General features: G+C 68.5%; 215 protein-coding genes, 6 tRNA genes, 5 pseudogenes and 1 riboswitch (1 of these 227 only partly in view). Of the genes and pseudogenes, 92 read left to right on the forward strand and 134 right to left on the reverse strand.

The genetic code is table 11. The features are described from left to right. Positions 1–30 precede the first annotated feature (30 nt). The 3 genes from ACPP3B_RS01265 to ACPP3B_RS01275 are packed head-to-tail and all read left to right on the forward strand — an operon-like array spanning position 31 to position 1,758. Positions 31–327, forward strand: a complete 297-nt coding sequence (locus ACPP3B_RS01265) for an integration host factor subunit beta (RefSeq protein WP_299019424.1) — start codon at positions 31–33, stop codon at positions 325–327. Next, on the forward strand, positions 324–614 hold the full coding sequence (locus tag ACPP3B_RS01270) for a LapA family protein (RefSeq protein WP_299019421.1): 291 nt from the start codon (positions 324–326) through the stop codon (positions 612–614). Before ACPP3B_RS01265 ends, ACPP3B_RS01270 begins: the two co-directional genes overlap by 4 nt. Then, positions 604–1,758 (forward strand): lipopolysaccharide assembly protein LapB, encoded by a 1,155-nt coding sequence (locus ACPP3B_RS01275; protein WP_299019413.1) that lies wholly within the window; start codon positions 604–606, stop codon positions 1,756–1,758. Before ACPP3B_RS01270 ends, ACPP3B_RS01275 begins: the two co-directional genes overlap by 11 nt. Before the next feature lie 48 nt (positions 1,759–1,806). On the opposite strand, the gene ACPP3B_RS01280 is transcribed toward ACPP3B_RS01275, so the two are convergent. From ACPP3B_RS01280 to ACPP3B_RS01320, 9 genes are all read right to left on the reverse strand, one after another. Then, the gene (locus ACPP3B_RS01280) at positions 1,807–2,520 is read right to left on the reverse strand and encodes a Crp/Fnr family transcriptional regulator (protein WP_299019410.1); all 714 of its coding nucleotides are present in this window, start codon (positions 2,518–2,520) and stop codon (positions 1,807–1,809) included. Between the two features lie 43 nt (positions 2,521–2,563). Then, the gene (gene fba, locus ACPP3B_RS01285) at positions 2,564–3,631 is read right to left on the reverse strand and encodes a class II fructose-bisphosphate aldolase (RefSeq protein ID WP_299019408.1); all 1,068 of its coding nucleotides are present in this window, start codon (positions 3,629–3,631) and stop codon (positions 2,564–2,566) included. Positions 3,632–3,692: 61 nt separating this feature from the next. Continuing rightward, positions 3,693–4,898 (reverse strand): phosphoglycerate kinase, encoded by a 1,206-nt coding sequence (locus ACPP3B_RS01290; protein WP_299019393.1) that lies wholly within the window; start codon positions 4,896–4,898, stop codon positions 3,693–3,695. Positions 4,899–4,964: 66 nt separating this feature from the next. Further along, positions 4,965–5,984, reverse strand: a complete 1,020-nt coding sequence (gene gap, locus ACPP3B_RS01295; RefSeq protein WP_299019390.1) for a type I glyceraldehyde-3-phosphate dehydrogenase — start codon at positions 5,982–5,984, stop codon at positions 4,965–4,967. 68 nt (positions 5,985–6,052) lie between these two features. Then, entirely contained in the window at positions 6,053–6,781 is a 729-nt protein-coding gene (gene gph, locus ACPP3B_RS01300) for a phosphoglycolate phosphatase (RefSeq protein ID WP_299019389.1), read from the reverse strand. After that, entirely contained in the window at positions 6,778–8,814 is a 2,037-nt protein-coding gene (gene tkt / locus ACPP3B_RS01305) for a transketolase (protein WP_424859499.1), read from the reverse strand. Before tkt ends, gph begins: the two co-directional genes overlap by 4 nt. A gap of 31 nt (positions 8,815–8,845) precedes the next feature. Further along, positions 8,846–9,730 (reverse strand): phosphoribulokinase, encoded by an 885-nt coding sequence (locus ACPP3B_RS01310; RefSeq protein WP_299019387.1) that lies wholly within the window; start codon positions 9,728–9,730, stop codon positions 8,846–8,848. 22 nt (positions 9,731–9,752) lie between these two features. Next, positions 9,753–10,835, reverse strand: coding sequence for a class 1 fructose-bisphosphatase (locus tag ACPP3B_RS01315; RefSeq protein WP_424859500.1), 1,083 nt, complete (start codon positions 10,833–10,835; stop codon positions 9,753–9,755). A gap of 43 nt (positions 10,836–10,878) precedes the next feature. Further along, positions 10,879–11,595: an HAD-IA family hydrolase gene (locus ACPP3B_RS01320; RefSeq protein ID WP_424859501.1), complete on the reverse strand. Its 717-nt coding sequence runs from the start codon at positions 11,593–11,595 to the stop codon at positions 10,879–10,881. A gap of 129 nt (positions 11,596–11,724) precedes the next feature. Here ACPP3B_RS01320 and ACPP3B_RS01325 point away from each other — a divergent pair, with 129 nt between their 5' ends. Then, positions 11,725–12,666 (forward strand): LysR substrate-binding domain-containing protein, encoded by a 942-nt coding sequence (locus tag ACPP3B_RS01325; protein ID WP_424859502.1) that lies wholly within the window; start codon positions 11,725–11,727, stop codon positions 12,664–12,666. On the opposite strand, the gene ACPP3B_RS01330 is transcribed toward ACPP3B_RS01325, so the two are convergent. Then, positions 12,630–12,866, reverse strand: a complete 237-nt coding sequence (locus ACPP3B_RS01330; protein ID WP_424860208.1) for a hypothetical protein — start codon at positions 12,864–12,866, stop codon at positions 12,630–12,632. The two genes, ACPP3B_RS01325 and ACPP3B_RS01330, sit on opposite strands and share 37 nt — an antisense overlap. On the opposite strand from ACPP3B_RS01330, the pseudogene ACPP3B_RS01335 reads away from it, so the two are divergent. After that, positions 12,835–13,168 (forward strand): annotated as a pseudogene (locus ACPP3B_RS01335) (cryptochrome/photolyase family protein); the annotation flags it as partial. The gene ACPP3B_RS01330 and the pseudogene ACPP3B_RS01335 overlap by 32 nt on opposite strands. A 22-nt stretch (positions 13,169–13,190) precedes the next feature. On the opposite strand, the gene ACPP3B_RS01340 reads toward ACPP3B_RS01335, so the two are convergent. From ACPP3B_RS01340 to ACPP3B_RS01420, 17 genes are all read right to left on the reverse strand, one after another. After that, a complete protein-coding gene (locus ACPP3B_RS01340; protein ID WP_299021798.1) occupies positions 13,191–13,475 on the reverse strand; it encodes a P-II family nitrogen regulator in 285 nt (94 codons plus the stop codon). A 6-nt stretch (positions 13,476–13,481) separates the two neighbouring features. Further along, complete coding sequence (locus ACPP3B_RS01345) at positions 13,482–14,459, reverse strand: sodium-dependent bicarbonate transport family permease (protein ID WP_299021796.1); 978 nt, start codon at positions 14,457–14,459, stop codon at positions 13,482–13,484. Positions 14,460–14,518: 59 nt separating this feature from the next. Continuing rightward, entirely contained in the window at positions 14,519–15,343 is an 825-nt protein-coding gene (locus tag ACPP3B_RS01350; protein WP_424859503.1) for a S1 family peptidase, read from the reverse strand. Continuing rightward, the gene (locus tag ACPP3B_RS01355) at positions 15,340–16,008 is read right to left on the reverse strand and encodes a BMC domain-containing protein (RefSeq protein ID WP_299021780.1); all 669 of its coding nucleotides are present in this window, start codon (positions 16,006–16,008) and stop codon (positions 15,340–15,342) included. Before ACPP3B_RS01355 ends, ACPP3B_RS01350 begins: the two co-directional genes overlap by 4 nt. Further along, the gene (locus ACPP3B_RS01360) at positions 16,005–18,386 is read right to left on the reverse strand and encodes a nitric oxide reductase activation protein NorD (RefSeq protein ID WP_424859504.1); all 2,382 of its coding nucleotides are present in this window, start codon (positions 18,384–18,386) and stop codon (positions 16,005–16,007) included. Before ACPP3B_RS01360 ends, ACPP3B_RS01355 begins: the two co-directional genes overlap by 4 nt. A gap of 10 nt (positions 18,387–18,396) precedes the next feature. Continuing rightward, the gene (locus ACPP3B_RS01365; RefSeq protein ID WP_299021775.1) at positions 18,397–19,323 is read right to left on the reverse strand and encodes a CbbQ/NirQ/NorQ/GpvN family protein; all 927 of its coding nucleotides are present in this window, start codon (positions 19,321–19,323) and stop codon (positions 18,397–18,399) included. Positions 19,324–19,607: 284 nt separating this feature from the next. Beyond that, positions 19,608–20,219, reverse strand: a complete 612-nt coding sequence (locus ACPP3B_RS01370) for an AAA family ATPase (RefSeq protein WP_424859505.1) — start codon at positions 20,217–20,219, stop codon at positions 19,608–19,610. Beyond that, positions 20,216–20,488 carry a 4a-hydroxytetrahydrobiopterin dehydratase gene (locus tag ACPP3B_RS01375; RefSeq protein WP_424859506.1) on the reverse strand — a complete coding sequence of 91 codons (273 nt, stop codon included), beginning with the start codon at positions 20,486–20,488 and terminating at the stop codon, positions 20,216–20,218. The genes ACPP3B_RS01370 and ACPP3B_RS01375 overlap by 4 nt, the downstream gene beginning before the upstream one ends. Positions 20,489–20,501: 13 nt before the next feature. Then, complete coding sequence (locus ACPP3B_RS01380; RefSeq protein ID WP_424859507.1) at positions 20,502–20,930, reverse strand: ferritin-like domain-containing protein; 429 nt, start codon at positions 20,928–20,930, stop codon at positions 20,502–20,504. Between the two features lie 23 nt (positions 20,931–20,953). After that, positions 20,954–21,292, reverse strand: coding sequence for a BMC domain-containing protein (locus ACPP3B_RS01385; RefSeq protein WP_299020251.1), 339 nt, complete (start codon positions 21,290–21,292; stop codon positions 20,954–20,956). Positions 21,293–21,359: 67 nt separating this feature from the next. Beyond that, positions 21,360–21,656: a BMC domain-containing protein gene (locus ACPP3B_RS01390; protein ID WP_299020249.1), complete on the reverse strand. Its 297-nt coding sequence runs from the start codon at positions 21,654–21,656 to the stop codon at positions 21,360–21,362. Positions 21,657–21,707: 51 nt separating this feature from the next. Continuing rightward, positions 21,708–22,022 carry a carboxysome peptide B gene (locus ACPP3B_RS01395; RefSeq protein ID WP_299020248.1) on the reverse strand — a complete coding sequence of 105 codons (315 nt, stop codon included), beginning with the start codon at positions 22,020–22,022 and terminating at the stop codon, positions 21,708–21,710. Between the two features lie 5 nt (positions 22,023–22,027). Beyond that, positions 22,028–22,282: a carboxysome peptide A gene (locus tag ACPP3B_RS01400; RefSeq protein WP_299020246.1), complete on the reverse strand. Its 255-nt coding sequence runs from the start codon at positions 22,280–22,282 to the stop codon at positions 22,028–22,030. Between the two features lie 15 nt (positions 22,283–22,297). Continuing rightward, positions 22,298–23,863, reverse strand: a complete 1,566-nt coding sequence (locus ACPP3B_RS01405; RefSeq protein ID WP_424859508.1) for a carboxysome shell carbonic anhydrase — start codon at positions 23,861–23,863, stop codon at positions 22,298–22,300. A 26-nt stretch (positions 23,864–23,889) separates the two neighbouring features. Continuing rightward, positions 23,890–25,809: a CsoS2 family carboxysome shell protein gene (locus ACPP3B_RS01410; RefSeq protein ID WP_424859509.1), complete on the reverse strand. Its 1,920-nt coding sequence runs from the start codon at positions 25,807–25,809 to the stop codon at positions 23,890–23,892. 48 nt (positions 25,810–25,857) lie between these two features. Next, positions 25,858–26,178, reverse strand: coding sequence for a ribulose bisphosphate carboxylase small subunit (locus ACPP3B_RS01415; RefSeq protein ID WP_424859510.1), 321 nt, complete (start codon positions 26,176–26,178; stop codon positions 25,858–25,860). A 27-nt stretch (positions 26,179–26,205) separates the two neighbouring features. Continuing rightward, positions 26,206–27,627: a form I ribulose bisphosphate carboxylase large subunit gene (locus ACPP3B_RS01420; RefSeq protein ID WP_299019590.1), complete on the reverse strand. Its 1,422-nt coding sequence runs from the start codon at positions 27,625–27,627 to the stop codon at positions 26,206–26,208. 126 nt (positions 27,628–27,753) lie between these two features. Here ACPP3B_RS01420 and ACPP3B_RS01425 point away from each other — a divergent pair, with 126 nt between their 5' ends. Next, positions 27,754–28,731 carry a LysR family transcriptional regulator gene (locus ACPP3B_RS01425; RefSeq protein WP_424859511.1) on the forward strand — a complete coding sequence of 326 codons (978 nt, stop codon included), beginning with the start codon at positions 27,754–27,756 and terminating at the stop codon, positions 28,729–28,731. Here ACPP3B_RS01425 and ACPP3B_RS01430 read toward each other — a convergent pair. Further along, positions 28,619–29,953, reverse strand: coding sequence for a hemolysin family protein (locus tag ACPP3B_RS01430; RefSeq protein WP_424859512.1), 1,335 nt, complete (start codon positions 29,951–29,953; stop codon positions 28,619–28,621). The two genes, ACPP3B_RS01425 and ACPP3B_RS01430, sit on opposite strands and share 113 nt — an antisense overlap. A 10-nt stretch (positions 29,954–29,963) precedes the next feature. On the opposite strand from ACPP3B_RS01430, the gene ACPP3B_RS01435 reads away from it, so the two are divergent. Beyond that, the gene (locus ACPP3B_RS01435; protein WP_424859513.1) at positions 29,964–30,818 is read left to right on the forward strand and encodes a symmetrical bis(5'-nucleosyl)-tetraphosphatase; all 855 of its coding nucleotides are present in this window, start codon (positions 29,964–29,966) and stop codon (positions 30,816–30,818) included. Here the strand turns inward: ACPP3B_RS01435 and ACPP3B_RS01440 are convergent. Then, positions 30,769–32,274: a DEAD/DEAH box helicase gene (locus ACPP3B_RS01440; RefSeq protein WP_299019581.1), complete on the reverse strand. Its 1,506-nt coding sequence runs from the start codon at positions 32,272–32,274 to the stop codon at positions 30,769–30,771. The genes ACPP3B_RS01435 and ACPP3B_RS01440 overlap by 50 nt on opposite strands. 111 nt (positions 32,275–32,385) lie before the next feature. Then, positions 32,386–33,495: a fatty acid desaturase gene (locus ACPP3B_RS01445; protein ID WP_424859514.1), complete on the reverse strand. Its 1,110-nt coding sequence runs from the start codon at positions 33,493–33,495 to the stop codon at positions 32,386–32,388. 240 nt (positions 33,496–33,735) lie between these two features. On the opposite strand from ACPP3B_RS01445, the gene rpsT reads away from it, so the two are divergent. After that, positions 33,736–34,032: a 30S ribosomal protein S20 gene (gene rpsT / locus ACPP3B_RS01450; protein WP_299019597.1), complete on the forward strand. Its 297-nt coding sequence runs from the start codon at positions 33,736–33,738 to the stop codon at positions 34,030–34,032. Between the two features lie 184 nt (positions 34,033–34,216). On the opposite strand, the gene ACPP3B_RS01455 is transcribed toward rpsT, so the two are convergent. Then, positions 34,217–34,561, reverse strand: coding sequence for a DUF3579 domain-containing protein (locus ACPP3B_RS01455; RefSeq protein WP_424859515.1), 345 nt, complete (start codon positions 34,559–34,561; stop codon positions 34,217–34,219). Positions 34,562–34,787: 226 nt separating this feature from the next. On the opposite strand from ACPP3B_RS01455, the gene ACPP3B_RS01460 reads away from it, so the two are divergent. The 3 genes from ACPP3B_RS01460 to ACPP3B_RS01470 are packed head-to-tail and all read left to right on the forward strand — an operon-like array spanning position 34,788 to position 37,270. Then, on the forward strand, positions 34,788–35,984 hold the full coding sequence (locus ACPP3B_RS01460) for an aspartate aminotransferase family protein (RefSeq protein ID WP_424859516.1): 1,197 nt from the start codon (positions 34,788–34,790) through the stop codon (positions 35,982–35,984). Further along, positions 35,981–36,928: an ornithine carbamoyltransferase gene (gene argF / locus ACPP3B_RS01465; protein ID WP_424859517.1), complete on the forward strand. Its 948-nt coding sequence runs from the start codon at positions 35,981–35,983 to the stop codon at positions 36,926–36,928. The genes ACPP3B_RS01460 and argF overlap by 4 nt, the downstream gene beginning before the upstream one ends. A gap of 27 nt (positions 36,929–36,955) precedes the next feature. Next, positions 36,956–37,270, forward strand: a complete 315-nt coding sequence (locus ACPP3B_RS01470) for a YkgJ family cysteine cluster protein (RefSeq protein WP_299021319.1) — start codon at positions 36,956–36,958, stop codon at positions 37,268–37,270. Here the strand turns inward: ACPP3B_RS01470 and pap are convergent. Then, positions 37,267–38,769, reverse strand: a complete 1,503-nt coding sequence (pap, locus tag ACPP3B_RS01475; RefSeq protein ID WP_424859518.1) for a polyphosphate:AMP phosphotransferase — start codon at positions 38,767–38,769, stop codon at positions 37,267–37,269. The genes ACPP3B_RS01470 and pap overlap by 4 nt on opposite strands. A gap of 170 nt (positions 38,770–38,939) precedes the next feature. On the opposite strand from pap, the gene rpsU reads away from it, so the two are divergent. From rpsU to murI, 3 genes are all read left to right on the forward strand, one after another. Then, positions 38,940–39,152 carry a 30S ribosomal protein S21 gene (rpsU, locus tag ACPP3B_RS01480; RefSeq protein ID WP_143901936.1) on the forward strand — a complete coding sequence of 71 codons (213 nt, stop codon included), beginning with the start codon at positions 38,940–38,942 and terminating at the stop codon, positions 39,150–39,152. A 107-nt stretch (positions 39,153–39,259) separates the two neighbouring features. Next, entirely contained in the window at positions 39,260–39,721 is a 462-nt protein-coding gene (locus ACPP3B_RS01485; RefSeq protein WP_424859519.1) for a GatB/YqeY domain-containing protein, read from the forward strand. A 21-nt stretch (positions 39,722–39,742) separates the two neighbouring features. Next, complete coding sequence (murI, locus tag ACPP3B_RS01490) at positions 39,743–40,579, forward strand: glutamate racemase (protein ID WP_424859520.1); 837 nt, start codon at positions 39,743–39,745, stop codon at positions 40,577–40,579. A gap of 130 nt (positions 40,580–40,709) precedes the next feature. Here the strand turns inward: murI and ACPP3B_RS01495 are convergent. The 6 genes from ACPP3B_RS01495 to tolB form a co-directional block, all read right to left on the reverse strand. After that, positions 40,710–40,785, reverse strand: a tRNA-Lys gene (locus ACPP3B_RS01495). A gap of 83 nt (positions 40,786–40,868) precedes the next feature. Beyond that, complete coding sequence (locus tag ACPP3B_RS01500; RefSeq protein WP_299021296.1) at positions 40,869–41,687, reverse strand: tRNA threonylcarbamoyladenosine dehydratase; 819 nt, start codon at positions 41,685–41,687, stop codon at positions 40,869–40,871. Next, a complete protein-coding gene (locus ACPP3B_RS01505) occupies positions 41,684–42,796 on the reverse strand; it encodes a YeeE/YedE family protein (RefSeq protein WP_424859521.1) in 1,113 nt (370 codons plus the stop codon). The genes ACPP3B_RS01500 and ACPP3B_RS01505 overlap by 4 nt, the downstream gene beginning before the upstream one ends. 84 nt (positions 42,797–42,880) lie before the next feature. Next, positions 42,881–43,702, reverse strand: a complete 822-nt coding sequence (gene ybgF, locus ACPP3B_RS01510) for a tol-pal system protein YbgF (protein ID WP_299021293.1) — start codon at positions 43,700–43,702, stop codon at positions 42,881–42,883. A gap of 8 nt (positions 43,703–43,710) precedes the next feature. After that, positions 43,711–44,301: a peptidoglycan-associated lipoprotein Pal gene (gene pal, locus ACPP3B_RS01515; protein WP_299021291.1), complete on the reverse strand. Its 591-nt coding sequence runs from the start codon at positions 44,299–44,301 to the stop codon at positions 43,711–43,713. Between the two features lie 53 nt (positions 44,302–44,354). After that, positions 44,355–45,605 carry a Tol-Pal system beta propeller repeat protein TolB gene (gene tolB / locus ACPP3B_RS01520; protein ID WP_299021289.1) on the reverse strand — a complete coding sequence of 417 codons (1,251 nt, stop codon included), beginning with the start codon at positions 45,603–45,605 and terminating at the stop codon, positions 44,355–44,357. Between the two features lie 316 nt (positions 45,606–45,921). Between tolB and msbA the strand changes: the two genes are divergently transcribed. Continuing rightward, complete coding sequence (gene msbA, locus ACPP3B_RS01525; RefSeq protein WP_424860124.1) at positions 45,922–47,676, forward strand: lipid A export permease/ATP-binding protein MsbA; 1,755 nt, start codon at positions 45,922–45,924, stop codon at positions 47,674–47,676. A 28-nt stretch (positions 47,677–47,704) separates the two neighbouring features. On the opposite strand, the gene rng is transcribed toward msbA, so the two are convergent. The 8 genes and pseudogenes from rng to ACPP3B_RS01565 all read right to left on the reverse strand — a co-directional run bounded on the left by rng (position 47,705) and on the right by ACPP3B_RS01565 (position 54,398). Further along, positions 47,705–49,189, reverse strand: coding sequence for a ribonuclease G (rng, locus tag ACPP3B_RS01530; protein ID WP_424860125.1), 1,485 nt, complete (start codon positions 49,187–49,189; stop codon positions 47,705–47,707). Positions 49,190–49,203: 14 nt separating this feature from the next. Further along, positions 49,204–49,842 (reverse strand): Maf family protein, encoded by a 639-nt coding sequence (locus ACPP3B_RS01535; protein ID WP_299021287.1) that lies wholly within the window; start codon positions 49,840–49,842, stop codon positions 49,204–49,206. Then, positions 49,839–50,309: a 23S rRNA (pseudouridine(1915)-N(3))-methyltransferase RlmH gene (rlmH, locus tag ACPP3B_RS01540; protein WP_299021285.1), complete on the reverse strand. Its 471-nt coding sequence runs from the start codon at positions 50,307–50,309 to the stop codon at positions 49,839–49,841. The genes ACPP3B_RS01535 and rlmH overlap by 4 nt, the downstream gene beginning before the upstream one ends. An 8-nt stretch (positions 50,310–50,317) precedes the next feature. Then, positions 50,318–50,758 (reverse strand): annotated as a pseudogene (gene rsfS / locus ACPP3B_RS01545) (ribosome silencing factor); the annotation flags it as partial. Positions 50,759–50,762: 4 nt separating this feature from the next. Next, positions 50,763–51,416, reverse strand: a complete 654-nt coding sequence (gene nadD, locus ACPP3B_RS01550) for a nicotinate (nicotinamide) nucleotide adenylyltransferase (RefSeq protein ID WP_424859522.1) — start codon at positions 51,414–51,416, stop codon at positions 50,763–50,765. Continuing rightward, positions 51,413–52,333 carry an oxygen-dependent coproporphyrinogen oxidase gene (gene hemF / locus ACPP3B_RS01555; protein ID WP_299021280.1) on the reverse strand — a complete coding sequence of 307 codons (921 nt, stop codon included), beginning with the start codon at positions 52,331–52,333 and terminating at the stop codon, positions 51,413–51,415. The genes nadD and hemF overlap by 4 nt, the downstream gene beginning before the upstream one ends. Positions 52,334–52,374: 41 nt before the next feature. Beyond that, positions 52,375–53,664: a phosphoribosylamine--glycine ligase gene (gene purD, locus ACPP3B_RS01560; RefSeq protein WP_299021329.1), complete on the reverse strand. Its 1,290-nt coding sequence runs from the start codon at positions 53,662–53,664 to the stop codon at positions 52,375–52,377. A gap of 8 nt (positions 53,665–53,672) precedes the next feature. Continuing rightward, complete coding sequence (locus tag ACPP3B_RS01565) at positions 53,673–54,398, reverse strand: YebC/PmpR family DNA-binding transcriptional regulator (protein ID WP_424859523.1); 726 nt, start codon at positions 54,396–54,398, stop codon at positions 53,673–53,675. Positions 54,399–54,521: 123 nt separating this feature from the next. Here ACPP3B_RS01565 and ACPP3B_RS01570 point away from each other — a divergent pair, with 123 nt between their 5' ends. Further along, positions 54,522–56,021, forward strand: a complete 1,500-nt coding sequence (locus tag ACPP3B_RS01570; protein ID WP_299021276.1) for a helicase HerA-like domain-containing protein — start codon at positions 54,522–54,524, stop codon at positions 56,019–56,021. A 106-nt stretch (positions 56,022–56,127) separates the two neighbouring features. Beyond that, positions 56,128–58,791 carry a sensor domain-containing protein gene (locus tag ACPP3B_RS01575; RefSeq protein ID WP_424859524.1) on the forward strand — a complete coding sequence of 888 codons (2,664 nt, stop codon included), beginning with the start codon at positions 56,128–56,130 and terminating at the stop codon, positions 58,789–58,791. On the opposite strand, the gene sbcB is transcribed toward ACPP3B_RS01575, so the two are convergent. Continuing rightward, positions 58,758–60,209, reverse strand: a complete 1,452-nt coding sequence (sbcB, locus tag ACPP3B_RS01580; RefSeq protein ID WP_424859525.1) for an exodeoxyribonuclease I — start codon at positions 60,207–60,209, stop codon at positions 58,758–58,760. The two genes, ACPP3B_RS01575 and sbcB, sit on opposite strands and share 34 nt — an antisense overlap. 136 nt (positions 60,210–60,345) lie before the next feature. Here sbcB and ACPP3B_RS01585 point away from each other — a divergent pair, with 136 nt between their 5' ends. Beyond that, complete coding sequence (locus ACPP3B_RS01585; RefSeq protein ID WP_424859526.1) at positions 60,346–60,852, forward strand: methylated-DNA--[protein]-cysteine S-methyltransferase; 507 nt, start codon at positions 60,346–60,348, stop codon at positions 60,850–60,852. A 65-nt stretch (positions 60,853–60,917) separates the two neighbouring features. Here ACPP3B_RS01585 and clpA read toward each other — a convergent pair whose 3' ends face one another. The 3 genes from clpA to icd all read right to left on the reverse strand — a co-directional run bounded on the left by clpA (position 60,918) and on the right by icd (position 65,090). Further along, entirely contained in the window at positions 60,918–63,251 is a 2,334-nt protein-coding gene (clpA, locus tag ACPP3B_RS01590; RefSeq protein ID WP_424859527.1) for an ATP-dependent Clp protease ATP-binding subunit ClpA, read from the reverse strand. A gap of 82 nt (positions 63,252–63,333) precedes the next feature. Continuing rightward, on the reverse strand, positions 63,334–63,690 hold the full coding sequence (gene clpS / locus ACPP3B_RS01595) for an ATP-dependent Clp protease adapter ClpS (protein ID WP_299020239.1): 357 nt from the start codon (positions 63,688–63,690) through the stop codon (positions 63,334–63,336). Positions 63,691–63,836: 146 nt separating this feature from the next. After that, positions 63,837–65,090 (reverse strand): NADP-dependent isocitrate dehydrogenase, encoded by a 1,254-nt coding sequence (gene icd, locus ACPP3B_RS01600; RefSeq protein ID WP_424859528.1) that lies wholly within the window; start codon positions 65,088–65,090, stop codon positions 63,837–63,839. 98 nt (positions 65,091–65,188) lie between these two features. Here icd and ACPP3B_RS01605 point away from each other — a divergent pair, with 98 nt between their 5' ends. Next, entirely contained in the window at positions 65,189–65,686 is a 498-nt protein-coding gene (locus ACPP3B_RS01605; RefSeq protein ID WP_424859529.1) for a DUF192 domain-containing protein, read from the forward strand. A gap of 69 nt (positions 65,687–65,755) precedes the next feature. Here ACPP3B_RS01605 and ACPP3B_RS01610 read toward each other — a convergent pair whose 3' ends face one another. Continuing rightward, positions 65,756–66,343, reverse strand: a complete 588-nt coding sequence (locus ACPP3B_RS01610) for a superoxide dismutase (RefSeq protein WP_299019335.1) — start codon at positions 66,341–66,343, stop codon at positions 65,756–65,758. Positions 66,344–66,443: 100 nt separating this feature from the next. Continuing rightward, entirely contained in the window at positions 66,444–67,757 is a 1,314-nt protein-coding gene (xseA, locus tag ACPP3B_RS01615) for an exodeoxyribonuclease VII large subunit (RefSeq protein WP_424859530.1), read from the reverse strand. 117 nt (positions 67,758–67,874) lie between these two features. On the opposite strand from xseA, the gene ACPP3B_RS01620 reads away from it, so the two are divergent. The 6 genes from ACPP3B_RS01620 to adk all read left to right on the forward strand — a co-directional run bounded on the left by ACPP3B_RS01620 (position 67,875) and on the right by adk (position 71,899). Further along, positions 67,875–68,510 (forward strand): MotA/TolQ/ExbB proton channel family protein, encoded by a 636-nt coding sequence (locus tag ACPP3B_RS01620; RefSeq protein ID WP_299019327.1) that lies wholly within the window; start codon positions 67,875–67,877, stop codon positions 68,508–68,510. A gap of 25 nt (positions 68,511–68,535) precedes the next feature. Beyond that, complete coding sequence (locus ACPP3B_RS01625) at positions 68,536–68,964, forward strand: ExbD/TolR family protein (protein WP_299019326.1); 429 nt, start codon at positions 68,536–68,538, stop codon at positions 68,962–68,964. Beyond that, a complete protein-coding gene (lpxK, locus tag ACPP3B_RS01630; RefSeq protein ID WP_424859531.1) occupies positions 68,964–70,067 on the forward strand; it encodes a tetraacyldisaccharide 4'-kinase in 1,104 nt (367 codons plus the stop codon). Before ACPP3B_RS01625 ends, lpxK begins: the two co-directional genes overlap by 1 nt. A gap of 8 nt (positions 70,068–70,075) precedes the next feature. Then, entirely contained in the window at positions 70,076–70,285 is a 210-nt protein-coding gene (locus ACPP3B_RS01635) for a Trm112 family protein (protein ID WP_299019324.1), read from the forward strand. 12 nt (positions 70,286–70,297) lie between these two features. Then, on the forward strand, positions 70,298–71,083 hold the full coding sequence (gene kdsB / locus ACPP3B_RS01640; RefSeq protein WP_424859532.1) for a 3-deoxy-manno-octulosonate cytidylyltransferase: 786 nt from the start codon (positions 70,298–70,300) through the stop codon (positions 71,081–71,083). A gap of 159 nt (positions 71,084–71,242) precedes the next feature. Next, complete coding sequence (gene adk / locus ACPP3B_RS01645) at positions 71,243–71,899, forward strand: adenylate kinase (protein ID WP_299019321.1); 657 nt, start codon at positions 71,243–71,245, stop codon at positions 71,897–71,899. 30 nt (positions 71,900–71,929) lie between these two features. Here the strand turns inward: adk and ACPP3B_RS01650 are convergent, their stop codons facing one another. From ACPP3B_RS01650 to ACPP3B_RS01660, 3 genes are all read right to left on the reverse strand, one after another. Further along, the gene (locus tag ACPP3B_RS01650) at positions 71,930–72,991 is read right to left on the reverse strand and encodes an asparaginase (protein WP_424859533.1); all 1,062 of its coding nucleotides are present in this window, start codon (positions 72,989–72,991) and stop codon (positions 71,930–71,932) included. 78 nt (positions 72,992–73,069) lie between these two features. After that, positions 73,070–73,163 (reverse strand) — tRNA-Ser (locus ACPP3B_RS01655). 55 nt (positions 73,164–73,218) lie between these two features. Continuing rightward, positions 73,219–74,502 carry an aspartate kinase gene (locus ACPP3B_RS01660; protein ID WP_144325398.1) on the reverse strand — a complete coding sequence of 428 codons (1,284 nt, stop codon included), beginning with the start codon at positions 74,500–74,502 and terminating at the stop codon, positions 73,219–73,221. 60 nt (positions 74,503–74,562) lie between these two features. Here ACPP3B_RS01660 and ACPP3B_RS01665 point away from each other — a divergent pair, with 60 nt between their 5' ends. Then, the gene (locus ACPP3B_RS01665) at positions 74,563–74,763 is read left to right on the forward strand and encodes a DUF2905 domain-containing protein (RefSeq protein ID WP_144325396.1); all 201 of its coding nucleotides are present in this window, start codon (positions 74,563–74,565) and stop codon (positions 74,761–74,763) included. Here the strand turns inward: ACPP3B_RS01665 and tilS are convergent. The 4 genes from tilS to cysS form a co-directional block, all read right to left on the reverse strand. After that, complete coding sequence (gene tilS / locus ACPP3B_RS01670) at positions 74,684–75,775, reverse strand: tRNA lysidine(34) synthetase TilS (protein WP_424859534.1); 1,092 nt, start codon at positions 75,773–75,775, stop codon at positions 74,684–74,686. The two genes, ACPP3B_RS01665 and tilS, sit on opposite strands and share 80 nt — an antisense overlap. Next, positions 75,720–76,697, reverse strand: a complete 978-nt coding sequence (locus ACPP3B_RS01675) for an acetyl-CoA carboxylase carboxyltransferase subunit alpha (RefSeq protein ID WP_424859535.1) — start codon at positions 76,695–76,697, stop codon at positions 75,720–75,722. Before ACPP3B_RS01675 ends, tilS begins: the two co-directional genes overlap by 56 nt. A gap of 80 nt (positions 76,698–76,777) precedes the next feature. Beyond that, complete coding sequence (locus tag ACPP3B_RS01680) at positions 76,778–77,425, reverse strand: DNA-3-methyladenine glycosylase family protein (protein WP_299019341.1); 648 nt, start codon at positions 77,423–77,425, stop codon at positions 76,778–76,780. A 32-nt stretch (positions 77,426–77,457) separates the two neighbouring features. Beyond that, positions 77,458–78,831: a cysteine--tRNA ligase gene (gene cysS, locus ACPP3B_RS01685; protein WP_424859536.1), complete on the reverse strand. Its 1,374-nt coding sequence runs from the start codon at positions 78,829–78,831 to the stop codon at positions 77,458–77,460. A 70-nt stretch (positions 78,832–78,901) separates the two neighbouring features. On the opposite strand from cysS, the gene ACPP3B_RS01690 reads away from it, so the two are divergent. The 4 genes from ACPP3B_RS01690 (at position 78,902) to ACPP3B_RS01705 (ending at position 81,973) form a co-directional block, all read left to right on the forward strand. After that, positions 78,902–79,501 (forward strand): tetratricopeptide repeat protein, encoded by a 600-nt coding sequence (locus tag ACPP3B_RS01690; RefSeq protein ID WP_299019306.1) that lies wholly within the window; start codon positions 78,902–78,904, stop codon positions 79,499–79,501. A 168-nt stretch (positions 79,502–79,669) separates the two neighbouring features. Next, entirely contained in the window at positions 79,670–80,179 is a 510-nt protein-coding gene (locus ACPP3B_RS01695) for a peptidylprolyl isomerase (RefSeq protein ID WP_299019304.1), read from the forward strand. 19 nt (positions 80,180–80,198) lie between these two features. Further along, a complete protein-coding gene (locus ACPP3B_RS01700; protein ID WP_299019302.1) occupies positions 80,199–81,017 on the forward strand; it encodes a UDP-2,3-diacylglucosamine diphosphatase in 819 nt (272 codons plus the stop codon). Then, complete coding sequence (locus tag ACPP3B_RS01705; RefSeq protein WP_299019300.1) at positions 81,014–81,973, forward strand: zinc-dependent peptidase; 960 nt, start codon at positions 81,014–81,016, stop codon at positions 81,971–81,973. Before ACPP3B_RS01700 ends, ACPP3B_RS01705 begins: the two co-directional genes overlap by 4 nt. Here the strand turns inward: ACPP3B_RS01705 and ACPP3B_RS01710 are convergent. From ACPP3B_RS01710 to ACPP3B_RS01740, 7 genes are read right to left on the reverse strand one after another with little or no spacing between them, the layout of a single operon-like run. Further along, positions 81,951–84,596: a DUF349 domain-containing protein gene (locus ACPP3B_RS01710; RefSeq protein WP_424859537.1), complete on the reverse strand. Its 2,646-nt coding sequence runs from the start codon at positions 84,594–84,596 to the stop codon at positions 81,951–81,953. The two genes, ACPP3B_RS01705 and ACPP3B_RS01710, sit on opposite strands and share 23 nt — an antisense overlap. Beyond that, a complete protein-coding gene (locus tag ACPP3B_RS01715) occupies positions 84,593–85,288 on the reverse strand; it encodes a CBS domain-containing protein (RefSeq protein ID WP_299020881.1) in 696 nt (231 codons plus the stop codon). Before ACPP3B_RS01715 ends, ACPP3B_RS01710 begins: the two co-directional genes overlap by 4 nt. 58 nt (positions 85,289–85,346) lie before the next feature. Next, positions 85,347–86,573 (reverse strand): radical SAM family heme chaperone HemW, encoded by a 1,227-nt coding sequence (hemW, locus tag ACPP3B_RS01720; RefSeq protein ID WP_424860126.1) that lies wholly within the window; start codon positions 86,571–86,573, stop codon positions 85,347–85,349. Beyond that, positions 86,570–87,199, reverse strand: a complete 630-nt coding sequence (locus ACPP3B_RS01725; protein ID WP_424859538.1) for a non-canonical purine NTP pyrophosphatase — start codon at positions 87,197–87,199, stop codon at positions 86,570–86,572. The genes hemW and ACPP3B_RS01725 overlap by 4 nt, the downstream gene beginning before the upstream one ends. A gap of 4 nt (positions 87,200–87,203) precedes the next feature. Continuing rightward, positions 87,204–87,968 (reverse strand): ribonuclease PH, encoded by a 765-nt coding sequence (rph, locus tag ACPP3B_RS01730; protein WP_299020763.1) that lies wholly within the window; start codon positions 87,966–87,968, stop codon positions 87,204–87,206. 15 nt (positions 87,969–87,983) lie between these two features. Further along, positions 87,984–88,925, reverse strand: coding sequence for a PP2C family protein-serine/threonine phosphatase (locus ACPP3B_RS01735; protein WP_424859539.1), 942 nt, complete (start codon positions 88,923–88,925; stop codon positions 87,984–87,986). Continuing rightward, positions 88,922–89,938, reverse strand: coding sequence for a serine/threonine-protein kinase (locus ACPP3B_RS01740; RefSeq protein ID WP_424859540.1), 1,017 nt, complete (start codon positions 89,936–89,938; stop codon positions 88,922–88,924). The genes ACPP3B_RS01735 and ACPP3B_RS01740 overlap by 4 nt, the downstream gene beginning before the upstream one ends. A gap of 73 nt (positions 89,939–90,011) precedes the next feature. Here ACPP3B_RS01740 and ACPP3B_RS01745 point away from each other — a divergent pair, with 73 nt between their 5' ends. From ACPP3B_RS01745 to ACPP3B_RS01760, 4 genes are all read left to right on the forward strand, one after another. Beyond that, the gene (locus ACPP3B_RS01745; RefSeq protein WP_424860127.1) at positions 90,012–90,923 is read left to right on the forward strand and encodes a YicC/YloC family endoribonuclease; all 912 of its coding nucleotides are present in this window, start codon (positions 90,012–90,014) and stop codon (positions 90,921–90,923) included. Positions 90,924–90,928: 5 nt separating this feature from the next. Continuing rightward, positions 90,929–91,564: a guanylate kinase gene (gene gmk, locus ACPP3B_RS01750; RefSeq protein WP_299020767.1), complete on the forward strand. Its 636-nt coding sequence runs from the start codon at positions 90,929–90,931 to the stop codon at positions 91,562–91,564. Between the two features lie 15 nt (positions 91,565–91,579). Continuing rightward, positions 91,580–91,783 (forward strand): DNA-directed RNA polymerase subunit omega, encoded by a 204-nt coding sequence (gene rpoZ, locus ACPP3B_RS01755; RefSeq protein WP_299020768.1) that lies wholly within the window; start codon positions 91,580–91,582, stop codon positions 91,781–91,783. Positions 91,784–91,847: 64 nt separating this feature from the next. After that, on the forward strand, positions 91,848–94,139 hold the full coding sequence (locus tag ACPP3B_RS01760) for a RelA/SpoT family protein (protein WP_299020770.1): 2,292 nt from the start codon (positions 91,848–91,850) through the stop codon (positions 94,137–94,139). Between the two features lie 36 nt (positions 94,140–94,175). Here ACPP3B_RS01760 and greB read toward each other — a convergent pair whose 3' ends face one another. After that, positions 94,176–94,745 (reverse strand): transcription elongation factor GreB, encoded by a 570-nt coding sequence (gene greB / locus ACPP3B_RS01765; RefSeq protein WP_299020772.1) that lies wholly within the window; start codon positions 94,743–94,745, stop codon positions 94,176–94,178. A 62-nt stretch (positions 94,746–94,807) separates the two neighbouring features. On the opposite strand from greB, the gene recC reads away from it, so the two are divergent. Genes recC through ACPP3B_RS01790 form a run of 5 tightly spaced genes read left to right on the forward strand, consistent with a single transcriptional unit; the run spans position 94,808 to position 106,093 of the window. After that, a complete protein-coding gene (recC, locus tag ACPP3B_RS01770; RefSeq protein ID WP_424859541.1) occupies positions 94,808–98,488 on the forward strand; it encodes an exodeoxyribonuclease V subunit gamma in 3,681 nt (1,226 codons plus the stop codon). Then, on the forward strand, positions 98,485–102,342 hold the full coding sequence (gene recB, locus ACPP3B_RS01775; RefSeq protein WP_424859542.1) for an exodeoxyribonuclease V subunit beta: 3,858 nt from the start codon (positions 98,485–98,487) through the stop codon (positions 102,340–102,342). The genes recC and recB overlap by 4 nt, the downstream gene beginning before the upstream one ends. Beyond that, entirely contained in the window at positions 102,339–104,336 is a 1,998-nt protein-coding gene (gene recD / locus ACPP3B_RS01780; protein ID WP_299021347.1) for an exodeoxyribonuclease V subunit alpha, read from the forward strand. The genes recB and recD overlap by 4 nt, the downstream gene beginning before the upstream one ends. Before the next feature lie 46 nt (positions 104,337–104,382). Further along, positions 104,383–105,201, forward strand: a complete 819-nt coding sequence (locus ACPP3B_RS01785; RefSeq protein WP_424859543.1) for a peptidase — start codon at positions 104,383–104,385, stop codon at positions 105,199–105,201. Between the two features lie 4 nt (positions 105,202–105,205). Then, positions 105,206–106,093, forward strand: coding sequence for an alpha/beta hydrolase (locus ACPP3B_RS01790; RefSeq protein ID WP_299020001.1), 888 nt, complete (start codon positions 105,206–105,208; stop codon positions 106,091–106,093). Here ACPP3B_RS01790 and ACPP3B_RS01795 read toward each other — a convergent pair. Both ACPP3B_RS01795 and ACPP3B_RS01800 read right to left on the reverse strand, forming a co-directional pair. Next, positions 106,056–106,886: an undecaprenyl-diphosphate phosphatase gene (locus ACPP3B_RS01795; RefSeq protein ID WP_299020002.1), complete on the reverse strand. Its 831-nt coding sequence runs from the start codon at positions 106,884–106,886 to the stop codon at positions 106,056–106,058. The two genes, ACPP3B_RS01790 and ACPP3B_RS01795, sit on opposite strands and share 38 nt — an antisense overlap. A 96-nt stretch (positions 106,887–106,982) precedes the next feature. Continuing rightward, a complete protein-coding gene (locus ACPP3B_RS01800; protein ID WP_424859544.1) occupies positions 106,983–107,384 on the reverse strand; it encodes a hypothetical protein in 402 nt (133 codons plus the stop codon). A 149-nt stretch (positions 107,385–107,533) separates the two neighbouring features. Here ACPP3B_RS01800 and ACPP3B_RS01805 point away from each other — a divergent pair, with 149 nt between their 5' ends. Continuing rightward, complete coding sequence (locus ACPP3B_RS01805) at positions 107,534–109,597, forward strand: glutamine--tRNA ligase (RefSeq protein ID WP_424859545.1); 2,064 nt, start codon at positions 107,534–107,536, stop codon at positions 109,595–109,597. A gap of 25 nt (positions 109,598–109,622) precedes the next feature. Here the strand turns inward: ACPP3B_RS01805 and ACPP3B_RS01810 are convergent, their stop codons facing one another. From ACPP3B_RS01810 to katG, 5 genes are all read right to left on the reverse strand, one after another. Next, positions 109,623–109,940: an RNA recognition motif domain-containing protein gene (locus tag ACPP3B_RS01810; RefSeq protein ID WP_424859546.1), complete on the reverse strand. Its 318-nt coding sequence runs from the start codon at positions 109,938–109,940 to the stop codon at positions 109,623–109,625. A 94-nt stretch (positions 109,941–110,034) separates the two neighbouring features. Then, positions 110,035–110,301: a translation initiation factor IF-1 gene (gene infA / locus ACPP3B_RS01815; protein ID WP_299020257.1), complete on the reverse strand. Its 267-nt coding sequence runs from the start codon at positions 110,299–110,301 to the stop codon at positions 110,035–110,037. 249 nt (positions 110,302–110,550) lie between these two features. After that, positions 110,551–112,479, reverse strand: coding sequence for a phosphomethylpyrimidine synthase ThiC (thiC, locus tag ACPP3B_RS01820; RefSeq protein WP_424859547.1), 1,929 nt, complete (start codon positions 112,477–112,479; stop codon positions 110,551–110,553). A gap of 104 nt (positions 112,480–112,583) precedes the next feature. Next, positions 112,584–112,689, reverse strand: a riboswitch (TPP riboswitch). A 76-nt stretch (positions 112,690–112,765) separates the two neighbouring features. Next, positions 112,766–114,067, reverse strand: coding sequence for a diguanylate cyclase domain-containing protein (locus ACPP3B_RS01825; protein WP_424859548.1), 1,302 nt, complete (start codon positions 114,065–114,067; stop codon positions 112,766–112,768). Between the two features lie 170 nt (positions 114,068–114,237). Next, the gene (katG, locus tag ACPP3B_RS01830; protein ID WP_424859549.1) at positions 114,238–116,418 is read right to left on the reverse strand and encodes a catalase/peroxidase HPI; all 2,181 of its coding nucleotides are present in this window, start codon (positions 116,416–116,418) and stop codon (positions 114,238–114,240) included. Positions 116,419–116,615: 197 nt separating this feature from the next. On the opposite strand from katG, the gene ACPP3B_RS01835 reads away from it, so the two are divergent. The 3 genes from ACPP3B_RS01835 to ACPP3B_RS01845 all read left to right on the forward strand — a co-directional run bounded on the left by ACPP3B_RS01835 (position 116,616) and on the right by ACPP3B_RS01845 (position 118,033). Beyond that, positions 116,616–117,230, forward strand: coding sequence for an NnrU family protein (locus tag ACPP3B_RS01835; RefSeq protein WP_299021528.1), 615 nt, complete (start codon positions 116,616–116,618; stop codon positions 117,228–117,230). A 177-nt stretch (positions 117,231–117,407) separates the two neighbouring features. Beyond that, positions 117,408–117,638, forward strand: a complete 231-nt coding sequence (locus tag ACPP3B_RS01840; protein WP_299021530.1) for a type II toxin-antitoxin system Phd/YefM family antitoxin — start codon at positions 117,408–117,410, stop codon at positions 117,636–117,638. Beyond that, complete coding sequence (locus tag ACPP3B_RS01845) at positions 117,635–118,033, forward strand: type II toxin-antitoxin system VapC family toxin (protein WP_424859550.1); 399 nt, start codon at positions 117,635–117,637, stop codon at positions 118,031–118,033. Before ACPP3B_RS01840 ends, ACPP3B_RS01845 begins: the two co-directional genes overlap by 4 nt. A gap of 28 nt (positions 118,034–118,061) precedes the next feature. Here the strand turns inward: ACPP3B_RS01845 and ACPP3B_RS01850 are convergent, their stop codons facing one another. From ACPP3B_RS01850 to ACPP3B_RS01865, 4 genes are read right to left on the reverse strand one after another with little or no spacing between them, the layout of a single operon-like run. Then, positions 118,062–119,273: an MFS transporter gene (locus ACPP3B_RS01850; RefSeq protein WP_424859551.1), complete on the reverse strand. Its 1,212-nt coding sequence runs from the start codon at positions 119,271–119,273 to the stop codon at positions 118,062–118,064. Further along, complete coding sequence (aroC, locus tag ACPP3B_RS01855; RefSeq protein ID WP_299021538.1) at positions 119,270–120,388, reverse strand: chorismate synthase; 1,119 nt, start codon at positions 120,386–120,388, stop codon at positions 119,270–119,272. Before aroC ends, ACPP3B_RS01850 begins: the two co-directional genes overlap by 4 nt. 8 nt (positions 120,389–120,396) lie before the next feature. Beyond that, positions 120,397–122,073 carry a Na/Pi cotransporter family protein gene (locus tag ACPP3B_RS01860; RefSeq protein ID WP_299021539.1) on the reverse strand — a complete coding sequence of 559 codons (1,677 nt, stop codon included), beginning with the start codon at positions 122,071–122,073 and terminating at the stop codon, positions 120,397–120,399. An 11-nt stretch (positions 122,074–122,084) separates the two neighbouring features. Further along, on the reverse strand, positions 122,085–122,570 hold the full coding sequence (locus tag ACPP3B_RS01865) for a CBS domain-containing protein (protein ID WP_424859552.1): 486 nt from the start codon (positions 122,568–122,570) through the stop codon (positions 122,085–122,087). An 81-nt stretch (positions 122,571–122,651) separates the two neighbouring features. Between ACPP3B_RS01865 and ACPP3B_RS01870 the strand changes: the two genes are divergently transcribed. The 5 genes and pseudogenes from ACPP3B_RS01870 to ACPP3B_RS01890 all read left to right on the forward strand — a co-directional run bounded on the left by ACPP3B_RS01870 (position 122,652) and on the right by ACPP3B_RS01890 (position 128,847). After that, positions 122,652–123,962 (forward strand): O-acetylhomoserine aminocarboxypropyltransferase, encoded by a 1,311-nt coding sequence (locus ACPP3B_RS01870; protein WP_424859553.1) that lies wholly within the window; start codon positions 122,652–122,654, stop codon positions 123,960–123,962. A gap of 16 nt (positions 123,963–123,978) precedes the next feature. After that, positions 123,979–124,797, forward strand: a complete 819-nt coding sequence (locus ACPP3B_RS01875; protein ID WP_424859554.1) for an alpha/beta fold hydrolase — start codon at positions 123,979–123,981, stop codon at positions 124,795–124,797. A gap of 56 nt (positions 124,798–124,853) precedes the next feature. Then, positions 124,854–125,708 (forward strand): annotated as a pseudogene (locus ACPP3B_RS01880) (cytochrome P450). 66 nt (positions 125,709–125,774) lie between these two features. After that, positions 125,775–127,433 (forward strand): ammonium transporter, encoded by a 1,659-nt coding sequence (amt, locus tag ACPP3B_RS01885; RefSeq protein WP_424859555.1) that lies wholly within the window; start codon positions 125,775–125,777, stop codon positions 127,431–127,433. Continuing rightward, the gene (locus ACPP3B_RS01890) at positions 127,360–128,847 is read left to right on the forward strand and encodes an EAL domain-containing protein (protein ID WP_424859556.1); all 1,488 of its coding nucleotides are present in this window, start codon (positions 127,360–127,362) and stop codon (positions 128,845–128,847) included. Before amt ends, ACPP3B_RS01890 begins: the two co-directional genes overlap by 74 nt. Positions 128,848–128,874: 27 nt before the next feature. On the opposite strand, the gene ACPP3B_RS01895 is transcribed toward ACPP3B_RS01890, so the two are convergent. After that, complete coding sequence (locus ACPP3B_RS01895) at positions 128,875–130,155, reverse strand: YihY family inner membrane protein (protein WP_424859557.1); 1,281 nt, start codon at positions 130,153–130,155, stop codon at positions 128,875–128,877. 19 nt (positions 130,156–130,174) lie between these two features. On the opposite strand from ACPP3B_RS01895, the gene ACPP3B_RS01900 reads away from it, so the two are divergent. Genes ACPP3B_RS01900 through ACPP3B_RS01915 form a run of 4 tightly spaced genes read left to right on the forward strand, consistent with a single transcriptional unit; the run spans position 130,175 to position 133,311 of the window. Further along, positions 130,175–130,615, forward strand: a complete 441-nt coding sequence (locus ACPP3B_RS01900; protein WP_299020840.1) for a DUF2069 domain-containing protein — start codon at positions 130,175–130,177, stop codon at positions 130,613–130,615. 29 nt (positions 130,616–130,644) lie between these two features. Beyond that, positions 130,645–132,087 carry an FAD-binding oxidoreductase gene (locus ACPP3B_RS01905; RefSeq protein WP_299020838.1) on the forward strand — a complete coding sequence of 481 codons (1,443 nt, stop codon included), beginning with the start codon at positions 130,645–130,647 and terminating at the stop codon, positions 132,085–132,087. Then, positions 132,084–132,896, forward strand: coding sequence for a thymidylate synthase (locus ACPP3B_RS01910; protein WP_424859558.1), 813 nt, complete (start codon positions 132,084–132,086; stop codon positions 132,894–132,896). The genes ACPP3B_RS01905 and ACPP3B_RS01910 overlap by 4 nt, the downstream gene beginning before the upstream one ends. A 16-nt stretch (positions 132,897–132,912) precedes the next feature. Continuing rightward, a complete protein-coding gene (locus ACPP3B_RS01915; protein ID WP_082668429.1) occupies positions 132,913–133,311 on the forward strand; it encodes a DMT family transporter in 399 nt (132 codons plus the stop codon). Between the two features lie 141 nt (positions 133,312–133,452). On the opposite strand, the pseudogene ACPP3B_RS01920 reads toward ACPP3B_RS01915, so the two are convergent. Beyond that, a pseudogene (locus tag ACPP3B_RS01920) lies at positions 133,453–133,719 on the reverse strand (calcium/sodium antiporter); the annotation flags it as partial. Between the two features lie 130 nt (positions 133,720–133,849). Between ACPP3B_RS01920 and ACPP3B_RS01925 the strand changes: the two are divergent. The 5 genes and pseudogenes from ACPP3B_RS01925 to ACPP3B_RS01945 form a co-directional block, all read left to right on the forward strand. Continuing rightward, the gene (locus ACPP3B_RS01925) at positions 133,850–135,853 is read left to right on the forward strand and encodes a helix-turn-helix domain-containing protein (protein ID WP_424859559.1); all 2,004 of its coding nucleotides are present in this window, start codon (positions 133,850–133,852) and stop codon (positions 135,851–135,853) included. After that, on the forward strand, positions 135,850–136,557 hold the full coding sequence (locus ACPP3B_RS01930) for an AzlC family ABC transporter permease (RefSeq protein ID WP_143969135.1): 708 nt from the start codon (positions 135,850–135,852) through the stop codon (positions 136,555–136,557). The genes ACPP3B_RS01925 and ACPP3B_RS01930 overlap by 4 nt, the downstream gene beginning before the upstream one ends. Then, a complete protein-coding gene (locus ACPP3B_RS01935; protein WP_068610301.1) occupies positions 136,550–136,891 on the forward strand; it encodes an AzlD domain-containing protein in 342 nt (113 codons plus the stop codon). The genes ACPP3B_RS01930 and ACPP3B_RS01935 overlap by 8 nt, the downstream gene beginning before the upstream one ends. Positions 136,892–137,182: 291 nt before the next feature. Continuing rightward, on the forward strand, positions 137,183–137,434 hold the full coding sequence (locus tag ACPP3B_RS01940; protein ID WP_268807361.1) for a transposase: 252 nt from the start codon (positions 137,183–137,185) through the stop codon (positions 137,432–137,434). Then, positions 137,350–137,577: pseudogene (locus tag ACPP3B_RS01945) on the forward strand (IS5/IS1182 family transposase); the annotation flags it as partial. The gene ACPP3B_RS01940 and the pseudogene ACPP3B_RS01945, both read left to right, overlap by 85 nt. A 194-nt stretch (positions 137,578–137,771) precedes the next feature. On the opposite strand, the gene ACPP3B_RS01950 reads toward ACPP3B_RS01945, so the two are convergent. Further along, a complete protein-coding gene (locus tag ACPP3B_RS01950; RefSeq protein ID WP_269429399.1) occupies positions 137,772–137,894 on the reverse strand; it encodes a hypothetical protein in 123 nt (40 codons plus the stop codon). Positions 137,895–137,949: 55 nt separating this feature from the next. Beyond that, positions 137,950–138,171 (reverse strand): hypothetical protein, encoded by a 222-nt coding sequence (locus ACPP3B_RS01955; protein ID WP_043701316.1) that lies wholly within the window; start codon positions 138,169–138,171, stop codon positions 137,950–137,952. Positions 138,172–138,229: 58 nt separating this feature from the next. Here ACPP3B_RS01955 and ACPP3B_RS01960 point away from each other — a divergent pair, with 58 nt between their 5' ends. From ACPP3B_RS01960 to ACPP3B_RS01985, 6 genes are all read left to right on the forward strand, one after another. Further along, positions 138,230–139,219, forward strand: coding sequence for an IS5 family transposase (locus tag ACPP3B_RS01960; protein ID WP_066708478.1), 990 nt, complete (start codon positions 138,230–138,232; stop codon positions 139,217–139,219). Positions 139,220–139,739: 520 nt separating this feature from the next. Further along, positions 139,740–139,874 carry a hypothetical protein gene (locus ACPP3B_RS01965; protein WP_424859560.1) on the forward strand — a complete coding sequence of 45 codons (135 nt, stop codon included), beginning with the start codon at positions 139,740–139,742 and terminating at the stop codon, positions 139,872–139,874. Positions 139,875–140,011: 137 nt separating this feature from the next. After that, entirely contained in the window at positions 140,012–142,186 is a 2,175-nt protein-coding gene (locus tag ACPP3B_RS01970) for a site-specific DNA-methyltransferase (RefSeq protein WP_424859561.1), read from the forward strand. Continuing rightward, positions 142,183–142,389, forward strand: coding sequence for a hypothetical protein (locus tag ACPP3B_RS01975; protein WP_043699415.1), 207 nt, complete (start codon positions 142,183–142,185; stop codon positions 142,387–142,389). The genes ACPP3B_RS01970 and ACPP3B_RS01975 overlap by 4 nt, the downstream gene beginning before the upstream one ends. Continuing rightward, positions 142,377–142,676 carry a type II toxin-antitoxin system RelE/ParE family toxin gene (locus tag ACPP3B_RS01980; RefSeq protein WP_043699412.1) on the forward strand — a complete coding sequence of 100 codons (300 nt, stop codon included), beginning with the start codon at positions 142,377–142,379 and terminating at the stop codon, positions 142,674–142,676. Before ACPP3B_RS01975 ends, ACPP3B_RS01980 begins: the two co-directional genes overlap by 13 nt. Beyond that, the gene (locus ACPP3B_RS01985; protein ID WP_300843293.1) at positions 142,673–145,189 is read left to right on the forward strand and encodes a DEAD/DEAH box helicase; all 2,517 of its coding nucleotides are present in this window, start codon (positions 142,673–142,675) and stop codon (positions 145,187–145,189) included. The genes ACPP3B_RS01980 and ACPP3B_RS01985 overlap by 4 nt, the downstream gene beginning before the upstream one ends. A gap of 312 nt (positions 145,190–145,501) precedes the next feature. Here ACPP3B_RS01985 and ACPP3B_RS01990 read toward each other — a convergent pair whose 3' ends face one another. The 9 genes from ACPP3B_RS01990 to ACPP3B_RS02030 form a co-directional block, all read right to left on the reverse strand. Beyond that, positions 145,502–145,642 carry a hypothetical protein gene (locus ACPP3B_RS01990; RefSeq protein WP_156137228.1) on the reverse strand — a complete coding sequence of 47 codons (141 nt, stop codon included), beginning with the start codon at positions 145,640–145,642 and terminating at the stop codon, positions 145,502–145,504. A 113-nt stretch (positions 145,643–145,755) separates the two neighbouring features. Then, on the reverse strand, positions 145,756–146,322 hold the full coding sequence (dcd, locus tag ACPP3B_RS01995; protein ID WP_058616447.1) for a dCTP deaminase: 567 nt from the start codon (positions 146,320–146,322) through the stop codon (positions 145,756–145,758). Positions 146,323–146,376: 54 nt separating this feature from the next. Next, positions 146,377–147,447 carry an adenosine deaminase gene (locus ACPP3B_RS02000; protein ID WP_300843292.1) on the reverse strand — a complete coding sequence of 357 codons (1,071 nt, stop codon included), beginning with the start codon at positions 147,445–147,447 and terminating at the stop codon, positions 146,377–146,379. A gap of 11 nt (positions 147,448–147,458) precedes the next feature. Beyond that, a complete protein-coding gene (locus ACPP3B_RS02005) occupies positions 147,459–148,415 on the reverse strand; it encodes a Rieske 2Fe-2S domain-containing protein (RefSeq protein ID WP_424860128.1) in 957 nt (318 codons plus the stop codon). Then, positions 148,415–149,578 carry a BMP family ABC transporter substrate-binding protein gene (locus ACPP3B_RS02010; protein ID WP_424859562.1) on the reverse strand — a complete coding sequence of 388 codons (1,164 nt, stop codon included), beginning with the start codon at positions 149,576–149,578 and terminating at the stop codon, positions 148,415–148,417. Before ACPP3B_RS02010 ends, ACPP3B_RS02005 begins: the two co-directional genes overlap by 1 nt. Before the next feature lie 32 nt (positions 149,579–149,610). Continuing rightward, entirely contained in the window at positions 149,611–150,531 is a 921-nt protein-coding gene (locus ACPP3B_RS02015) for an ABC transporter permease (protein ID WP_299021501.1), read from the reverse strand. Continuing rightward, positions 150,531–151,586 carry an ABC transporter permease gene (locus tag ACPP3B_RS02020; protein WP_299021503.1) on the reverse strand — a complete coding sequence of 352 codons (1,056 nt, stop codon included), beginning with the start codon at positions 151,584–151,586 and terminating at the stop codon, positions 150,531–150,533. The genes ACPP3B_RS02015 and ACPP3B_RS02020 overlap by 1 nt, the downstream gene beginning before the upstream one ends. After that, positions 151,573–153,114 (reverse strand): ABC transporter ATP-binding protein, encoded by a 1,542-nt coding sequence (locus tag ACPP3B_RS02025; RefSeq protein WP_299021505.1) that lies wholly within the window; start codon positions 153,112–153,114, stop codon positions 151,573–151,575. Before ACPP3B_RS02025 ends, ACPP3B_RS02020 begins: the two co-directional genes overlap by 14 nt. After that, positions 153,111–154,142 (reverse strand): LysR family transcriptional regulator, encoded by a 1,032-nt coding sequence (locus tag ACPP3B_RS02030; protein WP_424859563.1) that lies wholly within the window; start codon positions 154,140–154,142, stop codon positions 153,111–153,113. Before ACPP3B_RS02030 ends, ACPP3B_RS02025 begins: the two co-directional genes overlap by 4 nt. A gap of 71 nt (positions 154,143–154,213) precedes the next feature. Between ACPP3B_RS02030 and xdhA the strand changes: the two genes are divergently transcribed. Together xdhA and xdhB are read left to right on the forward strand one after the other, a co-directional pair. After that, positions 154,214–155,812: a xanthine dehydrogenase small subunit gene (xdhA, locus tag ACPP3B_RS02035; RefSeq protein WP_424859564.1), complete on the forward strand. Its 1,599-nt coding sequence runs from the start codon at positions 154,214–154,216 to the stop codon at positions 155,810–155,812. Beyond that, positions 155,809–158,187 (forward strand): xanthine dehydrogenase molybdopterin binding subunit, encoded by a 2,379-nt coding sequence (gene xdhB, locus ACPP3B_RS02040; protein WP_424859565.1) that lies wholly within the window; start codon positions 155,809–155,811, stop codon positions 158,185–158,187. Before xdhA ends, xdhB begins: the two co-directional genes overlap by 4 nt. A 32-nt stretch (positions 158,188–158,219) precedes the next feature. Here xdhB and ACPP3B_RS02045 read toward each other — a convergent pair whose 3' ends face one another. From ACPP3B_RS02045 to dinG, 3 genes are read right to left on the reverse strand one after another with little or no spacing between them, the layout of a single operon-like run. Continuing rightward, complete coding sequence (locus ACPP3B_RS02045; protein ID WP_424859566.1) at positions 158,220–159,536, reverse strand: glycerate kinase type-2 family protein; 1,317 nt, start codon at positions 159,534–159,536, stop codon at positions 158,220–158,222. After that, positions 159,533–160,396, reverse strand: a complete 864-nt coding sequence (locus ACPP3B_RS02050; protein ID WP_299021514.1) for a hydroxypyruvate isomerase family protein — start codon at positions 160,394–160,396, stop codon at positions 159,533–159,535. Before ACPP3B_RS02050 ends, ACPP3B_RS02045 begins: the two co-directional genes overlap by 4 nt. Beyond that, on the reverse strand, positions 160,372–162,555 hold the full coding sequence (dinG, locus tag ACPP3B_RS02055; RefSeq protein WP_424859567.1) for an ATP-dependent DNA helicase DinG: 2,184 nt from the start codon (positions 162,553–162,555) through the stop codon (positions 160,372–160,374). The genes ACPP3B_RS02050 and dinG overlap by 25 nt, the downstream gene beginning before the upstream one ends. A 119-nt stretch (positions 162,556–162,674) precedes the next feature. On the opposite strand from dinG, the gene ACPP3B_RS02060 reads away from it, so the two are divergent. Further along, the gene (locus ACPP3B_RS02060) at positions 162,675–165,686 is read left to right on the forward strand and encodes a putative bifunctional diguanylate cyclase/phosphodiesterase (protein WP_424859568.1); all 3,012 of its coding nucleotides are present in this window, start codon (positions 162,675–162,677) and stop codon (positions 165,684–165,686) included. On the opposite strand, the gene ACPP3B_RS02065 is transcribed toward ACPP3B_RS02060, so the two are convergent. Next, positions 165,656–166,393, reverse strand: coding sequence for an N-acyl amino acid synthase FeeM domain-containing protein (locus tag ACPP3B_RS02065; RefSeq protein ID WP_424859569.1), 738 nt, complete (start codon positions 166,391–166,393; stop codon positions 165,656–165,658). The two genes, ACPP3B_RS02060 and ACPP3B_RS02065, sit on opposite strands and share 31 nt — an antisense overlap. A 163-nt stretch (positions 166,394–166,556) precedes the next feature. Here ACPP3B_RS02065 and ACPP3B_RS02070 point away from each other — a divergent pair. Beyond that, positions 166,557–166,644, forward strand: a tRNA-Ser gene (locus ACPP3B_RS02070). A gap of 19 nt (positions 166,645–166,663) precedes the next feature. Here the strand turns inward: ACPP3B_RS02070 and ACPP3B_RS02075 are convergent. The 9 genes from ACPP3B_RS02075 to ACPP3B_RS02115 form a co-directional block, all read right to left on the reverse strand. After that, positions 166,664–167,872 (reverse strand): ABC transporter permease, encoded by a 1,209-nt coding sequence (locus ACPP3B_RS02075; protein WP_424859570.1) that lies wholly within the window; start codon positions 167,870–167,872, stop codon positions 166,664–166,666. A 3-nt stretch (positions 167,873–167,875) separates the two neighbouring features. Continuing rightward, on the reverse strand, positions 167,876–168,613 hold the full coding sequence (locus tag ACPP3B_RS02080) for an ABC transporter ATP-binding protein (protein WP_424859571.1): 738 nt from the start codon (positions 168,611–168,613) through the stop codon (positions 167,876–167,878). Beyond that, on the reverse strand, positions 168,610–169,911 hold the full coding sequence (locus ACPP3B_RS02085; RefSeq protein ID WP_424859572.1) for an efflux RND transporter periplasmic adaptor subunit: 1,302 nt from the start codon (positions 169,909–169,911) through the stop codon (positions 168,610–168,612). The genes ACPP3B_RS02080 and ACPP3B_RS02085 overlap by 4 nt, the downstream gene beginning before the upstream one ends. 10 nt (positions 169,912–169,921) lie before the next feature. Then, on the reverse strand, positions 169,922–171,295 hold the full coding sequence (locus ACPP3B_RS02090) for a TolC family protein (protein WP_424859573.1): 1,374 nt from the start codon (positions 171,293–171,295) through the stop codon (positions 169,922–169,924). Between the two features lie 128 nt (positions 171,296–171,423). Beyond that, a complete protein-coding gene (gene guaD / locus ACPP3B_RS02095; RefSeq protein ID WP_299022299.1) occupies positions 171,424–172,788 on the reverse strand; it encodes a guanine deaminase in 1,365 nt (454 codons plus the stop codon). 50 nt (positions 172,789–172,838) lie between these two features. Continuing rightward, positions 172,839–173,729 (reverse strand): metal ABC transporter permease, encoded by an 891-nt coding sequence (locus tag ACPP3B_RS02100; RefSeq protein WP_299022301.1) that lies wholly within the window; start codon positions 173,727–173,729, stop codon positions 172,839–172,841. Next, on the reverse strand, positions 173,713–174,492 hold the full coding sequence (gene aztA, locus ACPP3B_RS02105) for a zinc ABC transporter ATP-binding protein AztA (RefSeq protein ID WP_424859574.1): 780 nt from the start codon (positions 174,490–174,492) through the stop codon (positions 173,713–173,715). The genes ACPP3B_RS02100 and aztA overlap by 17 nt, the downstream gene beginning before the upstream one ends. An 85-nt stretch (positions 174,493–174,577) precedes the next feature. Further along, positions 174,578–174,654: transfer RNA gene (locus ACPP3B_RS02110), tRNA-Arg, on the reverse strand. A 226-nt stretch (positions 174,655–174,880) separates the two neighbouring features. After that, positions 174,881–174,957, reverse strand: a tRNA-Ile gene (locus ACPP3B_RS02115). 92 nt (positions 174,958–175,049) lie between these two features. Between ACPP3B_RS02115 and rmuC the strand changes: the two genes are divergently transcribed. Beyond that, positions 175,050–176,531: a DNA recombination protein RmuC gene (gene rmuC, locus ACPP3B_RS02120; RefSeq protein ID WP_424859575.1), complete on the forward strand. Its 1,482-nt coding sequence runs from the start codon at positions 175,050–175,052 to the stop codon at positions 176,529–176,531. Between the two features lie 25 nt (positions 176,532–176,556). Here the strand turns inward: rmuC and hrcA are convergent, their stop codons facing one another. Further along, the gene (gene hrcA, locus ACPP3B_RS02125; RefSeq protein WP_299022332.1) at positions 176,557–177,579 is read right to left on the reverse strand and encodes a heat-inducible transcriptional repressor HrcA; all 1,023 of its coding nucleotides are present in this window, start codon (positions 177,577–177,579) and stop codon (positions 176,557–176,559) included. A gap of 30 nt (positions 177,580–177,609) precedes the next feature. On the opposite strand from hrcA, the gene ACPP3B_RS02130 reads away from it, so the two are divergent. The 3 genes from ACPP3B_RS02130 to rapZ are packed head-to-tail and all read left to right on the forward strand — an operon-like array spanning position 177,610 to position 181,161. Further along, complete coding sequence (locus ACPP3B_RS02130) at positions 177,610–178,548, forward strand: NAD kinase (RefSeq protein WP_424859576.1); 939 nt, start codon at positions 177,610–177,612, stop codon at positions 178,546–178,548. A gap of 22 nt (positions 178,549–178,570) precedes the next feature. Continuing rightward, the gene (gene recN / locus ACPP3B_RS02135; protein WP_299022312.1) at positions 178,571–180,217 is read left to right on the forward strand and encodes a DNA repair protein RecN; all 1,647 of its coding nucleotides are present in this window, start codon (positions 178,571–178,573) and stop codon (positions 180,215–180,217) included. Beyond that, the gene (rapZ, locus tag ACPP3B_RS02140) at positions 180,214–181,161 is read left to right on the forward strand and encodes an RNase adapter RapZ (RefSeq protein WP_424859577.1); all 948 of its coding nucleotides are present in this window, start codon (positions 180,214–180,216) and stop codon (positions 181,159–181,161) included. The genes recN and rapZ overlap by 4 nt, the downstream gene beginning before the upstream one ends. Here the strand turns inward: rapZ and mutY are convergent. Together mutY and mutM are read right to left on the reverse strand one after the other, a co-directional pair. Continuing rightward, entirely contained in the window at positions 181,119–182,198 is a 1,080-nt protein-coding gene (gene mutY / locus ACPP3B_RS02145) for an A/G-specific adenine glycosylase (protein WP_424859578.1), read from the reverse strand. The two genes, rapZ and mutY, sit on opposite strands and share 43 nt — an antisense overlap. Before the next feature lie 5 nt (positions 182,199–182,203). Next, positions 182,204–183,016 (reverse strand): bifunctional DNA-formamidopyrimidine glycosylase/DNA-(apurinic or apyrimidinic site) lyase, encoded by an 813-nt coding sequence (gene mutM, locus ACPP3B_RS02150; RefSeq protein ID WP_424859579.1) that lies wholly within the window; start codon positions 183,014–183,016, stop codon positions 182,204–182,206. Positions 183,017–183,088: 72 nt separating this feature from the next. On the opposite strand from mutM, the gene ACPP3B_RS02155 reads away from it, so the two are divergent. The 7 genes from ACPP3B_RS02155 (at position 183,089) to pth (ending at position 188,635) form a co-directional block, all read left to right on the forward strand. Further along, a complete protein-coding gene (locus tag ACPP3B_RS02155; RefSeq protein WP_424859580.1) occupies positions 183,089–184,534 on the forward strand; it encodes a tetratricopeptide repeat protein in 1,446 nt (481 codons plus the stop codon). After that, on the forward strand, positions 184,531–185,049 hold the full coding sequence (locus tag ACPP3B_RS02160; protein ID WP_424859581.1) for a lipoprotein insertase outer membrane protein LolB: 519 nt from the start codon (positions 184,531–184,533) through the stop codon (positions 185,047–185,049). Before ACPP3B_RS02155 ends, ACPP3B_RS02160 begins: the two co-directional genes overlap by 4 nt. A gap of 8 nt (positions 185,050–185,057) precedes the next feature. Then, positions 185,058–185,948 carry a 4-(cytidine 5'-diphospho)-2-C-methyl-D-erythritol kinase gene (gene ispE, locus ACPP3B_RS02165; protein WP_424859582.1) on the forward strand — a complete coding sequence of 297 codons (891 nt, stop codon included), beginning with the start codon at positions 185,058–185,060 and terminating at the stop codon, positions 185,946–185,948. A gap of 63 nt (positions 185,949–186,011) precedes the next feature. Continuing rightward, positions 186,012–186,088 (forward strand) — tRNA-Gln (locus ACPP3B_RS02170). Between the two features lie 39 nt (positions 186,089–186,127). After that, positions 186,128–187,102 carry a ribose-phosphate pyrophosphokinase gene (locus ACPP3B_RS02175; protein WP_299020387.1) on the forward strand — a complete coding sequence of 325 codons (975 nt, stop codon included), beginning with the start codon at positions 186,128–186,130 and terminating at the stop codon, positions 187,100–187,102. Between the two features lie 126 nt (positions 187,103–187,228). Beyond that, positions 187,229–187,855 carry a 50S ribosomal protein L25/general stress protein Ctc gene (locus ACPP3B_RS02180; protein ID WP_299020384.1) on the forward strand — a complete coding sequence of 209 codons (627 nt, stop codon included), beginning with the start codon at positions 187,229–187,231 and terminating at the stop codon, positions 187,853–187,855. 120 nt (positions 187,856–187,975) lie between these two features. Beyond that, positions 187,976–188,635 (forward strand): aminoacyl-tRNA hydrolase, encoded by a 660-nt coding sequence (pth, locus tag ACPP3B_RS02185; RefSeq protein WP_299020381.1) that lies wholly within the window; start codon positions 187,976–187,978, stop codon positions 188,633–188,635. A 19-nt stretch (positions 188,636–188,654) separates the two neighbouring features. Here pth and ACPP3B_RS02190 read toward each other — a convergent pair whose 3' ends face one another. The 5 genes from ACPP3B_RS02190 to ACPP3B_RS02210 are packed head-to-tail and all read right to left on the reverse strand — an operon-like array spanning position 188,655 to position 192,879. After that, complete coding sequence (locus tag ACPP3B_RS02190) at positions 188,655–188,936, reverse strand: YfhL family 4Fe-4S dicluster ferredoxin (RefSeq protein ID WP_299020378.1); 282 nt, start codon at positions 188,934–188,936, stop codon at positions 188,655–188,657. A gap of 34 nt (positions 188,937–188,970) precedes the next feature. Further along, positions 188,971–189,480 (reverse strand): pantetheine-phosphate adenylyltransferase, encoded by a 510-nt coding sequence (gene coaD / locus ACPP3B_RS02195; protein WP_424859583.1) that lies wholly within the window; start codon positions 189,478–189,480, stop codon positions 188,971–188,973. Beyond that, a complete protein-coding gene (rsmD, locus tag ACPP3B_RS02200; protein WP_424859584.1) occupies positions 189,477–190,088 on the reverse strand; it encodes a 16S rRNA (guanine(966)-N(2))-methyltransferase RsmD in 612 nt (203 codons plus the stop codon). The genes coaD and rsmD overlap by 4 nt, the downstream gene beginning before the upstream one ends. Beyond that, positions 190,085–191,425: a M16 family metallopeptidase gene (locus tag ACPP3B_RS02205; RefSeq protein ID WP_424859585.1), complete on the reverse strand. Its 1,341-nt coding sequence runs from the start codon at positions 191,423–191,425 to the stop codon at positions 190,085–190,087. The genes rsmD and ACPP3B_RS02205 overlap by 4 nt, the downstream gene beginning before the upstream one ends. Further along, positions 191,422–192,879 carry a M16 family metallopeptidase gene (locus ACPP3B_RS02210; protein WP_424859586.1) on the reverse strand — a complete coding sequence of 486 codons (1,458 nt, stop codon included), beginning with the start codon at positions 192,877–192,879 and terminating at the stop codon, positions 191,422–191,424. The genes ACPP3B_RS02205 and ACPP3B_RS02210 overlap by 4 nt, the downstream gene beginning before the upstream one ends. Positions 192,880–192,911: 32 nt before the next feature. On the opposite strand from ACPP3B_RS02210, the gene ftsY reads away from it, so the two are divergent. The 5 genes from ftsY (at position 192,912) to ACPP3B_RS02235 (ending at position 197,583) form a co-directional block, all read left to right on the forward strand. Next, positions 192,912–194,009 carry a signal recognition particle-docking protein FtsY gene (gene ftsY, locus ACPP3B_RS02215; RefSeq protein ID WP_424859587.1) on the forward strand — a complete coding sequence of 366 codons (1,098 nt, stop codon included), beginning with the start codon at positions 192,912–192,914 and terminating at the stop codon, positions 194,007–194,009. 181 nt (positions 194,010–194,190) lie between these two features. Further along, the gene (locus tag ACPP3B_RS02220; RefSeq protein WP_424859588.1) at positions 194,191–194,490 is read left to right on the forward strand and encodes a c-type cytochrome; all 300 of its coding nucleotides are present in this window, start codon (positions 194,191–194,193) and stop codon (positions 194,488–194,490) included. A gap of 21 nt (positions 194,491–194,511) precedes the next feature. Then, positions 194,512–195,798, forward strand: a complete 1,287-nt coding sequence (locus tag ACPP3B_RS02225; RefSeq protein WP_299020395.1) for an NAD(P)/FAD-dependent oxidoreductase — start codon at positions 194,512–194,514, stop codon at positions 195,796–195,798. A gap of 146 nt (positions 195,799–195,944) precedes the next feature. After that, on the forward strand, positions 195,945–196,541 hold the full coding sequence (locus ACPP3B_RS02230; RefSeq protein ID WP_424859589.1) for a c-type cytochrome: 597 nt from the start codon (positions 195,945–195,947) through the stop codon (positions 196,539–196,541). Positions 196,542–196,617: 76 nt separating this feature from the next. Continuing rightward, complete coding sequence (locus ACPP3B_RS02235) at positions 196,618–197,583, forward strand: IS481 family transposase (RefSeq protein WP_424859251.1); 966 nt, start codon at positions 196,618–196,620, stop codon at positions 197,581–197,583. A 48-nt stretch (positions 197,584–197,631) separates the two neighbouring features. Here the strand turns inward: ACPP3B_RS02235 and ACPP3B_RS02240 are convergent, their stop codons facing one another. From ACPP3B_RS02240 to rpsP, 5 genes are all read right to left on the reverse strand, one after another. Continuing rightward, a complete protein-coding gene (locus ACPP3B_RS02240; RefSeq protein WP_424859590.1) occupies positions 197,632–198,969 on the reverse strand; it encodes a DUF3422 family protein in 1,338 nt (445 codons plus the stop codon). A gap of 158 nt (positions 198,970–199,127) precedes the next feature. Continuing rightward, a complete protein-coding gene (rplS, locus tag ACPP3B_RS02245; RefSeq protein WP_299020354.1) occupies positions 199,128–199,484 on the reverse strand; it encodes a 50S ribosomal protein L19 in 357 nt (118 codons plus the stop codon). 108 nt (positions 199,485–199,592) lie between these two features. Continuing rightward, complete coding sequence (gene trmD, locus ACPP3B_RS02250) at positions 199,593–200,402, reverse strand: tRNA (guanosine(37)-N1)-methyltransferase TrmD (protein ID WP_424859591.1); 810 nt, start codon at positions 200,400–200,402, stop codon at positions 199,593–199,595. A gap of 26 nt (positions 200,403–200,428) precedes the next feature. Beyond that, entirely contained in the window at positions 200,429–201,022 is a 594-nt protein-coding gene (rimM, locus tag ACPP3B_RS02255; protein ID WP_424859592.1) for a ribosome maturation factor RimM, read from the reverse strand. Positions 201,023–201,036: 14 nt separating this feature from the next. After that, positions 201,037–201,306, reverse strand: a complete 270-nt coding sequence (gene rpsP, locus ACPP3B_RS02260) for a 30S ribosomal protein S16 (RefSeq protein ID WP_299020346.1) — start codon at positions 201,304–201,306, stop codon at positions 201,037–201,039. A gap of 115 nt (positions 201,307–201,421) precedes the next feature. Here rpsP and ACPP3B_RS02265 point away from each other — a divergent pair, with 115 nt between their 5' ends. Next, positions 201,422–201,955: an N-acetyltransferase family protein gene (locus tag ACPP3B_RS02265; protein WP_424859593.1), complete on the forward strand. Its 534-nt coding sequence runs from the start codon at positions 201,422–201,424 to the stop codon at positions 201,953–201,955. A 4-nt stretch (positions 201,956–201,959) separates the two neighbouring features. Continuing rightward, a complete protein-coding gene (locus ACPP3B_RS02270) occupies positions 201,960–202,415 on the forward strand; it encodes a hypothetical protein (RefSeq protein WP_299020342.1) in 456 nt (151 codons plus the stop codon). On the opposite strand, the gene ACPP3B_RS02275 is transcribed toward ACPP3B_RS02270, so the two are convergent. Together ACPP3B_RS02275 and msrA are read right to left on the reverse strand one after the other, a co-directional pair. Further along, positions 202,405–203,391 carry an AEC family transporter gene (locus ACPP3B_RS02275; protein ID WP_424859594.1) on the reverse strand — a complete coding sequence of 329 codons (987 nt, stop codon included), beginning with the start codon at positions 203,389–203,391 and terminating at the stop codon, positions 202,405–202,407. The genes ACPP3B_RS02270 and ACPP3B_RS02275 overlap by 11 nt on opposite strands. Before the next feature lie 29 nt (positions 203,392–203,420). Then, positions 203,421–203,966 carry a peptide-methionine (S)-S-oxide reductase MsrA gene (gene msrA / locus ACPP3B_RS02280; protein WP_299020337.1) on the reverse strand — a complete coding sequence of 182 codons (546 nt, stop codon included), beginning with the start codon at positions 203,964–203,966 and terminating at the stop codon, positions 203,421–203,423. A 29-nt stretch (positions 203,967–203,995) separates the two neighbouring features. Between msrA and ACPP3B_RS02285 the strand changes: the two genes are divergently transcribed. After that, complete coding sequence (locus tag ACPP3B_RS02285) at positions 203,996–205,510, forward strand: potassium/proton antiporter (RefSeq protein WP_424859595.1); 1,515 nt, start codon at positions 203,996–203,998, stop codon at positions 205,508–205,510. Positions 205,511–205,674: 164 nt separating this feature from the next. Here ACPP3B_RS02285 and ACPP3B_RS02290 read toward each other — a convergent pair whose 3' ends face one another. From ACPP3B_RS02290 to ACPP3B_RS02305, 4 genes are read right to left on the reverse strand one after another with little or no spacing between them, the layout of a single operon-like run. Beyond that, positions 205,675–206,679, reverse strand: a complete 1,005-nt coding sequence (locus ACPP3B_RS02290; RefSeq protein ID WP_424859596.1) for a Bug family tripartite tricarboxylate transporter substrate binding protein — start codon at positions 206,677–206,679, stop codon at positions 205,675–205,677. Between the two features lie 46 nt (positions 206,680–206,725). After that, entirely contained in the window at positions 206,726–207,955 is a 1,230-nt protein-coding gene (locus tag ACPP3B_RS02295; RefSeq protein WP_424860129.1) for an FAD-dependent monooxygenase, read from the reverse strand. 14 nt (positions 207,956–207,969) lie between these two features. After that, a complete protein-coding gene (locus ACPP3B_RS02300; RefSeq protein ID WP_424859597.1) occupies positions 207,970–208,977 on the reverse strand; it encodes a S49 family peptidase in 1,008 nt (335 codons plus the stop codon). Positions 208,978–209,013: 36 nt separating this feature from the next. Beyond that, positions 209,014–209,382 carry a Rieske (2Fe-2S) protein gene (locus ACPP3B_RS02305; protein WP_424859598.1) on the reverse strand — a complete coding sequence of 123 codons (369 nt, stop codon included), beginning with the start codon at positions 209,380–209,382 and terminating at the stop codon, positions 209,014–209,016. Between the two features lie 66 nt (positions 209,383–209,448). Between ACPP3B_RS02305 and ACPP3B_RS02310 the strand changes: the two genes are divergently transcribed. Both ACPP3B_RS02310 and ACPP3B_RS02315 read left to right on the forward strand, forming a co-directional pair. Next, complete coding sequence (locus ACPP3B_RS02310) at positions 209,449–210,045, forward strand: Maf family nucleotide pyrophosphatase (protein WP_424859599.1); 597 nt, start codon at positions 209,449–209,451, stop codon at positions 210,043–210,045. 8 nt (positions 210,046–210,053) lie between these two features. After that, on the forward strand, positions 210,054–210,839 hold the full coding sequence (locus ACPP3B_RS02315) for an SAM-dependent methyltransferase (RefSeq protein WP_424859600.1): 786 nt from the start codon (positions 210,054–210,056) through the stop codon (positions 210,837–210,839). 46 nt (positions 210,840–210,885) lie between these two features. Here ACPP3B_RS02315 and purH read toward each other — a convergent pair whose 3' ends face one another. Genes purH through dusB form a run of 3 tightly spaced genes read right to left on the reverse strand, consistent with a single transcriptional unit; the run spans position 210,886 to position 213,775 of the window. After that, a complete protein-coding gene (gene purH / locus ACPP3B_RS02320; RefSeq protein ID WP_299018574.1) occupies positions 210,886–212,472 on the reverse strand; it encodes a bifunctional phosphoribosylaminoimidazolecarboxamide formyltransferase/IMP cyclohydrolase in 1,587 nt (528 codons plus the stop codon). A gap of 53 nt (positions 212,473–212,525) precedes the next feature. Next, positions 212,526–212,765, reverse strand: a complete 240-nt coding sequence (locus ACPP3B_RS02325) for a helix-turn-helix domain-containing protein (RefSeq protein WP_424859601.1) — start codon at positions 212,763–212,765, stop codon at positions 212,526–212,528. After that, positions 212,762–213,775, reverse strand: a complete 1,014-nt coding sequence (gene dusB / locus ACPP3B_RS02330) for a tRNA dihydrouridine synthase DusB (RefSeq protein ID WP_299018570.1) — start codon at positions 213,773–213,775, stop codon at positions 212,762–212,764. Before dusB ends, ACPP3B_RS02325 begins: the two co-directional genes overlap by 4 nt. Positions 213,776–213,875: 100 nt before the next feature. Here dusB and ACPP3B_RS02335 point away from each other — a divergent pair, with 100 nt between their 5' ends. Then, positions 213,876–214,367, forward strand: a complete 492-nt coding sequence (locus ACPP3B_RS02335; RefSeq protein WP_424859602.1) for a YqaA family protein — start codon at positions 213,876–213,878, stop codon at positions 214,365–214,367. Between the two features lie 15 nt (positions 214,368–214,382). On the opposite strand, the gene ACPP3B_RS02340 is transcribed toward ACPP3B_RS02335, so the two are convergent. From ACPP3B_RS02340 to ettA, 3 genes are read right to left on the reverse strand one after another with little or no spacing between them, the layout of a single operon-like run. Further along, positions 214,383–215,096 carry a helix-turn-helix domain-containing protein gene (locus ACPP3B_RS02340; RefSeq protein ID WP_424859603.1) on the reverse strand — a complete coding sequence of 238 codons (714 nt, stop codon included), beginning with the start codon at positions 215,094–215,096 and terminating at the stop codon, positions 214,383–214,385. Between the two features lie 36 nt (positions 215,097–215,132). After that, complete coding sequence (locus ACPP3B_RS02345) at positions 215,133–215,720, reverse strand: DUF1415 domain-containing protein (RefSeq protein ID WP_424859604.1); 588 nt, start codon at positions 215,718–215,720, stop codon at positions 215,133–215,135. Between the two features lie 2 nt (positions 215,721–215,722). Further along, complete coding sequence (ettA, locus tag ACPP3B_RS02350) at positions 215,723–217,387, reverse strand: energy-dependent translational throttle protein EttA (RefSeq protein WP_314226665.1); 1,665 nt, start codon at positions 217,385–217,387, stop codon at positions 215,723–215,725. Between the two features lie 319 nt (positions 217,388–217,706). On the opposite strand from ettA, the gene ACPP3B_RS02355 reads away from it, so the two are divergent. From ACPP3B_RS02355 to ACPP3B_RS02365, 3 genes are read left to right on the forward strand one after another with little or no spacing between them, the layout of a single operon-like run. Then, on the forward strand, positions 217,707–219,437 hold the full coding sequence (locus ACPP3B_RS02355; protein WP_424859605.1) for a DEAD/DEAH box helicase: 1,731 nt from the start codon (positions 217,707–217,709) through the stop codon (positions 219,435–219,437). A gap of 29 nt (positions 219,438–219,466) precedes the next feature. Then, positions 219,467–219,853, forward strand: coding sequence for a lactoylglutathione lyase (gene gloA, locus ACPP3B_RS02360; protein ID WP_424859606.1), 387 nt, complete (start codon positions 219,467–219,469; stop codon positions 219,851–219,853). Beyond that, positions 219,850–220,995: a S1C family serine protease gene (locus ACPP3B_RS02365; protein ID WP_424859607.1), complete on the forward strand. Its 1,146-nt coding sequence runs from the start codon at positions 219,850–219,852 to the stop codon at positions 220,993–220,995. The genes gloA and ACPP3B_RS02365 overlap by 4 nt, the downstream gene beginning before the upstream one ends. Positions 220,996–221,018: 23 nt before the next feature. Here the strand turns inward: ACPP3B_RS02365 and ACPP3B_RS02370 are convergent, their stop codons facing one another. The 5 genes in view from ACPP3B_RS02370 to ACPP3B_RS02390 are tightly spaced (at most 39 nt apart) and all read right to left on the reverse strand, a layout consistent with a single transcriptional unit that may run on beyond the window. Next, the gene (locus ACPP3B_RS02370; protein WP_299021473.1) at positions 221,019–221,276 is read right to left on the reverse strand and encodes a DUF2789 domain-containing protein; all 258 of its coding nucleotides are present in this window, start codon (positions 221,274–221,276) and stop codon (positions 221,019–221,021) included. Positions 221,277–221,288: 12 nt separating this feature from the next. Then, the gene (locus ACPP3B_RS02375; protein WP_299021476.1) at positions 221,289–221,525 is read right to left on the reverse strand and encodes a thioredoxin family protein; all 237 of its coding nucleotides are present in this window, start codon (positions 221,523–221,525) and stop codon (positions 221,289–221,291) included. A 5-nt stretch (positions 221,526–221,530) separates the two neighbouring features. Continuing rightward, a complete protein-coding gene (locus tag ACPP3B_RS02380; protein ID WP_299021479.1) occupies positions 221,531–222,469 on the reverse strand; it encodes an MBL fold metallo-hydrolase in 939 nt (312 codons plus the stop codon). A 39-nt stretch (positions 222,470–222,508) separates the two neighbouring features. Next, positions 222,509–223,564, reverse strand: a complete 1,056-nt coding sequence (locus ACPP3B_RS02385) for a permease (RefSeq protein WP_424859608.1) — start codon at positions 223,562–223,564, stop codon at positions 222,509–222,511. 37 nt (positions 223,565–223,601) lie between these two features. Next, positions 223,602–224,067 carry the 3' portion of a sigma-70 family RNA polymerase sigma factor gene (locus ACPP3B_RS02390; RefSeq protein ID WP_299018316.1) on the reverse strand. 95 nt of this gene lie beyond the right edge of the window, so 466 of the gene's 561 nt are visible here — the last part of the coding sequence; its start codon lies beyond the right edge, outside the window; it ends in the stop codon at positions 223,602–223,604.

Here is a 224,067-nt window from a genome sequence, read left to right on the forward strand (position 1 = left end):
GTGTCACGCGCAGCTGGGCATAATGACGCCATGAACCGCAGCGACCTCTTCGAAGCGCTCGCCGAGCGCCACCCCCATCTGACCGCGACCGATGCCGAAGTCGCCGTCAAGACCCTGCTGGAAGCCATGGCCGAGAGCCTGATCGCGGGTCAGCGCATCGAAATCCGTGGGTTTGGCAGTTTCAGCGTCGCCGAGCGCGCCGCGCGCCAGGCGCGCAACCCCCGCACCGGGGAGCGTGTCGCCGTGCCGCCGAAACGCGTGCCCCACTTCAAACCCGGCAAGGCCTTACGCGAAGCAGTGGACCAAGCCGCCCGGAGTCGGGCATGAAGGTGCTGGGCTGGCTGCTCAAGGCGGCCGTGTTCCTGCTGATCTTTGCGCTGGCGCTCAACAACCAGGCACCGGTTCGTGTGCACGGCCTCTTTGGCGCCCAGTGGGAGGCGCCGCTCGTACTGGTGCTGCTGATGGCGCTGTTTGCCGGGGTGCTGCTGGGCATCGCGGTGATGGCACCGCTGTGGTGGCGTGCGCGGCAAGCGGCCCGGCGCACACCCGCGAGCACCGCCGCGCAGCCCGCCCCGCCTCAAGCCGCTGCCGACGAACCGCCCCATGGGATTTGATCTTTCTTTGTCCTGGCTGCTGTGGGCGCTGCCACTGGCGTTTGCACTGGGCTGGCTGGCCTCGCGCTGGGACGTGCGGCAATGGCGCCTGGAGGGGCGGCAGGCACCGCGCGCGTACTTTCGCGGGCTCAATCACCTGCTCAACGAGCAGCAGGACCAAGCCATCGACGCCTTCATCGAAGCCGTGCGGCACGACCCGGACGCGGCCGAGCTGCACTTCGCGCTGGGGGGATTGTTTCGCCGGCGGGGGGACTACGACCGCGCCGTGCGGGTGCATGAGCACTTGCTCGCCCGCGCCGATTTGCCAGCGGCCGAGCGCGAGCGGGCCCAGCACGCGCTGGCCTTCGATTTTCTGAAGGCGGGGCTGCTGGACCGGGCCGAAGCCGCGTTCACCGCCCTGCTGGGCACGCGCTACGACACCGACGCCCGGCTCGCGCTGCTGGGTATTTATGAACGCTCGCGCGACTGGGTGCGGGCGGCCGAGATGGCGCAGGCGCTCGACGGTGGTGAGCGGGGCAGTTTTCGGCTGCGCTGGGCACACCACCGCTGCGAGCAAGCCGCCGACCTGCAACGCCACGGGCACACGACCGAGGCGCTAGCCGTGTTGGAGTCCACCGTGGCGCAGGTGCCGACATCCGCCCATGCCTGGGCCTCCCTGGCGGATCTGCGCCAGTCCCTGGGCCATGTCGAGGGCGGGCTGGCCGCGCTGGAGGCGCTGGCCGATCACTGTCCCACCCACGTGCCACTGGTCGCGCACAGCCTGGCCCAATGGGCACAGCGCATCGGCGCGCCACAGCGTGCCCGTGACCGGCTGCAGGCGTGGGCGGCCGACCACCCCGCGTCGCTGGATGTGACACAGGCACTGGCCACGCTCGACGACGACCCAGCGCTGGCGCGGCAGCGCTACATCGATCATTTGCGTCAGGAGCCGTCGTTGGTGGCGGCCACCCTGTGGCTGGCCGGTGCCCCCCTGGGCACGAGTGACGAGGAGCGGCTGGTGCGGCGGGCGCTCGAGCGCGCGTGCGAGCCCCTCAAGCGCTATCGGTGTGCCGCCTGCGGCTTCGAGTCGCGCCAGTATTTTTGGCACTGCCCCGGCTGCCAAGGCTGGGACACCTATCCCCCACGCCGCATCGAGGAGCTGTGAGCGCCGCCGCGCGGCGCACGGCAAGGCATGCGCGACGTTCGCCGGCCCTCATCCCGCCACCACGGCGCCGAGCGCCGCCTCGTCCACGATGCGATAGAGCCGCCCGACGCGGTCCAGCGGCTCGATCACGCCGGCGCGCACCAACGCACTGATCTCGCGGCTGACGGTCTCGAGTTTGAGATCCATCATGGCACCCATGTCCTCGCGCGAGAATAGCGTCACGACCGAGGGATCGGTCGCATGACGCATCTTCAGGATGAAGTTGGCCACACGCTGGCGCGCGGTGCCAAAATTGAGGGCCGCCAGCCAATCGTCGGCCTCCTTGAGCGCTTGCTGCCATTTTTGCAGCAGCCGCCAGTGCAGGCGTGGCGAGTTTTGTGCCAGCCGGTGGATGACGTCAGTCGGAATGCGGCACAGCGACGCCTCGGTCAGCGCCACCGCCTCGCTGTCGTAGCGGCTGGTGGCCAGCGCCTCCAGCCCTACCACGTCGCCGGGGCGCAGCACGCGCAGCACGCGCTGGCGCCCGTCCGGTGTGCTGCGCACCAACTTGATCAGCCCCGAGCGCAGGGTGAAGACGCCGAAGGCGGCGTCCCCCTCCTGATACAGCGACTGCCCCGCCGAGAAGACCAAGTCATCGATGGGGGCGTGAATCAGGTTGAAATCCTGTTCGTTCAGATCCGCGAACAGCACCATGTCGCGGATCCCGCACGATTTGCAGTCGGCCGTGCCACGCCAAGCGGATTCGGTCTTGATCGGGATCATCCCGCGATTGTCACCGAAACCGCGCGAGCTTGCCAAAAGCGATTCACGACACCCGCGGCGCGAGCTCGCCTTTCTCGTAGCGGCGGCGCATCTCGTCGAGGCTGTAGATCTTGCCAATGCGGCTGGCCATGCCCGCGCTGCCGAACGCCTCATAGCGCGCCTTACAGATCGCACTCATGGCCTTGGTGGCTTCCTTGAGGAATTTGCGCGGGTCGAAGTTCTTGCGGTCCTCGGCCAGGTGCTTGCGGATGGCGCCCGTGGCCGCCATGCGCAGGTCGGTGTCGATGTTGACCTTGCGCACGCCGTGCTTGATGCCCTCGACGATCTCTTCCACCGGCACCCCGTAGGTCTGCCCCATATCGCCGCCGTAGCTGTTGATGATGGCGAGCCAGTCCTCGGGCACGCTGGAGCTGCCGTGCATGACCAGATGGACGTTGGGGATGCGGGCATGGATTTCCTTGACGCGGTCGATGCGCAGCACCTTGCCCGTGGGCTTTTGGGTGAATTTGTAGGCGCCGTGGCTGGTGCCAATCGCAATCGCCAGCGCATCCACCTGCGTCTTGGCCACGAAATCGGCCGCCTCGTTGGGATCGGTCAGCAGCATCGAGTGGTCGAGCTCGCCCTCGGCACCGTGGCCGTCCTCTTCGCCGGCCTTGCCGGTCTCCAGGCTGCCCAGACAGCCTAGCTCACCCTCGACCGACACGCCGCAGGCATGGGCGATGTCGGCGACCTGTCGGGTCACGCGAACGTTGTACTCATAGTCGGCCGGCGTCTTGCCATCTTCCAACAAGCTGCCGTCCATCATCACGGAGCTAAAGCCCGACTGAATGGAGCGCATGCACACGCCGGGCGACGCGCCATGGTCCTGGTGCATGCAGACGGGAATATGGGGATACATCTCGATTGCCGCCGCCACCAGATGGCGCAGGAACGGCTCGCCCGCGTAAGAGCGCGCACCCGCCGAGCCTTGCAGGATGACGGGGCTGTTCACCGCGTCGGCCGCCTGCATGATGGCGTGGATTTGCTCCATGTTGTTGACGTTGAAGGCCGGCAAGCCGTAGCCATGTTCGGCCGCGTGGTCCAGCAGCTGTCGCAGGGTGATCAGTGCCATGATGGAGTCTCCTCAGGGTAAAACAGGACGAAAAAAGCGGGGTTGGGGCTGCGGTGACGCGTCAGCCCTTCGCCCGCCGCGCCAGAATCTCGAACGCCGGCAGCGTCTTGCCTTCGAGCACCTCGAGGAAGGCGCCGCCGCCAGTGGAGATGTAGCCAATGTCGGCCTCGATGCCGTATTTGGCGATCGCCGCCAGCGTGTCGCCACCGCCGGCGATAGAAAACGCACTCGAGCGCGCAATCGCCTGTGCCAGCGCGCGGGTGCCGTGCTCGAAGGCGTCGAACTCGAACACCCCCACGGGCCCGTTCCAGACGATGGTGCCTGCCTGCTCCAGCAGCGCAGCCAGCGCCTGCGCGGTCTGCGGACCAATGTCCAGAATCATGTCGTCGGCGCCGACGTCGGTCGCCGCCTTGACGGTGGCCGGCGCGTCGGGCTTGAACTCGGGGGCCACCACCACGTCCGTCGGGATGGGCACTTGGGCGCCGCGCGCGGCCATCGCGTCCATGACCGCACGCGCCTCGCCCACCAGGTCGGGCTCGGCCAGGCTTTTGCCGATGGGCAGCCCCGCGGCCAGCATGAACGTGTTGGCGATGCCGCCGCCCACGATCAGGCGATCGACCTTTTGCGCGAGCGACTGCAAAATGGTGAGCTTGGTCGACACCTTGGAGCCCGCCACGATGGCCACCAGCGGCCGCGCCGGTTGCTCGAGTGCGCGCGTGAGCGCATCAATCTCGGCTGCCAGCAGCGGGCCGGCGCAAGCCACGGGGGCGTATTCGGCCACCCCGTAGGTGCTGGCCTCGGCGCGGTGGGCGGTGCCAAACGCATCGTGCACGAAGATGTCGCACAGCGCAGCCATCTTGCGCGCGAGCGCCGGGTCGTTTTTCTTCTCGCCTTTGTTGAGGCGGCAGTTCTCCAGCAGCACCACCTGGCCGGGCGCGACACTGAAGCCGCCATCGGCCCAGCGCTGGATCAACGGCACCGGCAGGCCCAGCAGCTCGCTCAGGCGCTCGGCCACCGGGGCGAGCGTGTCTTCGGGCTTCGGCGCGCCTTCGGTCGGGCGCCCCAGATGCGACGTCACCATCACCGCCGCACCAGCGTCGAGCGCCATGCGGATGGCCGGAATCGAGGCGCGGATACGGGTGTCCTCGGTGATGCGCGCGCGCCCGTCTTCGAAGGCGAGCGGCACGTTCAGGTCAGCGCGGATGAAGACGCGTTTGCCCTGGGCTTGACCCTGGGCGCACAGATCGGCAAAGCGGATGAAGTCCATGGTCGGTCAGGCGGTGGGGTGGCGGCGACGGGGCACCGCCACCGGGATCTTCGAAATCACGTCGGCTTACAGCGAGCGGCCCACCACGCGTGCCATCTCCAGGCACTTGTTGGAATAGCCCCACTCGTTGTCGTACCAGGAAACCAGCTTGACGAACGTCGGGTCGAGCTGGATGCCGGCTTCGGCATCGAACACGCTGGTGCAGACCTCACCGCGGAAGTCGGTGGCCACCACCTTGTCCTCGGTATAGCCCAGCACGCCGGCCAAACCGCCCTCAGCCACGGGTTTGGCGGCCATGGCACGCATGGCGGCGCAGATCTCATCGTAGCTGGCCGGGCGCTCGAGCTCACAGGTCAGATCCACCACCGACACGTCGCTGGTCGGCACGCGGAACGCCATACCGGTGAGCTTTTTGTTCAGGCTGGGGATGACCTTGCCCACGGCTTTGGCGGCGCCGGTGCTGCTGGGGATGATGTTTTCCAGGATGCCGCGGCCACCGCGCCAGTCCTTGTTGCTGGGCCCGTCGACGGTTTTTTGCGTGGCGGTGGCGGCGTGCACGGTGGTCATCAAGCCGCGCTTGATACCCCACTGGTCGTGCACCACCTTGGCCAGCGGCGCCAAACAGTTGGTGGTGCACGAGGCGTTGGAGATGATTTCCTGACCCTGGTAGGCCGTGTGGTTGACGCCGTAGACGAACATCGGTGTGTCGTCCTTGCTTGGCGCACTCATGATGACGCGCTTGGCGCCCGCCTGCAGGTGCTTGCGCGCCCCCGCGTCATCCAGAAAGATGCCGGTGGATTCGATGATGACGTCGGCACCGATGTCCCCCCAGCGCAGGTTGGCGGGATCGCGCTCGGCGGTCAGGCGGATGCGGCGGCCGTTGACGACCAGCTCGTTGCCCTCCACCGCCACCTGCCCCTGGAAGCGCCCATGCACGCTGTCGTACTTGAGCATGTAGGCCAGATAGTCGGGCTCGAGCAAGTCGTTGATGCCGACGATCTCGATGTCGTCGAAGTGGCGCACCGCAGCACGAAACACCATGCGGCCAATGCGGCCAAAACCGTTGATACCAACGCGCAGGGTCATGGGAAGGTTCTCCTTGTTTTGCAAAAGTTGACGATCTCGTCCGTCAGATCACCGCCGCGCCCAAGGGGTCAGGCGGCAGGGGCCATCTGGGTCAATGCCTGGGGGAACAGCGCCGAAAAGTCGGCGATCACGCGATCCGGGGCGCACGCCTCGATGGGCTGCCCCATGTTATAGCCGTAGGGCACGCACCACACGGCGATGCCGGCGTTGCGGGCCGTGGCCACGTCGATGCTGGAGTCGCCCACCAACAGCGCGCGCTGCCGCTGCACCCCGTAGCGTAACAGGCTGTCGGCCACGGCCAGCGGATTGGGCTTCTTCACCGGCAGCGTGTCGCCACTGATGACGCGGTCGAACAGCGCCTGCATCTGGTGCGCCTGCAGCACGCGCTGGGTGTAGCGGTCTTCTTTGTTGGTCACCACCACGCGGCGTACACCCGCGGCCTGCAGCGCCTGCAGGACATCGATGACACCGGGGTAGGGATGGCTACGCGTGCCGCAACGCGCCTCGTAGTGGCGCTGGAAAATGGCCTCGGCCGCTGCGAAGTCGGGGTCCGCGCGCACGGCATCGGCCGAGCTGCCGCGCCGCGACGCCAACGCCTGAACCAGTAGCTCGCGCGTACCGTGCCCGATCCAGCGCGTCACCTCATCCAACGTCGCCGCCGGCAGCCCCAGCTCGGCGAGGGTGTCGTTGACCGCATCGGCGATCTCGGGCGCGGTCTCCACCAGGGTGCCGTCCAAGTCGAACAAAATGAGGTCGAACGGGAGTGCCGCTGCGCCCGTCATGTCCGCCGCGTTCACACCAGCACCTCGCGCACGGCCTGCGCCACGGCTTCCGGGGTGATGCCGAAATAGCTGTACAGCGCCGGCGCCGGGGCAGATTCGCCAAACCGGTCGATACCCACCACGCGGCCGCGCCGCCCCACGTACTTGTACCAACCGTCCGGGTGCGCCGCCTCGACGGCCACGGCGGGCAAATCGGGAGGCAGCACGGCGTCTTGCCACACCCTATCTTGGCGGTCAAAAACGCTGGTGCTGGGCATGGACACCACGCGCGTGGGCACCCCCTCGGCCGCCAACGCCGCCTGCGCCTTGAGCGCGATCGACACCTCCGACCCGGTCGCGATGATGGCCGCGCGTGCGCCCGGCATGTCGCTCAAGATGTAGCCACCGCGTGCCGCGCCTTCGGCGTGCGCACGTTGTGTGACCACCGGCAGGTTTTGCCGCGACAGGCACAGCGCCGATGGCCCATCGCGCCGCTGCACGGCCGCGGCCCACGCCACCAGCGTCTCCAACCCATCGGCCGGGCGCCACACGTCCAACTGCGGGATGAGGCGCAGACTGGGCACGTGCTCCACGCTCTGGTGGGTGGGGCCGTCCTCGCCCAGCCCGATGGAGTCGTGCGTGAAGACGTGGATGACGCGCTGGCGCATGAGCGCCGCCATGCGGATGGCGTTGCGCGAGTAGTCGCTGAACGTCAGGAACGTGCCGCCGTAGGGAATGTAGCCGCCGTGCAGGGCGATGCCGTTCATGATGGCGGCCATGCCAAACTCGCGCACGCCATAGCTGAGGTGGTTGCCCCAACGGTCACGCCCAGCGATCGTGCAGCCCTTGAAGTTGGTGAGGTTGGAGCCGGTCAGGTCGGCACTGCCGCCGAAGAATTCGGGCACCAGTGGCGCCAGCGCATCGAGCGCCAGTTGGCTGGCCTTACGCGTGGCCACCGCGTCGGTGCGCTGCGCGGCAGCGTCCAGCAGCGCGGGCAGGCGCTCGGCCAAATCACCGCGCAGCTCGCCGCGCATGCGACGCGTGAATTCCGCGGCCAGATCGGGGTAGGCCTGGGCATAGGCGTCGAAGCGCTGCTGCCACTGCGCCTGCAGCAGCTGGCCATGGGTGCGCGCATCCCACGCGGCATAGATGTCGGCCGGGATCTCGAACGGCCCGTAGGGCCAGCCCAGCGCCTCGCGCGTGGCTTGCACCTCGGCGGCGCCCAACGCCGCGCCGTGCACGTCGTGCGTGCCGGCCTTGTTGGGCGAACCCTGACCGATGACGGTCTTGCAGCAGATCAGCGTGGGCTTGCCGTCCGGACGCAGGGCCTGCGTGCGCGCCAGGCGCAGCGCCGCGTCCACCGCGTCCGGGTTGTGCCCGTCGACGTCGCGAATCACGTACCAACCGTAGGCTTCGAAGCGTGCCGGCGTGTCGTCGGCAAACCAGCCCTCGACGTGGCCGTCGATCGAGATGCCGTTGTCGTCATAAATCGCGATCAGCTTGGACAGACGCAACGTGCCGGCGAGCGAACACACCTCGTGGCTGATGCCCTCCATCATGCAACCATCACCCAAGAAGCAGTAGGTGAAGTGGTCGACGATGGTGTGGCCCGGTCGGTTGAATTCGACCGCGAGCAGCTTTTCAGCCAGGGCCATGCCCACGGCGTTGGCGATGCCCTGCCCCAGCGGCCCAGTCGTGGTCTCCACGCCGGGGGTAATGCCCACCTCGGGGTGGCCCGGGGTTTTGCTGTGCAACTGGCGAAAGGCCTTGATCTCCTCGATCGGCAGATCGTAGCCTGTGAGGTGCAACAGCGCGTACAGCAACATCGAGCCGTGGCCGTTGGAGAGCACGAAGCGGTCACGGTCGGGCCAGGCGGGGTCGGTGGGGTTGTGGCGCAAGTGCCGGTTCCACAGCACCTCGGCGATCTCGGCCATGCCCATGGGCGCGCCTGGGTGGCCGCTCTTGGCTTGCTCGACCGCGTCGATGGCCAGCATGCGGATCGCGTTGCTCATGCGGCGCTGGGTCTCGGGCTTCGGCGCCGGTCGGATGTAGAGGGTATCGTTGTTCATATGCCCTATTGTCTCTCGTGTTGACGCCGTTTCAGGCCACGCCCAGCGCGCGCTTGCGGCGCTCCATCATGCGCCAGATGAACGGCGTAAAGATGAGCTGCATGGCGAGCTCCATTTTGCCGCCCGGCACGACGATGGTATTGGCGCGGCTCATCCACGAGCCATCGATCATCGACAACAGATAGGGAAAGTCGATCCCTTTGGGCTTGGCGAAGCGGATCACGCACACGCTCTCGTCGGCAGTGGGGATATCGCGCGAGATAAAGGGGTTGGACGTATCCACCACCGGCACGCGCTGGAAATTGACGTGGGTGACGCCGAACTGAGGGCAGATGTAGTTGACGTAGTCGGGCATGCGGCGCAGGATGGTGTCGACCACTGCCTCCTGGCTGTAGCGGCGCTGCGTCTTGTCGCGAATGAGCTTTTGGATCCACTCCAGGTTGATCGAGGGGGCCACGCCAATGAGCAGGTCCGGGTACTGTGCCACATTGACCTTGTCGGTCACCACCGCGCCGTGCAAGCCCTCGTAGAACAGCATGTCGGTGTCGTCGGGCAGGTCTTCCCATGGCGTGAAGGTGCCGGGCTCCTGGCCGTAGGGGGCGGCCTCCTCCTCGTTGTGCAGGTATTTGCGGCAGCGCCCGCGGCCCGTCTCGGCGTAGGTGCGAAAGAGCGCCTCCAGCTCCTCGAACAGGTTGGCCTCCGGCCCAAAATGGCTGAAGTGGCGGTTGCCGCGCGCCTCCTCCTCGGCCATGCGCTGGCGCATTTCCTTGCGGTCGTAGCGGTGAAAGCTGTCGCCTTCGATGATGGCGGCCTTGACCCCCTCGCGGCGGAAGATGTTCTGAAACGTGCGCGTGACGGTGGAGGTGCCAGCGCCCGAGGAACCGGTGATGGCGATGATGGGGTGTTTTTCGGACATGGGTCAAAACTCCAGACGGCGGTCAATCACGAAACAGGGTGCGCTCGCCGAACAACGGGCTGTCGTCCTTGAGCGGCGCGGGCTCGCGGTGGTAGCGCTCGATGCGCTCGACTTCATTGCGCGAGCCGAATACCAGCCCGATGCGCTGGTGCAGCGACGTGGGCTGGACCTGCAGGATCGGCTCGCGCCCGGTGCTGGCACGCCCACCGGCTTGCTCCATCAGAAAGCCCACCGGGTTGGCTTCGTACAGCAGGCGCAGCCGCCCCGGTTTGGTCGGGTCCTTGGTGTCGCGCGGGTACATGAACACCCCGCCGCGCATCAGGATGCGGTGCGCCTCGGCCACCATGGAGGCGATCCAGCGCATGTTGAAGTCCTTGCCACGCGGCCCCGTCTTGCCCGCCAGGCACTCGTCCACATAGCGCCGGATGGGCGGCTCCCAGAAGCGGCTGTTGGAGGCGTTGATGGCGAACTCTTGCGTGTCTTCGGGCACGCGGATATCGGGGTGGGACAGAAAGAACTCGCCCAGGTTCGGGTCGAGCGTGAAACCGTGCACCCCAGTGCCCACGGTCAACACCAACATCGTCGACGGGCCGTAGAGCGCATAGCCGGCGGCGAGCTGCTGGCAGCCGGGCTGCAAAAAGTCCTGCGCGGTGACATCGCGCCCACTGTCGATGACGGCCTGCGGCGCACGCAGTACCGAAAAGATGCTGCCCACCGAGACGTTGACGTCGATGTTGCTCGAGCCATCCAGCGGATCGAAAACCAGCAAGTATTTACCGCGCGGATACATCGAGGGGATGTTGTAGGGCTCGTCCATCTCCTCGGACGCCATACCGGCCAGGTGCCCACCCCACTCGTTGGCGCGCACGAACAAGTCGTTGCTGAGCACGTCGAGCTTTTTTTGCTCTTCGCCCTGCACGTTGATCGAGCCGGCCTGGGCGCCGAGCACGCCACCCAGCGCCCCCAGTGCCACGCTGCGCGCGATGGCTTTGCACGCCAGCGCTACGTCCAGGATGAGCGCGTTGAAATCGCCGCTGGCGCTCGGGTAGCGGCGGCGTTGCTCGATCAGGAACTGCGTCAAGGTCGTGCGACGGTCCAATGGCATCGGGATTCTCCTCGGGTCTCGTTTTATCGGTCGAATGGGGGTCTCATCGGCGCGCCTGCGCATGCCAATTGCGCAGCTGGGCGACGGATACGCCAGCCAGCGACGGCAGCACGCGCAGCGCCCCGGTGAAGTCGTGGTGCGCCGTGAAATCGTTGGGCGTGACGATCGTGGCCAGTCCAGCACCGCGCGCGGCTTGCAGACCGTTGGCAGAGTCTTCGAACGCCAGGCACTGTGCCGCTGGCAGGCCCAAGCGCTGCAGCGTCTGGCGGTACACCTGCGGATGGGGCTTTTTGAGCGGGGCGGTCGAGGCGTCTTCGATGACGGCGAAATACGATGACCAATCCGGCCCGATGGCGGTGCGCAGTAACGCGGCGATGTTGACGGGGGAGGTGGTGGTGGCGATCGCCAGCGTCAGCCCCTCGCGGCGCGCCTGCTCGAGCAGCTCGAGCACGCCGGGGCGCAGCCGCACCGCCCCGTCACGCACCGCCTGCTCGTAGGCGGCGGTCTTGACAGCGTGCAAATGGTCGATCAAGGCATCCAGCGCCGTGCCGTCGATGTCGCGCACGTCGCCGTTGACCTGCTGCCAGTAGTGGCGGATGCGCTCCTTGCCCCCGGAGACGGTCAGCAGCTCGGTGTAGAGCGGCACATCCCACTGCCAGCCCAAGCCTTCGGCGGCGAAGGCGGCGTTGAACGCCGCCAGATGGGCGTGCTCGGTGTCGGCCAGCGTGCCATCGACATCGAAGATCAGCGCAGACAGCATGGTGCGGACTCCATTGCGCCTCGAATCCCGGACACCCCGTCCGGGTGGCGATGCCGCTCACTATAAGCACAGGCTTACATAAGGTAAATTCACGATTGTTTGACTTTCACTTCAGCTTTTACTGAAGCTATGCGCAACGCCACTTTTCGCCAGCTGCGGGTGTTTGCCGAGGTCGCGCGCCACCTGAGCTTTGCGCGCGCCGCCGAGGCGCTGCACCTGACGCCGCCGGCCGTGACCATGCAGATCAAGGAGCTGGAAGGCCACGTGGGCCTGCCGCTGTTCGAGCGCCAGGGCCGCCGCGTGTCGCTGACCACGGCGGGCGAGTACATGCTGGTCTACGCGCGCAAGGTGCTGGCCACGCTCAAGGACGCCGAAGACGCCGCGGCGCGCCTGCAGCGGCTGGAGACCGGCACGCTGACCATCGGTCTGTTGAGCACCGCGCAATATTTCGTGCCGGCGCTGCTGGCGGAATTCACGCGCGAGCACACCGGACTGGACGTGCGCCTGGCCATTGGCAACCGCGAGCAACTGGTGCAGATGCTGCGCAACGCGGAAGTGGACATCGCCATCATGGGCCGCCCGCCCACCGAGCTCAACGTGCGCGCCGAGCCGTTCGGCGCGCACCCACACGTCTTCGTTGCATCCATCGACCATCCACTGCTGCGGATTGGCCACCCGACGGTGGAGGCGCTGCTGCCCTACGGCTTCATCGTGCGCGAGCCCGGCTCTGGCACGCGCGCCGTGTTCAACGGATTTTTCGAGCGGCACCGCGCCGAGCCGCGCATCGCCATGACCCTGTCCAACAATGAAGCCATCAAACAGGCGGTCATGGCCGGGCTGGGACTGGGCCTGCTGTCGCTACACACCCTGCGCCTGGAGCTCGAGCATGGCCTGATCGCCCGCCTGGACGTCGAAGGCACTCCCATCGTGCGCGCCTGGCACATCGTGCACACGCTGGCCAAGCTGCTGTCGCCCGCGGCCGAGGCGTTTCGCTACTTCGTGCTGGAGCAAGGCGAGCGCTTCTTGGCCGAGCGCTACGGCGCGCTGCTGCCGCTGTCGCCGCCGACTTGAGCCACACCGCGCCGCTGACGCCACGCGCGCACCTGCAGCGCGACATCCGACGCCCGCGCCAGCACCGACACGCCGGGCGGCAGCCGCCGCTGCTCGCGACGCACCCCCGCCCCACCGACCCACAATTCGACCGCCGGGGGCAGCCGTTCACGCAGGGCACACAGGGTGGAGTGGGTGGAAGCCCCCAACACGCTAGGCATGAGCCAGTGGGCCGACGGTGGCCTGATGGCCACCAAACCGTATGTGAGCAGCGCGGCCTACCTGCAGCGCATGGGCGACCACTGCCGTGCCTGCCCCTATGACCCCAAGGCCCGCACCGGCCCCACGGCCTGCCCGTTCAACGCGCTGTACTGGGATTTTCTGGCCCGCCACCGCGAGCGCCTGGCCGCCAACCCGCGCATGGCCGTCATGCGTACGCCAGCTCGACCGCATGGTGCCCGACGCGCTAAACGCGCTGCGCGCGCACGCTGCCCATGTCCGGCAGCGCATTGACCAACTCTGAGCGCGCGGTGGCGACTCCCGCGTCAGTTCAAAACTTCCACGTCACTGCGCACCACCAGCAAACCGTAGTCGCGGTCGTAGGGCTGCAACGCCTCCAACAGCCGGTCGCTGGTAGGCAGGTCGCACATCACCTCGATGCGCACGTTCGAGCTCATGCGCCAATTGCCGCTGCGCACGCCGTGCGTACCACGGCCGCGGCAGTCGCTCACGGTATAGCCCACGATACCCAGCTTGTCCAACTCCCGAACCACGAGCGATTCGAGCACCGCCTCGCAGTAGATCGTCACCAGTTTGTATGCCTTGGCCATAGCACCTCACGCGGGCAAAAAGGTTTGGGCCATCCACAGGTAAATCGGGATGCCTACGAACAGATTAAACGGGAATGTTACGCCAAGCGAGGCACCGATGGACAGCGCGGGGTTGGCCTGCGGCACGGCGATGCGCATCGCAGCGGGCGCCGCGATGTACGACGCACTGGCGTAGAGCGTGGCGAGCAAGGCGCCATTGCCCGCCGAAAAGCCCAGATAGCGCGCGGTGGCAATACCCAGCATGGCCGACAACAGCGGCATGACCACCGCAAAACCGACCAAAAACGCCCCGTAGGAGCGAAACGCGGCGATGCGCGATGCGGCCACCAACCCCATCTCCAGCAAAAACAGCGCCAGCAGTCCCTTGAACGCTTCTTTGAAGACGGGTGCGATCGGCTCGTAGCCGCGTTCGCCGGCGACCAGCCCGATGAGCAGCCCGCCGATGAGCAGCAAAATGCTCTTGCCGAAGAACACTTCGTGCGCCAGTCGTCCCCAATGGATACGCGCCAGTGCCGCCAGCCCCCCGCCCGCGCCGCCTTCGCGCTGATCGCCCAGCCGCGCCAATACCACGCCCAAAATGAGCGCTGGCATCTCCAGCAGCGCCAGAAACACGACCATGTAGCCGTCGTGCGACACGTCGCGCTCGGCGAGCGTGGCCACCGCCACCGAATACGTCACCACGCTGACCGAGCCGTAGTGCGCCGCGATCGACGCCGCATCGTAGTGCGACAGCCGCCCCAAAAAACGCAATACGGGAAACGCAACGAGCGGAATGACCATGCCCACCGCCAGCACCACGGCGCTCGCGGACACCAGTTGGCTCAACGGATACTTGGACAGCTCGACGCCGCCCTTGAGCCCGATGGCCAGCAGCAGATAGATAGACAAGGCCTCGTAGATGGCGGCAGGGATCTTGAGGTCGGACTTGCTCAGTCCCGCCACAATGCCCAGCAGAAAAAACAGGACGATCGGGTCAAACGTCATTGCTCAGCTCCTAGGATTCACGCGTCGTGCACGGCAGACCGAATGGTATCCGGCGCAACCTAACCCGGACCAGCCCGCAGCATCTCGTGCAGCAGGGTCTGCAGGGCCTCGGCCTTGATGACCAGCCCCAGGTCGATCATCTCGGACCCCATGGCCTGCAGTCCAGCCGCCGCCGGAACTGGCGCGGGCGTCAGGCGTAGCGATTCCTCGCGAAAAAACACGGCCGCCACCACACCGGCCAGCCACAACCCCGAGCCATCGGCCGCGCGCACGAACACCGGAGAGCCGCTGGAGCCGGGGTAGACGGCCGCGTCCACCAGGAAGGCGGGCTGTCCCTCGAAATCGACCGCCAGCGGCGTGGCGGTGGTACCACGGCGCAGGATCGGCAGCGCGTGCACGCTGTCCCATACGCCGCTGGGATAGCCGACGAGCCACACTTCCTCCAGCGCGTCAAGCTGCGCCAGGCGCGCCGCGTCGGCCAGGCGATCACTGGCGATCGGCTGCACGTATAGCGTCGCCCCTTGTTGCTCGGCGGCCTGCTGCAGTGGGGCCAAGGGCAGCGCGGCCAAATCGACCGCGGGGTCCGGATGCCGCTGCCAGGCCTCGGCAAACTCGTCGATGCGTACTTCGAAGCGGCTGCCCAACACCGGTTCGCCCTGGTGGGCGAGCGTGAAGACCAACGCCCCCTGGGTGACGTCGTCGACCAAATGCCGATTGGTCACCACGAAGCGGGTGCGCCCGCGCGCGTGCACGTGTTCGATGACGAAGGCCGTGCCGGTGCCGCTGCCGCCGTCGGCCAGCGTGGTCTCGACGCGCACGGTATGAAACAGCAGCCGCTTGGCGGGCGTGTCGACGACGAAGGGGTGGGCGAGAGCAGCACTCATGGGGCGTCATTGTCCTGCATGGCACGGGCGCGCCGATTGAGCTGCGCCACGGCACGTTCGGCGGCGGCCAGCGCCTCGGCGGCTTCGGCCTCGCTGCCCATCATCATCAAGCGACCAAAATTGCCGAACGGCTTGACGTCGACCAGCGTGACGTTGGCGGCTTTTTCCGCCTCGTTGGCGGCATAAATGGCGTAGCCCGCCGGCTCGCACTCGAAGATGAACAGCGTCTTGCCCGGCAGCAACATGGAGCCGCGGCGCAACTGGCGATTGATGAGCGTGGCATGGTCGGGCGTGACGGCACGGATGTTTTCCGCCCAGGCGATGCGGCACGGCAGCCGGTCTTCCAGCTGCGCGCCCAGCTGCTCCAGGATGATGTCGCCCGCGGCCAGCACCTCGCTTTGGCTGCGGTAGTGGATTTCCATCGAGCCAAAGGCGCGCTCGACCACCTGCTCGCCCATGCGCACGTTGGTGGCCTTGAGCGCGATGTCCGACAACCGGTGCACTGCCATGCCGGGGGCCACCTCGATCCACAGACAGGCATCGCCCGGCACCGGCAGAAAGCCCTGTGACGACGTGCCCAGGTACGAGGCGAGCTGCGGCTGCAGCGCATCGATGAAGACGAAAGTGCGCAACTGCACGCGCGTGCGGTCGGCCAAGCGGCTCATCGCGTCAGCCCCAGGTAGAGCGTGGGCAGCACCTCCGGCAGGCGCTGCACGCGATCGAGCACCGTGTAATGGCGCGCGCCGAAGATGCGCGCGACGTAGGCATCGGCCAGGGGATCGAGCGTGAGGCAGTAGCTGACAATCCCGTCACGCTTGAGCTCTTGCACCGCGTGCTGCGCATCCAGGCGCAGGTATTGCGGGTCGCGCACGTCCACGTCGGCGGGCTCACCGTCGGTCAAGACGAAGACGATTTTCTTGCGTTGTCGCTGGCGCTTGAGCTCGGCCCCAGCGTGGCGCAGCGCCGCGCCCAGACGGGTGGAAAACGCCCCCTCCAGACCGGCCAGCCGCGCCTTGGGCCCGTCGCCCCAGGACTCGCGAAAATCCTTGATGCGCAGGTAGTGCACATCGTGCCGCCCGTCGGAGCGAAAGCCGTGGATGGCGAACCGATCACCGATGCGCTGCAGGGCCTCGGCCAGCAGCGTCGCTGCCGCACGCGTCAAATCGAGCACCGTCTGCTCACTGCCGCGCACGGGATCGTTGGCCGATGCCGACAGGTCCAGCAGCAGCAACACGGCGACGTCGCGCGTATGCAAGCGGTGCTGCATCATGATGCGCGGGTCGGGCTGCTGCCCCATGCGCAGATCGACCCAGGCACGCACCGCCGCGTCCACGTCGAGCTCGTCGCCATCCTCCACCCGACGGATGCGCTGCAGCCCCTGCGGGACCATGGCCTCGATCAAGTGGCGCAGGCGCTGCACGATGGGACGCTGCTCCTGCAAGAGGGTATCGATGCGGGCTACGTCGCCCGGCGGCGCGTGGCGCTCCAGCACCGTCACCCAATCCGGGCGCTGCAGCTGAATTTGGTAGTCCCACTCGGGGTAGTGCACCGGGTCGGCCAGCGGCGGGCGCCCCAGCAGCGAGTTGATGGTCACACCCTCCTGATCGAGCCAGAATTCGGTCGGCAGGATCCAGACCTCCTGCGCGTCGTCGCCCGCGAATTCGACGTCGACCTCGTTGACCATCTCCATCACATTGACCTTGCGGCGCACCTGCTGCTGGCGCTCCCAGGTAGCGGCCAGCGCTTGCGCTTCGTCGTACGCGCCGCTGGTCCAGATGGCGCGGTTGTCGTCGCGGTACAGCGCCCGCTGCCCATCCAGCCGCGACGAAAATGCGGGCCAGCGCTCGGCGTCGAGGCGCGCGCGCAGCGCTTCGGCCAGTTCTATACCGGTCTGCAGGCTGGCCTGCGGGTCGTCCCAGGTGGTCCAAGCGGCCAGCGCCGCCAACCCTTGTTGCACCCAGGGGTCGGTGTCGCGCCGGGCGGCATCCGCGTCCAGCCACGCCAGCGCGAGACGGTTGATGAGGTCGCCCGCGCGCTGCGGCGGATCGACGGGTGCCGGGTGCTGCGCGCGCCACAACTGTCGCAGGCGCGGAAAGCGCTGCGCGGCCAGGGTCTCGACGCGGGCATCCTCCACCAGCTCCACCACCGCCTTGGTCAGCGCGTCCAACCCGTCGTCGGGCAAGGGCTCGCGCGCCGCCACCAAGTGTGCCGCACAGTGGTTGACCGCCGCGCGGTAGATATCCAGGGCCGCGATAGGCGCACCAGCCGGATCGACCGCGGGCAGGTCGTCGTAGGCATCCGCTATATGGATGACATGATGTTCGATGTAAGGACGCAGGCCCTCGCGCGATTCGAAATCGCCAGCCGTGGGGCGCAGAAAAAAATCGCGCCCCCACAGCGCGCGCAGGTACAGATTCAGCCGGCGCTGCACGTCCACGAACAGGGTGCCGCGGCGCTCCTGCTGCAGCACCGCCAGCGCGTCCGGGCTTTGCAGCCCAAAGTAACGACGCTGCCCGTCGGCATCACCCCGGTAAGCCTGCGCGCCCCACTGTACCCAGCGTCGCAGTCCACCCAAGGTCAGCTGGCCGAGCAAGCGCTCGAGGTTTTCCAGCATCGGGCGCAGGCCCTGCGGGGCTTGCGCCAGCACCACGCCCAACACCGACAGGTACTGCCGAAATAGATCCGCATCGCCCAAGCGCAGCGCCGCCGTCGGCGCGGTCTGCACGATGAGCGTGAGCACCTGCCCCGACGTCTTGGACGCCATCGAGAGCAAAAAATTGACGAGATCAGGCAACACCTCCTCGCCGATCGCGCGCGCCAGCGCGGGCACGTGTTGCACGAAGCTGACCACCAGCTCCTCGCCCCGGCCCAGTTGGTGCAGGGCCTGCGCGCCTTTGAGGTAGTTGTCGAGTCCACGGGCAGACAGCGCACGCGCCGCTTCCTGCCACGATGCACGCAGCACGTCCTGCGCGCCGTGGGGCAGCGCCTGCAGCAGCTCGGCGTGGTCTTCCAGGTGGATGCTCATCGCGCGCCCGGTGCCCATGCGGGCATCATCAGAAGTACGTGGTCACGGCGGCGTCGAGCGCGTCGCGCATGTCGGGGTCGTCAGTGATGGGTCGCACCAGTGCCATGCGACAGGCCGCCAGTGCGGCCACGCCTTGCGCCATGAGGCTGGCGGCATGGATGAGCATGCGCGTCGAGATGCCCTCGTCGAGCCCATGACCCTTGAGGTTGCGCGCCCGCTCGGCGATGTGCACGAGCTTGCTCGCCGTCTCCCGGTCCACGCCCGATTCGTGCGCCACGATCTCGGCCTCCACCTCGTGCTCGGGATAGTCAAAGTCCAGCGCGCCGAAGCGCTGTTTGGTGGACTGTTTGAGGTCTTTCATCAGGCTCTGGTAACCCGGGTTGAAGGAGATGACGAGCTGGAAATCCGGATGTGCCTCGATCACCTCGCCTTTCTTCTCCAGCGGCAGCATGCGCCGCTTGTCGGTCAGCGGGTGGATGACGACCGTGGTGTCCTGCCGGGCCTCGACCACTTCGTCCAGGTAGCAGATGGCACCATGGCGAGCCGCCAGCGCCAGCGGACCGTCCTGCCAGCGCGTACCTTGCGCATCGAGCAGAAAGCGTCCCACCAGATCGGAGGCGGTCATGTCTTCATGGCAGGCGACGGTAATGAGCGGCTTGCCCAGCCGCCACGCCATGTACTCGACGAAGCGCGTCTTGCCGCAGCCCGTGGGGCCTTTGAGCATCATGGGCATGCGTACCGCGTATGCGGCCTCGTACAGCGCCACCTCGTCGGCCACCGGGCGCCAATATGGCTCGCGAAGGATGCGGTAGCTGGCCAGCACATCACCGGCCGCCGGTGCGGGCGCGACCGCGGCGGCGGTCACCACCGACGCAGCGGGCGCGGCGCTGGCGGAGGGGTTGATGGCGGCGGCCTGTGCGCGCGCCGCATACAGACGACGGGTCAGGGTGTTCATGGTGGTTCCGAAAAACCCGGCGGTGCGGGCAGCAGGGGGTCAATCTGGCCAGACGCGGCGGGGAAAGCGCTCGCCCGCGCTCGAGGGCGGAACACCTCCGTCCGTCCGGTCGGCCGCCACCACGGGCACCGCGGCGCTGGGTTCTGCGTGCGCTGCCGACGCTGCTGTGCGGCGGGCTCGACGTGGCTGGGGATCCTCGGCCGCCGGGGCGGGGGATGTTGGCGTCGGTGGCGCCGGACGCGCACCGCGCACGCTGGCCGCCAGGCGCTGGGCAGTGGTTCGGTTCATCTTTGCATCTCCTCGATCACGGCTTCGATGTCGGCCACGGCCGCCGCCGCCGATGGGCCCATGGCGTAGGCCGTGCTGCCCTGTAACGCAGCGCGGCGAAAAACCGCGCGCCGCCGTACCACGGCACGCAGGGCGGGCAATCCAAACTCGCGCAGCGCCTCGTGCATGGCTTGCGACAGCGCGCTGCTGGGCTCGACTTGGTTGACGACCAGCCAGGCGCGCAGCCCGGGCCGGCGCGCCTGCTCGGCCACGACGGCCTGCACCAGGCGCCAGCTCGCCCACAGGTCCAAGGGTGACGGCAGCACCGGCACCAACACAGCGTCGGCCGACGCCAGGGCGCGCTGCGCCGCCGGGTGGTCGACGCTCGGCGGGCAATCCCAGACGACATGACGCGGTTCGGGTTCGGCCGCCAGGGCGCGTTCGCCATCGAGCACTACCATGCCCGCCAGCGCACCCCATTGACTGGCCGAGCCTTGCGGGTCCAGATCGGCCAGCACGGTCGGGGCACGCCGCGCCAGGCCCGCCGCCAGATGGACGGCCAGCGTGGTCTTGCCCGTGCCGCCCTTGGCATTGAGCACGGCCAAGCGCCGCGGCAACCCCGATGTCATGCCGCCCCACCCACCGCCAGCGCGGCCGCGGCGATGCGGCGCGCCAGCTCGTGCTCGCCGTCGCCCAACTCGCCCTCGGCCGCAATGGTGATGTTGACGTAGGTCGGGCCAAAACTGATGTTCTGCGCCGCGCGGCCGAGCGCGTCTTGCACCTCGGCGACCCGATCCAGAAACGCGCGCGTCTGCCCGTAGCTGGCAAACGCAAACCGTTGAAACAGGGCGGGCGGACGCGATTGCGTGGTCCAACCCAGTGCGGCAAGATCATCCATGGCCTCGTCCTCCTCAGTGTGTAGGCGTGGCATCTTGCTGCCAAGCACCGAAATGCTGCGCCTCTTCTTGCGCCAGCTCGCGCATGAGCACCTCGGTGGCGGGGTCGCGCACGCGGCGGGCGTGGTCGGCAGCATCTTGATACAGCACCACGGCCGCTTGTTCGAGCTGGCGGTTGAGGGCCGGGAAATCGGTCACACCACGACCCAGCCGCGCGGGCGGCAGTGCGCCGGCGCACGGGGCCACGCCCAGCTCGATGAGGCGCTGCATCAGCCGCTGTGCATGGGCCAGCTCCTCCATGGCCTCGGCCTGCAGCCGCTCGGCCCAGTCGGGATAGCCGCTCATGCGGGCCAGCGTGGCCTGCGCCAAATACTGCTGCACCGCCGCAAACTCGTGCTGCAGGGCGCGGGTGAGCCAACCCAGGGTGCGTGCGTCGGCGGTCATGGGGCGCTCCTGGGTGCGTGTGCTCAGCTACGGGTGGACGTGATCTCGGCGTCGCGCCCACCGCCGGTGGCATCGGGCCGCGTCGGCAGGATGCCCTCGACTTCGCTGTGCACGCGCGCGATGATGTGCGCTGCCACCAGCCCGTCGCCCACGCGCTCGCACGCGTCCGCACCGGCACGCACCGCGGCGTTGACCGCGCCCGTCTCGCCGCGCACCAGTACCGTCACATAACCGCCACCGACGAACTGGCGGCCAATCAGCCGCACCTCCGCCGCCTTGGTCATCGCGTCGGCCGCCTCGATCGCGGGCACCAGCCCGCGCGTCTCGATCATGCCCAGGGCAATGCCCGTCATCGTTGCCATCACGTTACTCCTCGTGGTTGGGGATGGGCGCTGGTCGCTCCCACGACGTCAGCGCCGTCGCACCGCATCAAACGCTCGGCGCGGTGGGCAGGATGCCCTCGACTTCGCTGTGCACGCGCGCGATGATGTGCGCTGCCACCAGCCCGTCGCCCACGCGCTCGCACGCGTCCGCACCGGCACGCACCGCGGCGTTGACCGCGCCCGTCTCGCCGCGCACCAGCACCGTCACATAACCGCCACCGACGAACTGGCGGCCAATCAGCCGCACCTCCGCCGCCTTGGTCATCGCGTCGGCCGCCTCGATCGCGGGCACCAGCCCGCGCGTCTCGATCATGCCCAGGGCGATTCCTGTCGTGTTTGCCATGTCTACTCTCCTCGTGGTCACCATTGCGTTGAAACACCTGAGCCGATCGGCTCACCCCTTGCCCGCAGCAGGCCCCGTGCCTGCTGCGCATTGCTCTTGCGTCTGTGACGACGCAGCATCCTCATCGTCCCACCCATCCAAAATGCCGCAGATCGTCAGATCGGTGATGCAGGTCGGATCTGGCATCGCCAACCGGGCCGCGCTGCCGGTGGTGGCGAACACCCAGCGGCCGATCGGCGCGCCCACGGCGTCTGTCGCCACCGACACCACGCCTTGCGCGCTGCGCACCACACGCAGCGACGCCGAACCCAACCCCGGCACGCGCCGGGTACACACCAACTCGTCGATCACGCGCACGATGTCCATCGGTGTCACCCTTCGGGATTCCAGCGGTCGATGATCCCGACGATGGTCAGGTCGGACGGAAAATCCTTGGCCCCGGCCGCCTCGCGGGCGGCCGACGAGCCGACACAAATCACCCAGTCCCCCGGCACGCAGCCGACCGCATCCACCGCCACGCTGCGCGGCCCGCCGGGCTTGTCCTGTACCACCAGCAGCGGCCGGTGGCCGAAAGCCTCGATGCGGTTGGTGGAGACCAGGGTTTTTTCCACTCGCATGATCTTCATCGCGTCGCCTCCGTCTCAGTGCCCGTGCAGCGACAGGCCGCCGGGCTCGTCCACCAAGGCCACCGTCTCGGTGCCATGGCGGTCGCTGACGGCGACACGGCAATGCAGCAGGCCGCGGGCATCCCACTGGGGATAGCGCGCCCGCACGGCCGCCGCCACCCGTTGCCCGCGCTCTATGGCGCGCTGGCGCGCTCCCGGCACACGCGAGGAATAAGTAAAGTGCACCAGCACCGGCAAGGCCAGCCCCCGACGCAGGTTGAGGGCGGTAAAAATCTTCACCCCCACGTCCAGATCGGCTGCTCCCTCCTCCACCGTGTCCAGGTGCGCGTGGTAGTACTGGTTACGCAACTGCAGCGGCGGCAGAGCATCCCCGACACAAACGAAGGCTTCGTCGTGCCCGATGACGGCGTAGCGCCCTTCGTGGTGCTGGATGACGTATTCGATCTGCGACATGTTGGCTTGCAACCACAGCAGCGCCAGCCGTGCCAAGCCATCGTGCCCGGGCACCCGCGTCAACACGCCGCCCAGGTCGCGCGCATGGGCATCCACCGCCGCGGCCAAGTGGCGCTGGGCAGTCGGGGCATCCAGACCCAGGGTTTCGCGGTAGAGCGCGGCCGCGTCCAAGAACCGGTCTGCATGCAGTCGACCCTGCGCATCGGGCAGGTGAATGCGCAGCGCGTCTAGGTCGGTGTCCACGCCCAACAACATCACCAGCGGGGCGGCCCCCACGCCATACAGGTTGTCAACGGCCGCGCGCAGCGCATGCAGCCGATCGATGGCCGCCGTCACCGCCCGCTCATCGTGGCTGCCGTGCGCGGCGCACCCCTCGTGGCGGGGATGCGACGAGCTGAAGTGATAGACCGCCACCTTCAGATAGTCCAACGCCTGCGCGGCGGGCAGCAGGCCACATAGGCGCTCCAGCTCGCGCTGGGTCCACTCGGCCACGTCCAATTCGACGTCGAACAGGGCACCGGCGTAGGCTTTGACGCTGACCATGTCGGCCGGTGCGGTGCGCAGCACGAACGGCAACAGCCCCTGCAACCGCCCATCGGCACACGGGCTCACGTCCAGCGTATGCACCCCACACGCCTGCAGCGCCTCGGCTTGCACGGGCAGCCGCCGCATCCACGGTGCGCGGTCTTGCGCGGCCAGGCGCACGCAGCGCTCGATGGTGGCAAACATCGCGTGCGCGTGCAGCGCGGCCATGTCGACCCCCGCCACCCAAGCGTTTTCCAGCGCAGCCAGGGGCCACTCGATGTCTAGGCGCTGCCGCGCCAGGGCCTGTGCCTGCTCGACGAAATCGCGGTCGTGCTGACGTGCCGAGAGCGTACGCAGCACGTCCTCGATGGCCTCGAAGCGCCCACGCACGGTCTGCTCATAGTCGTGCAGCAGCGCGTTGAGCGTGCGGTCCACCAGCGGATGCTCGCAACGCTGACCGGGGCCCGGCACGCACACCGGGCTCACCGGTTGCGCAGTCGCGCGCGGCAACACCGCACCCGCTGCCTGCAGCCCATGTCTCGGCGCAGGCGCGTGCGCGCGCGCACTGCGTTGCAGAGCGAGTTGGCGTTTGCGCGTGTCCATGGCCGTCGATCCTTGTGCCGGCGGACTCAGCCGCGTGCCCCACCGGAGACGGTCACCACCGCACCACGCGGCGTGTTGCCACTGGAGCCCGTGATGGGGCTCAGCGGCACTTCGTCATGGGCGACGGCCTTGAAATGCCGGGCATGCGCGCCCATCGGGCGCGGCATGCCGCGCTGCGTCGGGTTGCGCACGGCAGCCGACGTGCCTTCGGTGCCGGTCACACGGCGCTCACTGCCCCACGCATCGCCCGTGATGCGCAGCGAACGCGCATCGGCCCCTTCACCCGTGACCCGCTGCGCGGCGGCGGGCGGCATTGCTGTCGAGCCCGGTGTCAACCAAGCCGCGCCCGTAGCGGCGCCGTGGCGAAACTCGGGCGTGCCCGTGATCAAGCCATGCGCTTTCATGCCTGGCCCGGTGACACGCTGCTGTGCATCGTCGCTGCCGGCGCTGCCCGTGATGCGCTGGCGGCGCTCCCACGCCTGCCGCGCAGGGGGCTGGATGCTGAACCCGCTGGGCGGCGGCGGGGCGTCGGTCGCGGCCAGCTCGGGATAGCGCGTCAGCCAGCGGCCACTCAACGTGCACCCGCCTTGGAGGTTGTCCGGCCCCACGTACGGCGTGCCCGTGACCGGTTCACACGCGCCGCGCTCGTCGCCGGTGATGCGCCCGCCGCCCGCTCCAGGGCTGTCGCCACTCACGGTGGCCAGCGCAAATCCGGCTGGCATGCGCTGCGCAGGGACCATGGCTTCCTGCGCCGGCGCCATCGCGGTGGCCATTGCCGGTGCGGCCTCGGCTGGCGCCGTCGGCGCGAGCGTCTCGGGTGCGACGGTGCCCGCACGACGCGACGCCGTCCCGGCGCGCAGTCCCACTTGCCCCTGGGCCGACAGCGCGTACTGCGTCCCAGAGATCGGGCGCTGCGCACCGGCCTCGTTGCCGGTCACTTTCGGACTGCGGCCCACCGGCGTGCCCGTCACCTCGTTGTCACCACGCGAGGACATGACGCTGACCTTGTGCGGGGCGCGCGGCGCCACTTGCTCGCACAGCGCAGCATCTTCGGCCGCCAGATAGCGGGTGCCCGTGATGCCGCGACAGGCGCCGGTCTCGTTGCCGGTGACCTTGCCCTGCAGCCCGGGATGCACGCCCGTCACCGGTCGGCCCGCTTCGGTGTGCGTTACCTCGACCTTGGGGGGCCGCGGCGGCTGGGGGCGACTGCCGCACCACGCCTCGAATTGTTCCTGCCCGATATACTCGGTGCCAGTCACGTGCCGACAGGTGCCCAACTCCATGCCCGTGACCTTCTGGCTGCGCTCGACCTGCGTGCCCGTGACACGCTGACCCGACAGGGTGTGCCCCTCTTCGGTGTGCGCGGCTGCGCGCTGCTCAGCCGACTTGCGCACGCGGCCGCTCGGGCGCACCGCTGCCGCTGGCTGAGTGGATGCGGCCAGGCCGGCGCGTCCGGCGAGCGCGAGCAACGTGCGCCGCTGCATGGCCAACTGCCGACCGGTGGCGCCCTTTTGCAGGGCTTCGCGCCAATCGCGATCCGGCATGGTGGTCGCCAGCCGAGTGGCCTGCGCCACGCGGGTGAGTCCCGCCTTGCCGTCGCGCGCCAGCGCGGCACGGCGCGCCTGAGCCAGCGCGCGTCCCGTCGGGGTGACAGCGCGCGCGACCTGGTTGGTGTCGGGCGCCGACGCACTCTCACGTGCTGCCGCCAGCATGCGCGCCACACCGTCGCTGCCCGCACAGCCGCACGCGCCACCCGTGCCACCACAGCCACAGCCGGCTGACCCTACCCCTGACCCGGCATCCGACGCCGCCGCTACCGGCGCACTGTGCGCCATCGCGGCACGGACCTGTTGAGCGCCATTGCGCCCCAGCTGCGCCAACGCTTGGCGCCGCTGGCGTGCCAGCTCTCGCCCCGAAAGGGCAGCCTTGACCACCGTCCCGTCCATGGGGGACTCCTTCCACAACAAAACCAACGGTGGAGCCGCGGGCTCCGATCAGCGGTAAACGACGAACGCCAGACCCTGGCTCTGGGCGTAGTTGTCGTAAGCGACGAAGCGCACCATGTGGTTGGGAAACTCGCGGTGGCACGCTTCGATCTCGGCGAGCACCGCGTCGACCGACTGCTCACCGAACATCGGCAGCTTCCACATGTACCAGTAGCTTTCCTTGGCGGGCGTGCCGCGCTCGGTGTGCTCGACGGCCGGGTTCCAGCCCTGCGCGAGCGCATAGGCGATCTGGCGGCGCACCTGCTCCGGCGTCATTTGCGGCAGGTAAGAAAACGTTTCGTATTTGAGCGATTGCTTGTAGGCCTGCATGGCGGATCTCCTCGGGTGGAAGGGGAATTACTTGTGCTGCACGTCGAGCTTGTCCACGACGTCGAACTCGAACTTGATCTCCTTCCATGTCTCCATGGCGATCTTGAGTTCGGGCGAGTGTTGAGCGGCAGCGGTCAGAATTTCCTTGCCCTCCTTCTCGAGGTTGCGCCCCTCGTTGCGCGCCTGCACGCACGCTTCCAGCGCCACCCGGTTGGCATGGGCGCCGGCGGCGTTGCCCCACGGGTGACCCAACGTACCACCGCCGAACTGCAGCACCGCGTCATCCCCAAAGATGGTGACCAGCGCCGGCATGTGCCACACGTGGATACCGCCGGACGCGACCGCGAAGGCACCGGGCATCGAGCCCCAATCCTGGTCGAAGAAGATACCGCGGCTGCGGTCTTCGGGCACGAACGACTCGCGCAGCAAATCCACCCAGCCGAGCGTGGCCTGGCGGTCGCCCTCCAGCTTGCCGACGACGGTGCCGGTGTGCAGGTGGTCACCGCCCATCAGGCGCAGCACTTTGGTCAGCACGCGGAAGTGGATGCCGTGGTAGGGGTTGCGGTCGATCACCGCGTGCATCGCGCGGTGCACGTGCAGCAGCATGCCGTTGTCGCGGCACCAATTGGCCAGCCCCGTGTGCGCACAAAAACCACCGGTCAGGTAGTCGTGCATGATAATGGGCGCGCCGATCGACTTCGCGTACTCCGCGCGCTTGAACATTTCGTCCGGCGTGGGCGCGGTCACGTTCAGGTAGTGGCCCTTGCGCTCACCGGTCTCGCGCTCGGCCTTCTCGGTGGCCTCTTGCACGAAGTCGAAGCGCTGCTTCCAGCGCATGAACGGCTGGCTGTTGACGTTCTCGTCGTCCTTGGTGAAGTCCAGCCCCCCGCGCAGCGCCTCGTACACCGCGCGGCCGTAGTTTTTGGCCGACAGTCCCAGCTTGGGCTTGATGGTGCAGCCCAGCAGCGGACGGCCGTACTTGTTCATGATGTCGCGCTCGACCTGAATACCGTTGGGCGGCCCGCCGCAGGTCTTGACGTAGGCGATGGGGAAGCGCACGTCCTCCAGGCGCAGCGAGCGCACGGCCTTGAAGCCGAACACGTTGCCCACCAGCGAGGTGAACACGTTGACCACCGAACCCTCTTCGAACAGGTCGATCGGGTACGCGATGAAGGCGTAGAACGCGGTGTCGTCACCGGGCACGTCCTCGATACGGTAAGCGCGGCCCTTGTAGTAGTCCAGGTCGGTCAGCAAGTCGGTCCACACCGTCGTCCAGGTACCGGTGGACGACTCGGCCGCCACGGCGGCTGCCGCTTCCTCGCGATCTACCCCCGGCTGCGGCACGATCTTGAACACCGCCAGCAGGTCGGTGTCCAAGGGGGTGTAGTCGGGCATCCAATAGGTCTGGCGGTATTCTTTGACGCCAGCGTTGTACGTTTTGACGGCCATGCTCACTCCTCGGATCTCATGGTGGTTGGGCGAACCCGTTGCCTCGGGGCTGTTCGGACTATAGGCGAGCGCCAAGGAAAGTCAAAGTAAAATATTCAAAGCCTAATCTTTTACTTTTATAAATTTATGAACCCCCGTCACCTGACCCTGCATCAGCTGCGCATCTTCCACGCGGTCGCCACGCACGGCAGCTTCGCGCGCGCGGCCGAGGCGCTGCACCTAGCGCCGCCCACCCTGTCGCTGCAGGTCAAGCAGTTGGCCGAGACGGTGGGGCAGCCCTTGGTGGAACAGATCGGGCGACGCATCTACCTCACGGCCGCTGGGCGCATGCTGGCCGAGGCCGCCACGGATGTGGACGAGCGTCTGCGCCGCCTGGGAGAAGATCTGGCCGCGCTGCAAGGCATCGAAAAAGGGAGCGTTCGCCTGGCCATTCTGACGACGGTGAAATACGTGGTGCCCAAGTTGCTGGGCGGCTTTGCGGCCGCGCACCCCGGCATCGACGTGGCCATGGTGGTGGGCAACCGCGACGCCCTGCTGCAGCGGCTGGCCGCCAATCAGGACGATCTCTACATCCTCGGCCAACCCCCACAAGACTGGGACGTGCAGTGCGAGCCGTTCGCCGACAATCCGCTAGTGCTGGTGGCCCCGCCCCACCATCCGCTGGCGCGCGAGCGCCACATCGACCCCCGGCGCTTGGCCGACGAGCCCTTCATCCTGCGCGAGCCGGGCAGTGGCACGCGCGCCACGATGGAGCGTTTTTTCGAGGCGGTGGGCGTCACGCCGCGGGCGCGCCTCGAAGTCGGCAGCAACGAGGCGATCAAGCAGACCGTCGCCGGTGGCCTGGGGCTGGCGGTGTTGTCGGCGCACACCGTGGTGGCCGAGCTGGCGCTGGGCGAGCTGGTGCAGCTGGACGTGCAGGGCTTTCCACTGCTGCGGCAGTGGTACGTGGTCACGCCGCGCGGCAAGCGGCTGTCACCGGCCGCAGCCGCGTTCAAGGACTGGCTGTACGCGCATCGGGAGCAGGCGCTGGCCCAGGTTCGTCAGCCGGCAGCCGCTCGGCGCGCACGCGGTCGATCCGCCGGCCCTGCATCGACAGCACCGTGAGGCGCCAGCCCGCCACGTCCACCGCGTCGCCTACCTGCAACAGCGCGCCGGCCACCGTTTGCATCAGCCCCGCCAACGTGGCGTAGCGGTCGTGTTCCTCGTCGGGCAGCGCCGCGATGTCCAGGCGCGACTTGAACTCGTGCGCTGGCATGGCGCCGTCGAACAACCACGACCCATCCGGCTGCGGCGTCGCCCACGCGTCGTGCGGCTCGGCGCTGAACAGCTCGCCCGTGATCGCCTCCAGCACGTCCAGCGGCGTCAGCAGCCCCTGCACCTCGCCGTACTCGTCCACCACGAATACCATGCGCATGGCGCGTGCGCGAAACTGCTCTAGCAGGTCCAGCGCGGTCAAGGTCTCCGGCACGAACACCGCCGGACGCGCATCCCGGTACCAGTCCTGCTCGCGTCCCCCCATCTCGTCCAACGCGATCAAATGCGACAAATGCACCACACCCGTGACGTCGTCCAGCCCGCCACGACACACTGGGTACCACGAATGCCCCCCATGACGGGCCCGCTCCAGCACGACCGACAATGGCTGACCAGCGTCCAGCCAATCGATGTCCGAGCGCGGCACCATCAAACTGCTGAGCTGACGCTCGTCGAGCGCCAGCACGTTGCGCACCATGCGGTGCTCCTGCCGTTTGATCACACCCGCACCGAGCCCCTCGCGCAGGCTGGCGTGGATTTCTTCCTCGGTCACGGTTTGGGCAACGTCCGTGTCGATCCGCAGCAAACGCAGCACCCCCTGCGTGGTGGCTGAGAGCAACAGCACGAACGGCTTGGCCACCCGTGCCACGGCGGCCATCGGCCGCGCGACCCACCGGGCAACCGCCTCTGGGTACAGCTGGCCAATTCGCTTGGGCACCAGCTCGCCGAATACGATGGTCAAAAACGTGATCGCCACGACGACGATGGCCGTCGCCGACACCGACGCGGTCACCTCGGACCATCCCCAGCGCATCAGCCACGCCGCCAGGTCGTCGCTGAACGCGGCCTCTCCAACGATGCCGTTGAGCATTCCGATGGAGGTAATGCCCACCTGCACCGAAGACAAGAACTGCGTCGGGTTGTCCAGCAGCTGCAGCGCGGTGCGTGCGCCCCGGTCGCCGGCCTCGGCCAACGTCGACAGCCGCGCCCGACGGCTGGCCGCCAGGGCCAGCTCCGACATCGCAAACGCCCCGTTGAGCAGCGTCAGGAAAACGATCAGCAGGATGTCCATAATCTGTCCGATGGCACTTTACCTGATTGGCGATGTCCAGGGGTGTGACGCCGCGCTGGGGCAGCTGCTGGCGGAGGTGGGCTTTTCACCGAGCCGCGATCGCTTCGTCTTACTGGGCGATGCGGTCAACCGCGGCCCCGACTCGCTGGCCGTGCTGCGGCGGCTGCGCGCGCTCGACGACGCGGCCGACACCCTGCTGGGCAACCACGACCTGCATCTGCTGGCAGTGGCGGCCGGGGTGCGCGTGCCGCACCGCAGCGACACGCTGGACGCCATCCTCAACGCCCCCGACCGTGCAGCGCTGCTGGACTGGCTGCGACAGCGGCCGTTGGCGTTGATGGAGCGCGGCTGGCTGCTGGTGCACGCGGGCGTGCTGCCCGCCTGGACGGCGCAGCAAGTGCTGGCACTGGCAGCCGAGGTGCAGCAGGTCTTGCGCGGTGCGGACGTGGCCGAGTGGCTGCGCCAAATGTATGGCAACACGCCCACCGCCTGGGACGACACGCTGCACGGGCCCGCACGCTGGCGCGTCATCGTCAACGCGCTGACCCGGCTTCGTTTTTGTACGCCCGACGGACACATGGAGTTTGCGACCAAGGATGGCGCCGCCGACGCGCCCCCGGGCTATGTACCATGGTTCGACGTGCCGGGGCGGCGCAGCGCCGATACCCCAATCGCGTTCGGCCACTGGTCCACGCTGGGCCTGCTGCAGCGGCCCGACCTACTGGCGCTGGACACGGGCTGTGTGTGGGGAGGTTCGTTGAGCGCCGCACGGCTGCCCGACGACACACCACCGGGAACCGCCGCTGGTGTGGAAATCATCCAGATACCGTGTCCGCAGGCGCGGGTGCCGGGGCGGGAGGGCTAGCGACTGCCTGCGGGACGCGCAACAGCGCTGCCACTTTGCGCTTGGGTCGGATGTACGCGGACAAACCCTTCGGCGCCGGTGCCTTGACGGGTTGTTCCCAATCCGGACGGACGTCCGGCGGCAGCGATGGCTCATAGGGCTGGTCGAGCAGCGGATCGGCGGGGGCACGGCGCGTCGACGCCGCACGCGCCGGGCGCGCGGCTGCCGGTCCAGACGTAATCCTCTCGCGTGTCGGCTCCGCAAGAGCGGGCGCCGAGGCCGCTGCGCGCGCCCCCTCGGCACTGCGCGGCGGCCGCGCACGGGAGCGGCGCTCGTCGTCGATGTCCAACGGCTCGACCTCGACCTTGCGGCCGATGAGTTTTTCGATCTCGGCCAGCAGACGGGCATCCTTGGCACTCACGAACGACACCGCCAACCCCGAGGCACCGGCGCGACCCGTGCGGCCGATACGGTGAACGTAATCTTCCGCGTTGAACGGGATGTCGACGTTGAACACCGCCGGCACATCCTTGATGTCGAGCCCGCGCGCGGCGACGTCGGTACACACCAACAGATCGACCTGCCCCTGCTTGAACGCGTCCAGCGCCTTGAGGCGCTCGTCCTGGCTCTTGTCGCCGTGCAGTGCGGCCACCCGCAACCCGTCGCGCTCCAACGCACGCGCCAGTCGCGCGCAGCCCAGCTTGCTGTTGACGAAGACAAACGCTTGCGTCACCTGGTGCTCGCGCAAGAGCTGCTTGAGCGCCTGGCGTTTGTCCTCTTCCTCGACGCGGAAAAAGCGTTGCTCCACGGTCGAGGCCGTGGTGTTGGCACGCGCGACCTCGATGACCACCGGGTCTTGCAGGTAGCTGGCCGCCAGGCGCTTGATCTCCGGCGAAAAGGTGGCCGAAAACAGCAACGTCGTGCGCTGCTTGGGCAGGTACGACAAGATGCGCTGCAGATCAGGCAAAAACCCGATGTCGAGCATCCGGTCCGCCTCGTCCAGCACCACATACTCGACTTGGTTGAGTACGGCCGTCTTGGCCTCGATGTGGTCGAGCAAGCGGCCAGGCGTGGCCACCAAGACCTCTACGCCCTTGCGCAGCTCTTCCACCTGTGGCTTCATGTCCATGCCGCCGAACACCACGGCGCAGCGCAGCGGGGTGTATTTGGCGTAGAGCTTGATCTGCTGCGCCACCTGGTCAGCCAGCTCGCGCGTGGGCAGCAGCACCAGCGCGCGCACCGGATGGCGCGCCGGCGATGTGGAGGTGTTGGCATGGCGCAACAGCCGCTGCAGCAACGGCAGCGAAAACGCCGCCGTCTTGCCGGTGCCGGTCTGCGCGGCGCCCATGACGTCGCGCCCTTGCAGCACGACGGGAATGGCCTGCGCCTGTATGGGCGTCATCGCCGTATAGCCCATCTCGGCCACGGCGCGCGCCAGGGGATCGGCCAGATTCAATTCGGAAAAAGCGTGCGTCATCGGGCGCTATTGTCGCACCGCATCACAGGCGGCGCCAAATGCGCCATGCCATGGCGGCCGGCGCCCCCGTGGCCGATGGCTGCTGCGCAGCGACAACGTCCGGCCCACCACTCAGGCGTACGATGGTGCAGGATCGCTGGTGGGGCGGCCCTGGAAGTCGGTCCAGCAGCGGCGCGTAAAGTCGTACAGCTTGCAGCGGCGTGCCGTATCGAAGTACCAGCGCCAGCTGAAGCGCTGAATGATGATGCGGCCGGGCAGCATGTCCTCCAGCTTCTTCTGGGCCTGCTTGAGCTTGTACAGCGGTACGCTCATGTCCACGTGGTGCGCCGTGTGCTCCATGATGTGGTGCATCAGCGCACCGACGCGTAGCGGGAACTCCAGGTGCACCGTGGTGGACACGAACGGCGCCGCCTTGGCCCAGGCGGCCTTGTCGTCGTGCCACTGCACCGCCGGGTGGGTGTGGTGCACGTACACCACGAAGCCGATCATCGCGTTCCAGAACACGAAGGGCACCACGAAGCCCATGACCACCTGCAGCCACACCGACTGCCCCGTGGCCAGCGCCGCCCAGACCATGCCGCCGATCCACAGCAGCCCGACGCCGAGCACGAACACGCCATCCCAGAAGAACTCAGGCCGGCGCGTGCCCATATAGGTCTTGCGCGGGAAGAACATGCGCAGCCACCACATCTCGATGAAGTAGTACAGCGCGGGGCCCCAGCCGCTGCGGTAGATACGCTCCAGCAGACGGCGGCCGGGCGACAGCGCGTCGAACTCGGCCTTGGTCAGCGGCGCCCAGACGAAGTCCACTCCCTTGAGGTTGGTGTAGCCGTGGTGCACCACGTTGTGGCCGACCTCCCACAGGCTGTAGGGCGTCAGCGACGGAATCATCGCGATGCGACCCAGCACCTTGTTCAAGCCGCGGTGCGGCGTGTAGCTCTGGTGGCAGGCGTCGTGCCCGATGATGAACAGCCGCCCGATGACGAAGCCCGCAGCCAACCCGCACAACAGCTTGGCCCACCACGCCTCAAACACGATCGTCCCCGCGATCAACGCCGCGAAGATGGCCCAATCCAGCAGCAACAAGGCGATGGCGATGGCCGTGCGGCGCTCGCCGAGCGGTGTGATCCAGCTGCGGATGACCTTGCGGTGGGGCAGCGGCTGCCCCGGAGGAATGGGTTGGGACGCCTCGGGCGCGGACACGTTGGAGGTCACAGACATGGCGAAATCGGAAAACGCAAACGATGGACGAACCGGATCTCGGACGGCACGGCACGCACCGACCACTCTCGAGATCCACGCGCGCGTCGAAGTATGCCCGAACAAGCTTGCACCCACTTGACTTCGGTCAATCGATGAATGCTTGCGCTTCGGCGCAAACGCCAGCCCCAAGAAATTCTTGCGCGCCTTATAATGGAGGACTTTGCTGGCAACATCCACCAACCCCACAGGAAACGATTCATGGCAAGCAAATCCAAAAAGTCCCCGCGCTTGGCCTCCGGCCGCAAGCGCGCCCGTCAAGACACCAAGCTGAACGCGCACAACAGCTCGCTGCGCTCGCGCTACCGCACCGCGATCAAGAAGGTCGAGAAGGCCGTCGCCGCTGGCGACAAGGCCCAGGCGACCGCGCTGTTCGCCCAGATGCAGTCGATCGTCGACACCATCGCCGACAAAGGCATCTTCCACAAAAACAAGGCCGCCCGCGACAAGAGCCGCCTGTCGGCGAAGGTCAAGGCCCTGGCCACCGCTGCCGCCTGACGGCGACACACCCCCCGCCCGGATGCCGGTGGCCGCCAGCCACCGCCCATCCGCCGTTTGGACCGGGTGCGCTGCCAGCAAAGCCGCACCGAACAGGCCGCCGAGGCGACAGCCCGGCGGCCTGTTTCCATTGGGAGGGTCGCTCGCGCACCCGCCGCCGCGGCGCGCATCCCCCACGCCCGCGTCAGCGCGAACGCCCCGCCGACGACTCGGTCGACGGCGCCTCGGGCAGCAGGCACGCCTCGGTCACGACCAAGTCGTTGTCGCGCGCGAACCCCATCACGAAGTCCCATGCCCGCACGTCGTAATCGCGCAACGCCCGGTCGACGACCACGCACTTGATGCCATTGACGACGGTGGGAATCACCCAAGGCGAATAGCGCAGGTGCCCGCCAGGCCCCTGCCCGGCTTGGGGATGAAACGGGCTCATGACACCCGCCAGCCGCTCGGCCCAATCGCTGGGACGAAACGTCCGGCCACTGCGGGTGACCCCCTGGATGAAGACTTGTTGGGCGTTGGGCGTGACCATCGCGCTGAATGGGCCCCTTGCCGGTGGGCAAGCGGCCATGGTTGGGGTGGACTTCGGCTCCCGCGCGGGGGCCGCGGCAACGCGAGGATCGCTCCCGTCGCCTGACAAGTATTGTATCTTATATAAGACTTGACGCACCCGACGGCAACCCCGCTGCAGAGACAAGAACTAGAATCCAGCGTTGGCCCGCTGGCATTTCTCACCCCAAATCAAAACCCGCACGCCCATGAACGCTCCTGCCGAACCCCACGTGATGTCCACCTACGCCCGCGTGCCCATCATGCTGTCGCATGGGCGCGGCTGTCGTGTCTGGGACGTGGAGGGCCGCGAGTACCTCGACGCGCTGGCGGGTATCGCGGTCAACACGCTGGGCCACGCCCACCCGCGCCTGGTCAAGGCGTTGCAAGAGCAAGTCGAGCGACTCATCCACATCAGCAACTACTACCACCACCCGCTGACCGAGCCGCTGGCCGCCGCGCTGTGCGAGCGCAGCGGGCTGGACAAGGTGTTCTTCTGCTCCACTGGGCTGGAGGCCAACGAGGCGGCGCTGAAACTCGCGCGCAAGTTCGGCCACGACAAGGGCATCGATCGCCCCCAAATCGTCGTATACGAAAAAGCCTTCCACGGCCGCTCGATCGCCACCCTGTCGGCCACGGGCAACCCCAAGGTGCAAGCGGGCTTCGAGCCGCTGGTCGAGGGCTTTATCCGCGTGCCCATCAACGACCTTGATGCCCTGCGCGCGGCCACCGCGGGCAACCCCAACGTGGTGGCGGTGTTTTTCGAGGCGATCCAGGGCGAAGGCGGTGTCCACCCGCTGTCGCCGGAATACATGGCCGGCGTGCGCGCGCTGTGCGACGAGCACGACTGGCTGCTCATGATCGACGAGGTTCAGTGCGGCATGGGGCGCACGGGCAAATGGTTCGCGCACCAATGGGCCGGCATCCGGCCCGATGTCATGCCGCTGGCCAAAGGGCTGGGCTCGGGTGTGCCCATCGGCGCGGTGGTTGCGGGCCCCAAGGCAGCCCACATTTTTCAGCCGGGCAACCACGGCACCACGTTCGGCGGCAACCCGCTGGCCATGCGCGCGGGGCTGGAGACGATCCGCATCATGGAAGACGAGGGGCTGCTGGACAACGCGGCCAAGGTCGGCACCCATCTGCACACCCAACTGTGGGCGGCGCTGCACGGGGTGCCGGGCGTGCGCGAGATCCGCGGCAAAGGGCTGATGCTGGGCATCGAGTTGGACCGCCCGTGCGGCGACTTGGTGCAGCGGTGTGCGCGGGCCGGCCTGTTGCTGTCGGTCACGGCCGAGCGGGTGATCCGCCTCGTGCCGCCGTTGATTCTGACGCACGCCGAAGCCGACGAAATCGTGGCCAAACTGGTGCCGCAGGTGCGGGCCTTCCTGAACGAGACGAGCGCATGAAACACTACCTGCAGTTCAAGGACTTGACCGCCGACGAATACGCGTATTTGTTCGTGCGCGCGGCGTTCGTCAAGCACAAGTTCAAGGCGGTCGAACGCTACCAGCCATTTGCCGACCCCGACCGCACGTTGGCCATGATCTTCGAGAAGGCGAGCACGCGCACGCGCGTGAGCTTCGAGGCGGGCATGTACCAGATGGGTGGCTCCGTCGTGCACCTGACCACGGGCGACAGCCAGCTTGGCCGCAGCGAGCCCATCGAGGACACCGCGCGCGTCATCAGCCGCATGGTCGACCTCGTCATGATCCGTACCTTCGAGCAAAGCAAGATCGAGCGCTTTGCCGCACACTCGCGCGTACCCGTCATCAACGGGCTAACCAACGAGTTTCACCCCTGCCAGATCCTGGCCGATCTGTTCACCTGGCTGGAGTACCGCGGCCGACGTGCCGACGGCTCGATCGACCCCGCGGCGCTGCGCGGCATCACCGTGGCCTGGGTGGGCGACGGCAACAACATGGCCAACACCTGGCTGCAAGCGGCGCAGATTCTGGGCTTTCGCGTGCACATCAGCACGCCCCGCGGCTATGAGGTCGACCCCGCGGTGGCCGGTGTGCCGCCGGGCGACTTCTGGCAGGTGTTCGACGACCCGATGGACGCCTGCCGTGGCGCCGACCTGGTCACCACCGACGTGTGGACGAGCATGGGCTTCGAGGCCGAAAACGAGGTGCGCAAGCAAGCGTTTGCCGCCTGGTGCGTGACCCCGGCCATGATGGCGGTGGCGAAGCCGGACGCCTTGTTCATGCACTGCCTGCCCGCCCACCGCGGCGAAGAGGTCGCGGCCGAGGTGATCGATGGACCTCAGTCCGTCGTCTGGGACGAAGCCGAAAACCGCATGCACGTGCAAAAGGCCTTGATGGAGTATTTGCTGCTGGGCCGCCTGGCCTGAAACACCCGTCGCCCCCATCGGACGCCCATGAGCGACTGCCTGCGCTGTGGCGCGTGCTGCGCCCATTTTCGCGTCGACTTCTCCGTTTACGAAACCGCCTCGTGCGGCGGCAGTGTCCCCGATGGCTTGGTGGTGGAGGTGGCAGGTGCCACGGTGCGCATGCGCGGCACCGATCACTGGCCACCGCGCTGTGCGGCGCTGACGGGCACACTCGGCGAGCGCGTCGCCTGTGCCATCTACGAGTGGCGCCCGTCACCGTGCCGCGAGTTCGAGGCCGGCAGCGACGCGTGCGCGCGGGCCCGCGCGCGGCATGGCTTGCCCGCCCTGGCTGCGGACGGCTAGACCCCGTGCTTGCGCGGCTGCCGCTGCAACGCCGCCTCGACCTGCTGACACAGCGTGCGCAGCACCTCGATGCGTGACCACAGCTTGTCGTCCGACGCCACGATGTGCCATGGCGCCACCCGGGTCGAGGTGCGATCCACCATGTCCTGCACCGCGCGCTCGTAGGCGGGCCACTTTTCCCGGTTGCGCCAATCCTCGGGGGTGATCTTGAACTGCTTGTGCGGTGTCGTCTCGCGCTCGCGAAAGCGCCGAAGCTGCTCCTCAGGCGTGATGGCCAGCCAGAACTTGACGATGATCACGCCCGCCTCGGCCAGCTCCTCCTCGTAGGCATTGATCTCGCCGTAAGCGCGCATCCAGTCGGCCTCGCTGCAAAAGCCCTCCACCCGCTCCACCAATACCCGGCCGTACCAGGAGCGGTCGAAGATGACCGCCCGACCATGGGGCGGAATGTAGCGCCAGAAGCGCCACAGATAGGGCTGGGCGCGCTCGTTTTCGTTCGGCGCGGCCACCGGCACCACCCGATAAAAGCGTGCATCGAGCGCTTGCGTGATGCGCCGGATGGTGCTGCCCTTGCCCGCCGCGTCCATGCCTTCGAACACCACCACCAGCGAGCGCTCGCGCAGGCGCGCGTCGCGGCTGAGCAGATTCAAGCGGCCCTGCCAGCGCTCGAGCAACCGGTCGTAGCGCTCGCGCGGCAGGCGCCGGCTGTAGTCTTGCGCCCGCAGCAACGTCACGTCATCCGTGCCCGTCTCGATCACGCTGGGCGGCAGGGGCGGCGTGGGCGGGGCTGGCTTGGCCGTGTGCTGCAGCACCGACAGCAGATGCCGCCCGGCGGTCAGCTCGCGATAGCACACGTCACTGCCCTCGATCACGATCCAGGGTGCCTCGCCCAGGCTTGTCTTGCGCAACGCTTCGTCGCTGGCCTCGATGAATTCGTCGTAGTGCTTCAGGTGCTCGCGCTCGCGCGGGCCAATGCGCCACGCCGTGCGAGGGTCGGCCGCCAAATCCTTCAAGCGCCGCCTGGCTGCTTTCTTGGACAGATGGAACCAGAACTTGACCAGCACCACCCCCTCGGCCACCAGCATGCGCTCGAACTGGCGAATGCGCTCGAGCCGGTGCACAAACCGGTCGGCGTCGTCGTCACCCATCACCCGTGCTAGGATGGGGTCGGTGTACCATGAGCCGAACAGCATGGCGATGCGCCCTTTGGGCGGCAACACCTGCCAAAAGCGCCACATCTCGGGCCAGCGGCGCTCCTCCGGCGTCATGGCATCGAACGCCTCCGTGCGGATGTGGCGCGGGTCCATCCAGGCATTGAGCGTGTTGACCGTCTCGCTGCGCCCTGCCCCATCGACACCGTTGATGAGCACCACCACCGCCCGATCGGCACGGCGCAACAGCTCATATTGGGCGTCGAGCAATGCGGCGCGCAAGGCCGGCACCTCTGCCTTGTAGGTCGCGCGATCGATGCGGTGACCGATCTCGGCCGAATCGAACATCCTCGAGCCCTCCTCTGCCCAAATGGATCTTGCTATAATACTGGTCTTTGCTGGCAAAGCCTCGTCTGCCGTGATCACCTTGTCGACGAGGAACCCTTGCCAGGCAAGCCCCGTCGGGTCTGATCTTCCCCACGTGCGGCCCCTGGCGCACTTTCGGAAACCATTGGCCAATGACCACCATCCGCGTTAAAGACAACGAACCGTTCGACGTCGCCCTGCGCCGCTTCAAGCGCACGATCGAAAAGCTGGGCCTGCTCAACGAGCTGCGCGCCCGCGAGTTCTACGAAAAGCCCACCGCCGAGCGCAAGCGCAAAAAGGCAGCCGCTATCAAGCGCCACCTCAAGCGTGTGCGCTCGCAACAGCTGCCGCAGCGCCTGTACTGAACGGGGCGCCACCCCACTCGGCTTGCGCCGACCCCCAAGCCCGCCCGAGGACGCTCCGGCGGGCTTGCGTATTGGTATCGACACCGCTGATACGGAGCGACCCTGCCATGTCTATGAAAGACCGCATCACCGACGACATGAAAGCCGCCATGCGCGCCAAAGACAGCGCGCGCCTGGGCGCCATCCGACTGCTGCTGGCCGCCATCAAGCAGAAGGAAGTGGACGAGCGCACCACGCTGGATGACACCGGCGTCGTCGCGGTGGTGGACAAGTTGCTCAAGCAGCGCCGCGACTCGATCGCCGCCTATGAACAAGCGGGTCGCACCGATCTGGCGGACCAAGAACGCGCCGAAGCCGCCGTGCTGGAAGCCTACCTGCCCGCACGACTGGATGCCGCGGCGATTGCCGCTGCCGTCCAGAACATCGTCGCCCGTGTCGCGGCCGATTTGGGCCGCGCGCCCACGCCCACGGACATGGGCAAAGTCATGGCGCTGGCCAAAGCCGAGCTCGCCGGGCAGGCCGACATGGCGCAGGTATCCGCTGCGGTCAAGGGCGCGCTGGCTGGCTGAACCGCCCGCCCCCCACCGTCCATGACGACGGCTCCCGACCTCGCGCCCGCCGAGGCCCCGATTGGCGTCTTCGACTCCGGCGTCGGTGGCTTGTCGGTACTGCGCGAAATCCACCGCCTGCTGCCCGGCGAAGACCTCATCTACGTCGCCGACTCGGGCCATGCGCCCTATGGCGACAAGCCTCCAGCTTTCGTACAGGCGCGGGCTGAACACATCCTGCGGCAACTGCGGCGTGCGGGGTGCAAGGCGGTCGTGGTGGCCTGCAACACCGTCACGGGCCTGTCCATTCAGGCCCTGCGCGCGCAGCACCCCGGGTGGCCATTGGTGGCCATCGAGCCGGCCGTCAAACCCGCGGCTGCGCTGACGCGCAGCGGCGTCATTGGCGTGCTGGCCACGCGCAACACGGTCGCCAGCCCAGGGCTGACCCGCCTCATCGCCGAGTACGCGGCGGGTGTGCAGGTACTGCGCCAAGCCTGTCCCGGCTGGGTCGAGCGCGTCGAGCGCGGCGAACTGGACGGTCCCGATACCGAAGCGGCCGTGGCCGACCGCGTGCAACCGCTGCTGGATGCCGGTGCCGACGTCCTGGTGCTGGGCTGCACCCACTACCCGTTCTTGCTGCCCGTCATTCAACGCATCGCGGGTCCGTCCGTCGCGATCCTCGACCCCGCCCCCGCCGTGGCGCGTGAACTGGCGCGCCGGCTGACCGAAGCCGGGCTACTCAACTCCCGCCCACGAGGGGGAATGGTGCGCTTTTGGACCAGCGGGGACCTCACGCAGACCGGCACTGTGATCGCCCGGCTGTGGGGCAGCGACACACAGCCCGAGCGCTTGGTGGGGGAGAATACGGCCGAGCCCTGAGCGGATCTTTCTGGGATCTGACCTTCACGGCAGCAACCAATTCACCCGGGTAAACAGGGCGTCGGTCACAGCTTGGACACGCAAGAAACCCGCAGCCGACGGGAAACGTTGCGCAACCCTTTGATTTATCTGGTGGGTCGTGCAGGATTCGAACCTGCGACCAACGGATTAAAAGTCCGCTGCTCTACCGACTGAGCTAACGACCCATCATTCGCGACAGCTCTCTACTGCACCGCGCGAAAGCTCACATTATAGCAACAATTTCAAGCGTTTTTGCCGCGTAAGGCGCTCAGGCATCGCTCGCGATGGCATCCATCACCCAACCCGCGGCGCACAGGCCAAAGGTAGCGGTGACCGCCACGCTAGAGCCGTAGCCGTGGCAGTTGAGCGAGCCGTCCGGCATCCCTGCCGCCATGCAGGCAGCATCGGGTGGCCGCACGGCCTCGCGGCTAAAAACCGCGGTCACCCCGATGGCACCCTGGCGCGGCGCGCCGTGCGCCTTGCGCAGGCGTTGCCGCAGCTGCGCCAGCAGGGGGTCGTGGGTGGCGAACGCGATGTCGGCGATTTCGACCTGCTCGCCCCGACGCTTGCCGCCGGCCGCGCCCACGGTCACGAACCGCACGTGCTCATCCCGGCTCCAGGCGGCCAGCGTGACTTTGGCCGCCATCTGATCGCAGGCATCGATGACGGCCAGCGGCCCCTGCATGCCTTGCTGCGCACGAGCGTGCGCCAGCAACGAGAGCCAGTTGTCGGGCGTGACGAAGTCGTCGATCGCCAGCACGTGGCAGCCGGGGTGAATGGCGGCGATACGCGCGCGCATGGCCTCGACCTTGGCCTGGCCGTAGCTGCCCTCGAGCGCATGGATCTGGCGGTTGGTGTTCGACTCGGCGATGTGATCCAGATCGATGAGGGTGATGCGCCCCACCCCACTGCGCGCGAGTGCCTCCGCGGCCCAAGAACCGACACCGCCGATGCCGACGACGATCACGTGGGCGTCGAAGATGCGCTGCGCCCCACCCGGCCCGTACAGTCGACGCAAGCCGCCAAAGCGGCGTTCGAAGTCAGCCGCGCCCTGTCCGATCTCGGTGGCAGACGGCTCGGCGCTCACTCGCGTTCCAACAACCACAGCTGGAGCCGCAGACCCGCGACGGCACCCAGCAGGATACCTGCGAAGGCCACGACACTGGTCAGGCTCAGCGTCGAGACACCGGACAAGCCCTGCCCAATGGTGCAGCCCATGGCGGTGACACCGCCCACCCCCATGCACAGCGCCCCCACCAGATGCAGCGCGGTGTCACGCGTGCCCGCGAAGCCCTCCCAACGGAAGGTGCGCGTGGCCAGTGCGTGTGCCAGCGCCCCGGCCACCACACCCAGAACCGAGACCACGCCGAGACTCAGCACCTTGTTTTGGTCGCTGAAATAGATCAACCAGTCCAGCGTATAGGCGATGGGGGCGGTGAAGGTGAGCGCCTCCATGCGACCGCTGTTGGTGGCCACGAAGACGGGCTCCAGCGTCTCGGGGTGTTCGGGCACGAAGCCCAAATGTCCCGTCACCCACCACATGGCCACGACGGTGGCGCCGATGCCCAGACCGGCGAGCCACGCCTGGGACGAGCGGCGCACGCCGTCATCCCAAGCCGCCCAAACGATGAGCGCAAACCCCACACCGACACCGATCCAAAGGGCTGCCGTGGCCGACCAACCCAGGTGCGCTGCCAGCCAGAGTGACAGCGGACTGCCGGGCTGCATCTCGAACGCGACCCGATCCACCGTGCGATCCCGCAGCACGGCGGTGATGCCGCGCAGCGTCGCAAACGCCGCCACGCCCATGACGAAAAACACGACGACGGACTTCAGGCTCCCCCCGCCGATGCGCACCAGCGTCTTGCTACCGCACCCAGACCCCAGCACCATCCCAAAGCCGAACAGCGCGCCACCGACGAGGGCCGACAGCCAAATCACGCGCCCGCTGTAGTAAATGGTTTGTGTGGGGTCGATCCACCCGAGTGCGGCCATGCCATGAAACCCCACCATGGCCACGCCAATGGCCATGATCCACATGCGCATGCGCGTCCAGTCGCCCATGTTGACGATGTCGCTGACCGCGCCCATGGTGCAAAAGTGGGTGCGGTGCGCGATGGCACCAAACAGGGCCGAGACGGCGAACGCTGCCCCGAGAACGGTGTGATACAGGGATTGAAAAGCCGCGGAATCCATGGTGTTGCGCTCGGTAGAGGGCCAGATTCTACGGCCCCACGTCCGGCGCCGCGCTGCGCCATGGCCGCGCGGGCGGCAAGGGCGTCAGCGCAGACGCGCCAAGCGGTCGCGTGCGGTGGCCGCGGCCTCGGAGTCGGGGTAGCGCGCGACGAGTGCCTGCCACGTGGCGCGCGCCGCTTTCGCGTCCTTGAGCTCGAGCTGGCAGCTGGCCACGGCCAGCATCGCCTCGGGCGCCCGCGGGTGTTTGGGAAACTGCTCCAGCAGCCGCTGATAGCTCTGGATGGCGGCGGCGTAGTCGCGTGCCGCATACAGCGCATTGCCGCGCCAGTACAGGGCCAGGGGAGCGTAGCCGCTGTCGGGATAGCGTGCCAGAAAGCTCGCGTAGGCCTGCGCCGCGCGGGCGAACTCGGAGGCCCGCAGGGCGGCCATCGCGGCCTCGAACGCCGCCTTCTCGTCCGGGCGGGCGGTGAACTCGACCCCCTCGACGCTGACCTTGATGGGCTCCAGTGCGCGCAGCCGCTCATCGAACGCCGCTAGGGCGTCGCGCTGCTGGCGCTGGACGTCGGCCACGTCGCGCGCCAGGCGCTCCTGCTGGCCGCGCAGTTCGGCCAACTCGCGCCGCAGCGCCTCGATTTGGTTGACCACGTCGAGCGTGCCCCGCCGCGCGGCGTCGCCACCGGCGCGCAGCTCCTGCAACTGGCGCTCGGCGGCTTCGAGCGCTTGGCGTTGGGTCTCCAGCGTCTGGCGCTGTGCCTCGAGCCGAGCGCGCAAATCCAGAATGGCGCGCCGCGCCTCGTCGTCGCTGAAAATCGCATGGGCGGGCGTGGCGACGGCGAGCCAAACCGCGGCCAGCGCACCCGCCGCGGCACCGCGCAGGCCGCAACCCGAAAAGCGCGAACGCATCATGGCCATCTTCACCGGTATTGCAGCTCGACGCGGCGGTTGCGGCTCCACACCGCTTCACCGCTACCCTCGACCGCGGGTTTTTCTTTGCCGTAGCTGACCGCCTCCATCTGCGACTCTTGCACACCGAGCAGCGCGAGAGCACGGCGCACGGCGTCGGCGCGTTTTTGGCCCAGGGCCAGGTTGTATTCGCGTGTGCCGCGCTCGTCGGTGTGGCCTTCCAGCACCACGCGGCGCTGGCGGTCGGCATTGAGGAAACGCGCGTGCGCCTCCAGCGTCGCCATGTACTCCGGCTTGACCGTGTACGAGTCGAAGTCGAAGTAGATGACGCGCTCGACGTTGGCGGGCGGCTGGGCCTGTCCGGGCTGTGAGGTTTGCACCGGCACCACGGTGCGGCCGTCCACGGAGGCACCCGCCGCGCCCGAGCCCGCGCCTGCACCCGCCGCACCGGCCGGACTCACGGGCGTTGGCGTGCGGTCGGTGACCGGCGCTGCTTCATCAAGCTTGACGCTGGAGCAGCCCGCCAGTACGGCAGCCGCCAGCAGGGCGGCGCCCAGACGGGGAATCGGGAAAAGACGAACCGTGGTGGACAGAGATTTCATGGCCGAAACAGTGGATGGGAAGGGAACAAGTGAAACGGAAAAAAATCAGCAGATCACGCGGGGAACGGCCCCCAGTCGGGCTCACGCACGTTGCCGCTGGCAGCCAGTCGCGTTTTGATGCGACCGTCGAGCGTGGTCGTCATCAGCGACTCGCGGCCCTGCACCCGGGTGGCATACATGATGAGGCGTCCGTTGGGGGCAAAGCTCGGGCTCTCGTCGGCGGCGGTGTCGGTCAACGACGTGACGGTACCGCTGGACAGGTCCATGAGCCGCAGCCGGAAAGCGTCCCCGATGCGAGAAACGAATGCCAAGTGCCGCCCGTCGGGGCTGACCGCGGGCGAGACGTTGTAGCTGCCCTCGAAGGTGACGCGCGTGACCTCGCGTCCGTCGGGGGTCATGCGGTAGATCTGCGGCGAGCCCCCGCGGTCGCTGACGAAATAGACCGCCTTGCCGTCGGGCGCGAACGCGGGTTCGGTGTCGATGCCGCCCGTTTGCGTGATGCGTTGCGGCGCGCCGCCGTCGAGGTCGAGCGCGTAGATCTGCGAGCTGCCGGCCAGCGTGAGCGTGGCGTACAGCCGACGCCCGTCGGGCGACCAGGCGGGCGCGCTGTTGGAGCCCCGAAAACTCGCCAACAGCCGCCGGCGACCGGTGGCGATGTCGTGCGCATAAATCACAGGCTTGAGCGCCTCGAAAGAGACGTACGCCAACTGCGCGCCATTGGGCGACCAGGCGGGCGAGATGATGGGCTCACGGCTCGTCAAGGCGGGCTGGGCGTTCTCGCCGTCGGCATCGGCCACCCACAGCTGGTGGCGCTCGCCGTTTTTGCTGACATAGGCGATGCGGGTGGAAAAGACCCCACGCTCGCCAGTGAGCTTCTCGTACACGTAGTCGGCGATGCGGTGCGCGGCCAGGCGCAGGTCGGCCGCGCCCACGGGATAGCTCAGTCCCCCCAGGTCGGTGCCGCGCACCGCGTCCCACAACCGGAACCGCACGTCGAACCGTCCGTCGGCCAGCCGACGGACGCTGCCGGTGAGCAGGGCATCCGCTCCCTGACTACGCCAGGGCGCGAGATCGGGCCGGGCCATCTCGTCCAGCACCGTGGTGCCACCCGGCAATTGGCGCAACTGCCCGCTGCGCACCAGATCGGCCGCGACGATGGCCGCCACGTCCTGCGGCAGGCCCGCGGGCACGGCAAATGGCGCCACGGCAAATGGAATCTGCGGCACGCCCACGCCGGTGACCTCGACACGAAACTGGGCGCGTGCCAAGCCGCTGACTGCCGCCAGCGTACCGGCGGCAGTCATGGCCAACCAACGGCGGCGCGTGGGCCCCAGGCAGCAGGACGGCAGCGGGCTTGCCGGTGGGCGAAACGACGCTCCAACGAACGAGGAATGGATGGACGTCATGAACAAGCAAACGAAGCTAAAAAACGACGGCCCGCGTGCCTGCGGCGCGCAGTGGCGAGGCCACGGTCGATAATACCGGAACGCGGATGACGATCCTGGGTGGGTCGCACCGCCAAGAAAGTTCCCGCCCCTGCCTGGGCATCCGATCCGCTCGACCTTGCCGAACCCGACTCCGGACCCCCAAACCACCGTGCCCCCTGCGGCCTCGCAAACCATGGCGCGGCGCCTGTGGCGGCTGTGGCCATACTTCCGCCCGGCGCGCGCAGGGCTGGTCATGGCGGTCGTGGGCGCGCTGCTGGCGGCGTTGACCGAACCGGCCATCCCTGCGCTGCTCAAGCTGCTACTCGACGAGGGTTTCATCGGCGGCGGTCTGCCCCTGTGGTCGGTACCAGTGGCCCTCATCGGTCTGTTTGCGGTGCGCGGGGTAGCCACGTTCGTGGCGCAATACGGCCTGGCCTACACCGCCAACGGCGGCATGCTGGCGCTGCGGCAAGCGATGTTCGAGCGCCTGGGCGAGGCCGACTTGCGCCTGTTTGCGGATCAAAACGCCAGCCGTCTTTCCAACACCGTGGTCTACGAAGTGCAAAACGGCGCGGCGCAATTGGTCGGCGCGCTGCTGACGCTGGTGCGCACGGTGTTGACGATCGCCGCGCTGCTGGCCTATTTGCTGTGGCTCAACTGGCAGCTCACGCTGATCGTGCTGGCGATGTTTCCGCCCCTGTCGTGGGGCATGAAGGCGCTGTCGCGGCGGCTGTACCAAGTCACGCGGCGCAGCCAGCAAGCCACCGACGAGTTGGCCTACGTGGTGGAAGAAAACGTGCTGGCGCACCGCATGGTGCGGCTGCATGGCGCCCAAGCGCAGCAAGAGCGCCGCTTTGCCGGGCTCAACCGGGCGCTGCGTTCGCTGGCGCTCAAGAGCACGGTGGCCGCCGCGGCCATGACGCCGCTGTCGCAAATCCTGGCTGCCACGGCTCTGTCGGCCGTCATCATGGTGGCGCTGCACCAGGCCGCCGGCGGCGTGTCGGTGGGCAGCTTCGTCGGGTTCGTGACGGCGATGCTGATGCTCATCACCCCGATCCGGCAGTTGGCCGACATCGCGACCCCGATCACGCGCGGGCTGGCGGCGCTGGAGCGCGGCATCGAACTCATCGAGTACGCGCCGGCCCAGCACGGCGGCGGCCACGATGGCGGACGCGCGCGCGGTCGCCTCACGCTGGAGGGGGTGTGGGTGCGGTTTGCGGGGCGGCCGGGGGCGGCGCTGCGCGGCGTGTCGCTCGACATCGCGCCCGGTGAGGTGGTGGCACTGGTTGGCCCCTCCGGGGCGGGCAAGACGACGCTGGTCAACCTGTTGCCGCGCTTCGTGTCCCCCAGCCGGGGGGTGGTCCGGCTGGACGGCGTGGATGTGCGCGACTGGGACTTGCGCAGCCTGCGTCGACAGTTTGCGATGGTCAGCCAGGACGTCGTCATGTTCAACGACACGGTGCTGGCCAACGTGGCGCTGGGCGACGACCATCCCGACGAGCAACGCGCACGGGCGGCGCTGGAGGCGGCCAACCTGGGCGACTGGTGGACGACGCTGCCACAGGGCCTGCATACGGTGGTGGGCCACAACGCGGCGCAACTCTCCGGCGGGCAGCGTCAGCGGCTGGCGATTGCGCGCGCCCTCTACAAAGATGCCCCGGTACTGATTTTGGACGAAGCGACCTCGGCCCTGGATAACGAATCCGAACGCCTGGTGCAGGAGGCGCTGGCCCGCCTGATGGCGGGCCGCACGACATTGGTCATCGCGCACCGCCTCTCGACCATCGAGCACGCCGACCGCATCGTCGTGCTGGAAGAGGGCCGCATCGTCGAGCAGGGTACCCACACCGAGCTGCTGGCCACCGGGGGCCTGTACGCGCGGCTGCATGCGCGGGGGCGTGCGGGCTGGATCGACGACGGCGAGAGCGGGACCGAACCCGAAACCTGACCCCGCCGCGACCGGGTGCGGGCAGCGCCTACAACAGCACGATGTCGTATTGCTCCTGCGTCATGCCGCTTTCGCTCTGCAACGAGATGGGCTTGCCGATGAAGTCCGACAGGCCCGCGAGGTGGGCGCTTTCCTCGTCCAGGAAACGCTCGATCACCTGCGGCGCGGCGATGATGCGGAACTCACGCGGATCGAACGCACGCGCCTCGCGCAAGATCTCGCGCAAGATGTCATAGCACACGGTGCGCGTGGTGCGCACCCGCCCGCGCCCGCCGCACGCGGGGCACGGCTCGGTCAGCATTTGCGCCAGCGACTCGCGCGTGCGCTTGCGCGTCATCTCCACCAGCCCCAACTGCGAAAACCCGCCGATCATGGTCTTGACCCGATCGCGCGCGAGCTGCTTGCGCAGCTCGGCCAGCACCGCCTCGCGGTGGTCGTCGCGCACCATGTCGATGAAGTCGATGACGACGATGCCGCCCAGGTTGCGCAATCGCAACTGGCGCGCGATCGCTTGCGCCGCCTCCAGGTTGGTGCGAAAGACGGTGTCGTCGAAATTGCGCGCGCCGACGAAGCCACCGGTGTTGACATCGATGGTGGTCAGCGCCTCGGTCTGGTCGAACACCAGATAGCCGCCGGACTTCAGATCGACGCGCCGCCCCAGCGCGCGTTCGATCTCCTCATCGACGTGGTAGGGCTCGAAAATGGGCCGCTCGCCGCGGTACAGCACCAGCCGCTCGGCCACCTGCGGCGTGAACTCCTGCGCAAACGCCTGCAGTGCGGCAAACTGCTCGCGCGAGTCGACCTGGATCGAGCGCGTCTGCGGCCCGGCCAGGTCGCGCAGCACGCGCTGCGTCAGGCTCAGCTCCTCGTACAGCAGCGCGGGCGGCGCCACCTGCACCGCGCGCTCGCGGATGCGGGCCCAGGTTTTGCGCAGGTAGGCGATGTCGTCGGCCAGCTCCTCGTCGCTGGCGTCTTCGGCGTTGGTGCGCAAAATGAACCCACCGCCGCCCTCGCCCGCCAGGGTCAGCAGGCGCTGGCGCAGGGCCTCGCGTTGCACGTGCGGGATTTTTTGCGACACGCCGATGTGCGCGTCGTGCGGCAAAAAGACCAGCAGCCGTCCGGCGATGCTGATCTGGGCGGTCAGGCGCGCGCCCTTGCTGCCGATCGGGTCCTTGAGCACCTGCACCAGGATCGACTGCCCCTCGAAGACCTGCCGCTCGATGGGCGGGACGGCGCCTGTCTCGGTCTCACCGGTGCGCCCGCCCCCGTGGCGGGCCTGAATCTGCGGCAACAAGTCCGCCACGTGCAAAAAGGCGGTGCGCTCCAGCCCGATGTCGATGAACGCCGACTGCATGCCCGGCAACACGCGCTGCACGCGCCCGACGTAAATGTTGCCCACGAGGCCACGCTCGAGCGAGCGCTCGAGCCACACTTCCTGCACCGCGCCCTGCTCGATGAGCGCGACGCGGGTTTCTTGCGGCGACCAGTTGATGAGGATGTCGTGCGAGGCCATCATGGCGCATCAGCTTACAGCAGGCGCAGGCCAGCGCGGCGCAGCAGTTCGGCGGTTTCGTAGGCGGGCAGGCCCATGATGCCGGTGTAGCTGCCCTGGATGCGCCGCACCCACAGACCAGCCAGCCCCTGGATGCCGTAGGCGCCCGCTTTGCCGAACGGCTCCCCCGTCGCGACGTAGGCGTCGATTTCCTCGGCCGACAAGGGCTTGAAGGTGACCGTGGAGCGGTTCACGGCGAGCGCCTCGCGCCCCGCCCAGGCGAGCGCCACCGCGGTGAGTACCTGGTGACGGCGCCCCGACAGGCGCTGCAACAGGCGCGTCGCGTCGGCGGCATCCGCAGGCTTGCCCAAAATGTCGCCGCCATCGGCCACGGTGGTGTCGGCGCACAGCACCACACCGGGCGGCCAGCCGCGCTGGCGGCGCCGCGCCTCGGCCGCGCGCAGCTTCAGCCGGGTGACCCGGCGCACGTACGCCAGCGGGGCCTCGCCGGGCAAGACACCTTCGAGCACCTCGGCGTCTTCGCTGGCGTCGGGCAACAGCGGCACGCAGGTCACCCCCCACTGTTCGAGCAGCGCCCGCCGTCGCGGGCTTTGCGAAGCGAGATAGACCCAGGGCCGACCGTCGGCGGGAAGCGAGGGAGGGACGTGGCTCATTCGCGGTGGTAGGGGTGTCCGGTGTTGATGGACCAGGCCCGGTAGAACTGCTCGATGAGCAGCACGCGCGCCAGGGCATGCGGTAACGTCAGGTCCGACAGGCGCAGCCGCCAGCGGGCGGCCTGCCGCAGCCCCGGGTCCAGCCCGTCGGGGCCGCCGATGACGAACGCGACGTCGATGCCGTCGAGTTGCCACTGGCGCAGGCGCGCGGCCAGCTCGACCGTGGTGCAGCGCTCGCCGCGCTCATCCAGCACGACCAGCCGGGCCCCCTTGGGGCAGGCCGCCTCCAGCCGCTGGCGCTCGGCCGCCATCAGGGCCTCGGGGGCCTTGCCGCCGCCGCGCGGCTCTGCCTTGACAGTGCGCAGGTGCATGCGCACCTCGGGTGGCAAGCGCCGGGCGTAGTCCTCATAGGCCGCTTCGGCCCAGTCCGGCAGGCGCTGTCCCACCGCCAGCAGGTGCCACTTCATGCCGCGTCGTCGGCCACCCGGCGGCGGCGCCGAGGCGCTGCGGCAGGGGTGGCTTCGGCCGCGGCCCGCGGCGCCGCCGACGGCGGCGCCTTGCGCAGGCGCACCGGCTTGCCGCCCCAGATTTCCTCCAGCCGGTAATACTGCCGGATGGCGGGCTGCATCACGTGCACCACGGCCTGGCCACAGTCCACGATGATCCACTCGCCATTGTCCTCCCCTTCGACGCGGGGTTTGGCAAACCCGGCTTCGGCCACCTTGTCGCGCACGCTCGCGGCCAGCGCCTTGGTTTGGCGATTGGACGTGCCGCTGGCGATGATGACGCGCTCGAACAGCGGCGTGATGGCTTCGGTGTTGAACACCTGGATGTCTTGCGCCTTGACGTCTTCGAGGCCATCGACGATGGCGCGCTGGAGTTTGCGAATCTGGCGTTGGGCAGCGGTTTCGGTCATGGAGTCAAGCAGTGGAGTCGGACGGCCCGCCCGTGGCGCGGTAGAGCCCGTGTTCGGAAATATACCGCGCCACGGCGGGCAGCACCAGCGCCGCGGCCGCGTTCCCCGCGTCACCCGCCTGCCAGCGGGCGCGCAGCGCCGTGGCGCTGAGGTCGATGGGGGGCAAGCGCAGCGGCACGAATGGCAGGCCCACAGCCGCCAGGTCGGGCAAGGCCGCCCCAACCCCCGCCAGCGGCCGGTTGGCCACCGCCACGGTGGCCAGGCGCAGAATGTCTTCCCAACGGTGCCAAGTGCGCAGGGCCAACCACTGGTCGGCCCCGACCACCAGATACAACTGTGCCTGCGGGTATTCGGCGTGCAGCCCGCACAGCGTGTCGATGGTGTAGGTGGGGCCGCTGCGCCGGGTTTCGCGCGCATCGATGGACACCCGCGCCAGGTCGCCGAAGGCCAGCTCGCACATCGCCAGCCGGTGCTCGGCCGCCGTTAGCGGCCGCGTCTTGTGCCACGCCTGCCCGGTCGGCACGATCAGCAGCCGATCCAGCGCCAACTGGTGCAACGCCGCCTCGGCCACGGCGCGGTGGGCACGGTGCGGCGGGTCAAACGCGCCGCCAAACACGCCGATACGCGGCGGCGCGGGCGCTGCGGCGGCGGCCGTCACAGCCAGTCCCGGCGCACCAAGAATTCGGTCAGCAACCGGTGCTCGGGCGTGCCGGGCTGCGGCCGCTCGTCATACGCCCAGCGCACCAGCGGCGGCATGGACAGCAGAATCGATTCGGTGCGCCCGCCCGACTGCAGGCCGAAGTGCGTGCCGCGGTCCCACACCAGGTTGAACTCGACATAGCGGCCGCGCCGGTAGAGCTGGTGCTGGCGCTCGCGCTCGCCCCAGGGCATGTCCTTGCGCCGCTGCACGATGGGCAGGTAGGCGTGCAAAAAGGCGTCGCCGACGGCGCGCGTCATGGCAAAGCCGCCCTCGAAGCCGAGTTCCGAGAAGTCGTCGTAGAAGATACCGCCGATGCCGCGCTGCTCGCCGCGGTGGCGCAGGCAGAAGTAGTCGTCGCACCAGGCTTTGAAGCGCGGGTACTTGTCGGCACCGAACGGCGCCAGCGCCTGCGCGCAGATACGGTGGAAATGCCGCGCGTCCTCTTCAAAACCGTAGTAAGGCGTGAGGTCCATGCCGCCGCCAAACCAGCTCACCGGCTCGCCGCCGCCCACGGGGCGGGCGGTGATCATGCGCACGTTCATGTGCACCGTGGGCACGTAAGGGTTGCGCGGGTGAAAGACCAACGACACGCCCAGTGCCTCGAACGGCGCGCCCGCCAGTTCGGGCCGGTGCTGCGTGGCCGAGGGTGGCAATTTCGGGCCACTGACATGCGAGAACCCGCAGCCCGCGCGCTCGAATACCGCGCCACCCTCCAGAATCTGGGTCACGCCATTGCCCTGCAGCGGCTCGCCGGGCGCTTTCTCCCAGGCGTCGGACAGAAAGGATCGGCCATCGATCTCCGCGATGGCGCTGGTGATGCGCTGCTGCAATCCGAGCAGGTATTCGCGCATCTGGGAAACGGGCTCGAGGGCCATGGATTTGCCTCCTGCCGACGGCGACGCGCCGGCGCTTGCCTTCAGCCGACCGCGCGCGCCAGCGCCCGGTGGCCGATGTCACGGCGGTACTGCATGCCGTCGAAGGCGACCCCGCGCACCAAGGCGTAGGCGCGCTCGCGCGCCGCGGCGACGTCCGCGCCCAGCGCCGTCGCGCACAGCACCCGCCCACCGCTGGTCACCAACCGGTCGCCTTGCAGCGCGGTGCCGGCGTGAAACACCACCGCATCGTCCGTGTCGACGGGCAGCGCGGTGATCGCGTCGCCCTTGCGCGGCGCCTGCGGATACCCCGCCGCAGCCACCACGACGCCCAGGGCGACGCGCGGATCCCACTCCAGCGTCACCGTGTCGAGCCGCCCTTCGGTCGCGGCGAGCAGTGCCTCGACCAAATCGGTGCGCAGCCGCATCAGAATGGGCTGCGTCTCGGGGTCACCCATGCGGCAGTTGAACTCCAGCGTCTTGACCGAGCCGTCGGGCGCGACCATCAACCCGGCGTAGAGGAAGCCGGTGTATGGCACGCCCTCGGCCGCCATCGCGCGCACCGTGGGCTCGATGACCTCGCGCAGGGCGCGCTCGTGCACCGCGGGCGTGACCACGGGCGCGGGCGAGTACGCCCCCATGCCACCCGTGTTGGGCCCAGCGTCACCGTCGAGCAGGCGCTTGTGGTCCTGGCTGGTGGCCAGCGGCAGCACGTGTTCGCCGTCCACCAGCACGATGAAGCTGGCTTCCTCGCCGATCAGGTATTCCTCGATAACGACGCGCGCGCCCTCGGCGTTGTGCTGCACGCCCAGCCGGTTGTCCACCAGCATGAAGTCGATCGCCTCGTGCGCCTCGGCCGCGGTCATGGCCACCACCACGCCCTTGCCCGCGGCCAGGCCATCGGCCTTGACGACGATGGGCGCACCCACACGATCCACGTAGGCGTGCGCCGCTGCAGGGTCGGAGAAGGTTTCGTGCCGCGCCGTGGGAATGCCGTGGCGCTGCATGAACGCCTTGGCGAACGCCTTGGAGCTCTCCAGCCGCGCAGCCGCTTGTGTCGGACCAAAGATGCGCAGGCCCGCGGCCCGAAACGCATCGACGATGCCGGCGGCCAGCGGCGCCTCGGGGCCGACGACCGTCAGGCCGATGCGGTTGGCCAGCGCCCAATCGCGCAAGGCCGCCACGTCGGTGAGGGGCACGTTGACCAGTTGCGCGTCGCGGGCGGTACCCCCGTTGCCCGGGGCCACGTACACCTGCTCGGCACGCGGCGATTGCTTGAGTTTCCACGCCAGCGCGTGCTCGCGGCCGCCACTGCCGACGACCAAGACCCGAATCCGTTCGCTCATTCCGGCAATTCCGCGTTGTGGAAGACGTCCTGCACGTCGTCCAGGTCTTCCAGGGCGTCGAGGAGTTTTTGCATGCGCACCGCGTCTTCACCCCTGAGCACGACGGTGTTGGTGGGGCGCCAAGTGACTTCGGCCATGGCCGGGGTGAGACCCGCGGCCCGCAGCGCATCGCGCACCGCTTCGAACTGACCGGGCGCGGTCAGCACCTCGATCGAGCCGTCGTCCTGCGTCAGCACGTCGTCCGCACCGGCTTCGATGGCCACCTCCATCACCTTGTCCTCGGACGTGCCAGGCTCGAACACCAGTTGGCCACAGTGCTGGAACTGAAACGCCACCGATCCCTCGGTGCCCAGATTGCCGCCGTGCTTGGAAAAGGCGTGCCGCACCTCGGCCACCGTGCGCACGCGGTTGTCGGTCATGCAGTCGACGATGACGGCCGCGCCACCGATGCCGTAGCCCTCGTAGCGCACCTCCTCGTAGCTGACCCCCTCCAGGTTGCCAGTGGCCTTGTCGATGTTGCGCTTGATGGTGTCGGCCGGCATGTTGGCGGCCTTGGCCTTTTCGATCGCCAGCCGCAGGCGCGGATTGGCGGCCGGGTCGCCGCCGCCCTGGCGGGCGGCGATCATGATTTCACGCACCACCCGCGTCCAGATGCGCTGGCGCTTCTCGTCCTGGCGCGCCTTGCGGTGCTGGATATTGGCCCACTTGGAATGTCCTGCCATGCAAACCTCGTTGGTTCCGTCTCGGTGACCGGCTCGGGCGCCGGTCGTCCTCCTGCGGTATTCTACGCGCCGGGGTCCGTGTGGCCCACTACCCTCTTCGCTCCCCCCCTGCCCCGCTGCACCATGACCGATACCATCCTGCTTGCCCGTCGCGACGCCATCGAATGCCACCTGCGTCTGGACAAAGCCAACCGCCACGGTTTGGTCACCGGCGCGACTGGCACCGGCAAGACCGTCACGCTGCAAACGCTGGCGGAAGGGTTTTCTCGCCACGGCGTGCCCGTCTTCATGGCCGATGTCAAGGGCGACCTGACCGGCATCAGTCAGCCCGGACGCATCGAGGGCAAGCTGGCGCAGGTGCTGGCCGAACGCGGCATCCCGGCGCCCGAACCGGCCGCGTGCCCGGTGACGCTGTGGGACGTCTTCGGCCAGCAGGGCCACCCGGTGCGCGCCACCATTTCGGACATGGGCCCGCTGCTGCTGGCGCGCATGCTGGGCCTCAACGAGACGCAGACCGGGGTGCTCAACCTGGTGTTCAAAATCGCCGACGACCAGGGCCTGCTGTTGCTGGACCTGAAAGACCTGCGTGCCATGTTGCAACACGTGGGCGACCACGCGCGCCAGTACACCACGCAGTATGGCAACATCAGCGCCGCCAGCGTGGGCGCCATCCAGCGCGGGTTGCTGGCGCTGGAGCAGCAGGGCGCAGACCGCTTCTTCGGCGAGCCGATGCTCGACATCGCCGACCTGATGCAGACGGTGGATGGCCGCGGCGTGGTCAACATCCTGGCAGCCGATCAACTGCTGCACGCGCCGCGCCTGTATGGCACCTTCTTGCTGTGGCTGCTGTCGGAGCTGTTCGAGACGCTGCCCGAGGTGGGCGACGTCGACAAACCCAAGCTGGTGTTCTTTTTCGACGAAGCGCACCTTCTGTTCGACGACGCGCCCAAGGTGCTGGTCGAGCGCATCGAGCTGGTCGTGCGGCTGATCCGCTCCAAAGGCGTCGGGGTGTTTTTCGTCACCCAAAATCCGCTCGACATCCCAGACAGCATCCTGGGCCAGTTGGGCAACCGGGTGCAGCACGCGCTGCGCGCCTTCACCCCGCGCGATCAAAAGGCGGTCAAGGCGGCCGCGCAAACCATGCGCCCCAAACCCGGGTTGGACCTCGAGGCTGCCATCACGGAACTGGGCGTGGGCGAGGCGCTGGTCAGCCTGCTCGACGCCAAGGGCCGCCCCAGCGAGACCGAGCGCGTCTGGGTGCTCCCCCCCGCCAGCCGCCTGGGCCCGGTGACGCCGCCGGAGCGGCAAGCGTTGCTACGCAGCTCGCTGGTGGCCGGCGTGTACGAGCAAACCATCGACCGCGAAAGTGCGTACGAGCGCTTGCGCGCAACCCATGCAGCCCCCGCCGCCGATGCGCCAGCAGCCGCCAGCGCCACGGGAGGGCTTGGCGGCGCGGTCGGCGAGCTGCTGTTTGGGCGCACCGGGCCACGCGGTGGCCAGACCGATGGCCTGGTACAGACGGTGGTCAAGACCGCGGTGCGTCAAGTCGGGGCACAACTCGGGCGGCAACTGGTGCGCGGCTTGCTGGGCGGCCTGGTCGGCGGCAGCACGCGGCGACGTTGAGCCGTGCAACAGCGTGGGGCTGCGGGTTTGTGCGCAGCCCGCACCGGTGGGCGGGGCCGTACACTCGGGAGGTGCGCATTTCCACACGACGAGGAGACCCCCACCCATGACTGGCTGGCTGACCTGGATCGGTTGGACTCTGGCCGCCATTCTGGGTGTCGGCTGGTGGCGTGCCCGGCAAGCACAGCAAAGCACGCAACGGCTGTTGGCGCAGGAGCGGCAATGGGCCCTCGACCTGTTCGACCGGCTCGGTATCGCGCACTGGCGCCGCAACCTCGACACGCAGGAGCTGTGGTGGTCGGCCGTTTTTCGGCGCATGCACGGCATCGCCCCGGACGAACCTGCGGAGCGCCAGCGGTCGCTGCGCCAACTGGTGCCCGAGGACCGCGCCCGGGTCAACCAGGCACTGGAAGACGCCTATGCCGCAGGCGGCGGCGAGACCGGCTATCGCATCCAGCAACCCGACGGGCGCATCACCCACCACATGCTGCGCATCGTCGTCACGCAGGAGCCCGCCACGGGGCAGCGCATCGCGTTTGGCGTCAATCTCGACATCACCGAGCGCGTGCGGCTGGAGGCCGAATTGCGCGAGCGTACCGCCTACTTGGAAGCGATCGTGCAGCACCTGCCCATGGGCTTGAGTGTTTTCGACCGCGACCTGCGTCTGCGTGTGTGGAACCAGGCTTTCGGGCAGGTGCTCGGCCTGCCGCCCGCATTGCTGCGCGAAGGCGTGGATTTCGCCGACCTGATCCGCGTGCCGGCTCAGCGCGGCGAGTACCCGGGAGAGGACCCCGAGGCCGCCGTAGCCCGGCGGCGCGAGCTGGCGCTGCGATTTCGCCCCCACCGACTAGAGCGCACCCGCCCCAATGGACGCACGCACCTGGTCATCGGTGAGCCGATCGTGCGCGACGGCCAAACCGTGGGTTTCGTGACCACCTATACCGACATTACCGAACAAAAGCAGGAGCGCGAACGCCTGGCACAGGCGCTCGATATCCTGCGCACCCTGGTGGACAACATCCCTGCTGGGGTAACGATGGTCGACCGTGAGTTGCGTATGCAAGTCTGGAACGAGCGGCTACTAAAGCTGTTGGATCTTCCGCGCGAGCTGATGCAGCAGCCCGGCGTGACATTGGTCGACGTGCTGCGCTACAACATCGAACGCGGCGAATACGGTCCGCAGCCCGACCCCGAAGCCGCCCTGGGCCAGATGCGCGAACGCGCGCTGCGCTTCGAGCCGCATGAGTTCGAGCGCGTACGCCCCAACGGACGCGTGCTGCACATCCGCGGCCAGCCGCTGGCCACGGGCGGCTTTGTGACCATCTATACCGACGTCACCGAGCGACGCGCGGCGCAAGACGCGATCGAGCGCCTGGCACGCACCGACGCGCTGACTGGCCTGACCAACCGGCACGCGCTGCCGGTGGCCCTGGAGCAGGCGCTGCGCGGTGCCGAGCGCGACGGGCGGCCGCTGGCGGTATTGTTCATCGACCTGGATCGCTTCAAGGCGGTCAACGACTCACTTGGCCACGAGGCCGGCGACCAAGTGCTGATGGAAGCGGCGCGGCGCTTGCGCGCGCGGGTGCGGGCCAGCGATGTCGTCGCACGCATCGGCGGCGACGAGTTCGTCGTCGTGCTCACCGGCATGCAGGACGAAGCGGACGGCGCACAAGTGGCGCTGCAAATCGTGCAAACCCTGTCCGAGCCGTTCGTCGTGCCCGATGGCGCGGGCGGGACGCAGCGCGCCTACCTGACCCCCTCGATCGGTATCGCGCTGGCACCACGCGACAGCCGCGAGCCCGGTGAACTGCTGCGCCTGGCCGATATCGCGATGTACCACGCCAAGCACGACGGCGGGGCGGGCTGGTGCTACTTCACGCCCTCGATGAACGAGTCGGTGCGGCACCGCATCGAGCTGGAAGGTCGGCTGCGCGAGGCCATCGCGCACGACACGCTGGAGCTGCACTACCAGCCCATCCACGGTTTGCGCCCCGGGCTGCCGTTGCTAGGCTTCGAGGCCCTGCTGCGCTGGCCGCAGGCCAATGGCGAGCAGCTACCACCCGCCACGTTCGTCCCGGTGGCCGAACAGTCGGCCGATCTCATCGAGGCGCTCGGCCGCTGGGTGTGCACGACCGTGGCCCGCCAGCGCCGGCGCTGGCGGCAACACCACCCCGAGCTGGCGCTGACCTGGAGCATCAACCTCTCGGCAAGGCAGTTCGACCGCCCAGGGCTGGCCGAGCGTATCCGCGATGCCATCACCGCTGGCGACCCCGACCCCGCCGATCCCGACCAGCCCCTGCGGGGCTTCGAGTTCGAGATCACCGAGGGCGCGATGATGCGCGACCCAGTGCGCGCCGAGGCCGAACTGTCGCGCCTGCAGACCTGGGGTGCGCACGTGGCGATCGACGATTTCGGCACCGGCTACTCGTCGCTGGCATACCTGAAACACTTGCCGATCGACCGCCTCAAGATCGACCGTGCCTTTGTGCGTGACCTGGACCGCGACAGCGACGACGCGGCCATCGTCGCCGCCGCCATCACCATGGCGCGGCAGCTGGGTCGGCAATCCGTGGCCGAGGGCGTCGAAACCCCCGCCCAGCTGCGCGCCTTGCACACCTTGGGGTGCGACGCGGTGCAAGGGTTCGGCCTGGCGCGGCCCATGCCGGCGCTGCACGCCTGGGCGTATGTGCAGCAGTGCGCCGGCGGCATGCACGCGGACCTGTGGGGCACGGTGGATCAGGCGTCTTCCGCCGCCAACGACGCAGCGTAGTCCGCCACGGCCCGCAAAATGCCCGTGGCGCGCGGATCGCCCCGTGCGGCGGCCTCTTGCGCCAGCCGTTCGACACGTTGCTGGTAGCCGGGCAAAGGCACGACACAGCGCGTACGACAATGCGCGCGCCAGCGCTCGCGCTCAGCGGCATCCAATGTCGTGGGGTGGTTGCGCGCGCGAAAGCGAAATACCAGCTCCGGCAGGCGTGGGTCGTCGAATCCCGCCCGGCGCCACGCGGGGTCGGCCGGGTCGAGCGCGCGCAGCCGCTCGAGTCGCCGCCGATCCTCGTCCCCGACGAAGCCATCGTAGAGCGCAGCGTCCACGTCGGGCGGGTCGCTCGGGGCCTCGTCGCGCGCATACAGCGCGGACCACAGCGGCCCCAAATCGGGCAGCGCGGCGGCATAGTCGGCATGGCGCTCGATCGCACCCAGATCCAACCCGAAGCGCTCCGCCGGCCCGTCGCGCAGCACGGCCACGTTGGCAATGACCATCGGCGCACGGTTGAGGTGCACGCTCTTGAGCGGCAAGCGCTGCATGCCGTCGGGCAAATCGGCCTGGCGGGTGAAAAGGCGTCGGCGCGCCTCGTCGGGGCGCAGATCGGCCAGCTCGCGCGGGTCGAACGCCAAATCCCACGCCAGCAGCTCGTTGCGGTTGCGCGGGTGGCTGGCCAACGGCCACATCACCGCGAGGCAGCCGCGCTCGGGCGAAAACCGCCCCGAAATGTGCACGAACGGCCTGCCTTGCCCCGCCAGCGCCGGCAAGCCCAACACCTGCAGGACACGGTCTTTGCGGTGCAGCGACAGCGCATAGTCGAACAGGCGTGGCTGGCGCTGGCGGATCAGCCGCGCCAGCGCCACGGTGGCCTGCACGTCCGACAGCGCGTCGTGGGCGTGGTCGTGGCCCAGCCCGTTGGCAGCCGTGAGGTGCTCCAGCCGAAAGCTCGGTTTGCCGTCGCCGTTGCGCGGCCATTCGATGCCCTGCGGCCGCAGGGCCCAGGTCATGCGTACCACGTCCAGCAAGTCCCAGCGCCCACAACCGTTGCGCCACTCGCGGCCATAAGGGTCGAGCAAGTTGCGCCACAGCAGGTGGCGGGTGAACTCGTCGTCGAAGCGGATCGAGTTGTAGCCCACGCCGATCGTGCCTGGGCGCGCCAGCTCGGCCAGGATCGACTCGGCAAAGACCCGCTCCGTCACGCCTCGGGCCAGGCAATCTTGAGGCGTGATGCCGGTGATCAGGCAACTCTCCGGGTCCGGCAGATAGTCTAGGGTCGGCTGGCAATACCAGACCACGGGCTCGCCGATCGGTTGCAGCTGCGCATCGGTGCGCAGACCGGCAAACTGCGCCGGACGGTCGCGGCGGGGATCGGCACCGAAGGTTTCGTAGTCGTGCCAGAGGAAGGTGGGGGTCGCGGTCGTCACACGTCGCATCCTACCCGCAGTTGATCACCGCATGGTCCCCCGCAGGTCGGCATTCCGGCGTAGACTGCGGGCCATGACCCCGCAGCACGCCGCCCCCACCCCGCCCGACCACCCTGCCCCGCGCCGAGGGACGCCCTTGGCTCCCCGATACGTGCAGTCCGCAGCCACCACCTGCTGGCTGGGTTGGGTGCGCATCGCAGCGACGCCTGCCGGACTGTGCGCCCTCCTGCTCGGCGACGACGATGACACCCTGCTGGCCGAGCTACGGCATCGGTTCCCGCGTGCCACCATGGCCGCTGCCAGTCCCGCGGTGCAGGGATGGGCCGCCCAGATCGCCGCTTGGTTGGATGACCCGCGCGCCGAGCTGCCCCTGCCACTCGACGTGCATGGCACGCCGTTCCAGCGCCGGGTGTGGGAGGCACTGCGAACCCTCCCGCCTGGGCAGACGGTCGGCTACGGCGAACTGGCGCAGCGGTTGGGGATGCCGCGTGCGGCCCGCGCGGTGGCGCAGGCCTGCGCGGCCAATCCGCTGGCCGTGGCCATTCCGTGCCACCGGGTGGTGTCCGCCAACGGCAGCCTGTGCGGCTACCGCTGGGGCCTGGCGCGCAAACAAGCCTTGCTCAAACGCGAAGCCGGGATCTAAGGCCCCGGCTTCGCGCCTACTCGCGCCTACACGGACGACATCCGCCCCACGAGGGGACAGGCGCCTTAGTCGGTCGTGGCCTCTTCCGCCTCGGCGCGACGGCCCTCCTTCTTGGGCAAGGGCTGGATGTCGAGTTTGACCTGCGGCTCGCCACCGTCGGCTGGCGTCTCCACATCGACCGTCAGGCGGCCGCCGTCGACCAGCCGGCCAAACAGCAGCTCGTCGGCGAGCGCGCGCCGGATGGTGTCTTGAATGAGGCGCTGCATCGGGCGCGCGCCCATCAGCGGGTCAAACCCCTTCTTGGCCAGGTGCTGACGCAACGCATCGGTGAAGGTGACCTCGACCTTCTTCTCGGCCAGTTGCTGCTCGAGTTGCAGCAAGAACTTGTCCACCACGCGCAGGATGATGGGCTCGTCCAGCGGCTTGAAGCTCACGATCGCATCGAGCCGGTTGCGGAACTCGGGCGTGAACAGCCGCTTGATGTCCGCCATCTCGTCACCAGCCTGGCGCTGGGTCGTAAAGCCGATGGTGGACTTGTTCATCGTCTCGGCCCCCGCGTTGGTCGTCATGATGATGATGACGTTGCGGAAGTCGGCCTTGCGCCCGTTGTTGTCGGTGAGCGTGCCGTGGTCCATCACCTGCAGCAGCACGTTGAAGATGTCCGGGTGCGCTTTCTCGATTTCGTCAAGCAGCAGCACGCAGTGCGGCTTCTTGGTGATGGCCTCGGTAAGCAGCCCGCCTTGGTCGAAACCGACATAGCCCGGCGGCGCGCCGATCAGGCGGCTGACCGCGTGCCTCTCCATGTACTCCGACATGTCGAAGCGCACCAGCTCGATGCCCAGGATATAGGCGAGCTGCTTGGCGGCCTCGGTCTTGCCCACCCCAGTGGGGCCGCTGAAGAGGAACGCGCCGATCGGCTTGTCCGGCTTGCCCAGGCCTGAGCGCGCCATCTTGACCGAAGAGGCCAGCAACTCCAGCGCCTTGTCCTGCCCGAACACGACGGCCTTGAGGTCGCGCTCCAGGTTTTGCAGCTTGCTGCGGTCGTCGCTCGAGACCGATTGCGGCGGAATGCGCGCGATCTTGGCGACGATCTCCTCGATCTCGGCCTTGCCGATGGTTTTCTTGCGCTTGGACGGCGGTACCACGCGCTGGGCAGCGCCAGCCTCGTCGATGACGTCGATGGCTTTGTCCGGCAGGTGACGGTCGTTGATGTACTTGGCCGAAAGCTCGGCGGCAGCCTGCAGCGCCGCTTGGGCGTATTTGACGCTGTGGTGCTCCTCGAAGCGCGACTTGAGCCCCTTGAGGATTTCGACCGTCTGTTCGATCGTCGGCTCGACCACGTCCACCTTTTGGAAACGCCGCGATAGCGCCGCATCCTTCTCGAAAATGCCGCGGTACTCGGTAAACGTGGTGGCACCGATGCACTTGAGCGCGCCCGAGCTCAGCGCGGGCTTGAGCAGGTTGGACGCATCCAACGTCCCGCCCGAGGCCGCCCCGGCGCCGATGAGCGTGTGGATCTCGTCGATAAACAGCACCGCGTGCGGCTTGTCCTTGAGTGCCTTGAGCACGCCTTTGAGCCGCTGCTCGAAGTCACCCCGATACTTGGTGCCGGCCAGCAACGCGCCCATGTCGAGCGAGTACACGGTGGCATCCGCCAGCACCTCGGGCACTTCTTTTTGCACGATGCGCCACGCCAACCCCTCGGCGATGGCGGTTTTGCCCACGCCCGCTTCGCCCACCAACAGCGGGTTGTTCTTGCGCCGCCGGCACAGAATCTGGATGACGCGTTCGACTTCTTGTTCGCGGCCGATGAGCGGGTCGATCTTTCCGTCGCGCGCGAGTTGGTTGAGGTTCTGTGTGAACTGCTCCAACACCGAGGCTTTCTCGTTGCCCTTGGCTTCGGCCGCCTCCTCGTTGTCGGCAGCGCTGCCCTCGGCAGGCTTGGCGGGCTCGGGCGCTTCGCCCTTGCGGATGCCGTGCGCGATGTAGTTGACCACGTCCAGCCGGGTCACGCCCTGCTGGTGCAGGTAGTACACCGCATGCGAGTCCTTCTCGCCAAAGATGGCCACGAGCACGTTGGCACCGGTGACCTCCTTCTTGCCGTTGCCGGTGGACTGCACGTGCATGATCGCGCGCTGGATAACGCGCTGGAACCCCAGGGTGGGCTGGGTGTCGACCTCGTCGGTCCCCCCCACCACGGGCGTGTTGTCCTTGATGAAGGTGGTCAGCGACTTGCGCAGATCGTCGATGTTGGCGTTGCATGCGCGCAGCACCTCGGCCGCGCTGGGGTTGTCCAGCAGCGCCAGCAGCAGGTGCTCGACCGTGATGAATTCGTGCCGCTGCTGCCGGGCCTCGACAAAGGCCATGTGCAAACTGACTTCAAGTTCCTGGGCAATCATGGGGCACTTCCTTCGCTTCGGGTTTCAAGAGTAGCACGCTGCATCCAACGGCTCCATGGGGGTAAGTGGGGCAGATCCGCCGTTATTCAACCGGTTCCGCCACGCACTGCAGGGGATGCCCCGCGGCACGCGCCGCTTGGGTGACCTGTTCGACCTTGGTGGTGGCGATGTCGCGGGTATAGACCCCGCACACCCCACGCCCGTGCACATGCACCTTGAGCATGATCTGCGTCGCCGTCTCCCGGTCCTTGTTGAAAAACTCCTGCAGCACACGCACGACGAACTCCATCGGCGTGAAATCGTCGTTGAGCAGCACCACCTGATACATCTTGGGCGGCTGCAGGCGCTGGCGGCGACGCTCCACCACCACCGCGTCGCCGCCAGCGGGCACGCTCGGCGTCAGATCGGGTTGTTTGGGTGTCGTGGCCATGGCAATCATTCTGCAATAAATCGGGCATCCCCGCAGGACGTGCGGATGCGCCGTCCGTCGGGCCTAAATGGCACCGCCGCCCCTGGGGGCGGCGGTACGGCAGCGGGGCCGACAGGCGCTGCCCCGGAAAGCAGGTCGGGCCCGCCTCTGCGCACTCACATGTGGTCGATCATCACCTGCCCAAAACCCGAGCACGACACCTGCGTGGCCCCCTCCATCAAGCGCGCGAAGTCGTACGTCACGTGCTTGCTCTGGATGGCCTTTTCCATGGCGCTGATGATGAGGTCGGCCGCCTCTTTCCAGCCCATGTGGCGCAGCATCATCTCGGCCGACAGGATCTCGGAGCCGGGGTTGACATAGTCTTTGCCCGCGTACTTGGGTGCGGTGCCGTGCGTGGCCTCGAAGCACGCCACGGAATCGGACAGATTGGCCCCGGGCGCGATGCCAATGCCGCCGACTTGGGCCGCGAGCGCGTCCGAAATGTAGTCGCCGTTCAGGTTGGGGGTCGCGATCACCGAGTACTCCGCCGGACGCAGCAGGATCTGCTGCAGGAACGCGTCGGCGATCGAGTCCTTGATGACGATGTCACGCCCCGTCTTGGGGTTTTTGAACTTGCACCACGGGCCGCCATCGATGGGCTGAGCACCGAACTCGCGCTGGGCCAACGCATAACCCCAATCCCGGAAGCCTCCTTCCGTGTACTTCATGATGTTGCCCTTGTGCACCAGGGTGACGCTGGGCTTGTCGTTGTCGATGGCGTATTGGATGGCTTTGCGCACCAAGCGCTCGGTGCCTTCGATCGAGATGGGCTTGATGCCAATGCCCGACGTTTCCGGGAAGCGGATCTTGGTCACGCCCATCTCTTGGATCAGAAACTGGATGAGCTTTTTGGCCTTGTCGCTCTGGGCCGGGTACTCGATGCCGGCGTAGATGTCCTCGGAGTTTTCGCGGAAGATGACCATGTCGGTCTTCTCCGGCTCTTTCAGCGGCGAGGGCACCCCCTTGAAGTAGCGCACCGGGCGCAGGCAGACGTAAAGGTCGAGCTCCTGCCGCAGCGCCACGTTGAGCGAGCGAATACCACCACCCACCGGCGTGGTCAGCGGCCCCTTGATGGAGACGACGTACTCCTTGAGCGCGTGCAGGGTTTCCTCGGGCAGCCAGACGTCAGGCCCATAGACGCGGGTGGATTTCTCACCGGCATAGACCTCCATCCAGTGGATCTTGCGCTGTCCCCCATAGGCTTTGGCCACCGCGGCGTCCACCACCTTGATCATCACGGGCGTGATGTCGACCCCAGTGCCATCTCCCTCGATGTACGGAATGATGGGATGATCGGGCACGTTGAGCGACATGTCCGCATTGACGGTGATCTTCTGCCCGTCGGCAGGCACTTGGATGTGTTGGTACATGAGCGGGGTCTCCGTTGGTCTGAATGGTCCGCCGCGCCTGATGAGCGCCGCAGTCTACAATCGATTCTATCGAGAAAACCTGCGCGGACCTGACATCGATGCGCCACCTCTTTCATTGGCCCAAGCGTGCAACTCCGCGTCGTCGAACGTGGCTGGTGCTGTTTGCGCTCATTCCCTTGGGCGTGAGCAGCGCGCCGCCTGCCAGCGAAGGGCAACCGCAAACCAACCTGCCCCGCGTGACGCTGCGCGCGGGTCTGCACCTCATCCATGCGCAGGTGGCCGCCACGCCCGAGCAGCGCGCCATCGGCCTCATGTGGCGGCGCGAGCTGCCCGCCAACGAGGGCATGCTGTTCGTCTTTGAGCGCCCAGCCGTGCAGTGTTTCTGGATGAAAAATACGTACGTGCCGCTGACGGCCGCGTTCATTGCCGACGATGGGCGCATCGTCAACCTGGTCGACATGCGCCCGCTGGACGAAACCAGCCACTGCTCCCGCGAGCCGGTGCGCTACGTGCTGGAGATGACCCAGGGTTGGTTCGCGCAACGCGGCATCGCCTCCGGCTTTCGCCTGGCGGGCGGCCCTTTTGGCGGCCGCTGACGCCAGCGCCGCCCTCGTCTCGACCTTCCTTCGGCCGACGCCCGCCAATGGCGTCGGCCACCGCCGTGATCAGGCGAAGTTGGCTTGCGCAAAGTCCCAGTTGACGAGCTTGTCGAGGAAGGTCTCGACGAATTTCTGGCGCAGGTTGCGGTAGTCGATGTAGTAGGCGTGCTCCCACACGTCCACCGTCAACAGTGCCTTGTCGGCCGTGGTCAATGGGGTGCCCGCGGCGCCGGTGTTGACGATGTCCACGCTGCCGTCGGGCTTCTTGACCAGCCAAGTCCAGCCCGAGCCGAAGTTGCCGACCGCGCTCTTGACGAAGGCGTCCCGGAAGGCGGCGTAGCTGCCCCATTTGGCGTTGATCGCATCGGCCAGCGGCCCGGTGGGCTCGCCACCACCGCCCGGCTTCATGCAGTGCCAGAAGAAGGTGTGGTTCCACACTTGGGCGGCGTTGTTGTAGATCGGGCTGGGGTTGGGCGCGCGGCGCACGATGTCTTCCAGCGCCATCGACTCGTACTCGGTGCCTTTTTGCAGGTTGTTCAGGTTGACCACATAGGCGTTGTGGTGCTTGCCGTGGTGGTACTCGAGCGTCTCTTTGGAGTAGTGCGGCTCCAGAGCGTCGATGGCGAAAGGCAGGGGAGGTAGGGTGTGTTCCATGGCGTTGTCCTCGTTGCAGTCAAAAACCGACTGCCGCATTGTAGGGAAGACGCCGGACATCGCACAGGCGGGCCGCACGCGCCCCCGCCGAGCGTGGGGGTCAGGCCGGATCGGCGGGGGATGGCTCCACGCCCGCCACGCGCACCTGCAGTCGCCCCTGCGAGAGGTCCACGCGCAGCGGTGCCCCCGCGTGGACCTGCGCCGTGCGGGTGACGAGATGTCCCGCTTCATCGGTGACCAGCGCGTAGCCGCGCTCCAGCACCCGGTGCGGATCGAGCAGCGCCAGCTGCGCCTGCCAGCGCGCCAGCCGCAGCCGGTGGCGCTCCAGCGTGCGACTGACGGCCGAATGCCAAGCCTGCTCCAGCCGCAGCCCGTGCTGGCGCCGGCGGTCGATGCCTGTCACCAGCGCGCGCTGCAAGCGATGTTCGAGCGCCTGCACGCGCGCGCGCTCGCGGACCGTGAGCGCCGAAGGGCGCCCCAGGCGCTGCGCCAGTCGGTCCAGGTGCTGAGCGTGGCCGTCGAGTCGGCGCCAGACAGCGCTGCGCAGCCGCTCCGCCTGCCGCTGCAGGCCGTCGAGCAGGGTCTGCCGGTCCGGTGCGCACAGCTCGGCGGCCGCCGTCGGCGTGGGGGCGCGCACATCGGCCGCAAACTCAGCCAGCGTAAAATCCGTCTCGTGCCCAACCCCACAGATCACGGGCATGGGTGCCTGCGCGACGGTGCGCACCACGTCCGGGTCGTTGAAGGCCCACAGGTCTTCCAGCGAGCCCCCACCCCGCACGAGCAACAGCACCGCGGGCTGGCCGTGGGTCTCGTGATCCTGATACGCCCGCCGCAACGCCGCGCACAGTTGCGCGGGCGCATCCGCCCCCTGCACCGCCGAGGGGTAGAGCCGAACCGGCAGGTACGGGGCCCGGCGCGCGAGAGTGGTGGCCACGTCGCGCAACGCCGCCGCATCCAGCGAGGTGACGACGCCGATACTCGACGGCCACGCAGGCAGCGCGCGCTTGCGCGCCCCATCGAACCACCCTTCGGCCTGCAATTGCGCCTTCAGGCGCAAAAACTGCTCGTAGAGCTGACCTTGGCCCGCAAGCCGCACGCGCTCGACGATGAGCTGCAAATCGCCGCGCGCGGCATAAACGTCGAGGCGGCCAAGCACTTCCACCTGGAGGCCGTCGCGCAGCGCCACCGCGCTGGCCTCGGCGGCGCGGCGAAAGAATGCACAGCGCAGTTGCCCCTGCGCGTCCTTGAGCGTGAAGTAGGCATGCCCGCTGCCCGCGCGCAGGTAGCCGCTGACCTCACCGCGCACGCGCACGGGGTTGAAGCGCGCACGCAACGCGTCGCCGACCGCGGTCACCAAGGCACCAACCGACCAAGTGGGTTCGTCAGCCGTCGCAGGCCAGGAAAGGTCATGCATGATCGATGCGAAGATGGTCCCGTAGGTGGCCCGATACCGGTGGCGGGCCGCGCGGGACCAGTGACCGACTCGGTGCCCGATAATGCGCGGATCGCACCGCTGCACAGGAGATTGCCCTTGCTGTCGATCATACAGGCCGCCGGCTGGCCCATCTGGACGCTGATCGTGTGCTCGGTCCTCGGACTGGCCCTCGTCATCGAGCGCGCGTGGAGCCTGCGCACCACGCGCATCGTGCCGCCGCGGCTGCTGGACGAGGCCGTGCAGGCGAGCCGCCACGGCGTGCCGCCGCCTGCCGTCGTGGAACAGCTGGCCGACAACTCGGTGCTGGGCTCGGTGCTGGCCAGCGGACTGCGCGCCCTGCACGCCAACCCGCGTGCCACCGAAGCCGAGCTGCGCAGCGCGCTCGAATCCGCGGGACGCTTGGCGGCCGCGCAGTTGCAGCGCTACCTGGGGGCGCTGGCCACCGTCGCGTCGGCCGCTCCCTTGCTCGGACTGTTGGGCACGGTCATCGGCATGATCGAGATCTTTGGCTCGCAGGCCGGGCCGGGCGGACTGATGCCCGGCGGCGGCAACCCCGCACAACTGGCACACGGTATCTCGGTGGCGTTATATAACACCGCGTTCGGGCTGATGATCGCGATTCCAGCGCTCATTTTCTGGCGCTACTACCGCGCGCGGGTGGACGGTTTTTTGCTGCAGCTGGAGGTGGCGGCCGAGGCGTTTTTACACCACCTGCTGACACTGCGCCGCTGACTCTCGACTCCCCAGCGAGGCGTGCATGAACTTTCGACACGGCGACCGCGAAGAACCCGAGATCAACCTGATCCCGTTCATCGACATCCTGTTGGTGGTGCTGATCTTTCTGATGCTCACCACCACGTTCAGCCAAGCCACGGCGCTGCAGGTGAATCTGCCCGTGGCCAGCGACGAGCAGCCGCCGCGGGCACCTGCAGAAATCGTGGTGATGGTGGGCCCTGACGGACGCTATGCGGTCGCCAACCGCGTGCTGGAACAACACGGCGTGGACGCGCTCATTGAGGCGCTGCGCGCCGCGCGGCCGATCGGCCAACCAGGCAGCGATCCCATTTTGGTCATCCAGGCCGACGCCGCCGCCAGCCACCAGTCGGTCATCAACGTCATGGACGCGGCGCGCCAAGTGGGCCTGGTGCAAATCACCTTTGCCACCCAGCGCAGCCAGGGGCGCTGATGGCGCTGCCGGACCTGAGCGCCACCTGGAACGGGCGCGGTCCGCTGGCCGTTGGCCTGTTGCCCCTGGCCCTGCTCTACCGCGGTGCGCTGGCCCTGCGCGCCCTGCCCTGGCAGCTTGGCTGGCGCTGGCCCGCCCCGCTGCCGGTCCCGGTGGTGGTGGTGGGCAACGTGGTGGCCGGGGGGGCGGGCAAGACGCCAACGGTGATCGCCCTCGTCCAGCACCTGCAAGCCGCGGGCTGGCGGCCCGGCGTCGTCTCGCGCGGCCACGGGCGCACGGATCGCGCGGCCGTGCGCGTCTGCGACGACGCCACGGGCGACCCCGCACGGCTCGGCGACGAGCCGGCGCTGATTGTGCGCCGCACCGGCGCACCGTTGGCCGTGGGTTACGAGCGACCGGCCGCCGTGCGTGCGCTGCTGCAACACCACCCGACGGTGGACATCGTGGTCAGCGATGACGGCCTGCAACACTGGGCGCTGGCGCGCGATCTGTCGATCATCGTGTTCGACGAGCGCGATGTCGGCAACGGCTGGCTGCTGCCCGCCGGCCCCTTGCGCGAGCCCTGGCCCGCGCCCGTCTGGGGCGGCGGGCCGGCGCTGGTGCTGCGCACCGGCAAGCCAAGCGCGCCGCCCCGGCCGCACCCATACCCCGAATACCGAGCCACGCGCGCCCTGGCCGATGCGGCGCTGCCCGTCCCCGCTCCTGACGAGCCTCCCCTCCGTGCCTCGCAGCCCTTGGCCGACTGGGCCGCCGCGCGCACCCCGCTGGGTGCCCTGGCAGGCATCGCGCGGCCGAACGCGTTTTTTGCCATGCTGCGCGCGCGGGGGCTGACGCTAGTGCACACACTGGCGCTGCCCGACCACGCCCCGGCAGCCGCGCTGGGTGCCGCACTGCAGGCCGCGGCCACCACGGCCGGTGCCCCCCGGCACTGGCTGTGCACCGAAAAGGATGCCGTCAAGTTGCACGGCCAGCCGCTGCCCGATGGGGTAACGCTGTGGCAGGTGCCGCTGGTGCTGACGCCCGAGCCCGGGTGGTACGCCGCCATCGACCGTCACCTGCAGGCCTGGCGCCGCGCTCGCGCAGCCGACCGTGGCGCGCTATGATGCCCGCCATGGATCCCAAGCTGCTCGAACTGCTGGTCTGCCCGGTCACGAAGGGACCGTTGGTCTATGTGCGCGAAACCCAGGAACTGGTCTCGCGCGGCGCACGACTGGCCTACCCCATCCGCGACGGCATCCCCATCATGCTCGAAAACGAGGCCCGCGCGCTGGACGAGGCCGAACTCGACCGGCTGGCCCCGCCACGACCCGCCGTCGGCTGAGGGTGCCGGGCCATGCACGACGGGTTTCACGTCATCATTCCCGCGCGCCGCGCCTCGACGCGGCTGCCAGACAAGCCATTGGCCGACATCGGCGGCGCGCCCATGGTCGTGCGCGTGGCCCAGCGTGCGCAGGCCAGCGGGGCGCTGTCGTGCACCGTGGCCACGGACGACACCGAGATCGCGCGCGTCTGCCAGGACGCCGGCATCGCGGCGCTGCTGACCCGCGCCGACCACCCCAGCGGCAGCGATCGGCTGGCCGAGGCCGTGCAGCAGCTGGGCTTGCCGGACGACGCACTGGTGGTCAACGTGCAGGGCGACGAGCCCCTGATCGACCCGGCGCTGATTCGTGACGTCGCGCACGTACTGCGCGCGCGGCCCGATTGCGTCATGGGCACGGCCGCCCACCCCATCGCCACGGCGCAGGAGCTGTTCAATCCCAACGTCGTCAAGGTGGTGCTGGACCGGCAACACACCGCGCTGCTGTTCAGCCGCGCGCCGCTGCCGTGGTGGCGCGATGCCCCGCGCCACGACACCGTGCTGTCCCTCGACGATTGGCCGACCGACGCCCGGCCCCTGCGCCACATCGGGCTCTACGCGTACCGGGCCGGTTTTCTGCGGCGCTTTCCGTCGCTGCCGCCCGCGCCGCTGGAGCGCTGCGAGTCCCTGGAGCAGCTGCGCGTGCTGTGGCACGGCGAGCGCATCGCGGTGACGGTGAGCGACCGCGCGCCCGGCCCCGGCGTCGATACGCCGGAGGACCTGGCGCGCGTGCGCGCTCTATGGCAGCGCGACCACACCTGAGGACAACCCCGCACGGTATCGCACCCCCTGTAAGCCTGTGTCGGGATGTGCATGCTATTCTTGGGCGCTGGCCCCGTGCCAGCCGCCGCCGTCGGCCCAACGAGGAGACTCCGCGGCGTTGCGGCCCCATGACACGATCGCGACGAGTAAAGGAAACCCATGAGACTGATTCTGTTGGGCGCTCCGGGTGCTGGCAAAGGCACGCAGGCCGCGTTCATCTGCCAAAAATATGGCATTCCGCAGATTTCCACCGGCGACATGCTGCGCGCGGCGGTCAAGGCGGGCACCCCCTTAGGCATCGAAGCCAAGAAGGTGATGGACGCTGGCGGCCTGGTCAGCGACGACATCATCATCGGTCTGGTCAAGGAACGCATCGCCCAGCCGGACTGCGCCAACGGCTTTTTGTTCGACGGCTTCCCGCGCACCATCCCCCAGGCCGAGGCCATGCGCCAGGCGGGCGTGCGCATCGACTACGTGCTCGAGATCGACGTGCCGTTTGACGCCATCATCGAGCGCATGAGCGGGCGGCGCGTGCACCCCGCGTCGGGTCGCACGTACCACATCAAATACAACCCCCCAAAGGTCGACGGCAAGGACGACGTGACGGGCGAGGACCTGATCCTGCGCGACGACGACCGGGAAGAAACCGTGCGCAAGCGGCTAGACGTCTACGCGCAGCAAACCCGTCCGCTGGTGGACTACTACCGCCAATGGGCCGAGAAAGATCCGGCCCACGCCCCCAAATACCGCGCGATCAGCGGGCTGGGCACGGTCGAGGAGATCACGCAGCGCGTCTTTGCCGCGCTGGCCGACTGAGAAACGCGGCGGTCCGGCGGGCCCGCACCCTCACGCCAGGCCCGCCGCCTGCCACAACAGCTGCAGCGACAGCGACACGCGCGCCTTGGGCGGCGGCAAATCGGTGACGGCGAAACGCCGCTCGGCGCGGCCGCCCTCACCCGGCACAACTTCACCCTGGGGGCAGCGCGTCGTCACCCATACCGCAACGCCCTCGTCCTGCGCCTGGGCCAGCGCGGCCGCCAGCTGCTCGTGCAACGATCCGTTGCCCGTTCCCGCGACCACCAGCCCGGCCAGCGCATCGTCGGCATCGCGCCCCGCCATCGCCTCGCGGCGCTGACGTAGCAAGGCGCGCACCAGCGCCCCATCCGCGCCGCCATGGCTGGCCAGCCACTCCACCCGTGGCCAGCGTGGTGCGGCCAGCACGGCCTGCATCCGTGCGGCCTGCCGCGGATCAGCCGCCTCACCTGCCAGCGGTGCAGGCGGCGCCACCCAGCGCACGCGCCCCGCCTCCACCCAAGCGGCGGGGCCCGCATCGCCACCGCCAAACGCATCGGCGCGGGTGGGGTGCACTTTGGTCACCGTGCGCGCCGCAAAGACGCGCCCGGCCAGCGTCACCCACACGCCACCGGCGGCGCGCAGGCGGCCATCGACGGCCAGTGTCAGCGCATCGGCCAGGTTTTGCGGGCCATCGGGCGCCAGTGCCGACGCGGGCCGCATGGCGCCAACCAGCACCACCGGCCGCGCCGGCTGCAGCACCGTTTGCAGCAGCCAAGCCGTCTCCTCTAGGGTGTCGGTGCCGTGCGTGACGACGATGGCCCCCACCTCGGGCTGCTGCAGCTGCGCGTGCACCGCGCCCAACAGCGCCTGCCACAGCGCCACCGTCATGTCCTTGCTGTCGACGTTGGCCACCTGCTGCGCCTGCACCCGCCAGCCCACGGGCGGCGCCATCCCCGCCACCAGATCGGCCACCGGTACCACCCCGGCCTGGTAGCCCACCACGTCGTGCGGCGAGGCCGCTCGCCCCGCGATCGTGCCGCCCATGCCCAGCACCGCGAGCACCGGTGCGGCGGCGCTGGGGTGGCCGCCGTCGATAGAAAATACGGGTTGCATCGTCACCTCCCGAGCGCCAAAAAACGAAACCCGACCGGCTAGGGTCGGGTTTTTCGTCTGCAGGACCAGCCAGAATGCTGGCGGAGTGAGAGGGATTCGAACCCTCGATGCGGGTTTTGGCCCGCATACTCCCTTAGCAGGGGAGCACCTTCGGCCTCTCGGTCATCACTCCGAAGAACCGCCATTATGCCCCAAGTCGAGGCGTCTGCGCGGCGGCGTGTGCAAAATCAGGCCCCTTGCAGCGTGTCCTCGGGCTGATCGAGGTCGAACTCGCGGTGCAGTGCGCGCACGGCCAGCTCCATGTATTTCTCGTCGATGACGACCGAGATCTTGATCTCCGACGTGGAGATCATCTGGATGTTGATGCCCTCGGCCGCCAGGCAGCGGAACATGCGGCTGGCCACGCCGACGTGGCTGCGCATGCCGATGCCAACGACGCTGACTTTGCAGATGCGCGCGTCGCCGACGACGTCGCTGGCGCCCAGCGCCGGCACCACCTGGGTGCGCAGCACGTCCAGCGCGCGCGCCAGGTCGTTGCGATGCACGGTGAAGCTGAAGTCGGTGCGCCCGTCTTTGCCGACGTTTTGGATGATGACGTCGACGTCGATGTTGGCGTCGGCCACCGCACCCAGGATTTGCGCGGCGATGCCGGGTTTGTCAGGCACGCCCAGCACCGAGACCTTGGCTTCGTCACGGTTGAAGGCGATGCCGGAGACGACGGCTTGTTCCATGGATTGACCTTCCTCAAAGGTGATCAGGGTGCCGCTGTGGGCTTCTTCCTCGATGGGGATGTCCCACGGGGTGAAGCTGGACAGCACGCGCATCGGGACACGGTATTTGCCAGCGAACTCCACGGAGCGGATTTGCAGCACCTTGGAGCCCATGCTGGCCATTTCCAGCATCTCCTCGAAGCTGATGCGCTGCAGGCGGCGCGCTTCGGGCACGACGCGCGGGTCGGTGGTGTAGACGCCGTCGACGTCGGTGTAGATCAGGCACTCGTCGGCCTTGATCGCGGCGGCCACCGCCACGGCGGAGGTGTCGGACCCTCCACGCCCCAGCGTGGTGACGTTGCCGTGGGCGTCCACGCCCTGAAAGCCGGTGATGATGACGACTTTGCCGGCGGCCAAGTCGGCGCGGATGCGCTGGTCGTCGATCGATTCGATGCGGGCTTTGGTGAACGCGCTGTTGGTGCGGATCGGCACCTGCCAGCCGCAGTACGAGACGGCGTCGATGCCTTCGGCCTGCAGCGCGATGGCCAGCAGACCCACCGAGACCTGCTCACCGGTGGCGGCGAGTTGGTCGAGCTCGCGGTAGTACGCGGGGCCGGGCTTTTCAGGGGCGACTTCCTTGGCCAGGCCGAGCAGACGGTTGGTCTCGCCGCTCATGGCGCTGGGCACGACGACCATTTGGTGGCCGGCGCGCACCCATTTGGCGACCCGCTTGGCCACGTTGCGGATGCGCTCCGTGGAGCCCATGCTGGTTCCGCCGTATTTGTGAACGATCAGTGCCATGGATGGATCTACAGGAATGGCCCGCGCGGATGCGGGCAAACCCGAACATTATAGGTGGCCATGCAGCGCTTTCTGATCCTTCTCGGGACCCTGCTGCTGCTCGCGGGGCTGTTGTGGCCGTGGCTGAGCCGCCTGCCGTGGGGGCGGCTGCCGGGCGACATTGCTATCGAGCGCGAAGGGTTTAGCTTTTACTTTCCGCTGGGCACGAGCCTGGTGGTGTCGGTGCTGCTGTCGCTGCTGCTGTGGTGGTGGCGTCGCTAGCGTTGTCCGGCCGCCAGCGCAGCACGGGGCCGTCGCGGCGCACGGTGCCGGCGCCCAGGCGCAACTCGATGCGCTGACCGCGCGTGCGGGCGGCTTGAATTTGCTGCGCCAGGGCCTGCCACTGCGCGTCGCTGGCCTGCGCGCCGTGGCGCTGGCGCAGCCACAGGCGCAGCGCGTTGACGGCGCGCGGCGGCGGCAGCGCGCGCAGCGCGGCCAGTTGCGGGGGGTCGCCGATGCGGGCGAGGTCCTCCGCAGCGAGTTGCCGCAGCAGCTCCTGCGCCTGCGCCGCGTGGCGCGCGCTGCGCGCGAAGGTGGCCGGCGCGTGTGGAAACGCCTGCAGCAGCGCCGGCAGCACCTGCAAGCGCAAGCGGTTGCGGGTGGGGTGAGGATCGGCGTTGGTGGGGTCTTCCACCCACGGCACGCCGGCTTGCGCCAGTTGCGCGCGCAGCGCTTGGGGGTCGGCCGGCAGCAGCGGGCGGCCGAAGGTCACGCCATCGCGCTCGAAGCGCTCGGGCATCGCCGCCAACCCCGGCAGCCCAGCGCCGCGGGTAAGCGCCAGCAGCACCGTCTCCAGTTGATCGAGGGCGTGGTGGGCCAGCAGCACCGCCGCCGCCCCATGTGCATGGGCCTGTTGCGCCAGCGCCGCGTAGCGCGCCGCGCGCGCCGCTTCCTCCGGGCTGCGGCCGGGGGTCAGCGCCACCTGCACACGCTGCACCTGCAGCGGCACGCTCCAGGCGGCGCAGCAAGCCTGGGCGTGGTCGGCAAAGGCATCGGCCGCGGCTTGCAGGCCATGGTGCACATGCACCGCGCACACCCGCTGCGGCCAGCGCTGCGCCACGGCCAGCAGCAGCGCGGTGGAGTCCGCCCCGCCGCTGTAGGCCACCAGCAGGGGGGCGTGGCCGCGCGCCACGTCGGGGTGGCGCTGGACCCAGGCATGCAGCGCCGCCAGCGCGGCGTCAGGCGCGCGCAGCCTTGGTGTCGGTGAAGCGCCCGAAGGACTGCAGCCGTGCATGGCGGCGCTCGATCAGCTCGGCCGGCTCCAGGTCGGCCACCTGCCGCAGCGCCTCGGCCAGCGCGCGCTTGAGCAGCGCGGCCATCTGTTGCGGATCGCGGTGCGCACCGCCGACCGGCTCGTTGACGATTTTGTCGATCAGCCCCAGCGCCTTGAGGCGGTGCGCGGTGATGCCCAGCGCTTCGGCGGCCTCGGGGGCTTTGTCAGCCGTCTTCCACAGGATGGAGGCGCACCCTTCGGGGCTGATGACGGAGTACACCGCGTACTGCAGCATCAGCACCTGGTCGGCCACGGCGATGGCCAGCGCGCCGCCCGAGCCGCCCTCACCGATGATGGTGCTGATGATCGGCACTTCGAGCTGCGCCATTTCGAAAATGTTGCGCCCGATGGCTTCGGACTGGTTGCGCTCCTCGGCGTCGATGCCGGGGTAGGCGCCGGGCGTGTCGACGAAGGTGAACACCGGCAGGCGGAATTTTTCCGCCAGCTTCATCGCCCGCAGTGCTTTGCGGTAACCCTCGGGCTTGGTCATGCCGAAGTTGCGCAGCGCGCGCTCTTTGGTGTCGCGGCCCTTTTGGTGGCCGATGACCACACAGGGTTGCCCCTGAAAGCGCGCCAGACCCGCGACGATGCTGAGGTCGTCGGCAAAGTGGCGGTCACCGTGCAGCTCCGTCCAGTGGGTGAAGATTTCGCGCACATAGTCCAGCGTGTACGGCCGGTCGCTGTGGCGCGCAATCTTGGTCACCTGCCACGGGGTGAGCTTGCTGTAGATGTCTTTGGTGAGCTGCAGGCTCTTTTGGCTCAGGCGCTCGATCTCTTCCGAGATATCGACCGCCGACTCGGTCTGCACATAGCGCAGCTCTTCGATCTTGGCTTCGAGTTCCGCGATCGGCTGCTCGAAATCCAGAAAATTGCGTTTGGCCAAGGTGTCTCTCCACGGGCGCTCGCGGCCCTAGTGTCACCGACTCGGGGGCACACCCACCACCGGTCCGGGGGGTTGGGGTTTTAGTACGCCACCGGCACCGGGTCCAGCGAGCGCCAAATATACCAAGTCGCCACGCTGCGGTACGGGGCCCAGGCGGCCGCCACCTCACGCGCGTCGCTGCGGCTGACGGGCTCGCCCGAAAAATAGCATTGGCTGATGCCGCGCAGCAAACCCACGTCGTCCAGCGGCAACACGTCCGGCCGCATCAGGTGGAAGATGAGAAACATCTCCGCCGTCCAGCGACCGACGCCGCGAATCGCCACCAGCTCACGGATGATGGCCTCGTCGTCCATGGCGTGCCACGCCGCCGGGTCGATCCGGCCCTCGGCAAAGTGGCGCGCGAGGTCATGCAGATACTCGACCTTGCGCGCGCTCAGCCCCGCGGCGCGCAGCGTGTCGTCGGGGCACGCCAGCACCGCATGCGGCGTGCAGTCACCCACGCAGGCCAGCAGCCGCTCCCACACCGACTGCGCGGCTTTGACCGAGATCTGCTGGCCCACAACGCTGCGCGCGAGCGTACCGAACGGATCGCCGCGCGACTGCAGGCAAGCGCCGGCAAACTGCGGGATCAGGCGCGCCATGACGCGGTCGCGACCGACCAGGTGCGTGCACGCCTCGCCCCAGTAGGGGGGCACGACACCGCCTGCCGCCGGGGGATCCCGGTCCAGCGCGGCCCCGCGACGTTGTCCGGCGGCGGCAGTCACGCGCGCTCCCAGGTCGTGCCTTGCGGACCGTCCTTGAGCACGATGCCTTGCGCGGCCAGCTCGGCCCGGATGCGGTCCGCGGTGGCGAAGTCACGCGCCGCTTTGGCAGCTGCCCGCTCGGCAATGCGCTGGGCGATCGCCGCTTCGTCCAGTCCGGCACCAGCGCGCAGAAACGCCTGCGGATCCTGCTGCAGCAGTCCGAGGGTGCCGCCCAGCGCGCGCAGCAGGCCGCTGGCGGCGGCGTCGCGCGTGCGGTTAACCTCGGCCGCCAGGTCGAACAACACCGCCAGTGCCTCGGGCGTGCCAAAGTCCTCGTCCATCGCGGCCTTGAAGCGTGCCGCATGCGGCTCCGCCCAGTCGATGGTGACCGTCTGCGGTGGCACGGCGGCCAGCGCGGTGTAGAGCCGCTTGAGCGCCGCACGCGCGTCTTCGAGGTGCTGGTCGCTGTAGTTGAGCGGGCTGCGGTAGTGCGCGCGCACGATGAAAAAGCGCACCGTCTCGGCGTCGAACTTCTGCAGCACCTCGCGGATGGTGAAAAAGTTGCCCAGGCTCTTGGACATCTTCTCGTTGTCCACACGCACGAAGCCGTTGTGCATCCAGATCTGGGCCAGCGGCTTGCCGGTGGCGCCTTCGCTCTGGGCGATTTCGTTTTCGTGGTGGGGAAACTGCAGGTCGGCGCCGCCGCCGTGGATGTCGAAGCTCTCGCCCAGCATCTCGCAGCTCATGGCCGAGCACTCGATGTGCCAGCCCGGCCGCCCCAGGCCGTAGGGGCTGTCCCATTTGGCCTCATCGGGCTCCTCGGGCTTGGCGGCCTTCCACAGCACGAAGTCGAGCGGATCGCGCTTGCCGTCGCCCACCGCCACGCGCTCGCCCGCACGCAGCTCGTCGATCGACTTGCCCGACAACTTGCCATAGCCGGGGAAGGCCCGCACCGCGTAGTTGACGTCGCCGTTGTCGCTGCGGTAGGCCAGGCCCTTGGCCTCCAGCCGCTCGATCAGGCCCACCATCTGGGGCACGAATTCGGTGGCCCGCGGCTCGAACGTGGGACGCTCGATGCCCAGCGTGTCGGCGTCGGCGTGCAGGGCCGCCACCATGCGGTCGGTCAGGCTGCGGATGGTTTCGCCGTTTTGCAGCGCGCGGGCGATGATCTTGTCGTCGATATCGGTGATATTGCGCACGTAGGTCACGCGATAGCCGCTGGCCTTGAGCCAGCGCTGCACGACGTCGAATGCCACCATAGAGCGCGCGTGCCCCAGGTGACAGAGATCGTAGACGGTCATGCCGCAGACGTACATGCGAACGTGGCCGGGCTCCAGCGGCACGAGCGGATCGAGCCGGCGCGTGAGCGAGTTGTAGATGCGCAGGGTCATGGCAAAACGGGGCCCAGCGAGTCATGAACCCGCGGGCTACAATCAGTGCAAAGGCGCGTATTGTGCACCGATGCCCGAGTTGATTCATCCCCCCTCCCCCACCACCCAGCGGCCCCCCCGCCGGCCGCGTGTGCCACGCCTGGGTGCGCTCGCGCTGCTGAGTCTGGCACTGGGCGTGTTGTCGCCTGCGCTGGCGCAATCCGCATCACCGGCCGCGCCGTACGCCGACGTCCAGCGCCTCATCGCCACCCAGTCCTGGCCGCTGGCGCAGCAGCGCCTGCAGCAGTGGCTGCAGGATCATCCCGGCGACCCGCAGGCCCGCCTGCTGCTGGGCGTGGTGCTGGCCGGCCAGGGCGACGTCGACGCGGCGCGCCAGGTGTACGAAGCGCTGATCCAGGCCTACCCCGAACTGCCCGAACCGCACAACAACCTGGCGGTGTTGCACGCGGCGCACGGTCGGCTGGCCGAGGCACGCGCAGCGCTCGAAGACGCCATTCGCGCCAACCCCGACTACGCCACGGCCCACCGCAACCTGGGCGACGTATACGCCCGGCTGGCGCTGGGCCACTGGCAGCGCGCGCTGGCGCTACAACCCGACATGCCCGAGTTGCGCGAGCGCGCGCAGGCGCTGCGCTCGCTGCTGCAGCCGCCTGTCCCGGCCACTCGTTGACCCTCGACCGCTTTGCTTGCCATGCATCGTCCGACACCACCCGTGCACCGCCGCGCCCTGCTGGGCCTGCTGGCCTGCGGCGCCGCCGTGGGCTGGACCGCCGCGCGCGCCCAAGCCGCGCCCACCCCGTCCGGGGCGAAAAGCCCCTCCTCCACCGGAGCCCGTTCCATGAACCCCCAAGTCGAACTCCACATCGCCGGCCACGGCGTCATCACGCTCGAACTCGACGCCGCCAAGGCGCCCAAGACGGTCGAAAACTTTTTGCAATACGTGCGCGACGGGCATTACGACGGCACGATCTTTCACCGCGTCATCGATGGCTTCATGATCCAGGGCGGCGGCTTTGAGCCGGGCATGAAGCAAAAGCCCACGCGCGCGCCGATCGAAAACGAAGCCACCAACGGCCTGAAAAACGACCGCTACACGATCGCGATGGCGCGCACGCAAGCCCCGCACTCGGCCACGGCGCAGTTTTTCATCAATGTTGCCGACAACGGGTTTTTGAACCACACCGCCCCCACCCTGCAGGGCTGGGGCTACGCGGTGTTCGGCAAGGTCAAATCCGGCACCGAGGTGGTCGACGCCATCCGCAAGGTGGCCACCGGACGCCGGGGCTTCCACGACGACGTGCCGCTGCAAGACGTGGTGATCACCAAGGCCGTTGTCGTCAACCCCTGACGGCGCACCGGCGCCTGCCATGGACGGCCCCACGCTGCGCGACCGCATCGATGCGCCGACCACTTGGCGCCGCGTCGACTGCGTGTCGGATGTGCACTTGCACGCCCAAGACCCAGCAACCGCACGCGCTTGGTTGTCGTACCTGGCTGCCGCCCCGTTCGATGCGCTGCTGATTCTGGGTGACCTGTTCGAGGTATGGGTGGGCGACGACGTGCTGACGGCCGACCCGGCCCTCGACCCCGAGATCGCCTTCGCACAGGCGCAGGCGGGCGCGATCGGCGCCCTGGCGCGTCGGCGGCCCGTGTACGTGATGCACGGCAACCGTGACTTCTTGTTGGGTGCCGCCTTTGCCGCCGCCACGGGTGTCGAGCGGCTGGCCGACCCGACCCGGCTCGAGTGGGGCGGCGTGCGTTGGCTGCTCAGCCACGGCGACGCCTGGTGCCTGGACGACGGCGACTATCAGGCGTTTCGCGCCGAGGTGCGCGCCGCGCCTTGGCAGGCGGCGTTTTTGGCACAACCCCTGCCGCAGCGGCTGCAGCAGGCCCGCGCCCTGCGCGAACGCAGCCAAGCGCACCAGGCCCGGCAACGGGCCAGCGGACGCCCGCCCACCGACGTCGATGCCGCCACGGCCGCGCGCGCCGTGGCCGACGCGGGCGCGGCGGGGCTGATCCATGGACACACCCACCGCCCTGGCGCGCACCGCCTGCCGGGCGGCGCCTGGCGCTTGGTGCTCAGCGACTGGGACGCGGCAGCCCACCCGGCGCGACTGCAGGTGCTCAGCCTGGATGCGCAGGGCGGCTGGCAGGCGCGCGCCCTGCCCGACGCCCTGGCCCCATGAGCGTCACCGCCCCCACACCAGACCCGGATTGGATGCGTGGACTGCGGCGGCTCGCCCGCACATGGCGGCGCTGGCTGCAGCGCTGGCAGCGCCGTCGGCGTGCCCAGCGCGGCGACGGCAGCGCCATCCCGGACGCCTTGTGGAACCCCGTGGTGGCGGCATTGCCGCCGCTGCAGGCGCTCGACGCCAACGAGCGCGCACGCCTGCGCGACCTGTGCGCCGCCTTTTTGGCGCGCAAAGAGTTCAGCGGCGCACACGGGCTGGTCGTCGACGATCGCATGGCGCTGCTGGTGGCCGCGCAGGCGTGCCTGCCGCTGCGCCACCGCGGGCTGGCGGCGCTGGCGTGGTACGACGATTTCGTCGGTATCGTCTTGCACCCGGACGAGGTGGTGGCCCCCCGCCGCGTGCGCGACGACGCGGGTGTGGAACACATTTACGAAGAAGAACTGGCCGGCGAGGCCATGCAGGGTGGCCCCATCGTGCTGGCGTGGCCGCGCGTGCAGGGCGCCAGCCCCACCGCGCCGGGAGTCGGCCACAACTTGGTGATCCACGAATTCGCGCACGCGATCGATCTGCACGGCAAACCACTGGGCCAGCCCGCTGATGGTTGCCCGCTGCTGCCGCCCGGTTTTTTGGGGCTGTCCGACGCGCAGGCGCGGCGCCATTGGCACGACGTGCTGCACGAGGCGCTGGCGGTGCACCGCGAGCGCGTGGCCCTGCACGAGCGCTTCGGCGGCCCAGCCCCCTGGCTGGACGCGTATGGCGCCGAGTCACCGGCGGAGTTCTTTGCCGTCGCGTGCGAGGCGTATTGCGTGGCGCGCGAACGGCTGGCAGCCGAGCATCCGCGGCTGGTCGAGCTGTTCGATGCGTTTTTCGGCCGCCCACCCGATGCGACCACGGGCACGGGCGCGGGCGGGTTGGGTGACCGCAGCGTCAGCGGCGCAGCAACACCCTGAGCGCGGCCTGCAGACGCCGCTCGGCCGCCGGGTCGTGCGCACTGGCCAGCACCTGCGCCACGTCCTGCGTCCAGGTCTCGGCGGGGCCGGGCTCGTGTCGGCGCGTCAGCAGCTGCAACTGCAATTGGCGCCGGGCGTCCAGGTGCTCGGCTGGGGTCGGCACCTCGGCCGCGATCTCCAGCCGCAGCAAGGCCTGCATCGCCTGGGCCGCATCGGCGGGGGGGCGCTGCAAGGCTTGCACCCAGGCGCTGCGCGCCGCCGCGGCCTGGCGCCCGCCCAACTGCTGCGCCGCGGGTATGCGGGCCGGGTCGCGCGTCGCCCAGGCGGCCAGCAGCGCCGACAACGCCTCGCCCTGGGTACGGGCGGCCAACTGGCGCAGCTTTGCCTCTGCCTGCTCGAGGGCCTGCCGCTGGGCTCGAAACGCCGCATCCCCCAAACGCGGGCGTGGCGCCACATCGCTGCGCGCAGGGCGCGGCGGCCGCTGCGCGCGCAGCGACGCGCCCTTGTCTGCGGGCCCACTGCGCGCCGCCACCGGGGCAGCACCGGGGCGATCGTCACCCCGGCGCGCGACCACGGGCCGTGGCCCGGCACCCGCCGCTTCGGGCGTGGCGGCACTGGCATCCGGCGCCGACTCGGCCGGGGCAGCCGCCGCGCTCACCGGGTCCTCGTCGGCCACCCCTTCGCCCTCGGCGGCCGCGCGCAAGGCCGCCATGGCGGCGCGGATCTGCTGCGCGTCGTCGCTGGCGCACGCTGCCTCCAGCGCCCGGGCCGCGTCGAGCACGGCGGCGTCGAGCCGGCTGGTGACGGCCTGCGCCTTGTCGCGCTCGGCGCTCTTGCGGGCAAAGGCGGCGTCGATGGGCTGGCGGAATGCCTCCCACAGCTTTTGTTCCTTGCGGCGATCCAGGGGCACGCGGTGCGCCTCTTCCTGCCAGCGCTGCTGCAGCGCTTTGACGGCATCGAGCCGCAGGCGCGGCTCGGCAGCCAGCGCCTGGGCCTCAGCAATGAGCGCCTGCCGCCGCGCCACGCTGTCGGCCTGCGCCGCCTCGATCCGCTCGTGGGCCGCGGCCATCGCCGCTTTCCACAGCGGCTGCAGCTCGGCAAAGGTCTTTTCACTCACGTGGCCGCCCTGGCGCCAGCGTTCGGCAAAGGCATGCAAATCGCGCAGCTGCGCGCGCCAGTCGTCGCTGTCGGCGTGGGCGGCCGTCCAAGCCTTGACCTCCTCGATGAGGGCCAAGCGCGCCTGGCGCGCAGCTTCGTTTTGCGCTTTGAGCTCGCGCCGCCAGGCCTCCACCGCCTGATACGCCTGGTTGCATGCCTCGTCGAAGCGCTTCCACAGCGCGTGGTTCGAGGTGCCCCCCTGGTCGATTTGCTTCCACTGCTCGCGCAGCTGCCGGATCGTTTCCTGCAGCTTGCGCCCGGTGGGGCGCTCGGTCTCCGGCCCCTGGGTCAGGGCCAGCGCCTGGGCCAGCAGCCCCTCGCGCAACTGGTCGGCGCGCCAGCGCTGCCAGTCTTCCAACTCTTTGGCCTTGGCCAACGCCGCTTGGGCGCGTGCCTCGAGCTCGGGGCCCGCATGGCGACCGTGCACTTTGACCGCATGGCGCAGTTCACCGGCGTAGCGCCCCATCGCCTTGGTGTGGCCCTCGGCCAGCTCACGCTCCAGCGCCTCGATGGCCGGCAGCAACACCGACTGCGCCAACGCCTGCACCGCCTTCGGCACGGGCACAGCGCTTTCCTCGCGCGCGGGCGATGGCTCGCCGCGCGCGGCGCGAATCTCGTCGGCCCAGACCGGCACGCCGGGCAGGGGCGCTTGGCCGTCGGCCAGCGCCGCCACCGCCTGCGCCAGCGCGGCATCGAAAGCTTGCCACACCGCCTCGAGCTGCTGGCGTGCGCCGTCGAGCTGGGCCGGGTAGCGCGGATCAAGATCCGCCCAGCCGGGCGACTCGACCAACGCCGCTGCGCGCTGCTGCCAGTCCTGCACGTCTTGGGCCAGCGCGTCGCGCGCGGCCTGCGCATCAGCCACCGGTTTGGTCGACAGCAGGTCGATGCGCTGCACGAGCAGCCCCGCCGCTTCGCGTTCGACCTGGATGCGGGTTTGTAAATCTTCGATCGCCTTCATGCGTTCACTCAGGCGCTGGCGCAGGCCCGCCAGCGGCTCGCGCGACAGCGGCGCACCGGCCTTGGCAGCGTCGCGCTGCCAGGCCATGGCGTCGGCCAGATTCAGGCGCGGCGCGGCCAGCAAGGCCTCGGCACGGGCCGCCCACTCGGCGGCAATGGCGTCTTGTGCACGCGCGCGGCGCCGCTCGTCGAGGCGCTCGCGCACCAGCTTGGCCGCCCCTTTGTCGCGCCCCGCGAGTTCGCGGTAGACCTCGGACAACGCCTCGATCGAGGGGTCGGTCGCCAGCCAGTCGCGCAGGCGGGCCGCACGCTCGCCGGAGGTGGGCGCGGTGAAGGCGCCGCCGGTGCGCTGGTCGAGTTCGGACAAAGTGGCTTTCGCGGAGGAAGATTCGGACGCGTTCACGGTTGGGGCGCGGTCTGGCCGCTGGGCAAGACGGGTGACGAAAAAGAAAACGAGGATGGCGGCATCGCGCGTGCGTGCCGGTGCCAACGCCTTATTGTCGCTCACCCGGCCCACAGGTCGAGCGGCGGGTCGTGCACCACGGCCTTGAGCACGTCGCTGCGCGAGACGAAGCCGATCAATCCGCCCGCCTCGCTGACCACCGGCAGCCCCGGCAATCCCGTGACCAGCAGCGCCAACGCCAGGCGCCGCAGCGGGGTTTCGGGGGTGACGGCGGGCACCGGGGTGATCATGATGGCCGCCAGAGGCTGCGCCAGAAAGCTGCGCCAGACCAGGACGCTGTCCTCCGGGCGGGGCAGGCGCTCCGGGCTGAGCAGCTGGCCACGGGTAAACAAGCCCACCAGCCGCCCCTGCGCATCGAGCACCGGGGCCTGTCCCACGTCCTGCTCCGCCAGGCGGCGCCAGCCATCGGCCACCGTCATGCTCTCGTCGACCGTGACGGTCTGCGCCGCCATCACGTCCCGCACATGCTCCAGCGGGTGGCGCTGCGGCGCGGGGTGCTGCACCTCGCCATACGCCTGCACGGCCGCGGCGGCGGGCCGCGGCAGGGGCGGCGCCGCACCGTCGCGCGCGTGCGCCCGCTCCGCCAGCAACGAATAGCCACTGTCGGCAAAATCAGGCCGGTCCACCGGCGTCGACAGCGCCCGCACGCGCGCGGACTGCAGCGTGGGCAACACGCGCCGCAGATCTTCGATCGGGCCGCGGTACATCAGGCCCGAGGTGCCGTAGATGGCCAGCATGTTCACCCTCCAGTGCGCAGCGCCGCCGCGTGGCTGCGCCGACTGCGGGGAGAGGCCGTCAGTCGGGCAGGAACAGCGCCTGCAGATCGCTCAACCAGTCGAACCCCAGCGCGCTGGGTGCCACCCAGCCGTCGTCACGCACGACCAGCCAGCCGCGCTCGCGCGCCTGTTCGATCGTCGCCGATACCGCCTTCATCGGCAAGCCCGTGCGTTCACTAAAGGTGCGCAGCGCAAAGCCGTCGCGCAAGCGCAGCGCGTTGAGCATGAATTCGAAGGGCAGGTCGCGCGCCGTGACCTCGTGTTCCTGCGCCACCGGCTGGCCCGCCAGCGCCTGCTCGACATAGCGCGCCGGGTCACGCCAGCGCACCTGGCGCATGATGCGCTCGGCAAAGCTGAGTTTGCCGTGCGCCCCGGCGCCGATGCCCAGGTAGTCGCCAAACTGCCAGTAGTTGAGGTTGTGCCGACAGCGATGCCCGCGCCGGGCATAGGCAGAGACCTCGTAGCGCTGCAGACCGGCGGCCGCCGTGCGCTCGGTGATCGCGTCCAGCATGGCCGCTGCCGTGTCGTCGTCCGGCAGCACCGGCGGCTGGTGCGCAAACGCGGTGTTGCGCTCGATCGTCAGGTGATAGACCGACAGGTGCGGCGGCGCCACCGCCAACGCCACGTCCAGGTCGCGCTGCAGGTCGGGCAAGGTCTGCCCGGGCAGCGCGTACATCAGGTCGAGGTTGAAGGTCTCGAAGTGGCGCGCCGCCTCCTCGACGGCCGCGCGGGCCTGCGCCGCGTCATGCACGCGTCCGAGCGCGCGCAAAAAGCGGTCGTCGAAGCTTTGCACCCCGATGCTCAGCCGCGTCACGCCAGCGGCGCGAAAGGCAGCGAAGCGCGCGCGCTCGAACGTACCCGGGTTGGCCTCCAGCGTGACCTCGGCATCCGGCTCCAGCGGCAGGCGCGCGCGCACCTGCGACAGCAGCTCGCCGATGACCTCGGGGTCGAACAGGCTGGGCGTGCCGCCGCCGATGAAGACGCTGACCACCGGCCGCCCCCACACCTGCGGCAGGCTCGCCTCCAGATCGACCAGCAGCGCGCGCACATAGTCGCGCTGAGGCAGCGGCCCGCGCTGGTGCTTGGCCGCCCCCCACTCGTGCGAGTTGAAGTCGCAGTACGGACACTTGCGCAGGCACCACGGCAGATGGATGTACAGCGCCAGCGGCGGCAGGTGCGTCAGACGGAGCTGACCCGGGCGCTGCCACTGCAGCACCGCCTCGGCAGCGACCGGCGTCGGGCTCATGGCTGCGGCCACGCGCGCTCCTGCATCAACGCCAGCATCGCACGTGCAGCACGTCCGCGGTGGCTGTGCGCATTCTTGACGTCAGTGGGCAGCTGGGCGAAGGTGCAGCCGAACGTGGGCAGAAACATGACCGGATCGAAACCGAAGCCGCCCTCACCCACTGGCTCGTGGGTGATCACCCCCTCGACCCGGCCCGTGGCCACCAGCGGCTCGGGGTCGTCCGCGTGGCGCAGCGCCACCAGGGTACTGACCATGGCGGCGCGCCGGTCGGTCACGCCACGCATTTGCTCCAGCAGCGCGCGCACGTTGTTGGCGTCGCTCTTGGGGTAGCCGAACTGCGTGCAGAAATGCGCGGTGTCGACGCCCGGCCGCCCCCCCCAGGCCGCGACGCACAGGCCGGCGTCGTCGGCCAGCGCGGGCAGGCCGCTGGCCGCGGCCGCATGGCGCGCCTTGGCCAGCGCGTTTTCTAGAAACGTGCGGTGCGGCTCGGGCGCCTCGGGAATGCCCAGACTGCCCTGCGTGACCAGCTCCAGCCCCAGCGGCGCGAACAAGGCCTGCAACTCCGCCAGCTTGCCCGCGTTGTTGGACGCCAGCACCAGACGGCGCGGTATGACCGGTGCGGTCATCGCCTCACCCCACCTCGGCGCCCGCCAGCACCGCACGCTGCAGGGCGATGAGTTGCTGGATGCCGCGCTCGGCCAGCTCGAGCAGACGCTGCAACGCCTCACGGCCAAAAGGCTCGCCCTCGGCCGTGCCCTGCACCTCGACATACTGCCCGGCCCCGGTCATGACGACGTTCATGTCGGTCGCGCAGCCCGCGTCCTCCACGTAGTCCAGATCGAGCACCGGCACGCCGTCCACGATGCCCACCGACACCGCCGCCACCGGGTGCCGGATCGGGTTGCGCTCGAGCTTGCCTTCCGCCAGCAGGCGCTGCACCGCATCGTGCGCGGCCACGTAGGCGCCGGTGATGGCGGCGGTGCGCGTGCCGCCATCGGCCTGCAGCACGTCGCAGTCCAGCGTCAGGGTGCGCTCGCCCAACGCCGCCAGGTCGAATACCGCACGCAGCGAGCGGCCAATGAGGCGCTGGATCTCCTGCGTGCGGCCGCTTTGTTTGCCGCGCGCCGCCTCGCGCTCGCTGCGGGTGTGGGTCGAGCGCGGCAGCATGCCGTACTCCGCCGTCACCCAGCCCTCGCCGCTGCCTTTTTTGTGCGGCGGCACGCGCTCTTCCACCGACGCCGTGCACAGCACGCGCGTGCGGCCGAACTCGATCAACACCGATCCCTCGGCGTGGACGGTGTAGCCGCGGGTGATGCGCACCGGGCGCAATTCGTCGGGGGCGCGGCCGTCGTGGCGGCGCTGGGCACTGGCTGTCAGAAACGTGTCGTCGGTCATGGAAAGGGTCGAAGTTCAAGAGGGGCGCTTGCGCTCCGGTCGCGTCGGCACCTGGGCCGGGGGTGTCTGGCGCCGGGTGCGACGGATGGCGTCGTTGATTTCGGCAATGGTACGCTCGATCTCGGCGTCGTCGAGCTCGGCAGCGGGCAACCCCTCAGCCGGCAGCGGGGCGGGCGCAGCCGCCGCGTGCGCCAGCCACGCCGGCTCGAGCACCTGAGTGGAGGGAAATCCATCGTCGGCCTGCCACTCCAGCCCGATGAGCGAGACGTTGTCACCGTGCCGCCCGCCCCGCCGCACGGCCAGCTCGGACAGCTGCGCCACCGCATCGGCCAGCGGCACCCCATACAGGCCGGAGGCCAGGTCGTCGTCGTCCATCACTGCCCACAGCCCGTCGGAGCACAACAGCACGCGATCGCCATGCCGCAACGCCACCGGCCCCAGCACATCGTACAGCGGCGGCGTGTCCGATCCCAGACAGGTGAACAACACGCTGCGGGACACGCTGGCGGGCCGCGTGGCGAACAGCTCCGGCTTGTCGTGGTAGCTGTGGTCGCGCGTGCGCGCGACCAACCGCCCGTCCCGCGCCCAGTACAGGCGCGAGTCGCCGCTGTGCAGCGCGGTCAGCTCGCCGTCCTGCACCACGGCAGCCACGACCGTCGTGCGGGGATGCTCGGTGCGGTGATGCGCGTGGGCAAAATCGACGATGGCCTGGCTGGCTTGCATCACGGTCGCCTCCAGAAACGCCCGGGGGTCGGCCAGCTTCGGGACGGCTTGCCCGACGAAAGCTTGCACGAAGGTGCGCACCGCGATGTCCGCCGCCTGGTCCCCGTCGGGATGCCCCCCCATGCCGTCGGCCAGCACCAGCAGCACGGCCTGTCGGGTGTCGGTGTAGCCCACGCGGTCTTCGTTGCGCGCCCGCCCGCCGATGTGGCTGGCCTGGTAGACGGAAAACTTCACGGCGGCTCCAGAAAGCTGGAACGCTGACTCTGCGGGGTGGCCGCCGACGCCGTGCGCGTCAGACCGAGACGGTCACGCCAGCGCTGCCACCACGGCGCCGCGACCGCCTCCTCGAGCGAGTCCTCGCGCGCCAGCTCGCGTTGCAGTGCAAACACCGACTGCGGCCGCGACAGGGGGTCGAGCGCCATGCACCACTGCACCACCTGGATCAGGTTGTCCGAGTACACCCCGCGCAAGCGGGCCAGCGAGGCCGGCAGCCGGTCCTTGTCCTGGCGCTGGGGCGCATCGTGCGGCGGATAGCCCTGCATGCACGCGTACAGGCAGGCGCCGATGGCGTAGATGTCGGTCCACGGCCCCAACCCCGCTCCCCCGGTGCGGCGGTACATCTCGGGCGCGGCAAAGCCGGGGGTGTACATGGGCCGCACGAACGTGCCTTCGGTGTTGAGCACCTCGCGCGCCGCGCCGAAGTCGATCAGCACCGCGCGGTTGTCGTCCGTGATGAAAATGTTGGCCGGCTTGATGTCGAGGTGCAGCATCTTGTGCTGGTGCACGATGCGCAACCCGCGCAAAATCTCGTCGAAAAGCGAGCGTATGGTCGCTTCGCGCAGCACCTTTTTGCGCTGCCGACTGCGTGCGGCGACGATGAACTCCTGCAGCGATGCGCCGCGCAGGTAGTCCATCACCATGTAGACAGTCTCGTTTTCGCGAAAGAAATTGAGGACGCCCACGACCGCCGGGTGCGAAATTTGCGCCAGTGCGCGGCCTTCCTCAAAAAAGCTGCGCAGGCCCAAGCGATACAAGGCTTGTTTGTCCGGCGCCACGACCGGCAGCAGCTCGCCGGGGGCTCGCATCGCGAGCGAGGCCGGCAGGTACTCCTTGATCGCGACCTCCTGGCCATGGGCGTCGAGGGCCAGATAGACCAGCCCGAAGCCACCGGCCGCTAGCAGGCGCACGATCCGGTAGCCGCCGATCACGGTGTCTGGCGGCAGGGGAGCTGGCTTGGTCTTTGACATAATCGGTGCATGCGCAACCCCCGCCCCCAGCGACCGACGCCGCCCGCGGGGCCGCCCTCCATCTGAAATGCCAATGCCAGTGTACAGCATGACCGGCTATGCCACGGGGCAAACCGACCCCGCAGCGGCACGGGCCGACACCGATGCCCCCCAGCGCGCGATGGGCACCATCGGGTTAGAGGTGCGCGCCGTCAACAGCCGCTTTCTGGACCTGTCGCTGCGCCTGCCCGACGAGCTGCGTACTGCCGAGCCCGCCTTGCGCGAGTGTGTCGCGGCACGCGTACGGCGCGGCAAGGTGGAACTGCGCGCCTGGATCGAGCAACGGGGCGAGGCAGCGCTGCGCGCGCCCAGCGCGGTCGAGCTGCAGCGGCTGTCGGGCGTACAGGAGCAAGTGCAAGCCTGGCTGCCGCAGGCCCGGGGACTCTCGGTGGCCGAAGTGCTGCAGCTCGCCCAGCGCGGAAATGCCTCTGGTACGGATTGGCGTGAGCCGCTGCTCGCACTGGCGCAGCGCGTGCTCGATGACTTCAACGCGGCGCGCGAGCGCGAAGGCGCCCGGCTGGTAGCGATGCTGAGGGACCGGGTGGCGCAACTGCGCGCGCTCGCCGAGCAGGCCGCCCCCCTCGTGCCGCAGGTCGTGGCACAGCAGCGGGAGCGCTTCTTGCAGCGTTTTCACGATGCGCTGGGTGCCACGCCAGCCGACCCCGCCGCGCTGCAGGAGCGCGCGTTGGCCGAAGCGGCGGCCTTCGCCGTGCGGGTGGACGTGGCCGAGGAGCTTACCCGGCTGCAGTCACACCTGACGGAAATCGAGCGGCTGCTCGAGCGCGGCGGCGAGGTCGGCAAGCGGCTCGACTTCCTGATCCAAGAGCTGCACCGCGAAGCCAACACGCTGGGCTCGAAGTCGGCCAGCCTCGAACTCACGCGCCTGTCGGTCGACATGAAAGTGCTGATCGAGCAGCTGCGCGAACAGGTCCAAAACCTCGAATGAACCGCATGGATTACCCTGGCAATCTGTTCGTCGTGGCCGCACCCAGCGGCACCGGCAAGTCCAGCCTGGTCAAGGCGCTGCTCGAGGTCGACTCGCGCATGGAGCTGTCGGTCTCGCACACCACGCGCGCGCCGCGCGGGCAGGAGGTGCACGGGCGCGAGTACTACTTCGTCAGCGACGACGAGTTCGACCGCATGATCGAGGCCGACGCCTTCGTCGAGTGGGCGCAGGTGCACAACCGGCGCTACGGCACATCGCGCAAAGCTATCGAAGACAAGATCGCGGCCGGCGCCGACATCGTGCTCGAGATCGACTACCAGGGCGCGCTGCAGATCCGTCGCCAGTTTGCCAACGCGGTGCTGATTTTCATCTTGCCGCCCAGTTGGGACGAGCTGCGGCGCCGGCTGCAGCGCCGCGGCGAAGACAGCGATGACGTCATCGAGCTGCGCCTGCGCAACGCGGCGCAGGAGATGGCCCACGTCCACGAATTCGACTACGTTATAATCAATGAGGTTTTCGAGCGCGCGCTGTTCGACCTCAAAACGATCACGCACTCGCAGCGGCTGCGGGTAGCGGCACAGCGGCGCGCCCGGGCCGAGGTCTTTCAGGCCTTGGGCATTCCCCAACCCCCTACTTGCTAACTGCCGGAGGTTTCCATGGCACGCATCACCGTCGAGGATTGCCTGGAGAAGATTCCGAACCGCTTCCAGCTCGTGCTCGCGGCCACTTACCGCGCGCGCATGCTCAACCAAGGCCACGCGCCCAAGATCGAATCCCGCAACAAACCCGCCGTGACGGCCCTGCGAGAAATCGCCGCTGGGCTGGTCGGGCTCGAGATGCTGCGCAAGGTCCCGGTCTGACCGGCGCGCGTGCGCGCAAAACCAGGCGCTCACACCGAGCGCCTTTTTTGTTTACATTAGCAGGGTGAGTGTCGAAACCCTAAGCTTAGCCGTTGGCACCTCATTCGGCGCCCGTCCGCCCGCCACGCCCCCTCAGGCAGCGGCGAGTGCGGCAGCGGCCAGCTTTGCGGCACTCGAGTCCCGGCTGGGTTATCTGTCCGCGCACGAGGTCGAGCAGGTACGCCAGGCGTACCGCTTCGCCGACCAGGCCCACCTGGGCCAGATGCGCAAAAACGGTGACCCCTACATCACACACCCGATCGCGGTCGCGCAGCTGTGCACCGAATGGAAGCTCGACGCGCAGGCCCTGTGTGCAGCCCTGCTGCATGACGTGCTGGAGGACTGTGGCGTCTCCAAAGCCGAATTGACCGAGCGCTTCGGCGCCGCGGTTGCCGACCTGGTCGATGGCCTGACCAAGCTGGACAAGCTGGCGTTCGATAGCCGCGAGCAAGGCCAGGCGGAGTCGTTTCGCAAAATGCTGCTGGCCATGGCGCGCGACGTGCGCGTCATCCTCATCAAGCTGGCCGACCGGCTGCACAACATGCGCACCATGGGCGACATGCCGCGCCACAAATGGGCGCGCATCGCACGCGAGACGCTCGACATCTACGCCCCGATCGCGCACCGTCTCGGGCTCAACAATCTCTATCGCGAGCTGCAGGACCTGGCGTTTCGCTACCTGCATCCTTGGCGCTACCAGGCGCTGTCCAAGGCCCTGGCGCGCTCGCGTGCACGTCGCCACGACTTGATCGCTCGCGTGCAAGGCGAGGTCGAGGCCGCGTTTCGCGACAGCGGCCTGGATGTGCACATCACCGGGCGCGAAAAAACCCTGTACTCCATCTACCGCAAGATGGATACCAAACACCTGTCATTCGCACAGGTGACCGACATCTACGGCTTTCGCATCATCGTCCCGCAGGTGCTGGACTGCTACACCGCGCTGGGCGTGTTGCACCAGCTCTACAAGCCCCTGCCGGGCAAGTTTCGGGACTACATCGCCATCCCCAAGGTCAACGGCTACCAGTCGCTGCACACGACGCTGGTCGGGCCGTTCGGCACGGCAATCGAATTTCAGCTGCGCACGCCCACCATGGATGTGGTGGCTGAATCCGGCATCGCCGCGCACTGGCTGTACAAGGTCGGTGAGGCGGGAGACGCCTCGGCACAGACGCTCAACGCGCAGTGGCTGCAGTCGCTGCTCGACATCCAGCAAGAGACCAAGGATTCGGGCGAATTCTGGGACCACGTGCGCATCGACCTCTTTCCGGACTCCGTCTACGTCTTCACGCCCAAGAGCAAGATCCTGGCGCTGCCCCGGGGGGCCACGGCGGTCGACTTCGCCTACGCCATCCACAGCGACGTCGGCCACCGCGCCATCGGTGCCACGGTCAATGGCGAGCAGGTACCGCTGCGCACCGAACTGCACAACGGCGACGTGGTGGAAATCACCACCTCGCCGCACGCCAAACCCAACCCTGCGTGGCTCGGTTTCGTCAAGACCGGCCGCGCGCGCTCCAAGATCCGTCATTACCTCAAGACGCTGGCCCAAGAAGAATCGCGCGCCTTGGGCGAGCGCCTGCTGCAACAGGCGTTGCGCGCGGAAGGTATTCCCAACCTGCCGACGGAGGACGCGGCGGGTCAGCCGATCTGGGACAAGCTGCTGCGCTTCACCGGTAACCGCACGCGCGACGAGCTGTTGATCGACATCGGCCTCGGGCGCCGCATCGCGGGCATGGTGGGAAAGAAGCTCGCCGCGCTGATGGCCGAAGCCGGCACTCGCCCCGACGTGCTGCTCATCAGCCAGGAGCGCTTTGGCACCCCGACCGAGGACCAACCCAGCCAGGGCGTGGTCACGCTCGATGGCAGTGAAGGCGCGTCCGTGGTCTACGCGCCGTGCTGCCGGCCGATCCCCGGTGACCGCATCGTCGGCTACCTGGGCCGCGGTGAGGGGCTGGCCGTGCACACCGAGGACTGCCCGGTCGTGCGCCGGCTGCTGCACCGCGACCGCGAACGTTTTCTCGAAGTCGAGTGGGCCGAGGATCTCACCCGCCCGTTCGAGTCGACGGTCGTCGTGACCGTCAGCAACGGCAAAGGTGTGCTGGCGCGTGTGGCGGCCGCCATCGCCACCGCTGAAGCCGACATCACCCACATCCACATGGGTGACGAGGCCGCCCAGTCCACCACCGAGCTGCGCTTCACGATCGCGGTGCGCGACCGCGTGCATCTGGCGCAGGTCTTGCGACAGCTGCGCCGCACGCCATCGGTGTTGCGTGCGCAGCGCCAGCGGCCCGCGCGATCGGCCGACGCCGGCCAGTGACGCGCGCACACGGCACGACTGGCGCTGCGGCGACGCTCAAGACGGTGTGCCACCGTCAGGCGCGGGGTACTGCACGCGCACGATTTCGAGCACCTCCACCCCGGCGGGCGTGCGCAAGCGCACCTCGTCGCCTTCGCGCGCCTTGAGCAGCGCCTGGGCGACGGGCGAAATCCAGCTCACTTGGCCCTGGCGGCTGTCCGCCTCGTCGATGCCGAGGATGGTCACCGTCTCTTCGCTGCCATCGGCGCGGGCGAAGGTGACCGTGGCGCCAAAAAACACCTGGTCCTTGCCGTGGTGCACGCTGGGATCGACGACCTCGGCGCGCTCGAGCCGCTTGGTCAGAAAACGGATGCGGCGATCGATCTCGCGCAGGCGCTTCTTGCCGTAGAGGTAGTCGCCGTTTTCCGAGCGGTCGCCGTTGCTGGCCGCCCAGGACACGGTTTCGACCACGCGCGGCCGCTCCTCGTCGATGAGGTGCATCAGCTCCGCGCGCAGCCGGGCGTAACCCGCGGGCGTCATGTAGTTGCGGCTGCCCTGGGGCAGGCGCGCCTCGGGCAGATCGTCCTCGTCGTCGGTGTCGAGTTCCTTGGTGAATGCCTTGCTCATGGGGCGAACCTTACACCAGCGCCAGCCGATCGGCGCGGCGCGCGGCTTGCTACCATCACGCCATGCCAACCAACCACAGGGAGAACCCCAGCACCGACGCCGTCAGCGGCCCGGGTAGCCGCCCCCACGGTGGCGCGCCGGCCTCCGGCCTGGTGGTGGTGCACGGCAACCGGGCCGAGCGCCTGCTCGAGGTGGCGCTGCAGTGGAACCGGCAACAGCCCCTACCGCCGCTGGACAACGACGTCTGGCTCGTGCCGTCGCACGGCGTGGGGCAGTGGATCCGGCAGACCATGGCTGCCGCGCCGGGCGGCATCGCCGCCGGGGTCGAGTGGCTGTTGCCCGCGCAATGGCTGTGGCAAGCCTACCGCGCGGTGCTCGGCACCGACGCCGTGCCCGACACCCCGGTGCTGGCCGAAGGGCCACTGACGTGGCGCCTGTGGCGCCTGTTGCCCACCTTGACGGACGAACCCTTTGCCCCCCTGCGCGCCTATCTGGCCAACGACACGGACGGCCGCAAGCGCGGACAACTGGCGCACCGGCTGGCCGACCTGTACGACCAGTACCAGGTCTACCGCGCCGACTGGCTGGCCGACTGGGCAGCGGGCCGCGACCAGTGGCGCGACGCTCACGGCCGCGCACACCCGCTGGCCCCGGAGCAGCAGTGGCAGTCCGCCTTGTGGCGGCGCATCCGCGCCGACCTCGGCGCCGACGCCCAATCCATCCCCAGTGCCAGCCGCGCCGACATTCATGCAGCCTTTATGGCCGCTGCCCTTGCAGGATGCGGCGAGCGCCCCCCGGGGCTGCCCTCGCGGCTGACCGTCTTTGGGCTCAGCGCGCTGCCGCCACCCGTGCTGGAGGCGCTGGCCGTGGCGGCACGTTGGCTGCCCATCTTGGTCTGCGTGCTCAACCCGTGTCAGTATTACTGGGCCGACACCGTCCCCGACGCGGCCTGGCTGGCCCGCATCGACGCGCGTTGGCGCGAACGCGCAGCGCGCCGCCCCGGCAGCCCCGCACAGCTGGACGAAGGCACGCTCGCCCAACACAGCCACCCGCTGCTTGCGGCCTGGGGCCGCCAGGGGCGCGACTTCATTGCGCTGCTGCAGGCGCACGAAGACCGGCCGCTGCGCGATGCGCTGGATGCGCAGCTGCGCGCGTGGGGCAACCGTGTCGACCTGTTCGACGCGCTGCCAGACGGCGCCGAAGCGGCGTCCGAGCGCGCCACGCTGCTGGCCCAGCTGCAAGACGACATCCTGCATGGCCGTCCGCTGGCCGAGACACGGCAGCGCTGGTCAGCGGTCGATCCCACCCGCGACGATTCGCTGCGCTTTCACGTCTGCCACACCGCGCTGCGCGAGGTGGAGGTGCTGCACGATCAGGTGCTGGCCGAGCTGCACCGCGACCCGACGCTGCAGCCGCGCGACATTCTGGTGATGGTGCCGGACGTGGCCGTTTATGCACCGCTGTTTCACGCCGTCTTCGGCCGCATCCCGCGCCACGATCCGCGCCATGTGCCCTACACTATCAGCGACTGGGTCGAAGACGCCGGCACGCGCCTGCAGCAAGCCGTCGCCGAGCTGCTGGCGCTGCCGCGCAGACGCCTGGGCGCGAGCGAGGTGCTGGGCTGGCTCGACGTGCCAGCGTTCGCGCGCCGCTTCCGGATCACCCTCGACCAGCGCGAACGGCTGCAGCGCTGGATCGCCGACGCTGGCATCCGCTGGGGAATCGACGTCGCCCACCGCGTGCAGCTGGGCCTGGTGGATCCGGCCGATGCGCACGCGGCGCGGCTGAGCTGGCGCGACGGCCTGCAGCGGCTCTGGCTGGGCTATGTCCTCGGCCCCGACGACACCGAATGGCGCGGCAGCGTGCCCGTGGGCGGCGTCTCGCCGCTGGAAGTCGACGGCATCGAGCGCCTGCAAACCGTGATCGATACCCTGCAGCGGCTGACGCACAGCCTGGCCACACCGACCGACGCGGCTGCTTGGGTGCCGCGGCTGCTGGCGTTGCTCGACGACTGCTTCGACGTCGACGCCCCCCAGGCCGACCCCGCGGAAGTGCGCGCGCTGCAACGGCTGCGCAGCGCGGCGCTGGAGTGGGGCCTGGAGGCCGCTGCCGCCGGGTCAGAACCACTGCCCTTGGCCGTGGTGGCCGAAGCGTGGCTCGCGCGCGCCGCCCTGCCCCCGCCACGGCAGCGCTTTCTCAACGGCACGCTCACCGTCGCGACGCTGCTGCCCATGCGGGCGGTGCCGTTTCGCGTCATCCACCTGCTGGGCATGGACGATGCGTCCTACCCGCGGCGGCACACGGCGGACGACTTCGACCTCATGGCCTTGCACCCACGCCCGGGTGACCGGCAGCGCCGCCACGAGGACCAGTACCTGTTTCTGGAGGCCTTGCTGTCGGCGCGCGAGCGGCTGACGTTGTCGTGGGTGGGTCACAGCCCGGTGGACGACGGCGAGCGCGCCCCGTCCGCGCTGGTCGCACAGCTGCGCCAGCACATCGCCGCCGGCTGGCGGCTGACCGGGTGCGACCGGGACGATGCTGGGGACGCGCTGCTGGCGGCGCTGACCACCCGGCACCGCCTGCAGCCCTTCGATGCGGCCTACTTTCCCGCCACGCCCGACCCCCGGCAGCCGCCCCCGCCCGGCCTGCCGTGGTTCAGCTACGCGCACGAGTGGCTGCCCGCGCGCCAGCCGCGCGACGACGCCGCGACACTGCCGCCGTGGACACCCGACGCCCCGCTGGACACCGCCCAGCTCGGCGCCTTCTTGCGCAACCCGGCACGGGCGTTCTTTCAACAGCGCCTGCGCGTCCATTTGGCCGACGCGGCACCGGCCGATGACGACCGCGACATCCTCGAACCCGACGGCCTGAGCCGCTGGCGCATGGATACGGCGTGGGTGGCGGCCGTGGTGCGTCAGGCGCGCGCCGGTGCGCCGCTCAAGGCCGCGCTGGCCGCAGCCGAGGCCGTCTGGCGTCGCGCCATCGCCCGTGGCGAGTGGCCACCCGGCACGTTTGGCGACACCCTCGCCGGCGACTGGAACACGCAAGCCAGGCGCGTCTGGTCCCTGGCGGGTGAATTTTTCCGCCGCCACCCCCTGGCGCAGACCCAGCCCGACTGGCTGGACGAACCTGCCCCCGGGTGCGACCCCGTGGTGCGCGTGCGCGATGCGCTCGGACCCGTCCACCGCGCCGAGGACGGCACGCGCGCGCGGCTGCTGTGGCAAGGCAGCGCCGTCATCGAGAACCCATCGGGCAACGGCGGGCAGTACCGGCTGCACACGCTCACCTCGGCCTGGGTGCAGCACCTGGCCCACCACCGCGCCGGCGGGCCACTGGCCACCTGGGTACTCAGCCCACGCGGGGCGGTTGTGTTGTCGCCCCTGTCACCAGAGCAGGCCGATGCCGCTTGGGAGTCCCTGCTGCGCCACTGGTGGGCCGGCATGTCTGCTCCCTGCCGGTTCGAACCCAAGAGTGCCGCCGCCTGGCTGCGCAACGAAGAACGCGCCGGTGCCCGCGCCGCGTGGCTCGCGGCGCGCCTGGTCTACGAAGGCAACGAGCACCAGCGCGGCGTGCTCGACACCGACCCCGACTGGCGGCGCGCCTGCCCCGATTTCGCCGCCCTGGCCGGGCCACTGGATGGTGCCGAGCACAGCCCGCTGGCGCAGACGGCGCGCGCGCTGCTGCGGCCGCTGCGCGACGCCCTGTCATCACCCCCTCGCCACGACGCCGACGATCAGCCATGAGCACCGTGCACGACCTGCGATCCATCGGGGACTTTCCGCTGCAGGGCAGCCAGCTCATCGAAGCCAGCGCCGGCACCGGCAAAACCTGGACCATCGCCATGCTTTACCTGCGGCTGGTGCTGGGGCCACATCCGGGCGCGGCGGCCATCGAGCGGGCGCTGCACCCGCGCGAGATTCTGGTCGTCACCTTCACCGACGCCGCGACCCAGGAGCTGAAAAACCGCATCCGGCAGCGCCTGGCCGAGGCGGCCTCGGTCTTTCGCGACGGGCAGCGCGACCCCGACGCCTGGCCCGAAGCGCTGCAGCCCATCGCCGCGCTGCGCGCCCTGTACCCACCAACGGACTGGCCGGCGCTGGCCCAGCGGTTGCAATATGCCGCCGACGCGATGGACGAAGCCGCCATCGCCACCCTGCACGGCTGGTGCCAGCGCGTACTGCGCGAGCAGGCATTCGCCAGCGGCACGCCGTTCACGCTCACGCTCGTGCCCGACCCAGCCGACGCCATCGAGGAAGCGGCCGCCGACCTGTGGCGCCTGCAAATCCAGCCGCTGCCTGCAGAGTTGGCCCGCTGGGTAGCGCAGACCTGGACCGGCCCGCAGGCGCTGGCGGCCGAGGTGCGCCCACTGCTGCCCCACGCCGACCGCTGGCACGCCACCGACCCACCGCTGGCCGACACCCCGGTCGCCGAGGGACTGGCACGCGCCCTGGACGCGCGCCAGGCGGCGCTCGTCGCGCTCAAGACACCCTGGGTGTCGCACGCGCAAGCCGCGCTGGAGGCGCTCGACGCCGGCATCCTGCCCAAAACACTGGGACGGCGCAGCGACGTCGAGCGCTGGCTGAACACCCTGCAGCGCTGGGCGCAGGATCCGGACGACGACCAACCCCCGAAACTGGGCACGGGCCTCGGGCGCTTGCGCCGCGACTGGCTGCAGGCCCAGTATCCGGACGGTGCCATCCCCCCCGCGGTCGCCGCGCTGGCGATCTGGGATGGCATCCCCGCGCTGCTCGAGGCGTTGCCGCGCCTGCCCTCGCCGCTGGGCTGGCTGTGGCGCCACGCGGCCGTTTGGGTGCAGCGCCGCATCGCCGAGCAATGGGCGCAGCGCGACCAGGTGGACTTCGACGGCTTGCTGCGCCGCCTGGCCCAGGCCTTGGATGGCCCCACTGGCGCGGCACTGGCGGCGCGCGCGCGCGCGCGCTGGCCGGTCGCGCTGGTGGACGAATTTCAGGACACCGACCCCACCCAGCTGCACATCCTCGACCGCATCTACACCCTGGCGCAGCCGGCGCCCCATACCGCCCTCATCCTCATCGGCGACCCCAAGCAAGCCATCTACGCCTTTCGGCAAGCCGACATCCACAGTTACCTGTTGGCGCGCCGCGCGTGCAGCGGGCGGCTGTGGCGGCTCGACACCAACCGCCGCTCCAGCGCCGACATGGTCGCCGCGGTCAACCACGTCTTTGACCACGCGCAGGCGCGGCGGGCCGAGGGGGCGTTTCTGTTTCGCCGCGGGGACGACGATCCGCTGCCCTTCGTGCCCGTGCAGGCCGAGGGGCGAGCACCCCCATGGACGCGGGGGCCCGGCGGCCCTGCGCTGCCCGCGCTGATCCTGGCGCACGTGCGACCCGGCGCTGAGCCGTGGTCGAAAGAACGCCTGCGCGACGCCGTGGCCGACGCCTGCGCCAACCAAGTGGTGCAGTGGTTGCAACAGGCCAGCGAACACCGGCTGGGCTGGTCGACCGGCGAGGGCTGGCGGCCCCTGCGCCCTGCCGACATCGCCATCCTGGTCAACGACCGGTACGAGGCGCAGGCGCTGCAGCGGGCGCTGCGCCAGCGCGGCCTGGCCAGCGTCTATCGGTCCGACCGGGAGTCGGTCTACGCCAGCCCTGAAGCCGAAGACCTGGCGCGCTGGCTGCACGCCTGTGCCCACCCGCGCGATGGCGACACCATCCGGGCCGCGCTGGCCACCGCCAGCCTGGATCTGACGCCTGCCGACATCGAGCGCCTGACCAGCGACGATGGCGCATGGGAGCAGACGATCGAGCGCTTCGAGCGCTACCACGACCTGTGGCAGCGCCACGGCGTGCTGCCCGCCGTGCGCGCGTTGCTGCATGACTTCCAGGTGCCGCAGCGCCTGCTGGCACGCGCTGGCGAGCACAGCGGTGAGCGCACCCTGACCAACCTGCTGCACCTGGCCGAGCTGCTGCAGCGCATCGCCGCCCCGCTGGCGGGCGCCCCGCATGGCATGGCCACCGTTTGGCAACACTTGCAACGCGCGCGCCAGCGGGCGCTGCGCGGCACCGCCGCCGCGGGCGACGACAGCGCCACGGCGCAGCTGCGCCTGGACAGCGAGCGCGAGCGCATCCCCATCGTCACCGTGCACAAATCCAAGGGGCTCGAATACCCGGTCGTGTGCTACCCCTTTGCGATGCACGCCAAATCCATCGATGGCAAGGTCTCGGGCCGCGGGGTGCGCTGCCTGACCTGGCATGACGACGAGGGTCGGCTACAGATCACCCTGAGCGACGAGGGCGAGCGCTGGACACACGCGGTCGAGCGCGCCGATGCCGAGCGCCGCGCCGAGGACGTCCGGCGGCTCTACGTGGCGCTGACACGCGCGCGCCACGCCACCTGGGTAGGACTGGCGGCCACGGACACGCTGCCCACCAGCGCCCTGGGCCATGTGCTGGGCATCGACGCCCTGCCCGCGTCCAACGCCGACGACGGGCTCGGCGCGCGCGCCCAGGCGCTGGCCCAGGGCTGTGCGGTCATCGCCGTCCAGACCTGGGACGCCGCGCAGCCGACACTGCGCTGGACACCAGCGGCAGACACGCCGGGTGCCAACGACGCCCCCACCCCGGTGGCCGCCCGCATCGCGCCGTCCTCGCCACGGCCTCTCTGGTGGATCGCCAGCTACACCGCGCTGCTCGCCCCAACGGGCGAGGACGCCGGGGATGCCGCCCCCTCCTACCCGACCGCCGCATCGGATTCGGCGCGCGATGAGCCATTCGACGAGGCGCTCGGCACCCTCGCGCTGCCGGACGCCCTTGCCGACCCCCGCGATCCCGTGGCGGCTCCCGCCACGCCGCCGGCCGCCTGGCACCGCTGGCCACGCGGGCCGCAGGCGGGCACCGCCCTGCACGCCCTGCTGGAGCAGTGTGCGCACCAGGGGTTCGCACACATTGCCACCCAGCCCGCGCAACTGGCATCGATGGCCCAGGCCGTGCTGGAGCGCCACGGCTGGCCGACCAACCGCCTGGAGTCCGACGCGGCGGATCTGGCGCAATGGGCGGGCGCCATGATGGCCACCCCGCTGCCGCTGCCCGGCGTGGCAGACACCGCGGTCGCGCTCAGCCAGTTGCGCGCCGTGCAGCCAGAGTGGGAATTCTGGCTCGGCGCGCAGCGGCTGGAGGCGGCCACGCTCGACGCTTGGGTGCGGGCGCACGTGCCCGGGCTCGACCCCCGCCCCGCGCTGCGCCCCACCGTGCTCGAGGGCATGCTCAAAGGGTTCATCGATCTGGTGTTCGAGCACGGGGGGCGCTACTACGTACTGGACCACAAATCGAACGCCTTGGGCGGCGATGACTCCGCGTACCACCCGCAGGCCGTACAGGCCGCCGTGGCGGCGCACCGCTACGACCTGCAAGCGGTGCTGTACCTGGTGGCCCTGCACCGCCTGCTGCGGCAGCGCTTGCCCAGCTACTCCCCTGCGCACCACTTAGGGGGTGCGCTGTGTGTCTTCTGGCGCGGGCTGGCCACGCCGGGCCGCGGTGTCTATGCACTGCCCGCGCCGGTCGCACTCATCGAACGCTTGGATGCCGCGCTATCGGGCCACACCGCTGCGGAGGCCGTATGAGCACACCGGACGAACTCCAAGCCTGGTTGGCCCGCGGGTTAGCGAGCCAAGAGCTGCGCCCCTGCGACGCAGCATTGGCCCGCTTCGGCCGCGAGCAGGTACCCGACGCGCCGGTACCCGCCTTGTTGGCCGCGGCCTGCTTGAGCCGCCGTGTCGGCGATGGTCACATCTGCCTGTCGTTGCTCGACACCGCCGACGACAGCGCAGGCCCCTGCACGCGCTGGTTGCGGCAGCGCTGGGCCACCCTCCCGGCCGCGCTCGACCATCCGCACTGGATCGGCGACGGCAGCACGCCCACCCCGCTCGTGCGCCACGGGACGCGGCTGTACCTGTGGCGCCACTGGGTGCGTGAGCAAGCCGTCGCACGCGCCCTGGCCAAGCGGTTGCGCCTGCCAGCAACCGATACGCTCGATCCACACCGGCTGCGCCCGTGGCTGGACGCCCTCTTTGGCCCGCCCGCGCAACGCCCCACCCAGCCGGACTGGCAGTGCATCGGCGCGGCCCTGGCCGCGCGCGCGCCGCTGGCCATCCTCACCGGTGGACCTGGGGCGGGCAAAACCACCACCGTCGTGCGCCTGCTCACCCTGTTGCAAGGGCTGGCGCTGTCGGAGGGACGATCGCCCTGGCGTATCGGCTTGGCCGCCCCCACCGGCAAAGCCGCGGCCCGCCTGAGCCAGTCCATCGCGGTGGCGCTCGAGCGCATGCCCTGGGGCGCACTGCCACTGTCCGAAGCCGCACGGACCACCCTGCGCGAGGCCGTGCCCGCCGAGGTCCGCACGCTGCACCGCCTCATCGGCCGACGCGGTGACGGCACGGGCGCGCGCCACCACCCGGAAAACCCGCTGTGGCTCGACCTGCTGGTCATCGACGAGGCCTCGATGGTCGATCTGGAACTGCTGCACGATGCGCTGCAGGCCATTCCCGCCCACACGCGGCTGGTGCTGATCGGCGACGCCGACCAGCTCGCCTCGGTAGAAGCCGGTGCCGTGCTCGCCCAACTGTGCGAGCGCGCCGCCGACGGCCACTACCGGCCCGAGGTGGCCGACTGGCTGCAGCAGGCCACTGGGCAGACCCTCCCCAGCGGCCTGATCGACCCCGCCGGCACGGCACTGGACCAGGCGGTGGTGATGCTGCGCCACAGCCACCGCTTTGGCGGCGACAGCGGTATCGGCCGCTGGGCCGCGGCAGTCAACCATGGCGCCGAGGCGGACGTGCAGGCGCTGCTCGCCACGCCCCTGCCCGACGTGACCGTCATCCCCCGGACGCCAGACAGCAGCGATGCCGCCTGGGAAGCGGCTTGGCAGCGCGTCGTGTTCGACGGTCTGCTGCCCTGGTTGCAGCGGCTGCGTGCGGGCCCCGATGACGACGGCGCGGCCGCGCGGGCCGCCTGGGCGCGCGCGCTGCTGGCGGCGCACGCCCGCTTTCAGGTGCTGTGCGCGCTGCGCGATGGGCCCTGGGGCGTAGCCGGGCTCAACCAGCGCATCGCGCGCTGGCTGCAGCGGGCCGGGTGGCTGGACCTGCCCCCCGCCGCGCACGGGCACGACGGCTGGTACGCCGGCCGCCCCGTGCTCGTCACCCGCAATGCCCCGGCGCTGGGCCTGATGAACGGCGATCTGGGGCTGGTCTTGCCGCACCCGCCACACCCGGACGACCCGGTACGTCGCCCCCGCTGGCGCGTGGCCTTCGCCGCCCCGGACCAGCCCGAGGGCGTGCGCTGGGCCCTGCCCGGGCAATTGCCCGACGTCCAGACCGCCTTTGCGCTGACCGTGCACAAGTCCCAGGGCTCAGAGTTCGACCATGTGCTGCTCGTGCTGCCCCCCCAGGCCGATACCCCGGTGCTGACGCGCGAGCTGCTCTACACCGGCATCACCCGTGCCCGCCAGCGCCTGACACTCGTGTTGCCCGGCGGCCACGACACGGTGCGGCGGGCAACTGCCCGCCTCACCCAGCGCGACAGCGGCCTGCGCCAGGCCGTGCTGGACGCGCTACCATAGGCGGGCCAAGCATTTCGAACGACCGTTCGCCCTTCACCGCCCTCTCATGACTTACTGCGTCGCCGTCAAACTCAAGGCTGGCATGGTCTTTCTGTCCGACTCGCGCACCAACGCCGGCCTGGACCAGATCAGCACCTTCCGCAAAATGATCGTCTACGAAAAACCGGGCGACCGCTTCATGGTGCTGCTGTCGGCGGGCAACCTGAGCATCTCGCAGTCGATCCGCGAAATCCTGCAGACCGAGCAGCTGCAAGACCCCGCCGGTGGCGAGCCGATCACCATCTGGAACGCGCGCAGCATGTTCGACGCCGCGCGCGTGCTCGGCTCGGCCGTGCGCCATGTCTACCAGCGCGACGGCGAGGCGCTGCGACGCAGCGGCATCGAGTTCAACGCGAGCCTGCTCTTTGGCGGCCAGATCCGCGGCGAGGCCATGCGGCTGTTCCAGGTCTACTCACCCGGCAACTTCATCGAGGCCACGGCCGAAACGCCGTTTTTCCAGATCGGCGAGAGCAAATACGGCAAACCCGTGCTCGACCGCATCATCACCCCCGACACGCCGCTGGCGGAGGCCACCAAGTGCCTGCTCATCTCCATGGACTCCACGCTCAAGTCCAACCTCTCGGTGGGGCTGCCGCTGGACCTGGCCGTCTACGAGGCGGACCGTTTTCAGAGCGATCACGTCGTCTGCATCGACGAAGGCAACGCCTACTTCCAGATGCTGCGCACCACCTGGGGCCAACGGCTGCGCGAGGCGTTCGACCAGATCGAAGCCCCCGATTGGCAACCAGGCAGTGCACTGGTGGCGCCCAGCGGTCGCCACCGCGCCCTACGAAAAATCATGACCCCCGCCGACAAGCTGATCTGACGCCATGAACCCGCCTCCGAACGAGCAACCCTGCATCGTCTTCTCGCACGGCAACAGTTTTCCGGCCGGTACCTACCGCGTGCTGCTCGACGCGCTGCGTGCGCGCGGCTACCGCGTGCTGGCGGTGGACAAGTACGGGCACGACCCGCGCTACCCCGTCACCAGCAACTGGCCGCATCTGGTGCAGCAACTGGCGGACTTCACCGAGGCCCAGGTCGGCCCGCACGACCAGCCGCTCTATCTGGTCGGCCACTCGCTCGGCGGCTTTTTGAGTCTGATGTGCGCCGCGCGCCACCCGGTGCTGGCGGGGCGCCCAGTGGCCGGCGTCGTCATGCTCGACTCGCCCGTGCTCGGTGGCTGGAAAGCGCGCGCGCTGGCGGCGGCCAAACACACGCGCCTGATCGGTGCCGTCTCGCCGGGCCAGGTCAGCCGCAAGCGGCGCAACCGCTGGGCCAGCGCCGCCGAAGCGCTCGAGCATTTCCGCCACAAGCGCGCCTTCGCGCGCTGGGACCCGCGCGTGCTGGCCGACTACATCGAATACGGCACCCACGACGTCACCACGCCCGACGGCGTGCAGCGCGTGCTGAGCTTCGACCGGGACATCGAGACCGCCATCTACAACACCCTGCCCCATCACCTGGACCGCCTGCTGCGCCGCCACCCCTTGCAGTGCCCAGTGGCCTTCATCGGCGGCACCCAGTCCGAGGAAATGCGCCGCGTGGGCTTGACCATGACGCACAAGCTCTGCGGGCGCGAGCCCTCACCGCGGCTGCAGTTCCTTGAGGGCACGCACCTATTTCCCATGGAACGGCCGGAAGAAACCGCGGCCGCCATCGACTGTGCCCTGCAGCACTTCAGGGCGACCAGTCCACCCAGCCCAGCATCCCACTGACAAGGATGAGTCCGCCAAAGACGATTCGGTACCAGGCAAACGGCACGAAGCTATGACTGGCCACATAGCGCAGCAGCCACTTTACCGACACCCACGCTGACACGAACGACACCACGAGGCCGACCACGAACACCGGCACGTCGGCACTGGACAACAGCGCCCGGTGTTTGACCAAGTCGTACGCCGCCGCGCCGAAAAGCATCGGGATGGCCAAAAAGAAGCTGAATTCGGTCGCCACGCGCCGTGACAGGCCCAGCGCCATGCCGCCGATGATCGTGGCGCCCGAGCGACTCACGCCCGGCACCAGGGCGGCACACTGGATCAGTCCGACGCCCAGCGCGTCGCGCCAGGTCAGCGCATCGACATCCGCCACCCGCGGCGCGCGCTGGCGCGCGTGCCACGCCTCGACCCACAGCATGATCAGGCCGCCGACGATGAAGCCGGCCGCGACCACCCAAGCGTTGAAGAGCAACGCCTTGATCGGCCCGATCAACCAAAACCCCGCCAGCGCCGCCGGGAAAAAACCCAGCGCCACGTTGACGGTAAAGCGCTGCGCCTCGCGCTGGCGCGGCAAGCCACGCACGGTCCCGATCAGCCGCTGCCAGTACAAGCCGACGATGGCCAGGATGGCCCCGGTCTGGATCACCACCTCGAACACCTTGACCGTCTCGCCGCGCCAACCGAGCAACGCGGCCGCCAGAATCAGGTGCCCGGTGGACGAGACGGGCAAAAACTCAGTCAGGCCCTCCACCACGCCCATGATGGCGGCCTTGAACAACAGCAACCAATCCATCCCGTGATCGTAACCGCTGCCGGGCGGCGGTAAACGGAAACCGACTGCCCCGGCCACCCCGATGAGCGGCACGGCGGCAACGAACCGGTCAGGCAATCACCATGAGCGCCAGCGCGGGTGGTGCGGCGCCACGTACACCACGTCCGGCCCGCTCACGGCGGGATAGGATGGCCACACCTGCACCACCCGCCCATACTCGCGATCGCCGTGGCGGGGATGCCGCCGGTGGCCGGGCGGTACCCAGTAACCCGTCGAGGGCACCACCACCACCGGCGCGGGGGTGGTGACCACGACCGGTGGCATCACCACGCGCGGCGCGGGGGCCACCACCACAGGGGGGTAGTTGCCCACCCCGACCGAAACGCCCGGCTGGTGCACACCGATCGACCAGTACACATCACCCGCCTGCGCCGCAGCGCCCAAGGCGGCCAGGCCCAGCCCCAGCGCAGTCCGTGCAGCGGCACGCGGTGAAAAAAAGCGTTGAACGAACGGCTTCATCGCAGTCTCCTTTCGGTCCCTGTGGCAGGCTGACGCATGACACCCCGCATTTCAGCACTGACCACGCTCGACCGCGGTTTCCGAATCGTCACGACTGTAAGCAAGCGTAACGCCCGTTACCCCAGCGGCGGCCCACCTAAAATCGGGGCATGACCGATCACGCCACGCACCCGCCCCACGCCCCCTCCAGCAGCCACTTTCTGCGCCAGATCATCGAGCGCGACCTGGCCCAAGGCCGCTGCGAGGGTCGGCGCTGGGCCGGCAGCCCTGGAGACGGCACGCACCACGAGCGCGGCGGTCCGGACCCGGCCAAGGTGCGCATGCGCTTTCCACCCGAGCCCAACGGCTACCTGCACGTGGGCCACGCCAAGAGCATCTGGCTCAACTTCAGCCTGGCGCAGGAGTATGGCGGCGTGTGCCACATGCGCTTCGACGACACCAACCCCGAGAAAGAGGAGCAGGAGTACGTCGACGCCATCCTCGATGCTGTGCGCTGGCTCGGCTGGAGCTGGGATGCCCACGGCACCAGCCACCTCTACTACGCGAGCGACTACTTCGACTTCATGTACCGGGCGGCCGAGTACTTGATCGAAACCGGCCACGCCTACGTGGACGAACAGACGCCCGAGCAGATGCGGGCCAACCGCGGCACGCTTACCGAGCCGGGCATCGACAGCCCGTACCGCAACCGCCCGGCGCAGGAAAGCTTGGCGCGTTTTCGCGAGATGCGCGCCGGCCAACACCCCGACGGCGCCATGGTGCTGCGCGCCAAAATTGACATGGCCTCGCCCAACATCAACCTGCGCGACCCGGCCATCTACCGCATCAAACACGCCACGCACCACAACACCGGCGACACCTGGTGCATCTACCCGATGTACACCTTCGCGCACCCGATCGAGGACGCGCTGGAGAACATCACCCACAGCATCTGCACGCTGGAGTTCGAGGACCAACGACCGTTTTACGACTGGACGCTCGAGCGCATCGTGCCCATCCTGCGCGCGCCCCAGTTCGAGCGCGCCAAGGCGCTCATCGAGCGCATCGAGCACCAGGGCGTCGAAGCGGGCAAGGAATTCGCCCTGCACTGCCACAACCACGCGTACAAGCTGGGCGTCAACACCGAGCCCGAGCAGCAGATGCGCGCGCTTTTTACCCGCTGGGAGCACGACCGCGACGCCGTGCTGCGCGATCTGGGGGCGTTCTTTGCGCTGCTGAAGTCGCAAACGCACCAGTTCACGCCGCTGCTTGCCGCAGCCCTCGACGCCTACCAGGTCGAGCCGTTCCAGCTGCCGCACCAGTACGAGTTCGCGCGCCTGAACCTCACCTACGTCGTGACCAGCAAGCGCAAGCTCAAGGCGCTGGTCGATGAGGGTATCGTCGCCGGCTGGGATGACCCGCGCATGCCCACCATCGCCGGGCTTCGTCGGCGCGGCTACACGCCAGAGGCCATCCGGCTGTTCTGTGAACGGACGGGCGTGAGCAAATCCCCCGGCTGGATCGACTACGGCAACCTGGAGGTCGCGCTGCGCGACGATCTGGAAGGCAAAGCCCCGCGCGCGATGGGCGTACTCGACCCCGTGCGGCTGCGCCTGACCAACTGGGCCGACGTATTCGGCCGCTGGGAGCACCGGGAACCCTGCACCGCCCCCGCCCACCCGCAACACCCCGAGTGGGGGCAGCGCGCCTTCAGCCTCGGGCCCGAGGTGTGGATCGAGCGCGACGATTTCATGGAACAACCGCCCAAGGGGTACTTCCGCCTCTTCCCCGGCAACCGGGTGCGCCTGAAGTACGGCTACGTCATCGAATGCACCGGCTGTGAGAAAGACGACACGGGCCGCGTGACGGCGGTGCTGGCCACCGTGGTGCCCGACACCAAGAGCGGCACGCCCGGGGCCGATGCCGTCAAGGTCAAGGGCACCATCACCTGGGTTGGTGCCCACGACGCGGTACCGGCGGAGTTTCGGCTCTACGACCGGCTGTTTGCCGACCCGCAACCCGATGCCGGAGGCAAAGATTTCCGCGCCGCGCTCAACCCGAACAGCCTGCGCATCACGCAGGGCTTCGTGGAACCGTCCTTGGTCGGCATCGCGCCCGAGACGCGGCTGCAGCTGGAGCGCCACGGCTACTTTTGCGCCGACGCCCAAGACCACCGGCCCGACCGAGCGGTATTCAACCGCATCGCGGGCCTGAAGGACGGCTGGGGTAAGTGACCCCGGCCGTCAGGGGCAGAGCCGATCAGTAGTAGCTGCTGCGACCGCCGCCGTTGCGGCCGCTGCGGCCCTCGTAGCCGGACGACGGACGTACCTCGCGCGGACGGGCCACGTTGACGGTCATGGCACGGCCTTGCAGCGACGAGCCGTGCAGGCCGTCGATGGCGGCTTGCGCCTCGGCGTCGGTCGCCATTTCGACGAAGCCGAAGCCCTTGGAGCGGCCGGTGTCGCGGTCGGTCATGACCTTGGCCGACTGCACGGTGCCATAGGCGCCAAAGCTGCGCGCCAGGGCTTGGTCATCGGCGGAATACGGCAGGTTGCCGACGTAGAGTTTGTTGTTCATGGAGAACGTCCTTCAGAGAAAAAACGCGGGGCCGGTGCCGGTGGTGGCGCCACGCAGGGTCGCGCCGGATGATCGCGGGCCCGCTGAGGGTCGATCAACGCGTCCTGCGACGCGCCGGTGTGGGAGCGGCACCCGAGCGCGGCTCGAGGTGACGGAAGGTGATGCGCCCTTTGCTCAGGTCGTAGGGCGACAGCTCCAGCGACACGCGGTCGCCGGCCAGAATACGGATGTGGTGCTTGCGCATCTTGCCGCCCGAGTAGGCCACCAGACAGTGGCCGTTTTCCAGGGTGACGCGGTAGCGCGAGTCGGGCAACACTTCGTCCACGGTGCCGCGCATCTCGATGAGTTCTTCTTTGGCCATGGGGCCTCCTGTGGGCGTGTAGCACGCCCGGCGCCGAAACGCATCGGCTGATGGTGAAGCTCGCCGGGGTAAGATACGCTGAAACAGGGGGCCGAGGGCCGGGCGAACCGGATGGCCAGTGCGGTGTTGAGGGAACCGCCAACCGTGGACAACGACGCTCGCGAGGGAAAGCAACTCGCGACGTGCCACTAATGTAGCACGCTTTTGCACCCCGCGGCGCGCGGGGTGCAAAAAATATTCACCCCTGTCTCAAGCCCGCGTCAGCGGCACATAGACCTCGCCCCCGGCGGCGCGAAACGCCTGCGCCTGCTCCTGCATGCCGCTGGCCAGCGCCTGCCGCTCGTCGATGCCCTGCTGCGCCGCGTAGGCGCGCACCTCTTGCGTGATCTTCATGCTGCAAAACTTCGGGCCACACATGCTACAGAAGTGCGCCACTTTGGCGCTCTCCTTGGGCAGCGTCTCGTCGTGAAATTCGCGCGCCTTGTCCGGGTCGAGCCCCAGGTTGAACTGGTCTTCCCAGCGGAACTCGAAACGCGCCTTGGACAGCGCGTTGTCGCGGATTTGCGCCCCAGGGTGGCCCTTGGCCAGGTCGGCCGCGTGCGCCGCCAGCTTGTAGGTGACGATGCCCTCCTTGACGTCTTGCTTGTTGGGCAGACCCAGGTGCTCCTTCGGGGTGACGTAGCACAGCATGGCCGTGCCGTACCAGCCGATGGTGGCCGCGCCGATGGCGCTGGTAATGTGGTCGTAGCCGGGGGCGATGTCGGTGGTCAGCGGCCCCAGGGTATAGAACGGCGCTTCGTCGCACCACTGCAGCTGCAAGTCCATGTTCTCTTTGATGAGCTGCAAAGGAACGTGGCCGGGCCCTTCGATCATCACCTGCACGTCGTGCCGCCAGGCGATTTGCGTCAGCTCGCCCAGCGTCTTCAACTCCGCCAACTGCGCCTCGTCGTTGGCGTCGTAGATGGAGCCAGGGCGCAGGCCGTCACCCAGGCTGAAGGCCACGTCGTAGGCCTTCATGATCTCGCAGATTTCCTCGAAGTGGGTGTAGAGGAAGTTTTCCTGGTGGTGCGCCAAACACCATTTGGCCATGATGGAGCCGCCGCGGCTGACGATGCCGGTCAGGCGCTGCGCGGTCATGGGCACGTACGCCAGCCGCACCCCGGCGTGGATGGTGAAGTAGTCCACCCCCTGCTCGGCCTGCTCGATGAGCGTGTCACGGAAGATCTCCCACGTCAGCTCTTCCGCGCGTCCACCCACCTTTTCCAGCGCCTGATAAATCGGCACCGTACCGATCGGCACGGGGCTGTTGCGGATGATCCACTCGCGCGTCTCGTGGATGTTTTTGCCGGTGGACAGGTCCATCACCGTATCGGCCCCCCAGCGGATGGCCCACGTCATTTTGTCCACTTCCTCGGCGATGCTGGAGCCGAGCGCGGAATTGCCGATGTTGGCGTTGACCTTGACCAAGAAATTTCGGCCGATGATCATCGGCTCGCTCTCGGGGTGGTTGATGTTGGCCGGGATGATGGCGCGGCCGCGCGCAACTTCGTCACGCACAAATTCGGGCGTGATCTCGACCGGGATGCGGGCCCCGAACGCCTGCCCCGGATGCTGGCGCGCGAGCATGGCCGCCATTTTTTGCCCCGTGGGGCCAGCGGCACGCAACGACTCCAGGTATTCGGCACGGCGCTGGTTTTCGCGGATGGCGACGAACTCCATCTCGGGCGTGACGATGCCGCGGCGCGCGTAGTGCAGCTGGGTCACGTTGGCGCCGGGCCGCGCGCGCCGCGGTTGGCGCTGCAGGCCCGGAAAGCGCAGCGCCGCCAACGCCGGATCGGCCGCCCGCGCGCGTCCGTAGGCACTGCTCGGCGCAGGCAGCTCCTCGGTATCGCCGCGTTCCTCGATCCAGCGCTGCCGCAGCGCGGGCAGGCCGCGGCGGATGTCGATGCGGGCATCGGGGTCGGTGTAGGGCCCGGACGTATCGTAGACGAAGATGGGCGGATTGGGCTCGGCGCCGAACGCGGCTGGCGTGTCGCTTTGGCGGATTTCTCGCATGGGCACGCGGAGGTCGGGGCGAGAGCCGGTCACATAGATCTTGCGCGCGTTGGGGAACGGCTGCACGGCCGCTGGGTCCACGTGGGCGGCTTCAGCCTGAAAGGGTTCGACGGGGGCATTCATGATAGAGGCTCCTTCGGGGCGGGGTGGCGATACGGCTCCGAAGGCGGCCTCTCGAGAGGAGCGGTCCAAAGACCCTTTGGGCCTCCGACCAGCGCCCACCTCGTACAGGCGGCTGCGGCTCTTCTTTCGCCGGTATGAACCGGATCAAGTTCGCGGGTTCGGCCCATGGCCATCTCAGCCCACCGTTGGCGGACACCCCGGAGCACGACTCGATTGTAGAGGGCAAGCCCGCGTCCGCGGCCACAGGCGCCGCAAACCCACGCCGCACAGGGGTTGCGCCCCCGGGTCAGCCGGTGCCCACCGGGGTCGGGTCGTCGTTGCGCCGATCGTGGTACCGCAGCGTGAGCCGGCCTTTGCCGTCCCCCTTGGACGTGTACATCAAGCGATCGGCCGCGGCCAGTAGCGCCGGCAACGGATGTGCCCCTCGAAACAGCAGCGCACCGAGGCTGACCGAGACCGCCACGCCTGCGTCCGCAAGCGGAATGGGCTCGCCCAGTTTTTCCAGCAACGCCAGCCCGATGCGCCGCACCGTGGCTTCCGCTGGCCCCGGCTCGGGGCCCAGCTCGGTCAGCAATATCACAAATTCGTCACCCCCCAGTCGCCCCACGGGATCGACCGCTCGCACCATCGCGCGCAGCCGGGCCGCCACCTCGACCAACACGGCGTCGCCCGCCTCGTGCCCGCGAGTGTCGTTGATGGTTTTGAAATCATCCAGATCGACGAACAGCAACGCCGCCCAGCCCGGATCGCGCTGCTGCCGCAGCAGGACTTGCTCGATGCGGTCGAACAGCAAGCGCCGGTTGGGCAACGCCGTCAGAGGGTCATGGAACGCCAGGGCCTGCAACTCGGCCTCGCGCGCTTTGAGCTCGGTGATGTCGCGCACGAGCGCGATGAAACGCAGCGCGGCCCCTGCAGGCGCGGTCTTGCGCGCCATGGAACACTCGAACCAACGTTTCCCGCCCGGCAAAGTCATGGCGTATCGGTAGCCGTTGGCCTGCCCGGCGCGCGCTGCCTCGGCCATGGCGGCCTCGGTCAAGTCGGCCACCGCCGGGGGCAGCAGATCGCGCAGGTGCCGACCCACGATCTGTTCGGCAGGCACGTACAGCCATTCGGGGCGCGGGGCGTGTACGTGGCGGAAGATGCCGTCGGCGTCGATCTCGAACATCAGGTCCGGCAACGCCCGCAGGGTGGCGTCGAGCTCGGCTCCCGCCTCGTGCAAGGCCATCTCGGCACGCTTGCGTGCGGTGATGTCGACCGCTACGCCGGTGTAGCCCAGAAAGCGGCCATCCTCGCCCCGGCGCGGCACCCCGCTGATGCTGGTCCAAGACGGCTCGCCGCGGCGAGTGCGCCACTGCAGCTCCAGACCCCGGAACGGCTCGCGCCGCCACAGGGATCGCCAGAGCCGGCGCGTGCGGCCGTCGGGCTGCAGCCACACGTCACTCTCCCACGGTCGGCGGCCAACGAGCGACGCCAGCCACGACAATCGGCCGGGGTCACCCTGCAGGGGCTGGGCCTGAATGACGCGCAGGCTGGCGTCGGTCGCCCACACCCAGTCGGCCACCAGGGCCAGCAGGGACGACTCGTCCACCGCGCCTGCGGAAGGCGGCGCGGGGAGGGAGTCTGACTGTGAGCGGGGCATACGATTGCCACTGAGGATTTTGCTCTAAAACTGCCAAATATAACACCAAGCGGCGACGCGCGCCATCCCCCAAACAGGGGAGGCGCGCGTCCGCTGGTGGCCCCGGGAGGAGCGGCGCGTCACGGCTGCAGGTCGTACCGGTCGGCGTGCATCACCTTGACCCACGCAGCCACGAAGTCGCGCACGAACTTCTCACGCCCATCGTCCTGGGCGTACACCTCGGCGTAGGCGCGCAAGATGGCGTTGGAGCCGAACACGAGATCGACGCGAGAGGCGGTGAAGCGCACGCGACCGCTGGCGCGCTCGACGATCTCGAAGCGACCATCCCCCAGCGGCCGCCAGGCGTAGGTCATGTCGGTCAGGTGCACAAAGAAGTCGTTGCTCAGCACCCCCACCCGGTCGGTGAACACTCCGTCGGCCGAGCCACCATGATTGGCCCCCAGCACGCGCAGGCCGCCCAGCAACACCGTCATCTCCACCGCCGTCAGCCCCATCAGCTGGGCGCGGTCGATCAGCAAATCCTCGGGCGCCACGCCGATGCCGGGTTTGACATACTGGCGAAACCCGTCGGCCACCGGTTCCAACCAGCGAAACGACGCTGCATCGGTCCACGCTTCGGTGGCGTCACCGCGCCCCGCGACGAACGGCACCTCGATGGGCACACCGGCTGCCTCGGCCGCCATCTGCACGCCCACGTTGCCGCCGAGCACGATGACGTCGGCCACGCTGGCGCCATACTCACGGGCGATCGGCTCGAGCACGGCTAGCACCTTGTCCAGCCGCTGCGGCTCGTTGGCCGACCAGTGGCGCTGCGGTGCCAGGCGGATGCGCGCCCCGTTGGCACCGCCGCGAAAGTCGGACTGGCGGAAGGTGCGCGCGCTGTCCCACGCCGTGGCCACGAGCTCGCCCACACTCAAGCCGCTGGCGCGGATGCGCGCCTGGATTGCGCCAACGTCGATGTCACGGGGCCCCGGCGGTACCGGGTCTTGCCACAATAAATCCTCTTTGGGAGCACGCGGGCCTATGTAGCGCGCACGCGGTCCCATGTCGCGGTGGGTGAGCTTGAACCAGGCGCGCGCAAACGCCTCGGAAAATGCCGCGTGATCGCGCCAGAAGCGCTCGGCGATCGGGCGGTAGATGGGGTCCATCTTGAGCGCCATGTCGGCATCCGTCATGATGGGCAGGGTGCGGCGCGAGGGATCTTCGGGGTCGGGCGGCATGTGCTCGGGGCGGATACCGATCGGCTGCCATTGCCACGCGCCCGCAGGGCTCTTGGCCAACTCCCACTCATAGCCGAAGAGCAGCTCGAAGTAGCCGTTGTCCCAGCGCGTGGGGTGGGTGGTCCAGGCACCTTCGATGCCGCTGGTGACCGTATCGCGGCCGATGCCGCGGCTGGCGTGGTTCATCCAGCCCAGGCCTTGCTCTTCGATCGGCGCTGCCTCGGGCGCCGGCCCCAGGTTGGCCGCACTGCCGTTGCCGTGTGCTTTGCCCACCGTGTGGCCACCCGCGGTCAGGGCCACGGTCTCCTCGTCGTTCATGCCCATGCGGGCAAAGGTCTCGCGCACATGCAGCGCGGTCTTGAGCGGGTCGGGCTGGCCATTGACCCCCTCGGGGTTGACGTAGATGAGCCCCATTTGCACCGCCGCCAGCGGGTTTTCCAGCGTCTCGGGCCGCTCGACGTCGGCGTAGCGCTGCTCGCTGGGCTGCAGCCACTGGTGCTCCGGCCCCCAGTACACGTCTTTTTCCGGGTGCCAGATGTCCTCACGGCCGAAGGCAAAGCCGTAAGTCTTGAGCCCCATCGATTCGTAGGCCACGTTGCCGGCCAGGATCATCAGGTCGGCCCACGAGAGCTTGTTGCCGTATTTTTTCTTGATCGGCCACAGCAGCCGACGCGCCTTATCCAGGTTGGCGTTGTCGGGCCAGGAGTTGAGTGGTGCGAAGCGCTGGTTGCCCGTGTTGGCCCCGCCGCGGCCGTCGGCGACCCGGTACGAGCCGGCCGCATGCCACGCCATGCGGATGAACAGCCCGCCGTAGTGGCCGTAGTCGGCCGGCCACCAGGGCTGGCTGTCGGTCATGAGCGCGCGCAGGTCGCGCTCGAGCGCTTCCACGTCCAGCGTGCGCACCGCGTCGCGGTAGCGAAAACCGGGCAGCGGGTTGGTTTTGGTGTCGTGCTGGTGCAGGATGTCGAGGTTGAGCGCATGGGGCCAGGGAGCGGTCGGCGCCTGGGCGGGATCCTGGCGGGTGACGGCGCCGTGGTGGAAGGGACAGCCCCCGCTGCGGGCAGGTTGGGAAGCGTTCATGTTCATCTCCAGTGAGCGATGTTTCATCGATGACGTCAATCGAAAAATATTTTTCAATTGACAGATCTACTGTAGCGCGACCTCCCCGGCCGTGGATTCACTTCTGTCTATGGCCGCCATAGCGGATGCACGAACGCTCGATCGGGTTATGATGACCGTGTATCCACCCGCGGCCCCGCCGCACGAGGAGCGACGCGATGCAATGGCTGGTCTTGGGTCTGATCCTGTTTCTGGGCATGCACTCGGTACGCATCGTCGCCGACGACTGGCGCAGCCAGATGATCGACCGCATCGGCTTGGGCGCCTGGAAAGCGTTGTACTCACTGGTGTCGCTGCTGGGATTGGTACTGATCGTCTGGGGCTACGGCCTGGCGCGGCACAACCCGGTCACGCTATGGGTGCCGCCGGTGGGCATGGCCCATGCCGCCTCGCTGTTGACGCTGCTGGCCTTCGTGTTGCTGGTGGCGGCGTATGTACCGGGCAACGCCATCAAGGCCCGGCTGCAGCACCCCATGGTACTGGGCGTCAAACTGTGGGCCTTCGCGCACCTGTTGGCCAACGGCACGCTGGCCGACGTGCTGCTGTTCGGCGGCTTCCTGGCCTGGGCCGTGCTCGACTACCGCTCGGCTCGCCGTCGCCCTGCAGGCCAGCCCGACGACGATGACGATGATGCCGCCGACGTGGCCGAGGTGCGGGGCGCGCGCAGCGCCCTCGCGCCCACGGTGGCCACCGTGGTGGTCGGTGTCGGCGCTTGGGCCGTGTTCGCCTTCTGGGCCCACGGCGCCCTGTTTGGCGTGCGGCCATTCGGTTGAGGCGCCCAGAGCGTGGATGGCCTGGCGCTGCGCCTCGGGTCATCGTTGGGACATAACACTCCACGCCAAACAGGTGTGCGGAACGCCCGCAAACGGCGCAAGACTCGCACAAGGCATTGACGATGACCAGTTTGATGACTATAGTCACCTACGTGGTCATCTGCAGGAGAAAGCGCCGTGCCGACCATTCAAGCTTCCGAATTCAAGGCCAAATGCCTCGCTCTGATGGATTCAGTGGCCACCACCGGCGAGATCTGGGTGGTGACCAAGAATGGCAAACCGGTGGCGGAATTGCGTCCCTATTCCGGGCAACGCATCAGCCACCCGTTTGGCCTACACCGCAACCTTGACATTCGTGGTGACGTACTGGCGCCACTGGAAAACGATCTCTGGAAAGCGCTGGCGTGATCATCGACACCCACACCCTGTTGTGGATGGATCGCGACGACCCCGCGCTCGGGGCGCGAGCGCGGCAGCGAATCCAGGCCGACTGGCTGGCTGGGCAGGTGGCGGTCAGCGCCATCAGTTTTTGGGAAGTGGCCATGCTGGCGGAACGCGGCCGCATCGTGCTGCCCATGCCGGTCGGGCTGTGGCGCGAGGACTGGTTGCGTGCTGGCCTGGTGGAAATCCCGGTCGATGGCCGCATCGCCTTGCTGTCGACCCAGCTCGAGAACCTGCATCGCGACCCCGCCGACCGCTTCATTATGGCCACCGCCATCGACCGCAACACGCCACTGGTGACCGCCGACCGGCTGATCCTGGATTGGGTCGGCACCCTCGAGCGCATTCCGGCCGACCAGTAGAGCGGCGCCATCATCGCACCCCCGGAGATCAATCAGCCGGATGGGCTGACTGTGCGGTATCGTAGCGCCCTACCATCGCGGCAGCACCGGCGGCGGCGATGGCCGCCAGCAGCCCCATGACGAACACCGCGGCTAGCCCGAAGCGGCTGCTCAGCCAGCCGCCCAGCGCGCCCGCCACCACGCCCGAGGCGCCGTAGCCGATCAGGGCATACAGGGCCTGCCCGCGCGCGCGCAGCCGCCCCGGAAAGTGTCGATGGATGAGCGCGACGCACACCGTGTGGTGCGCGGCGAAGGTGACGGCGTGCAGCCCCTGCGCCAATGCCAGCACCGGCCACCACCCGGCACCCCAGGCCGTGGCCGCCATGCGCACGGCGGTCAGCACCGCGGCCAGCAGCAGCCACTGCGGCAGCGCCAGCCGCGGCAACCACCGCCCCTGGGTGAAGAACCAGGCCACTTCCACCACCACCGCCGTGGCCCACAGCGCGCCGATGGCGCCCTTGCCGTAACCCAACCGGTCCAAATAGAGCGAGAAAAAAATGTAGACGAGGACGTGCGCCAGCACGTGCCAGAACAGGGCCACGAAAAACCACGCCACCGCGGGCTGGCGCAGCACCGGGCCGACGCGCGCTGGCGCGGCGCTGGCGGCCAGGGGCGCCTGCCGCCACGGCGGGATGGCCCACACGGCCGCCACCACCAGCACCAGGGTTAGGTTAGCCCAGAGAGGAAAGCCACCCAGCCCATGCCGCTCGAACCACACGCCCGCGGCCAGCACGGTCAGCAAAAAGCCCAACGAGCCCCACAGGCGCACGCGCCCGTAGCGACCCGCGTCGAAGCGCCCCGCCGCGCCCATGGCGTGCGCGAGCACGGTCTCCGACAGCGGCATCATCGCGCTGGTGTGGGTAAACAGCAGCAACAGCACCAGCGGCAACCACCAGGGGGCGGGTTGCCACCACAGCCCCAGTGAGATCCCCAGCGCCACCCCGGCACACACGCGCAGCCAGCGCACCGGGTCGCCACTGCGGTCGCTGAGCCACCCCCACAGGTAGGGCGCGAACAGCCGGGTGGCCGACTGCAGCGCGGTCAACAAGCCGATGGCCCACAGTCCATAGCCCAGATGCTGCAACCACAGCGGCAGGTACGGGTTGAAAAACCCGATGTGCGCGAAATACCCCGCCGAGAGCGCCGCAAACGGCCACAGCGAGCGCGCGGGGGCAGCAGGCGCCGCCGCCTGTGCGCTCATGACCGCGTCGTCGGGTCGGTCGGCGCCTGCGCCGCCACGGGCCCGGGCACCACCCGCACGTCACCGCACTGCGCGCGGTGGCGCAGCGCGTGATCCATCAGCACCAGGGCGAGCAAAGCCTCGACGATGGGCACGGCCCGGATGCCCACGCACGGGTCGTGACGCCCTTTGGTGATGACCTCGGTGGGGGCGCCCGTGGTGTCGATGGAGGGACGCGGCACCAGGATGGAGCTGGTGGGCTTGATGGCCAGCGTCACCACGATGTCCTGCCCGGTGCTGATGCCCCCGAGCACGCCACCCGCGTGGTTGGAGACGAACCCCTGCGGGGTGATGGCGTCGCCGTGCTCGCTACCGCGCTGCGCCACGCAGGCAAAGCCGTCACCGATCTCCACCCCCTTGACGGCGTTGAGCCCCATCATGGCGTGCGCGATGTCGGCATCGAGCCGGTCATAGATGGGCTCGCCCAACCCGACTGGCACCCCTTGCGCCACCACGCGCAGTCGGGCACCGACCGAATCACCAGCCTTGCGAATCTCACCCAGGTACGCCTCGAGCGCGCTCACGTCGGCCGTGGGCGCGAAAAACGGGTTGGCGTCGACATGCTCCCACCCTTCGAACGGCACGGCAACGCGGCCGATCTGCAACAAAGCACCGCGCACCACGGTGCCATAGTGCTCGCGCAGCCACTTGCGGGCCACGGCACCAGCCGCGACGGTGGGCGCCGTCAACCGCGCCGAGGAACGCCCACCGCCGCGCGGATCGCGAATGCCGTACTTGTACCAATAGGTGTAGTCGGCATGCCCGGGCCGAAAGGTCTGTGCGATGTCACCATAGTCCTGACTGCGCTGGTCGGTGTTGGCGATGAGCAGCGCGATCGGCGCACCCGTGGTGCGACCTTGGTAGACCCCGCTGAGGATCTGCACCTGATCGGCCTCGCGCCGCTGGGTGACGAACTTGCTGCTGCCCGGACGGCGCCGGTCCAGATCCGGCTGGATGTCGGCCTCCGACAGGGCCATGCCGGGCGGGCACCCATCGATGACACAGCCAATGGCCGGTCCGTGCGATTCGCCGAAGTTGGTGACGCGAAACAGGGTGCCCAGGGTGTTGCCGCTCATGCCCGCCATTATCCCGCAGCGCGTCGATCATGGCCGGCACCCAAGTCGGCCAACAGCAATGCGCCTTTGGTCATTTGTTGCAAGCCTCGGCGCAGCTCACTGATGGCGCGCAACCAGGCGTCCATCGCGTCCAGTGACAACGCGCCCTGGGCGCCGGCACGCAGCAGCGCATCTTTGAGCACGGCGTAGGCGTCTTCGGCCTCGGTCAGCGCCGCCTCCAGGGCGGCCGGATCGTCGGCCACGTCGCCCTGCAGCGGGGTCAGCAGCGCCTGTGCCCGCTGGCGAAACGCCGCCAGTTCCAGCCGCGGCACGCCGGGGGCCACGGCCGGCCACGGTGCCAGCGCTTCGGCCGCTTCTTCGGCCTGCTCGACGGCTTGGTCGGCATAGCGGGCCACGCGCAGCAGTTGCGGCAGTTGCGCCGCGCCATCGCGCCCCAGTTCGGTGCGCTGCAGCGCCGTCACGAATTCGCCCACGGCCCGCTGCAGCCGACGCGCGACCGTGCGCGCCGCTACCAGCCGCGCGCGCCGTTGCGCCTCGTCGGCGTCCGGCGCCACACCGGCCGTCGGCCCGGCCAACGCGGGCAGATCGCATACCGTGCGCAGGGCGCGCGCCGCCAACCCTTGCAGGCGGTGCAGCTCGCGTGCCAGAGCTTGCAGGGCCAGGGCCGGCACGGTCAGCACGTTCGGGTCCAGGTAGCGGGGCCGGGCCTCGTCCTCCTCGGCGGCGCGAAAGCGCCCCTGCAGCCAGCGCGTCAGGGTCGGGGCCAGTGGCCACATGAGTGCCACCCCCATGACGTTGAAGGTGGTGTGAAACATCGCCACCGTCAGGGCGGGCAGCGGCGGCAGCCCCAGTGCCGCCTTGGCCTGCAGCAGCCACTGCACCAGCCACGGCAGCAACAGCAGCGCCACCACGCCCGTCAGTACGTTGAAGACCACGTGCGCCGCTGCCGCACGCCGAGCGTTGGCCGTGGCCTGCAGCGCCGCCAACACTGCCGTCACCGTGGTGCCGATGTTGGCGCCAATGACCACGGCGGCGGCCCCCTGCGCGCTGATCAGCCCCGCCTGAGCGGCGCTCAGCGCCACCGTCAGCGAGGCGCTCGAGCTTTGCATCAGCACGGTCAACACCAGCCCCACGAGCAGTTGCGCCAGCACTGCCGTCCATCCCATGCCGGACGGCAACTCGATGCGCCGCGCGACGTCGTCGAAGCCGTCCTTGAGCACCTCGATGCCCAAGAACAGCAGGCCGAATCCCGCCAGTGCCGTGCCCAGCGCGCCGCGCCGCGCCGACGCGCCGCTGACGCGCAACCCCACCCCCAGCCCGATGAGCGGTAGCGCCAGCGCGTCGATCTTGACGCCAAACCCCAGCAGCGAGACGATCCACCCCGTCATGGTGGTGCCCACGTTGGCGCCGAACAGCACCCACAGCGCACCACCCAGGTTCAGCAACCCGGCGTTGACGAAGCCGATCGTGGCCACCGTCACCGCGCTGGAGGATTGCACCACCGCCGTCACCAGCACGCCGGCCGCCAAGGCGCGCCAACGCGTGGCGGTGGAGGCGGCCAGGATGCGCTCCAGCGACGGCCCCGCCGCCAAGCGCAGGCCCTCGGTCATGAGCTCCATGCCGAGCAAAAACAGGCCAATGCCGCCCAGCAAGGCGGCGGCCACGGCCCAGGCGCCGTCCGCCATGGCCGCTCAACTCACCCGGGCTGACCGCTGGTCTGCGAGGCGGACTCGGCCGCCGGGGCGTCGTCCTCGGGCCAGTCGCGGATGTAGGCCTTGAGCATCTTGTTCTCGAAACTCTGCGACTCGACCACCGCCTTGGCCACATCGTAGAAGCTGATCACGCCCATGAGCATGCGGTTGTCCATGACCGGCATGTAGCGTGTGTGGCGCTCCAGCATCATGGGGCGCACGTCGTCGAGCTCGGTCTCGGGCGTGCAGGTCATGGGGTGATCGTCCATGATGCTGCGCACCGTGGTGGTGCCCACCGTGCCGCCATTGCGGGCAATGGCGCCGATCACCTCGCGAAAGGTAAGCATGCCCACCAACTCGCCGTGCTCCATCACGGCCAGCGATCCAATGTCGAACTGGGCCATGGTCTCCACCGCACGCGCCAGCGTCTCGTCGGGCGAGACGGTGTAGAGAGTGCCGCCTTTGACGCGCAAAATGTCACGGACTTTCATGGTGAGGGCTCCTGTTGTCACGGGGGTGCAGCGGGCGCGCTGCCGTGCAAGCTAATATAGACCACAACACGAGGAGACACCATGCCCGGTTACACCGATCCCGGCTTCGACACGCTGGCGCTGCACGCGGGCGCCGCCCCAGACCCTGCCACTGGGGCGCGCGCCGTGCCCATCCACCTGACCACGTCGTACGTCTTTGCCTCGGCCGACCATGCCGCGGCCCTGTTCAACCAGGAGCGAGCCGGGCACGTCTACAGCCGCATCAGCAACCCCACCACCGCGGTGCTGGAGCAGCGTGTGGCCGCGCTCGAAGGCGGCATCGCCGGCATCGCCACGGCCAGCGGTCAGGCGGCACTGCACCTGGCCATCGTCACGCTCATGGGGGCGGGCGGGCACATCGTCGCCTCCAGCGCCCTGTATGGCGGCAGCCACAACCTGCTGCACTACACCTTGCGCCGCTTCGGCATCGAGACCACCTTCGTGCCGCCGCGCGACCTGGATGCCTGGCGCGCCGCCGTGCGGCCCGAGACGCGGCTGTTCTTTGGCGAGACGGTGGGCAACCCGGGCCTGGACGTGCTGGACATCCCGGCGGTGGCCGACATCGCGCACGCCGCGGGCGTGCCGCTGTTGGTGGACTCGACCTTGACCACCCCGTGGTTGATCCAGCCATTGGCACTGGGTGCCGATTTGGTCTACCACTCCGCCACCAAATTTTTGAGCGGCCATGGCACCGTCATCGGTGGCGTGTTGATCGACGGCGGCCGCTTCGACTGGGAGCGCGCACACGCGCGCGACGGGCGCTATGCCGAGCTGACCGAACCCTACGACGGCTTTCACGGGATGGTGTTCAGCGAGGAGTCCACCGTGGGGGCGTTTGCGCTGCGCGCGCGCCGCGAGGGGCTGCGCGACTTCGGTGCCTGCATGAGCCCGCACACCGCGTGGCTGATCCTGCAGGGTATCGAGACCTTGCCGCTGCGCATGGCGCGACACGTGGACAACACGGCCAAGGTGGTGGAGTTCCTGGCCGCGCACCCGATGGTGGCGCGCGTGGGGCACCCCATGCTGCCCGATCACCCCAGCCACGCGCTGGCGCAGCGGCTGCTGCCGCGCGGCGCAGGCAGCGTGTTCAGCTTCGACCTGCGCGGCGGCCGCGCCCAGGGGCGGGCCTTCATCGAGGCGCTGCGCCTGTTCAGCCACCTGGCCAACGTGGGCGACTGCCGCAGCTTGGTCATCCATCCGGCCAGCACCACCCACTTCCGCATGGACGACGCGGCCTTGGCCGCGGCCGGCATCGGCCCGGGCACGATCCGGCTGTCCATCGGGCTGGAAGACCCCAACGACCTGATCGACGATCTCAAGCGCGCCCTCAAAGCCGCAGAAAAAACCACCTGATGCCCGGAGACCGCCCATGATGATCGACGTCCTCGGCGCGCCGCTGTACGCCTACACCGGCGGGCGCCCCCTGCAGGCCGACCGGCCCACGGTGGTGATGATCCACGGTGTGCTCAACGACCACAGCGTGTGGATTCTGCAAAGCCGCTACCTGGCGCACCACGGCTTCAACGTGCTGGCGATCGACCTGCCCGGCCACGGCCGCAGCGCGGGCAACGCACCCGCCAGCGTGGAGGAGGCGGCCCGCACCGTGCTCGCACTGCTCGATGCACTGGGCGTGGCGCAGGCGGCACTGGTGGGCCACAGCTGGGGCTCGCTGATCGCCTTGCAGGCCGCAGCCGACGCCCCGCAGCGCGTCACACACTTGGCGCTGGTGGGCACGGCCTACCCCATGCGCGTGTCCCCCGCCTTGCTGGAAGCGTCGCTGCACGACCCTCGGCGCGCCATCGACATGGTCAACGTCTTCAGCCACTCGACGCTGGCCCCGCCACCCTCGGCGCTCGGGCCCGGCACGTGGCTGTATGGAGCGTCTTGCGCGCTCATGCACGCCGTGCTGGCCAGCAACGCGCAGGTCAACGTCTTTCACCGCGGCTTCCTCGCGTGCGACCGCTACCAGGGCGGCGAGGCCGCGGCGCGCGCGCTGTGCTGCCCGGTGCAGTTCATCCTGGGCACGCGCGACCAAATGACCCCGCCCAAAGCCGCGCAACCACTCATCGACGCCGCACACGCCGCCGGCGTCCCGGTGGACGTGGTGCAGATCCCCGCCGGCCACGCCCTCATGACCGAGGCGCCAGACGGGGTGCTCGACGCACTGCGGCGGGGACTACAGGCGTGACAGCCATGGCATCGACAGCAGAACAGGCGGTCGTACCCGCCGACATCACACCACCGATGACGCCCGAGCGTGCGGCCAAAATCGGGAGCGATTTCGACCTGCGTCGGCTGCCGCCCGATTTTCTGGCCAACCCCTACCCGGTGTATGCGTGGTTGCGTCAGCACGATCCCGTGCGAGCCATGCCAGATGGCACGTGGTTTCTCACCCGACACGCCGATCTGGTGGCCGTCTACCGAGACGCTGCCACGTTCAGCTCCGACAAGCACATCGAATTTGCCCCCAAGTACGGCACCGAGTCCCCGCTGTACGAACACCACACCACCAGCCTGGTGTTCAACGATCCGCCGCTGCACACCCGGGTGCGCCAACTCATCATGGGGGCGCTGACCCGGCGCGCCATCGCCGCCATCCGCTCGACCCGCAGCGCGACGTGCTGACACGGCTCATCCAAGGCGAGCAGGATGGCGAACGGCTGACCGAAACCGAGCTGCTCCACAACGGTATCTTCCTGCTCAACGCGGGTCATGAAACGACCACCAACCTGATCGGCAATGCGCTGGTGTGCTTGCACGAGTGGCCGCAGCAGAAGGCCTGGCTACAGCAACGGTTGCGCGCTGCCCGCGACGATCCGCAGCAGTGCGACGCTGTCCTCGACGCAGCCGTCGAGGAGTTCCTGCGCTTCGAGTCGTCCAACCAACTGGGCAACCGGCGTGCGTTGCGCGATACCGAGGTGGGCGGCGTTCGGGTTCGGCGTGCACCAATGCGCGGGCCTGAACCTGGCGCGACTGGAGGGACGCATTGCCATCGGCCGCTTCTTGGCACGCTTTCCGCACTACACCTTGAGCGCGCCGCCGGTGCGCGGTGGACGCGCCCGCTTTCGCGGCTTTCTGCGCGCACCGTTTCGAGTTTGACAGGCACGGCGTTTGCTTTGATCCCGATATCCGCGGGCCTGTCCCGCGCTGCTTTGGGGTACCCGGATGTTGTCGTCTCCGATCGATCTGCTGTGGGTGCTGCTCTGTGCCGGCTTGGTCTTCGTGATGCAGGCAGGCTTTCTCTGCTTGGAGTCGGGGCTGACGCGCAGCAAGAACTCGATCAACGTCGCGGCCAAGAACATGGCGGACTTTTCCGTGGCCGCGTTGCTATTCTGGCTGATTGGGTTCGGCCTCATGTTCGGCCCCAGCGCGGGCGGTTGGATCGGCGCAGGCTTGTTTGGGTTGTTCGACCAACTGCCCGACGAACCCCACTTGCTCGGCTTCGTGCTGTTTCAGGTCATGTTTTGCGCCACCGCGGCCACCATCGTCTCGGGTGCCGTGGCCGAGCGCATGCGCTTTGGCGCGTACTTGGCATTGTCGGCATGGGTGTCGCTCATCGTCTACCCGGTCTTTGGCCATTGGGCATGGGGCGGCGCATGGGCGCCGGGTGCACGCGGCTGGCTGGCCGAGATGGGCTTCGTGGACTTTGCCGGCTCCACCGTGGTGCACAGCGTGGGCGGCTGGGTGGCGCTGGTCCCGGTGTGGCGTATCGGCGCGCGCGCTGGGCGGTTCCCGGCCGACGGGCCGCCGCCGGTGATCCCGGCCGGCAGCCTGCCCATGGCGATGCTGGGGGCGCTGCTGCTGTTTTTTGGTTGGCTCGGGTTCAATGGCGGCAGCACCCTGGCGCTGGATGGCCGCGTCCCCGGGATTTTGTTGCACACCACGCTGGCCGCCGCGGCCGGCGCGCTGGCGGGCTTGGCCGCAGGACGGCTGCTGCACGGATATTTCGAGGTGATGTACCTCATCAACGGCCTGATCGCCGGTCTGGTGGCCATCACAGCGGGCGCCCATGCGCTGTCGGCGCCCGCGGCCGTCTTCACCGGTGCCATTGGGGCATGGGTCATGGCCTGGGCCAACGAGCGGCTGTTGCGGCGACGCATCGACGACGCCGTGGGCGCCATCCCTGCGCATCTGGCCGCTGGCGTTTGGGGCACGCTGGCCGTGGGATTGCTGGGCGATCCCGCCTTGCTGGGCACTGGCTTGAGCCGAGCGGCCCAAATCGGGGTGCAAGCGCTGGGCGTGGTGGTGTGCGGCGTTTGGTGCGTGCTGGCCACCCTCGCCTTTTTGTGGCTGGTGCGTGAGCGCGATCTGCGCGTCACCCCCGATGAAGAGCGCAAGGGGCTCAACGTCGCCGAGCATGGTGCGCGCACCGAGCTGATCGAGCTGTTGGAGGCGATGGAGCGTACCCGCCAAGGCGGCGACCTGAGCCAGCGTGTCCCCGAAGAAGATTTCACCGAGGTCGGGCAAATCGCGCGCGCCTACAACCGCGTCATGCAGGCCCTGCAGGCCGCCACCGCAAACACGGTGGCGCTGGTGCGCGAAATGCGCGACGGGCTGCTGACGTTTCGGCCCGACGGCACGCTGGTGAGCCTCAACCCTGGTGCGGAAAAGCTGCTCGGCGTTCCTGCCACCGCGGCGGTGGGTCAGCCGCTGGTGCATGTGCTGCGCGAAGCGGGCCACGCGCTGCCCATCGACAGCCAACGCCTGACCCATCCTGGTGCGTCGCTGGAGCTGCGCATGGCCCGACCTGGTGCGCGATTTGCTGCGCGGCGCGGCGCCAGCCACCCGGCGAGAACACGCCTTGCTGCTGCGGCGCGACGGTGAACAGACCCCCATCATCGACACCGCTGCACCGATCCGCAACCGCGATGGCTTTTTGATCGGTGCCGTGCTGGTGTTTCACGACGTCACGGTATCGTTGAATCTGGCGCGCGAGCTCAGTCACCAAGCGACGCACGACGCCTTGACGGGCGTGCCCAACCGGCGCGAGTTCGAGCGGCGCTTGCGCGAGCTCCTGGCTCGCCCCGACCCGGCATCCCACGTCTTATGCTATCTGGATCTCGACCAGTTCAAGATCGTCAACGACACGTGCGGCCACGTCGCCGGCGATGAGCTGCTGCGCCAAATCACGCAACTCATGCGTGGCCACCTGCGCGCGGCCGACACGTTGGCGCGCTTGGGTGGCGATGAGTTTGGCCTGATCCTACAAGGCTGCGACTTGGAGCCCGCAGTGGCGCTGGCACAGCGCATTCGCGAGGCCATCGCTGACTTTCGCTTCGCGTGGGGGGAGCGCTCGTTTGGAATCGGTGTGTCGATCGGCCTGGTCCCGGTGGCAGCCCACGAGCGCGACGCCGATACCCTGTTGGGAGCAGCGGATGCGGCTTGCTACGCCGCCAAAGAGGCCGGGCGCAACCGCATCCACGTCTATCAGCCCGACGACCGGCACCTGCTCGAGCAGCAGGGTCAAATGCAATGGGTGTCACGTCTGCAATCGGCGTTGGACGAAGATCGGTTGCGGCTATACGTGCAACCCATCGTGCCGCTGCACCCCACGCCGGGCGAGCGCCCCCACGCCGAGATCCTGGTGCGACTGGAGGAAGACGGCCAACTCATCCAACCCGGGGCGTTTTTGCCGGCGGCCGAGCGCTACGGCCTCATGCCCCGCATCGACCAGTGGGTGGTTCGCAATACCCTCGCGTGGCTGAGCGATCGCGTGCGCCGCGACGGCGATCTCGACCGGGTATTTGCCATCAATCTCTCTGGTGCATCGTTGTCGGACGAACAGTTCCGACAGCACCTGCAGGCCCAACTCGAAACGTTGCAATTACCACCGGGCTCACTGTGTTTCGAAATCACCGAGACCGCCGCCGTGGCCAATTTGTCCAAAGTGGTGCATTTCATCGGGGAGGTCAAGCGCTTGGGCTGTCTGTTCGCGCTGGACGACTTCGGCAGCGGGCTGTCCTCGTTCGCCTACCTGAAGAATCTGCCGGTTGACTTCCTGAAAATCGACGGCAGTTTCATCAAAGACATCGAATCCGACCCGATCGACCTTGCCATGGTGCAAGCCATCAACACCATCGGTCATGTCATGGGGCTGCGCACCATCGCCGAGTACGTTTCGTCCGAAGCGATCCTGGCACGCGTACGCGAGCTGGGTGTGGACTACGCCCAAGGCTACCAAGTCGGCATACCGCGACCGCTCGATGCGCTGGTGCCCGTGCGCCGCATGCCGCGCTAAAGCCCCGGCCGACGGCACGGGCCAGCGTCAATCGCGGCCGCCAGGCAGCACCTGGGCCACGGGTATGCGGTCGAGGGCGAGCGCGCGCCACAATGGCTGCGTCGAGGCGGTCTTGGGCAACCACAGCCGCTGCGCCAAGTCGCCCAGGTGGCGCTCGTGCAAATCGACCAACAGCACCCAGCGCCCCTCGTCGTCACTGAGTTGCCCCACCCACCCCAGGGCCTGCAACGCACTCAGCGGCTCGTCGAGCTGCAGCGCATCGACACGCAACCGGCGCGCCAGCTGCGGCACCGACAGCCCGGGGCGCGGCGCTGCACGCGCCGCATCGAGTGCGGCCAGCAGCTCTAGCGCGAGTTGAAACGGCCAGCCCGGCGTGTCGCCGCGCCGCGCCACGCCCGCCAGTAGGCTGGGCAGGTAGGCCACGATCACCGCCCCCAGCAGCACGATCAACCACAGCAAGTAGAGCCAGACGAGCAGGATCGGCAGCGTGGCAAACGCGCCGTACACCGCCGAATAGGTGGGCACCGTGCGCAGATACCACGCCAGCGCCTGCTGCGCCAGCTCGAACGCGATGGCAACGAACACCCCGCCCACCAGCGCATGCCGCAGGCGCACCGGCGCATTGGGCACATAGCGGTACAGGGCGGCCACCCCCAGCACCACGAGGGCAAACCCCCCGATGTCGAGCAGCCAGCGGACCCCCGCATGGACGGCTGGCAGCCAACCTTTCGACACCGACAGGGCGTACGAACTGGCGCTCAGCGCCGCGGCCAGGCACAACGGCCCCAGGGTCAGCAGTGCCCAGTACACCAGCACCCGCTGCGCCAGCGGCCGCAAGCGCCGCACGCGCCAGATATCGTTGAGCTGGCGGTCGATGGTGAGCACCAGCGCCAGCGCCGTGATCAGCAGCACCAGCGCGCCGCTCCAGCCGATCTTGGCCGCGTTGGCTGAAAACTGCCACAGCGCGCTCGAAACCTGGCGCGCGATGCTCTCCGGCACCAGGGCCTCGACCATCCAGCGCTGCAGGCGCTGCTCGACGCGCGCAAACGCCGGAAACGCCGAAAAGATCGCCAGCGCCACGGTCAGCAGCGGCACCAGCGAGATGGTGGTGGTAAACGTCAGGCTGCCTGCCGCCACCCCCAGCCGGTCGCGCGCCAGGCGCTCGCGCAGCATGGCCAGCGTGGTGCGCCATGGAAAGTCGCGCAGCGCCCGCCACAGTCGGGCGCCTTCGGCCCGCCAAGGCGCTCGCCAATCGGCCTGACGACGGGCCAGGGAATGGGTCGGGGTTCGCGAATCGGTGGCGCTCATGCCGTTATCATGCCAGCCGATGACTGCCCCGTCTGCTCCCCTTGCCCCGCCGCTTGCGCCCCACCCCACCGACGAGGCGCTGCGGCTGGCCCGACGCACCCGTGCGCTGGCCGTGTCGTGCCTGCTCGCGCTCATCGTCCTAGGCCTGGCGTGGGAACTGTGGCTCGCTCCGCTGCGCCCCGGCGGCTCGTGGTGGGCGCTCAAGGTGTTGCCACTGACATTGCCGTTACCGGGTCTGCTGCGGCACCGCATGTACACCTACCGCTGGCTCAGCCTGCTCGTGTGGCTGTATTTCACCGAAGGCATCGTGCGCGCGACGACCGAAAGCGGCCTGTCGGCCCTGCTGGCCTGGACCCAGGTGCTGCTGTGTCTGGGGCTGTTTGCCGCCTGCGCGCTGCACGTGCGCTGGCGGCTGCGAGCGGCGCGCCAAGCCGCCTCCGAAGCGGCAACCACGCCCTGATGGAGATTCTGGATCCTGGACGCGCCCCCATGCCCCGCACCGATCTGCTGACCGAGCTGCGCGCCGCCGTCGGTGCTGCCCATGTGCTGACCGCTGCCGACGGCGACGACCTGACCGCTTACGAGCAAGACTGGCGCCGCCGCCACCGTGGGCGCGCGCTGGCCGTGGTGCGCCCAGGCAGCCCGCAGGAGGTGGCCGCCGTGGTGCGCCTGTGCGCCGCGCACGGCACCCCTATCGTGCCACAGGGGGGCAACACCGGGCTGGTGCTGGGCGGCGTGCCCGACACCAGCGGCCGCCAGGTGGTGCTGAGCCTGCAACGGCTGCAGCGCGTGCGCGCGCTCGACCCCGACAACCTGACCCTGACCGTGGACGCTGGCTGCGTGCTGCAAGTGGCCCAGCAGGCCGCCGAGGCTGCGGGCCTGTGGCTGCCGCTGAGCCTGGCCTCCGAAGGGAGCTGCACCATCGGCGGTAATTTGGCCACCAATGCCGGTGGCACGCAGGTGCTGCGCTTTGGCAATGCGCGTGACCTGTGCCTGGGGCTGGAAGTCGTCACCGCCGACGGCCAGCTCTGGGACGGCCTGAGCGGCTTGCGCAAGGACAACACGGGCTACGACTTGCGCCACCTGTTCATCGGCAGCGAGGGCACGCTGGGCATCATCACTGGGGCGGTGCTCAAGCTGGTGCCACAGCCCGCCGCACGCCTGACCGCGTGGGCCGCCGTGTCGGGGCTGACCGACGCCCTGGCACTGCTGGCACTGGCGCAACGCCGGCTGGGCCCGACACTGACCGGCTTCGAGGCCATGAACGCGTTCGCGCTCAGCCTGGTGGACCGGCACTTCCCCGACCTGCGCGTGCCACTGTGGCGCGAACACCCATGGTGTGTGCTACTGGAGGTGAGCGACCACGATAGCGAAGTGCACGCCCGCGGGGCGCTGGAGGCCACGCTGGCCGCGGCCATCGAGCAGGGTGCAGCGCGCGACGCCATCGTCGCCGAAAGCCTGGCGCAGGCGCGCACCCTATGGCACATCCGCGAAAGCATTCCGCTTGCCCAAGCGCAGGAGGGGCTCAACCTCAAGCACGACATCAGCCTGCCGGTGTCGCGCATCCCTGCCTTCTGCGCGGAGGCAGAAGCCGCGCTGCACGGGACCGTGCCCGGTGCGCGCGTGGTCAATTTTGGCCACCTGGGCGACGGCAACCTGCACTTCAACGTGCAGGCGCCGCCGGATACGGATGCCGCCACGTTCCTGCAGGAACACGAAGCCCACGTCAATCAGCTGGTCTACCGCCTGGTGCAGCGCCACGGCGGCTCCATCAGCGCCGAGCACGGCATCGGCGGGCTCAAGGCGGCGCTGCTGCCTGCGTTCAAGGACCCCACGGCGCTCGCGATCATGCGCGCCATCAAGCGCGCGCTCGACCCTGCGGGCCTGCTCAACCCCGGGCGCGTGCTGCTGCCCGATAATGCAGCCCCATGAGCCAGCGCCCGATCCGCACGCAGTACGAAGACTTCATGCGCCACGTCTTCGAGCACGGCACGCCCAAGACCGACCGCACCGGGGTGGGCACGCGCAGCGTGTTCGGCTACCAAATGCGCTTCGACCTGTCGGAGGGCTTTCCGCTCGTCACGACCAAGAAGCTGCACGTCAAATCCATCATCTACGAGCTGCTGTGGTTTTTGCGCGGCGAGCGCAATGTGCGTTGGCTGCAAGAGCGCGGCGTGACCATCTGGGACGAGTGGGCGCGCGAAGACGGCGACCTCGGACCCATCTACGGCGTGCAATGGCGCTCGTGGCCAAAACCCGACGGCGGCCACATCGACCAGATCAGCGAGGTGTTGCATACCCTGCGTACCAACCCCGACTCGCGACGCATCATCGTCAGCGCCTGGAACGTCGCCGACCTGCCCCAGATGGCGCTGGCGCCGTGCCATGCGTTGTTTCAGTTCTACGTGGCCGACGGCCGACTGTCGTGCCAGCTCTACCAGCGCAGCGCCGACGTCTTTCTGGGCGTGCCGTTCAACATCGCCAGCTACGCGCTGCTGACGCACATGGTGGCGCAGCAGTGCGATTTGGGCGTCGGCGACTTCATCTGGACCGGCGGCGATTGCCACATCTACCACAACCACGTGGAGCAGGTGCAGTTGCAACTGTCGCGCTCGCCCTACCCCTACCCAACGCTGCGCATCCGCCGCCGCCCGCCGACCCTGTTCGACTACGAATTCGACGACTTCGAATTCCTGGACTACCAGCACCACCCGGCCATCAAGGCGCCCGTGGCGGTGTGAGCCGCCCCTACCCGTGATGCTGTCGCGCGCCCAAGCCCTGGGACTGGTGGCCTTGACGCTGATGTGGGGCGTCAACTGGCCGGTCATGAAACTGTCGCTGCAGGAGCTCTCGCCCCTGTTCTTCCGCGCCGTGACGATGACCGGCGGCGCGCTGTGGCTGTTCGCGTTCTATCGCTGGCGCGGTGTGCGCCTGCCGCCCCGGCGCAGCGAGTGGCGCAGCATCGTCACGCTGGCACTGCCCAACATGCTGGGCTGGCACACGCTGGCCATCTTTGGCGTGGCCGCCCTGGCGTCCGGGCGGGCGGCCATCCTGGGCTTTACCATGCCGGTGTGGACGGTGCTGCTGGGGGCACTGTTCTTCGGCCAGCCGCTGACGCGGCGCACCTCCGTGGCGGCGGTGGCGGTGGTGCGGTAGGCCAGCAGCACGCCGTCTTCCCAGCGCGCGATCTCCCGGCCGCTCATGAAGATGGGCAGGCAGGCCAGCAGCGTGGCCACCCACCATCACCCACAGATCGAAGTTCAGGACAGCTTCGGAAATGGGCAGGCCACGGGGCGCCACCACGCCGGCCAGGCCCAGGCAGACAAGGATGTTGAAAATGTTGCTGCCCACCAGGTTGTCCACGACCAGATCGATGGTGCCGTTGGCGGCTGCGCCTACCGACACCGCCATCTCCGGCGCACTGGTGCCGAGGGCCACGATGGTCAAGCCTACCACCAGGGGCGAGATCCCCCAGGACAGTGACGACCGCGCGGCGCCGCGCGTGAGGCCCTCAGCCCCTGCCACCAGGACGACCACGCCAACGATGAGCAAAACGATGGACATAGCGTGGACCTCCTTCCCCGGATGCAATGTGGCGCCATCGTGCCATAGAGGCACACCTGGCCGCAGACCGACAGAACGAACCGTTTGTTTGTTATAATGAACTCACATCGATATCTATCAGGAAAACCTCGTGAGCACCGTCTCAGCCATCGGCAGGAATCTGCTGCGATTTAGGGAACAGCGAGGGCTCACGCTGGCGGGCTTGTCCGAGCGCAGCGGGGTGGCGAAATCGACCTTGTCGCAGCTGGAAAACGGCGAGGGCAACCCCACGATCGAGACCCTGTGGGCTGCGGCCAACGCCCTGGGAGTGCCCTTCGGCCAGCTGGTCAACGAGGAACTGAGCGACGGCGGCGAGCTGTTGGACAAGGGGGTGATTGTTCGATTAATCGAAAAATCGACCGACGACCCCGAGATCGAGGTCTATCTGATCGAACTGCGGCCAGGCTGCCGCAAGGACTCCGCCCCGCATCCGGAAGGGGTGAAGGAACGCATCACGGTGCTGTCCGGGGCCATGCTGGTGGGGCAGGCCGACCGGCCGCGCATGGTGAGGGCTGGCGACACTCACACCTTCGACGCCGATGTGCCGCATGTGTACGCGGCCACCGAGCAAGGCGGCCGGGCCATGGTGGTGATCGTGTATCCGCCCAAGACCTATTCGGCCAGTGCCTCCACGCTCTACCTAGAGTGGCCCCAGGCCCCGAGCGCCTGGGAGGGGGTGCGCAGCGTGATGGAGCGCGCCCTGCTGGAGGTGTCCAACGGCCTGGGCGCGCGCATCCTGCGACTGCGCGGCGAGCCGCTCAATAGGCGTGACGGCCTGCTCAAGCTGCGCCAGATGCAGCACGAGGCCACCGCCGGTCCCTGGCGCTGGCCGGTGCTGTCGCTGGTGGAAGACGACGCCCAGGGGCCGTATGTCGCCGTGGTGCCCATGCCCCTGACCGGAGCCTTTGCCCAACCCGACCAGGCACCGCCCGCCTGGACCAACGCCGACCTGCCGGCTGCCGCCATCCGCCTAGCCCGGCTGGCGGAATCGCCCTTCATCGAGCTGGGCGCGCCCGAAACGGCCGCAATCCAGGCTCATTTGGAGGGCCGCAGCTGGGTGCTCAACAGCCTGGCCGCTGAGGTGCTGCTGCAGCGGGGGCGCATGTGCATGCCGCGGCAGCTGCATCACGTGCGCCCGGCGCCCGCGGCGGCGCAGCGCGGCGGCCGGGACGGGCCGTTCTCCAGCCGCATCGACGTGGAGCAATACGATGCCTTCGAGCTGCTGCACCCCGCCTATGCCCGCCAAGTAGTGGCCGCCGCCCAGGATATCGCAAGCTTCGCCGGACCGCAGCCCGCCTTGCAGGCCATCGACGTGGGCGCAGGGCCGGGTCTGCCGTTGCTGATGCTGCACGAGCTGCATCCGGGTTGCCGTTTCCTGGCCGTCGAACCCGACGAGGCGGCGTTTGTGTGCCTGCAGCGCAATGCCCACGGGGTTGAGGGCATCGAGCTGCATCACGGCGGCTTCCTGGAGCTCGACCTGCCGAGCGGCGAGACACCGCTCATCACCTCTTTCGGCGCCTCGCACCACTTCAACACAGCCTTCATGCTGCAAAAGGCCATGCAGCTGCTGCAGCCCGGCGGGCTGCTGGTGGTGGCCGACGAGTTCCTGCCCGAATTCGCCAGCGTGGATGAACGCAACCTCGCCCTGGTGCGCCACCACAGCGCCTACCTGCTGGCCAGCATGGCCTGGGTGGGTGAGCCGCCGGCCTCCGAAGGGGGGCTGGACCTCAGGCTCTACCGCGACTTGCGCCGCTCCATCATCATGGCCATGGTCGCGGCCACCGAGGGCAAATCGACCCAGGCGGTGAGCCTGTGCCGTAACCTGTATGCGCGCCTGTGCGAGTCCGGTTTGCGCGAGCGCCCTGCACATGAGATCGGGGCCTTCGTGCGCTTCTACTGGCTGGAGCTGCAGGCCATGGTGGCCGGCTTCGACTACGAGGTCGAGCGCAAGACCTTCCCGCGCCGCTTTGCCGGGCTGGCCGCGCTGGCCGGGTTGGAGTTGCGCCGCCACCGCCGGGTGTTTGCCACCACCGGCAGCGACGACTGGGGCGGGGGCACCCATGTCTTCACCTTCAGCAAGCCGGAGGGCGCATGACGCGGCAGGTGCTGCGCGGCCTGGGCGACAGCCTGGCCATTGCAGCGGGCTACGTGCCCGTGGCTTTTTCTTTCGGGCTGGCCGCCGTTCAGATGGGTTTGGGGGCTCCATGGGCCGTGGCCATCTCAGCCATCGTTTTTGCAGGGGCCAGCCAGTTCGTGCTGGTGTCCCTGCTCGCCGCCGGCGGCGGGCCGCTGACGGTGGTGCCCACCATCTGGCTGCTCAATGCCCGCCATCTGCTCTACGGTCGGGTGGTGGCCGAACAGCTCGCGCAGGCGCGCCCGGCCCGCGTGCGCCCGGCCCTGGCCTTTGGCCTGACCGACGAAGTCTTCGCCTGCGCGGCCGCGCGTTTGCCCACCCTGGCCCCGGCCCAGCGCGCGGGCTGGCTGGCTGGCCTGCAGGCCGGGGCTTATGGCGCGTGGATCGCTGGCACCTGGCTGGGGGCCGAGACCGGCGCCCAGCTGGTGGACCGGATCCCCCTGCTGCAGGAGGCTTTGCAGTTCGTGCTGCCGGCGCTCTTCCTGTCGCTGCTGCTGCAGATGGGGGTGCACGGACGTGGCCGGGCGCTGTGGGGGGCGGCGGGTGTCACGCTGCTGGGCCTGGCCCTGGGCCCGGCCCATGTGGCCATCCCGGCCGGCATGCTGGCCGGTGCGGCCCTCCAGTTGCTGCAGGCACACGTGGACGAGGACGGCGACGATGAGTGAAGCCGGCTGGATACAGCTGCTGACCGTGCTGGCCTGTGGGCTGGGCACCTTCCTGCTGCGCTCCTTGCCCTTCTGGTGGGGGCTGCGTCAAAGTACCGAGCGTTCGAACCTTATCCGCCGCTGGTCCTCGGCCATCGGCCCGGCCGCCATCGCCGCCCTGCTGGTGGCCTCGCTCTTCCCTCTGCTGTGGCCGGCCGCCGGCCCCACCCGCGCCCTGCCCACGGCCGTTGCCCTGGCCGCCGTGATCCTCCTCCAGCGCCTGCGCGGGGGGCTGGCGGCCTCCACGCTGCTGGGCACGGGGGTGTATGCGTTGATGTTGTGGGTGATCGGGTGACGCGTTGTACCCAACCACCCCCTGATTTACTCATAACTATTTGATTTAGCTCTGGATTTCACGCTTTCTCGGCAAAAATATCTCCCACTTTCACATCCTCGTGTGCGCGATTTGCGGGAGTTTTCTGTGAAGTTTGCCCGCCCTGCCACAGACGATTTCTTCCGCTCGCGCATCGATCACATGATCGATCTGCGCCACCCGCTGGCGGTGCTGGCCTCTCGCATGCCCTGACAGCAAATCGGAGGATCGGTGGCGCATCTGTTGTCGCGCAAGGCGCGCTCGGGCATCGCCATGCCCGATCTCGATCTGTTTGGTGAACAGGTGCAGCGCCGCGAACGCTTGAGCCACGCGGGGCGCCCGCGCGTGCCGCTGCGCATCATGATCAGCCTCCTGTATCTCAAGCACGCCTTCAACGAGTCGGACGAAGGGGTGGTCGAGCGCTGGCGCAATGCTGGCGCGACTGTATCAGCAAGGGCAAGGCCCGAACACCCTACGAATTCGGCGTCAAGGCGGGCATTGCCAGCACGCTCAAGGGCAACCTGATCGTGGGTGCGCGGGCCTTCCATGGCCATCCGTATGACGGACACACCCTGCGCGAACAGCTCGAGCAGGCCACGATCCTGATGCAAGACTGTGCGGTCGAGCCCGCGACGGTGTTCGTCGATCGGGGCTACCGGGGGGTGGATGCGCTGCAACTCGGATGTGCGCATCGTGCACCGGGGTACGACCCAACGGATCAGCAAGCAGGAGAGTAAGCTGCTCCGGCCACGAAAACATCGAGCCCATCCCCTCTTTTGCGCCTGTTGCAGCCGGCCGAGGCGGGGGCGATATCGCTCAGGCCAGGCTTGATGCGCTCGCAACCGGGGCTCGGGTGAAGATTTCAGGAACGACTATGTAAATGGTCGGCGACGGTGTGCATGGCGGACTTCATGTTCGAAGTGCGGCGGCGCGGGTCTTCGAGCGCCCGGCGCACTTCGCGGTCGTCGATGTCGATGCGGATCATGTGCTATCCTTTTGATGGCCCGAGCATGGGGCGTCCGGTTCATACCCGGAAGTCGTCAAGGACGTGGAGCTCCCGGGGCGGGCCACTTTCTCATGCTCTTGAGCACGATCATCTTGCGCCCGGTGCGCACTTCCCACACCATCACGTAGCGGATACCGGACTGTGGGTCCGTGTATTCAAGCACGATGGCCGGGCGGCCAATATCCGTCGTCCCATCGAGACGCCACTGTCCGTCTCGCAGCGCGATGGCCGCGAGGCGGAAGTCATCGGCGGTCACGGCTAAGGAAGGTCTGCAAAACCTTCCTGCCAGACTGCCGGGATGGGACAATAGCGACATGAAGCAGATGAGTCTGGAGGCGCCGATGTATACGGGCTTTGAGCTGCGCGCCAAGCGCACCCGCAAGCGTGCGTTTTTGGAGCAGATGGACCGTGTGGTGCCGTGGGCAGAGTTGGTCGCACTCATCGAGCCGTATGCGCCGAAGGCGGGTCCCAAGGGTGGGCGGCCACCCTTTGCGGTAGAGAAGCTGCTGAGGATTCATTTTTTGCAGCAGTGGTTTGGTCTGTCGGACCCGGCGGTGGAGGAAGCCTTGTACGACACGCCGCTGCTGGCGAGCTTTGTTGGTCTGGACCTGGGGGTGGATGTCGTGCCGGATGAGAGCACCATCCTGCGCTTTCGCCACCTGCTGGAGCAACACGGCCTGAGCCAGCGTATCCTCGAGACGGTCAATCGCATCCTGACCGAGCGTGGCCTCATGCTCAAGAGCGGCACCATCGTGGATGCCACGCTCATTGCTGCTCCCAGCTCGACCAAGAACGCCCGCCGTGAGCGCGACCCTGAGATGCACCAGACGAAGAAGGGCAACCAGTGGTACTTCGGCATGAAAGCGCACGTTGGGGTCGACGCCGAGACAGGGCTGGTACACACGGTGGTGGCCACCGCTGCCAACGTCTCGGATGTGACGCAGGCGCATCGGCTCTTGCACGGGCAAGAGACCGACGTCTTTGCCGATGCGGGCTATCAGGGAGTGGACAAGCGAGCGGAAAACCAGGGCAAGCAAGTCGCTTGGCACGTGGCCATGCGGCCGGGCAAGCGCCGGGCATTGGACAAGCGCACTTTTCTTGGCCAGGTGATGGATGCCTTGGAACGCACCAAGGCGCGCATTCGTGCCAAGGGTGAGCATCCGTTTCGGGTACTCAAATGCCAGTTTGGCTACCGCAAGACGCCCTATCGAGGCTTGGCCAAGAACGGCGCGCAGCTCAACGTCCTGTTTGCGCTGGTCAATCTGTGGCTGGCGCGCAAAGCCTTGCTGGCTGCGACGGGATAAGTGCGCCCGCAGTGGGCTCACTGGGGCCGGATGGGGCTCCAGAGGGCCCATCAAGGGGCTTGCTGGAGCCAAAAGACGGCTCAGCATCTGCTTCGATCCCGTCATGTGAAACGATATTGACCCTCAACTCGTCGCCACGAACGAGTGGGCGGGGTAGTGCAGAGGTTCCCTAACTGGCCAAGACGCGCCTCTGTCGCCGGATCGCCATGACGCCGAAAAGCGTGACGGACATCATCGGCGGCGAGCGCCCAGTCATAAAGACCCTCGACACCCGCCCGTCTCATCTCATCGCTCGTGAGCAATCCTAGCGTCTGATACGGCTCGACGTGCGCGCGCGCTTCAAGATCTACCTGGCCGATGCGGCCATTGCGCCGGCCGTGATGCTCGAGGGCAAGGCCATCCTGGAGGACGCCGCGGCGCTGGGCGTAGCCACCGAGACGGCCGTGTTCAAGCACCTGTTGCCCGCTACTGCGCGCAGACCGTGCGCTTCTCTTACTGGCGTGGCAAAAAAGACTGGGAAGTGGCTCTCGTCGCCAAAGTGGGCGGCGAGCTGTTTCCCTTCGAAGTAAAGTATCGCGCCCAGTACACTGGCGTACGAGAACTCAACGGTCTGATCGAGCTGTGCCAAGCCAAGCGCATCGCGCGGGGCCACTGAGCTTCTGGAGGGCCCGTAACGATGAAACTTAGAGTCTGTGAACGCCAGCGCCCGCTGGGCTTGCCACTTGGGCGCCACAAACTCACTGTCATGACGCGCGTGGCCGACGACAGGTCGCGAGCCGCAAGGAGGATCTCTTGTCAGCCATCCACGATCTGATTGCCCAGGTCAGCGACCCACGGTTGCGCGAGCGGCTGGCTGCAGAGTGGGCCAGCGCCTCGAAGGAGAAGAAATTCGGCCTGGTGTTCGAGGACCACCTGCCCGAACGGTTGCCGCTGCCCAAGGCCCGGCCGCGCCGCGGTGACCTGGTCTGCCGGCGCGCAGGCCCGCTCAAGGACGTTTGGCGGGTCTTGCGGGTGCGCGACGGCGTCGCGACCTGCGTCCGCCCGGGGGCCGAACCGCATGCAACGCAGACGAACCCCTCGGCCACCGAGACGGTCGATATGGCCGTCGATGAACTGCTCGTGGTGCGCGAATTCGGCGAGCCGATCTTCCCCTCACTGGTACCCATGGACGCGGTGCAAAACGGCGACCCGGCCGGGCCCTGGCACACCCTGATCGAAGCCGACAACTACCACGCCCTGCAGCTGCTGGACTACCTCTATGCCGGCCAGGTGGATTGCATCTACATCGACCCGCCGTACAACACCGGCGCGCGGGACTGGAAGTACAACAACGATTACGTGGACGCCAACGACCAGTGGCGGCACAGCAAGTGGCTGGCCATGATGCAGCGGCGGCTGCGGCTGGCGAAAAAACTGCTCAACCCTGCCGATTCGGTGCTCATCGTCACGATAGATGAACATGAGGTTCATCACCTCGGCATGTTGCTGGAGCAGGAATTCCCCGAGGCGCAGGTGCAGATGGTCACCAGCGTCATCAACCACAGCGGCGTGGCGCGCGCCAAAGCCTTTTACCGCGCCGACGAGTACCTGTTCTTCGTCTTCCTCGGCGCAGCGGCGGTCGTGCCCAACGGCAGGGACATGCTCAACGAGGCTGAGCCTGGCACAGACACAAGGATCGATATTTGGAATCGCCTCTTGCGTCGCGGCACAGGCGCTAGGCGACAGGACAGCCCGAACCTGTTTTATGCATTCTGGGTCGACCCCGTCGCACGGCGCATTCACTCGGTGGGCGACCCGATCCCGCTCGGCCAAAGTCGCGAATCGGTCGCGCCGCCCGCGCCCGGCCTCGTCGCCTGCTGGCCGATCCGTTCCGACGGGACGGAAGGTCGTTGGCAAATCAGCGCGGAGACCGCCCGCAAAGGGCTGGCCGAGGGTACTGTGCGACTGGGCGCTTACACCCGCACGCGCGAGCGCTGGTCAATCTCCTATCTGCGCAACGCCGAGAAAGAGCGCATCCAGCGCGGCGAGATCGAAGTCCTGGGGCGCGACGAAAACGGCGCGTTGATTCTCAGATTCGCCGAGGACGTGCAGCGGGTGAAAAATCCGGTTACGGTCTGGAACCAGCGCTCGCATAATGCCGGAGCGGGCGGCTCCAACCTGCTGCGGGCGCTGCTGCCCGGTCGCCGTTTCCCTTTTCCTAAGTCACTCTACGCCGTAGAAGATGCGCTGCGCTTCTTCGTCGCCAACAAGCCCGAAGCCTTGATCGTGGACTTCTTCGCCGGTTCCGGCACCACGGCGCACGCCGTGCTTCGTCTCAACCGCGAGGATGGCGGACGCCGCCGGTGCATCCTCGTCACCAACAACGAGGTCTCCGCCGAAGATGCTGCCAGCCTGCGCGAGCAGGGGTTCCAGCCAGGCGATCCGGAATGGGATGCATATGGTATCTGCCGCCAGATAACTTTCCCTCGTCTGCGGGCTGCGATCACCGGTAAAACGGACGACGGACAAGCGGTGAAAGGCGAATACAAGTTCAACTTGACCTATCCGATTGCCGAGGGCTTCGCGGCCAATCTCGCCTACTTCAAGCTGGACTTTCTGGACCCCGAGCGCGTGTCGCTGCGCCGCGCGTTCCGCGAGATCCTGCCCTTGCTGTGGCTCAAGGCCGGTGCCGTGGGGCCGAGGCCGGAACTGGCGCGCAACGAACCGGAGCCCGTACTGTTCGCCCCCGAGGGCAGCAACTTCGTCGTACTGCTCGACGAGACGCGGATGGGACGGCTGCTCCAGGCCATCGGCGGCCGCACCGGCCTGTCGCATGTGTTCATCGTCACCGACGCGGACGAGTCGTTCAAGACGATGGCGCAAGAGGTTCAAGAAGCCGCTGGCAAGGCCAACCCCAGCTTGCAGGTGGTGCAGTTGTACCGGGATTACCTGCTCAACTTTATGATCAACCTAGGAGGTGCGAAATGACGGCGACCGCGAACGAACAACCCAGCGCCAAAGACGTGCTGCGCGCCGTGATCGAGGCGCAGCCCGAGGATGCCAGCTTTGAGGAAATCCTGCGCGAGCTGGCGTTCGAGCGCATGCTCGAACGCGGCCTGGCCGACGCCCGCGCGGGACGCAGCGTGAGCCATGACGAGGCGCTGCGGAGAATCCGTGCATGGCAGAGCTGAGGTGGACTGCCGAGGCACTGGCCTGGCTGGAGGACATTGACCGTTACATCGCCGCGGACAACCCGCCCGCGGCTGCCAAGGTCGTTGACGGCATCGTGGCCAAGGCGGAACTGGCCGCCGAGTTCCCCGACATCGGCACCCGGCTGCGCGTCGTGCCCGAGGGCGAGGTGCGCATGTTGCTGTACGGTCACTACCGTATTGCGTATCTGCGTCGAGGCGATGCAGCCATCGTCGAAATCCTCGGCGTCTTCCATGGCGCGCTCGACATCAACCGGTATCTGCCATGAAGGTCACGCTGTTCGACTTCCAGAAGGATGCGCTGCACCAGCTGCGCGACAAGCTCACGGCCGCGCGCCGCTTCGCCAGCACCGACAACCCGCAGGCCATTGCCTTTTCCGCACCCACCGGCAGCGGCAAGACCATCATCATGACGGCGCTGTTCGAGGCCATCCTGGATCAGCCCGACGATGAGCTCGCGTGGCCGCTGGACTGGACTCCGCAGCGGGATGCCGTGATCCTGTGGGTGTCCGACATGCCGGAGCTCAACGAGCAGACGAAGCTGAAGATCGAGAGCAAGTCCGACAAGGTTTACCGCGTCCATCAGCTCATCACGATCGATGCGCACTTCGATGCGCCGCAGTTGCAGGGCGGCTGCGTGTACTTCATCAACACGCAAAAGCTGGCCGTCAATCAACCGCTGACCAATCGGGGTGACGGACGCCAACACCTCATCTGGGAAACGCTGACCAACACCGCCCGCGCGATACCGGACCGCTTCTATGTGGTGATCGACGAAGCCCACCGGGGCATGGCGTCCGGCCGGGGCGCCAAAGAGGCGCAGACCTTGATGCAGCGCTTTCTCCTGGGGCACCCGGAAGTGGGCCTCGTGAAGATGCCGCTGGTCATCGGTGTGTCCGCCACACCCAAGCGCTTTTTGGACCTGCTGGAACATGCACCGCACACGGTGCACAAGGTCGCCATCTCGGCAGAGGAGGTGCGCGCGTCGGGGCTGCTGAAGGACCGCATCTTGATCCACCACCCCGAGTCGCCGACGACGGCCGAGATGGGCCTGCTGCAGGAAGCCGCGCGCCGCTGGCACCAAATGACGCAGGCGTGGCAGCGCTACTGCCAGGAAGAGCAGGCACCGACGGTCTGGCCCATTCTGGTGGTGCAGGTGGAAAATGGCACCGATCACCAGCTCACCCGCACCGACCTCACGGCCGCGCTGGATGTCATCGAGCGCGTCATCGGACGCCGGTTGAACGAGGGCGAAGTGGCCCACGCCATGCACGATGCCGGTGATTTGGACGTGGGGGGTCGCCGGGTGCGGCGGGTCGAGGCATCCCGCATCGATGCGGACAAGGAGATCGGCGTGGTGTTCTTCAAGACGGGCCTGTCCACAGGCTGGGACTGTCCGCGTGCCGAGGTGATGATGTCTTTCCGTCGCGCGGAAGATCACACCTACATTGCCCAGTTGCTCGGCCGCATGGTGCGCACGCCGCTGGCGCGCCGCATCGAAAAAGATGCCGCGCTCAACGATGTGCATCTGTTCCTGCCCTACTTCGACACGCAGGCGGTGCAAAACGTGGTGGCCGCACTGCACAACCAGGAGGACGTGCCGCCGGCCGAGACGGGCTCCAGTCGCGAGCTGGTGGTGCTCCAGCGCCGGGCGGGCACCGAGGCCCTGTTCGCCGCCTTGGACGGCCTGGTGACTTACCGCGTGGGCGCCGTGCGGGCGCAAAGCCCGCTGCGACGCTACATGGCCATGGCGCGCAGCTTGACGCTCGACGGGATCGACGACGAGGCCTGGGGCCAGGCCAAGGCGCAGATCGTGGCGTGGATGACCGAGTGCGTGGCCACTTTGAAGGCCACCGGGGAATTCGATTCGGCGGCGCGCGCCATCACGCAGGTGGGCCTGCGAACCCTGGCCGTGCATAACGGAACCGGCGTGAGTGAGCCGCAAGCGGACTATCGCATCGAGGCATCCAGCGTTGACATCGACCGCCTGTTTGAGGAGGCAGGCCGCGTATTCAGCCACGGCTTGCAAATGGAGTACTGGCGCGCCCACGCCGAGCGCGACGCGGTAGACGTGAAGGTGGAAGCCATCGTGCTGGCGCGCCATCCCACGCAGATGGGCGAACTGGAAAAGCGCGCCGAGCAGGCCTTCCACGCCTTGTACGACCAGCACAAGAAGGCGATCTACCAGCTCAAGGAGCATCGCCGTGCCAACTACGAGAAGTTGCGGCTCGCCACGGCCGAACCGGCCGAGGTGCCGTGGCACCTGCCCCAGGCGATCGACTTCCGGCGACAACCCACGGATACGCTGTGGGAGCGCCATCTGTACGTGGAGGGCAACGGCCAGTTCCGGGCCCAGCTGGGTACATGGGAAGCCGAGGTCCTGAAGGAAGAACTCGCCAACCCGGCAGTGGTGGGCTGGTTGCGCAACCTGGACCGCAAACCCTGGTCGCTGGAGGTGCCCTACATGTCAGGGGGGGAGGTCAGGCCGATGTTCCCCGATCTCGTCATCGTTCGGCAGGTGGAAGGCGGGTATGCGATCGACATCCTGGAGCCCCATCGGCCGGACCTGGACGACAACTTCGAGAAGGCGGTCGGGCTGGCGAAGTTCGCCGAACGACATGGAGCACTCTTTGGGCGCATTCAGCTGATTCGCCAGCAGTCCACCGCCGGCGGTGAGCGCTACATGCGGTTGGAGATCAATCACACCCCCACCATCAAACGGCTGCTGCTGATCACCAGCAATCCGCAGCTCGACGCGGTATTTGCGGAACTTGGCAAGTGAGCAGATAGGGCCTTTGTGAAAGAGATGACTTGACATCCTCCCCGGCCTGAAGTCCGGAGATTCCTTCGGCGCTCAGGCGCGGCCTACCCTGAACGGTGGTGCTTGCCGCGCACTTAGTCGAACGCACGGTAAAGGTGAGCGGTGCATGTCAAGATAGTTGTCGCCTGAATCATGCTGCTAAGGAACCGCTGAATAAACCCCGCCCGTCCGTCTCGAGCGCTGCTGCGCTGGCGGACTGGCCAAAGATGGTGCCGCAGCCCGCACTCAGCGACCCTCGCGGGCCAGATCGGTACCCACGAACCGGCGGATGGCCTAACTGTCGTACAGCGCGTCCTCGAGGCCTTCGTCCGACAGCCCAAAGCCCTTTTGCACGACGTACGCCCTGAGCTCGCGTCGGGTGAGCTTCTTCTTGGAGACGACCTCGAGTTCGGCAAAGCTCGTCTGGATGGGCATGGGGCTGGTCTGTGGGCTGGGTTAGGCAGGGTGTGTCGATATGATGGTGCCAGGTCGTGGGAAGGTTGGGGATTGAATCAGTTGATCCCTAGCCAACGACACGACCGCCGGCTTCACGCCCGCGGCAGCGTCACGCCCCGCTGCCCCTGGTACTTGCCGCCGCGGTCGCGGTACGAGACGTCGCAGACCTCGTCGCTCTCGAAAAACAGCACCTGCGCGCAGCCCTCGCCGGCGTAAATCTTGGCTGGCAGCGGGGTGGTGTTGGAAAACTCCAGCGTCACATAGCCTTCCCACTCGGGCTCGAAAGGCGTGACGTTGACGATGATGCCGCAGCGGGCGTAGGTGCTCTTGCCCAGGCAGATGGTCAGTACGTTGCGCGGGATGCGGAAGTACTCCACCGTGCGCGCGAGCGCAAAGCTGTTGGGCGGGATGATGCAGTGGTCCCCGTGAAAATCGACGAAGCTCTTCTCGTCGAAGTTCTTGGGGTCGACCACCGTGCTGTGGATGTTGGTAAAGACTTTGAATTCCGGCGCGCAGCGGATGTCATAGCCGTAGCTGCTGGTACCGTAGCTGATGACGCGCCGTCCGTCGACCTCGCGAATTTGGCCCGGCTCGAACGGCTCGATCATGCCGTATTCCTCCGCCATGCGGCGGATCCATTTGTCGCTTTTGATGGTCATGGTGGCGTGGCGCAACAGTCGTTCACTGCATTTTACGTAGGCGACGCGCGCCAGTCAGGCCGCTGCGGCGGCAAACGCGGCATGGAGCCGCTGCAGGTAGCGCGCGCGGGTCGGCTCGTCGATGAACGCGGCCTCGAACCCGTTGGCCAACAAGCGCCACGCCTGACGCGCGCTCAGGCCCAGCGCGGCCACGGTCTGCACCAGGTTGTCGCCCACGTAGCCGCCAAAGTAGGCCGGGTCGTCCGAATGCACCGACACGCACAAACCGGCATCCAGCAGCCGACCCAAGGGGTGCCGTGTCAAATCGGGATAGACGCACAGCTTGACATTGGACAGCGGGCACACCGTCAGCGGCACGCGCTCGCGCGCCAGCCGCTGCATCAGGGCGGGGTCGTGCAGCGCCTGCACGCCGTGGTCGATGCGCTGCACCTGCAACAGGTCGAGCGCTTGCCAAATGTAGTCTGGCGGCCCCTCTTCACCTGCGTGGGCCACGACGTGCAGCCCCAGTGCGCGGGCACGCTCGAAGACGCGCACGAACTGGCGCGGAGGGTGATCGCGCTCGCTGGAGTCGAGCCCCAGGCCGATGAAGTGTTCGCGGTACGGCAGCGCGGCTTCCAGCATCGTCAACCCCTCGTCTTCGCTGAGGTGACGCAGCACGCACAAAATCCACTGCACCGACAGCCCGAGTTCGGTCTGCGCGCGGCGCTGCGCCGCGACCAATCCCTCGAACAGCACGGCCATCGGGATGCCGCGTGCCGTGTGCGTCTGCGGATCGACGAAACATTCGGCATGGACCACGCCGTCGGCGGCCGCGCGCTGGAAGTAGGCCCACGCCAGGTCGTAAAAATCCTGCGCCGTGCGCAACACCCCAGCGCCGGCGTAGTACAGGTCCAGAAAACTCTGCAAGTCGGTAAACGCGTACGCCGCGCGTACGTCCTGCACGCTCGCGTACGGCAGCGTCACGCCGTTGCGCTGCGCCAGCGCGAACATCAGCTCCGGCTCCAGCGTACCTTCGATGTGCAAGTGCAGTTCGGCCTTGGGCGCCGAGCGCAGCAGCGCGGGCAGACGCTGCGCCGGAATGCGGTCGAACGCGATGTCGGGTTCGGCAAGGGCGGCTGAATCCATGGTCGGCTCCGTCAACAAACACCATACGCGATACCGGTGTCACGCAGATACCGCCGATAGGCCGCGCTCAAGCGATCGGCGGCACACATGGCTTCGCCGCCCGCATACAGCGGCAGGCGCTTGGGCGTTTGCGACTCGAGAATCGGTTGGTCCTGGGCGAAGATCATCGCCTGGAAAGTGCGCAGGGACTCGTCTGGGGTGTCGAAATCGGTGGTGTGTTGCACGAACCAGACGCGGCAAGATTCCTCCTGCATCGGGCAGACCCAGAGCACGTAGGCATCGGCGGGTCCGTCACCGTCGGGGCGCTTCTGCAACATCGCCGCAAAAGGGCTGAGCACCTCGTAGCGGTAGCGCACCCAGGTCCCCTGCTGCGCACCCGCGCTCGCCCGCGGTTGCCAGGCCGGGTAGTCGGCGACGAATGGCCGCCCGTCGGGCGTGTGCGAAACCGCGCAAGGGGGAACGTCGGCATGCGCGGGCTCGCCAAGCCAGCCGTCGTGCACGAAGGCAAAGTGCGCCGTGTCCAGAAAGTTCTCCACCACGCGTGGAGCGCTCGTGGCCACGTCGAACGGGCCGTGCGCGACGCAGCGCGGCGGCAGGTCTGGCAGCGCCGGCACCGCCACGCTGGGCTGACCCAGACAGACCCAGACCATGCCGTGGGCCTCACAGGCGGCATACGCGTGCGCCGCTTGGGCTGGTGCCGGGATAAACGCCGGCAAGGCGGGAATGGCGCGACATCGGCCCGCCCCGTCGAAGCGCCAACCGTGGTAGGGACACTGCAGCTGGCCCTGCACCACGGCACCCAGCGACAGCCGCGCGCCGCGGTGGGGGCAGCGGTCGGCCAAGACCTGCACCGCGCCCGCCTCATGGCGCCACAGCACCAATGGCTCGCCCAGCAGCCAGCACGACAGCGGCGTGGGGCCCACGGCGCTGGCCAGCGCCACCGGCCACCAATGGTCGCGCTCGACCATCACTTACCCGACGGCACCTTGCCCTCGACCCCCTTGACGAAGAAGTTGACCTGGTCTTTCCAGGCCTGATCGGCCTTGACGTCCTTGGCCAGCACTTCCTTGCCGGTGTTGTCGACGATGGGGCCGGTGAAGACCTCGAACTCGCCGCTCTTGAGGCCGGCCTTGACCTCCTCGACCTTCTTCTTGGCCTCCTCCGGCACGACGTCGGCGATCTTGATCAGGTCGTTGAGGCCTTCCTTGACACCCCAGATGGTGCGCTTGTTACCCTGCCAAGTGCCGTCGAGCACTTCCTGCACCGCTTGGATGTAGTATGGCCCCCAGTTGACCACGGCCGACGCCAGGTGTGCCTTCGGACCGAAGCTGCTCATGTCGCTGTCCCAGCCGAAGGCGTATTTGCCGTTCTTCTCGGCCGTCTGTAGCACAGCGGTGGAGTCGGTGTTTTGCAACAGCACGTCGGCACCCTGGTTGATCAGGCTCTGGGCGGCCTCGGTCTCCTTGGGCGGGTCGAACCAGCTGTTGACCCACACCACCTTGAGCTTGATGTTGGGTTTGACGCTCTGCGCGCCCAGCACGAAGGCGTTGATGTTGCGCAGCACCTCGGGGATGGGGAAGGAGCCGACGAAGCCCAACGTGTTGGTCTTGGTCATATGCGCGGCGATGATGCCGGCCATGTACGTGTCCTGATAAAAGCTGGCGTCGTAGACGCGCATGTTGTCGGCGGTCTTGTAGCCAGTGGCGTGCTCGAACTTGACGTCTGGAAATTCACTGGCCACCTTGAGCATCGGCTCCATGTAGCCGAATGAGGTGGCGAAGATGATCTTGTTGCCCTGCGCCGCCAGGTCGCGGATGACGCGCTCGGCGTCGGCCCCTTCGGGCACGCTCTCGACGAAGGTGGTTTGCACCTTGTCGCCGAAGTGCGCCTCGACGGCTTTGCGACCCAGGTCGTGCGCGAACGACCAGCCAGCGTCACCCACCGGGCCCACGTACACCCAGGCGGCCTTGAGCGGCTGGGGCTTGGGTGCCTCGGCGGCCGGCGCCGGGGCTGGCGCCTTGGCGGCTTCTTCCTTCTTGCCGCAGCCCACCAGCGCCGAGCCGGCCACCAACCCCAGCGCCGCTGCCTTGGCGGCGGTCTTGAGCCATTCGCGTTTGCGCATATCGATCATGGAAACACTCCTTGAGAAAAAATGGGCGATCTTCACGACCCAGGATGAAACGGTTTGCCCAGCGACTGCGGCATGTGGGTGCGAATCCACAGGGGCGAGCGCGAGATGAGCACCAGCACCACGATGGTGGCCAGGTACGGCAGCATGGTCAAGAACTGGCTGGGCACCGCCACCCCCATGCCCTGCAAGTGGAATTGCAGCATCGTCACCCCACCGAACAGGTAAGCCCCCAGCAAAACCCGTGCCGGTCGCCAAGTGGCAAACGTGGTCAGCGCCAGCGCGATCCAGCCCTTGCCCGCAATCATGCCTTCCACCCACAGCGGGGTGTAGACGGTGGACACGTAGGCCCCCGCCAGCCCGCACAGCGCGCCCCCCAGCACCACCGCCAGCAGCCGGATGCGGCGCACGGGATAGCCCAGCGCATGCGCCGATTCAGGGCTTTCGCCCACGCTGCGCAGCACCAGCCCGGTGCGCGTGCGATCGAAAAGCCACACCAACGCCAGCGCCAGCGCGATGGCGCCATAGACCAGCACGTGCTGCCGAAAAAGCGCCGGGCCAATGAACGGCAGATCGGCCAGCAGCGGCACCGCCGGTGCCACCAGCTCTGGCAGTTTGTACTGGGTGTAGGGCTGCCCGGCAAACGCCGACAGCCCCGCGCCCAGCAGGCTCAGCGCCAGGCCGGTGGCATACTGGTTGGTGTTGAGGTAGATGACCAGCCAGCCAAACAGCAACGACAGCAGCGCCGCCACGCCCATGCCGGCCAAAAACCCGACCGGGTGCACCCCCAGGTGCACCACGGCGGCGAAACCGGCCAAGGCCCCGCACAGCATCAAGCCCTCGGCCCCCAGGTTGACGACGCCCACCTTCTCGTTGATGAGCAGGCCCAGCGCCGCAATCGCCAACACGGTGCCGGCGTTGAGCGTGGCCGCGATCAGCAGAGCCAGCGCTTCCATCAGCCCTTCCTCCAACGCAGACGGTAGTGGATCAGTGTGTCGCAGGCCAGCAACGTCAGCAGCAACAGGCCCTGAAAGACGCCGGTGATCGACTTGGGCAGCCCCAGCCGCGACTGGGCGAGCTCACCACCGATGTAGAACAGGCTCATGAGCAGCGCCGAGCCGACGATGCCCAGCGGATGCAGACGACCCACGAACGCGACGATGATGGCCGCAAACCCATATCCCACCGGCACATGGGGCGTGAGCTGGCCCACCGGCCCCGCCACCTCCAGCGCACCGGCCAGACCGGCGAGCGCACCCGTCACGCCCATGGCCACCCACAGCGCGCGCCGCGACGAAAACCCCGCATAGCGCGCCGCCGCCGGCGCCAGTCCCCCCACCTGCTGCGCAAACCCGGCGCGCGTACGAAACAGAAACACCCACACCGCTACCACCGCCACCAGGGCCATCACCAGGCCCCAATGCAGTCGCAGTCCGGCGTACAGGCGCGGCACCATCGCCTGCGGGTCGAAGCGTTGCGTCTGCGGAAAGTTGAACCCCATCGGGTCTTTCCACGGCCCATAGACCAGGTAGTTGAGCACCTGCACCGCCACGTAGACCAGCATCAGGCTGACCAGGATTTCGTTGGCGTGAAAGCGGTCGCGCAGCAGCGCCGTGATCGCGGCCCAGAGCCAGCCGCCGACCACACCGGCCAGCAGCACCACGGGCCAGACTGGCCAAGCGGCCCCGGCCAGCGCCAGCGCCGTGCCGCTGGCGAACACGGCACCGATGATGAACTGCCCCTCGGCACCGATATTCCAGACATTCGAGCGAAACCCGATCGCCAGTCCCAGGCCGATGAGCAGCAGCGGTGTGGCCTTGAGTAGCAGCTCGCTCCAGGCGCGGGCGTCTCGCATCGGCTCCCAAAAAAACACCCGCAGACCGGCCACGGGATCCTTGCCCAGCGCCGCAAACAGCGCCATGCCGATGACCACGGTGATGGCCAGCGCCAGCAGCGGCGACGCCGCGCTCCATGCGGCCGACGGCTGGGGACGCAACTCAAGCCGCAGCATGCTGCCCCTCCTGCACCGGTTCTGGCGCCTGCGGCCACAGGCCCGACATCCACTCGCCCACGCGCTGGGGGGTGGCTTGCGCCACCGTCAACGGCGGCGACAGCCGACCGCGCGCCATCACATACAGCCGGTCGCACAGCTCGAACAGCTCGTCGAGCTCCTCGCTGACGACGAGCACCGCGCACCCAGCCTCACGCAGGGCAACGATCTCGGCGCGGATCTGCGCCGCGGCCCCCACGTCCACCCCCCACGTGGGCTGCGCGACGATGAACACGCGCGGGCGCGCGTCGATCTCGCGCCCGACGATGAACTTTTGCAGATTGCCGCCCGACAGCGACTGCGCGGCGGCATCCGGCCCCGCGGCCTTGACCCGGTAGCGCTCGATGAGGTCGCGCGCCTGCGCCCGCAGCGCCCCCAGGTGCAGCCAACCCGCGGGGCCCACGGCCTCGCGCCGCGTCAGCAGCAGGTTGTGCGCCAGCCCCATGGAAGGCACGGCGCCGCGCCCGAGGCGCTCTTCCGGCACGAAATGCAGGCCCTGGCGTCGCCGCGGACCTGGCCCCAGACGCGCGATGTCGCGCCCGTCCAAGCGGATGGAGCCGGGCGGCGCCGCCGTGACCTCGCCGGACAAGGCGGCAAGCAACTCGCGCTGACCATTGCCCGACACCCCGGCGATACCGACGATTTCGCCCGCACGCACCTGCAAATCGACCGCCTGCAAGTCGGTGCCAAACGGCTCGCTGCTGGGCAGGGTCAGCGCGCAAACGTCCAGTACGACGTCGCCGCTGGCCGCGCGGTGCGGCGGCAGCGCGGGGGGCTCGCTGCCGATCATGAGCCGCGACAGCTCGGCATTGCTCGCCTGACGCGGGTCGCACACACCCGTCACGCGCCCGCCACGCATCACGGTGCAGGTGTCGCACAGGGCCCGGATCTCGTGCAGCTTGTGGCTGATGTAGAGGATGCTGCAGCCTTCGCTGGCGAGCTGGCGCAGCACGCCGAACAAGCGCTCGACCGCCTGCGGCGTGAGCACGGACGTCGGCTCGTCCAAGATCAGCAACTGCGGCTGCGTCAGCAGGGCGCGCACGATCTCGACGCGCTGGCGCTCGCCCACCGAGAGCGTGTGCACCGGCCGCCGCGGATCGATCTCCAGCCCGTACTCGCGTGCCTTGACCTCGATGGACTCGCTCACCTCGCGCAGCGACAGGGCCGCGTCGAGCCCGAGCCAGACATTCTCGGCCACGGTCAGCGTCTCGAACAGGCTGAAGTGCTGAAACACCATGCTGATGCCCAGCGCGCGTGCCTCTTGCGGGTTGCGCACGTGCACCGGGCGGCCGTTGAAGAGCACGGCACCGTCGTCGGGCTGCACTGCGCCGTAGATGATTTTCATCAAGGTGGACTTGCCCGCGCCGTTTTCGCCCAACACGGCATGGATGCTGCCCGGCTGAACCTCCAGCGAGACGCCGTCGTTGGCCACCACGCCGGGGTAGCGCTTGGTGATGTGGTGCAGTTGCAGTCGCGGCGGAGGGCTCATGGCGCGGTATCGGGGCCGGTGGATCGGAAAGCAGATTCGCGCGCGGCGCGGGACGCGTGCGAAGGTGCGGATGGTAACGGGGTTTGGCCGTCGTGTGCCGGGTCGCACAGACCCGCCGCGACATCGCGGATGGCCTGGCGCAGCCATTGCGCGGCGGGCGAGGCGTGCGTGCGCTCGTGCCAGAGCTGGTAGTACAGCAGCCGAGGAAACCGCAACGGTGGCGCTACGATCGCCACCGGCAGCGTGTCCACGAAGCGCTGGCAGTACTGGCGGCCCGTGGTCAGCACCAGCAGGCTCTGGCTGACCATGGCCGGAATCAGCCCGAAGTGCGGGCAACGCACCACGATGTTGCGGGTCAACCCCTGCTGCGCGAGGTGGTCGTCGATCACGCCGCGTGCGCCAGGCGCCATCGGAGTGGGGGCCACGTGTTCGGCCTGCAGCCACTCGGTCAGCGTCCAGCCCCGGCGCAGTGCCGGGTGCCGGGTCGAGACCAGGCACACCACCTCATCCCCGAATAGCCGCCCTTGGTGCAGGTCATCCGGCGCCTGCGGCCAGTTGCCGATCACCACGTCCACCTCGCCCTGGGCGAGGCGATACCGGTAGTCGGCTTCGCCCGACAGGGGCTGGATATCCACGCGCGCCAGCGGCGCGCTGGCCTTGATGTGTGCCACCAACCGCGGCAAAAAACACGGGTCGAGATAGTCGCTGGCCGCGATGGCGAAGATGTGCGTGCCGTGCGCGGGGTCGAACGCGCGCGCGCCCGCCAGCATCGTCTCCGTTTGGCGCAGGATTTCGGCCGCCGGCGCGATCATGCGCTGCGCGACGGCCGTGGGCACCATGCCCGAGCCGGCACGCACGAGCAGTGCATCGCCCGTCAGCCGCCGCAAGCGGCGCAGCGCGGCGCTCACCGCCGGCTGGTGCATGCCCAGACGGACGGCGGCGCGCGTGACACTGCGTTCGGTCAGCACCGTATACAACACCCGGATCAGATGGATGTCGATGCTGTCCCACGGAAGCGGACGTGACATACCTCGGCGTTTATGACGGTCATAACCCGAATCGTATGACACTTGCGCCCGTCGGGCGTACTCTGACGCCCATGAACGTGTGCGACGCCACCCCACTTCGCCCGCCAACGTTGACGCTGGTGCACCGCGGACGGCTGCGGCGCCTGACCGACGTGCCACCGGACCGCACCCTGCTCGCCCTGCTGCGCGATGACTTGGGGCTGACCAGCGTCAAGGAGGGGTGCGCCAGCGGCGACTGCGGCGCGTGTACGGTGGCAGTGGCCGATCGGGCGCCGGACGGAACCTTGCGTTGGCGCGCGCTCAACAGCTGCATCCGCCTGGCGCACGCCGCGCATGGTTGCGCCGTCTGGACCGCCGAAGACCTGACGCGAGACCCGCTGATCACTCGACACGGCGCCCTGCACCCCGCGCAGCAGGCGCTGGTGGACGCGCACGGCACGCAGTGCGGTTTTTGCACCCCGGGCTTCGTCATGAGCCTGTTTGTGCGCTATCAACGACGGGGGCCGGACAGCCCCCTCACGCACCCCCTCACGCGCGAAGAGGCCCTGCAAGCGCTGTCCGGTAATTTGTGCCGCTGTACCGGTTACCGCCCCATTCTGGACGCCGCACAGGCGATGACGGCCCTGCCCCCGGCCGCGGTCGACGAGGCCGCGCTGGACGCCCTGCTGGCCGAGGCGGCCCGCGAGGAGGCCGACGCCGACCCCGCCTCCGACGCGGCAGCCGCCTACTGGGCCCCGCGCGAGCTGCGTGACCTGTTGATCGCCCGCGCGCGCTGGCCGCAGGCGCGGCTGGTGGCGGGCACGACCGACGCTGGCCTGTGGATCACCCAGCAGCGCCAACGGCTGCCGCAGGTGCTGGATGTGACGCGTTGCGCGGCCTTGCAGCGCATCGAGTCGGTGCGCGACACCGACGGCACCCAGGTTCTGCGCATCGGCGCTGCAGCCACCCTGCACGATGCCTTCGCGGCGCTGCAGCGGCACTGGCCGACGCTGCAGGGGTTTTTCGAGCGCTTCGCGGGTCAGCCCATCCGCTACGGCGGCACGCTGGGGGGAAACGTGGCCAACGGCTCGCCGATCGGCGACTCGATGCCGCTGCTGATCGCTCTGGGGGCTGCGGTCGTTTTGCTGCGCTGGGATGGATCGGCGATCGCGGAGCGCCGGCTGCCGCTGGAGGATTTCTACCGCGGCTATCGCCAGACCGACTTGGCCCCCGACGAAATCGTGGGCTACGTGGAGGTGGCGCTCGGCGACGGCAGCGCGCTGCCCGAGGTGGTCGCGCACAAGGTTTCCAAGCGCTTCGAGGACGACATCTCGACCGTGTGCCTGGCCGTCGCGCTGCGGCGCGACCGCGAAGGGCGGGTTGCCGAGGTGCGCATCGGCGCGGGCGGCGTGGCCGCGGTACCGGCACGCGCACGGCGCACCGAGGCCGCCTTGCGCGGCCAACCCTGGTGCGCCCAAACGGTGCGCGCCGCCGCCGAGGTGTTGCAGGCCGAGTTCGAACCGCTGAGCGACGGACGCGCCAGCGCCGAGTACCGGCACGCGCTGTTGGGCAGCTTGCTCTGGCGCACCTGGTTGCAAAGCGCCGACCCAGCGCCCAACATGCCAATCCGGCTAGACGAGCCCGACCCCTGGCACACGCTGGCGCAAGCCGTGGTGGAGGCACGCACATGAACGCCCCGCTGCTCCTGGACACACCCGCTCCCACCGCGTGCGGGCGCAGCGTCGCGCACGAAAGCGCTCGGGCGCAGGTCGAGGGGCTGGCGCCCTATGTGGACGACCTGCCCGAGCCGCGCGGCACCTGCTACGCCGCCCCGATTCTGTCGCCGGTGGCGCATGGGCGGCTGTGGGGGCTGGAGACGGCCACCGCGCTGGCCATGCCCGGTGTGCTGGCCGTCGTGACGGCCGCTGACATCCCCGGCGACCCGATACTGGCCGCGTTCGCGCACGACGAACCGATCTTGGCGCAAGACACCGTGCAGTACGCGGGCCAGGTGTTGGGGCTGGTGGTGGCGCGCGACGTCACGACGGCGCGGGCCGCGGCACGCGCCGTGCAGGCGCGCATCGACCCCTGGCCCGCCGTGCTCGATGCGCGTGCCGCCCATGCGCAGCGGCAGTATGTGCTGCCGCCGGTGCACGTGCGGCGCGGCGACGCGGCCGCCGCCATCGCGCAGGCGCCGCACCGCTTGACCGGCTCGTTTGCCGTTGGCGGGCAGGAGCACTACTACCTGGAAGGCCAGGTGGCGCTGGCCATCCCACAGGAGCAGGACCAGTGGATGGTGCTGTCGAGCACCCAACACCCGGGCGAGGTGCAACATTGGGTGGCCCACGCGCTGGGGCTGGCCAACCACCAGGTGCGGGTGGAGTGCCGACGCATGGGCGGCGGCTTCGGTGGCAAGGAAACGCAGGCCGGCCACGTCGCGGTCTGGGCCGCGCTGGCCGCGCACAAGGTGGGCGCACCGGTCAAGCTGCGGCTGGATCGCGGCGACGACATCCTCATCACCGGCAAGCGCCATCCGTTTACCTACGACTACGCCGTCGGCTTCGACGATGAGGGTCGCATCCTGGGACTCGATTTGTCGATGTTCCTGGACTGCGGCTTCTCGGCCGATCTTTCGGGCCCGGTGGCCGACCGCGCCGTGTTTCACAGCGACAACGCCTACTTCGTGCCGCACGTGGCGCTGCACAGCTACCGCTGCCGCACGAACAAACAAAGCGCCACCGCCTTTCGGGGCTTCGGCGGCCCGCAGGGCATGGTGGCGATCGAAACCATCCTCGGCGACATCGCCCGCCACCTGGGGCGCGATGCGCTGGACGTGCGTCGCCGCAACCTATACGACGACGCCCCCGCCCCGGTCTGGACGGCGCCGCTGCCCACCGGCAGCAACCCGCTGCCCGCTCGGCGCGACACGACGCCCTACCAGATGCGGGTGGAGGACAACATCCTGCGCCCCCTCATCGACACCCTGGCCGAGCGCTGCCGTTATGCGCAGCGGCGCGCCGCGATTGCCGCCTGGAACGCGCGCAGCCCCGTCATCCAGCGCGGCCTGGCGCTGACGCCGGTCAAGTTCGGCATCAGCTTTACCGCCACACTGTTCAACCAGGCGGGGGCGCTGGTGCACGTCTATACCGACGGCAGCGTGTTGGTCAACCACGGCGGCACCGAGATGGGCCAGGGCCTGCACACCAAGGTGGCGCAAATCGTGGCCGATGAGCTGGGTGTGCCGCTCGAGCGGGTGCGCGTCAGCGCCAGCGACACCGCGCGCGTGCCCAACGCGAGCGCCACCGCCGCCTCCAGCGGCACCGACCTCAACGGCCGCGCGGCCCAGTACGCCGCGGCCAGTGTGCGCGCCAACCTGGCCGCTTTCGTCGCCGGGCTGGACGGCTGCGGCGCGGGCGAGGTTCGCTTCGAGGGCGGCTGGGTGCGCTCGCCCCGGGCGCGTCGGCGATTCGACGACGTGGTGCGCGAGGCCTATGCCAACCGCATTCCCCTCTGGAGCGACGGTTTTTATCGCACGCCCAAGATCCACTACGACAAGACCACGCTGACTGGGCGGCCGTTTTATTACTTTGCCTACGGCGCGGCCTGCAGCGAAGTGGCCATCGACACCCTCACGGGCGAGCTGCGCGTGCTGGCGGTGGACATCTTGCACGACGTGGGGCGCAGCATCAACCCGGCGATCGACATCGGCCAAATCGAAGGCGGCTTCATCCAAGGCATGGGGTGGCTGACCACCGAGGAGCTGGTCTGGCGCGCCGATGGCCAATTGTGGACCACCGGCGCCAGCACGTACAAGATCCCGTCTGCGGGCGACCTGCCGCCGCACTGGCGCGTCGACCTGTGGCCACAGGCCAACCGCGAGGACAACGTGTACGGCAGCAAGGCGGTGGGCGAGCCACCGTTCATGCTGGCCATCAGCGTGTGGGAGGCGGTGCGCGACGCCGTGGCCAGCGCCCGCCGCCGCGCTGGTCTGCCTGCCGACGGCCCGCTACCGATGGACGCCCCCGCCACCCCGGAGCGCATCTGGCGCGCCTGCCAGCTGCGGTGAAGGCGGCGCCGTGCGCCCCCCGCGTGCATCCATCACACCAGCAGCAGCGCCCGAAAATCGTTGACGTTGGTGTGCGTCGGCCCGGTGACGAACAGGTCTCCCAGCGCCGCGAAGAAGCCATAGCTGTCGTGCCGGTCCAGACACGCCTGGGCCGACCACCCCAGCGCCCGGGCTCGCACCAGCGTGTCTGGTGCAACGAACGCGCCCGCATTGTCCTCGGTGCCATCGATGCCGTCGGTGTCGGCCGCCAGCGCCCACACGCCCGGCAAGCCGTCCAGCCCCAGCGCCAGCCCGAGGGCGAATTCGGCCGCACGCCCGCCGCGCGCGCGCTCGCCCACGGCCAACTGGGGCGGGCGCACCGTCACCGTCGTCTCGCCGCCCGACAGCAGCACGCACGGCGGCTGAAACGGCCCCTGCCCTTGCCGCGCATAACGGGCCAGCCCCGCGTGCACCCGGCCCACCTCGCGCGACTCGCCCTCGATCGCATCGCCCAGCACATGGGCCCGCAGGCCCAAGCGGCGCGCCTCATCGGCCGCGGCCTGCAGCGCCTGGTGCGGCGTGGCCATCAGGCGCACGGTGCAATCGGTCCAGCGCGGGTGGTCGGGCTTGGGCGTTTCCAGCCGCCCATCGAGCAGCGCCTGCCGCACCGGCTCGGGCAGCGCGATACGGTAGCGCTCCAGCACCGCTAGCGCGTCGGCGGCGGTGCTGGGGTCGGGCACGGTCGGGCCACTGGCGATGGTCGCGGGGTCGTCCCCCGGTACATCGCTGATCGCCACCGTCCACACCGGTGCGGGCGCTGCGGCCAGCGCCAATCGTCCGCCCTGGATGCGCGAGAGATGTTTGCGCACGGCGTTCATCTCGCCGATGGAGGCGCCGCTGAGCAGCAGCGCGCGCGTGATGGCCTGCAAGTCGGCCAACGTCAAGCCGGGCGCGGGCAGCGCCAGCAAGGCCGAGCCGCCACCCGAGACCAGCGCGATGACCCGATCGTCGGCCGTCAAGCCCTGCACCGCCGCCAGCATGCACTCGGCGGCACGCACGCCCGCCGCGTCGGGTACGGGGTGCGCCGCCTCCAGAATGTCGATGCGCGGCGCCAGCCCCGCCGGGCGCGGCGGCGTGTGGCCGTAGCGGGTGACCACGACGCCCGCGAGCGGCGCCTCGGCGGGCCAAGCGGCCTCGAGCGCGTGCGCCATCGCACCCGCTGCCTTGCCCGCACCCACCACCACGGTGCGCCCGCGGGGCACGGGGGGCAGATGGTGCCGCAGCTGCGCGGCTGGCAGTGCGCGCTGTACGGCGGCGTGATACAGCCGCGTCAACAGCGCACGTGGCTCGCACTCGAAATCCGTGCTCATCTGTCCGCTTTCTGCAAATCGGCTGCGCGGCGACGCAGCCCCAGGCATTCGATCCACCCCAGCCCCGCCTCGGTGCCGCCAGCTGCCGCGTCGGCTGGCAGGTATTCCGCGCCGATCCAACCGTCCCAGCCGCTGGCAATCATGGCATCGGCCAGCGCCGCCCAGTCAACCGTGCCCGTGCCGGGCTCGTGGCGCCCGGGACAGTCGGCCCACTGCACATGGCCCACGTGAGGGTAGCACCGCTGCCACACGGCCAGCGGATCCTGCCCCATGCGCGCCACGTGGTAGGCGTCGAACTGCAGCCGCAGCCCCGGGTGGGCCACCCGCGCCAGCACGGCCAGCGCCACCTCGACCGTATCGACCAAAAAGCCCGGGATGTCGAGGCTGTTGATCGGCTCCAACCGCAGCCCGATGCCGGCTCGCGCGCACGCGTGCGCCGCGGCGCGCAGGTTGTCCACCAGCGTATCGAGGGCCTGCTCGCGCGTCACCCCGGCAGGGGGCACGCCAGCGATCACGTTGAGCTGTGGCACCCCCAACGCAGCCGCGTACGCCAGCGCCTGCGCGATCCCGGCGCGAAACTCGGCCACCCGCTCCGGGTGGCAGGCGATACCGCGCTCCCCCGCCGTCCAATCCCCGGCGGGCAGGTTGTGCAGCACCAGGCGCAGCCCGTGGCGCCGCAGTTCGGCCGCGATCGCCGCGGGCGGGTGGTCGTACGGAAACTGGCACTCCACGGCGGTGAAGCCGCACGCCGCCGCAGCCCGGAAGCGCTCCAGAAACGGCCGCTCGGCATACAGCAGGCTCAGGTTGGCTGCCAGGCGCAGCCGCGCGCGGGGGCTCACACGGTCGAAGGGATGGGACACGTCGGACTCTCCGGTCGGACGCCCGTGCGGGCATCCAGTTGCGCGTAAGGAGGCAGGCCCTGCAGAATCAAGCGCCCGTAGCCCGTGGTCAGCAACCGCGGGTCGTAGCAGACGATGCGGGCGCGGTCGTCTTCGGTGCGGATGGCGCGCCCGATCCACTGCAGCAGCCGGATCGCGGTCGCCGGCACGACGAGCTCCATGAACGGGTCGCGCCCGCACGCGCGCAGCCACTCGGCGCGCGCCTCCCCCACGGGGTCGTCGGGCGGGGCAAACGGCAGCTTGGTGATGAACAGGTCCTCGCACAGCGCGCCCGGCAGGTCCAGCCCCTCGCCAAACGACTGCAGGCCAAACAGGATCGACGGCTCACCGGCGGCGACCCGCTCGCGGTGCTGCGCCAGCAGCCGGGTTCGGGGCAAGGACCCTTGCACCAGCACGCGGTCGCGCCATTCGGGCGGCAGCTCGGCCGCCACCTGCTGCAGGTGCACACGCGAGGTGAACAACACCAATGCACCACGCCGCACCGACGGCAGATCGCGCAGCAACGCGGCTTGCACCGCGCGCTGGTAGGCCGCCCCGTCTTTGGGGTCCACCGTCACCCCGCCCAGCACCAGCGCACCCTGGCGGGCATGATCGAACGGGCTGTGCGCCTCTAGCGTCTCGACGTCGGCATCGTCGGCCAGCCCCACTTCGCGCAGAAAAAAATCGAACCGCCCGCAGCTGGTCAGCGTCGCCGACGTCAGCACGGCCGCCCGCACATGGGTCCAGAGCTGGCTGCGCAGCAGCCCGGCGGACTGGATCGGACTCGCGTGAGCCGACACCCGCACCGTCTCGCCCCCACGCCCCGGGCCGCTGGCGGCGAGCGTGAACCATTTGGCCAGCGGCGCCTCGCCCGCCGCTGGCTCGTGCAACAACCAGCGCGCGGTGTCATACACCGCTTCCAACCGCGGCGCGAGCGTGCCCAACTGCGCGTAGCGCTGCGACAGGGTGGATGCCTCTTGCGGCCGTTCACGCAGCGCCGTGCGCAGCGCCTGGCCCGTGGCGCTCAAGGCCTGCAGCAAGACGTCCGCCGCGGCCACGGCCGCTGACAGCACCGCATCGAACCCCTCGGGCAAACGCCCGCGCGGCAGGCGCACGCGCAGCGGCTCGGCCCCCTGCAACCGGGCACCCCAGTGCTGCACGGCCAGGCGCACCAGCTCCTGGAGCGCCGCACGCAGGCGCGCTGCGGCCTCTGGCACCGGCGCCACGTCGTCCAACTCGACCTCGGTGGCAGCCTTGAGGATCTGGCTGGCCAACCGGTCGATCCAGGCCAGCCGCGACAGATTGGCGCGACGGGCGAACTGCTCGAGCGCGATCGCGGGCAGGTGGTGCGCCTCGTCCAGCACCAGCAGGCACTGGTCGAGCTCGGGCAACTGGCGCGACCCCAGCGTGGACAGCAGCAAATCGTGATTGACGACGATGACCTGCGCGCCAGCCAGCGCCTTGCGCTGCTCGAAATACGCACAGCCGCCATAGAGCGGACAGTGGCGCGCGCTGCAAGAGGCCGCGTCCGCCGCGACCGCGCTCCACCACGCTGGCTCGGGCGGCTCCGACAGCTCGTCCCGGTCACCGTCCCAGCGCCCCAGGGCCAAATCCTGCGCGCGCGCCCGCAGCCACGCCAAGCGGTCCGCGCTGACCGCACCCGCCGCCCCCGTAGCCAAGAGATCGTCCTCGTCGTCGGCGTCGGTGGGCGCGTCGGGGTCGGTGAGCCAGCGTTCGAGCTTGAGCCGACAGACGTAGCGGCCGCGCCCCTTGGCCAGGGCGTAGCGAAACTCGAACGGCAAGCGCCGCGCCAGCGCCGGCAGGTCTTGGTTCACCAGCTGCTCCTGCAGGGCGACGGTGGCGGTCGAGACGACGACGCGCGTCTGCCGTGCCCGTGCCAACGCGATGGCCGGCGCCAGGTAGGCGAGCGATTTGCCCACGCCGGTGCCGGCCTGCACCACCGCCAGCCGCCGCCGCAGCTCGGCGTCGCCGTCGGGTTTTCCCAGTGACGCGGCCGCCAACGTGCGGGCGACATGCTCCGCCATCGCCCGCTGGCCCGGGCGCATGCGCAGCCCGCCGGCGTCGATGACAGTATCGAACGCGGCGAGCGCCTGCGCGGCCCAATCCTCCGTGTTGTTCATAGACCCACAGTGTGACACAGCCAACACTTTCACCCCCATAATTCGGGGTACCACTCGAGAGAGGGCTCAGCCCCGCGAAGTCAGGGAGTTTCGTCAGCCGCCACCCTCCCCCACGCTTCATGACCATTGGCCACCCTTCGCCCGCGATCGATACCCGCAGCGTTACCTCTCGCATCGAACTGGGCCTGCAGGCGTTGACCGCGTATGCAGTTCCCGCCTTGGTGGCGCTGTTGACGGTGTGGGCGGTGCTGTCGTGGCCCAGCGAATACCCCGAAGGAGAAGGCCGCTTGCTGCCCTTTCGGGCCATGACGGTCGACACCCCGCGTACGCCAGAACAGGTGTTGGCGGCGCTGCCCTCCCAGCCCGAGCGCACGAGCTGGGACACCCGCCTGTCCGAACAGCCCCTGTGGGTTCTGCTGACATTGTCCGACGCGGATCGTGCGGATGGACGCGCGCTGGACTTCCCCTCGCGCCATGCGACGGAGCTGCAGTGCTGGGACGCCGACGGCTTGGCGCCGTTGGGCCGCATCGACCGCCGCGCCTCGCCCACCGAGTCGGGTGTGCTTCGCCTGTCGCGGGCCGGTTTCGTGCTGGCGACACAGCCACTGCCCGCGCGCGTGCTGTGCGAGGTGCGCTTCACCGGGCCCGCGCGCTTCACTGCCGTCACACGCTCCGTGACCGAAATCGACCGCCTCGAACATGAATTCCACCGCGATGCCGGCTGGCTCGACGGCGGCTTGCTGTTGCTGGCACTGTTCACGCTGGTCGTCGGTATCCTCAACCGCGACCGCAACTACCTCATCTTCGCCGCCTGGCTGGTCATCAACCAACGCATGGCCGCCCTCTCCGGCGGGTGGGACTACCAATGGCTGGGCCAACTCGTGCCCCCGGATTGGCTGACTCCCCTGCGCCAAGCCACGCTCGCGCTGTATTCGACGGCCACGGTGGTGCTGTTTCGCTTTCTGTTCGAGGCCGACCTGGAGCGCACGCGAACCCTGCGCTGGGTCCAGGCAGTCGTGGTGGCATGCGTGCCCGTGCTCATCGCCGCGCTGGTGCTGCCGTACCGGTATTTTTTGCCCATCATCTGGAGCGCGACCGCCTTGGGCGTGTGCGTGCTGGGCTACGCGCTGGGCGTGATTCTGGTGCGCACCCGCTCGCCCGTGGCCATGTGGTACGCCAGCGCCATGGGCATCGCCCTGGCCGCCAGTCTGTACGAGGTGGTGGCCGCCGCGCTCGGGCTCAAGGGCCTGATCGGTGCAGTCAACAGCGTCACGGCGGCGCTGGCGTCGAGCCTGCTGGCCTCTCTGGCCATCGCCGAGCAATTTCGGCAGGAGCACTTGCAGCGGCTGGCGCTGCAGGCCGAGCTCCAGCACACCTTCGACTTTCTGCCCATCGGTCTGTTCACCCTCGACCACCAGGGCCGTTTCCTGAGTGCCAACCCGGCCCTCAACGGCATCGTGGGCCAGGTGGTGGAAGCCGGTAGCGACCACTGGGAGCGCTGGTTTCGGCCATACGATTGGGCACAGCTCGCCGCCCCCGACACGCCGGCGCAGACGGTGGAGTTCGAGACTGCCCTCGTTCAGGAGGACGGCGTGGGGCGGCGCTTTCAGGTGCGGGCTGCGCGCGCCGGTGACAAGATCGAGGGCACGCTGCAAGACATCACCGACAAGGTGCGCGCCTACGAGCACCTGCAGTTTCTGGCCGACCACGACCCGCTGACCAAGGTGCTCAACCGGCGCGGCATCGAGGCCTGTCTCGGCCGTGGCCTGCAGCGGCTGCGGCGCGGCAAGCCGCTGGCAGTGGCGTATCTGGATTTGGACCGCTTCAAGCTCATCAACGACCTGTACGGCCACGTCGCCGGTGACGCGGTGCTGCAGCAGGTGTGCGAGCGGGCCCTAACGCCGCTGTCGCCGCACATGTACCTGGGGCGCGTGGGCGGCGACGAGTTTTTGCTGGTCATGCTCGACACCCCGCTGCACCGCGCCGAGGCCATTTGCCGCGACGTGCTGTCGCGGCTGACGGCACAGCCGTACCTGGTCGGCGACCGCGCGTTTCAGGTGCGTGGCTCCATCGGGTTGATCGAGGTCGCGCCCGGCGTTTCGGCCAAAGACGTGGTGGCCACCGCGGACCGCGCCTGCCGCGAGGCCAAGCGGCTGCACACCACGGGGCTGGTGGTCTACGAGCACGGATCGCGCGCCTTCCGCGACCACGAGGCCGAAATGCAACTCGTCGAGCGACTGGCGGCGGGGCAGGAGATCGAGGGCTTGTTCCTCGAGATGCAGCCCATCGTAGCGCTGCGCCATCCGCACCAGTCGCACAACTTCGAGGTATTGCTGCGCATGCACGACGAGCATGGTAGCCGCGTGCCGACGGAGCGGCTCATCCGCGCGGGCGAAGCCGCCGGCCGCATGAGCGCTATCGACCGCTGGGTGGTGCAGTCCACCCTGCGCTGGCTGGCCCAGCACGATGCCGCGCTGCCGCAAAACCAGTTTGTCTGTCTCAACCTCAGTGGCGCTTCGCTCAACGACGAGCGCTTCATCGCCGACATGTACGACATGCTCGACCAGTATCGGCACGTCGTGCGCCGGCTGTGCCTGGAGATCACCGAGAGTGTCGCACTGCACGACATGGGCAATACCCGGCGCTTCATCGATCGGGTACGCAGCCACGGCGCCCGGGTCGCGCTCGACGATTTCGGCGCCGGCTACACGTCGTTCTCCTACCTCAAGGATCTGCCCGCCGACATCCTCAAGATCGATGGCAGCTTCATCGTCAACATGAACCGCCACCCGGCCAACGTCGCCATCGTGGAAGCGATCGTCAGCCTCGCGCAGAGCCTGGGCATGAAAACCATCGCCGAGTGGGCCGAGGACTTCGAGACCGTCGAGACGCTGGCCGAGATCGGGGTCGATTACGTCCAAGGCTACGCCATCTCCCGCCCCGTCTCCGCCGAGCGCATCCTGGCATCATCCTCCGGTGCCGACTTCATCAGCGACCCGCGTCTGAGCGACTACCTCAACACCCTCCCCCCAGATGACGACGAGCTGGCGCACGTCGACTGGGTGCTCGGTCACTCAGAAACGGACACCCCCGGTGCTCCTCAGCCGTCGGCCAGATCGATATCCGGGTGATCGGTGCCAAACCAGAAGTCGTACAGCGGATGGTCCACTCCCTCGGCACGCGCGGCCGCGATGTCACAGAACATGACGCGGTGCGGCAGGTGGAACACATGCGCCAGTGGCACGAAACCCGCCTCCGGGCGCACATCGCGAAACATCAGGCGAGCGTATTGACGGTCCAGCGGCGCGCGGGCGGTGACGAGCACGTACCGCACCCCCTGCCGCTCGCACCAAAAGTAAGCCGCCTTGAGCATCAGGGTTTTGACCATGCGGCTGTGCACCGCTTGCGCCACCGCGAGCCGGGTCACTTCGGCGCACGGTGCCGTCGCCATTTCAGCGGGTAAGTCGAACGACTGCTCCAGCGCCAGGGGCCGGTAGGTGTTGGTCTGCAGGCGCAGCGTCCCCAGTACCGACCCATCCACTTTCGAGCGCGCCAGCAGCACCGCCACACCCGGCTCGCGGTCCAACGGTTCCGGCTCGCGCAACCCCTCAGTCAAGGATGGGGGCAGGTGTCGGCCATACGCGGCATATCGGATCTCGGCGGCGAGGCGCAGCTCGGCCTCGCCCTGCGCCACGCGCACCGTAAACGGCAACCACTCCACGCGGCGCACGCCATCGCCGTGGGCGCGCATCTGTCGCTCCACCGGTTTCGGCACCGCATACCAGCCGTCCACGCCCGGCTGCTGAACCATCGTCGGCGTCTCGGTCAATGTCAACATCGTGCAGTCCTCCTGGGCACAACCCATCACGTCGGGATGACTTCACTCTAGACGCCATGTGCACCGACTGGAGTCCGAAACGCGCCGTTTCGTGTGTCGGGATTTTTCCGACACGCCGTCGGCCTGCCGCCGATGCGCCACCGGCTACAATGCTGCTGGCAGCGGAAGCGTGGCAGAGTGGTCGATTGCACCGGTCTTGAAAACCGGCAACCCGCAAGGGTTCGTGAGTTCGAATCTCACCGCTTCCGCCACGTCGATCCCTCCCGCCGTTCACTCATGCCGCAGCGCCTCGATGGGATCGAGCCGTGCGGCGCGGCGAGCGGGCACGTAGCCAAACACCACGCCGATGGCGGCCGAAAATGCGAAGGCGATCACGTTGATCGCGGGATCGAAGACGAACGGCACGCCCATCGCCTGGCTGAGGCCGAGGCTGGCCACCAGCGCTAGCGCCAGCCCGACCACCCCCCCCAGCGCGGCCAGCACCACGGCCTCGATCAAAAACTGCCCCATCACCTCGCGCTCCAGCGCCCCGATGGCCAGGCGCAGGCCGATTTCGCGCGTGCGCTCGGTCACGCTGACGAGCATGATGTTCATGATGCCGATGCCACCCACCAGCAGGCTGACCGCTGCGACGGCTCCTAGCAACAGCGTCATGACGCGCGTGGTACCGGACATGGTCTGTGCCAGTTGCTGCGTGTCCAGGATGTTGAAATTGTCCTCTTCACCCTCGGGGATGGCGCGGCGCTCGCGCAGGATGGCGCGGATACTGGTCTTGACGGACTCGGCATCGGCGCCGTCGAGCATGGACACGTGCAGCGTGAAGACGCGCGTGTGCCCCGCGACGCGCCTGTGTAGGGTGTTGATGGGCATGAGCACCATGTCGTCCTGGTCTTGCCCGAACGCGCCCTGCCCCTTGGGCGCGAGCACGCCCACCACCTCGCATGGAATCTGGCGCACACGGACGGTGTCGCCCACCGCAGGGTTGGGTCCATAGAGCTCACGGCGTACCGTCTCGCCGATGATGCACACTGCTGCACCGATGCGGTGTTCGTCGTCGGTGAAGGCGCGACCATCGGCCAGCGTCCAGTTGTTGACGAACAGCCAGTCGGCCGATCCCCCCACCAGACTGGTGCTCCAGTTGCGCCCATTGGCCACGACGGTGCCGCTGCTGCGCGCCTCGGCTGCCACCGCCATGACGCCAGGGGTTTGCGACGCGATGGCTTGCGCATCGGCCAGCTTGAACGATGGCGCTCCTGAACCAAAGCCACCCGGCCCCAGCCGCTGCCCTGGGCGCACCTGCAACAGGTTGACGCCAAGACTCGCGATTTGCTGCTGGATGGCCAACGTCGCGCCATTGCCCAGGGTCACCATCGTCACCACCGCCGCCACGCCGATGACCACCCCCAGCACGGTCAAGAAGGATCGCATCAGGTTGCGCCGGATCGAGCGCAACGCCAGCACCAGCGTGTTGAACCACATCGCTCAAGCCCCCTGCGTCACCGGCTCCGCACCGGGCAGCGGGGCCGTGCGCCGTTCCTCGCGCTCGACCACCCCGTCGCGAAAATGCACCACGCGCCGGGCGTAAGCTGCGATGTCGGGCTCGTGCGTGACCATGAGCACGGTGATGCCCCGCGCTTCGTTGAGCTGGCGAATGAGCGCCATGATCTCGTGGCTGCGCCGGGAATCGAGGTTGCCCGTGGGTTCATCGGCCAGCAGCACGCGCGGCTGCGTGACGATGGCGCGCGCGATGGCCACGCGCTGCTGCTGCCCACCCGAGAGCTCGGCGGGCGTGTGGTGTTCCCATCCCGCCAGTCCGACGTCGGCCAGCGCGGCCCGCGCGGCGGCGCGCCGCTCGCGTGCTGGCAGGCCGCGATAGACCAGCGGCAGCTCGACATTCTCTTGCGCAGTGGTGCGCGGCAGCAGGTGAAACCCCTGAAATACGAACCCAAAATAGCGCCGACGCACGAGCGCGCGTTCGTCGCGCGAGAGCGACTGCACCGGCACGCCCTGAAAACGATATTCGCCCGCGGTGGGTGTGTCCAGTAGGCCCAACACGTTCATGGCCGTGGATTTGCCCGAGCCACTCGGCCCCATGATGGCCAGAAATTCACCCGCCTGCACAACCAGATCCACCCCGCGTAGCGCCTGGAAGGCGGCCGCTCCTTGCCCGTAGGTCTTGGTGACGCCGCGCAACTCGATCAAGGCCACCGCTGTGCTCATGGCGTGCGCCCGCTGCTGCGCTGCTCGATGATTACGGGCAAGCCTTCGCTCAGGCCCTCGCCGCTGACCTCGGACAGACGGCCGTCGCTGATACCCACCGTGACGGAGACGGCCTGCGGCTTGCCATCGCGCAGGATCCAGATCTGGCGCGGCCCGCCGCGGTTGTCCAGCCGCACCGTTTTGCGGCCAATCGAGGGCGGCTTGGGCGTGAGCAGGGACGCCAGCCCACCGCCGCTGCCCGGCGGTGCGGGCTCGGTGGGCGTGAAGCGCAGCGCCGTGTTGGGCACCAGCAGCACGTCCTTGCGCTCCACCGCGCGGATGTTGGCAGTGGCGGTCATGCCCGGACGCAGCGAGAGGTCCTGGTTGTCCACATCCAACGTGGCGGTGTAGGTGACGACGTTATCCGTCTTGGTGGCGCCAAAGGCCACCCGCCCCACCGTGGCCGGATAGCGCCGCCGGGGGTAGGCGCTCACCGTAAACGTGGCCGGCAGCCCCTCGCGCACCACGCCGACGTCGGCCTCGTCCACCGCCACGTCCAGCTTGAGTCGGCGCAGATCCTGCGCGATGGTCAGCAGTGTGACCGCCTGCAGCGATGCGGCCACCGCGTTGCCGGGGTCAACGTTGCGCGCGAGCACCACGCCGTCGATCGGCGAACGGATGGACGCCTTGGCCAGGTTGGTCTCGTTGGTCGACAGTGCGGCGCGTGCCTGCTCCACCGCAGCGCGCGCGGTGGCCTGTGCGGCCTGTGCACGCTCCAGGGTCGCACGGGCGGCATCCAGCTCGGCGGCCGAAGGCATCTTGCCACCGGACAGTCGCGCCAACTCCTCGAGCCGGGCCAGCTGCGCTTGCGCTTCGCGTGCGCTGGCATCAGCCTGCACGACTTGTGCCTGCGCCGAGGCCAGCGCGGCGCGCGCGCTGTTGACCTGGTCTTGCAGCTTGGCCGTGTCCAGCACGACCAGCACCTGACCGCGCTGGACGCGGTCGTTGACGTCCACCAAGACCTCGCGCACCGTGCCCGAGAGCTCGCTGCCGATGTTGACCGAGCGCACGGGCTGCAGCGTGCCGTTGGCCGAGACGGTCAGCGTCAGGTCGCCGCGCTGGATAGGCTCGGTGATATAGACCGGCTGCGCACGCTGGCGGCTCTGCCCCTGCCACCACAGACCGCCCGCCACTGCCGCCGCCAGCAGCAGCATGGCGACCCACCAGCGGGGCCGGCGCCACCAGCGCACGGGGCGCTCCTCGGCCAACAGTGTCTCCACGGCGGCAGCAGGGGTCGGCTTGCGTCGAAACAGGGGCATGGTCATTCGCTCAATGAGGGGTCGCCGACAGCGCCGTGCCGTCGGCGGGCGGCGCCCAGCCGCCGCCCAGGGCTTTGATGAGTCGGACGTGATCGGTCGCCCACGCGGTGCGGGCCGCGGCCAGCTCGCCTTGTACGGCCAGCAAGGTGCGCTGCGCGTCGAGCAGGGTGCGGTAGTCGATCAGTCCGGCGCGGTAGCGTTGGCTGGCCAGTGCTTCGGCCTCGGCGGCGGCCGCCACCGCCGCCTGCAGGTGGCCCAGCCGCTCGCGATCGGCGGCGAGCGCAACCAGGGCGTTTTCGACATCGCGCAACGCGGCCAGCAACACGCCTTGCAGCGCGGCGCGGGCCTGCTCGATGGCGGCCTCTTGCGCGCGCACCTGCGCTTGCGCCGCCCCCCCATCGAACACCGACGCGGCCAGCGCCAACGCCAGGCTTCGCGTCAGCGCAGCAGCGTCGAACAACTCGGTCACGCGCGGCGCGGCCAGGCTCAAGGTGCCACCCACGTTCAGCGTCGGCCAGCGCGGCGCGGCCAGGCTCAAGGTGCCACCCACGTTCAGCGTCGGCCAGCGCGCCGCCTGCGCCTGGCGGCTGCGCGCAAACGCGGCCTGCAGGCGCGCCTCGGCGGCGGCCACGTCGGGGCGCTGGCGCAGCACGTCCACCGGCACGGGCAACGACCACGCAGCGGGCGGCTCGGGGGGCGCGGCGGGCGGCTCGGGCACGGCCACACCCGGCGCCTGGCCGGCCAGCACCGCCAGCGCATGGCGAGCCTGCCGGGCCGACGCCTGTAGCGCGGGAATGCTCGCGCGCACCTGCTCGACGGCCGCGCGTGCGGTCTGTACGTCCAGGTCGGAGGCCAGCCCCGCCTGGGCGCGCCACTGCGTCAGCTGCAGTGCCTCTTCCTGCGCGCGCAGGTTCTCTTGCGTGACGCGCAGGCGCTCGCGCAGCCCCCATATCTCCCAGTAGGTCGTGACCACCTCGGCCGCCAGTGTCACACGTACCTGCCCCAGCGCGGCCTCACTGGCCTGCATGTCGGCCTGTCCGGCCTGCAGTGCTGCCGCACGGCGGCCGAAGAGATCGATCTCCCAGCTCGCATCCAGCTTCGCACCCAGGTTGGTGCGCGCCACCGCATCGCCCGTCTGCGCGCGCTGCGCCGACGCCCCGGCGCCGAGTGACGGCCCCGTGGCCGCCTGCGCCACATCGCGCAGCGCGCGCGCCTGGGCAACGGCAGCCAACGCGGCGGCGACATCCGTATTGGCCCGCAGCGCGCGCTCCACCCAGTCGGTGAGCACCGGGTCGCCCCACGCCGTCCACCAGCGCGAATCGATCGCCGCCACCACTCCGGGCGCCCCTGGCGCGTCGGACGACCACTGGGCAGGAATGGTCACCTTCGAATCCAACGGCGGTGCCGCGGCCGGGGAGACGGCACACCCGGCCAACGCGTAGGCCGCACCGACGAGACTGGCGACGATGCGAATCGCATGAGGAGCGACGAAGGTTCGATGCATGGATCGCCCTAGGATACCGATCCGACGTGAAGCGCGCCTGATGCGTCGGTAAAGTGGTGTGTCTGCGCTGGGGTACCGGCGACGATCACCTGACGCACCACACGCTCATCGGCCAGCATGACCCAGGCGAACAACCATTCCGCCAACGACGCGGCCTGAGCCGTGCGCCGCGCCAGCAAGGGGATGGCCTGCGCATCGAGCACGACGAAGTCCGCCTCGCTGCCCGGCGCCAGCGATCCGATCACCCCGTCCAGCCCCAGGGCGCGCGCCGCACCGGCCGTGTGCTGCCACCACAAGTCGACGGCCGACAGGCTCAGACCCACTTTCGGCTGGCCATCGCCACGCACGGCGGCGCGCGCGACGGTATAGGCCGCGCGCATGGTGACGAAGGGGTCGAAGCTCATGCCCCCGCCCACATCGCTGGCCAGGCCGTGGCGCACGCTGCCCGCGCGCGCTGCCGCATAGTCGAAGAAGCCGCTGCCCAAGAACAGGTTGCTGGTGGGCGACACCGCAATCGCCGCGCCGGTCTGAGCCAGCAGCGCGCGGTCGGCGTCGTCCAGGTAGATGCCGTGCGCATAGACGGCGCGCGGGCGCAGCAGCCCGAAGCGCTCGTACACCGCCAGATAGCTGCGATCGTGCGGGTATAGCTCACGCACCCAGCGCACCTCGTCGACATTTTCGGCGACATGCGACTGCACCCACACATCGGGGTAGCGCGCCGCCAACTCGCCCGCGCCGCGCAGCTGCGCATCGCTGCAACTGGGCGCAAAGCGCGGCGTGATGGCATAACCCAGCCGCCCACGCCCGTGCCAACGCGCGATCAGCGCCTCGGTATCGGCCAGCGAGCGCTCGGTCTCGTCGCGCACGCCGTCGGGGCTGTGGCGGTCCTGCAGCACCTTGCCCGCGATACAGCGCAAGCCCCGCGCGCCCGCTTCGATCAGCAGCGCGTCCACCGACACCGGGTGCGAGGTGGCAAAGGCCAGCGCCGTGGTGACGCCGTGGCGCAGCAGCTCGTCGACGAAAAAGCGCGCGACCTCGGCCGCATGATCCGCGTCGGCGAACCGAGCCTCGTGCGGGAAGGTATAGCGCTCCAGCCACGGCAACAGGCCGTCGGCGGGCGAGCCGATGACGTCCGTTTGCGGGTAGTGGATGTGCAGGTCGATGAAGCCGGGCGCGATCAAGCAGCCGCGACAGTCGGTCACGGCAGCGTCCGGATACGCCGCGCGCAGGGCATCGGCCGGTCCGACCGCCACCACGCGCTGCACCCCGTCGGCGTCGGCTGCGGTGACCAGCCAACCGTCGGGCTCGAAGTGAACATGCGGCTCGTCCGTGTGCGGATCGAACCAAAGGATTGCACCATGCCATGCTTGCATGGCGCCTAGCTTAGCCGCTTCGCGCGGCATGGGCGTGACATCGCATCGATTCACCCCTTAAGATGGCGCTGCGGCACATGCTGCTGGCGCCACCAGCCGTATGGCCCCACTAGCATCGACACGCCGTACCATGCCCCCAGCAACAGCACGATGGTGGGACTGGTGGGCCAGTCGGTGCGGTACGACAGCCACAGCCCCAGCAGCGACAAGACGGCCGCCATCAGCACCGCTGCCACCAGTAGCGGCTGCAAGCGCCGAAACCAAAACCGCGCCGCCGCGGCAGGCAACACCATCATGGCCACCGCCATCAACGTGCCCAAGGCATGGAAGGCCGCGACCAGATTGATCACCACCAGCGCCAGAAACCCGTGGTGCGCCGCCGCCCCCCAACGGCTGACGCCGCGCAAAAACGCCGGATCGACACACTCCATGACCAGCGGCCGCCACAGCCCGGCCAACCCCACCAGCGTCAACGCCGCCACTGCCGCCAGCAGCCCCAGCACCGACGCCTCCAGCGCCAGCACCGAACCGAACAACACGTGCAGCAGGTCGATTTGCGTGCCGCGTACCGACAGGATCAACACCCCCAGCGCCAGCGAGGTGAGATAAAACGTGGCCAGCGCAGCGTCTTCGCGTATCACCGTGTGGCGCGCCACCACGCCGGCGGCAGCCGCGACCACCAGCCCGCCCACGATGCCGCCAGCGGTCATCGCGGGCAGCGACAGCCCGGCCAACCAATAACCGATGGCCGCACCGGGCAAGATGGCGTGCGACATCGCATCGCCCATCAGGCTCATGCGGCGCAGCATCAAAAAAACCCCCACGGGCGCCGCGCCCAGCGCCAGCAGCACGCACCCCAGCGCGGCGCGCTGCATGAAGCCGAACTCCAACCCCGTGGCCGCGCCCAGCCAACCCATCAGCCCCTCAATGCCGGTGAGCATGCGAGGACTCCTCGGCAGCGTTGGGCTCGGACACGTCGCACAGCTCCGCCTGCTCGTCGAACGCCTCCTGCAAGCGGCGCGCGCGCAGCAGGTTGGCTTCGGTCAGCACGGCCTGGGTGGGCCCGTGCGCCACCAGCTCGCGCGCCAGCAGCGTCGTGGTCGGAAAAACCGCACGCACCAGCGCCACATCGTGCAGCACCGCGATCACGGTACGCCCGGCCTCGTGCCAGCGCTGCAGCACACACACCAAATCTTCCAGCGTGCGCGCGTCCACCCCAGTAAAGGGCTCGTCGAGCAATACCACGGGCGCATCTTGCAGCATCAGGCGCGCAAACAGCGTGCGCTGAAACTGCCCACCGGAGAGTGTGTCGAGCGTGCGCCGCTCGAAGCCTTGCAGACCCACGGCCTCGATCGCCTGCTGCACCCGCTGGCGCTGCACCAGCGTGGGGCGCCGCCAGACGCCCAGCTCATGCCACAGGCCCATCAATACCAGCTCGGCAACGGTCACAGGGAACGACCGGTCCACCTCACTGATCTGCGGCAAATACGCGACCTGATGGGGCGAAACCCCGGTCACACGCCCGCGCATCGGGCGCAGCCGCCCCGCCACGCATTTGAGCAAGGTGGACTTGCCCGCACCGTTCGGGCCCACCACGGCGGCCAAGTCGCCGCGTCGCCAGCGCAGGCTGACGTGGTGCACCGCCGGGTGACGCTCATACCCAGCGGTCAGGTCACGCAGTTCGATGTCGGCCGGATAGGGCATGGACGTCCTGGGCACCCGCAGTGGGACACCCCAACCGGGCGCACCACGGAAAAAAGGCCAGTCCATTGGACTGGCCTTGCATGTTTGGCGCGGCTGGCAGGATTCGAACCCACGACCCCTTGGTTCGTAGCCAAGTACTCTATCCAACTGAGCTACAGCCGCTTACTGAAGCCTGCAGTATACACCAGTTTTGGGACGTTCCTGACATTGTCGACGCCGCTACTGACCGACTGGCCATGCGGTGTCTGGCTGAATGACACTCTGAGCCGACAACCGGTCCGGTGCGGACACTGAAAGTGCTTCCTACACCGTGTCTACACATCCCAAAGCAACCCACGTGCGCCGCGGGTACAACTTTGGGGAAAGCCGCGTCACCCATTGATTTTCCTGGTAGGCCGTGCAGGGCTCGAACCTGCGACCAAGGGATTATGAGTCCCCTGCTCTGACCAACTGAGCTAACGGCCCCAGCGGAGGCCTGCATTGTACGGGGCGGCGACGGCCAGTGGGCACGCTTTACGCGCTATGCTTGCGGATCGACCCTTGGGGAGGATGCCGACATGACCAACGAATCCTTGCTGCTGGCCGCCGTCGGGCTGGGCCTGCTGGGTGTGGCTTTGCTGCTCGTGCTGCTGCTGCGTCGGCCGCGCTTCGAGACACCGGCCGACTTGGCGGCCCGCCTGGGGCTGCTGGAGCAGCAAATGCAGGCGCTGCTGCAGACGGGCGCCCGGCTCGACGCCGGGGTGGAGCGGCTGCACACCCGGCTCGATGAGTTCACGGCGGCCACGGCCGAGCGGCTGGAGGCATCGCGCCAGACGCTCGACGCCAAACTCGACCGCACCGTGGAAGAAGCGCGCCAAGGTCGACAGGAACTGGGGCAGGCCACACAGACCACGCTGGAAGCGCTCAAGCGCGACGTCTCCGCCCAGTTGGGCGCGATGTCGCAGGCCCTGAAGGACCAGCTCGAAGCAACGGGCGGCCTGATGCACCGACAGTTTGCCGCGCTGCAGGATTCGGTGGCACAGCAGTTGCAGGCGATGGTGCAGGGGGCACAGCACAACTCGGAGCAGCTGCGTGCCGCGCTCAACGAGCGGCTGGCGGCCATCCAAGCCGACAACACCACCAAGCTGGAGGAGATGCGCCGCACCGTCGACGAAAAACTACACGCCACGCTGGAGCAGCGCCTGGGCGATTCCTTCCGCTTGGTGAGCGAACGGCTGGAGCAGGTGCACGCCGGCCTGGGCGAGATGAAGCAACTGGCCGGTAGCGTGGGCGACCTCAAGCGCGTCATGACCAACGTACGCGCACGCGGCACGTGGGGCGAGGTGCAACTGGGCGCGCTCATCGACAGCCTCTTGACCGTCGAACAATACGAGCGCAACGTGCGCACCGTCGAGGGCAGCAACGAGCTGGTCGAGTTCGCAATCAAGATGCCGGGGCGCCACGACCAGGAGACGGTGTGGCTGCCGATCGACTCCAAGTACCCGGTGGAGGACTATCAGCGGCTGCTGGACGCGCACGACAGCGGTGACAAAGACACGATCGCCCGGGCGACGCAGGCGTTTGCCAGTGCGCTCAAGGCCGAGGCGCGCAAAATCCGCGAAAAATACCTCAACCCCCCCAAGACCACTGACTTCGCGATCCTGTTCCTGCCCACCGAGGGGCTGTTCGCCGAGGCTTGCCGCATCCCCGGCATGGTCGAGACGCTACAAAACGAATGCCGCGTCGTGCTGGCAGGGCCCACGACGTTGGCCGCCATGCTCAACAGCCTGCGGCTGGGCTTTCGCACGCTGGCGATCGAGAAGCGCTCGTCCGAGGTGTGGGCCATCCTGGCCAGCGTCAAGACCGAGTTTGGCAAATTCGGCCAGATCATCGACGCCACGCGCAAATCGATCGACCAGGCGGCGCGCAAGTTCGACGACATCGGCGTGCGCACACGCGCCATCGAGCGCCGCCTGCGGGGCGTGGAGGCGCTGCCAGCCGACGCACCCTCCGGACTGGACGCGACCGACTGGCTGGCAGTGGACGACGATACCGCCTGAGCAGACTGCTAATGGCTTCGCGCGATCACTCCCCCCGACCCTGACTGAGCGCTTGCCCGACCAGCTTGGCGGTAATGTCGACGATTTGGATCATGCGGTCGTAGGGCATGCGCTGCGGGCCGATGACGCCCAAGGTACCCACGACTTGGCCGTCGACTTCATACGGCGCGCTGACCACCGAGAGCTCTTCGTATGGCACCACCTGGCTGTCGCCACCGATGAAAATGCTCACCCCGTCGGCCTGGGCCGAGATGTCCAGCAGCCGCATGACCTGGGTTTTTTGCTCGAACAAATCGAACAGCTTACGCAGATTGCTCATGTCGCGCGCAAAGTCGTCGACCTCCAGCAGGTTGCGCTCGCCCGCGATCACCACCTCGTCCGTCTGGGCCGCCTCGCTGCCGGCCTCCACCGCCTTGACCATCAGCCCCGCAATCTCGCCGCGCAGGGTATCCACCTCGTCGCGCAGGCGCGCACGCACCTCGTCGAGCGCCAGCCCGGCGTAGTGCGCATTCAGGTAGTTGGCCGCCGACTGCAGCTGATCTTGGGTAAATTCCGTCTGGGGGTGCAGGATGCGGTTTTGCACCTCCCCGTCGGGCGAGACCAGAATAACGAGCACGCGGCGCTCCGACAGACGCAGAAATTCGATGTGCCGAAACACGGCCGACCGCCGCGGCACCCGCACCACGCCCACGAAGTGCGACAGCTGCGACAGTAGCTGCGCCGCCTGGCTGAGCACTTGGCGCGGCTGGTCGGCCGCCAACGCCGGCGCGGGCAGGGCGTCGATGGTGGGCAGCTCGGCGCGCCGCACGGTCAGCATCGTGTCCACGAAATAGCGGTAGCCGCGCGGTGTCGGCACGCGCCCGGCCGAGGTGTGGGGACTGGCCACCAGCCCCAAGTCCTCCAGGTCGCTCATCACGTTGCGGATCGTTGCGGGCGACAGATCGAGCCCGGCCGCCTTGGACAGCGTGCGCGAGCCCACCGGCTGGCCGTCCGCTATGTAGCGCTCGACCAACGCCTTGAGCAGCAATTTGGAACGCTCGTCTAACATCATGGCACCGTCGCTTTCTCGTGTTGTAATTTGAGCATGAAACCGCCCACCGTGCAGCCCGCATCGCCCGTCGCGTCCGTGGACGGCAGTGCTGCGTTGCGCTTTGAGCGCGTGGCCCTGGTGGGCAAATACCACGCCAGTGGCAGCCGCGAGGCCCTGGAGCAGGTCGTGCACTTTTTGCACGACCAAGGGTGCGAGGTGACGCTGGAGCGAGAGACGGCGCACCACATCGGCCCGCTGGGGGATGGCACGCGCGACGTTGCGGGCATCGGCGCGCATTGTGACCTGGCACTGGTCGTCGGGGGTGATGGCACCATGCTGGGCATCGGCCGCCAGTTGGGGCCTTATGGTGTACCCCTCATCGGAATCAACCAGGGGCGGCTTGGGTTCATCACCGACATTCCGTTCGATCGGTTCGCCGACATCCTGCATCCCATGCTGCGCGGGGCTTACGAGGAAGAGCGCCGCACCCTCATGCACGCCGGCGTCTGGCGCGATGGGCATGGCGTGTTCGAGACCATCGCCATGAACGACGTGGTGGTCAACCGCGGGGGTGCCCCCAGCATGGTCGAGCTGCGCGTCGAGGTCGATGGCCACTTTGTGGCCAACCAGCGCGCCGATGGGCTCATCATCGCCTCGCCCACGGGTTCCACCGCCTACGCCCTGTCGGCCGGTGGCCCCCTGTTGCACCCCGCGATCGCCGGCTGGGTGATGGTGCCGATCGCGCCGCACACGCTGTCCAACCGCCCCATCGTGCTGCCCAGCGACGGCGAGATCGTGATCGAAGTGGTCGCCGGACGCGAACCCAGCGCGCACTTCGACATGCAAACGTTTACCAGCCTGCTGCCGGGCGACCGCATTGTGGTACGGCGCTCGGTGCACACGCTGCGGCTGCTGCACCCGGTGGGCTGGAGCTACTTCGATACCCTGCGGCGCAAGCTGCACTGGAACGAAGGGGTTGCCACATGACCCCCGTCAAGGAGACCGAGGCATGAGCTGGCTGCGGCTGGCGGTACGCGACTTCGTCATCGTGCGCTCGTTGGATCTGGAATTGGGCCCCGGATTCACGGCCCTGACCGGGGAAACCGGAGCGGGCAAGTCGATCCTGATCGATGCGCTCCAACTGCTGTTGGGCGGACGCGCGGAAGCGCACGTGGTGCGTGAGGGCGCGGCGCGCGCCGAGGTGGCAGGTGAGTTCGACGTGCCGCGCGCTGCCCTCGATTGGCTGCGCGAACAGGGGTTCGAGGTGGCCGCGGGCGAACCCGTGTTGCTGCGCCGCACCGTCGATGCGCAAGGCCGCAGCCGCGCCTGGATCCACGGCAGCCCGGCCACCGCCGCCCAGCTGCGGGCGCTGGGGGAATACCTGGTGGACATCCACGGCCAGCACGCGTGGCAGAGCCTGACGCGGGCGGACCGCGTGCGCGACTTGCTAGACCGCTACGCCCGGCTGGACACCTCGGCCCTGCAAGCGGCGTGGTTGGACTGGCGCAGCGCCGAGGCGGCGCTGGAGGCCGCCATCGCGGGCCAAGCCACGCGCGACGCCGAACGCGAGCGGCTGCAGTGGCAAATCGACGAGGTGGCGCGGCTCGCGCCCGGGGCGGACGAGTGGGACGAACTCAACCGCCAGCACGCCCGGCTGGCGCACGCGCAAACGCTGATCGACGCCGCGCAGAGCGCGCTGGCCGCGCTGGACGGCGACGAGATCAACGCCAGCGGGCTGATGGGTCGCGCCATCCACGCGCTGCGCGAGCAGGCGCACATCGAACCCCGCTATGCCGAGCTGGCCGACGTGCTGCAGCAAGCACTCGACCAGGTGAGCGACGCCTGCCGCGACTTGCAGCACCACGCCGCGCACACCGAACTGGACCCGGCCGCGCTGGCGGCCCTGGACGAGCGCCTGTCGCGCTGGCTGGCGCTGGCACGCCGCTACCGCTGCCCACCGCAAGAGCTGCACCAGCGCTGGCAGGACTGGCAGGCCCGCCTGCGCGAGCTGCAACGCGCAGCCGATCTGGATGCGCTGCGCGCCAGCGCTGAGCGGGCGCGTGCCGCTTTCCTGGCGCAGGCGCAGGCCGTCTCCCAAGCGCGGCAGCCCGCTGCCGCGAGGCTAGGCGCAGCCATCACCGAGGCGATGCAAGGCTTGGGCATGGCCGGTGGCCGCTTCGAGGTGCGGCTGGAGCCGCTGCCCGAGCCGCAGGCCAGCGGGCTGGAGCGCGTGGAGTTTTTGGTCGCAGGGCACGCGGGCACCACGCCGCGCCCGGTGGGCAAAGTGGCCTCGGGCGGTGAGTTGTCGCGCATCGCACTCGCGATCGCGGTCGTCACCAGCCAGTTGGGTGAGGCTCCCACACTGATCTTCGACGAGATCGACAGCGGTATTGGCGGTGCCGTGGCGCACACGGTGGGCCAGTTGATGGCGCGGTTAGGCGGCGACCGCCAGGTATTGGCTGTCACCCACCTCCCCCAGGTGGCCGCGTGCGCCCATCACCACCTGCACGTGAGCAAGACACGCGAGGGCGGCGCCACGGTCAGCCTGGTCACGCCGCTGGAGGGTGACGCGCGCGTCCAGGAGCTGGCGCGCATGTTGGGCGGCAGCGGCTCGGAGACCTCACTGGCCCACGCACGGGAGCTGCTGCAGCCATGAACCCACCGACCCAGCCCACGCCCAACGCCGACGCCGCCCCGCAGACGACGCCTGCCGCGGGTGGGCCGCTGCAGCTCGTGCTCATCACCGGCATGTCGGGGTCGGGCAAATCCGTGGCCCTGCATGCGTTGGAGGACTCGGGCTTTTACTGCGTGGACAACCTGCCGCCGGAGCTGCTGGAGGCGTTCATCGACGTCGAGCGCAGCCACCACGCCGAGCGGGTGGCCGTGGCGATCGACGTGCGCAGCGCCGCGTCGCTGCCGGGCTTGCCGCAGCGGCTGGCCGCGCTGCGCGAGCGCGACATGGCGCTCACCATCCTGTTTCTGGATGCCAGCGACGACGTGCTGATCCGCCGCTACTCCGAGACGCGGCGCATGCACCCGCTGTCGGTGCGCCACAGCGCCGACCAGCGACGCGCGCTGGTCGATGCACTGGCGCTGGAGCGCGAGTTGCTGGCACCGCTGCGCGAAGGGGCCCTGGTCATCGACACCAGCCAGCTCAAGGCTGCCCAGTTGCGCACCGAAGTCAAGTCGCTGCTGGTGCGCACCCCCGCGCCGCTGGCGCTGGTGTTCGAATCGTTCGCCTTCAAACGTGGCGTGCCGATGGACGCCGACTTCGTGTTCGACGTGCGCATGCTGCCCAACCCCCACTACGATCCCGCACTGCGGCCCCTGACGGGGCTGGACCCGGCGGTGGCAGCCTATCTGGAGGCCGAACCCGAGGTCGCCGAGATGCGCACGCACATCACCCGCTTTCTGGAGCATTGGCTGCCGCGCCTGGTGCGCGATCACCGCAGCTACGTCACGGTGGCCATCGGCTGCACCGGCGGGCAGCACCGCTCGGTCTATCTGGTCGAGCGGCTGGCCGCGCACTTCGCTCCCCAGTGGTCGGTGCAGCGCCGTCACCGCGAGCTGGACGTGCGCTCACCCGCCCCCAGCGCCTGAAGCCACGCACGCACCGGAGCTGGCAAGCCGAGCGCAAACGCGTCAGCCGGGACCCACCATGCCCCCTGGTCGGGCAGCACGCCCGGCGCATTGGGTGCCACCGCCGCATCGGCCAGCGGCACACGGCAGCACACGGGCTGCAAACGCAGGTCGCGGTGCGTCAGCGCGTGGTCGATGACCGGTGCCCACTGCGCACGCACGTCGGGATGCGACGCCAACCAGGCGCGCAGCCCCGCCTCCTCGCGCAGCACGGGCGGCGACCACAACCCGGCCCAAATACCACGCGCCGGGCGACGTTGCAGCCACCAGGCGCCATCCGCGCGCACATACAGGGGCAGCCACCAGGTCTCGGTGCGGCGCGCCGGACGGGGCGTGCGCGCCGGCCAGCGGGTCGGCTCGCCGCTGGCGTGGCCTGCGCATAGCGTGGCCACAGGGCAATCGGCACAGCGCGGCCGTGTTCGGGTACACACCGTCGCGCCCAGATCCATCAAGCCCTGCGTGTACGCCGCCATGTCATCGGCCGACGCATCGGCGGGCACCAGCGCCTGCGCGGTGTTCCACCACCACCGATGCGCGGCCGCGTCCGGGCCTGCATCGGCCCACACGCGTGCCAGCACCCGCCGCACGTTGCCGTCCAGGATCGAGCGGCGCTCACCCCAGCAAAACGCGGCGATGGCAGCTGCCGTGGATGGCCCGATGCCTGGCAGCGTCGCCAGCGCATCGGCCGTCGCAGGAAACACCCCGCCATGGTGTTGCACCACAGCCTTTGCACACGCATGCAAGTGGCGCGCGCGGCTGTAGTAGCCCAGGCCGCTCCAGAGCGCCAACACCTCGTCCAGCGACGCGGCGGCGAGCGTGTACACGTCTGGAAAACGCTGCAAGAAACGCTCGTAATAGCGCAGCACGGTGGCGACTTGCGTCTGCTGTAGCATCACTTCGGACAGCCAGACTCGATAAGGGTCGCGGCTGCCTTGCCACGGCAGCCCCCGGCGGCCATGCACGCGCTGCCAGGCCACCACGCGCGAAAAAAAATCCATGGGTTTCAGCGCGTCTGACAATGTGCGCAGTAGTACGTCGAGCGCTGCCCTTGACGCATCACACGAATCGGTTGACCACAGATTCGGCACGGCTGGCCCGCGCGGCCATAGACCCACGTCTCGAGCTGAAAGTGCCCATCCTGCCCGTCAGCGCGAAAATCCCGCAGCGTGCTGCCCCCCACGGCCAGCGCGCGTTGCAGCACCTGCCGGATCGCCGCATGCAGTCGCTGGGCCCGCGCGCGGCTGATGCGCATCGCGGGCGTAGTCGGACGGATGCCCGCCAAAAACAGGGCTTCGCTGGCGTAGATGTTGCCCACGCCCACCACCACGTCGCCGGCCAGCAGCACGCTCTTGATGGCTGCGCGCCGCCGGCGCAACGCGGCATGAAAACGCACTGGGTCGAACGCCTCGTCCAGCGGCTCGACCCCCAGCCCGCCCAACAGCCGCTGCGCCACCGGGGCGTCGAGCGCGTGCGCATAGACCACGGCCCCGAACCGGCGCGGATCGTGCAGGCGCAGCGTGCCGCGGTCGGTCACCAGATCGAAATGATCATGTCGGCCTGGCGGTGGCGGCTGCGTCAACCACGTCAGGCTGCCCGACATGCCCAGGTGCACCAGCAGCCAACCGACCTCCAATTCGATCAGCAAGTACTTGCCACGCCGCCGCACCGCCTGCACGCGACGGCCCACCAGCGCTGGTGGCTCCACCCCCAGCGGCCAGCGCAGCGGAAGCCCGCAGCACACGGCCTCGATGCGCGCCCCCGCCAACCGGTCGGCGATGCGCAATCGGGTCACTTCGACTTCGGGCAACTCGGGCATGACGACTCACGGAACGAGGAAATGGACGCACTGCATTATCATCAACCGAGCACACCCCCGATCGGACCGTCCATGCCGCGCCTGCGCTCCCCGCTCGTCATCCTCTGGCTGCTCGCCGGCTTGGCGCTGCCGCCGGCGCTCGCCCAACCGGCTGGGCAACCCGCGCTGCCCATCGCTGGCGCACCAGCGTCGAGGCCCGACACCGCCCCCTCGGGGCTCGATGCGGAGCTGTTTTATCAACTGCTGATCGCCGAACTGCAACGCCGCCACGACCCGGGCGCGGCCTACTCCATCATCCTGGAAGTGGCCCGACGCACTGGCCACCCGGAGCTCTTTCGGCGCGCGATGGAAATCGCGCTGCAGGGTCGCGCACCACAAGCGGCGCTGTCCGCGGTGCGTGAATGGCGGCAACGCCTGCCTGCCGACGACGAAGCGCGCCGCACCGAACTGCAATTACTGCTCGGGCTGCAGCGGGTACGCGAGGCGGGCCCGGTCCTGCGCGACTGGATACGCGCCACCCCGGCGCCGCAACGCCCTGCGCTGATTGCCGTGATCCCCTCGCTGCTGGCGCGCGCGTCGGACAAGGCCGAGGCGGTGGCCGCTGCCCAAACCGCACTCGAGCCTTTTTTGCGCGAGGCCCCGACCTCGGCAGCGGCGTGGGCCGCGCTCGGGCGCGTGCATCGCCAAGCCGGCGACGATGAACAGGCATTGCACGCCGCGCGCCAAGCCATCCAGGCCGCCCCGCGCGCCGCCGCGGGTGCTTTGCTGGCCGTGGAGCTGCTCGAACGCCGCCCAGAAGAAGCCGAACCTCTGGTGCAGCGCTACTTGCATGCGACCCGCAACGCCACCGACACCGATCCGGTGGTCGCCATCAGCTATGCCCAAGCGCTGGCCGAGCGCGGGCGCATGGCCGAGGCGCGCGCGGTACTGCAGCACACCCGTACGGCGCGCCCGGACGAACGGCGCCGCCTGCTGATCGCCGAAGCGCGGCTGCTGCGCGACCAAGACCAGCCGCAAGCCGCGTATGACGTGCTGACCCAGGCCCTGCGCGACACGCCCGACGACCCCGATCTGCAGTATGAGCTGGCGATGGTGGCCGAGCGCACCGGTCGGCTCGACGAGATGGAGCGGCTGCTGCGGGCCGTCATCGCGCGCAAACCCGACGACGCGCACGCCTACAACGCGCTGGGCTACGCCCTGGCCGACCGTGGCGTGCGCCTGACCGAGGCCAAGGCGCTGATCGAGGAAGCGCTGCGCCGCGCGCCGGACGACGCCTACATCATCGACAGCCTAGGCTGGGTGGAATACCGTCTGGGCAATTGGCCCGAGGCGCGACGACTGCTCACGCAAGCCATGCAGCAGCGCCCGGATGCCGAGATCGCCGCTCACCTGGGCGAGGTGCTGTGGATGCTGGGTGAGCGCGAAGAGGCGCTGACCGTCTGGCGTCAGGGCCTTGCCCTTGACGCCCGCAACCGCACCCTGACCGAGACGCTGCAGCGCCTCGGCGTCCAACCGTGAGTCTGGCTCTGCTGTCCCCTCGTGCGCGCTGGCGCGGGGTGGTGGCGGCGGTCGCCGTCGCCCTCTTGGCAGGCTGCGCCACGCCGCCACCGCCAGCGCCGTCTAAACCATCGGCCGCATCCCACTGGAGTGGACGGCTGGCGCTGTCCCTGGCCACCGATCCGCCGCAACACTGGTCGGCCGGCTTCGAGCTCAGCGGCACGCCCGCGCAGGGCGAGCTGCGCCTGTCCACGCCCCTGGGTCAGACCCTGGCCACGATCCGTTGGGACGGCAGCGGTGCCTGGGTCGAGCGACGCGACACAGACCCACGCCCTTATGACGGGCTGGATGCGCTCACCGCCGACTTGATCGGCACACCGGTGCCTGTCACCGCGCTGTTTGCCTGGTTGCGCGGCGTCCCCCACGAGGCCCCGGGCTGGCAGGTCGATCTGTCGCAGCAGCCCACAGGACGGCTGCGCCTGCGGCGCAGCGATCCGCCCCCAGCGGCCGACCTGCGGCTGATCTGGCAACCCTGATCCCCTCCATGCAACGACTGCTCGACGTCCCCGCTCCTGCCAAGCTCAACCTGTTTCTGCACGTGACCGGCCGGCGCGCCGATGGATATCACGAACTGCAGTCGGTGTTTCGCCTGATCGACTGGGCCGACACACTGCACTTCGAGCTGCGCCGCGACGGTCAGCTCTCGCGCGAGGATCTGCACACCACCGACGGGCCCGCGCTGCCCGAGGATGATCTGTGCCTGCGCGCGGCGCGCGCGCTGCGCGCCGCCAGCGGCTGCCCGCTGGGAGCGCACATCGTGCTGGAAAAGCGCATCCCACAACAAGCCGGGCTGGGGGGCGGCTCCAGTGACGCCGCCAGCACGCTGATCGCGCTCGATCGCCTCTGGGGCCTGAACTGGCCACACCGCGCGTTGATCGAGCTGGGCGCGCGACTGGGCGCCGACGTGCCGTTCTTCCTGGGCGGCCGCAACGCCTGGGTCGAGGGTATCGGTGAGCGCCTGACCCCACTCGAGCTGCCGCCTGCGCGCTACGCCGTGGTCAAGCCGCGCGCCGGCACCCGCACCGCCGCCATTTACCAGGCCCCCGATCTCGAACGCGACACGCCCCGCGCTATAATGCAGGACTTCGTTGACGCCTGCAACGCGACCCCAGGGTGCTTGTGGGGCGCCAACGTGATGCAACCCGTGGCGGTTCGCCTGTGTCCCGACGTCGGCGCCGCACTCCAGCGACTCGGCCGGCTGGGTTTGTCGGCCCGCATGACCGGTTCTGGCAGCGCGGTTTTTGCCGTGCTCACCAGCGATGCGGACGCCCAGGCCGTCGAGCAGGCCGACTGGCCGGACGGTTGGCAGGTGCGGATCTGCAACGGGTTGTCAGAACATCCGCTGGTCGGGTGGCAAAAAGACGCTATAATATGAGTCTTGTTGCTGCTGACACAGCAACGCTGCATGGGGCGCGCCGCGTCAGCGGTGAGCCTGTGTAGGGGAGTCGCCAAGTTGGTTAAGGCATCGGATTTTGATTCCGACATGCGAGGGTTCGAATCCTTCCTCCCCTGCCAAATCTCTTTCCCAGTGCCGGTCACACCATGGAACGCTCGATGTCAGCGCACGCCCCCGATTTCATGCTTTTCACCGGCAATGCCAACCCGGCACTGGCCGCCGAGATCGCCCAATACCTGGGCACCACCTTGGGCAATGCCCACGTGGGCCGCTTCTCGGATGGTGAGGTAACCGTTCAAATCGGCCAAAACGTCCGCGCACGCGACATTTTCATCATCCAGCCCACCTGCCCGCCGACCAACGAGAACCTCATGGAGCTCGTCATCATGGTCGACGCGCTCAAGCGGGCATCGGCCGCTCGTATCTCGGCCGTCATCCCCTACTTCGGCTACGCGCGCCAGGACCGCCGCCCGCGCTCGAGCCGCGTGCCCATCAGCGCCAAGGTAGTGGCCAACATGCTGCAGGTGGTCGGCGTGGAGCGCGTGCTGACGATGGACCTGCACGCCGACCAGATCCAGGGTTTTTTCGACATCCCGGTCGACAACATCTACGCTTCGCCTGTGCTGCTGGGCGACCTGCGGCAAAAGAACTACCCCAACCTGCTGGTCGTCTCGCCCGACGTCGGCGGCGTGGTGCGCGCGCGGGCGCTGGCCAAGCAGCTCGACTGCGACATGGCCATTATCGACAAGCGGCGTCCCAAACCGAACGTGTCGGAGGTCATGCACGTCATCGGTGACATCGAGGGCCGCCACTGCGTCATCATGGACGATATGGTCGACACCGCGGGCACCCTGGTCAAGGCCGCCGAGGTGCTCAAGGAGCGCGGCGCGGCCAAGGTGTTTGCCTACGTCACCCACCCGATTTTGTCCGGCCCGGCGGTCGAGCGCGTGGCGCGTGGCGATGCGCTCGACGAGCTGGTCGTGACCAACTCCATCCCGCTCAGCGATGCGGCGCGCGCCTGCGGCAAGATCCGCGCGCTCACCGTCGCACCACTGATGGCCGAGACCATCGCCCGCATCGCCAGCGGTGACTCGGTCATGGAGTTTCTGGCGGAGATGGAAAACCAGGCCTGACGCCGCGAGGCGTCACCCCGGATGCGGCGCTGACGCGGCATCCGGTCACCCGCCGCCTACGGGGCGGTTTTTTGCAACCGGGGTGCACTGGTCGCGGTCACCCCACGCATGTTTGGAGTCATCGAGATGAAATTCGTCGCTTTCGAGCGCCAACAGCAGGGCACGGGTGCGAGCCGCCGCCTGCGCAACGCCGGCAAGACCCCCGGCATCGTCTATGGTGGTGGCGCCGAGCCACAGGCCATCGAGCTGGACCACAACGCGCTGTGGCAAGCCATCCAGAAGGAAGCCTTCCACACCTCCATCCTCGAGATGGAGCTGGGCGGGCAAACCACCAAGGTCGTGCTGCGCGACGTGCAGTACCACCCCTACAAGCCCCAAGTGCTGCACGTGGACTTCCAGCGCGTGGACGACAATACCCGCCTGCGCAAGAAGGTGCCGCTGCACTTCGTCAACGCCGAGCAGTCGCCCGCGGTCAAGGCCGACAAGTGCCTGATCAACCACGTGCTGACCGAAATCGAAATCGAGTGCCTGGCCACCCAACTGCCCGACTTCATCGAAGTCGACCTGAGCCAGCTGCACAAGGGCCAAAGCCTGCACGCCAGCGACCTCAAGCTGGCCCCGGGCGTCAAGATCGTCACCCACGGCAAGCCCAATCCCACCATTGCCACGGTGGTGGAGCCGGTGGAAGAAGTGGTGACCGCGCCGCAAGCCGCGGCGGCCGACGACAAGAAGGGCAAAAAAGGCAAGAAGTGATGCCCGCGGGCGGCGCGCTCGAGCGCCCCTTGGCCCCACGAACCCGGCACAATGGAGGCCCGCCGCGTGCGGGCCTTTTCACGTCTGGGGTGCCGATGCGCCCAACCCTGCCAAGCACTCATGATCAAGCTGCTGGTCGGCCTGGGCAACCCAGGCCCGGAATACGAAGACACCCGCCACAACGCGGGGTGGTGGTGGATCGACCGCGTCGCGCAGGACCTGCGCGTCACGCTGCACCCCGAGCGCGCGTATTTCGGTCTGGTGGGACGTACCCAATTCGAGGGCCAGCCGCTGTGGCTGCTCAAGCCGACCACGTACATGAACCGATCGGGCCAGGCGGTGGCGGCACTGGCGCGGTTTTTCAAGGTGGCGCCAGAACATATCCTCGTCGCACACGACGAGCTGGACCTACCGCCGGGCGACGCCCGGCTCAAGCGCGGCGGCGGCCATGCGGGACACAACGGCCTGCGCGACATCCACGCGCAGCTCGGCAGCGCCGACTACTGGAGGCTGCGGCTGGGCATCGGTCATCCAGGTGTCAAGGCCGAAGTGGTGCACTGGGTGCTGCGCAAACCGCCGCTGGAGCAGCGGCAGGCGATCGACGCCGCCATCGAGCGCGCGGCGCGCGCCCTGCCTTCGTTGCTGGCCGGCGACGTCGCCAAGGCCACCAGCGCCATCCACACCAGCCAGCCCCCGCGCGCCAAGCCACCGCGTCCTTCTGCCGCCGATCAGCGCCCGCCGTCCGGCGATGCGGGCGAGCACGGCGCGGCACCGCGCTGAATCGGCACGCGCCCGGCCCTCAACCCGCGACGCCCGTGGCCTTGGCCGCCTCTTTGGCCGCCTGCAAGCGGCGGTACTTCTGCCACAGCGTCTCGCGGTCTTCCACGAAATCGGGGTGGATAGGGATGCAGCTCACCGGGCACACCTGTACGCACTGCGGCTCATCGAAATGCCCCACGCACTCGGTGCAGCGGCCGGGATCGATGACGTAGTGTTCCTCGCCCATCGAGATGGCCTGGTTGGGGCACTCGGGCTCGCACACGTCGCAGTTGATGCATTCGTCGGTGATGGTCAGGGCCATGCCACGCTCCTGTCGCCAAATGGCCGACCGTCGGTCAAGATGCCTGGGCTGCGGTGGCCTGCCGCAAGCGCTGCGCGACGATGGGGTTGACCATGCCCGACACCTCTCCACCCAGTTTGGCGATTTCTCTCACGAGAGTACTGGAAATACACTGCACCGGCGGTTGCGGCAGCAAAAACACCGTTTGCACCGTGGGCAAGAGCTTGGCGTTCATGGCCGCCATCTGCGCCTCGTAGTCGAAGTCGGTCAGGTTGCGGATGCCGCGCACCACGGCCAGCGCGCCGTGCGTGCGGCAAAAGTCCATGATCAGCCCGTCGAACGGCAACACCTGCACGCCGGGGCAGTCGGCGAGGGCCTGCGCTGCCATGGCCAGCCGGTCTTCCAGGGTAAACAAGGTCCGCTTGTGGTGGGCAACCGCCACCGCCACGATCAAGCGGTCGAACAACCCCGCCGCGCGGCGGATGACATCCTCGTGGCCCAAGGTGATGGGGTCGAACGTGCCGCTATAGACGGCAGTGCGCACTGCAGGGATCGCCACTGTCATGGGACGGGATTATCCATCGGTTGCAACAAGTGGGCGTGCACCGCACCCGCGCGCAAGTGGCGGTGCAGCCGCCAGCCGAGCGCCGTCAACTCCGGCTCGCCCCAGGCGCGCGGCGCTTCCAGATACGCCCATCCACCGGGCCGCAGCAGGCGCTGCGCGGCCTGCAGCGCCGCCCTCGTCAGGCGCTCACCCCCGCTGTGGGCATCGTCGAACGGGGGGTCGAGAAACACCACGTCCCATGCCGCCGCGGGCAACCCGGCCAGGACGGCCAAGGCATCGCCACCCACGACGCGCACCGTCTCCGCCCCGAGCCGCTGCACGTTGGCGCGCAAGGCGGCCTGCAGGACCGGCGAGCGCTCGATCAGCACCACCTCGGCAGCGGCGCGTGAAGCGGCCTCCAGCCCCAGCGCGCCGCTGCCGGCAAAGGCATCGATGCAGCGGCAACCGCTCAAGTCCTGCCCCAGCCAATTGAACAGGGTTTCGCGCACGCGGTCGGGCGTTGGTCGCAGCCCAGGCACGTCACCCACCGGCAGGCGCGAGCGGCGCCAGCGCCCACCAATGATGCGCACCTCGCCCGTGGGCGACGTGCGGCGCGCGCGCCCCGTCACGGCTGCCCTCCCACGACCACGGTCACCATCCGATCCGGGTCGATGACACGGCGCCACGCGCGCACCAGGGTCTCCCGGTCCACGGCGGCCACGCGCGCGGTCCAGGTCTCGAGCTCGTCCAACGGCAGGTCCGACCACGCGATCGCGGCCACCTGATCGAGCACCTTGCGGTTGCTGTCCAGCCGCAGCGCAAACCCGTTGATGAGCGCCTCCTTGGCCGCGGCCAGCTCGTCGTCGGTCGGCCCCTCGCGCGTGAAGCGCCGCAGCGACTCGTGCACCAACTGCACCGCGATCGCGGCCTGCTCGGGCCGGGTCTGCAGCGCCACGGTAAACGCACCGGCGTGCCGCCCGGCCAGAAAGTAGCTGTATACGCCATAAGTCAGCCCGCGCTGCTCGCGGATCTCGCGCATCAGGCGCGAGGTAAAGCCCCCGCCGCCCAGGATGTGGTTGGCCAGCTGCAGCGCTAGAAAATCCGGATCGTTGCGCGCGATACCGGGCGCCCCCACCCAGACCTGCGCCTGTGCCGCGCCCGGGAAGGGCACGGACAGCGTCTGCGCTTGCGCAAGCGGCGCCACTTCCGGCACGGCGGGCAGCGGCGTGCAGCCGTGCGGCGCCAGTCCGCGCAGCAAGCGCTCGCCAATCGCGTCGGCTTGCGCGCGTGTCACCGCCCCCACGACCGTGACGCGCGCGTCGCAGGGGCGGACATGGCGCCGGTAAAAGGCCTGGAGCGCCGCACGGTCGATGGCAGCCCAGGTCTCGGGCGTGGCTTCCCAGCCATACGGGTGTCCCCGATAGACCGCCCGATGGAAGTGCTGACGCGCCACGGTGTCGGGTTGCGTCTGCGCCTCGCGCCACGCCCCGATCAGCCGCTCGCGCTCGCGCGCCCACACGGCGGCGTCGAACGACGGTGCCGCCAACTGCCGCGCCGCCAGCGCCACGGCGCCCTCCAGCAGATCGGGGCGCGTGAGCGTGCGCAGCGACACGCTGAAACGATCGAGGGTCGCCGTCGCGCTCCACTGCGCCCCCAGGTCGGCCCAGGCATCGGACAACGCATTTTCGTCGAGCGCCGGCTGGCCGTCGTGGGCCAGCACCCCGCGGCCCAGCATCAGCGCCGTCGCGGCCGCCAGCCCCGCCTGTCCCGCAGGATCGCGTCGGCTGCCGCCGTCGAACTCCACGCGCACATCGACCATCGGCAACGCGTCGATGCGCACCCAGTATAGGCGCGCGCCATCGGGCCGCACCCAGTGCTCGATGGGCAGCGCCGCCTGTGCCGCAGCCGCCACCAGCCACAGGCAGGCCGCGAGCCACCAACCCCACCTCCGATGCCGCGCGCTCATGACCCTGCCTCCGGCCGCAGCACGCCGACGGTGAGCCGCTCGTCCTGGAAGTAGCGCTGCGCCACCCGGCGCACGTCCTCGGTGCCGACGCGCTGCAAGCGCGCCAACAGTCGCTGGTTGGCATCCACCGGCCAGCCCAACACCCAATGCATGCCCAGCGCGCGCGCTTGCGCGAACATCGAATCGAGCGCGTAGATCTCGCTGGCCATCCACTGCGTCTTGACACGCTGCAGCTCAGCCTCGCTCACCCCGTCGCGCGCGACGCGCGCGATCTCGGCCTTCAACGCGGCTTCCACGGCCTCGACTGGCACCCCCTGCCGCGGCGTGGCGCTCAGCACGAACGACTCCGGCCCGCGCGCGGCCAAGCCATACGATGCGCTCACCGCATCGGCCAGACGCGGGCCACCCTGCCCCTGCACCAGCACGCGCTCCAGCCGCGCGCCCGGATGGCCGTCGAGCACGCCGGCCAGCAACACCAGCGCCAGCGCATCGTTTGCCTCCTCATCGGTCGCATCGGGGTGCGCCAGCCGCGGCACGCGCCAGCCCATCACCAGCGCGGGTTGCGGCGTGCGAGCCTGCCATTCGAAGCGGCGCACGCCGCGCTGCGGCGGCTCGGCGTCGGGCGTGCGTGCCGGCACGGCGCGGGCGGGCCACGTGCCAAACGTCGCCTGCGCCCAGGCAAGCACCTGCGCCACGTCCACGTCGCCCACCACCACCAACGCCGCGTTGCCCGGCACGTACCAGCGCCGGTAGAAGTCACGCACGGTCTCGGGCTGCAACGCCTGCAAGTTGCCCATCCAGCCGATCACCGGCCGCCGGTAGGGATGCGCCACCCAGGCCATGGCGTTGAACTGCTCGTAGAGCTGCGCGCGCGGCTCGTCCTCGATACGCTGGCGGCGTTCTTCCTGCACCACGGCCAGCTCACGCTGGAACGCCTCGTCGGTCCAGGTGTTGTTCATCATCCGGTCGGCCTCCAGCCGCATCGCCTCCGGCAACCGAGGCGCTGGCAGCTGCACGTGATAGGCCGTCATGTCGTGCGAGGTAAAGGCGTTGTCGCGCCCGCCCAGCGCGGCGATGCGGCGTGAATACTCGCCCTCCGGTACCGTCGGCGTGCCCTTGAAGAGCATGTGCTCTAGCACGTGCGCCACGCCGGACTCGTGGTCCTGCTCATCCATCGACCCCACGCGCAGCCACAGCATCTGGACCGCCGTGGGCGCGCGGCGGTCGGGCTGAACGATGACGGTCAGGCCATTGGCCAGGGTCAACACCTGCGCCTGTGGCGCCAAGGACGGCGCGTTGGCAGCCTCCTCGGCCGCCATGGCCGTGACCGGCAGCACCGCGCCACCGACCAGCCACAGCAGCGCCGCACCCAAGCGCGCGAATCGGCGGCGAATCCCGTCGCCGTCACCGATGCTGAACCTGTACCAGGCCGCAATCATGAGATGGGGTTTCATAGAATGTCGATCATTCTAGACAGCAAGCTCTTATGTTCCGATTTCTCAAAGAAAAGTTCTTCGGCACGCGCGAGCCCACCGGGGAGCCGCTTGTCGACCCCGCGCCCACCGCCGCGCCGGGGGCGGCACCAGCGCCCGCGCCCGAACCCACGACGGCGGTGGCTGCCGCGGCCAGCGCCCCCCCGACGGACAGCACAGACAGCGCCGCCACCCGCCAGGGTTGGCTCGGGCGGCTCGCCGCCGGTCTGCGCAAAACCGGCAGCAGCCTCACCTCGGTCTTCGTCGGGGCTCGCATCGACGACGCACTGTATGAGGAGCTCGAAGCGGCCCTGCTCATGGCCGATGCCGGCACCCAGGCCACGGCCCACCTGCTCGACGACCTGAAGCGACGCGTCAAGGCGCAGCGAGCCACCGACGCCCAACAGGTGCGCGCGCTGCTGGTGGACGTGATCGCCGATTGGCTCGCGCCCCTGCAAAAACCGCTGGCCGTCGGCGCCCAGCCCGACGGGCCCACCGTGTGGATGGTGGCAGGCGTCAACGGTGCGGGCAAAACGACGACGATCGGCAAGCTCACCTGGCAACTGGCGCAGCACGGCGCCACGGTGCTGTTGGCCGCCGCCGACACCTTTCGCGCCGCTGCGCGCGATCAGCTCGACGTCTGGGCCCGGCGCAACGGCGTCGATATCGTCAGCCAGGAGGGCGGCGATCCGGCCGCGGTGGCATTCGATGCCGTCTCGGCCGGGCGCGCGCGCGGCAAGGATGTGGTCATCGTCGACACCGCGGGCCGCCTGCCGACGCAGTTGCATCTGATGGAGGAGCTGCGCAAGATCAAGCGTGTGGTGGCCAAGGCGGAACCCGGCGCGCCGCACGAAGTGTTGCTCGTCATCGACGGCAATACTGGCCAAAATGCGCTGGCCCAGGTCAAAGCGTTCGACGCCGCCTTGCAGCTCACGGGGCTGATCGTCACCAAGCTCGACGGTACCGCGAAGGGCGGCGTGCTGGCCGCCATCGCCATGTGGGCGCGCGAACAAGGGCGCGAGCTGCCCGTGTACTTCATCGGCATTGGCGAGAAGCTCGAAGACCTGCAACCTTTCGACGCGCGCGAGTTTGCGCAAGCGCTGCTGGGCTGAACACCCGCGCCGCCCTTGCGGGGTTGGGGTTGTCCCGATAGACGCGCCGCCCCGTCGCGGTAAGCTTGGGGAAGGCTAGCCCACTAGCATTTACCCGAATTGCTTATATCAGCACGTCGTGATACATATTCGTCCCGATTCGGCACGGTTGCCGCAACACCCCCAGAGGAGCCCCATGACAATGAACGCACTTCGAACCATCTTGGTAGCCAGCGCGCTCGGCGCTGCCACCCTGGCGCATGCCCAGGTCGACCAGGTCAGAGTGTGGGCAGCCGCCTGCGCCAACTGCCACGGCACCGACGGCCGCGCTGAGCCGGGTATGGAAGCCCTGGCTGGCAAAAACGCCGATGACATGACCAAGACGCTGCTCGACTTCAAGGCTGGCCGCAAGCCCGCCACCATCATGCACCAGATCAGCAAGGGCTACACCGACGACGAGCTGCGCGCCATCGCCGCGTACTTCGCCGCGCAGAAAAAATAACACCTGAGGAGTCACACCATGATGCAACGTCGCCAATTCGTCTCTACCGTCGCGGCCGGCTCGGCGCTGGGCTCCTTGGGTTTGATCTCGGGTTGCGCCACGCCCATGGCGGGCGGCTCTGGGCCCCACGTCGTCGTCATCGGCGGCGGCTATGGTGGCGCCACGGCCGCCAAGTACACGCGCCTGTTCTCCGAAGGCAAAGTGCGCGTGACGCTGATCGAGCCCAACGCGCAATTCATCTCTTGCCCCATCTCCAACCTGGTGATCGGCGGCATCAAGCAGATGGCCGACATCACCGTTCCCTATGAGAACTTGGAAAAGCGCCACGGCGTCAAGATCGTACGCGACCGCGCCACCGCAATCGACCCGGCCAAGCGCGTGGTCAAGCTCGCTGGCGGCAGCGAGATCAGCTATGACCGCCTGATCGTCTCGCCCGGCATCGACTTCATGTGGGAAACCTTGCCCGGCATGAACAAGCCGGGCGCGCAAGACAAAGTGCTGCACGCCTGGAAGGCCGGCCCGCAGACCGTGGCGCTGCGCCAGCAGCTCGAGGCGATGCCCGACGGCGGCGTGTATGCGCTGTCCATCCCACTGGCCCCGTACCGCTGCCCGCCCGGGCCCTACGAGCGCGCCTGTATGGTCGCGCACTACTTCAAGAAGGCCAAGCCCAAGAGCAAAGTCATCATCTTCGACGCCAACGACGACGTCACTTCCAAGCCCGCGCTGTTCAAGAAAGCCTGGGACGAGCACTACAAGGGCATCATCGAATACCGCCCCAAACACCGCGTGGTGGACGTGGACGTGGCCACCAACACTCTCAAGTTCGAGTTCAACGACGACTTCAAAGGCGCGGTGCTCAACGTCGTGCCCAACATGCGCGCGGGCGACATCGCGGTGCAAACCGGCCTGGCCACCGCCAACAAGCGCTGGTGTGAAGTCGACTTCCTGACCTTCGAGTCGGTCGCGGTCAAAAACATTCACGTGCTGGGTGACGCGATCCAGATCGCACCCGCCATGCCCAAGTCCGGTCACATGGCCAACCAGCACGGCAAGACCTGCGCCGCTGCGGTCGTCAGTCTGCTCATGGGCAAAGAGCCGCCCAAGATGCCGCTGTACGCCAACACCTGCTACAGCTTCGTCACCGACGAAGACGTGGTGCACGTGGCCAGCGTGCACCGCTACGACGCCGAGAAAAAGACGATGCTGACGGTGCCGGGCTCGGGCGGCGTCTCGGCGCGTGCCAGCGAGCTCGAGGGCCGCTACGCCCTGGCGTGGGCGCGCAACATCTGGGCGGACACGCTCGCCTGAGCGTCCGGCGCGGCGCCCGACGCCGACACCTCCCGCAGGAGTCGGCGTCGGGTTTTTCCCCTCCGACATATTGGTTTATCAGCACGGACTATAAGACGGTTATGAGAGCTTCCTGCGTAATCCCCTCCCTTCTGGTTCGATCCCTCGTGACCGTCGGGTTGTTGGCCACGGCGGCCATGTCGGCCCACGCACAGGCCGATGAAGCGCGTGCCCGCAAGATCGCCAATGGCACTTGCTTCATGTGTCACGGCGAGAATGGGGAATCGACCAGCGAAATCTTCCCCCGTCTGGCGGGCCAGAACGCGGAATACATCGCCAAACAGCTCAAAGCCTTCAAGACAGGCGAGCGCAAGAGCACCGCGATGGCCGAGATGGTGGCCAAACTCACCGACGACGAGATGCTGGCCCTCGGCCGTTATTACGAAAAACTGCCCGCCGTGCGCGAAAATGTCAAAGACACCGGATTGGCCGCGGTCGGCGCCTACATCTACCAAAACGGCAACAAATTCAGCGGTGTACCCGCCTGTGTGAGCTGCCATGGGCCCGATGGGCACGGTGCCAACAACCTGCCACGGCTGGCAGGACAATTCTCGGGCTATTTGTTCACGCAGCTCAAACAGTTCAACCAGCGACAACGCACCAACGACAATATCGTGATGCATACCGTCGCGGAGAAGATGTCCGAGCTCGAAATGGCCGCGGTCGCGGAGTACCTAAGTGTAGGGTTCCGGACGATTGCATAGATCCTTCGCGTCGTGCACTCTTCGTTAGTCGCGCAGTGATGCGAGAGCTGATCGACAACCTCCGGAGCGCTCAACCATGATTATTCGCCTACACAAAAACGCCACCACAACCCCCGCCACCCGCGCCTACATCCAGTCCTCGTCCTTGTCGGTTGCGGCCTTGGCAGCCGAGTTGGGCGTATCCGAAGACACCATCCGCCGCTGGAAGCGTCGGGACTTTGTGGAAGATCGCCCGCATACCGCGCATCGTTTGCAGACGACGCTCACCCCGGCGCAGGAGCTTTTGGTGGTGGAGCTGCGCAAGACCCTCCAGCTACCCCTTGACGATCTGCTGGTGGTCACACGGGAGTTCATCAACCCCCGGGCCTCACGTTCTGGGCTGTATCGTCTGCTCAAGCGCCATGGCCTATCCCAACTGCCCAGTGAAGCCAAGGATGCGCCTGCTTCCAAGCCATTCAAGACCTACATGCCGGGCTACCTGCACATCGACGTCAAGTACCTGCCGCAGATGCCCGACGAACATCAGAGGCGTTATCTCTTCGTCGCCATTGACCGCGCCACCCGTTGGGTCTTCATCCAGATTAAGCCAAACAAGACCGCAGCCGCGGCCAGAAGCTTCCTGAAGGCCTTGCACAAGACCTGCCCGGTCAGAATCACGCACATCCTCACCGACAACGGCAAGGAGTTCACGGATCGCCTCTTCGCCTCAGGCGCGCGCGCACCGTCCGGGAAGCACGAGTTCGATCAGCTCTGCCAGGCCCTTGGCATCGAGCATCGCCTCACCAAGCCCAGACACCCTCAGACCAATGGCATGGTCGAACGCTTCAACGGCCGTATTGCCGAGGTCCTTGCCACCCATCACTTCAACAGCGCCGAGGACCTCGAGACTACCTTGACCCGTTATGTTTGGCTGTACAACCATCATTTACCCCAGAAGGCAATCGGACACATAACACCTCTGGAGGCCTTGAAAAAGTGGTACGCTCAACGCCCCGATCTTTTCATCTTCAAACCACGTAATCGTCCGGGACCTGACACCTAAGCACCAAATGAGCCTGGGGCCAAAGGCCCCCCGCTCTTCGAGGCGAGGTCAATCGACGTGCAGGCGCGCGTGGATGCGCCGAGTCAAGCGCCAAACGGCCCATAGCACCAGCGGCATGGCGGCCCCCGCCGTCAACTCGGGATGCAGGGGCACGCCTGCCGACTTCAGCGCTTTCGCCCCGTAGAGCACCAGACTGATCACGTAATACGAGATGGCCGCGATCGACAGCCCTTCGACCGTCGATTGCAAGCGCAACTGCAGTGCCTGCCCGCGGGTCAGCTTTTCCAACAAGACCCGGTTCTGTTCCTCGCGCGCGATATCGACCTGGGTGCGCAACAAGGCGCTGGTACGCGCGATGCGCTCCGACAGCGCGACCAGCCGCTGCTCGGTCGAGACCACGGTTGCAATGGCCGGCGCCAGCCGCCGACGCATGAATTCGCTGATCGTCTGTGTACCGGGGATGGCCTGCTCGCGCAGTTCGGCGATGCGCTGGTTGACGATGTGGTCGTAGGCGCGCGTGGCCGAGAAGCGGTAGCCGTGCTCGGCGATTGCGCGCTCGATGCTGGCCGCCAACCCGACGAGCTCGTCCAGCAAGGCTTGATCGGATGTGGTCTTGGCCTCCATATCAGCCGTCAGGCGAGCCAGCCGCGCCTCGGCTTGCGCAAGCGGGCCCGCCAGCATCTTGGCCACCGGCAGCCCCAACAAGGCCATCATGCGGTAGGTCTCCAGCTCGACCAGCCGCGCCGAGATGCGGCCAGCGCGGGTTTCGCTCGTCTCTGGCGGCGCCAACACGAGCATGCGCTCGAAACCGCTACCCCGCAGCCGAAAATCGGTCACGACGATCGAATGCCCCTCGCGTCCGATGAGGGATGCGACCACGGGCTGATTACCAAACCAGCGGCGCGCCTGCGCGAGCAAGCTCGGCGGATCCGCCAAATCGGCTGTGACCATGGCCAACTGGATGGCGCAGATGGTGCGTCCCGGGATGGCCGCCCACCAGTCGGACGCCACCTTCAGCGATGGCAACAAAGGGGGATCCGTCGCCTCCAGGCCGGCCTCGGGCGGCAAGGGCTGTACGAGTGAGTAACGGGTAAACTCGGTGTGGCGTTCCCATTTCAGGGTAAAGCCCCCCGGGCAACGCAGACGCAGAAAGTGCGCCTGCAGATCGGCCTCGGTCAACCCCTCCTGCCCGGGCAGTCGCCGCAGATGTTGCAGCTCCTGTGCGCGATCCACCCCTTCGTTGAGCACGGCCACATACACCACCAGCGCAGGCAGGCGAATACGCGCGGTCGGCCGCGCGTGCACCTCGTTGTGCAGGGCACGGCGGCGGCTGTCGTCAGGGGGCAAGACGGCGCTGATACCCCCAATGGCATCGTCTGGCGTCATGGATGCAACCATAGCATAACGCCGGACGAATTCCCGATGAAAAAACCCCGCCAAGCCAGCCGGCCCGGCGGGGTTTTCGGCACTCAAGGCGCACAGGCGCCCAGCTTCTGGTGAAAGCTGTCCGCTTACGCGCCCAGCTTTTGGTGAAAGCTGTCCGCTTACGCGCCCAGCTTTTCTTTGATACGGGCCGCCTTGCCGGTGCGGCCGCGCAGATAGTAGAGCTTGGCGCGGCGCACGTCGCCGCGGCGCTTGACCTCGATGCTGGCGATCAACGGGCTGTACAGCGGGAAGGTGCGCTCCACGCCTTCACCGTTGGAGATCTTGCGCACGATGAAGCTGGAGTTGAAACCGCGGTTGCGCTTGGCGATGACAACGCCCTCGTAGGCCTGCACGCGCTTTTTGTTGCCTTCGATCACGTTGACGTTGACCACCACGGTGTCACCGGGGGCAAAGTCAGGGATGGTCTTGTTCAGGCGAGCGATTTCTTCCTGCTCGAGGATTTGGATCAGGTTCATGGTCTCATCCACGATCGTGTCTGCGCTGCACACTGCACGAACCAGCGCCCTTGCGCCAGCCCGCCCGGGGTTGCTTTTATTATCAAACACCCGAAGCCAGACAGAGGATCAAAGCTCTCTATTGTAACCCAGTTCGCGCAACAGCTGCTCATCCGACGGCCGCAGCCGACCTTGAGCGCGCGCCTGCGCGAGCAGGTCGGGACGGCGCTGCGCCGTGATCTGGACCCGTTGGGCCCGACGCCAGGCCTCGATCTGTGCATGGTGGCCCGACAGCAACACCGACGGCACGCTCATCGCGCCGCCGGGTCCCTCCCATACCTCCGGCCGGGTGTAGTGCGGGCAGTCGAGCAAACCGTCCAGTGCGGGGTTGAAGCTGTCTTGCTCGGCGCTGGCCTGATCACCCAGCACGCCCGGCTGTAAGCGCGCCACCGCATCGAGCAGCGCCACCGCAGCGATCTCGCCGCCCGAGAGCACGAAGTCCCCGAGGCTGAGCTGCTCGTCCACGCAAGCATCGATGAAGCGCTGGTCCACGCCCTCGTAGCGGCCGCACACCAAAATCGCACCCGGGCCGCCGGGTTGCGCGTAGCGACTCACCACGGTGTGCGACAGGCGCTCGCCCGCCGGCGAAAAGAGCACCGTGGGTACGTCCACCGGCGCCCCCGGTACACGGCAGGCGGCCAGGCCCCGGTCGGCGCGCACGGCTTGCCAGCATCGGTGCAGCGGCTCGGCCAGCATGACCATTCCTGGCCCCCCGCCAAAGGGGCGATCATCCACGCGGCGATATGGCCCCTCGGCAAAGTCGCGCAAGCGCCACAGGCGCACCTGGACCGCCCCGGAGGCAAAGGCGCGGCGCGTCACCCCCACCGTCAAGTACGGTTCGATCAGTTCGGGAAACAGCGTGATGACGTCGAAACGCATGGCAGCGACACGTCGGTCGGGACGGGTCAGTAATCAGGCTGCCAGTCGACGGTGATGCGGCGCGCCGCCAAATCGACCGTGTCCACGTAGGCGGCGACGAACGGGATCATGCGCTCGACGGCGGCATCGCCGCTGCCGTCGCGCAAGCACAGCACCGCGTGCGGGCCAGTGGACAACAGATCCTCGACCACGCCCAGCATCACGCCTTCACGGTTGACGACCTGCAGTCCGATCAGATCGACCCAGTAGTATTCGTCCGCGTCGGTGGTGGGGGGAAAGTCAGCGCGGGAAATGAAAATGCGCGCGCCACGCAGGGATTGCGCCGCCTCGCGGTCGGACACGCCGTCGAAGCGCACGACCACGCCGTCGCCGTGCCAGCGTGCCTCGGCTACGGTGACGGCGACGGTACCGGCGAAGGCATCGAACGGGCGCACGCGCGCCCCAGCGCGCGGAGCTGGGGGCTGCAAATACCAGTGACGCGCGTGCAGCAGTGTGTCGCCACCGCGGCTGATCGCGTGCACGTGCGACCAGCCGTGCAACCCCCACGGCTCCTGGATGTGGCCAATCTCGACCGCATCAGCGGGCAGCTCGGCCACCTGCCAGGGCAGGGCTTCGGCCATGGGGATGGGCCGCCTCAAGCGGCGGCAGCTTCGGCCGGGACGACCTTGGGCGCCTGCTTGAGCAGACGGGCCACCGTGTCGGACGGCTGGGCGCCGACGCCCAGCCAGTAGGTCAGGCGGTCTTGCGCGATGTTGAGCGGCACGTCGTTGCCGCGCGCGATCGGGTTGTAAAAACCAATGCGCTCGATGAAGCGGCCATCGCGACGGCAGCGCTTGTCGGCGACGACGATGTGGTAGAACGGGCGGGCCTTCGAGCCGCCACGGGCGAGTCGGATCACGACCATGGGTTATCCTTGCAAACAGGTTCGACGAGACGGTGGAAAGGCAACGCCTGAGACACGGACGACTGGCCACCCGGCCAGCGAAACGTTGCAAACCTGCCATTATACCCCGCATGCTGTGAAACCCACCCTGATCCGCCCCAGTCGCGATGACGACCTGAACGCCATCGCACACATTTACGCCTACCACGTCCGGCACGGCACCGGCACGTTCGAGACCGAGCCCCCCAGCGTGGCCGACATGGCGGCGCGCCGCGCCGACGTGCTGGCCAAGGGACTGCCCTGGCTGGTGATCGAGGTCGACGGCGAAGTGGCGGGGTTCGCTTATGGCAACTGGTTCAAACCCCGCGCGGCTTACCGCTATTCGGTGGAGGATTCGATCTACCTGGCGCCACAGGTAGCCGGCCGCGGGCTGGGTCGGGCGCTACTGGCCGAGCTGCTCGCGCAGCTCGAGGCGCGCGGCATCCGCAAGGTCATCGCGGTGATTGGCGACTCGGCCAACGCGGGCTCGATCGGCCTGCACACGGCGCTCGGCTTCGAGCGCGTGGGCGTGGTGCGCTCGTGCGGCTGGAAGTTCGACCGTTGGCTCGACATCGTGTTGATGGAAAAAACCCTGGGGCCTGGCGACCAGACACCGCCAGCACCACAATAACGGCATGCGACACCCCCGCAACAAAACCATCGCCGCGTGGCTGGCCTTCATCGGCGGCGGCCTGGGCTGGCACCGTTTTTACCTGTACGGCTTGAGCGACGTGTGGGGTTGGGTCCACGCCATCCCGACCGCCCTCGGTTTTTGGGGGGTGGACCGGGTGCTGTCCTACGGGCAAGACGACAAGCTGTCGTGGGTGCTGCTGCCATTTTTGGGGTTGGGGCTGGTCGCGGCGTGCTTGTCGGCCATCGTGTATGCCTTGCAGCCGCCCGAACGCTGGAACACACGGCACAACCCAGAACTGCCGGCCGATGCGGGGCCGGGTGCCACGAATTGGCTCACGATCGTGGCCGTGGTGCTGTCGCTCATGCTGGGCGCGACGGCGTTGATGGCCGGGCTGGCATTCAGCTTTCAGCGCTACTTCGAATACCAGATCGAAGAGGGCTTGCGCATCAGCCAGTGAAGCGCGCAAGTAACAGCATCCAGGCGCTCAGCGTCAGCACGCCAGCAGCGGTCGACAGCCCTGTGGCCGCGGTGATTTCGGCCTGCGCCACGCGGTAGCGCTGCGCGAACAAAAAGACGTTCGCCCCGACGGGCACCCCTGCAGCCACGACCAGTACGGCAAGCGGCAAACCGCGCACGCTCCACAGCCAGGCGCTCGCGCCGACCAACACCGGCAGCACCAGGTTTTTGGCCACCGTCACCGACACCGCGTCGCGCCAGTGTGCGCGCCATGGCGTATAGGCCAAACTGATGCCCACCAGCACCAGCGCCAGCGGGCCGAACGCCTGCCCCAACAGGTGCAACGGCTTGTCCACCACGGTGGGCAGGGCGATGCCGGTCTGCCCCCACAGCAGCCCGCAAGCGATGGGCAGCGGGATGGGGTGGATGACCGAGCCGCGCACCGCCGACCACGCAGCGCGCCACAAGCGCACGCCCGGCTCGCCCCCGGGGCTGGTGCGCCCCTCGGCCAGCTCCAACGCCACCGACGCCACCGTCAGCAGGATCAGCGCATGCACCGCAATCAGCGTCAACAGCGTGACCACGCCGGGCTGTCCGTAAGCCAGGGTGATGAGCGCGATGCCGATCATCACCAGATTGGAAAACGTGCCCCCCAACGCGAGCACGATACCACGCGCGTGCCAGCCGCGCCACGCCATTTGCAGCAGCAGCCACGGCAGCGCGGCGCTGAAGTAGGCGGCGATGGGCCGCCAGTCCAGCGCCTCCAGCCGCACCTGGCTCATGGTGCGAAACAGCAGCGCCGGAATCAGCAGCAGAAAGACCAGGTTCGACAGATCCTTGACGGCTGTGGCCGCCACCCAGCCACGGCGCCCGGCCAACACCCCCGCACCGATGAGCAGAAACACCGGCGCGAGCGACTGGAAGACGGGATGGTCGGCAACGCTCACGCCCGGCAGTGTAACGGGGCGAAGCGCCATCGCGCTGGCACCTGGGCGACCCCGGGGACTCAGCCCGTGCCGGGCTTGAGGTAGGACGCAAACGCACGCCGCAGCTTGGCCACCTTTGGCGCGGCCACCGCCAGGCAGTAGCCATGATGGGGGTGGCGCGCAAAAAAGTCCTGGTGGTAGTCCTCGGCGGGCCAGTAGTGGCGCAACGGCTCGACCTCGGTCACGATGGGGGCATCGAACACGCCCTCGGCCTGCAGTTCGTCGATGAGTGCGCGCGCCACCGCGGCCTGCTCGGGCGTGGTCCAGTAGATGCCGCTGCGGTATTGCGTGCCCACGTCGGCCCCCTGGCGGTTGGGCGTGGTGGGGTCGTGGATCGCGAAGAAGATGGTCAACAGCTCGCGCACGCCGATCACCGCCGGGTCGTAGACGAGCCGGACGACCTCGGCGCAGCCGGTGCGGCCGCTGCACACGTCCTCATACGTCGGGCGCGCGGCCTGCCCGTTGCTGTAGCCGGACTCGACGTCGAGCACGCCGCGCACGCGGTCGAACACCGCCTCGGTGCACCAAAAGCAGCCGCCCGCCAACACCAGGGTTTCAGTCGTCATGGTCCGAATTCTGCTACGGTCACGACACCATGATGCTGTCTCTGGATTTTCTGGCATTGCCGCTGTTGACCGCGTCGGCGCTGCTGCTGCTGAGCCTGGTGGCAGGCCTGTTCTCGGCGCGACTGGGCTTTTCGTTCCTGCTGGTGTTTTTAGTCGCGGGCATGCTGCTTGGCGAAGATGGCCCTGGCGGCGTGGTGTTCGAGGATTTTCGGCTGGCCTTCTGGGTCGGCAATGTGGCCCTGGCGGTGATCCTGCTCGACGGCGGACTGCGCACACGCTATGCCACTTTCCGCACTGGCCTGCAGCCCTCGCTGATGCTGGCCACGGTGGGGGTCGCGGTGAGTGCGGCGCTCACCGGAGTGGGTGCATGGCTGCTGATGGACCTGAACTGGCGGCTCGCGCTTCTGCTCGGCGCCATCGTCGGCTCCACGGACGCCGCCGCCGTTTTCTCGCTGTTGCAGACGTCGGGCGTGCGGCTCAACGAACGTGTCGCCTCGACGCTGGAAATCGAATCGGGCCTGAACGACCCGATGGCCGTGTTTTTGACCCTGGCGCTGACCGGACTGGCCATGACGCCGGGGCCGCTATCGCTGACGGCGGGATGGGAGCCGCTGCTGTCGCTGTTACAGCAGTTCGGCTGGGGGCTGGTGATCGGTGGCGGACTGGGCTGGGCACTGGCTGAAGGTCTGCATCTGCTCGCACGGTTGACCCGACCGGCCAGCGGAGTGCGGGCGCTGCTGCTGCTGTCGGCAGGATTGGCGGTGTTCGCGTTCACGACCTGGATCGGCGGCTCGGGGTTTCTTGCCGTGTACATCTTCGGGCTGGTGGTCGGCAACCGCGCCCGCGGCTCGGTTGCCCCGGCGCTGCAAGCGATGGACGGATACGCCTGGATGGCCCAGGCAGGCATGTTCCTGCTGCTGGGGCTGCTGGTGACCCCCACCGAGGCGCTGCGCACGCTGCTGCCGGCGCTGGGAGTGGCCGCGGTGTTGATGCTGCTGGCCCGCCCCGTGGCGGTCTGGCTGTGCCTGCGGCCGTTTCACTTTCCGCCGCATGAGATCGGGTTCATCGCCTGGGTCGGCCTGCGCGGTGCGGTGCCGATCGTGCTGGCAGTGTTTCCGGTGATGGCGGGCGTCGAGGGTGCCACGACATTCTTCAACATCGCGTTCGTCGTGGTGCTCGCGTCGCTGCTGCTGCAAGGCACTACCCTACCCTGGGCAGCGCGACGCACGGGCGTCGCGCTGCCCGACCGCGACGATCCGGTCGCCGCGCGACAGGTGTACGGCGACTTCGAGGTACCGGCCGACACCCCCATGGCGTCGCTGTGCCAGTTCTACGGCTGGCCCCCGATCGAGGACGAGCAGCTCACCGTAGGCGAGTGGTTTCACCGTGTGTGCCAACACCGGCCGGTCGAGGGCGATCAACTGCGCTGGGGGCCGGCCGAACTGAGCGTTCGCCGCGTGCACGAGGGGGCGATCGAGCGGGTGGGCATCCGCATCGAGGAAGAGGGCGACGGATCCGCGCAGGCGGCGCCACGGCGGTCATGACGGCCAGCGCATCGCCCACGAACCGCGCGTGCCAGGGATGCCGCCGATCCCGTGCTTGTCGACCACCAGGCGCTCGTGCCAATCCAGGCGCTGCGCGCGGCACCGGCGGGCATGGGGATAGCCTGAGCCCGTCGGGCAAGTCGTCAGTGGCGGGAGCGGTCATGTCAAGGCTGGCGGATGTGCTGCCGCTCGATCAGCGCATGCACGCGATCGTACTCTGCCGCCACCCTGCGCGCCAGCGCGGCGGGGGTGGAGCCTCGGGCGACCCACCCCAGCGACTGCAACCGCTGCTGCAGAGCCGGCTGGCGCAATACCTGCCGCACTCGCTGGGCCAGGTAGAGCGCCTGCTCCGGCGTCAACGAGCGCGGGCCCGCCAAGGCATACCAGTGTTCAAAGGCAAACCCCGTCACCCCCAATTGCGCCAGCGGCGGCACACGTGGCAGCAGCGCGCTGGGGGTTGCCGATGTGACCCCGATCACCGGCAGTTTGCCGACGCGCCAGTATGGCAGCACCAGCGACGGCGGCAGCAGCGCCAACTGCACATCGGCCTGCAGCAGCGCATTGACGACCTGGGCATTACCTGGATAGGGTACATGGGCCACCTGCCAGTCCGCCGCCGCCTTGAGCAACTCCATGCCCAAATGGAATGGCGACCCCACTCCCGGACTGCCGTAATACCAAGCAACGCCCGCGCGCTGGATCGCGCGCACCGCGGCGGCGGCCCGTAACTCCAAGCGCGGCGCGACACACAACGCCAGCGGCGCCGTGGCAACCAGGGTCACCGGCTGCAGGTCGACAAGGGGATCGTAGCCCACGGCCGGGTTCAGATCCCGCGCCACGGTCAGATGCACCCACGACAGCAATCCCACCGTGTGATCGTCGCTCGCGCGGGCCACGACCGACGCGGCCAACGCACCCGCCGCGCCCGGACGGTTATCGATCTCGATGGGCTGACCCAACGCCTCGGATAGGGGCGCTTCCAGTGCCCGCGCCAGTTCGTCTGCGGACGACCCCGGCGGAAAGCCCACCACCAGCCGCAATGGGCGTGTGGGCCACGCAATCGCCGGCGGGATGGGGTTGGCCCGCCCATGCACGGCCCAGACACCCGCGGCAGCCGACACGGCCGCCCGCAACAGCCAGCGGCGCAACCGAATCGGCGCTTCCTGCATCCCGCCCCATGCGGCGGCGCCGTCATCATGCCAAACGCTGCGCCTTTCACGCACGGATGACGGCCTCCGCCAGTGGATCCGGTGCCCCACCATACAACCACGGCTGGTCGAGCGCCCGCTCGCCAAGCAACGCCAGGGCCGCATCGCGTGCCCAACGCAGGGCCCCGCGGGCGTGGAAGACCGTCCCATTGCGCCGCGAGCGGGCTTGCACGCGGGCGTTGCGCGCCCAGCGCCCCTGCGCCCAGCGAGCCAGCAAGACGGGCCAGTCCGCGACCGCCGTGCGGGACTGTGCCGCCAACAGCCGCCCCAGCGCCCACGCGTCTTCCAGTGCCATCGCCGCACCCTGGGCCAGATAGGGCCGCGTCGGATGCGCGGCGTCGCCCAGCAGCGCCACCCGTCCCTGGGCATGCTCGTGCGGCCCCCGCATTGGCGCGCGCACGTGCAGCGGCCACAGGCGCCAGCCGGGCACCGCCCTCAACACAGCGTCCAAATCTTCGTGCGTGCGGCCCACACGCTGGCGCAGCTCGGCCACGCGCGCTTCGTGGTCCCAGCCTTCGACGTCGGCCGGGGGCAACGGGCCTTCGACCACCACCACGACATTGAGCCACTCACCGGCGCGCACGGGGTAGTGCACGGCATGCATGCAGGCCCCAAGCCAGGCCACGACTTGCGGTGTGCGCAAGGCGGCCGGCAAATCCTCCCGGCGCACCATACCTCGGTAGGCCAGATGGCCGCTGAACGCCGCGCGGCCATCGCCCAGCAGCCGGGTGCGAATGGCGCTCCACACCCCATCCGCCGCCAGCAGGGCGTCGGCATGCCAGCGGGCACCGCTGGCGGTGGTGATCGCCACCCCGTCGGAGTCCGTCTGGTGACCGATGACGGCCTGCCCCGTGTGCAACGCCACCGTGGTCGTCTCCAGCAGGGCCTGCAGCAGCAGCCGGTGCAAGTCGGCGCGGTGGATGGTCGCATAGGGCGCGCCATAACGCTGCCGCATCGCTTCACCCAAGGCCAAACGGCCCAGCACCCGGCCATCGACGGCCGCGCGCACGCGCAGCTCGGAGGGAAACGCCGCCACCGCCTCCAGCGGCTGCTGCAAACCCCAGTCGTGCAACACGCGCACGGCGTTGGGGCCGAGTTGGATGCCCGCCCCCACCTCGGAAAACTCTGGCGCCCGTTCGAACAAGTCGATCGACATCTCGGGCCGCGCGCGCGCGCATGCCAAGGCCGCGCCCAGCCCGGCCATACCCCCCCCGACGATGACGACCCGCTCCTGCACGCGCCGCCCCGAACTCAGCGCAGTGTCGGCCAGGCCGAACGCGCGATGCGCCACGCCCCCTCGACCGCGCCGGTCCCGAACCGCCGCGCGAGCCGCTGCGCAATGCTCTCGCGCTGGGTATAGTCGACGATCTCTTCGGCCTGCACGACCTCGCGTGCCACATAGTCCAAATTACCCAGATCGTCAGCCAGACCCAGCTCACGCGCGCGCTGCCCCGTCCAGACCAGGCCGCTGAACATCTCGGGTATTTCTTTCAGGCGATCACCGCGCCCCTTGCGCACCACCTCGATGAACTGCTGGTGGATGTCGTCGAGCATTTGCTGCGCGTGCGCGCGGTGGCGCTCCGTCTGGGGGCTAAAAGGGTCGAGAAACCCTTTGTTCTCGCCTGCGGTCAGCAGGCGCCGCTCCACGCCCAGCTTGTCCATCAGCCCGGTAAACCCAAACCCGTCCATCAGCACGCCGATGCTGCCCACCAGACTGGCCTTGTCCACATAGATGCGGTCAGCAGCCACGGCGATGTAGTAGGCCGCCGAGGCGCAGGTCTCTTCGACCACGGCGTAGACGGGCTTGCCGTGCTTTTCCTTCAGGCGCCAGATCTCGTCGTTGATGATGCCCGCCTGCACCGGGCTGCCGCCGGGTGAGTCGATCAACAGCACCACGGCCTTGGCCCCCGGGTCTTCGAACGCAGAACGCAGCGCCGCGACGATATTGGCGGCATTGGTTTCCGACTCCGCACTAATGGCGCCACGCACCTCGATCATCGCCGTGTGCGGGGCAGCAGTGGGCGGCGACGGCACGACGTCGCGGTACAGTAACCAAACCACGACGCCCGCCAGCAGCAGCCAGACCGAACGCCAAAAATTGCGCCAGCGGCGCGCAGCACGCTGCTCTTGCAGCGTCGCAAGTGCCAGCTTCTCGATCACCGCCCGCTCCCAGCCAGGCGCATCGGGCGCGGCCGGCGTCGTGGCCGGCGGTGGCGGCGCAGTGGTGTCGGCGGGCGGTGGGGTCTCGGTAGATGCCATGGTGGGGGTTCAAAAAACGACCGGTTGAAGATCGTATTATGACTGCCAAAACACCACCCCGTCGCGTTCCTGGACGCGAATCGACACCAGCGGCCCGCGCCCAGGGCCACCGACGCAGCGCCCGGTGCGCGGATCGAACAGCGCCCCGTGCGCACCACACACCAGATACTGGCGCGTGAGGTCGAAGAAGCGGTTGGGCATCCAGTCCATCTCCATGGCAACGTGGCTGCAGCGGTTGAGGTAGGCGTACACCCGACCCTGGAAGCGGATCGCAAACGCGCGGCAGGTCTGCCCGCGATAGCGGACGTCGAACGGCACCGCATCGCCGCCGTCGATCAAATCGGCCGAGTAGCACAGCGCATGCCACGGCATGGCCGCCGCATCCTTGTCTTCCGACGCCTCCATGTCACCCCGCTCCTCTTGTCCTCGCCGCCGCGCGCACCACCCCTCGCCAACAGCGACAATCATAGGATGTCATCGCCAACCTTGCCCCGTCCGTTGATCCTCGGCTCGACTTCGCCGTACCGGCGCGCGCTGCTCGAGCGCCTGCAGCTGCCTTTCGACACCGCCGCGCCCCACGTGGACGAAACGCCGCTGCCCTGCGAAGCCCCGGCCACCCTCGCGCGTCGGCTCGCGCATGCCAAAGCCGACGCGGTCGCGCGGCGCCACCCGCAGGCCATCGTCATCGGCAGTGACCAGGTGGCCGACCTGGATGGCGTGGCACTGGGCAAGCCCGGTACGCACGAGCGCGCCGTTGCCCAACTGCGCGCCATGCGCGGGCGCACCGTGGTCTTTCACACCGCGCTGGCCGTGGTCTGCATCGCCACCGGCTACGCGGCGCAGGACGATGCCGCGGTACAGGTGCGCTTTCGCGACCTCAGCGACGACGAGATCGAGCGCTACCTGCTCGCCGAGCGTCCCTACGACTGCGCCGGCAGCGCCAAAAGCGAAGGACTGGGCATCGCACTGCTCGACGCTATCGTCAGCGACGACCCCACGGCCCTGGTGGGCCTGCCGCTGATTCGCACCGCGCGCCTGCTGCGCGGCGCGGGGTTGACGCTGCCATGAGCACGCCCATGCCACCTTCGGGCACCGCGGTGGCCCCCGGCACGCTGTACCTGGTGCCGACGCCGCTGGATTTCGGCTGCGACACCGCGTTGGATCTGCGCGATGCGCTGCCGGCGGCGACGATCGACATCGCCGCCGGGCTGACGCACTGGATCGCCGAGAACGCCAAGAGCGCGCGCGCGTTTCTGAAACGCGTACAGGGGGTGCGACCGCTGGCCGTGCCGCTGCAGCAACAACACATCGCCCAGCTGCCGCGCGATTGGCACAAGCACGGCGACCCTGTGGCCGGCGCCGACGCACAGGCGCGTGCGCTGCTCGCGCCCGCGCAGCAGGGCCACGCCTTGGGCTTGGTCAGCGAAGCCGGCATGCCCGCCATCGCCGACCCGGGCACCGCCATCGTGCGCGCCGCCCACGCACTGGGGATACCGGTGGTGCCGCTGACCGGCCCCGTATCGCTGATGCTGGCCCTGGCTGCCAGCGGCTGCCAGGGCCAGCATTTCGCCTTCGTCGGCTATCTGCCCCAAGGCGCTGCCGAGCGCGCCGCACGCCTGCGCGAGCTGGAAGCCACCGCCCACCGCCTGCGACAGACCCAAGTGTTCATCGAGACCCCCTACCGCAACGCCGCATTGCTGCAGGCCGCGTTGCAGGGGCTGCGGCCCGACACCCGGCTGGCACTGGCGTGCGGACTGGGACTGCCGACCCAGGCCGTACACGCCGCCCGCGTGGCCGACTGGCGCCGCCAGCCGCCCGCACTGCCGCTGCACCTGCCTGCGGTGTTCGTGCTCGGCACCTGACGCGCCGCCACCCCGGCGGCGCCACGGTACCGCCGCCGGGGCCCGGTCAGTGCCGGAAGTGCCGCACGCCCGTGAAGACCATGGCCACGCCGCGCTCGTTGGCGGCGTCGATCACCTCTTGGTCGCGCACCGACCCGCCCGGCTGGATGATGCACGTGGCCCCGGCGTCGACCACCACGTCCAGCCCGTCGCGGAACGGGAAAAAGGCGTCGCTCGCCACCGCCGTGCCCTGCAGGCTCAGGCCGGCCGCCTGCGCCTTGATGCTGGCGATGCGGGCGGAGTCGAGCCGGCTCATCTGGCCCGCGCCCACGCCCATCGTCATGCCGTCCTTGCAAAAGACGATGGCGTTGCTCTTGACGTACTGCGCCACCGACCACGCAAACAACAGATCCTGTAGCTGCTCGGGCGTGGGCCGGCGCTCGGTGACCACTTTAAGGTCCGACGCACGCAGCACGTGGTGATCGGCCGTCTGCACCAGCACGCCACCGCCGACGCGCTGCAAATGCCAGCGGTTGCGAGTCGTGGCCGCGTCCGCCGGCAGCGCGATGCGCAGCAGCCGCACATTCGCCTTGGGACGAAACACCGCCAGCGCCTCGGGCGTGAAATCGGGCGCGATCAGCACCTCGACGAACTGCTGCGCCACCGCCTGTGCCGCCTCACCGTCCAGGGCACGGTTGAAGGCGATGATGCCGCCGAACGCACTCGTCGGGTCGGTCTGGAACGCCTTGCGGTACGCCTCCAGCGGCGTGGTGCCAAGCGCCACGCCACACGGGTTGGCGTGCTTGATGATCACGCACGCGGGCGCCGCAAACCCCTTGACACACTCCCACGCCGCATCGGCGTCGGCGATGTTGTTGTAGGAGAGCTCTTTGCCCTGCAACTGCTGCGCACTGACCAGCGACCCGGCCGGCGCGTCGGGGTCGCGGTAGAAGGCGGCCTGCTGATGGGGGTTTTCGCCGTAGCGCAGGTCTTGCAGCTTGGTCCAGCAGGCGTTGAACTGACCTGGAAACGCGTGGCGCGCCGGCACCGCGTCGGCCGCCGGCACGCCCGCTGACAAATCCAGCGCCGACAGGTATTGGCTGATCGCCGCGTCGTACTGGGCGATACGGTTGAACGCGGCGATGGCCAGTTGCAGCCGCGTCGCGTCGCTGACGCGGCCCGCGTCCTTGAGTTCGGCCAGCACCACGGGGTACTGTGCCGGGTCGGTCAGCACGGCCACGTCGCGCCAGTTCTTGGCCGCCGAGCGCACCATGGCCGGGCCGCCGATGTCGATGTTTTCGATCGCGTCGCCCAGCGTGCAGCCGTCGCGCGCCACGGTGGCCTCGAACGGATACAGGTTGACCACCAGCAAGTCGATGGTGTCGATACCGTGCTGCTGCAGCGCCGCCATGTGCGCGGGCACGTCGCGCCGCGCCAGCAGGCCGCCGTGGATGACCGGGTGCAGCGTCTTGACCCGGCCGTCGAGCATCTCGGGAAAGCCCGTGACCTCGGCCACCTCGGTCACGGGCAGGCCGGCGTCGGCCAACAGGCGTGCCGTGCCACCAGTGGAAATCAGCGTCACGCCCAGCGCGTGCAGCTCGCGCGCCAGGTCCAGCACGCCGGTCTTGTCGGAAACGGAAATCAGGGCTTTCATCGTCGGGGGTCCTTGAGGGGATGGCGGCCGTTGGGAGAAGGGCAAAACGAATGTCAGTCGCCGAGCAGACCATGCTCGAGCAATTTTTTGCGCAGCGTGTTGCGGTTGAGGCCCAGCCACTGCGCGGCCCGCGACTGGTTGCCGCGCGCACGGGCCATCACCATCTCGAGCAGGGGCTTTTCCACCGCGCGCACGAGCATGTCGTGCAAATTGGCGGGTTCGGTGTCGCCCAGGTCGGCAAAGTACGCCTCGAGATTGGCCCGTACACAGTCGGGCAGCGCCGGGGGGTTCATGCGGCCAACGGAAGGTCGAAATCGTCGAAGAAGCCCTGCACCGCCGCCAGCTGCGCCGCGCAGGTCTCGGCGGTCAGCACCGCGTCGCGCAGACGCTGCTGCGCCATCGCCGACCCGCCCAGCGAGCGCAGGTACCACAGCAAATGCTTGCGCGCGCTGCGCACCCCGCTGTGTTCGCCGTACAGGTCGTAGTGGTCATGCAGGTGCTCGAGCATCCAGGTGCGCAACTCGGCGCGTGTGGGCGGCGCGGGCAGGCGGCCGGTCGCCAAGTAGTGGCCGATGTCGCGAAACAGCCACGGCCGGCCCTGCGCCGCCCGGCCGATCATCACCGCGTCCACCCCAGTCGTGCGCAGCACGCGCTCGGCGGCCTGGGGGCTGTCGATGTCGCCGTTGGCCACCACCGGAATGCGCACGCTGGCCTTGATGGCCGCCACCGTCTCGTGTTCGGCCTGGCCGCGATAGCCTTGCTCGCGCGTGCGGCCGTGGATGGTCAGCAGCCGCACGCCAGCGCTTTCGGCCGCGCGCGCCAGCACGGGGGCGTTCTTGACCTGCGCACACCAGCCGGTGCGCATCTTCAGTGTCACGGGCACGCCGTGCGGCTCACACGCGGCCACCACCGCCTCGATGATCGCCAGCGCGCGCGCCTCGTCCTGCATCAGCGCCGAGCCCGCCCAGCGGTTGCACACCTTCTTGGCCGGGCAGCCCATGTTGATGTCGATGATCTGCGCGCCACGGTCGATGTTGTATCGCGCCGCCTCGGCCATCATCTCGGGGTCGGTGCCCGCGATTTGCACCGCGATCGGGCCCACCTCGCCCACATGGTTGGCGCGCCGGGCGGTCTTGAGGCTATCGCGCAATTCGGGGCGCGACGTGATCATCTCGCTGACCGCATAACCCGCCCCCAGCCGCTTGCACAAACGCCGAAAGGGCCGGTCCGTCACACCCGCCATGGGCGCGACGAACAGCCGGTTGGGCAGCACATAGGGGCCGATCGCGGGGCCGGCGGTCATGGCAAAGACACGGGGGAGGTTGGGGAAGGGAAATCTGCGCGATTGTAACCAGCCCATGCCCCACCCCCTATACTGCGGGCGCCCGTCATCATCCGCGACCATGGACGCCTGGATCACCTCGCTGCTGCACACGCTCGCCCTGCCCGAAGTGGGCCTGACCACCGTGTTCGTGGTCGCGTTCGTGTCGGCGACGCTGCTGCCCATGGGGTCGGAGCCCGCGGTGTTCGGGCTCGTCAAGCTCAACCCGGACCTGTTTTGGCCTGCCGTGCTGGTGGCCACCATCGGCAACACGCTCGGCGGCGTGGTCTCGTGGGCGATGGGCTACGGCGCGCACGCCGCCATCGACCGCGCCCGCGGCTCCCCCACCCACCTGCGCGCGCTGGACTGGCTGGAGCGCTTCGGGCCGAAGGCCTGTCTGCTGAGCTGGCTGCCCGTGGTGGGCGACCCGCTGTGCGCGGTGGCGGGCTGGCTCAAGTTTCCGCTGCTGCCGTGCGTGGTCTACATGGCCATCGGCAAATTTCTGCGCTACACCCTCATGACGGCAGGGCTGCTGTGGCTGATTCCCGCCGACTGGTCGGGGCTGGCCGGTTGACGACGCCCCCCCGCGTCAGCGCTTCCTGACCGTGTCCCCTACTTGCCCGGCGGAGGACTCGACCACATCGGGAAACCGCTGCCCCAGCAGGCGCTCGATCAGTGGCGGCAGTTCACGCACCAGGTTTGGCTTGTGCACCACGGGCACGTCCTGCAGCGCGTGCGCGTAGTCGCGCCGGTCGGCTTCGTCCAGCGCCGTCAGCACGATCAGCCCACAACTACCACAGAGCTCGTGCTGGCGCAGCCCCATGACCATGGAGGCACCGTCGATGCCGGGCAGCAGGATGTCCACGATGAGCAAATCGGGCCGCAATTGCCCGAACGACACCAACCCCGCGATGCCATCGCCCGCGATGTGCAGCTCCGCGCGCGGAAAGCGTTGCCGCACCAGCAGCCGCACCAACTGCTGAGAATGCGACGAGTCTTCGATGAGCAAAATGCGGGGTGAGCGCTGCCCGCGGGCGCCACTGCGGCGCGGCCGCGCCGCCCGCGTCGCCGCTGGCGGTATGAGCCCGGCGCCGCTGTTGGCCAGCCAGCGCTGCAACGATGCGCCGGTGATGCGGCGATGCCCGCCTGGTGTCTTCCACGCCTGCAGGTCACCGCGATCGACCATGAGCTGCACCGACCGCACCGCCATGCCCAGCATACGGGCTACCTCGAGCGTCGTGTAGTACGACTCGGTGTCGGGCGGTGGTTCGATCGGCGGCTTTTCGGGTTTCACTGTCGTCATTTTGACGCAATATTAGCAGGCATTCGCTTTTTTGCGTCACTGCGGCGCGTCGAGCAGGCGGCGCCAGCCTTGCGCCCCCAGTTGCCGCAGCGTTTCCAGATTGCGGGCGACGATCGCCTCGGCCGGCTCGCCCGAGGCCACCGCCCGCGCCACGCTGTCCTCCCGCAACAGGTGCAGCGTGGCGTAAGGGGCGCGGTTGGTGGCGTTGGTGATGTCGTCGGGCTCCACCCCGTCGAACACGAAGTCCGGATGGAACGGCGCGACCTGGATCACACCCCCCAAGTCGTGCTCGGCGATCACACGGTCCACCACGTCCAAGAAGTCGTTGAAGACGAAAAAGTCCGGAAACAAGGTCGGGTACACCAGCAGCGTGGTGTCCAGCACCTCCGGCGGCGTGTCGCGCAGGCGCAGCAGCTCGGCGTCCAGATCGTCCAGAAACGCGTCCAGGTGCCGCGCCTGGCTGACCGCGATGCGCACCTGGTTTTTCACCCACACCGCCTTGGCGAACGGGCACAGGTTCAGGCCGATGACGGCGCGCTCGACCCAGCGGCGCATGTCCGCCTCCACCGCCGCCACGTCGGGGGCGGGGGCTGCTGCGGGCGTGGCGTGAGGAGTCGTCGTCATGGTCACGCCAGCGACTTGAAGCGCACGCGCTTGGGCCGCGCGCCCTCTTCGCCCAGGCGGCGCACCTTGTCGGCCTCGTACTCGGTGAAGTTGCCGTCGAAGAAATACCACTGGCTGTCGCCCTCGTAGGCCAGGATGTGGGTACAAATCCGGTCCAAGAACCAGCGGTCGTGGCTGATGACGAGCGCACTGCCCGCAAACTCCAGCAGCGCCTCCTCCAGCGCGCGCAGGGTTTCGACGTCCAGATCGTTGGAGGGCTCGTCCAGCAGCAGCACGTTGCCGCCCTTGGCCAGCGTCTTGGCCAGGTGCAAACGGCCGCGCTCGCCACCGGAGAGGTTTTTGACCAGCTTTTGCTGGTCGTTACCCTTGAAGTTGAAGCGCCCCAGGTAGGCGCGGCTGGGCATGACGAATTTGCCCACGACGATGTTGTCGAGCCCGCCCGAGACGTCTTCCCACACCGTCTTGTCGCCGTCGAGCGAGTCGCGGCTTTGGTCGACGAACGCCAGCTTGGCGGTCTGACCGATGATGATCTCGCCGCTGTCGGGCTTTTCCACGCCCTGGATCATGCGAAACAGGGTCGATTTGCCCGCGCCGTTGGGCCCGATGATGCCGACGATGGCCCCCGCCGGGACGGAAAAGCTCAGGTTATCGATGAGCAAGCGATTGCCGAACGACTTGCTGACGTTGCGAAACTCGATGACCTGCGAGCCCAGGCGCTCGGCCACGGGGATGAAGATCTCGTTGGTCTCGTTGCGCTTTTGGTATTCATAGTCGCTCAGTTCCTCGAAGCGCTGCAGGCGCGCCTTGCTCTTGGCCTGGCGGCCCTTGGCGTTGGAGCGCACCCACTTGAGCTCCTCCTTCATCGCCTTGCGGCGGGCGTCTTCGGCCTTTTGCTCTTGCTCCAGGCGGCGCTCCTTCTGCTCCAGCCACTGCGAGTAGTTGCCCTTGTACGGGATACCCATGCCGCGGTCGAGCTCCAGAATCCACTCCGCCGCGTTGTCCAGGAAGTAGCGGTCGTGGGTGATGGCCACCACGGTGCCGGGGAAGCGCTGCAAGAATTGCTCCAGCCAGTGCACGCTCTCGGCATCCAGGTGGTTGGTGGGCTCGTCCAGCAGCAGCATGTCGGGCTTGGACAGCAGCAGGCGGCACAGCGCCACGCGGCGCTTTTCGCCGCCGGAGAGGTTTTTGATCAGCGCATCCCACGGCGGCAGGTTGAGCGCGTCGGCGGCCAGCTCCAGTTGCAGGTCGGTATTCTCGCTGCCCGCTGCGGCGATGATGGCCTCCAGCTCGGCCTGCTCGGCCGCCAGCTTGTCGAAGTCCGCGTCCGGGTCGGCGTAGGCGGCGTACACCTCCTCCAGGCGCTTCTTGGCCGCCAGTGCGCCGCCGATGCCCTCTTCCACCGCCTGGCGCACGGTCTGTTCGGGGTCAAGCTGCGGCTCTTGCGGCAGATAGCCGATCTTGATACCGGGCATCGGCACCGCCTCGCCCTCGAAGTCCTTGTCCACACCCGCCATGATCTTGAGCAGCGTGGACTTGCCCGCACCGTTGAGGCCGAGCACGCCGATCTTGGCGCCAGGGAAGAAACTCAGCGAGATGTCTTTCAAGATCTGCCGCTTGGGCGGCACGGTCTTGGAGACGCGGTTCATCGTAAACACATACTGGGCCATCGGGGCACCCCTCGAGAAAAAAGCAACGGATCGTGAAAAAAATGTCCCGGGTACGCGGCCCGGGTTCCTTGCGATTATCCCAGTTATGCCACAATCGCGGTTGATCGGGTCCAGCAGTCGTGTCCCGATCGGCATGGATGCCCGGGCCCACGGGCACGCCGTCAGGTCTTTGCACCGTCGTCGGCACCCTCGGCTCACCCTTTGACCCCATCTGCCCCTGACTGAGCCGCCCAATCCGCGCGACGCACCCACCGGGGTGCCGCCGGCAAGCGGCGAGGGCCGATGCCGCGCGCCCCGGCATGGGCGCCCGACACTTCACATGACATTCGAAGAACTCCAACTGCTGCCGGCCATCGTCGAGGCCGTGCGCGAGCAGGGCTACGAGACGCCCACCCCCATTCAGGCCGAAGCCATCCCCGCCGTCCTGGCCGGGCACGACCTGCTGGCCGGTGCCCAAACCGGTACTGGCAAGACCGCCGCGTTCACGCTGCCCATGTTGCACCTGCTGGCCACGCGCGGCGAGCCGCCCAAACGCGGCCAGCCCCGCCCGATCCGCGCCTTGGTGCTCACACCCACCCGCGAGCTCGCAGCCCAGGTCGAAGAATCGGTCAAGGCCTACGGCAAACACCTCAAGCTCAAGTCGGCCGTCGTCTTCGGCGGTGTTGGACTCAACCCCCAGATCGAAAAGCTCTCCAAAGGAGTGGATGTGCTGGTGGCCACGCCGGGGCGCCTGCTCGACCTGGTCGAGCAAGGCCATCTGGACCTGTCGAAAGTGGAAATCCTCGTTCTCGACGAGGCGGACCGCATGCTCGACATGGGCTTCATCCACGACGTGCGCAAAGTGCTGGCACTGCTGCCGCAGGCCAAGCAAAGCCTGTTGTTTTCGGCCACCTTCAGCGACGAGATCAAGGCACTGGCGGAAGGGCTGCTGCGTGCACCGAAGCTCATCCAGGTCACGCCGCCCAACACCACGGTGCAGCGCATCCGCCAGACCATCTACCCAGTGGGCCGCGACAAAAAGATGGCGCTGCTCAAGCATCTGCTGGAGGGCAACGGCTGGTCGCAGGTGCTGGTGTTTACGCGCACCAAGTTCGGCGCCAACCAGGTGGCGCAATTCCTCAACGACAACGGCATCAGCGCCATGGCGCTGCACGGCAACAAGAGCCAGACGGCGCGCACGCAGGCGCTGGAGGGCTTCAAGAGCGGCCAGTTGCGCGTGCTGGTGGCCACCGACATTGCGGCGCGCGGCATCGATATCGAGGATCTGCCGCACGTCATCAACTACGACATTCCCAACATCCCCGAGGACTACGTGCACCGCATCGGCCGCACCGGCCGCGCTGGCGCCGAGGGCGAGGCGCTGAGCTTCGTCAGCCTCGACGAAGAGGGTTGGATGATGGCCATCGAGCGCTTTACGGGTCAGCAGATTCCGGTGCAGGCGCTGCCCGAGTTCATGCCGGAGCCGGACGAGCAGGCACAGCCGATCGCCATGGGCCGCCAGGTACTGTGGGGCGGCGCGGGCCGCCCGCCCAGCCGCGAGGTGATGGCAGCCGCTGCCAAGGCAGCGCGGCGCGAGATGCTCGAGCGCCTGCGCAGCCGCAAGGCCAGCCCGGCAGCCAAGGGAGCGGCCCCCTCGCCCGACGCCGAGGACGCAACCGACGCCGATGACGAGGGCGCCGAACCGGCCGCCGACGGCGAAGCGCGCACCCGTATCGACCCCGAGGCGCGGCGCAACCGCAACCGGCGCCGCCGCGCCAAGGGCAAGGGCACGGGCGCTGCCAGCGGACAACCGGGTCAGCCCCGCCCAGACGGCGCCGGCCAGGGCCCAAGCCGCGCGCCGCGCGACGGCCGCGCCGGCCAAGCGCCGCAGGGGGGCCGCAAACCCCCACAAGGCCCCGCCCCGGCACGCCAGCCCGACCCGCTGCGCACCGGCATCGACGCGCTCAACGACCGCGGGCGGCGCAACCGCAACAAAAACCGCGGCGGTGGCGGCAAGGGTGGGGGTGGCGGCATCGACCCGCTGCGCACCAGCTTTGGCCGCATCCAGTAACCCCATGCAACGCTGAGACGGATACGAACATGCGCATCCTGCACACCATGCTGCGGGTCGGCAACCTGCAGCGCTCGATCGACTTCTACACCCGGGTACTGGGCATGCAGCTGCTGCGCACGTCGGACAATCCAGAGTACAAGTACACCCTCGCATTCTTGGGCTACGACGGAGGCAACCCCGGGCAGGCCGAAATCGAGCTCACCTACAACTGGGGGGTCGAATCCTACGAAATGGGCACCGCCTATGGCCACATCGCCATCGGCGTGCCCGACGTGGCAGCGGCCTGTGAGCGCATCCGCGCCGCGGGTGGTACCATCACCCGCGAACCCGGCCCCGTCAAAGGGGGATCGACGATCATCGCCTTCGTCACCGATCCTGACGGCTACAAGATCGAGCTGATTCAACGCCCATGATTCCCTCCCCCCAGCCCCGCCGCGGCCCGGGCTTCGTCGGCCGCTGGTTGCTCATCACGGCCAGCATTGCCGCCCTGATGGTGCTCTGGCATGCCTTGCCGCTGGTCGAGTCGTGGTGGGCGCCGCGCGACGGCACCCCGCGCACCGTCACGCCCCGCGGCGATCTGGCGGCCGATGAGCGGGCCACGATCGAGCTGTTCGAGAAGTCGCGCGACTCGGTGGTCTACATCTCCACCGCGCAGCGGGTGTTGGACGTGTGGACGCGCAATGTCTTTACCGTCCCGCGCGGCACCGGCTCTGGCTTCATTTGGGACGACGCGGGCCACGTGGTGACCAACTTCCACGTCATCGAAGGAGCCTCGCAGGCCACGGTCAAACTGGCCGATGGACGCGACTATCCTGCCGCGCTCGTGGGCGCCTCGCCCGCGCACGACATTGCGGTGCTGCGCATCGGCGTGGGGTTCAAGCGCCCACCGCCGGTGCCCATCGGCACCAGCCACGACCTCAAGGTAGGACAAAAGGTGTTTGCCATCGGCAATCCGTTCGGGCTGGACTGGACGCTGACAACCGGCATCGTCTCGGCGTTGGACCGCTCGCTGCCCAACGAGCGCGGCGGCCCGCCCATCGAGCACCTGATCCAGACCGACGCCGCCATCAACCCTGGCAACTCGGGCGGTCCACTGCTGGACTCGGCGGGCCGCCTCATCGGCATCAACACCGCCATCTACAGCCCATCGGGCGCATCGGCCGGCATCGGCTTTGCGGTACCCGTGGACACGGTGATGCGCGTGGTGCCGCAACTCATCAAAACCGGCCGCTACGTGCGGCCCGCGCTGGGCATCGAAGCCGACGAAGCGCTCAACGAGCGCTTGAGCGCGCTTACCGGCATTGAAGGCGTGTTCGTGCTGCGGGTGACCCCGGGCTCGGCGGCCGACAAGGCCGGCCTGCGCGGCGTCACGCGCAGCGCCGAGGGCTTGGTGCCCGGTGACGTCATCGTGGCCGTGGAGGGCAAGCCGGTGACCAGTGTCGCGCAACTGCTGGCGCGTCTAGATGACTACCGCGTCGGCGATACCGTGCGCGTGACGCTGCGCCGTGGCGAAGACATCCGCGAGGTCGCCGTCACCTTGCAACCCGGGGTCTGACGCACGCGCCGCGGCCCTTGCGGCTAAGCCCCCTGCGCAGCAGCGGGTTTGGCCCGCAAGGCGGCATCGAGCTGCTCGACCAGTTCCACCCAATCGGCGTCGGCTTGCAGCGCTTCGCGCAAAAAACTGGCCTGCGCGGGCGTCCAAAACGGCGCCTCTGGCAGCGGCACGTGCATCGGCAGCGGGGCATGGGTCTGGATGAAGCGCTCGATGTCGTGGGCGCTGTTGGGCAGCCCGAGCTGGGCAAACAGCTCATGAAAACGGTGAATCGGAGGCTCCATCGGACTCCCTCATCAGGCCGCAAACCATTGCTCGATCTTGTCTCGGCTGGGGACCCCCCCAGCATGCACCACCTGCCCATCGATGACGACGCCGGGCGTGCGCATCACCCCGTGGCTGGCGATGGCCTGCATGTCTTCCACCTTCTCCAGCTGGATCGGCACACCCTTGGCTTGCGCGACCTGCTCGATCAAGGCCACCGTGGTGCGGCAATTCGCGCATCCACTGCCGAGCACTTTGACGTGTTTCATGGCGTTTACTCCTGTTCCACTTCCAGATAGGTGCGATTGACCAGCTGCGGCAGCCAGACCTCCGCGTGCTTCAGATACATGAACGGCCGGGCGTCGAAGCGCCGTACGGCCTCCCCGATGTCCACCCCCGCTTCCAACGCCTTGGCCGCGTGCGCGCGCAGGGCACGCAGCAGGTCGCGCGTATCCCGCTGCGCGGTGGCCAGATCGGTGACGCGGCCATGCCCGGGCACGATGATCGCCGGCTGCAGCGCATCGATGACGGCAAAACTCTCCAACCACGCCTTGGTGCGGCTGACCGGGTGCAGGCCGAGGATACGATCGACGTACACCACGTCGCCACTGAACAGCACACGCGTCTGCGGCAGCCACACCAGCAGATCGCCCGGGGTGTGCCCGCCGCCGCGGTGCTTGAGTTCGATCACCGTGCCGCCCAGCTCCAGCCGAGTATCCGGTTCGGTCAACCAACGCGTGGGCAGTACGGGCTCGGTACCGTCCAGGCGTTCTTTGAGCACCGGGCGCAGGGCCGCCAGATGCTCCGGGGCGCGCGCTTTCATGTCGGCCTCGGCGCTGCGGTGGGCGATGATCTCGGCGCCGCGCTCACGAAAATATCCGTTGCCCAGCCAGCGGTGGTCTTGCCCCCCCGTATTGATGACCCAGCGAATGGGCTGCGGCGTCACCGCGCGCACGGCCGCCTCGATCTTGCGCGCCACCTGGGCGGTCGGGCCGCTGTCGATGAGCACGGCCCCGACCGGCGTGACGACCAGGCCCAAGTTGGCGTTGAGGGCCTCGTTGTCGTAGGTGCGCCCTTCCAGATCGCCGATGTAGGCGTAAACGTTGGGGGCCACGGGTTCGAAGCGCACTTCCACCGCCTGCGCCGCCCCTGCTGCCCAAGCGGCCACCAGGGCCACCAGGGCCAGCCATCCGCGCCGAATCACCGATCCCATTGCCGTCTCCTGTCGCTGTACATAACCCGAAGCCAAGGGTCACAAAATCGCGTTGAGCAAATAGCCCACCGCCAGTATGCCAGCGGCCACGATGGCCACGAAGGTGGCGATGAGCCGCGGCTTGAGCACCTTGCGCAAGATGATCATCTCGGGCAGCGACAGCGCCACCACGCTCATCATGAACGCCAGTGCCGTGCCCATGGCGGCCCCCTTGGCCGTCAGCGCCTCGATCACCGGCAAAATGCCAGCGGTGTTGGCGTACATCGGCACCCCCAGCAGCACCGCCGCCGGCACCGACCACCACGCCGCGTCGCGCCCCATGAAGCTGGCCAGCCAGTCCTGCGGCACATAGCCGTGGATGCCCGCCCCCACCCCGATGCCCACCACCACGTAGGGCCAGACTTTGCCCACCACGGTGCGCACCGCCTCCAGACCAGCCGCCACCCGCTCGGCCCAGGTCAGCGACTCCAGCGCCACCTCCGCCGAGACCGAGGGCATGTCACGCACCCAGTCTTCCAAGTAGCGCTCCAGCCCCAGTGCGCCAATGATCAAGCCCGACACCACGCCCAGCAGCATACCAAACGCCAAATACACCGCCGCGATCTGCCAGCCAAACAGCGACCACAGCAACGTCAGCGCGACCGTGTCCACCATGGGTGCCGTGACCAAAAACGAAAACGTCACCCCCAGCGGCACGCGCGCCTGCACGAAGCCAATGAACAGCGGCACCGACGAACAGGAACAAAACGGCGTGACCACCCCCAGCGCCGACGCCAGTACGTTGGCCACCCCGGGGGCGCGCCCGGCCAGCAGCGCGCGCGTGCGCTCCGGCGTGAAGTAGGTATTGACGATGCCCATCACGAACACCACCCCGGTTAGCAGCAGCAACACCTTGGGCGTGTCGTAAAAGAAAAACTGCAGCGAGCGCCCCAGGTGGCTGTGCGCATCCAGCGGCAGCGCCGCCACCAGCGCCTCTGAGGCCGGCACCAGCATCCGGTAGCCTACCCACCAAGCGAGCGCCGCCAGCACCACGAACACCACCGGATGCCGGGTGGGCCACTGCGAAATACGGGTTGCGACGATGGAGGTATTCATACCCCAGAAGACGAAACTTCTGCCAAAAGGATGCACATCAACACCGGCCGTCGCTCGCCCGCGTGTCGCGGGGCACGAAATCCTGCACATGCCCTTCGGCATCGAGCACCACCTGGCAAGCGGCCACCATCCGGGCACGCAGCCGCTGCCGGGCACGCTGCACGCGCGACTTGGCCGCTGGCAACGACAGGCCCAGGCGCTCGGCCAACTCGCGCTGGCTGATGCCCTGCAGGTCACACAGCTCGATGGCTTGGCGGTCCTGCGGATCGAGCTCGGCCAGCACACGCGGCAGACAGGTCTGCGCCAACAGATCGACGGGATCCACCGCGGCGTCGGGCTCAGGCACAGCGTCTATATCGACAGGCAGCGGCTCGTGCGTACGCAAGGTGCGCAAGCGGTCGGTCAACGTATTGCGCGCAACTTCATAAAACCAGGCACGGGGTTGCGCGATCCGCTCGAAGCCGTCGGCATGTCGCCATGCCTTGAGGAACACTTCCTGCAAC

The organism is Tepidimonas sp. HKU77 (assembly GCF_049728535.1).
Classification (GTDB): domain Bacteria; phylum Pseudomonadota; class Gammaproteobacteria; order Burkholderiales; family Burkholderiaceae_C; genus Tepidimonas.

Coding starts and splice junctions, on each gene's coding strand:
- ACPP3B_RS01835 (WP_299021528.1), top strand. CDS start 116,616: ATGCAATGGCTGGTCTTGGGTCTGATCCTGTTTCTGGGCATGCACTCG.
- ACPP3B_RS02345 (WP_424859604.1), bottom strand. CDS start 215,720: ATGACGACGACTCCTCACGCCACGCCCGCAGCAGCCCCCGCCCCCGAC.
- ACPP3B_RS01790 (WP_299020001.1), top strand. CDS start 105,206: ATGAACCCGCCTCCGAACGAGCAACCCTGCATCGTCTTCTCGCACGGC.
- ACPP3B_RS01975 (WP_043699415.1), top strand. CDS start 142,183: ATGACGGCGACCGCGAACGAACAACCCAGCGCCAAAGACGTGCTGCGC.
- ACPP3B_RS02285 (WP_424859595.1), top strand. CDS start 203,996: ATGATGCTGTCTCTGGATTTTCTGGCATTGCCGCTGTTGACCGCGTCG.
- aroC (WP_299021538.1), bottom strand. CDS start 120,388: ATGAGCGGCAACACCCTGGGCACCCTGTTTCGCGTCACCAACTTCGGC.
- ACPP3B_RS01875 (WP_424859554.1), top strand. CDS start 123,979: ATGATGATCGACGTCCTCGGCGCGCCGCTGTACGCCTACACCGGCGGG.
- rlmH (WP_299021285.1), bottom strand. CDS start 50,309: ATGAAGTGGCACCTGCTGGCGGTGGGACAGCGCCTGCCGGACTGGGCC.
- ACPP3B_RS02235 (WP_424859251.1), top strand. CDS start 196,618: ATGATTATTCGCCTACACAAAAACGCCACCACAACCCCCGCCACCCGC.
- dcd (WP_058616447.1), bottom strand. CDS start 146,322: ATGACCATCAAAAGCGACAAATGGATCCGCCGCATGGCGGAGGAATAC.
- tilS (WP_424859534.1), bottom strand. CDS start 75,775: ATGCACGGCTGCAGTCCTTCGGGCGCTTCACCGACACCAAGGCTGCGC.
- ACPP3B_RS02015 (WP_299021501.1), bottom strand. CDS start 150,531: ATGGAAGCGCTGGCTCTGCTGATCGCGGCCACGCTCAACGCCGGCACC.
- ACPP3B_RS01860 (WP_299021539.1), bottom strand. CDS start 122,073: ATGGCGGACGGCGCCTGGGCCGTGGCCGCCGCCTTGCTGGGCGGCATT.
- ACPP3B_RS01310 (WP_299019387.1), bottom strand. CDS start 9,730: ATGTCCGAAAAACACCCCATCATCGCCATCACCGGTTCCTCGGGCGCT.
- ACPP3B_RS02085 (WP_424859572.1), bottom strand. CDS start 169,911: ATGCCCCTGTTTCGACGCAAGCCGACCCCTGCTGCCGCCGTGGAGACA.
- ACPP3B_RS02270 (WP_299020342.1), top strand. CDS start 201,960: ATGCGACACCCCCGCAACAAAACCATCGCCGCGTGGCTGGCCTTCATC.
- mutY (WP_424859578.1), bottom strand. CDS start 182,198: ATGGATTTTTTTTCGCGCGTGGTGGCCTGGCAGCGCGTGCATGGCCGC.
- rplS (WP_299020354.1), bottom strand. CDS start 199,484: ATGAACCTGATCCAAATCCTCGAGCAGGAAGAAATCGCTCGCCTGAAC.
- icd (WP_424859528.1), bottom strand. CDS start 65,090: ATGTACCAACACATCCAAGTGCCTGCCGACGGGCAGAAGATCACCGTC.
- mutM (WP_424859579.1), bottom strand. CDS start 183,016: ATGCCCGAGTTGCCCGAAGTCGAAGTGACCCGATTGCGCATCGCCGAC.
- ACPP3B_RS02020 (WP_299021503.1), bottom strand. CDS start 151,586: ATGCTGCGGCTTGAGTTGCGTCCCCAGCCGTCGGCCGCATGGAGCGCG.
- ACPP3B_RS02310 (WP_424859599.1), top strand. CDS start 209,449: ATGTCATCGCCAACCTTGCCCCGTCCGTTGATCCTCGGCTCGACTTCG.
- ACPP3B_RS01440 (WP_299019581.1), bottom strand. CDS start 32,274: ATGACGCACGCTTTTTCCGAATTGAATCTGGCCGATCCCCTGGCGCGC.
- guaD (WP_299022299.1), bottom strand. CDS start 172,788: ATGCAAGCATGGCATGGTGCAATCCTTTGGTTCGATCCGCACACGGAC.
- ACPP3B_RS02075 (WP_424859570.1), bottom strand. CDS start 167,872: ATGTGGTTCAACACGCTGGTGCTGGCGTTGCGCTCGATCCGGCGCAAC.
- ACPP3B_RS01940 (WP_268807361.1), top strand. CDS start 137,183: ATGCCCGATCTCGATCTGTTTGGTGAACAGGTGCAGCGCCGCGAACGC.
- gap (WP_299019390.1), bottom strand. CDS start 5,984: ATGACCCTGCGCGTTGGTATCAACGGTTTTGGCCGCATTGGCCGCATG.
- ACPP3B_RS01575 (WP_424859524.1), top strand. CDS start 56,128: ATGACTGGCTGGCTGACCTGGATCGGTTGGACTCTGGCCGCCATTCTG.
- ACPP3B_RS01660 (WP_144325398.1), bottom strand. CDS start 74,502: ATGGCACTGATCGTTCACAAATACGGCGGAACCAGCATGGGCTCCACG.
- tolB (WP_299021289.1), bottom strand. CDS start 45,605: ATGACTGCCGCCGGTACGCTGGCGGCAGTCAGCGGCTTGGCACGCGCC.
- fba (WP_299019408.1), bottom strand. CDS start 3,631: ATGGCACTGATCACCCTGCGACAGCTGCTGGACCACGCGGCCGAACAT.
- thiC (WP_424859547.1), bottom strand. CDS start 112,479: ATGAATGCCCCCGTCGAACCCTTTCAGGCTGAAGCCGCCCACGTGGAC.
- kdsB (WP_424859532.1), top strand. CDS start 70,298: ATGCACGACGGGTTTCACGTCATCATTCCCGCGCGCCGCGCCTCGACG.
- recC (WP_424859541.1), top strand. CDS start 94,808: ATGCCAACCAACCACAGGGAGAACCCCAGCACCGACGCCGTCAGCGGC.
- ACPP3B_RS01365 (WP_299021775.1), bottom strand. CDS start 19,323: ATGAACACCCTGACCCGTCGTCTGTATGCGGCGCGCGCACAGGCCGCC.
- ispE (WP_424859582.1), top strand. CDS start 185,058: ATGCAACGACTGCTCGACGTCCCCGCTCCTGCCAAGCTCAACCTGTTT.
- ACPP3B_RS02240 (WP_424859590.1), bottom strand. CDS start 198,969: ATGACGCCAGACGATGCCATTGGGGGTATCAGCGCCGTCTTGCCCCCT.
- dinG (WP_424859567.1), bottom strand. CDS start 162,555: ATGAACAACACGGAGGATTGGGCCGCGCAGGCGCTCGCCGCGTTCGAT.
- ACPP3B_RS01625 (WP_299019326.1), top strand. CDS start 68,536: ATGAACTTTCGACACGGCGACCGCGAAGAACCCGAGATCAACCTGATC.
- ACPP3B_RS01865 (WP_424859552.1), bottom strand. CDS start 122,570: ATGAAAGTCCGTGACATTTTGCGCGTCAAAGGCGGCACTCTCTACACC.
- ACPP3B_RS01960 (WP_066708478.1), top strand. CDS start 138,230: ATGAAGCAGATGAGTCTGGAGGCGCCGATGTATACGGGCTTTGAGCTG.
- ACPP3B_RS01565 (WP_424859523.1), bottom strand. CDS start 54,398: ATGGCAGGACATTCCAAGTGGGCCAATATCCAGCACCGCAAGGCGCGC.
- xdhA (WP_424859564.1), top strand. CDS start 154,214: ATGAACGTGTGCGACGCCACCCCACTTCGCCCGCCAACGTTGACGCTG.
- adk (WP_299019321.1), top strand. CDS start 71,243: ATGAGACTGATTCTGTTGGGCGCTCCGGGTGCTGGCAAAGGCACGCAG.
- rng (WP_424860125.1), bottom strand. CDS start 49,189: ATGGCCTCGCACGACATCCTCATCAACTGGTCGCCGCAAGAAACCCGC.
- ACPP3B_RS01385 (WP_299020251.1), bottom strand. CDS start 21,292: ATGGCAACGATGACGGGCATTGCCCTGGGCATGATCGAGACGCGCGGG.
- rpsT (WP_299019597.1), top strand. CDS start 33,736: ATGGCAAGCAAATCCAAAAAGTCCCCGCGCTTGGCCTCCGGCCGCAAG.
- ACPP3B_RS01265 (WP_299019424.1), top strand. CDS start 31: ATGAACCGCAGCGACCTCTTCGAAGCGCTCGCCGAGCGCCACCCCCAT.
- cysS (WP_424859536.1), bottom strand. CDS start 78,831: ATGACCCTGCGCATCTACAACTCGCTCACGCGCCGGCTCGATCCGCTC.
- ACPP3B_RS01370 (WP_424859505.1), bottom strand. CDS start 20,219: ATGACATCGGGGTTGCCGCGGCGCTTGGCCGTGCTCAATGCCAAGGGC.
- ACPP3B_RS01375 (WP_424859506.1), bottom strand. CDS start 20,488: ATGGATGATCTTGCCGCACTGGGTTGGACCACGCAATCGCGTCCGCCC.
- ACPP3B_RS01705 (WP_299019300.1), top strand. CDS start 81,014: ATGAGCGTCACCGCCCCCACACCAGACCCGGATTGGATGCGTGGACTG.
- rapZ (WP_424859577.1), top strand. CDS start 180,214: ATGAACCCACCGACCCAGCCCACGCCCAACGCCGACGCCGCCCCGCAG.
- ACPP3B_RS01330 (WP_424860208.1), bottom strand. CDS start 12,866: ATGCCTAGCGTGTTGGGGGCTTCCACCCACTCCACCCTGTGTGCCCTG.
- tkt (WP_424859499.1), bottom strand. CDS start 8,814: ATGAACAACGATACCCTCTACATCCGACCGGCGCCGAAGCCCGAGACC.
- ACPP3B_RS01610 (WP_299019335.1), bottom strand. CDS start 66,343: ATGGAACACACCCTACCTCCCCTGCCTTTCGCCATCGACGCTCTGGAG.
- ACPP3B_RS01930 (WP_143969135.1), top strand. CDS start 135,850: ATGACGCGGCAGGTGCTGCGCGGCCTGGGCGACAGCCTGGCCATTGCA.
- xdhB (WP_424859565.1), top strand. CDS start 155,809: ATGAACGCCCCGCTGCTCCTGGACACACCCGCTCCCACCGCGTGCGGG.
- dusB (WP_299018570.1), bottom strand. CDS start 213,775: ATGACCGCCGGCCCCGCGATCGGCCCCTATGTGCTGCCCAACCGGCTG.
- ACPP3B_RS01390 (WP_299020249.1), bottom strand. CDS start 21,656: ATGGCAAACACGACAGGAATCGCCCTGGGCATGATCGAGACGCGCGGG.
- ACPP3B_RS02045 (WP_424859566.1), bottom strand. CDS start 159,536: ATGAGCACGGATTTCGAGTGCGAGCCACGTGCGCTGTTGACGCGGCTG.
- ACPP3B_RS02355 (WP_424859605.1), top strand. CDS start 217,707: ATGACATTCGAAGAACTCCAACTGCTGCCGGCCATCGTCGAGGCCGTG.
- gloA (WP_424859606.1), top strand. CDS start 219,467: ATGCGCATCCTGCACACCATGCTGCGGGTCGGCAACCTGCAGCGCTCG.
- ACPP3B_RS01700 (WP_299019302.1), top strand. CDS start 80,199: ATGGACGGCCCCACGCTGCGCGACCGCATCGATGCGCCGACCACTTGG.
- ACPP3B_RS01340 (WP_299021798.1), bottom strand. CDS start 13,475: ATGGCCAAGGCATACAAACTGGTGACGATCTACTGCGAGGCGGTGCTC.
- ACPP3B_RS01740 (WP_424859540.1), bottom strand. CDS start 89,938: ATGTCAAAGACCAAGCCAGCTCCCCTGCCGCCAGACACCGTGATCGGC.
- ACPP3B_RS01850 (WP_424859551.1), bottom strand. CDS start 119,273: ATGAGCGCACAGGCGGCGGCGCCTGCTGCCCCCGCGCGCTCGCTGTGG.
- ACPP3B_RS02010 (WP_424859562.1), bottom strand. CDS start 149,578: ATGATCGATATGCGCAAACGCGAATGGCTCAAGACCGCCGCCAAGGCA.
- ACPP3B_RS01345 (WP_299021796.1), bottom strand. CDS start 14,459: ATGACGTTTGACCCGATCGTCCTGTTTTTTCTGCTGGGCATTGTGGCG.
- rpsP (WP_299020346.1), bottom strand. CDS start 201,306: ATGGTCGTGATCCGACTCGCCCGTGGCGGCTCGAAGGCCCGCCCGTTC.
- rph (WP_299020763.1), bottom strand. CDS start 87,968: ATGACCGACGACACGTTTCTGACAGCCAGTGCCCAGCGCCGCCACGAC.
- ACPP3B_RS02290 (WP_424859596.1), bottom strand. CDS start 206,679: ATGCAGGAAGCGCCGATTCGGTTGCGCCGCTGGCTGTTGCGGGCGGCC.
- ACPP3B_RS02340 (WP_424859603.1), bottom strand. CDS start 215,096: ATGACGACAGTGAAACCCGAAAAGCCGCCGATCGAACCACCGCCCGAC.
- ACPP3B_RS01320 (WP_424859501.1), bottom strand. CDS start 11,595: ATGCTGTCTGCGCTGATCTTCGATGTCGATGGCACGCTGGCCGACACC.
- aztA (WP_424859574.1), bottom strand. CDS start 174,492: ATGCCCTATCCGGCCGACATCGAACTGCGTGACCTGACCGCTGGGTAT.
- ACPP3B_RS01785 (WP_424859543.1), top strand. CDS start 104,383: ATGACTTACTGCGTCGCCGTCAAACTCAAGGCTGGCATGGTCTTTCTG.
- ACPP3B_RS01715 (WP_299020881.1), bottom strand. CDS start 85,288: ATGCTGGCCATCTACGGCACCTCGGGCCTGATGTACCGCGGCCCGATC.
- ACPP3B_RS01420 (WP_299019590.1), bottom strand. CDS start 27,627: ATGGCCGTCAAAACGTACAACGCTGGCGTCAAAGAATACCGCCAGACC.
- ACPP3B_RS02005 (WP_424860128.1), bottom strand. CDS start 148,415: ATGGTCGAGCGCGACCATTGGTGGCCGGTGGCGCTGGCCAGCGCCGTG.
- ACPP3B_RS01535 (WP_299021287.1), bottom strand. CDS start 49,842: ATGAGCCACGTCCCTCCCTCGCTTCCCGCCGACGGTCGGCCCTGGGTC.
- ACPP3B_RS01460 (WP_424859516.1), top strand. CDS start 34,788: ATGAACGCTCCTGCCGAACCCCACGTGATGTCCACCTACGCCCGCGTG.
- ACPP3B_RS01690 (WP_299019306.1), top strand. CDS start 78,902: ATGCCCGAGTTGATTCATCCCCCCTCCCCCACCACCCAGCGGCCCCCC.
- ACPP3B_RS01410 (WP_424859509.1), bottom strand. CDS start 25,809: ATGGACGGGACGGTGGTCAAGGCTGCCCTTTCGGGGCGAGAGCTGGCA.
- ACPP3B_RS02155 (WP_424859580.1), top strand. CDS start 183,089: ATGCCGCGCCTGCGCTCCCCGCTCGTCATCCTCTGGCTGCTCGCCGGC.
- msbA (WP_424860124.1), top strand. CDS start 45,922: ATGGCGCGGCGCCTGTGGCGGCTGTGGCCATACTTCCGCCCGGCGCGC.
- ACPP3B_RS02300 (WP_424859597.1), bottom strand. CDS start 208,977: ATGGCATCTACCGAGACCCCACCGCCCGCCGACACCACTGCGCCGCCA.
- ACPP3B_RS02100 (WP_299022301.1), bottom strand. CDS start 173,729: ATGCTCACCGGCATTGAGGGGCTGATGGGTTGGCTGGGCGCGGCCACG.
- ACPP3B_RS01505 (WP_424859521.1), bottom strand. CDS start 42,796: ATGGATTCCGCGGCTTTTCAATCCCTGTATCACACCGTTCTCGGGGCA.
- argF (WP_424859517.1), top strand. CDS start 35,981: ATGAAACACTACCTGCAGTTCAAGGACTTGACCGCCGACGAATACGCG.
- ACPP3B_RS02385 (WP_424859608.1), bottom strand. CDS start 223,564: ATGAATACCTCCATCGTCGCAACCCGTATTTCGCAGTGGCCCACCCGG.
- ACPP3B_RS01430 (WP_424859512.1), bottom strand. CDS start 29,953: ATGGACATCCTGCTGATCGTTTTCCTGACGCTGCTCAACGGGGCGTTT.
- ACPP3B_RS01665 (WP_144325396.1), top strand. CDS start 74,563: ATGCAGCGCTTTCTGATCCTTCTCGGGACCCTGCTGCTGCTCGCGGGG.
- ACPP3B_RS02370 (WP_299021473.1), bottom strand. CDS start 221,276: ATGGAGCCTCCGATTCACCGTTTTCATGAGCTGTTTGCCCAGCTCGGG.
- ACPP3B_RS02225 (WP_299020395.1), top strand. CDS start 194,512: ATGCAACGTCGCCAATTCGTCTCTACCGTCGCGGCCGGCTCGGCGCTG.
- ACPP3B_RS02220 (WP_424859588.1), top strand. CDS start 194,191: ATGAACGCACTTCGAACCATCTTGGTAGCCAGCGCGCTCGGCGCTGCC.
- ACPP3B_RS01905 (WP_299020838.1), top strand. CDS start 130,645: ATGCCCCGCACCGATCTGCTGACCGAGCTGCGCGCCGCCGTCGGTGCT.
- ACPP3B_RS01400 (WP_299020246.1), bottom strand. CDS start 22,282: ATGAAGATCATGCGAGTGGAAAAAACCCTGGTCTCCACCAACCGCATC.
- ACPP3B_RS01485 (WP_424859519.1), top strand. CDS start 39,260: ATGTCTATGAAAGACCGCATCACCGACGACATGAAAGCCGCCATGCGC.
- lpxK (WP_424859531.1), top strand. CDS start 68,964: ATGGCGCTGCCGGACCTGAGCGCCACCTGGAACGGGCGCGGTCCGCTG.
- recB (WP_424859542.1), top strand. CDS start 98,485: ATGAGCACCGTGCACGACCTGCGATCCATCGGGGACTTTCCGCTGCAG.
- purH (WP_299018574.1), bottom strand. CDS start 212,472: ATGAAAGCCCTGATTTCCGTTTCCGACAAGACCGGCGTGCTGGACCTG.
- ACPP3B_RS01990 (WP_156137228.1), bottom strand. CDS start 145,642: ATGCCCATCCAGACGAGCTTTGCCGAACTCGAGGTCGTCTCCAAGAAG.
- ACPP3B_RS01915 (WP_082668429.1), top strand. CDS start 132,913: ATGCTGTCGCGCGCCCAAGCCCTGGGACTGGTGGCCTTGACGCTGATG.
- ACPP3B_RS02325 (WP_424859601.1), bottom strand. CDS start 212,765: ATGAACCCCCCGGCGCTGCCCGACTGTGTACGGGCCAATCTCGAGGCG.
- ACPP3B_RS02275 (WP_424859594.1), bottom strand. CDS start 203,391: ATGGCGCTTCGCCCCGTTACACTGCCGGGCGTGAGCGTTGCCGACCAT.
- ACPP3B_RS01810 (WP_424859546.1), bottom strand. CDS start 109,940: ATGAACAACAAACTCTACGTCGGCAACCTGCCGTATTCCGCCGATGAC.
- ACPP3B_RS01935 (WP_068610301.1), top strand. CDS start 136,550: ATGAGTGAAGCCGGCTGGATACAGCTGCTGACCGTGCTGGCCTGTGGG.
- recN (WP_299022312.1), top strand. CDS start 178,571: ATGAGCTGGCTGCGGCTGGCGGTACGCGACTTCGTCATCGTGCGCTCG.
- ACPP3B_RS01980 (WP_043699412.1), top strand. CDS start 142,377: ATGGCAGAGCTGAGGTGGACTGCCGAGGCACTGGCCTGGCTGGAGGAC.
- coaD (WP_424859583.1), bottom strand. CDS start 189,480: ATGACAGTGGCGATCCCTGCAGTGCGCACTGCCGTCTATAGCGGCACG.
- ACPP3B_RS02380 (WP_299021479.1), bottom strand. CDS start 222,469: ATGGGATCGGTGATTCGGCGCGGATGGCTGGCCCTGGTGGCCCTGGTG.
- ybgF (WP_299021293.1), bottom strand. CDS start 43,702: ATGATGCGTTCGCGCTTTTCGGGTTGCGGCCTGCGCGGTGCCGCGGCG.
- ACPP3B_RS02025 (WP_299021505.1), bottom strand. CDS start 153,114: ATGAGCCCTCCGCCGCGACTGCAACTGCACCACATCACCAAGCGCTAC.
- msrA (WP_299020337.1), bottom strand. CDS start 203,966: ATGACGACTGAAACCCTGGTGTTGGCGGGCGGCTGCTTTTGGTGCACC.
- ACPP3B_RS01350 (WP_424859503.1), bottom strand. CDS start 15,343: ATGAGTGCTGCTCTCGCCCACCCCTTCGTCGTCGACACGCCCGCCAAG.
- ACPP3B_RS01805 (WP_424859545.1), top strand. CDS start 107,534: ATGACCGATCACGCCACGCACCCGCCCCACGCCCCCTCCAGCAGCCAC.
- infA (WP_299020257.1), bottom strand. CDS start 110,301: ATGGCCAAAGAAGAACTCATCGAGATGCGCGGCACCGTGGACGAAGTG.
- ACPP3B_RS01950 (WP_269429399.1), bottom strand. CDS start 137,894: ATGATCCGCATCGACATCGACGACCGCGAAGTGCGCCGGGCGCTCGAA.
- ACPP3B_RS02205 (WP_424859585.1), bottom strand. CDS start 191,425: ATGAGCGCGCGGCATCGGAGGTGGGGTTGGTGGCTCGCGGCCTGCCTG.
- ACPP3B_RS01695 (WP_299019304.1), top strand. CDS start 79,670: ATGAACCCCCAAGTCGAACTCCACATCGCCGGCCACGGCGTCATCACG.
- ettA (WP_314226665.1), bottom strand. CDS start 217,387: ATGGCCCAGTATGTGTTTACGATGAACCGCGTCTCCAAGACCGTGCCG.
- amt (WP_424859555.1), top strand. CDS start 125,775: ATGTTGTCGTCTCCGATCGATCTGCTGTGGGTGCTGCTCTGTGCCGGC.
- ACPP3B_RS02060 (WP_424859568.1), top strand. CDS start 162,675: ATGACCATTGGCCACCCTTCGCCCGCGATCGATACCCGCAGCGTTACC.
- recD (WP_299021347.1), top strand. CDS start 102,339: ATGAGCACACCGGACGAACTCCAAGCCTGGTTGGCCCGCGGGTTAGCG.
- pap (WP_424859518.1), bottom strand. CDS start 38,769: ATGTTCGATTCGGCCGAGATCGGTCACCGCATCGATCGCGCGACCTAC.
- ACPP3B_RS01650 (WP_424859533.1), bottom strand. CDS start 72,991: ATGCAACCCGTATTTTCTATCGACGGCGGCCACCCCAGCGCCGCCGCA.
- ACPP3B_RS01360 (WP_424859504.1), bottom strand. CDS start 18,386: ATGGGCACCGGGCGCGCGATGAGCATCCACCTGGAAGACCACGCCGAG.
- ACPP3B_RS01635 (WP_299019324.1), top strand. CDS start 70,076: ATGGATCCCAAGCTGCTCGAACTGCTGGTCTGCCCGGTCACGAAGGGA.
- ACPP3B_RS01380 (WP_424859507.1), bottom strand. CDS start 20,930: ATGACCGCCGACGCACGCACCCTGGGTTGGCTCACCCGCGCCCTGCAG.
- katG (WP_424859549.1), bottom strand. CDS start 116,418: ATGAACGCTTCCCAACCTGCCCGCAGCGGGGGCTGTCCCTTCCACCAC.
- xseA (WP_424859530.1), bottom strand. CDS start 67,757: ATGCATGACCTTTCCTGGCCTGCGACGGCTGACGAACCCACTTGGTCG.
- clpA (WP_424859527.1), bottom strand. CDS start 63,251: ATGATTGCCCAGGAACTTGAAGTCAGTTTGCACATGGCCTTTGTCGAG.
- greB (WP_299020772.1), bottom strand. CDS start 94,745: ATGAGCAAGGCATTCACCAAGGAACTCGACACCGACGACGAGGACGAT.
- ACPP3B_RS01290 (WP_299019393.1), bottom strand. CDS start 4,898: ATGGACTTCATCCGCTTTGCCGATCTGTGCGCCCAGGGTCAAGCCCAG.
- rmuC (WP_424859575.1), top strand. CDS start 175,050: ATGACCAACGAATCCTTGCTGCTGGCCGCCGTCGGGCTGGGCCTGCTG.
- ACPP3B_RS02305 (WP_424859598.1), bottom strand. CDS start 209,382: ATGGAGGCGTCGGAAGACAAGGATGCGGCGGCCATGCCGTGGCATGCG.
- trmD (WP_424859591.1), bottom strand. CDS start 200,402: ATGCGTTTCGACGTCATCACGCTGTTTCCCGAACTGATCGAACCGTAC.
- ACPP3B_RS02180 (WP_299020384.1), top strand. CDS start 187,229: ATGAAATTCGTCGCTTTCGAGCGCCAACAGCAGGGCACGGGTGCGAGC.
- ACPP3B_RS01800 (WP_424859544.1), bottom strand. CDS start 107,384: ATGAAGCCGTTCGTTCAACGCTTTTTTTCACCGCGTGCCGCTGCACGG.
- ACPP3B_RS02000 (WP_300843292.1), bottom strand. CDS start 147,447: ATGGATTCAGCCGCCCTTGCCGAACCCGACATCGCGTTCGACCGCATT.
- murI (WP_424859520.1), top strand. CDS start 39,743: ATGACGACGGCTCCCGACCTCGCGCCCGCCGAGGCCCCGATTGGCGTC.
- rpoZ (WP_299020768.1), top strand. CDS start 91,580: ATGGCACGCATCACCGTCGAGGATTGCCTGGAGAAGATTCCGAACCGC.
- pth (WP_299020381.1), top strand. CDS start 187,976: ATGATCAAGCTGCTGGTCGGCCTGGGCAACCCAGGCCCGGAATACGAA.
- rpsU (WP_143901936.1), top strand. CDS start 38,940: ATGACCACCATCCGCGTTAAAGACAACGAACCGTTCGACGTCGCCCTG.
- ACPP3B_RS01405 (WP_424859508.1), bottom strand. CDS start 23,863: ATGGACACGCGCAAACGCCAACTCGCTCTGCAACGCAGTGCGCGCGCG.
- ACPP3B_RS01280 (WP_299019410.1), bottom strand. CDS start 2,520: ATGATCCCGATCAAGACCGAATCCGCTTGGCGTGGCACGGCCGACTGC.
- ACPP3B_RS01895 (WP_424859557.1), bottom strand. CDS start 130,155: ATGAGCGCCACCGATTCGCGAACCCCGACCCATTCCCTGGCCCGTCGT.
- ACPP3B_RS01435 (WP_424859513.1), top strand. CDS start 29,964: ATGGCACTTTACCTGATTGGCGATGTCCAGGGGTGTGACGCCGCGCTG.
- ftsY (WP_424859587.1), top strand. CDS start 192,912: ATGTTCCGATTTCTCAAAGAAAAGTTCTTCGGCACGCGCGAGCCCACC.
- ACPP3B_RS01315 (WP_424859500.1), bottom strand. CDS start 10,835: ATGCCATTGGACCGTCGCACGACCTTGACGCAGTTCCTGATCGAGCAA.
- ACPP3B_RS01470 (WP_299021319.1), top strand. CDS start 36,956: ATGAGCGACTGCCTGCGCTGTGGCGCGTGCTGCGCCCATTTTCGCGTC.
- ACPP3B_RS02080 (WP_424859571.1), bottom strand. CDS start 168,613: ATGAGCACAGCGGTGGCCTTGATCGAGTTGCGCGGCGTCACCAAGACC.
- rimM (WP_424859592.1), bottom strand. CDS start 201,022: ATGGCCGAAGCCCTGCCCTGGCAGGTGGCCGAGCTGCCCGCTGATGCG.
- ACPP3B_RS02335 (WP_424859602.1), top strand. CDS start 213,876: ATGGACGCCTGGATCACCTCGCTGCTGCACACGCTCGCCCTGCCCGAA.
- gmk (WP_299020767.1), top strand. CDS start 90,929: ATGGATTACCCTGGCAATCTGTTCGTCGTGGCCGCACCCAGCGGCACC.
- hemF (WP_299021280.1), bottom strand. CDS start 52,333: ATGGCCCTCGAGCCCGTTTCCCAGATGCGCGAATACCTGCTCGGATTG.
- ACPP3B_RS02365 (WP_424859607.1), top strand. CDS start 219,850: ATGATTCCCTCCCCCCAGCCCCGCCGCGGCCCGGGCTTCGTCGGCCGC.
- hrcA (WP_299022332.1), bottom strand. CDS start 177,579: ATGTTAGACGAGCGTTCCAAATTGCTGCTCAAGGCGTTGGTCGAGCGC.
- ACPP3B_RS02375 (WP_299021476.1), bottom strand. CDS start 221,525: ATGAAACACGTCAAAGTGCTCGGCAGTGGATGCGCGAATTGCCGCACC.
- ACPP3B_RS01325 (WP_424859502.1), top strand. CDS start 11,725: ATGCGCAACGCCACTTTTCGCCAGCTGCGGGTGTTTGCCGAGGTCGCG.
- ACPP3B_RS01455 (WP_424859515.1), bottom strand. CDS start 34,561: ATGGTCACGCCCAACGCCCAACAAGTCTTCATCCAGGGGGTCACCCGC.
- ACPP3B_RS01355 (WP_299021780.1), bottom strand. CDS start 16,008: ATGAGCCGCTTGGCCGACCGCACGCGCGTGCAGTTGCGCACTTTCGTC.
- ACPP3B_RS01795 (WP_299020002.1), bottom strand. CDS start 106,886: ATGGATTGGTTGCTGTTGTTCAAGGCCGCCATCATGGGCGTGGTGGAG.
- ACPP3B_RS01725 (WP_424859538.1), bottom strand. CDS start 87,199: ATGACCGCACCGGTCATACCGCGCCGTCTGGTGCTGGCGTCCAACAAC.
- ACPP3B_RS02210 (WP_424859586.1), bottom strand. CDS start 192,879: ATGAAACCCCATCTCATGATTGCGGCCTGGTACAGGTTCAGCATCGGT.
- ACPP3B_RS01270 (WP_299019421.1), top strand. CDS start 324: ATGAAGGTGCTGGGCTGGCTGCTCAAGGCGGCCGTGTTCCTGCTGATC.
- ACPP3B_RS02065 (WP_424859569.1), bottom strand. CDS start 166,393: ATGTTGACATTGACCGAGACGCCGACGATGGTTCAGCAGCCGGGCGTG.
- ACPP3B_RS01275 (WP_299019413.1), top strand. CDS start 604: ATGGGATTTGATCTTTCTTTGTCCTGGCTGCTGTGGGCGCTGCCACTG.
- ACPP3B_RS01415 (WP_424859510.1), bottom strand. CDS start 26,178: ATGCAGGCCTACAAGCAATCGCTCAAATACGAAACGTTTTCTTACCTG.
- ACPP3B_RS01870 (WP_424859553.1), top strand. CDS start 122,652: ATGCCCGGTTACACCGATCCCGGCTTCGACACGCTGGCGCTGCACGCG.
- pal (WP_299021291.1), bottom strand. CDS start 44,301: ATGAAATCTCTGTCCACCACGGTTCGTCTTTTCCCGATTCCCCGTCTG.
- hemW (WP_424860126.1), bottom strand. CDS start 86,573: ATGAGCCCGACGCCGGTCGCTGCCGAGGCGGTGCTGCAGTGGCAGCGC.
- ACPP3B_RS01745 (WP_424860127.1), top strand. CDS start 90,012: ATGCCAGTGTACAGCATGACCGGCTATGCCACGGGGCAAACCGACCCC.
- ACPP3B_RS01900 (WP_299020840.1), top strand. CDS start 130,175: ATGACTGCCCCGTCTGCTCCCCTTGCCCCGCCGCTTGCGCCCCACCCC.
- clpS (WP_299020239.1), bottom strand. CDS start 63,690: ATGATTGCCATGGCCACGACACCCAAACAACCCGATCTGACGCCGAGC.
- ACPP3B_RS02190 (WP_299020378.1), bottom strand. CDS start 188,936: ATGGCCCTGACCATCACCGACGAATGCATCAACTGCGACGTGTGCGAG.
- ACPP3B_RS02315 (WP_424859600.1), top strand. CDS start 210,054: ATGCCACCTTCGGGCACCGCGGTGGCCCCCGGCACGCTGTACCTGGTG.
- ACPP3B_RS01570 (WP_299021276.1), top strand. CDS start 54,522: ATGACCGATACCATCCTGCTTGCCCGTCGCGACGCCATCGAATGCCAC.
- ACPP3B_RS01395 (WP_299020248.1), bottom strand. CDS start 22,022: ATGGACATCGTGCGCGTGATCGACGAGTTGGTGTGTACCCGGCGCGTG.
- ACPP3B_RS01985 (WP_300843293.1), top strand. CDS start 142,673: ATGAAGGTCACGCTGTTCGACTTCCAGAAGGATGCGCTGCACCAGCTG.
- ACPP3B_RS02030 (WP_424859563.1), bottom strand. CDS start 154,142: ATGTCACGTCCGCTTCCGTGGGACAGCATCGACATCCATCTGATCCGG.
- ACPP3B_RS01425 (WP_424859511.1), top strand. CDS start 27,754: ATGAACCCCCGTCACCTGACCCTGCATCAGCTGCGCATCTTCCACGCG.
- ACPP3B_RS01445 (WP_424859514.1), bottom strand. CDS start 33,495: ATGTCTGTGACCTCCAACGTGTCCGCGCCCGAGGCGTCCCAACCCATT.
- ACPP3B_RS01605 (WP_424859529.1), top strand. CDS start 65,189: ATGCGCCACCTCTTTCATTGGCCCAAGCGTGCAACTCCGCGTCGTCGA.
- ACPP3B_RS01910 (WP_424859558.1), top strand. CDS start 132,084: ATGAGCCAGCGCCCGATCCGCACGCAGTACGAAGACTTCATGCGCCAC.
- ACPP3B_RS02175 (WP_299020387.1), top strand. CDS start 186,128: ATGTCAGCGCACGCCCCCGATTTCATGCTTTTCACCGGCAATGCCAAC.